At 48.5% G+C, this 164,582-nt stretch carries 146 protein-coding genes, 1 rRNA gene, 1 other RNA gene, 2 pseudogenes and 2 riboswitches (1 of these 152 running past the window's edge); of the genes and pseudogenes, 98 read left to right on the top strand and 52 right to left on the bottom strand.

Annotated elements, in window-relative coordinates; genetic code table 11:
* Positions 1–354 carry the 3' portion of a glycosyltransferase gene (locus AC1DVJ_RS03080; protein WP_477588261.1) on the top strand. It extends 300 nt beyond the left edge of the window, so 354 of the gene's 654 nt are visible here — the last part of the coding sequence; the start codon falls outside the window, past its left edge; it ends in the stop codon at positions 352–354.
* Positions 355–505: 151 nt separating this feature from the next.
* Complete coding sequence (locus tag AC1DVJ_RS03085; RefSeq protein ID WP_477588263.1) at positions 506–1,099, top strand: TVP38/TMEM64 family protein; 594 nt, start codon at positions 506–508, stop codon at positions 1,097–1,099.
* A 97-nt stretch (positions 1,100–1,196) separates the two neighbouring features.
* Here the strand turns inward: AC1DVJ_RS03085 and AC1DVJ_RS03090 are convergent, their stop codons facing one another.
* From AC1DVJ_RS03090 to AC1DVJ_RS03100, 3 genes are all read right to left on the bottom strand, one after another.
* The gene (locus tag AC1DVJ_RS03090; protein ID WP_477588264.1) at positions 1,197–2,309 is read right to left on the bottom strand and encodes an ArsR family transcriptional regulator; all 1,113 of its coding nucleotides are present in this window, start codon (positions 2,307–2,309) and stop codon (positions 1,197–1,199) included.
* A gap of 423 nt (positions 2,310–2,732) precedes the next feature.
* Positions 2,733–3,416: a DUF421 domain-containing protein gene (locus AC1DVJ_RS03095; RefSeq protein ID WP_477588265.1), complete on the bottom strand. Its 684-nt coding sequence runs from the start codon at positions 3,414–3,416 to the stop codon at positions 2,733–2,735.
* A 151-nt stretch (positions 3,417–3,567) separates the two neighbouring features.
* Entirely contained in the window at positions 3,568–4,455 is an 888-nt protein-coding gene (locus tag AC1DVJ_RS03100; protein ID WP_477588267.1) for an SDR family oxidoreductase, read from the bottom strand.
* A 125-nt stretch (positions 4,456–4,580) separates the two neighbouring features.
* On the opposite strand from AC1DVJ_RS03100, the pseudogene rpiA reads away from it, so the two are divergent.
* Positions 4,581–5,163, top strand: a pseudogene (rpiA, locus tag AC1DVJ_RS03105) (ribose-5-phosphate isomerase RpiA).
* A 158-nt stretch (positions 5,164–5,321) separates the two neighbouring features.
* On the opposite strand, the gene AC1DVJ_RS03110 reads toward rpiA, so the two are convergent.
* Positions 5,322–5,822: a DinB family protein gene (locus AC1DVJ_RS03110; protein WP_477588269.1), complete on the bottom strand. Its 501-nt coding sequence runs from the start codon at positions 5,820–5,822 to the stop codon at positions 5,322–5,324.
* Between the two features lie 171 nt (positions 5,823–5,993).
* Positions 5,994–6,935 carry a helix-turn-helix transcriptional regulator gene (locus tag AC1DVJ_RS03115; RefSeq protein WP_477588270.1) on the bottom strand — a complete coding sequence of 314 codons (942 nt, stop codon included), beginning with the start codon at positions 6,933–6,935 and terminating at the stop codon, positions 5,994–5,996.
* Positions 6,936–7,056: 121 nt separating this feature from the next.
* Here AC1DVJ_RS03115 and AC1DVJ_RS03120 point away from each other — a divergent pair, with 121 nt between their 5' ends.
* Positions 7,057–7,917 (top strand): hypothetical protein, encoded by an 861-nt coding sequence (locus AC1DVJ_RS03120; RefSeq protein WP_477588272.1) that lies wholly within the window; start codon positions 7,057–7,059, stop codon positions 7,915–7,917.
* 89 nt (positions 7,918–8,006) lie between these two features.
* Here AC1DVJ_RS03120 and AC1DVJ_RS03125 read toward each other — a convergent pair whose 3' ends face one another.
* Entirely contained in the window at positions 8,007–9,236 is a 1,230-nt protein-coding gene (locus tag AC1DVJ_RS03125; RefSeq protein WP_477588273.1) for an aminopeptidase, read from the bottom strand.
* Between the two features lie 84 nt (positions 9,237–9,320).
* On the opposite strand from AC1DVJ_RS03125, the gene AC1DVJ_RS03130 reads away from it, so the two are divergent.
* From AC1DVJ_RS03130 to AC1DVJ_RS03140, 3 genes are all read left to right on the top strand, one after another.
* Entirely contained in the window at positions 9,321–11,000 is a 1,680-nt protein-coding gene (locus tag AC1DVJ_RS03130) for a glutamine--tRNA ligase/YqeY domain fusion protein (protein WP_477588275.1), read from the top strand.
* Between the two features lie 32 nt (positions 11,001–11,032).
* A complete protein-coding gene (locus tag AC1DVJ_RS03135) occupies positions 11,033–11,317 on the top strand; it encodes a hypothetical protein (protein ID WP_477588276.1) in 285 nt (94 codons plus the stop codon).
* Between the two features lie 91 nt (positions 11,318–11,408).
* On the top strand, positions 11,409–11,852 hold the full coding sequence (locus AC1DVJ_RS03140) for a DUF5412 family protein (protein ID WP_477588277.1): 444 nt from the start codon (positions 11,409–11,411) through the stop codon (positions 11,850–11,852).
* 54 nt (positions 11,853–11,906) lie between these two features.
* Here AC1DVJ_RS03140 and AC1DVJ_RS03145 read toward each other — a convergent pair whose 3' ends face one another.
* Entirely contained in the window at positions 11,907–12,254 is a 348-nt protein-coding gene (locus tag AC1DVJ_RS03145) for a hypothetical protein (RefSeq protein ID WP_477588278.1), read from the bottom strand.
* A 204-nt stretch (positions 12,255–12,458) separates the two neighbouring features.
* Here AC1DVJ_RS03145 and AC1DVJ_RS03150 point away from each other — a divergent pair, with 204 nt between their 5' ends.
* From AC1DVJ_RS03150 to AC1DVJ_RS03165, 4 genes are all read left to right on the top strand, one after another.
* Complete coding sequence (locus AC1DVJ_RS03150) at positions 12,459–13,163, top strand: response regulator transcription factor (protein ID WP_477588279.1); 705 nt, start codon at positions 12,459–12,461, stop codon at positions 13,161–13,163.
* Positions 13,157–14,545, top strand: a complete 1,389-nt coding sequence (locus AC1DVJ_RS03155) for a sensor histidine kinase (protein ID WP_477588281.1) — start codon at positions 13,157–13,159, stop codon at positions 14,543–14,545. Before AC1DVJ_RS03150 ends, AC1DVJ_RS03155 begins: the two co-directional genes overlap by 7 nt.
* A 97-nt stretch (positions 14,546–14,642) precedes the next feature.
* On the top strand, positions 14,643–15,302 hold the full coding sequence (locus AC1DVJ_RS03160; RefSeq protein ID WP_477588283.1) for a hypothetical protein: 660 nt from the start codon (positions 14,643–14,645) through the stop codon (positions 15,300–15,302).
* 175 nt (positions 15,303–15,477) lie between these two features.
* On the top strand, positions 15,478–16,512 hold the full coding sequence (locus AC1DVJ_RS03165; RefSeq protein ID WP_477588285.1) for a potassium channel family protein: 1,035 nt from the start codon (positions 15,478–15,480) through the stop codon (positions 16,510–16,512).
* Between the two features lie 55 nt (positions 16,513–16,567).
* Here AC1DVJ_RS03165 and AC1DVJ_RS03170 read toward each other — a convergent pair whose 3' ends face one another.
* From AC1DVJ_RS03170 to AC1DVJ_RS03200, 7 genes are all read right to left on the bottom strand, one after another.
* Positions 16,568–17,749 carry a cation:proton antiporter gene (locus tag AC1DVJ_RS03170; RefSeq protein WP_477588287.1) on the bottom strand — a complete coding sequence of 394 codons (1,182 nt, stop codon included), beginning with the start codon at positions 17,747–17,749 and terminating at the stop codon, positions 16,568–16,570.
* Between the two features lie 63 nt (positions 17,750–17,812).
* Positions 17,813–18,091 (bottom strand): hypothetical protein, encoded by a 279-nt coding sequence (locus AC1DVJ_RS03175; protein WP_477588289.1) that lies wholly within the window; start codon positions 18,089–18,091, stop codon positions 17,813–17,815.
* A gap of 19 nt (positions 18,092–18,110) precedes the next feature.
* Positions 18,111–19,391 carry an ArsB/NhaD family transporter gene (locus AC1DVJ_RS03180; protein WP_477588290.1) on the bottom strand — a complete coding sequence of 427 codons (1,281 nt, stop codon included), beginning with the start codon at positions 19,389–19,391 and terminating at the stop codon, positions 18,111–18,113.
* A gap of 222 nt (positions 19,392–19,613) precedes the next feature.
* On the bottom strand, positions 19,614–20,069 hold the full coding sequence (locus tag AC1DVJ_RS03185; RefSeq protein WP_477588292.1) for a hypothetical protein: 456 nt from the start codon (positions 20,067–20,069) through the stop codon (positions 19,614–19,616).
* A 100-nt stretch (positions 20,070–20,169) separates the two neighbouring features.
* On the bottom strand, positions 20,170–22,008 hold the full coding sequence (locus tag AC1DVJ_RS03190; protein ID WP_477588293.1) for an ABC transporter substrate-binding protein: 1,839 nt from the start codon (positions 22,006–22,008) through the stop codon (positions 20,170–20,172).
* Between the two features lie 120 nt (positions 22,009–22,128).
* Complete coding sequence (locus tag AC1DVJ_RS03195; RefSeq protein WP_477588294.1) at positions 22,129–23,637, bottom strand: ABC transporter permease; 1,509 nt, start codon at positions 23,635–23,637, stop codon at positions 22,129–22,131.
* Positions 23,638–23,649: 12 nt separating this feature from the next.
* Positions 23,650–25,092 carry an ABC transporter permease gene (locus AC1DVJ_RS03200; RefSeq protein WP_477588296.1) on the bottom strand — a complete coding sequence of 481 codons (1,443 nt, stop codon included), beginning with the start codon at positions 25,090–25,092 and terminating at the stop codon, positions 23,650–23,652.
* Between the two features lie 225 nt (positions 25,093–25,317).
* On the opposite strand from AC1DVJ_RS03200, the gene AC1DVJ_RS03205 reads away from it, so the two are divergent.
* The 6 genes from AC1DVJ_RS03205 to AC1DVJ_RS03230 all read left to right on the top strand — a co-directional run bounded on the left by AC1DVJ_RS03205 (position 25,318) and on the right by AC1DVJ_RS03230 (position 34,973).
* Positions 25,318–27,054 carry an ABC transporter ATP-binding protein gene (locus tag AC1DVJ_RS03205; protein WP_477588493.1) on the top strand — a complete coding sequence of 579 codons (1,737 nt, stop codon included), beginning with the start codon at positions 25,318–25,320 and terminating at the stop codon, positions 27,052–27,054.
* A 159-nt stretch (positions 27,055–27,213) separates the two neighbouring features.
* Positions 27,214–28,047: a DUF72 domain-containing protein gene (locus tag AC1DVJ_RS03210; protein ID WP_477588494.1), complete on the top strand. Its 834-nt coding sequence runs from the start codon at positions 27,214–27,216 to the stop codon at positions 28,045–28,047.
* Between the two features lie 339 nt (positions 28,048–28,386).
* Complete coding sequence (locus tag AC1DVJ_RS03215; RefSeq protein WP_477588297.1) at positions 28,387–28,755, top strand: Na-translocating system protein MpsC family protein; 369 nt, start codon at positions 28,387–28,389, stop codon at positions 28,753–28,755.
* Between the two features lie 430 nt (positions 28,756–29,185).
* Positions 29,186–31,543: an FdhF/YdeP family oxidoreductase gene (locus AC1DVJ_RS03220; protein ID WP_477588299.1), complete on the top strand. Its 2,358-nt coding sequence runs from the start codon at positions 29,186–29,188 to the stop codon at positions 31,541–31,543.
* Between the two features lie 2 nt (positions 31,544–31,545).
* Entirely contained in the window at positions 31,546–32,352 is an 807-nt protein-coding gene (fdhD, locus tag AC1DVJ_RS03225) for a formate dehydrogenase accessory sulfurtransferase FdhD (RefSeq protein WP_477588300.1), read from the top strand.
* Positions 32,353–32,447: 95 nt separating this feature from the next.
* Positions 32,448–34,973 carry a trypsin-like peptidase domain-containing protein gene (locus AC1DVJ_RS03230; protein WP_477588302.1) on the top strand — a complete coding sequence of 842 codons (2,526 nt, stop codon included), beginning with the start codon at positions 32,448–32,450 and terminating at the stop codon, positions 34,971–34,973.
* Positions 34,974–35,022: 49 nt separating this feature from the next.
* Here the strand turns inward: AC1DVJ_RS03230 and AC1DVJ_RS03235 are convergent, their stop codons facing one another.
* Both AC1DVJ_RS03235 and AC1DVJ_RS03240 read right to left on the bottom strand, forming a co-directional pair.
* Complete coding sequence (locus AC1DVJ_RS03235) at positions 35,023–35,901, bottom strand: (2Fe-2S)-binding protein (protein WP_477588303.1); 879 nt, start codon at positions 35,899–35,901, stop codon at positions 35,023–35,025.
* A gap of 114 nt (positions 35,902–36,015) precedes the next feature.
* Positions 36,016–36,816, bottom strand: a complete 801-nt coding sequence (locus AC1DVJ_RS03240; RefSeq protein ID WP_477588305.1) for a pirin family protein — start codon at positions 36,814–36,816, stop codon at positions 36,016–36,018.
* Positions 36,817–36,980: 164 nt separating this feature from the next.
* On the opposite strand from AC1DVJ_RS03240, the gene AC1DVJ_RS03245 reads away from it, so the two are divergent.
* The 3 genes from AC1DVJ_RS03245 to AC1DVJ_RS03255 all read left to right on the top strand — a co-directional run bounded on the left by AC1DVJ_RS03245 (position 36,981) and on the right by AC1DVJ_RS03255 (position 38,856).
* Complete coding sequence (locus tag AC1DVJ_RS03245; RefSeq protein WP_477588306.1) at positions 36,981–37,397, top strand: BlaI/MecI/CopY family transcriptional regulator; 417 nt, start codon at positions 36,981–36,983, stop codon at positions 37,395–37,397.
* A gap of 2 nt (positions 37,398–37,399) precedes the next feature.
* Positions 37,400–38,239, top strand: a complete 840-nt coding sequence (locus AC1DVJ_RS03250) for a M56 family metallopeptidase (protein WP_477588307.1) — start codon at positions 37,400–37,402, stop codon at positions 38,237–38,239.
* Between the two features lie 113 nt (positions 38,240–38,352).
* A complete protein-coding gene (locus AC1DVJ_RS03255; protein WP_477588309.1) occupies positions 38,353–38,856 on the top strand; it encodes a DUF2231 domain-containing protein in 504 nt (167 codons plus the stop codon).
* A 77-nt stretch (positions 38,857–38,933) separates the two neighbouring features.
* Here AC1DVJ_RS03255 and AC1DVJ_RS03260 read toward each other — a convergent pair whose 3' ends face one another.
* The gene (locus AC1DVJ_RS03260; protein WP_477588311.1) at positions 38,934–39,227 is read right to left on the bottom strand and encodes an RNA polymerase alpha subunit C-terminal domain-containing protein; all 294 of its coding nucleotides are present in this window, start codon (positions 39,225–39,227) and stop codon (positions 38,934–38,936) included.
* A 148-nt stretch (positions 39,228–39,375) separates the two neighbouring features.
* Here AC1DVJ_RS03260 and AC1DVJ_RS03265 point away from each other — a divergent pair, with 148 nt between their 5' ends.
* The 3 genes from AC1DVJ_RS03265 (at position 39,376) to AC1DVJ_RS03275 (ending at position 42,739) form a co-directional block, all read left to right on the top strand.
* Positions 39,376–39,630 (top strand): hypothetical protein, encoded by a 255-nt coding sequence (locus tag AC1DVJ_RS03265; RefSeq protein ID WP_477588313.1) that lies wholly within the window; start codon positions 39,376–39,378, stop codon positions 39,628–39,630.
* Between the two features lie 231 nt (positions 39,631–39,861).
* On the top strand, positions 39,862–40,566 hold the full coding sequence (locus tag AC1DVJ_RS03270; protein WP_477588315.1) for a response regulator transcription factor: 705 nt from the start codon (positions 39,862–39,864) through the stop codon (positions 40,564–40,566).
* Positions 40,544–42,739, top strand: coding sequence for a sensor histidine kinase (locus tag AC1DVJ_RS03275; protein WP_477588317.1), 2,196 nt, complete (start codon positions 40,544–40,546; stop codon positions 42,737–42,739). Before AC1DVJ_RS03270 ends, AC1DVJ_RS03275 begins: the two co-directional genes overlap by 23 nt.
* A 205-nt stretch (positions 42,740–42,944) precedes the next feature.
* Here AC1DVJ_RS03275 and AC1DVJ_RS03280 read toward each other — a convergent pair whose 3' ends face one another.
* Entirely contained in the window at positions 42,945–43,118 is a 174-nt protein-coding gene (locus AC1DVJ_RS03280) for a hypothetical protein (RefSeq protein WP_477588318.1), read from the bottom strand.
* A 545-nt stretch (positions 43,119–43,663) separates the two neighbouring features.
* On the opposite strand from AC1DVJ_RS03280, the gene AC1DVJ_RS03285 reads away from it, so the two are divergent.
* The 3 genes from AC1DVJ_RS03285 to AC1DVJ_RS03295 all read left to right on the top strand — a co-directional run bounded on the left by AC1DVJ_RS03285 (position 43,664) and on the right by AC1DVJ_RS03295 (position 48,008).
* Positions 43,664–45,409, top strand: coding sequence for an ABC transporter ATP-binding protein (locus AC1DVJ_RS03285; protein WP_477588319.1), 1,746 nt, complete (start codon positions 43,664–43,666; stop codon positions 45,407–45,409).
* Positions 45,410–45,469: 60 nt separating this feature from the next.
* Positions 45,470–47,596 (top strand): ABC transporter ATP-binding protein, encoded by a 2,127-nt coding sequence (locus AC1DVJ_RS03290; protein ID WP_477588320.1) that lies wholly within the window; start codon positions 45,470–45,472, stop codon positions 47,594–47,596.
* A 103-nt stretch (positions 47,597–47,699) separates the two neighbouring features.
* A complete protein-coding gene (locus AC1DVJ_RS03295; RefSeq protein ID WP_477588322.1) occupies positions 47,700–48,008 on the top strand; it encodes a hypothetical protein in 309 nt (102 codons plus the stop codon).
* 351 nt (positions 48,009–48,359) lie between these two features.
* Here the strand turns inward: AC1DVJ_RS03295 and AC1DVJ_RS03300 are convergent, their stop codons facing one another.
* From AC1DVJ_RS03300 to AC1DVJ_RS03310, 3 genes are all read right to left on the bottom strand, one after another.
* Complete coding sequence (locus AC1DVJ_RS03300) at positions 48,360–48,698, bottom strand: hypothetical protein (RefSeq protein WP_477588324.1); 339 nt, start codon at positions 48,696–48,698, stop codon at positions 48,360–48,362.
* Positions 48,699–48,728: 30 nt separating this feature from the next.
* Positions 48,729–49,349, bottom strand: a complete 621-nt coding sequence (locus AC1DVJ_RS03305; RefSeq protein WP_477588326.1) for an NAD(P)-dependent oxidoreductase — start codon at positions 49,347–49,349, stop codon at positions 48,729–48,731.
* Positions 49,350–49,474: 125 nt separating this feature from the next.
* Positions 49,475–49,789, bottom strand: a complete 315-nt coding sequence (locus tag AC1DVJ_RS03310; protein ID WP_477588328.1) for a hypothetical protein — start codon at positions 49,787–49,789, stop codon at positions 49,475–49,477.
* Between the two features lie 216 nt (positions 49,790–50,005).
* Here AC1DVJ_RS03310 and rluF point away from each other — a divergent pair, with 216 nt between their 5' ends.
* Together rluF and AC1DVJ_RS03320 are read left to right on the top strand one after the other, a co-directional pair.
* The gene (rluF, locus tag AC1DVJ_RS03315) at positions 50,006–50,719 is read left to right on the top strand and encodes a 23S rRNA pseudouridine(2604) synthase RluF (RefSeq protein ID WP_477588329.1); all 714 of its coding nucleotides are present in this window, start codon (positions 50,006–50,008) and stop codon (positions 50,717–50,719) included.
* A 244-nt stretch (positions 50,720–50,963) separates the two neighbouring features.
* Complete coding sequence (locus AC1DVJ_RS03320) at positions 50,964–53,327, top strand: YcdB/YcdC domain-containing protein (protein WP_477588330.1); 2,364 nt, start codon at positions 50,964–50,966, stop codon at positions 53,325–53,327.
* Between the two features lie 84 nt (positions 53,328–53,411).
* Here AC1DVJ_RS03320 and AC1DVJ_RS03325 read toward each other — a convergent pair whose 3' ends face one another.
* On the bottom strand, positions 53,412–54,023 hold the full coding sequence (locus tag AC1DVJ_RS03325; RefSeq protein ID WP_477588331.1) for a TetR/AcrR family transcriptional regulator: 612 nt from the start codon (positions 54,021–54,023) through the stop codon (positions 53,412–53,414).
* Between the two features lie 209 nt (positions 54,024–54,232).
* On the opposite strand from AC1DVJ_RS03325, the gene AC1DVJ_RS03330 reads away from it, so the two are divergent.
* The 6 genes from AC1DVJ_RS03330 to AC1DVJ_RS03355 all read left to right on the top strand — a co-directional run bounded on the left by AC1DVJ_RS03330 (position 54,233) and on the right by AC1DVJ_RS03355 (position 62,238).
* On the top strand, positions 54,233–55,735 hold the full coding sequence (locus tag AC1DVJ_RS03330; protein ID WP_477588333.1) for an MDR family MFS transporter: 1,503 nt from the start codon (positions 54,233–54,235) through the stop codon (positions 55,733–55,735).
* 164 nt (positions 55,736–55,899) lie between these two features.
* Complete coding sequence (gene ilvA / locus AC1DVJ_RS03335) at positions 55,900–57,156, top strand: threonine ammonia-lyase IlvA (protein WP_477588334.1); 1,257 nt, start codon at positions 55,900–55,902, stop codon at positions 57,154–57,156.
* A 305-nt stretch (positions 57,157–57,461) separates the two neighbouring features.
* Positions 57,462–58,508 carry a BMP family lipoprotein gene (locus tag AC1DVJ_RS03340; RefSeq protein ID WP_477588336.1) on the top strand — a complete coding sequence of 349 codons (1,047 nt, stop codon included), beginning with the start codon at positions 57,462–57,464 and terminating at the stop codon, positions 58,506–58,508.
* 131 nt (positions 58,509–58,639) lie between these two features.
* The gene (locus tag AC1DVJ_RS03345; RefSeq protein WP_477588337.1) at positions 58,640–60,181 is read left to right on the top strand and encodes an ABC transporter ATP-binding protein; all 1,542 of its coding nucleotides are present in this window, start codon (positions 58,640–58,642) and stop codon (positions 60,179–60,181) included.
* Positions 60,174–61,253, top strand: coding sequence for an ABC transporter permease (locus AC1DVJ_RS03350; protein WP_477588338.1), 1,080 nt, complete (start codon positions 60,174–60,176; stop codon positions 61,251–61,253). The genes AC1DVJ_RS03345 and AC1DVJ_RS03350 overlap by 8 nt, the downstream gene beginning before the upstream one ends.
* A 1-nt stretch (position 61,254) precedes the next feature.
* Positions 61,255–62,238 (top strand): ABC transporter permease, encoded by a 984-nt coding sequence (locus tag AC1DVJ_RS03355; RefSeq protein ID WP_477588339.1) that lies wholly within the window; start codon positions 61,255–61,257, stop codon positions 62,236–62,238.
* Between the two features lie 154 nt (positions 62,239–62,392).
* Here the strand turns inward: AC1DVJ_RS03355 and AC1DVJ_RS03360 are convergent, their stop codons facing one another.
* Positions 62,393–63,250 (bottom strand): AraC family transcriptional regulator, encoded by an 858-nt coding sequence (locus AC1DVJ_RS03360; protein WP_477588341.1) that lies wholly within the window; start codon positions 63,248–63,250, stop codon positions 62,393–62,395.
* A gap of 178 nt (positions 63,251–63,428) precedes the next feature.
* Here AC1DVJ_RS03360 and AC1DVJ_RS03365 point away from each other — a divergent pair, with 178 nt between their 5' ends.
* From AC1DVJ_RS03365 to AC1DVJ_RS03375, 3 genes are all read left to right on the top strand, one after another.
* Entirely contained in the window at positions 63,429–64,610 is a 1,182-nt protein-coding gene (locus AC1DVJ_RS03365; RefSeq protein ID WP_477588342.1) for a galactokinase, read from the top strand.
* Positions 64,611–65,609 (top strand): UDP-glucose 4-epimerase GalE, encoded by a 999-nt coding sequence (galE, locus tag AC1DVJ_RS03370; RefSeq protein WP_477588344.1) that lies wholly within the window; start codon positions 64,611–64,613, stop codon positions 65,607–65,609. It begins immediately after the preceding gene.
* A gap of 65 nt (positions 65,610–65,674) precedes the next feature.
* Entirely contained in the window at positions 65,675–67,249 is a 1,575-nt protein-coding gene (locus AC1DVJ_RS03375) for a UDP-glucose--hexose-1-phosphate uridylyltransferase (protein ID WP_477588345.1), read from the top strand.
* A gap of 562 nt (positions 67,250–67,811) precedes the next feature.
* Here AC1DVJ_RS03375 and AC1DVJ_RS03380 read toward each other — a convergent pair.
* Positions 67,812–69,380 carry a histidine kinase N-terminal 7TM domain-containing diguanylate cyclase gene (locus tag AC1DVJ_RS03380; protein ID WP_477588346.1) on the bottom strand — a complete coding sequence of 523 codons (1,569 nt, stop codon included), beginning with the start codon at positions 69,378–69,380 and terminating at the stop codon, positions 67,812–67,814.
* Between the two features lie 177 nt (positions 69,381–69,557).
* On the opposite strand from AC1DVJ_RS03380, the gene AC1DVJ_RS03385 reads away from it, so the two are divergent.
* From AC1DVJ_RS03385 to AC1DVJ_RS03430, 10 genes are all read left to right on the top strand, one after another.
* A complete protein-coding gene (locus tag AC1DVJ_RS03385) occupies positions 69,558–70,415 on the top strand; it encodes a carbon-nitrogen hydrolase family protein (protein WP_477588347.1) in 858 nt (285 codons plus the stop codon).
* 4 nt (positions 70,416–70,419) lie between these two features.
* The gene (locus AC1DVJ_RS03390) at positions 70,420–71,088 is read left to right on the top strand and encodes a GNAT family N-acetyltransferase (RefSeq protein WP_477588349.1); all 669 of its coding nucleotides are present in this window, start codon (positions 70,420–70,422) and stop codon (positions 71,086–71,088) included.
* 21 nt (positions 71,089–71,109) lie between these two features.
* A complete protein-coding gene (locus AC1DVJ_RS03395; RefSeq protein ID WP_477588351.1) occupies positions 71,110–71,781 on the top strand; it encodes a GNAT family N-acetyltransferase in 672 nt (223 codons plus the stop codon).
* Between the two features lie 413 nt (positions 71,782–72,194).
* The gene (locus AC1DVJ_RS03400) at positions 72,195–73,130 is read left to right on the top strand and encodes an ABC transporter permease (protein ID WP_477588352.1); all 936 of its coding nucleotides are present in this window, start codon (positions 72,195–72,197) and stop codon (positions 73,128–73,130) included.
* 13 nt (positions 73,131–73,143) lie between these two features.
* Entirely contained in the window at positions 73,144–74,013 is an 870-nt protein-coding gene (locus tag AC1DVJ_RS03405; protein WP_477588354.1) for a carbohydrate ABC transporter permease, read from the top strand.
* A 35-nt stretch (positions 74,014–74,048) separates the two neighbouring features.
* On the top strand, positions 74,049–75,629 hold the full coding sequence (locus AC1DVJ_RS03410; protein ID WP_477588355.1) for an extracellular solute-binding protein: 1,581 nt from the start codon (positions 74,049–74,051) through the stop codon (positions 75,627–75,629).
* Positions 75,630–75,684: 55 nt separating this feature from the next.
* Positions 75,685–78,165 (top strand): glycoside hydrolase family 38 N-terminal domain-containing protein, encoded by a 2,481-nt coding sequence (locus tag AC1DVJ_RS03415; protein ID WP_477588356.1) that lies wholly within the window; start codon positions 75,685–75,687, stop codon positions 78,163–78,165.
* A gap of 12 nt (positions 78,166–78,177) precedes the next feature.
* Positions 78,178–79,413 (top strand): DegT/DnrJ/EryC1/StrS family aminotransferase, encoded by a 1,236-nt coding sequence (locus AC1DVJ_RS03420; RefSeq protein WP_477588358.1) that lies wholly within the window; start codon positions 78,178–78,180, stop codon positions 79,411–79,413.
* Positions 79,414–79,457: 44 nt separating this feature from the next.
* Positions 79,458–81,182 (top strand): polysaccharide deacetylase family protein, encoded by a 1,725-nt coding sequence (locus AC1DVJ_RS03425; RefSeq protein WP_477588359.1) that lies wholly within the window; start codon positions 79,458–79,460, stop codon positions 81,180–81,182.
* Positions 81,179–83,653 carry a hypothetical protein gene (locus AC1DVJ_RS03430; RefSeq protein WP_477588360.1) on the top strand — a complete coding sequence of 825 codons (2,475 nt, stop codon included), beginning with the start codon at positions 81,179–81,181 and terminating at the stop codon, positions 83,651–83,653. Before AC1DVJ_RS03425 ends, AC1DVJ_RS03430 begins: the two co-directional genes overlap by 4 nt.
* 62 nt (positions 83,654–83,715) lie before the next feature.
* Here the strand turns inward: AC1DVJ_RS03430 and AC1DVJ_RS03435 are convergent, their stop codons facing one another.
* The gene (locus AC1DVJ_RS03435; RefSeq protein WP_477588362.1) at positions 83,716–84,762 is read right to left on the bottom strand and encodes a response regulator transcription factor; all 1,047 of its coding nucleotides are present in this window, start codon (positions 84,760–84,762) and stop codon (positions 83,716–83,718) included.
* Positions 84,740–86,551, bottom strand: a complete 1,812-nt coding sequence (locus AC1DVJ_RS03440) for a sensor histidine kinase (RefSeq protein WP_477588363.1) — start codon at positions 86,549–86,551, stop codon at positions 84,740–84,742. Before AC1DVJ_RS03440 ends, AC1DVJ_RS03435 begins: the two co-directional genes overlap by 23 nt.
* Before the next feature lie 75 nt (positions 86,552–86,626).
* On the opposite strand from AC1DVJ_RS03440, the gene AC1DVJ_RS03445 reads away from it, so the two are divergent.
* The 9 genes from AC1DVJ_RS03445 to AC1DVJ_RS03485 all read left to right on the top strand — a co-directional run bounded on the left by AC1DVJ_RS03445 (position 86,627) and on the right by AC1DVJ_RS03485 (position 96,174).
* On the top strand, positions 86,627–87,949 hold the full coding sequence (locus AC1DVJ_RS03445) for a Sapep family Mn(2+)-dependent dipeptidase (RefSeq protein WP_477588365.1): 1,323 nt from the start codon (positions 86,627–86,629) through the stop codon (positions 87,947–87,949).
* Between the two features lie 21 nt (positions 87,950–87,970).
* Entirely contained in the window at positions 87,971–88,975 is a 1,005-nt protein-coding gene (locus AC1DVJ_RS03450; protein WP_477588367.1) for a Gfo/Idh/MocA family protein, read from the top strand.
* Positions 88,976–89,018: 43 nt separating this feature from the next.
* Positions 89,019–90,149 carry a trans-sulfuration enzyme family protein gene (locus AC1DVJ_RS03455; RefSeq protein ID WP_477588369.1) on the top strand — a complete coding sequence of 377 codons (1,131 nt, stop codon included), beginning with the start codon at positions 89,019–89,021 and terminating at the stop codon, positions 90,147–90,149.
* A 379-nt stretch (positions 90,150–90,528) separates the two neighbouring features.
* The gene (locus AC1DVJ_RS03460) at positions 90,529–91,371 is read left to right on the top strand and encodes a class I fructose-bisphosphate aldolase (RefSeq protein ID WP_477588371.1); all 843 of its coding nucleotides are present in this window, start codon (positions 90,529–90,531) and stop codon (positions 91,369–91,371) included.
* Positions 91,371–92,528 (top strand): Gfo/Idh/MocA family protein, encoded by a 1,158-nt coding sequence (locus AC1DVJ_RS03465; protein WP_477588373.1) that lies wholly within the window; start codon positions 91,371–91,373, stop codon positions 92,526–92,528. The genes AC1DVJ_RS03460 and AC1DVJ_RS03465 overlap by 1 nt, the downstream gene beginning before the upstream one ends.
* A 1-nt stretch (position 92,529) precedes the next feature.
* The gene (locus tag AC1DVJ_RS03470) at positions 92,530–93,726 is read left to right on the top strand and encodes a carbohydrate kinase family protein (RefSeq protein WP_477588375.1); all 1,197 of its coding nucleotides are present in this window, start codon (positions 92,530–92,532) and stop codon (positions 93,724–93,726) included.
* Between the two features lie 28 nt (positions 93,727–93,754).
* Complete coding sequence (locus tag AC1DVJ_RS03475; protein WP_477588377.1) at positions 93,755–94,306, top strand: D-lyxose/D-mannose family sugar isomerase; 552 nt, start codon at positions 93,755–93,757, stop codon at positions 94,304–94,306.
* Between the two features lie 3 nt (positions 94,307–94,309).
* Positions 94,310–95,350: an aldose 1-epimerase family protein gene (locus AC1DVJ_RS03480; protein WP_477588380.1), complete on the top strand. Its 1,041-nt coding sequence runs from the start codon at positions 94,310–94,312 to the stop codon at positions 95,348–95,350.
* Between the two features lie 53 nt (positions 95,351–95,403).
* Complete coding sequence (locus tag AC1DVJ_RS03485) at positions 95,404–96,174, top strand: DeoR/GlpR family DNA-binding transcription regulator (protein WP_477588382.1); 771 nt, start codon at positions 95,404–95,406, stop codon at positions 96,172–96,174.
* 285 nt (positions 96,175–96,459) lie between these two features.
* Here AC1DVJ_RS03485 and AC1DVJ_RS03490 read toward each other — a convergent pair whose 3' ends face one another.
* The 4 genes from AC1DVJ_RS03490 to sigY are packed head-to-tail and all read right to left on the bottom strand — an operon-like array spanning position 96,460 to position 98,017.
* On the bottom strand, positions 96,460–96,825 hold the full coding sequence (locus AC1DVJ_RS03490; RefSeq protein ID WP_477588384.1) for a YxlC family protein: 366 nt from the start codon (positions 96,823–96,825) through the stop codon (positions 96,460–96,462).
* A 56-nt stretch (positions 96,826–96,881) separates the two neighbouring features.
* On the bottom strand, positions 96,882–97,106 hold the full coding sequence (locus AC1DVJ_RS03495; protein ID WP_477588385.1) for a hypothetical protein: 225 nt from the start codon (positions 97,104–97,106) through the stop codon (positions 96,882–96,884).
* Complete coding sequence (locus AC1DVJ_RS03500) at positions 97,103–97,429, bottom strand: YbjQ family protein (protein ID WP_477588386.1); 327 nt, start codon at positions 97,427–97,429, stop codon at positions 97,103–97,105. Before AC1DVJ_RS03500 ends, AC1DVJ_RS03495 begins: the two co-directional genes overlap by 4 nt.
* Before the next feature lie 36 nt (positions 97,430–97,465).
* Positions 97,466–98,017: an RNA polymerase sigma factor SigY gene (sigY, locus tag AC1DVJ_RS03505; protein ID WP_477588388.1), complete on the bottom strand. Its 552-nt coding sequence runs from the start codon at positions 98,015–98,017 to the stop codon at positions 97,466–97,468.
* 166 nt (positions 98,018–98,183) lie between these two features.
* On the opposite strand from sigY, the gene AC1DVJ_RS03510 reads away from it, so the two are divergent.
* Complete coding sequence (locus AC1DVJ_RS03510; RefSeq protein WP_477588389.1) at positions 98,184–99,065, top strand: GNAT family N-acetyltransferase; 882 nt, start codon at positions 98,184–98,186, stop codon at positions 99,063–99,065.
* A 56-nt stretch (positions 99,066–99,121) separates the two neighbouring features.
* Here AC1DVJ_RS03510 and pyrH read toward each other — a convergent pair whose 3' ends face one another.
* The 3 genes from pyrH to AC1DVJ_RS03525 form a co-directional block, all read right to left on the bottom strand.
* Positions 99,122–99,862, bottom strand: a complete 741-nt coding sequence (gene pyrH / locus AC1DVJ_RS03515) for a UMP kinase (RefSeq protein ID WP_477588390.1) — start codon at positions 99,860–99,862, stop codon at positions 99,122–99,124.
* Positions 99,863–100,032: 170 nt separating this feature from the next.
* Positions 100,033–101,358: an MFS transporter gene (locus tag AC1DVJ_RS03520; protein WP_477588392.1), complete on the bottom strand. Its 1,326-nt coding sequence runs from the start codon at positions 101,356–101,358 to the stop codon at positions 100,033–100,035.
* Between the two features lie 151 nt (positions 101,359–101,509).
* Positions 101,510–104,395 carry an ATP-binding protein gene (locus AC1DVJ_RS03525; RefSeq protein ID WP_477588394.1) on the bottom strand — a complete coding sequence of 962 codons (2,886 nt, stop codon included), beginning with the start codon at positions 104,393–104,395 and terminating at the stop codon, positions 101,510–101,512.
* 209 nt (positions 104,396–104,604) lie between these two features.
* Between AC1DVJ_RS03525 and AC1DVJ_RS03530 the strand changes: the two genes are divergently transcribed.
* Complete coding sequence (locus AC1DVJ_RS03530) at positions 104,605–105,786, top strand: EAL domain-containing protein (protein ID WP_477588396.1); 1,182 nt, start codon at positions 104,605–104,607, stop codon at positions 105,784–105,786.
* Between the two features lie 121 nt (positions 105,787–105,907).
* Here AC1DVJ_RS03530 and AC1DVJ_RS03535 read toward each other — a convergent pair whose 3' ends face one another.
* Both AC1DVJ_RS03535 and AC1DVJ_RS03540 read right to left on the bottom strand, forming a co-directional pair.
* A complete protein-coding gene (locus tag AC1DVJ_RS03535; RefSeq protein ID WP_477588398.1) occupies positions 105,908–108,784 on the bottom strand; it encodes a DEAD/DEAH box helicase in 2,877 nt (958 codons plus the stop codon).
* Positions 108,772–110,370 carry an SWIM zinc finger family protein gene (locus AC1DVJ_RS03540; protein ID WP_477588400.1) on the bottom strand — a complete coding sequence of 533 codons (1,599 nt, stop codon included), beginning with the start codon at positions 110,368–110,370 and terminating at the stop codon, positions 108,772–108,774. Before AC1DVJ_RS03540 ends, AC1DVJ_RS03535 begins: the two co-directional genes overlap by 13 nt.
* Before the next feature lie 194 nt (positions 110,371–110,564).
* Between AC1DVJ_RS03540 and AC1DVJ_RS03545 the strand changes: the two genes are divergently transcribed.
* From AC1DVJ_RS03545 to AC1DVJ_RS03555, 3 genes are read left to right on the top strand one after another with little or no spacing between them, the layout of a single operon-like run.
* On the top strand, positions 110,565–110,858 hold the full coding sequence (locus AC1DVJ_RS03545; RefSeq protein ID WP_477588402.1) for a hypothetical protein: 294 nt from the start codon (positions 110,565–110,567) through the stop codon (positions 110,856–110,858).
* Between the two features lie 39 nt (positions 110,859–110,897).
* On the top strand, positions 110,898–112,709 hold the full coding sequence (gene recQ / locus AC1DVJ_RS03550; RefSeq protein WP_477588403.1) for a DNA helicase RecQ: 1,812 nt from the start codon (positions 110,898–110,900) through the stop codon (positions 112,707–112,709).
* A 17-nt stretch (positions 112,710–112,726) separates the two neighbouring features.
* Entirely contained in the window at positions 112,727–113,041 is a 315-nt protein-coding gene (locus AC1DVJ_RS03555; RefSeq protein ID WP_477588405.1) for a 4a-hydroxytetrahydrobiopterin dehydratase, read from the top strand.
* 73 nt (positions 113,042–113,114) lie between these two features.
* On the opposite strand, the gene AC1DVJ_RS03560 is transcribed toward AC1DVJ_RS03555, so the two are convergent.
* Positions 113,115–113,711 (bottom strand): GNAT family N-acetyltransferase, encoded by a 597-nt coding sequence (locus AC1DVJ_RS03560; protein WP_477588407.1) that lies wholly within the window; start codon positions 113,709–113,711, stop codon positions 113,115–113,117.
* A gap of 181 nt (positions 113,712–113,892) precedes the next feature.
* Here AC1DVJ_RS03560 and AC1DVJ_RS03565 point away from each other — a divergent pair, with 181 nt between their 5' ends.
* The 3 genes from AC1DVJ_RS03565 (at position 113,893) to AC1DVJ_RS03575 (ending at position 116,094) form a co-directional block, all read left to right on the top strand.
* Entirely contained in the window at positions 113,893–114,366 is a 474-nt protein-coding gene (locus tag AC1DVJ_RS03565; protein WP_477588409.1) for an N-acetyltransferase family protein, read from the top strand.
* A gap of 28 nt (positions 114,367–114,394) precedes the next feature.
* On the top strand, positions 114,395–115,240 hold the full coding sequence (locus AC1DVJ_RS03570) for a sulfurtransferase (protein WP_477588411.1): 846 nt from the start codon (positions 114,395–114,397) through the stop codon (positions 115,238–115,240).
* A gap of 218 nt (positions 115,241–115,458) precedes the next feature.
* Positions 115,459–116,094 carry a prolyl hydroxylase family protein gene (locus AC1DVJ_RS03575; RefSeq protein ID WP_477588413.1) on the top strand — a complete coding sequence of 212 codons (636 nt, stop codon included), beginning with the start codon at positions 115,459–115,461 and terminating at the stop codon, positions 116,092–116,094.
* Positions 116,095–116,222: 128 nt separating this feature from the next.
* On the opposite strand, the gene AC1DVJ_RS03580 is transcribed toward AC1DVJ_RS03575, so the two are convergent.
* Both AC1DVJ_RS03580 and AC1DVJ_RS03585 read right to left on the bottom strand, forming a co-directional pair.
* Positions 116,223–117,140 (bottom strand): polysaccharide deacetylase family protein, encoded by a 918-nt coding sequence (locus AC1DVJ_RS03580; RefSeq protein WP_477588415.1) that lies wholly within the window; start codon positions 117,138–117,140, stop codon positions 116,223–116,225.
* Positions 117,115–118,416, bottom strand: coding sequence for an MFS transporter (locus AC1DVJ_RS03585; protein ID WP_477588417.1), 1,302 nt, complete (start codon positions 118,414–118,416; stop codon positions 117,115–117,117). Before AC1DVJ_RS03585 ends, AC1DVJ_RS03580 begins: the two co-directional genes overlap by 26 nt.
* Before the next feature lie 189 nt (positions 118,417–118,605).
* Here AC1DVJ_RS03585 and AC1DVJ_RS03590 point away from each other — a divergent pair, with 189 nt between their 5' ends.
* Together AC1DVJ_RS03590 and AC1DVJ_RS03595 are read left to right on the top strand one after the other, a co-directional pair.
* Complete coding sequence (locus AC1DVJ_RS03590) at positions 118,606–119,277, top strand: ArsR/SmtB family transcription factor (protein ID WP_477588419.1); 672 nt, start codon at positions 118,606–118,608, stop codon at positions 119,275–119,277.
* Positions 119,256–120,533, top strand: a complete 1,278-nt coding sequence (locus AC1DVJ_RS03595; protein ID WP_477588421.1) for an MFS transporter — start codon at positions 119,256–119,258, stop codon at positions 120,531–120,533. The genes AC1DVJ_RS03590 and AC1DVJ_RS03595 overlap by 22 nt, the downstream gene beginning before the upstream one ends.
* 117 nt (positions 120,534–120,650) lie before the next feature.
* On the opposite strand, the gene AC1DVJ_RS03600 is transcribed toward AC1DVJ_RS03595, so the two are convergent.
* Complete coding sequence (locus AC1DVJ_RS03600; protein ID WP_477588423.1) at positions 120,651–120,779, bottom strand: hypothetical protein; 129 nt, start codon at positions 120,777–120,779, stop codon at positions 120,651–120,653.
* Positions 120,780–121,006: 227 nt separating this feature from the next.
* Positions 121,007–121,291, bottom strand: coding sequence for an FAD-binding oxidoreductase (locus tag AC1DVJ_RS03605; protein WP_477588425.1), 285 nt, complete (start codon positions 121,289–121,291; stop codon positions 121,007–121,009).
* 34 nt (positions 121,292–121,325) lie between these two features.
* On the opposite strand from AC1DVJ_RS03605, the gene AC1DVJ_RS03610 reads away from it, so the two are divergent.
* On the top strand, positions 121,326–121,538 hold the full coding sequence (locus tag AC1DVJ_RS03610; RefSeq protein ID WP_477588426.1) for a helix-turn-helix domain-containing protein: 213 nt from the start codon (positions 121,326–121,328) through the stop codon (positions 121,536–121,538).
* A gap of 187 nt (positions 121,539–121,725) precedes the next feature.
* Here AC1DVJ_RS03610 and AC1DVJ_RS03615 read toward each other — a convergent pair whose 3' ends face one another.
* Entirely contained in the window at positions 121,726–123,918 is a 2,193-nt protein-coding gene (locus AC1DVJ_RS03615) for a YhgE/Pip family protein (RefSeq protein ID WP_477588428.1), read from the bottom strand.
* Between the two features lie 166 nt (positions 123,919–124,084).
* Here AC1DVJ_RS03615 and AC1DVJ_RS03620 point away from each other — a divergent pair, with 166 nt between their 5' ends.
* On the top strand, positions 124,085–124,975 hold the full coding sequence (locus AC1DVJ_RS03620; RefSeq protein WP_477588429.1) for a LysR family transcriptional regulator: 891 nt from the start codon (positions 124,085–124,087) through the stop codon (positions 124,973–124,975).
* Between the two features lie 55 nt (positions 124,976–125,030).
* Positions 125,031–125,822, top strand: coding sequence for a PhzF family phenazine biosynthesis protein (locus tag AC1DVJ_RS03625; RefSeq protein ID WP_477588430.1), 792 nt, complete (start codon positions 125,031–125,033; stop codon positions 125,820–125,822).
* 28 nt (positions 125,823–125,850) lie between these two features.
* On the opposite strand, the gene AC1DVJ_RS03630 is transcribed toward AC1DVJ_RS03625, so the two are convergent.
* On the bottom strand, positions 125,851–126,003 hold the full coding sequence (locus AC1DVJ_RS03630; RefSeq protein ID WP_477588431.1) for a zinc-binding dehydrogenase: 153 nt from the start codon (positions 126,001–126,003) through the stop codon (positions 125,851–125,853).
* A 116-nt stretch (positions 126,004–126,119) separates the two neighbouring features.
* Here AC1DVJ_RS03630 and AC1DVJ_RS03635 point away from each other — a divergent pair, with 116 nt between their 5' ends.
* Both AC1DVJ_RS03635 and AC1DVJ_RS03640 read left to right on the top strand, forming a co-directional pair.
* Positions 126,120–127,691 (top strand): ABC-F family ATP-binding cassette domain-containing protein, encoded by a 1,572-nt coding sequence (locus tag AC1DVJ_RS03635; RefSeq protein WP_477588433.1) that lies wholly within the window; start codon positions 126,120–126,122, stop codon positions 127,689–127,691.
* Positions 127,692–127,705: 14 nt separating this feature from the next.
* Positions 127,706–128,149, top strand: coding sequence for an SRPBCC family protein (locus AC1DVJ_RS03640; protein ID WP_477588434.1), 444 nt, complete (start codon positions 127,706–127,708; stop codon positions 128,147–128,149).
* A 212-nt stretch (positions 128,150–128,361) separates the two neighbouring features.
* Here the strand turns inward: AC1DVJ_RS03640 and AC1DVJ_RS03645 are convergent, their stop codons facing one another.
* The gene (locus tag AC1DVJ_RS03645) at positions 128,362–129,120 is read right to left on the bottom strand and encodes an exodeoxyribonuclease III (RefSeq protein WP_477588436.1); all 759 of its coding nucleotides are present in this window, start codon (positions 129,118–129,120) and stop codon (positions 128,362–128,364) included.
* Between the two features lie 229 nt (positions 129,121–129,349).
* Between AC1DVJ_RS03645 and cysK the strand changes: the two genes are divergently transcribed.
* Positions 129,350–130,288 (top strand): cysteine synthase A, encoded by a 939-nt coding sequence (cysK, locus tag AC1DVJ_RS03650; RefSeq protein ID WP_477588438.1) that lies wholly within the window; start codon positions 129,350–129,352, stop codon positions 130,286–130,288.
* Between the two features lie 77 nt (positions 130,289–130,365).
* Here the strand turns inward: cysK and AC1DVJ_RS03655 are convergent, their stop codons facing one another.
* Positions 130,366–131,148 carry a lipase family protein gene (locus AC1DVJ_RS03655; RefSeq protein WP_477588439.1) on the bottom strand — a complete coding sequence of 261 codons (783 nt, stop codon included), beginning with the start codon at positions 131,146–131,148 and terminating at the stop codon, positions 130,366–130,368.
* Positions 131,149–131,322: 174 nt separating this feature from the next.
* Here AC1DVJ_RS03655 and AC1DVJ_RS03660 point away from each other — a divergent pair, with 174 nt between their 5' ends.
* The 4 genes from AC1DVJ_RS03660 to AC1DVJ_RS03675 all read left to right on the top strand — a co-directional run bounded on the left by AC1DVJ_RS03660 (position 131,323) and on the right by AC1DVJ_RS03675 (position 135,992).
* Positions 131,323–133,038 (top strand): ABC transporter ATP-binding protein, encoded by a 1,716-nt coding sequence (locus tag AC1DVJ_RS03660; protein ID WP_477588440.1) that lies wholly within the window; start codon positions 131,323–131,325, stop codon positions 133,036–133,038.
* Between the two features lie 154 nt (positions 133,039–133,192).
* Positions 133,193–134,269: an ABC transporter permease subunit gene (locus AC1DVJ_RS03665; RefSeq protein WP_477588441.1), complete on the top strand. Its 1,077-nt coding sequence runs from the start codon at positions 133,193–133,195 to the stop codon at positions 134,267–134,269.
* Positions 134,266–135,222 (top strand): ABC transporter permease subunit, encoded by a 957-nt coding sequence (locus AC1DVJ_RS03670; RefSeq protein ID WP_477588442.1) that lies wholly within the window; start codon positions 134,266–134,268, stop codon positions 135,220–135,222. Before AC1DVJ_RS03665 ends, AC1DVJ_RS03670 begins: the two co-directional genes overlap by 4 nt.
* A 320-nt stretch (positions 135,223–135,542) precedes the next feature.
* Complete coding sequence (locus tag AC1DVJ_RS03675; protein WP_477588444.1) at positions 135,543–135,992, top strand: YdeI/OmpD-associated family protein; 450 nt, start codon at positions 135,543–135,545, stop codon at positions 135,990–135,992.
* Positions 135,993–136,005: 13 nt separating this feature from the next.
* On the opposite strand, the gene AC1DVJ_RS03680 is transcribed toward AC1DVJ_RS03675, so the two are convergent.
* The 6 genes from AC1DVJ_RS03680 to AC1DVJ_RS03705 all read right to left on the bottom strand — a co-directional run bounded on the left by AC1DVJ_RS03680 (position 136,006) and on the right by AC1DVJ_RS03705 (position 141,072).
* A complete protein-coding gene (locus AC1DVJ_RS03680; RefSeq protein ID WP_477588446.1) occupies positions 136,006–136,326 on the bottom strand; it encodes a DMT family transporter in 321 nt (106 codons plus the stop codon).
* A 92-nt stretch (positions 136,327–136,418) separates the two neighbouring features.
* Positions 136,419–136,521: riboswitch (guanidine-I (ykkC/yxkD leader) on the bottom strand.
* A 96-nt stretch (positions 136,522–136,617) separates the two neighbouring features.
* Positions 136,618–136,752: a hypothetical protein gene (locus tag AC1DVJ_RS03685; RefSeq protein WP_477588447.1), complete on the bottom strand. Its 135-nt coding sequence runs from the start codon at positions 136,750–136,752 to the stop codon at positions 136,618–136,620.
* 3 nt (positions 136,753–136,755) lie between these two features.
* Positions 136,756–137,226 carry an MSMEG_1061 family FMN-dependent PPOX-type flavoprotein gene (locus AC1DVJ_RS03690; RefSeq protein ID WP_477588448.1) on the bottom strand — a complete coding sequence of 157 codons (471 nt, stop codon included), beginning with the start codon at positions 137,224–137,226 and terminating at the stop codon, positions 136,756–136,758.
* Between the two features lie 167 nt (positions 137,227–137,393).
* Positions 137,394–137,864 carry a C40 family peptidase gene (locus AC1DVJ_RS03695; protein ID WP_477588449.1) on the bottom strand — a complete coding sequence of 157 codons (471 nt, stop codon included), beginning with the start codon at positions 137,862–137,864 and terminating at the stop codon, positions 137,394–137,396.
* Between the two features lie 3 nt (positions 137,865–137,867).
* A riboswitch (cyclic di-AMP (ydaO/yuaA leader) is annotated at positions 137,868–138,006 on the bottom strand.
* Between the two features lie 168 nt (positions 138,007–138,174).
* A complete protein-coding gene (locus tag AC1DVJ_RS03700) occupies positions 138,175–138,993 on the bottom strand; it encodes a hypothetical protein (RefSeq protein ID WP_477588451.1) in 819 nt (272 codons plus the stop codon).
* Positions 138,994–139,077: 84 nt separating this feature from the next.
* On the bottom strand, positions 139,078–141,072 hold the full coding sequence (locus tag AC1DVJ_RS03705; RefSeq protein WP_477588495.1) for a M1 family metallopeptidase: 1,995 nt from the start codon (positions 141,070–141,072) through the stop codon (positions 139,078–139,080).
* A 214-nt stretch (positions 141,073–141,286) separates the two neighbouring features.
* On the opposite strand from AC1DVJ_RS03705, the gene AC1DVJ_RS03710 reads away from it, so the two are divergent.
* Complete coding sequence (locus AC1DVJ_RS03710) at positions 141,287–141,778, top strand: YwhD family protein (RefSeq protein WP_477588453.1); 492 nt, start codon at positions 141,287–141,289, stop codon at positions 141,776–141,778.
* 172 nt (positions 141,779–141,950) lie between these two features.
* Here the strand turns inward: AC1DVJ_RS03710 and AC1DVJ_RS03715 are convergent, their stop codons facing one another.
* Positions 141,951–144,053 (bottom strand): transglycosylase domain-containing protein, encoded by a 2,103-nt coding sequence (locus tag AC1DVJ_RS03715; RefSeq protein WP_477588455.1) that lies wholly within the window; start codon positions 144,051–144,053, stop codon positions 141,951–141,953.
* A gap of 283 nt (positions 144,054–144,336) precedes the next feature.
* Here AC1DVJ_RS03715 and speE point away from each other — a divergent pair, with 283 nt between their 5' ends.
* The 4 genes and pseudogenes from speE to argS all read left to right on the top strand — a co-directional run bounded on the left by speE (position 144,337) and on the right by argS (position 147,789).
* On the top strand, positions 144,337–145,164 hold the full coding sequence (speE, locus tag AC1DVJ_RS03720) for a polyamine aminopropyltransferase (RefSeq protein WP_477588496.1): 828 nt from the start codon (positions 144,337–144,339) through the stop codon (positions 145,162–145,164).
* A 202-nt stretch (positions 145,165–145,366) separates the two neighbouring features.
* A pseudogene (locus AC1DVJ_RS03725) lies at positions 145,367–145,492 on the top strand (DinB family protein); the annotation flags it as partial.
* 165 nt (positions 145,493–145,657) lie between these two features.
* On the top strand, positions 145,658–146,110 hold the full coding sequence (locus AC1DVJ_RS03730) for a YwiB family protein (RefSeq protein ID WP_477588456.1): 453 nt from the start codon (positions 145,658–145,660) through the stop codon (positions 146,108–146,110).
* A 5-nt stretch (positions 146,111–146,115) separates the two neighbouring features.
* Positions 146,116–147,789: an arginine--tRNA ligase gene (argS, locus tag AC1DVJ_RS03735; RefSeq protein WP_477588457.1), complete on the top strand. Its 1,674-nt coding sequence runs from the start codon at positions 146,116–146,118 to the stop codon at positions 147,787–147,789.
* A gap of 98 nt (positions 147,790–147,887) precedes the next feature.
* On the opposite strand, the gene AC1DVJ_RS03740 is transcribed toward argS, so the two are convergent.
* Positions 147,888–149,054, bottom strand: coding sequence for a S8 family peptidase (locus AC1DVJ_RS03740; protein WP_477588459.1), 1,167 nt, complete (start codon positions 149,052–149,054; stop codon positions 147,888–147,890).
* 396 nt (positions 149,055–149,450) lie between these two features.
* On the opposite strand from AC1DVJ_RS03740, the gene rpoE reads away from it, so the two are divergent.
* The 17 genes from rpoE to AC1DVJ_RS03825 form a co-directional block, all read left to right on the top strand.
* Positions 149,451–150,029 (top strand): DNA-directed RNA polymerase subunit delta, encoded by a 579-nt coding sequence (gene rpoE / locus AC1DVJ_RS03745; RefSeq protein WP_477588461.1) that lies wholly within the window; start codon positions 149,451–149,453, stop codon positions 150,027–150,029.
* Between the two features lie 344 nt (positions 150,030–150,373).
* A complete protein-coding gene (locus tag AC1DVJ_RS03750) occupies positions 150,374–151,975 on the top strand; it encodes a CTP synthase (protein WP_477588463.1) in 1,602 nt (533 codons plus the stop codon).
* Between the two features lie 160 nt (positions 151,976–152,135).
* A complete protein-coding gene (locus AC1DVJ_RS03755) occupies positions 152,136–152,528 on the top strand; it encodes a response regulator (RefSeq protein ID WP_477588464.1) in 393 nt (130 codons plus the stop codon).
* A gap of 133 nt (positions 152,529–152,661) precedes the next feature.
* Positions 152,662–153,516, top strand: a complete 855-nt coding sequence (gene fba, locus AC1DVJ_RS03760; protein ID WP_477588466.1) for a class II fructose-1,6-bisphosphate aldolase — start codon at positions 152,662–152,664, stop codon at positions 153,514–153,516.
* 235 nt (positions 153,517–153,751) lie between these two features.
* Positions 153,752–155,011, top strand: coding sequence for a UDP-N-acetylglucosamine 1-carboxyvinyltransferase (locus AC1DVJ_RS03765; protein WP_477588498.1), 1,260 nt, complete (start codon positions 153,752–153,754; stop codon positions 155,009–155,011).
* Positions 155,012–155,073: 62 nt separating this feature from the next.
* Entirely contained in the window at positions 155,074–156,372 is a 1,299-nt protein-coding gene (gene rho / locus AC1DVJ_RS03770) for a transcription termination factor Rho (protein WP_477588467.1), read from the top strand.
* Between the two features lie 25 nt (positions 156,373–156,397).
* Positions 156,398–157,672 carry a radical SAM family protein gene (locus AC1DVJ_RS03775; protein WP_477588468.1) on the top strand — a complete coding sequence of 425 codons (1,275 nt, stop codon included), beginning with the start codon at positions 156,398–156,400 and terminating at the stop codon, positions 157,670–157,672.
* A gap of 129 nt (positions 157,673–157,801) precedes the next feature.
* A complete protein-coding gene (rpmE, locus tag AC1DVJ_RS03780) occupies positions 157,802–157,999 on the top strand; it encodes a 50S ribosomal protein L31 (RefSeq protein WP_056621960.1) in 198 nt (65 codons plus the stop codon).
* A gap of 91 nt (positions 158,000–158,090) precedes the next feature.
* On the top strand, positions 158,091–158,501 hold the full coding sequence (locus AC1DVJ_RS03785; protein WP_477588470.1) for a hypothetical protein: 411 nt from the start codon (positions 158,091–158,093) through the stop codon (positions 158,499–158,501).
* A gap of 108 nt (positions 158,502–158,609) precedes the next feature.
* Positions 158,610–158,873, top strand: an RNA gene (gene ffs, locus AC1DVJ_RS03790) — signal recognition particle sRNA large type.
* A gap of 174 nt (positions 158,874–159,047) precedes the next feature.
* On the top strand, positions 159,048–160,484 hold the full coding sequence (locus AC1DVJ_RS03795) for an ATP-binding protein (RefSeq protein WP_477588472.1): 1,437 nt from the start codon (positions 159,048–159,050) through the stop codon (positions 160,482–160,484).
* A 78-nt stretch (positions 160,485–160,562) separates the two neighbouring features.
* Positions 160,563–162,308, top strand: a complete 1,746-nt coding sequence (gene dnaX, locus AC1DVJ_RS03800) for a DNA polymerase III subunit gamma/tau (protein ID WP_477588474.1) — start codon at positions 160,563–160,565, stop codon at positions 162,306–162,308.
* A 20-nt stretch (positions 162,309–162,328) separates the two neighbouring features.
* On the top strand, positions 162,329–162,640 hold the full coding sequence (locus AC1DVJ_RS03805; RefSeq protein WP_028555044.1) for a YbaB/EbfC family nucleoid-associated protein: 312 nt from the start codon (positions 162,329–162,331) through the stop codon (positions 162,638–162,640).
* 45 nt (positions 162,641–162,685) lie between these two features.
* Positions 162,686–163,282, top strand: coding sequence for a recombination mediator RecR (gene recR, locus AC1DVJ_RS03810; protein WP_477588476.1), 597 nt, complete (start codon positions 162,686–162,688; stop codon positions 163,280–163,282).
* A gap of 132 nt (positions 163,283–163,414) precedes the next feature.
* Positions 163,415–163,699 (top strand): DUF2508 family protein, encoded by a 285-nt coding sequence (locus AC1DVJ_RS03815; RefSeq protein WP_477588478.1) that lies wholly within the window; start codon positions 163,415–163,417, stop codon positions 163,697–163,699.
* Positions 163,700–163,750: 51 nt separating this feature from the next.
* Positions 163,751–163,972, top strand: coding sequence for a pro-sigmaK processing inhibitor BofA family protein (locus AC1DVJ_RS03820; protein ID WP_477588499.1), 222 nt, complete (start codon positions 163,751–163,753; stop codon positions 163,970–163,972).
* Positions 163,973–164,263: 291 nt separating this feature from the next.
* A 16S ribosomal RNA gene (locus tag AC1DVJ_RS03825) occupies positions 164,264–164,582 on the top strand; the annotation flags it as partial.

The raw sequence follows: 164,582 nt of genomic DNA on the forward strand, positions 1-164,582 counted from the left end.
GGTAATAAGCTGGCTGAGCTGTTGAGAGAGCACATTGTCCTGGCTGGAGGGGTCGTAGACGCGGCCAAAAGCGGTAATCAAGCCGAACTAGCCAAATTCAACAAAGAGTGGTACCGGAATGCGGATGATCTCGCCAAATTTCTAAGCGCGGCTAACCCGAACTGGTCGGAGAAAGAACAGAGGGACATGCTCTATGCGCACTTGCAGTTCGTTACCGATCAAGCTACTGCTCGGCTGAAAAAGGATTGGAAAGCCGAGATCCTTGCTTATGACAAAGGCGAAGATCACATGATGATGTATGCCGATATGTTGTCGGAGGGGATCATTAAGCAGTTCCCCGACAAATTTAAATGAAATAAGTTTGAAAGCCAAGCTGATACTGGAGGCATCCGGTATCGGCTTGTTTTGTGCTTAACCGTGCGCGGGCCCAGGGCGTCATGCTATAATCGTGCCATATGAACGAGAGGAGAGGAAAGGCTGAGATCAGTAGGCTTTTCACATGCATATGGATATCAAAGAGCTCTTATCCTATCTAACCGAAGAAAATTTAATGCTGCTATTGGACAAGTACCGTTCATTCGGTCCGTTGCCAGGGCTGCTGCTTCCTTTTATGAAATCCTTCATTCCACCGCTCCCTACACTGGTGATCATTAGCGTGAACGCGGCTGTTTATGGGCTGTGGCTCGGCTTTCTGTACTCATGGATCGGAATCGTGTGCGGTTGCTTGGTGACATTTGCGATTGTTAAAAAGGTGGCAGGCCACCCCTTCCTCGTGCGCTGGTCGCAGAAACCGAAGGTTCAAAAAAGCCTGAATTGGGCGCGGCGACATGCGTTTAACTATGTTTTCATTCTTAGCCTATTCCCTCTTGGCCCCTTCGTAGTCATCAATATGGCTGCTGGGCTCGTCCAGATGCGTTTTCGCTCTTTCTTGGTGGCCGTTGCTGCGGGAAAAGCGGTAATGGTCATGTCCGTTAGCTTTATTGGCTATGATTTGAAGCGGTTCGTGAATAATCCGTACGAGCTTATTTATGTGGTCTTATTCATCGGTATTTCGCTGGTTATTAGCAAAAAAGTAGAAAAGCGGTTTATGCGAGTGTAAATAATGACCCCGGCACATAGCAAAGGAAGACGGATCCCAATACAGGGGTCGTGCTCCTTAGTTATCGCCGGGGTCATTTTAACATATTAGGGAAAAATTAATCGGAATCGCTCCACACGATCAGGGTTAAGTTTGGATAGGAGGCTGCAAGCTCGGCGGCTTGTTGTTGAAGTAGGATGAAGTCAAACGACTGGATGAATATAGCGCGATCTGGCAAAAAAGTCACACTGGTTCCCGTTTCCTTCGTCAAGCCCACCGTTTGGACCTCACTCTGAGGAATGCCATGCTTATAGTGCTGCTGAAAAATGCAACCATCCCTCTTGATCGTGACAGACAGCTTGCTGGAGAGCGCGTTGACAACCGGCATGCTGATGCCTTTTTCACTGCCTGGTGCAAAGAACTGGGCACTCCCGCGAAGGTGGCTCATATCCGTCAGAACAGATTGGACACGGGGCACTTCTACACCAGGCAAGGCATAAACAGGGATGCCCCGGCCATTATCGGAGACCGTCATACTGCCATCCGCATGCCAAATAAGACTAACCTCCGTGCACGTACCATGCTGATGCTCCATAAGGCAGTTCTCTACGACAGCCCAGAGAAGCAGGTGCGAGTTGTAGGTCTCATTTGTGTTGCCTAAGTAAGCAGGAGCATTCGTCCGTACCTCCGTCATCGCGATGTAATCCGTTGTATCCATCAGATCGGAAGCGGCCGCCAGCAGTAATAGAAGAGGGAGCACGCGATGGCCCGGGATTGCATACGTTCCGCCTCGTTCTTCTTGCACAAGCAAATCTGCGCCAACTAAGGCTTTCATGTGATGATAAAGCTGTCCCGTTGTTCCCATATTCAAGCGTTCCACAAGCTCAGGCCCCGTGAGCGGCTCTTGTAGCACTAATCGTAAAATATCCAAACGCTGCTTATGTGCAAGCGCGCCTAGTACTTTGGCTAATTTATCGCTATCCAGTTGAAGTAACTGACTGACTTGTTTGTCCTGCGGCTCCCAGCGGTAGCTTGCCTGCTCTCCCCGATACTGCCCCGAATAAAATAAACGGCCAAGCTCATCGGAAGCGGGAGCCTCTTTGGTGTGTGTGAAAATAGGGGAATGTTCCTGTCCATCCCGTTTCAGTAATTGCTGAATCAGCTGTCCCAGTTGGTTCATTTGTGCCTGCAAAGCATCCAGCTCGGTGCCATAATCCCGTGTCGTGCTCAAATGGATCACCTCATTTAAATTATTTAATTACGTAACTACATAATAACATAATGAGGTTGTCCGCTGGAAGGGGATAGGGCATGGAATGCATGGATATTTTGAAATAACTGGATTTAATGTAGGTAAATTAGCTGCCAACGCTACTTTGGGGCGATTAACTGGAAAATGTACATCTAATATCGCGCATTGGGCCCGAAGGTGGGGAGATTGGTGGAAATAGATGGAGTTTTTCCATCTAGATTAGAAAAATGGGCATATGCGAGGAAAATAGCTGTAGAAAATCCATCTAATGTGCTTGCGTCCGCCAGTGGGGACTCTGAATGGAAGGGGGATGCACGTAAACACGCTTTTCCAGCAATAAATGCCCTTTCCATCAGTCCACCCCCGCCGCCAAAAAAGACGAACCAACGCTTATTGCAGCGCTTATTCGTCTTGAGGTGTGTCCAGTCCTGTGTACACACGTACCTGGTTTTGATCATCGATGGTTGCAAGCACGACATGCTCGAGTTGGGCCTGTGCGGTATGCAACTGCGCTTCCAGCCAAGCCAGATTTTTTCCCTGCTGCGCGAGCAGCTTTTTATCGTAGGCACCCTGTATGATGATTGGCTTCACAAGGGAGAAGGGATCGCTGGGGAGTGCCATATCTTTGGTGGTCACCGTTTGATACTGCGGCTCGAGGAATACGGAGACCATTCCGCCAGGCTCCCACAATGCGAGCGCAACCTTCTCTATATCTTCAACTTGTTGCTTGCGCAGCTCCGAGAAGAGGTGGTCGACGGAGATTTTGGCTTTGCGCAGGCCGCCCATGCGAAGCTGTCCGTGTTGAATAAGCGTCAGTGGTGACGGTTCAAAGAGATGCTTGAGGAAGTTCCATTTTAGACTCAGCCAAGAGGTTATGAGATATAGCACGACGAGCGTAAGAGTGGTGATCATAGAGCCTTTTAAGGATAAGTGCTCGTCAGAGAGCGGGTGAGCCATGATATTGCCTAGGATGAGAGCGATGACGAAATCGAGAAAACGCAGCTGGGAGATCGAGCGTTGGCCTAATGCTTTGGCGGTGATAAGCAGGAAAAAGTAGCCTACGATGGCACGTAATATCCACTGCATGGCAGTTAGCGATTCTTGACTGTGTATGAAGTCCAAGGGTCGTCACACTCCGTAAATAAGGTAAATGCTCCCTATAACGTACCCTTATAGATGACGAGCTATCCGCAGTTTCTGCGAGAGGAGGGCAGGGAGTGAGCTCCTTTTGATCCTGTTACGCACCGTCTGTTAGCCCGACTTGTTTCTCGCTCCAAGCCCAGAGCTGACGGGCTAGCGCATCGTCCTTCGCTCTTGCGGACACAGGCGCAATCTGCCGCCTGTAGTAGTACTCGCCGCTGACCGTCCTTACGTCCGGGCTCGTGGCCAAAAACACCGCCGTATCCGCGCCCTGCGCCGGCGTCAAGAAAAACGGCCGCATCATCGCATGCACGGCCTTCCCAAACCCGGTGTCGCGATCGACACCGATGTTCGTGGCCACGGCTCCTGGATGGAGCGAGTTGGCCGTGGCTGAAGTGCCTGCGAGCCGCTTCGCGAGCTCTCGGGTGAACAGGATATTCGCCAGCTTCGACTGGGCGTATCCGTTCCAAACCCGGAACCCTCGCTGCAGGTGAGGGTTGTTCCAGTCAATGCGCCCGATTTTGTGGGCGCCAGAAGAGACATTGACGATCCGCCCCTGCGGAGAGCGGTTGATGGCCTCCAGCAGAAGCTGGGTCAGCAGGAAGTGACCAAGATGGTTGATGCCCATCATGGCCTCGAAGCCATCTGCTGTAATTTGCCGCTTCACGTTGACGACGCCCGCGTTGTTTACGAGCACATCCAGCACGTCGTGCTTGGCGAGAAACGCCGCAGCAAAAGCCCTGATGCTCGCAAGCGAAGCGAGGTCGCACAGCATCAGCTCAATGTGCGCGGAGCCGCTCTGGCGGCGCGCTTCTTGGAGTGCCTGCTCACCTCTTTGTCGGCTGCGGCAAAGCATGATGACAGTGGCGCCTTGTTTAGCCAAAGCCACCGTCGTGGCAAGGCCCATGCCGGAGTTAGCTCCGGTGATGAGTACCGTTTTATTTTGCACAGAGGATCGCCTCCTTTTTATTCCAGTATAGCCCATGAGAGGAATCCACGCATGGATTCCTGCATGACTGGTGGAACCGACAACTTTCCTGGATGTTGTAAAATAAGTGGCAACAGAGTTAAATAGGATTCCGATCTAATGGAAGTGAGGAGCGTGCACAGGTGGAAGCGAAAAAAGCTGCGGCAGAACTAGCCGTTGAGGATATTCGGGATGGGGTGATCGTGGGTTTGGGAACCGGATCAACAGCCTACTGGGCGATTCAACGGCTAGGTGTTAGGGTGCAAAATGGCCTGCAAATCTCGGCAGTTGCCACCTCAGAAGCGTCCGAGAAGCTGGCTCATGAATTAGGCATCCCCCTTATTCCTCTTGCAGATATCTCAGAAATCGATGTCACGATCGATGGGGCAGACGAAGTGGACCACGCTTAGCAATTAATCAAAGGCGGGGGTGGCGCGCTGCTGCGGGAGAAAATCGTTGTATTTTCGAGTAAGAAGCTGATCATTATCGTGGATGAAAGTAAGCTGGTACAGCAACTTGGCACATTTCCACTCCCTGTGGAGGTTGTGAAGTTTGGCTATGAATTGACGATGAATAAGCTTCGTGGCTTAGGCTGCGAGCCTAAAGTTTGATGCTGATCATCTGCAATCGATTGTCATTTTGATTAATGGGATACCGGGTGTGGTGGAGAATGGGCTTTTTGTGGGGATGACGAGTCAGGTGATCGTGGTGACTCCGATTGTATGAAAGAGATCTTGCGTAATACACGAGCCATTTTAGCGTAAGTTTCAGCAGGCAGGACTGGTGAGTGAAGGGAATTGAAAAGAGTTGTCAATCAAGTTGAGTAAGGATACTTGATTGACAACTCTTTCTAATTTTTCTCCAAAGGCCCTCTTGCTAAAACCCTACACCAATGGCTGCATACCCATGTCGATCCAACACTCCCGTGTAGGGCCATAAATGTCTGGTACGATCAGCCCGGCTTGGCGCATGAGGACGATCATCTCACCGCGGTGGTGAATTTCATGGGAAATGACGATGCGCAGCGTAAGTCCATTTGGCCACTGATCACCGTACATATCGCTGGTCTCGGTCAGCTTTGCATCTGTCCATTGCGACTGAATGGCTTGAATGGCTGCGGCAGCAGATGAGCGGTAGGTGTCGGCAATGGTTTGCGCAGAAGCGGGAGCAAGCTCTTCCCCTTCAGGGGCTGTGAATGTCAACCCCGTGCGAGATAGCATCTCGTGGATCGTTGTTGCGACATGCCAAGCAATTTGCCCAAGGGAACGGTGTTCAGGTGTGATCTTCTGAGCAAGTGAGGCATCTGTCAGGACATCCAGCACACGTTGGGTACCTTTCGCTTCTCGGGTGTATTCGGTTACGAAATCTTCAATCATTTTGATCATGGGGGTTGTCCTCCTTAAAGTTTTTGGCCAGGTAAAAACTGGAATTATAAGTGTGGCTTTCATATTTAGATACGTCGGCTGCAGGGCTATGTTTTTCATATTTATTATTGCTCATGGTGTGTTGCACGCGTCTTAGCCTTATTATAGACAAACTTCACTGACAACAAAATGTCAGTGAGTCGCATAGAGGGCAACTATTTTTTCTGCCTTCTCTTTGACTGCTGCTGCGATATGCGCAGGCTCAATAATTCGCAGGCTCGGACCATAGCTGAGCAGCATGCCGTGCAGCCAAGGTTCATCGGGCTGCGTCGATCTAACTACGAGCGTTCCGTCTGGCTGCATAGTTACATGCTCAGGACGGAAATAGTCTTCGATCTGCGCCCTGACATTCGGCTGTGCGTGTAGCACAAGCGTAATTAGGATGGAGGGGTCTCTTTTGCCCCAACGATAATCAAGTTGTTCCAGTGTTTCTGATTTGCGTTCGAATGTTTGGAGGAGCACGTCGACTTCATGCATACGGGATAATCGGAAAACCCGGAAATCCTCACGCAGCAAGCAGTACCCATGCAAATACCAGCCTAGGCCTTTGACTACGATGCTCATGGGCTCCACGGTTCGAATGGACGATTCGCTTTGAGATGACATATATGAAAAAGTAACGAGCCTTGTCTCCTTAATGGCGGTTCGGAGGGCTGTTAGCTGCTCGATATTGTGATGGCCATTCTGCCATGGATTCATGTCGAGGATCAGTTGGTTACCTAGCCTGGTCGCAGCGGGTTGCTCAGATTTGGTGACTAGTGCACCAACCTTATCCAGCAAGTTGCTGATTTCTTGGTCGCCGATGGAAGCGCGAATCCCTTTGAGGCCGATGATGATCGATTGTAGTTCTTCCAAAGACAGAAACTGGCGGTCGAGCCGATATTGGCCCATGATTTCGTAACCACCACTGAGCCCCGCATAGGAAACGACTGGAATACCGGCTTGGTTAATGGCTTCCACATCCCGATAAATGGTGCGTAAGGACACCTCGAACCGTTCGGAAAGCTCTTTGGCGCTAATGCGTCGACGATTGAGCAACAGCATGGTGATGGCGAGCAGACGATCTATTTTCAAAAAAAGCACCTCATTGACTATGGTCGTATTCGTATGTAAATATTCGGTTCTTCCTCGCATACCCCATGGAATAATTTGAAATAATAAACCGAATTAAATTCCATGATGGGAAGTGCGACAGATGGCTCGGTTTAGAAAAAGGTTTACAATTGCGCTGCACATTGCAGCAATCAGTGTTATGATGAGCGGCGGCTTAGCCTACAGTGGATCGGCAGAGGCCTTCGCGCAAACGGTGCCGCCACCTCCTACACAACTGACACCTCCTCAGGGCGGACAGGGCCAGCTCATTCAAACGCGTGAAATTGATGTCACCGGCGATGGTAAATTAGATTTGGTTTCTCTCGTTGGCTTGAAATCGGACATGAACAGCCCTTATTATGACAAGCTGTTTATCTCCGTTGTAGGACAAGGTCAGGCACAGGTTGTGATTCCGCTGGAAGGCGGATATAACCCGAGGATGGACTTCTGTGATTTTATCCACGACATGCTGCCTCAGATTTATGTGACTTCTGATACTGGCGGCAGTGGCGGGTTTACTTCGAATTACATCTATTCGCTCAAAAATAACGTGCCAACCAACATTCCGATGCCCGAACCGCTGCATGTGAAAGCGACCTTTAAGAATAACTATAAGGTGAAGATGAAAATCGAGGAAACGGGTAAATCCTTCACCCTTGATATTTCGGATCGGAAGGAAGCTTACGAGCAGTTTGGGGTGTACAACCAAGGGAAGATTGTGAAGCCGATCATCGTCAATGTGGATGCCTACAGCTTGCTGAAGCCTGTCGATGTGAATAAGGACGGCTTCTGTGAGCTGAAGGGTGTTCAGCGTATCACCGGCATAGCCAATTCAGATACCTTAGGCTACGTCACTTCATTATGGAGATGGCACAAAGGCAAGTGGCAGTTGAAAAAGGCGGCCGTCGTTCCAACTTTGCAGGCCAGCATGATGCGTGCACCGGGTCCGGAAGACGAAGACTAGCACTAACATGAATAAGACCGCTCGTACATGGAGAAAACTCCAGTGCGAGCGGTCTTATTACATTTTGTGCAGAGTCATTCGACCGAGCCTTAAGCCCAGTTCCCATTGCGGAATAGCGGCTCACGCGTACCATCTGCTAGAATGCCGTCAATCGCCATCTGCGCAGAGCCGATCATGAAATCCACGTGGATTAAGCTTTTGTTATAGCCATTCGCGACAAGCTCCTCGGCATTCATGGTCGTTCCACCCTCAATGGTGAAGGGGTAGGAATTACCGAGCGCGACGTGACAGGAGGCATTTTCGTCAAAGAGTGTGTTGTAGTAGATGAGACCTGACTGTGAAATCGGTGAGTCATAAGGCACGAGTGCCACTTCGCCTAAATATCGAGCGCCTTCATCCATATTCAGCATGTTGTTCAGCACTTCTTGCCCCACTTCTGCTGTCGCTTCGACGACGCGGCCATCCTTGAAGGTCAGGGAGAAGCCATCGATTAACGAACCTTGGTAGCTCAGCGGCAGGGTGCTGCGAACGGTACCGTTCGTACCGTTACGAGCTGGCATTGTGAACACTTCTTCGGTCGGAATGTTCGGCACGAAGAATATGCCTCGCTCTGACTCGCTGCCTGCGGCAACCCATTGATGCTTTGGTGCTAGCTCTATGTACAGGTCTGTGCCTGGTGCTTGGAAGTGTAATTGCTTGAACTTCTTGCTGTTGAGCAGGTTTTGTTTCGCCGTTAATGTGCCGATATGCTCTTTCCAAGCGTTAACTGGATCCGGTTTGTCTACACGCGTCAACTTGAAAATTTGCTCCCACAGCTGCGTAATCCGCTCGGACTCACTCAAATTCGGGAATACCTTAGCAGACCATTCGGCTGTCGGGTAGGAAACCAACAACCAGTTAACCTTGTTGCTGCGTATATAGGAAAGGTAGCCTTCGCGCGCGGTGGCCGCTGTTTTACTGGATATTGCGACGCGTTCTGGCGCTACATCCTTGAGCAGATCCGAATTAGGCGCATAAATGGACAGGAAAGCTGCTCCTTCTTTCGCCATTTCTTCTAAGCCTGTGGCTCTCCACATCGGGTAGGTGCGAAGGGTATCCTCCGGAGCGTGTTTAAGACGCAGCGCCTTCACTTCATCATCGTCCCAGTCGACGACAACGTCTTTGGCACCGGCCTCATAGGCCTTCTTCGTCAGCTTGCGAACGAAATCAGCGCAGGCGATTGGCGTCGTGATAACGACGGTTTGATCCTTTTGTACATTCAATCCGACGCGAATTGCAAGCTCTGCATATTGATCTAAGTAATGCTCGAATGATTCCATCTCATTGGCTCCTTTATATTTGAGTACCATTTAGTGTATGATAGAAAATAAAACTTTAACCCGTGGGAGAAAGGCTGGGCACATATGGAAACGAAAAACGCGGAAACGAACGTAAGCGCAATATCGAATTTCATTAAGAACATTGTAAACGAAGATTTGAAATCAGGCAAAGTCAGTCAGGTCGTGACCCGATTTCCCCCGGAGCCGAACGGTTACCTTCATATAGGACATGCGAAGGCCATATGCACGAACTTTGAAATCGCCGATGATTTCAATGGGTTGACGAATCTTCGATTTGACGACACCAATCCGGTCAAAGAAGATGTTGAATATGTAGAGTCCATTAAAGCAGATGTAGCTTGGCTCGGTTTTACATGGGACGGACTTTTCTTTGCTTCGGACTATTTCGAAGAGATGTATAACCGAGCATTAGTCTTGATTCGCAAAGGCCTGGCTTATGTAGACGACCAATCAGCGGATGAAATACGTGAGACGCGCGGTACGCTGACACAAGGTGGTTCTAACAGTCCTTATCGTGAACGCACAATAGAGGACAATTTGTCCCTATTTGAGCGTATGCGTGGGGGTGAATTCAAAGACGGTGAGCGTGTGCTGCGCGCAAAAATTGATATGTCATCGCCAAATATTAATTTAAGAGACCCTGTCATCTACCGCATTCTCCATGCCCATCACCATAATACAGGGGATACGTGGTGCATCTATCCAATGTACACTTATGCCCATCCACTCGAAGATGCGATTGAAGGGGTAACGCACTCGTTATGTTCGAGTGAGTTCGAGGATCAACGCCCGTTCTACGACTGGGTCATTCGTGAGTGCGAGATGCCGAACGTGCCAAGGCAGTATGAGTTCGCTCGTATTAGCCTAATGAATACCGTAACGAGCAAAAGAAAGCTGAAACAACTTGTCGACGAGAACGTTGTTGATGGTTGGGATGATCCGCGTATGCCGACCATTTCGGGTCTGCGCCGTAGAGGCCTGACAGCAGAATCGATTCGTAATTTTGTCCGTGAGCTTGGGGTGTCCAAAGGTGGCGGAGGCAGTGTCGTTGATACACGCATGCTGGATCACTTCGTCCGCGAGGATTTGAAGCTGAAAGCGATGCGTACCATGGGTGTGCTGAATCCGCTCAAAGTGGTTATCACCAACTATCCAGAGGATGGCGTGGAGATGTTGGAAGCGGAGAACAATTCAGAGAACCCGGAAATGGGCAATCGCATGATTCCGTTCTCCCGCGAGATCTACATCGAGCAAGACGATTTCATGGAAAATCCGCCGGCTAAGTATTTCCGCTTATTTCCCGGCAATGAAGTGCGTTTGAAAAACGCCTACTTCATCAAATGCAACGACTTCATCAAGGATGCCGACGGCAATGTGGTTGAGTTGCATTGTACTTATGATGTGGAGACGAAGAGCGGCAGCGGCTTCACCGGCCGCAAAGTCAAAGGAACCATCCACTGGGTGGACGCCAAGAGCGCGGTACCAGCGGAGTTCCGCTTGTATGAGCCGTTGATTTTGGATGACGCGGAAGGTGAAGAAGAGGCATCTTTCCTAGATAAGGTAAATCCGAACTCGATGCAAATCGTGCAAGGTTTCGTCGAAGACAACATGAAGAGCGCGAACCCGCATGACAAGTTCCAGTTCTTCCGCCACGGCTACTTCAACGTGGATCCGAAGTACACCACACCTGAACATCTGGTATTCAACTTGATCGTGTCGTTGAAAAGCTCGTTCGTGGTGTAACGAACGCTTTTATAGATTGATTGACCTCCTAGTTGATGCTAGGAGGTTGTCTTAATTCAAGCCCCACAAAACCTGCAAAAGTGCAGGCTTTGTGGGGCTTTTTGCGTGAAAAAGGCAGGGTTGATGCAAATATGCATTTATTTGGGGCGAAATTTCCCGGAATCGGAGTATTCGGGGGGAAAAGATGTATTTTTGCAGGCGTTCACGGCTGCGCAGGAGACTGGCGGGAAAAGGATGCACATTTGCATTTTTCTCGCTCTCTAAATGTAGAGATAGCTTATAAATTTTCCGCCGAAATAGGATTGGTAGGCTTTTAGAAGCAGTACATGAGCAGGATAGTGTCAGCACTTCACGAATAGTTTAGGCATGGAAAAATGAATATAAATAATTCTAAGACAGGAGATTCGAATGGATCAACCCATGGATTGGTCAGAAGAAGAACCTGACAAAAGGAATCGTATCAGAGTAGGAGTTAAAGCAGTAGCCATTGCTGTAATCGCAACAGGACTAATTCTGGGTGTAGGCTTAGGTATGTTATTCTTTGGGGCTAATAACCTGCTATCTGGAATGTGCGCAAATGATATCATTTCTGAACATAACCAGCCAGATGGTAAGTATAAACTAGTCGTGTTTAGAAGAGATTGTGGAGCTACCACAGATTACAGCTATCATCTTTCGGTTATTAAAGCTAATACAGATCTAAAAAACCAGAGCGGCAATATATTCGTTTCGAATGATGACTTTATAGCCTATTGGGATAATGACAAATCCATATTCATTCATGCAAGGACAGAAGATAGATTCAAGCGTAAAACAAGCTATAAAGGCTTGCAAATTCTCTATATTAACTAAAAAAGCTATCCCCAGCACTCTCATGCCTCGAGGACAGCCCTGTTTCTCTAGCAATTAACCAATAATAGCAAATGCAGATACCCCAGACGGAACCGTACGTGTACGGAACAAAACGCCATCAACATCGAAGGTACGGATAACAAGGGTACGTGTCGTGGGTGTAAAGATGCTTCTAAATACGGCTGTTCCAAAGTTGTCGAATCGCACCACAGCTAGACGAGTGCCACCGAGGGTACGCGCTTCGCAAGTAAAGCCTGCTGTAGTGAAAGGAACACCTGCATTGTTCACCCAGAGGACAGTAAAGCGAGTTAGTCTTTGTGTGGGTTTAAGGGAAGCGGGCATACGATGCAAAGCTTTGCCTTGGCCTTTATCTACTCTAGTAGGAAGAAGTTTAGCAGCCATGATAATATCACCTCCTCCCGTTTCTATCTAGATATAGTAAATGCAAGATTGGCTATGCCCGATAGGAAGATTTCCCTATTCTATTAAAAATGTGTATTTGGATCAGGTGATAACTACTAGATTGCGCAGAATAATAAATTTTTCCTTCACAATTATCCAGTAGAATAAGAAGATCACTGTATTAATTAGGGAGCGTGACCTCGCATGACAACGGTATTAGTTGTGGATGACGATTTGAATATATGTAAAATCACGAAGCTGTATCTGGAGAAGAACGGCTACGAGGTAGCAACCGCGAACGATGGGGAGCAGGCGCTCATGAAGTTCAAGGAGCTGAAGCCCGATTTCATCGTGTTGGACATTATGCTGCCGAAGCGCGACGGTTGGTCGGTCTGTCAGAATATCCGTGCGCAGAGCGATGTGCCAATTCTGATGCTGACGGCGAGAGGCCATGTGGATGAGCGCGTTGAGGGCTTGCAGATGGGGGCTGATGACTACCTAGTGAAGCCTTTTGACCCGAATGAACTGGTCGCTCGTGTTACGTCGATCCTTCGTCGGACGGGGCTTCGCACCCAAGTTGTGCCTGCGGCAAACGTATATGAAATCGGCAGTTTGCGCATAGACAGCCAGGGCCATGAAGTAACGGTTGAAGGGCAGGTTGTGTCTTTACCAAAGAAAGAGTACGAGCTGCTGCTGTTTTTCGTGCGGAATCCGAATCAAGTGTTCACCCGCGAGGATCTGATTACGAAGATCTGGGGGTGGGATTTCGAGGGCGAGGACCGTGTCGTTGATCTCTATATTAAACGGTTAAGAGAAAAGCTTTCGGCGCACACACAGCGGAAGGAAGACTGGAGCATCCGCACGGTATGGGGCGTGGGCTACAAGTTTGAGGGGCCTGGCACATGCTGAATTCCTTTTATCGCAAGCTCTTATTTATGTATATAGCCATTACGGTGGTGTCGATTCTAGCGATTTCGAGCACGATCGGCTACACGATGAAACAGAAGACGTATGAACGGAGCGAGAAGCTTCTTCTGGAGAAGGTGGAGCAAGTGGAGGAGATGGCCAAGGATTTGTTCGATAATTCGACGGCTCAGAAGGATTTTCGCAAGCAAATTAGTGCCATTGAGCGAACGTCGAATGTACGTGTTTCCGTGATTCGGCATCCCAAAGCGACCTTAGATAAAATCCAGGCCGTGGGTGAGAATCCTGCAAGACTAGGTTGGGTTGAGAAAGTGCTGAATGGTAATCCAGTGACGGTGAAGAGCAACTTCACGCAGAATAGCACGGTCAAAATGCTCATTGTGGGTCGTCCTGTCCTACAGGACAATCGCGTGGTTGGCGCCATTTTCTTATATACGCCGATTGTTAACATCCAAGGTACGATCCGGGAAATTAACCGAGCCATTTATGCCTCAGCGCTTGTTGTTGCCCTACTGGCTATTGCACTTCTTTACTTCGTTTCACGGCATTTTGTGAAGCCTTTACAGCAGATGAGTAAGACGGCTGAGGCGCTGGCACTCGGGGATTTTAGCGGCAGGGTACCTGTGCGTGGAAAAGATGAAATCGCCTCGTTATCAGGTTCGCTCAACCGAATGGCCGGCAAGCTGCAAAAGGTCGAAGAAGGCCGCAAGCGGTTCCTCTCTGAAATTTCCCATGAGCTGCGGACCCCGCTGACGACGATTCGCGCCTCCTTGCAGGGAATCACCGATGGGGTAGTTGAGCCCCAGGATGCGAAGGAATTCATCGACATCTCTCTCCAGGAGACACTTCGACTGAATCGTCTCGTCGAAGATTTGTTGGAGTTGTCCTCTTTCGAGGAAAAACAAGTAAAGCTAAATCTAGGCGTGGTTGATGTTCCTGAGCTTATAGGACTCGTCGTGACACAGCTCACGATGAAAGCAAAAGCGAAAGAGATAGAGCTGAGTGCGGATGCGGAGGGGCCGTATACCGTGCGGGCTGACGCGGACCGACTCAGGCAGGTATTCATCAACCTACTGGATAATGCGATTAATCACATTCCGGAGGGCTCGCAAGCAGGGATTCGGGTGAAGGCGGTCAGGCAGGAGCGTTGGATCGAGGTATGGGATCATGGGCAAGGTATCGCACCGGAGAAGCTGCCGCACCTTTTTGATCGGTTCTACAAAGCGGACGAAAGCCGCAATCTCTCCGGCGCGGGGCTGGGTTTAACGATTTGTAAACATATCATCGAGGCACACGGTGGCACGATTCGGGTAGAGTCTCAGCTGGGGGCTGGGACGGTTTTCAAAATCTTTTTGCCAATCGCATAAATGTCCTCACATGACAAACTTATGACATAACTATGAGATAAGATAGGATTCGTAGGGTAGAGGGAAACAATCCATAAACGAATCGAGGAGTGATTACATGTTGAAGAAGTTAGCAGGAATCGTGTTGGTAGGTGCAATTGTATGTTCCGTTCCGGTGGCGGCTTTCGCCAAAGGAGATACAACAGCGTCTTCCACAAGCAAATTTCATCCTATGAAGCAGCTACTACTAGAAAAAGCGCAAGCTTTTGGCATATCGACAGACAGTAAAACGAATAAGGAGATTAAGGCTGAGCTGAAATCGGCATCCACGGCAAAACAAACCGAGCATTTGAATGCTGTGGCAGCTAAATTGGGTATCTCCACAGATGACAAGACAGCGGAGCAGCTCAAAACGGAGATCAAAGCTGCTGTTACCGTGAAGCTGCAGGAAAAAGCAACGAAGCTCGGCGTGAGCGCGGATGGTTTGACGAACAAGGAGCTGAAAGCAGCTCTGAAGGCGGCCGCTTTGACGAAGCTGCAAGCGAAAGCCACTGAAGCGGATATCGCGACAGAGGGCAAAACGGCGAAGGAAATTCATGCAGCGCTGAAAGCTGCCAAAGAGGCTAAGAAAGCAGCGAAAGAGGCGAAGAAATCCGAGGCTGTGAGCAAAAGAGCAGCCAAATTAGGTATTGCCACGGATGGTAAAACAACCGAGCAGATTTACGCAGAGATTGAGAGCGCGTTGCAAGCCAAATGGGCGAAGAAAGCTGCGAAATAAGCTGCCACACAAGCCGAAATGTGAAGAGAATAAGGAAACCCTGGTGCCATTTCGGTGCTGGGGATTTTCCGCTTCCAAGGCAATTTGTAATTCCCTCATATATAAGCGCTACAATTGATATGCTACAATAATAATATTGGTAAATAATAGGGGGATACCCTGTGGGGAGGTCACCATGCTTTTCTTCTCGAAATTCCTATTGCGTGTGATAAGGTGGAATAATCTTTTTGTTTTTGGCATAGCTATTGTGTTCATTGGGGGGAGCTCCCTCTTAGCGTATGAACTTGAGCCGAGCACCTTCGAGACCCGATTTAACGGCTTATGGTGGGTGATGACCACGGTTACGACTGTCGGCTATGGCGACTTTTATCCCCATACGGTCGCAGGCAAATGGTTAGGTATGGTCGTCTATATCTTCGGTATCGGACTTATTTCGATTACGATTAGTAAAGTCGTGGACGCCTTGTTCGTATTCCAGCGCATGAAGGAGGAAGGGAAATTGAAGTTTTCAGGAACGGACCATTTTGTCATTATTGATTGGAGTCAGCATGCAGAGAATGCGATCAAGGAAATTCTGAACTCAGACCCCCTCGTGGAGGTTGTACTCATAGATACACGGGAAAAATCGCCAATACAGCATGAACGCGTGCATTATGTGCTTGGCAACCCGCAGCTCGTGTCGACACTCGACATGGCGAATACGTCGAAGGCTAGAGCGGTTTTCATCTTTGCGGATGAGGTGACGCAGTTCCAGCACACCATTCGAGATCCCGCCTTCGTTGATGGTAAAACACTGCTTGTCGCCACGACTGTCGAACGCAACTTTAATCACGTGTACACGATTGTGGAGATCCGTGATAAGCTCAATCTGCCCAACTTCCAGCATATTCGCATTGATGAATTCATCTTTGGCAGTGAGACCATTTCCCAGCTCGCAGTACGCTCTGCATTCAATCCGGGCAGCTCGAAGATTCTAACGCAGCTGATGACGCGTACGCCGAATGGCGAGGACCTTTACGAGATTCCTACACAGGCCAAGTGGGTGACGTTCCATGATGCATTTCAGGATTTGCTGCAAAAGGGTGCCACACTGATCTCAGATGGTGAGCATCTGAATATTAACAAAAGGCTTCAAGAGAAGATCCCGCAAGGAGCTAGATTGTTCGTGATTTGTGATAAGGAAACGTATGGGCGGTTGACGGGGAAATAGGAGAAGAGCCAGGAGGGCGTATTACGGCCTCTTGGCTCTTTTTGCTCTGGATAACTCACTTCACCTTCAAAAGCGCAACCAACCGACTCAAGGTCGTCCCTTGAACTAGCAGCGAGAATACGACATTACTGAAGGTCATGGCGAGCAGCAAGTCACGCCCCTCGAATGTTGGGGACACGCCCAGCAGGAGGGCAATCGACAGCGAACCCTTGAGTCCGCCCCAGGCAATGATAGGCTTCCACGCTTGGGGCATGTCGCGATCCATGGCCAGACTGACATAGACGGCGATGAATCTGGCTAGGAGGACGATGATGATACTGCCGCCGATCTCAAGCCATTTGTCCGTAAAGTCGATGTTCGATATTTCCAGGCCGACCATGAGGAAAATAAGGGCATTACCAATAAAGGCGATGACCTCCCAAAAGGAGTCCATTTTCTCTAGTGTGGTGTCGGACATGCCGATGTTTTTGCCGTAGGTACCTAGTAACAGCCCAGCAAAAACGACTGCGATCACACCGGATAAATGGAACATCTCGGCGATTTCGAACACACCATAGAACAACACAATGGAAAGGCCAATTTCGACGAGGTAGTTATCGATGCGCGAGGTGATTCTGGAAGCTAGGAAGCCGCCGGCAATCCCGATCAGCATGCCGCCTAGCACTACTTTGGCAAACATCAGCGTGCCATCCATGAGACTGGACATGCTGAGCACCGTGGTGATTAGCGCGATTTTGAATAAGACGACGGCGACACCGTCATTGGCTAAGCTTTCGCCTTCCACGATCGTGGAAAGCTTCGAATTGAGCCCTAGCGATTTGAAAATACTGAGCACGGAAACGGGATCGGTAGCGGCCATCAAGGCGCCGAATACGAGTGCTTTTTGCAAAGAGAGACCCAAGAAAACGGAGCAGAGCAACGCTACAAGAACAAAGGTAATCAGCGTACCTAGCAGGGAGAGTAGTAGGATAGGACGTTTATTCTCCTTCACCTCGTGGAAATGCAGCTTAATTGCCGCATCCCCAATGAGGGCTGACAAGAAGATCAGGATAACCGTTGTTTGGAAAACGTGATCGGATGAGATGTAATCCTTGAGCTTATCCATGGCTGGAATGGGAAGGAGTCCAAGAAGCAAGCCAGCTATAACGAGCAGCGTTGGATAAGGTTGCTTCGTTTTATCAGCCAAATACGCAATGGCGACCGCGATGGCAAGCAAGATGAGCCAGTAGTGCATCATATCAGTTCCTCCTCTCGTTCTTGCCCACGTGTTCCCATTGTGCATACAGCTTAACGGACGCAGCTACACCCAGGTAACACTGGTCAAAAGTCGGTGCTTCATTAGGGATAGGATAAAGGCCTCGTAGTAATCCTGGCGAACAATGAATTGATAGTGATGATTATGAAAGGCATAGAACAACACATCCGTAAGCACGGTATTATGTTCGAAATCATGTTGGATGTCTTTCACTCTTTGATCCATGGCAGCATCCCCGAGAACGTGAATATGGAATTCCACATCCGGTCCGTTGGCAGTTTCTGTGATTTCGATCGCATTTTCGTCAAATGTATATGTTAGCAAAGCGACAACCTCCCCATTTTCACATCAAATACCTGAAGTAAATGTACAAACTGGAAAGCACAATCGACAGGAGCATTAGCGGGAAGCCATATTTCAAATATTTGACGAAGGAGATGGGATGGCCCTCTTTGCCAGCCAAGCCGGCTACAATCAAGTTCGCGCTAGCCCCAATCAATGTACCATTCCCACCCAAACAAGCGCCTAAGGCCAGACTCCACCAGAGCGGTTCTAGGTTGGTAACGCCCATATTGCCCATTTCTTGAATCAGTGGAATCATCGTAGCAACGAAAGGAATGTTATCAAGGAAAGCCGATGCAATCGCGCTCAGCCAGAGAATAAGCATGGATGTCGCGAACTCGTTGCCACCTGTTAATTCAATCGCATGCTCGGCTAATTGGGTAATCACGCCTGTTTCAACAAGGCCAGATACGAGTACGAACAGACCAACAAAGAAGAAGATCGTAGGCCACTCGATACTAGCAAAAGCAGACTCCAACATATGCTCCCCTGTCAGGAGAAGGAGTAGAAACGCGCCGCTTAGGGCAACTGTAGCCGATTCCAAATGCAAGCTCTGATGCAGGAAGAAGCCTAGAATAGTGAGGGCTAGCACGATGAGGCATTTCCAGAGAAGCTTACGGTCCGTCAGCATTGCGTGCTCATCCATCTCCATAATACTCTGTTGCAGCTCGGGGGTAGACTTGATTTGTTTCCCAAATATAAGCAGGAACAAAGGGATATAGGCCAGCATGATAATGATCGCAATAGGTGCCAAATTGTTAATGAACGCCATGAACGTGAGCTCTTTCACTGCGCTGCCGATCATAATATTGGGCGGATCGCCAATCAGCGTGGCAGTTCCCCCAACATTGGAGGCAAGGATTTGTGTGAAAAGGAATGGAAAAGGATTCACGCGAAGCTGCCTCGTAATACTCAGGGTGACAGGGACCATAAGAAGTACCGTCGTCACATTATCCAAAAAGGCGGAACAGACCGCTGTGATGATCACCAGCGCGATTAGAATCCTTCGCGGCTGCCCCTTGGCGAGCTTCGCTGCCTTCACAGCGACATATTTGAAGAGTCCCGTCTCCGCTGTAATGCCCACGATAATCATCATCCCGATGAGGAGGCCCAGTGTGTTGAAATCGATGTGATGCAAGGCTGTTTCTTGGCTAACGATACCAAAAACAATCATAAGCACGGCGCCAATCATGGCAATAATGGTGCGGTGAATTTTTTCGGATATGATAATGCCATAAATAAGTAAAAAGATGCCGATAGCCCAATAAGCTTGTAACTCCACTTCATCTGCCCCCATTGACTTTATTTCAGGATTTCCAGAATTGTCCTGAGTTATGTGTAATAAACGACCCGTTATCCCCTAAAAAAGACAAAAGGAGCCCGCTGTTGGCAGGCTCCTCCGGGTCAATCCGTATATATCGTAACTATACCCTGCTCCTTAGGGTGTTGTAAAGAGAAAGTCATGAGTAACATCGTGGAACAAGAAAGTAACTATTGTATGACATCAACCGCGGACGAGAGGCTCGATGACATATGTCGAACTCGCTTCAGGTGTAGCTGTATGCGCGCCGCGTACTACCCACCCATAGGAGAGTACTGCAGTCAGGCGTTTATGTTCTTCCAGCGTAAGCTTGGCGACGACGGATTCGTGACCGAGCTCCAGGATCAACTCAGGCTCCTGTTCGAACACGATGCTTATCCAGCCGGCGATACCGCGAATAGTATTGTATTTGATCTGGTAGCCGTGACGGACTGCTTGCTCGAACGCAGCGAGATCGTTACTCGCAAGCTCGGTTAAGCGCGCATAGTCAAATTGGAACTTACTTTCATCGACCGGAAGCTGGCCAGCTTGGACCCGCTGCAGCAGCTCGTCTGCGGACCATCCTTTGGCGTTGAGTGATTCTAGGATGAGAGCATCCCATTGCGACAGTTTAACTGGGTTGGATTCGGGAGTTGGCATTTGGTTCGCTCCTATCTGTGCGTATGGCTTTGTATGAAAGAGACTGCCCTATCGTCATATCGACGATGAGGCAGTCTTCTTAGCATGTTCGGCAGTCGAGCTATTTGCTGGCTTTGCTGGAGTTATACTTGCTCAAGAAATCCTTCACTTTAGCTGGGTCTGCTTTAACGTCTAGTCCCGTTTTGACAAGCGGGCTTAACGTCGATATGGCTTTGAACTTATTGTTTTTGTAGTATGCAAGGAATTCGTCTTGATTGATGGAGTGCAGAACGGCTTTTCTCAAGTCAGCGCTCTTAGCAATCTCGCGGTTCTTAGTGTTGAACAAGAGATAGGACACAGCGTTACTAGGGATTGTTTGGAGCGAAAGCTTGGTATCGGCTTTGACGACGTCGAACTTAACTTCGGACACACCGTAGTACAGGTGAATCTCACCGCTTCTGAGCGCTGATAGGGAAGCTTCAGCATCTTTGATGAAGCGGATTTTGATTGAGTCGACTTTGGGCTCGTATTTCGTCCCCTTCATATATCCTGGGTTTTTGTAGAAGACAGCCTCATAATCATTCTTGTAGGAAAGAATATAAGGTCCGCTTGTTGCCAACGTATTGTTGTATTTAGCACCCTCGGTAATTGTTGCTTGGTCGCCGTAGGCGACGTCTTTATTTACGTCATATTTGGCTACATCGTACGTATTGATGCTTTCAACTTGCTTCTTGGAGACGATACCTGCCGATTGATGAGCTAAATAGTTCAATACTTGCGGGAACGGTTCCGTAGTTGTCAGCTTAACAACCTGATATTTGCCTTCTTTATTGCTTGCTTTCGTCTTATCAGAAACCAGTGAAGAGATTTTGGAGCCAAGACCTTTTTCTAAACTCGATTTGATTGTGTCGGAGCTGCCTGATAATTTAACCGATTCAAGTACGGCAGGGTCGGTCACGAGTTCAACATTTTTAATATGCTCATGCAATGTAAACGTACGGTGATTTGGCACTGAATTCTTGTTCTTGGCGCGATTTAGCGAGAAAACAACATCTTCAGCACCAACGCGTTCACCAGAGTCAGCCGCTAGCTTGTTCTTGATCTGCGCAAAGTTGATATCGTCACGAAGTAAGAAGTAGTAGTCAGAATTGCCATCGGCAATCGCAAAGTTGTGTGAGAGTGAACCTTCAGCTGTTAGCTTGTCGTCATCCGTCAAGTTGAGTAGACGTACGTACATGTTCGTGTTGATAATATTGATCGAACCGTCATTACCTTTGATCGGATCGAGTGATGTCAATGAAGGAAGCGTGGATTGCAGAATGATCGGGTCTTTCGCACGTTTGGCGGCATCCTTGAAGTCTAGATCTTCCCAAGGAAGGGAGCGTGACTTCGAGAGACGTACGGACTCTTTCTTTAGAACATCTTGATTAAACGCTTGCGCTTTAAGTGAGTTGTAGAGTGGTGCGATGTAGGCCTTATCAAGGACTAACTGCTGTTCGAATTTCTTATAAGTTTCGGTAAACTGTTCTGCTGTCTGCGCAGAGGCTTGATCAATCAACTTGTCGATCTCTGGATCGGACATAATGCTGTAGTCACCACCCGTTTTGAAGAGGGAACGTACCGCATAGTCAGGGTTGCCGGTTACAGTGGTCCAGCTGGATAACGCAGCGTCGAAGTTACCTGCATCTTGCTGGGCTTTGAACGTACCGTAATCCGGTTGGATGTTCAATTTAACGTTAAAACCGTTCTTTGTGAGCTGGTCACGAACGATGTTAAGGTCTGTTTCGTTTGCGCTCATACCCAATAGCTCGATATCGACAGGGGTAGTGTTGACAATAGCTGCTCCTGGCGATGGTGTTGGTGACGCAGCAGCGTCATCCTTGGTTGCTAAATTGCATCCACTTAGCATCATAGAGACGCCGAGAATGACAGGGATGACGACCTTACTTTTCTTAATCATAGCTTTTGTCCTCCTAGTGTAGTTAAGTGTTATGAACGCACATTCATTCCATATTCCTTCAAGTGTAACAAAGAGGTCCATGGAGTAAGAATGAATATTCCAAGAAGAAAGATAGTGTGTTTAGTCAAGCTTGGGATCAAGCGCGTCGCGTAGTCCGTCTCCAAGGAAGTTGAAGGACAGCACCAGCGCGATGATCGCCAAGCCGGGATAGACTGCTGTATAGGCATGAGTCTCAAGGTAGGAACTACCCACCTTCAGAATATTACCCCACTCGGGGATATGCGGCTCGACACCAAGTCCGAGGTAGCTTAAGCTGCTTGTCGAGATGATGGCCCCTCCGACGGTCAATGTAGACTTAACAATCATCGGCGCAATGGAGTTCGGTATGATATGTCTGAGCAGAATGATCAGATCTCCTGCACCGAAAGCACGAGCCGCTTGCACATACTCAAGCGTAGAGACGAGCATCACGTTGGCTCGCATGGTCCGAGCATACGTTGGGATGGCCCCGATGCTCAGCGCGAGAATGAGATTGACCGTGTTGGCGCCGAATGCCGCGATAATAGCAATGGCTAGTAGAATGCCTGGGATCGCGTACAAGATATCGAGCGCTCGCATAATGAGATTGTCTGTATTACGTCCATAATAGCCGGATATCGCTCCGAGTGAGCCACCGACGATCACAGGGATCAATGTCGAGAGGATACCGACGAAGAGCGATATACGAGCACCGAATACGATCCGAGAGAACAGGCATCGGCCGAAGTTGTCCGTGCCAAGGGGATAAGCTAGGCTTGGCGATTGCAGGATAGCTCCGTAATTATTCTCAATCGCCATCCCGTAGTCGAATGTAAAGTAGCTGCACAACGAGATAGCCAGCAGGAATCCGATGAACCATAGGCCCAACATGGAAGTGGAACTGCGAGAGAGTCGGTCGACAACCTCATTCAATTTCGTGCCGGACGAACCTTGCTTGGTCTTGAGTCTGGACATCAACAGGATCCCAAGTGCCAAAGCGAACAGATTGCCAGTTAAAGAGGTTGCCAGCAATAGGACAGCCACTAGCCACAACCACTTAGGCGGACGTTGATCATCTGCATATCGGGAGATCAGAAGCAGGCTAAGTAACTGAATAGCGCCTGCGATTAAGATAAGGGACATGCCAGGTACGAAAAAGTTGGATACATAAGGCTTGAAGACGTTTAACGCAGACACTGCGAACACGAACACGGTGGTCAACAGTGCGTAGACAGAAAGTGTGTAGGCTGCGCTCTTCTTGCGCTTGATGAGTTGAAAGGCTGACGTAACGATGAAAATATTAGCAGTCAGCAAGCTAAGCAACAGCACGTAGCCCATCCAGCGAGTGGTGCGGCGCAGCTCGCCATGCTTGAGCAGATCTCGGCGGATCAAAGCCATTGTCCCTAGTTGAAGCAGAGCGAAGACCAAATAGGAGACACATGCAGCAAAGACGGCTGAATTCACAGCCAGATGTGCGCCATCAAAGCTGTTGATCAGCAGTACCAGTGCCAAGATCAAGGAGGCGATTCCAGCAAAGCTGGCCTGCCCGTATTCGGAACATGTACGTAATCTGAAATGAATGTCCTGTTTAGTAAGTATCGGTTTGGTCACGTTGGTCACCTGCTAGTATTGTTTCATTTTGGAACGGATTCTTGGATCGAAAAAGGCGTATAAAATGTCGATGACGACATTGACGATAGAGATCGTGATGGCCGTATAGACGACACCACCCATAATGCTAGGAATATCGGGGATAAACTGCTTGTCCACGATATAGCTTCCAATCCCGTTAATATTGAAAACCTTCTCCGTGACAGCCGCACCTCCGAGCATCGCGCCGAACTGAAGTCCGATAACGGTAATAATCGGGATTAGCGCATTACCCACGGCGTGTTTCCATAGCACCTGTCTGCGGGACAGCCCTTTGGCCCGTGCTGTTGTAATATAATCCTCGTGGATGACCTCCAGCGTGGAAGAGCGCGTCATCCGGGCGACTGCCGCCGTAAGACCTGTTCCCAACACGACAATCGGCATGATCATTGTCAAGGCATTCTGCGGATTATACGTAGCGGGCAGCCAATGGAGCTTGATCGAGAAATTCAGGATGAGGACAAGTCCTTGCCAGAAGTTAGGGATCGACAATCCAATTAAAGCAATCAGCATAAACGTATAGTCAAAGAAAGAATTCGGCCGAGTGGCGGATATTAATCCGATCGGCAGAGCGATCAATACCGCTGCGATCGTGGAGATGACGGTAAGCGTCAGCGTCACGGGAAACTTCGCGGCGATAGAGGTGGTTACGTCTTCGCTGCCTGCGAACGACTTGCCTAGATCGAATGTCAATATTCCTCTGAACGTATTCCAAAGCTGAATCAGATAAGGCTGATCAAGTCCGTAAAGCTTGTCAAACTTAGCAATCTGCTCAGCTGTAGCCGTTTCACCAATGATGTTGGCGGCAGGATTCATGGGTGACAGATAGAGAATGGTAAAGACGAGAAAAGCGACGCCAAAAATGACGAAAACGGTCATCACAAGTCGTTCCGTAATATATTTCAAATAGGCGTTGCTATAAATGAACATAATTAAGTACATGAGAACGCCGGGAATAACGGATATAACCAGAAACGCAGGATGCCGAATCAACTGGGTAAATGTATCGGCATAGGTGACCTGCGACTTGCTGTTCCCATCCTGTTCAGCCTCAAGCTGACTTAGTAATGCTTCCCTGAATTTGATCGCTGTAATCCGGTTAGCTTCGCGATCAAGCTTCTCAGATGTAATAGATTGATTGAAAAATCGGTGCTTGCGTTCAAGTTGTTCCTTGGTCTCCTCGAACAGTCGATCTCGGTATCCGGAGGATGTCCATTGCTGTTCTATCTTGTCCAGCGCAGTCTTGTGCGTACTCATCTTCTTGTTGTATAGATAGAAACAGTAGACAACTAGATGCAAGGGGGATCCCGCCAGCAGTAGCAAGAAGCGGTAAGCAGGATGCAATAGCATTTTAACAAAGATGTTCCCGAGTCGGTCGACTAGAGGTGAATCCATAGCGGTAGTGTGCCCGGTCAAGTTCGTATGCTCCTTTGTCGGTCAGTTTATATTGCATTATTCCGATCGATATAGTAGATTTTAAGAGTGGTAGCTAAAAATGTCAATGAAAGTCGAAAAATAGTTTATTTTATTTGAATTATATAATTTTTTTATCGTTGCGATATAATTAACTTATATTTTAACATGTATTTACGAATGATAGGAACTTTCTTTTCAAGTTTATCCCAACTCAAAGGTGATTATATGACATCAATTTTAGAAGTGAAGCAATTGTCTGTCTCTTTCTACGCTCGCGATAAGGAAGTTGAAGCGGTTCGTAACGTAAGCTTCTCGGTTCGCGAAGGCGAGACGCTTGGAATCGTAGGAGAATCTGGCAGCGGGAAAAGTGTTACAGCACGTACGATCATGCGGTTATTACCGTCGCCTCCTTCGATGGTGAAAGGCGGCGAGGTTCTCTTCCAAGGGCAGAACCTAGCCGATAAGTCGGATATGGAGATGGAGCAGATTCGCGGTCGCGATATCGGTATGATTTTCCAGGATCCGATGTCTTCACTGAACCCGACCATGCGCATAGGTCGGCAGATTGAGGAGAGTCTGATCAAGCATCGGAGGCTTGGCAAGGAAGAAGCACAACGGGAAGCCATTGAGATGCTGAAGCTAGTCGGTATCCCCCACCCCGAAGCTCGCTACTATCAGTATCCCCATGAGTTTTCCGGCGGTATGCGTCAACGAGTGATGATTGCCATCGCGCTTGCTTGTCGACCGTCGCTGCTTATTGCGGATGAGCCGACCACTTCCCTTGACGTGACCATTCAGGCACAAATTCTGAACCAGATGAAGGAGATTCAGCGAAAGCTGGGCACATCCATCATCCTGATAACGCATGATCTAGGTGTCGTAGCTGGCATGTGCGACCGGGTCGTCGTCATGAAGGATGGCGAGGTCGTTGAGACGGGTACGACAGAAGAAATTTTCTCTGCACCGAAGCATCCCTACACGGTACGTCTACTGAATGCACTGCCAAGGCTTGACGAAAAGAAGAAACCTAAACTGGTTTCCGCTGTCACCCGTTCGGCAGACGACCGCCCGTTGCTGGAGGTTCGGTCGCTTAGACAGCATTTCAATCTGGGCAAAGGCCAGATCATCAAAGCGGTCAACGATGTCAGCTTTGACATCCGTGCCGGGGAGACGTTAGGCGTTGTAGGAGAATCTGGTTGCGGTAAGTCCACCACAGGTCGGACCATCTTGCGCTTAAACGAAGCAACGGGCGGAGAGGTGTTGTATAAGGGTATCTCGCTGAACCGGTTATCCCGCAGGGAGATGAAGACGATGCGACGCTATATGCAGATGATCTTCCAGGATCCGTATGCCTCCCTGAACCCGCGTATGCGCGTTGCCGACATTATCGGCGAGGCGCTGGACCTCCATCGCATGACGAGCAGCAAAGGAGAGCGGCAGCATCGGATTGAGGAACTGCTTGAGATGGTCGGTCTGGGCGCAACTCATGCCATGCGCTACCCGCATGAGTTCTCAGGCGGGCAGAGGCAACGGATCGGAATCGCCCGTACACTGGCAGTGGAGCCGGAATTTATCGTCTGCGACGAGCCGCTTTCGGCGCTAGACGTTTCCATCCAGGCGCAGATCGTCAAGCTGCTGGAGGAGCTGCAACAGAGGCTGGGATTGACGTACCTATTTATCGCTCACGACCTTTCGATGGTCAAGCATATCAGCGATCGAGTAGCGGTGATGTACAAGGGTAAAATCGTCGAGTTGGCGGAGAGCGAAGAGCTGTATGCGAACCCGATGCACGCGTATACGAAGTCACTGCTTGCAGCTATCCCAGTTCCTGATCCAGCGGTGGAGTCTCGCAAGACGTTCGTGCCGCTCATAGATCCGACTATACAGGATCCGTACGGGCTGGAGCGGTCGCGGTTCGTCGAAGTGACCCCTGGCCATTGGCTGGCTGTAAATGAATCCTAATAGCAAGATGAGAAAGCGCGTCCCTTCTTAGAGGAGGAGACGCGTTTTTTCTAAATGAACCATAGGATGAACGCTTATTGTTTTTGGTATGGCGGAGGAGGATGTTATGATAGATGAACGAATACGTTAGACAAAGCGATTGAGCACGGGGTGATAGCATTGATCAATATCGGCTTAGCGGGCTGGGGTGACCATGATTTGGGCGGGAGCAGAGGGAAGCTGACGACGTACGGTGCGCATTTCCCGATTGTGGAGGTAGATACCTCATTTTACGCGGTTCAACCAGAACGCAACTATGCGAAATGGGTCCAAGAGACACCCGCAAATTTTGGCTTCATAATTAAGGCCTACCAAGGAATGACAGGACATCTTCGGGGAGAAAATCCTTTTGCAGGCGGTGCTGACCAGATGTTCGAGGCGTTCCTGCAGTCGATCCGTCCCGTTCAGGAAGCGGGGAAGCTGAAGGCAGTGTTGTTTCAGTACCCCCCTTGGTTTGCGTGCAACAAAGCGAACGTGGATGTCATTCGGGAGGCGAAGGCGAGAATGGGCGATGTGCCGCTCGCACTGGAGTTCCGCCACCAGAGCTGGTTCACGGAGGACATGCGAGACAAGACACTGGCCTTCATGAAGCAGGAGGGCTGGATGCATAGCATCTGCGACGAGCCGCAAGCGGGAATTGGATCCGTTCCGATCGTCATGGAGGCTACGCATCCGGGCATGACGATGGTTCGCTTCCACGGACGCAACGTCGGGGGATGGGTGCAGACCAACGAGGCCAACTGGCGCGATGTGCGGTATCTGTACGACTACAATCCGCAGGAATTGTTGGAGTGGAAGGTGAGGCTGCTCCGTTTGGAAGAGCAGACGCGTGAGGTTTGTATCATTTTCAACAACAACTCTGGTGGACATGCAGCAGGGAATGCGAAAACATTGATGAGCATGCTAGGCTTGGACTACGAGGGGCTTGCACCGAGGCAGTTAGATTTGTTTTAACAGAGGCGAGGTCACCTTCTGTCGCTGAATTGTTGAAGACAGCACTGTCTGGTTAGATGACTTTTGATGCAATGAGAGGTATGCACAGCAGCAGCACATAAAAGGGGGAGTGTTACAGGTGGTTGGTGCGGTCATTGGGAGTATTATTGCCATTGTTATTGTTATTGGTCTGACGATGTGGATAACGAAGAAGGCTTACTCGCGTAAATGGGAAGATGAGGAATAGAGGCAGGACTAAGGCGGATCAAGGATGTGCTCTAAAGTATTGTCAGCTATTGGCTTTCTTGCTATGATGAAGAGGACAAGCTTGTAAACGTAAACATAAAGGTGGCTGGGCCGATGAATCGCATGGAGGCCGAATTCAGTAACCTGGTGAAGGCGTATCGCAAAAGGCATATGGGTAAAGGGCCGGAACGCGTAACGACGACCTTCTGCAAAAGCTGGGCGATCTGTGAAATGGCAGGGAACCTTTCCCCAGTAGAGAAGTTTATGGCGAAGACGGGCGATGGCAGGCAAATGCTCCGCACGGCACGCACAGAAATGGTCAAAGAGATCTACAAGGATCATCCGCCTGTAGAGATGGAAGCGCTGCTTGGCTCGAAGTTCCTTCAACTTTTCGTCGATATCGATATTGAGCAGGATGTAGGCATGTCGGTATTCGTTTTTGATGAGGATTTGGAAAAGAAGTTCGGTACAAGAAACGGATAACTAACCGCTCGTACATCAACATATACATAATTAAGGTGCTTGGCACTTGGTAGCGAACCTGCCGGAGACTAACCACTGTGAGACAACTCGAGACTCTTCTCGTAAAGAGGGGCTTGGGGTTGTTTTGCGGTGGTTTTTTGCTTCTTAGGAGTTGAAGAGCATGGGGGATGAGCGGACTAGAATGGCAGGGTTCATCTATTGGGGAAAGTGCAAAAGTGCATCAATTTACCTGCTTATTGCGCGATTAGGTCGAATGCTTGCAAAAATGCATGTATTTGGCGGGGAATGTTCTGAAAAGACTGGAAATAGCTGAAATAGTTGCAGAATCGCACGAATTTCTCTGGGTAAGCTTAAATGGCTAGTAAAAGGATGTACATTTGCAGTTTTGGGTAATGAGGATGCAAGAACACGTAAATAGGAGGCGTTTCAATTGGGGAAAACGAAGCACACAGGGCCGATCAAGCTGCCCGCTAAACCAGATCCGAAGCTTTGGGTCAGTAAGATACCGTTCGGTCTCGGCAAGGTCAAGCCGAAGCATATTCGTGAGACAGCCAAAATAGCTTGGCAAAATCGAGATAACCTGCCTTATGCAGTGAGAATTCTGACACAAGGCGTGTGCGATGGCTGCGCGCTGGGGGTGTCGGGACTGTACGATCAAACGCTGGCGGGGCCGCATATCTGCACGACGCGGTTAAACGTGCTGCGGCTGAATACGATGCCAGCCATCCGCGAGGAGCTGCTCCATGCGGACATCGATGAGCTCAGCCGCTTGAGCTCCACCGAGCTTCGTCAGCTTGGGCGCATTCCTTATCCACTCATCCGCAGGAAGGGTGAGCGACGTTTCCGCCGGGCCACATGGGAAGAGGCACTGGAACTGGTTGCGGCGAAGATGCGCGGGTTGAACCCGAAGCAGATGGCGTTTTACTTGACGGCGAGGGGGATCACGAACGAGTCGTATTACGCGGCAGCGAAGGTGGCGAGGTTGCTCGGCACGAACAACATCGACAATGCCTCGCGGATCTGCCACTCGCCGTCGAAGACGGCACTGAAGCGCTCCGTTGGCGTTGGCGCTTCGACCTGCAATTACAAGGACTGGATCGGCACGGATGTCCTTGTGTTCTGGGGCAGTGTGGCCGCGAACAATCAACCGGTCTCGACGAAGTATATGTATGCGGCCAAACGCAAAGGGACGAAGATCATTGTTATTAACCCGTACTACGAGCCGTCGATGGAGCAGTACTGGATCCCTTCGATTGCCGAATCGGCGTTATTCGGCACCAAGTTGGCCGACGATGTGTACCAAGTGAACATCGGCGGAGATATTGCCTTCATGAACGGCATCATGAAGGTATGGTTTGAGATGGAGGCGCGCGAGCCTGGCTCCGCGGTTGACCATGCGTTCGTGGCTGCGCACACGAACGGCTACGAAGAGCTGCGCGCCCACGTGGCGCAGCAGGATTGGACGACGCTGGAGCAGTCGTCCGGCCTCACCCGCGAGCGCATGAGCGAGCTCGCTGCACTGCTGGCGCGTGCCTCTAGCGCGGTTTTCGTGTGGAGCATGGGGCTCACACAGCACCGCTTCGGCACGGACAACATCTCGCAGGTGGCGAATCTCGCCCTCCTGCGGGGCTTTCTCGGCCGCGAGCACTGCGGGCTGATGCCCATTCGCGGCCACAGCGGCGTGCAGGGCTCCGGCGAAATGGGCGCCGATCCCTTCTCCTTGCCGGGCGGCGAGATCAGCAGCGCCGCCGACCGCAAGCGCATCGAGCAGCTCTGGGGCTTCGAGCTGCCGAGCTGGCAGGGTGACATCGTCGGTGTCACCCTCGAGAACGCGCTCCTGCCCGAGGAGCAGGAGCGGAAGCTCCGGCTGTTTTACACATCCGGCGGCAACTTCCTAGAGACGATGCCGGACCCGGAATTCGTCCACGAAGCTTTAGAAGCGATGGATGTCCGTGTCCACCAAGACATCATCCTCAACACCTCCACGCTGCTAGACGCGCGTGAGGCCGTGGTCGTGCTGCCCGCGATGACGCGCTACGAGCAGCCTGGCGGCGGAACATCCACCTCCACGGAGCGGATGGTGTACTTCTCGCCCGAGATCGCCGGTCCCCGCATCGGAGAAGCGCGCGCGGAGTGGGACATCTACGTCGATCTCGCCCGCCGCGTGAAGCCCGAAGCCGCAGCGCTGCTAGGCTGCGATAGTGCGGAAGCGATCCGCGCGGAGATCGCGCTGGCTGCGCCGAGCTACGACGGCATCCAGCACCTGCGGCAGCGCGGGGATGTGTTTCAGTACGGCGGCGCGTGGCTGTGCGAGGACGGCGTCTGTCCGACGCCGGATGGCCGCGGCGCGCTGCTGCCGATTGAGCTTCCGGAGCTGCGGAAGCCGGAAGGGCATTTCGCGGTGACGACGCGCCGCGGCAAGCAGTTCAATTCGATGATCTACAGCGACATCGATCCCTTCAATGAAGCAGATCGCTATGATGTGCTGATGGGACAGGAAGATATGCGCAGCCTTGCCCTACAAGAAGGCGAAGCCATTGTTGTCTACAACGGCTATGGCAACATGCATGGCAGAGCCAAGCAAGCCGACATCCGAAAGGGCAACATCGAAGTCCACTGGCCCGAGGGCAACAGCTTGATACCCAAAGGGGTATATGAACCTTTTGCAGGCATTCCGGAGTATAACACGGCCGTTATTGTTGAAAAGGCGGAAACATATCACGCCCACAAAGATACACGTTATGTGGAGAAGCGTATTTTAGAGCTGGAAACCGAAATGGAGGGATAAGGATGGATGAATTTCAGACTTCAGCATCTACAACCACGTGGTCCATCCACCGCTATAACGGCTCGGAGGTAATTCCTGAAGAAGACACAATCGCGATCGAAGCGCCTCTAACCATCCTGCTCGACGGCGAAGAATTCGCCACACTTGTCTATACACCAAGCGATACGATCGATCTTGTCACGGGTTTCCTTGCCTCGGAAGGCATGATCCGGTTCGTGGATCAGATTGAAGCCCTATCCCTAGAGGACGACCGTGGCTTCGCCCATGTGAAGCTGCGCCATCTTCATCAGCTAAGCCGTCAGATGGTGTCCAAACGATTCATTGGGTCCTGCTGCGGGAAAAGCCGTCAGTTTTATTTTCACAATGACATGCGCACGGCCAAAACGGTGACTACAAAGCTCAGTCTGACCATTCCCCAATGCTTCTATTTGATGAGCGAGCTTCAGGAGCAATCGGCTGAATTTCGGCTTACAGGAGGTCTGCATAACGCGGCTTTGTGCACGGCGAATGAGCTTCTTCTTACCCGAGCAGACATTGGCAGACATAATGCGCTTGATAAAATATACGGACACATCCTCCGGCATCGAATTTCAGTTCGGGATAAGGTGCTTGCTTTCAGCGGAAGAGTCTCTTCCGAGGTAGTTTTAAAGGCGTCGAAGATCGGCGTCGGCATTCTTTTGTCCAAATCAGCACCAACCGATCTGGCTCTCCGTCTGGCTCAGGATCTAGGCATTACGGTTGTTGGCTTCATTCGAAGAGACCATTTAACCGTGTATACGCATCCAGAAAGAATAGCAGAATGTCGATAAAGTTACCTTTTTGTGGAAATATTTATATTGTCTCTCTATCAGAATTGTGCTAGATTCTAGCTATTGCCAACTTTTGTTAAGAGAGGAACGACACAATGGGGAATTGGAATGTTTGGATGAAAAAAGGGGGCATAACGCTGGTCGCAGCTTTCGTACTGACGACGACGTTTGCGCAGCCTATGTCTTCACGTGCTTATGCAGCAGAAATTAATGCAGAGATTCCGCAGGTTATTGAGAAAGCCTCGCCTTCCGTCGTCGCCATTATAGGAAAGCCATCTTCTGAGATGGATAAGTCATTAGAGAAAAATCGTTTTAACCTTGCACACGGTACAGGTGTGATTGTGGCCTCGAATGGTGTGATTGTAACGAATGCTCATGTTGTTAAAAATATGAAAAATATCGTCGTCGTGACCTCCGAGGGGACAACCTATCGCGGGCATGCCTCGAATATCGATGAGGAGAGCGATCTGGCGCTAGTCAAAATCGACGCTGTCGGTTTAAAGCCTGCCACATTTGCATCCTCCTCGGATATCAAAGTGGGTGAAACGGTAGCGGCAATTGGTACGCCGATCTCGTTCGCTTTACGTAACTCCGTAACGGTCGGAATTGTCAGCGGTCTAGATCGCTCCGTGAGCTCGCAGTACCAGCTGATTCAAACAGATGCAGCAATTAACCCGGGCAACAGCGGTGGTGCTTTGATCAATATGAAGGGCGAAGTCATTGGGATTAATACGATGAAATATGCCGATATTGGCGTGGAAAATCTCGGGTTTGCGATTCCCGTGGATACCGTGAAGTATGTGTTGAAGCATTTTGAACTGTATGGCAAAGTGAAGCGCGCCTACACAGGGCTCGAATTGGAAGAAAGCTGGGAGGCTGTTGTAGGCCTGCCAAGCTCAACGGGGTTAAGAGTGGCTTACGTGGACGCGGATTCGCCCGCTGCTGAGGCAGGGGTTGAACAAGACGAAGTCTTACTTTCCGTCGGTCCTAATTCGGTTAAAACACTCGTGGATTATAACGAGGCGATTAAAACTTATTTACCAGGCCAATCGGTGGATATTAAGCTGCAGTCGGGAAGCACGACGCTTACCAAAACGGTCAAGCTAGGTGAGCTGCACAGCGCTGAAGCGACGTTAACCGAGGATACAGAGGGGAGCTCTCTGGACGCGGACAGCGGCAAAACGAAGATTGGCGACAGCCACTTCGGCTGGTCCATGAAATACCCGGCTGGTCTAGTCAAAAGACAACAATCGGACGACGGCGATTCGGCAAGCTTCGTTGATGCGAAGGGTGAATTCGCGCTTTCCATTCGCGTCGATAGCGATCAAAGTGATGAGCTGTCGCCATCTGCGCTATTGAACAAAGTAGCCGGTGGGGATGACAGCGAGTATTCGGGTTACGCGGATAGCGCAACGATTCTGGAGCGTCAGTACGTGAAGCGTGCAGACAGTCCTTATGCCAAAATCGTAAGCCGTTCAGGAGAAGACGGCTATATTCAGACACGAGGTTACCAGTATGGCGGTCGCTTGTACACCGTGCAACTATTCGTAACCAAAGAACAGTATACGAATCGTTCCAAACAAAATAGCTATAATGATCTGTTGGACAGCTTTAAGCTTGCATTTAATCCAGCCGATAACTCACTCAAGGATATCTCCGTGTTTAGTTCCGACGACGTGACGTACACCAGTGAGTACGGGTTATCGATCGATTTGCCTGCGGCTTGGGAGCAGGGTCATCGTGGCAGCACATCCTTTTATAATGACGATTACTCGCAAACGGTTCATGTGAATGTGACCTCAGCGTCTTCAGGGGATACCCTTCAGGATTGGGTAGATCGGGAGATTGATGAGTTTGAAGCGCAATATACGGCGGATTATCGCCGTGTGGACAAGCCGGAGGAAGTTACCGTAGATGGTGTGCCTGCATGGAAGGTTGGCTTTGCGAGTTCCTTAGGGGATGAGTGGTATGCAGGGAGTTCACTCTTTTTCATCAAAGACAAGTACAAATATGAAGTTCAAATGACCTATCCGCAAGATGATCAAGGTGATGAGCTGGAGAAGATTTGGGATAACGTGGTGGCGTCGATCTCGGTGGATAAAGAGACGATGGATGGGGAGCTTGGCTTCATTCAGGATCTTGATGAACTTGCTGATCCGAATCGTACTGCTTTGTACAAGAACGAGAAGTTTAACTACACCTTGCGTATCCCTGAAATTTGGACAACGAATCGCCCTTACGATGGCAACGATCAGGCGACGAAGACCTTCACCTTCACAGGTGGTTACTTGCGTGTAGAGACAGACAGCAAAACGGCCTACGCCGAGGTGTTGAAAGATGCTGAGGACGAGCAGAAGGAAAGTCATTCCAATGATAGTGACTACACGTACACGTCAGAGGATGTCACGCTTTTCGGTGATGTGAAAGCGAAGAAGTATACGGTGAGCTACTCGAAGGAGCACATTCCGTATACCGAAACGGTCTATTTGTTTAATCGTAAACAAGTCACGTACACGGTGACGCTTCGTATCGATGCTGCAGTCAGCACCGACGCGAATGTGGCGCGGTTGGAGAAGGCGTTTGCTTCGTTCACCTTTGTGAACGGTGCGGGCGGGAAATAAGTGGAAAGCCCCCGAGAATGATCTCGGGGGCTTTCATATTTAATGTCGGTTAACCAGCAGTAGCTGCACTTTCTTGCTTACTTTTGATTTCAATGAACATCTCCTCACGCTGCGACTCCTTGAGGATCGGGCAACTGAAGCACTTCGTTCCTTCTTCGCGGCGGTAATACATACAACAGGAGGAGCGCATGAGAATTTTTTTGCCTTCTTGATAAGGGCTATCTATGTATTTCGGCTCATGGACGAAAGGATTTATCTTACGGCCAAAAACGTCTGGCGTCAATTGCTTCGTCAACACCTCGTAGTCAGAGATGAATTGTTCGCGGACTTGTGGACGAGGGTCATTTTCCAGCACATAATCACGAACAAATGTCATTCGTGCCGCAAATTGGTTCCAAATCATGGCTTGGTTCACTTTCGCTTGTTCAGCGATAACGGCAATAACGGGGCTTATGAGGTTCGTGAAAAGTGAGCGCATCTCCAACTCGATGAATAGATCACGATCTTCAGTCGGAGCTTCCTTCCACTGAACATTTACTATCTTATATCCGACATGCGCATGGTCGCCATGATTCTCGATATCAAGCGCAATATGGTCTAGCTCGATATCTAACCACTGATTATACTGGGCAAGGAATAGCTGGATCGTAGCCACTAGGTTAAAAAGTGTGAGTCCCAAGTACGACGCTGAAATGTCCAACCCTTTGCCGCGGAGCAATGTTTGCCCTTGCTGCAGGATGCCTAGCATCGTCGGTCCATCTAAAAGCTGCCGTCCTGGAATGTGCAGGAGGGGCTCTTCCATTCCTTTAGGTGAAATATGAAAATACTGTTCAACTAGCGAAAAATCGACGTTCGTCTCGATGGGCATCGTCAGCACGCTCCAATGTGTAATAATGATTATCGTTATCAATGTAATTCCTTTGATCATACTGGATGCGAGACGAACGTGTCAATTTGGTTTCTTCTAGAAAAGGTAGGCGGGTCCTACAAATAGAACACCACCCAATCCATATGGACTGGGTGGTGCATGTACAACAGAGTCTTACTTCCGATACAACGCATAGCCTGGATTCTCAGGCACATCAATCGCAATGATGCGTAACGCTTGCTCACTGCCGGCCTGCAAGTGAAGGGCTTCGCCTTCACCCGTCGCTTGAGCCACTACAAAATCCTTGTGGGACAAGGTTTTGCGCCCTTGACCTTGCTCTAGCCCTTGCTCCTGCCCCGCCGCGCCAACTTCCCCCGCACCTTCCCCGCGAATCACAAGCAACGCCAGTTTGCGTCCCGGTTCCAAGCTGTAGCTGAATGCCGCGCCAGGCGCAAGCTCCCAATCATACATCCGTACATCTGTATCCAGCTGGATGGGTGCGTCTCCACCGATCACGGTTTTTAGCGTAACTCCAGTCTGCTCGTTAACCGGAAACCGCTCATGCTCATATTGGTTGTAGGTAGCTGGCTTCTTTACGGTATCGCTCAAATGCGGCTCAAACCAAATCTGCATCGCCTCGCTGCCCGCTCTGCGGAAGGCCTCAGAGTGATAAACGCCCGAGCCTGCTTGAATCACTTGCGCGCCTCCGTTCGTCACGGTTTCCAAGGAACCGAGGGAGTCGCGGTGCTCCACGAGCCCGTCGATCACGTAAGTGACGATCTCGAACGCTTTGTGCGGATGCATGCCGATTTCCGATACATCGGATGCTTTGCCCCATGCCCAGTAGAATAGAGGGCCGACACGATCTACCGCTGTCTTTTCGCCGGGGAAGCTGATGGCCCGTTGTTCGACGAATTTTCCGCCATCAAATGCTCCGACGCCCTGCTCACTAACCGAATATATATGAATGCTCATGAGAATCACTCCTTAACTATATTATATTTAATAACTAACTTTATGTAAGTAGTATATCGCCTTTTATTCCAGATGTCAAAAGGTTTTCCGCACGCAGCGTGATGATTCTTGACTTCCTCCCTTTGCGCACACTACAATCTATAGTGTAAGGAGTGTGGCCTAACGTGAAAATGCAAAACTTTAAATTAAAGGAAAGTGGACTTAACCGCTTTTTCGGTCCTCTAGAGTCCAAAATCATGGAAATTCTCTGGAACAGCTCCTCAGAAATGACGATCAAAGACGTCCAACAGAAGCTCGATGAAGACAAAGCGATCAATTTCAATACCGTAATGACGGTGATGAACCGTCTTGTGGACAAAAAGATTTTACAGAAGCACTCCGTTGCCAGATCGTTTCATTATAAGCCGGTTGTGACCATCGAAGAGTTCATGGAAACGCAATCCAAAGAGCTGACGTATGACCTCATTGAACAATTCGGCTCATTAGCGGTTACCCATATGGTTGATGCGCTCGATAAAGTTGACCCTGAGCTACTTGACCAGTTGGAGCAGCACATTCTACTTCTAAAAAAGGATCGATAACGATGACAGAATCGCGGTTCAAATGGCTGTACGCGGCTGCACTGGTGATCGGAGGCACGATTGTATGGCAGATGGTTGCCTTCCTCCTAGGGCATTTGTTTCACTGGAGACCTTCTCACAATCTATTTGATTTGTGTCTCATTCTCTTTCACTATCTGCACGTGCCTGGCCCTGTACCTATGACCTTAGTGAATGGGCTGATCCTCTACACGATGGGGTCGATGGTTTGGCTTGCCGTCAAGCATGGCTATGATGTGGTCAAGGCGAATAAGCTCGTGAAGAAATATCATGACGCTGCACTTTCTTCTGAGTATGCCGAGAACTTCGAGCTGACACAGCAGCAACTTCAAATCGTCCGCTATAAGGCTCCCCTTGCCATGACCATTGGCTTGTGGAAGCCGCGCATACTCGTCTCGACGGGACTTATGGACATGCTGGAGCCTAACGAGCTTCGCGCAGTTATTGAGCATGAGAAATGCCATGTACAGCACAGAGATCCCGCGGCTATTTTCCTGCTTGCGCTGATCTCGAAGTCGATGCGATATATCCCTATTTTTGAATGGATTGCACACAAATATCCCATGATGATTGAGCTCCGCGCGGATAAGTATGCGATCGAACGGATGGAGCAAGCCACGGACTTAGGCAGTGCGCTGCTTAAGCTGCTCAAGCAAACAACGAAGCCGCGGTTTCCGCTCTCGCATGCTTCTTTTGCAGAGACGTCTATGAATGTGCGCATTCAGCATATTTTGGATCCACAGAGGAAAGTAACCTTACGCTGGCCGCTTTTTCGACTAGCGATGTCTGTACTCATTTTCATATTAGTAATGGGGCTTATCTAAGTAAGCCCTTTTTATCATATTTGGGAGCTTGTCTGAAAAGAATTGACAACCTCTGCATTTTACACTACGATTTGTAGTGTAACTATTTTCCGAGATACGAAGGAGAGAATAGCATGGACTACATAATGAAAAATCTACATTTTATATTTACTCACGTTCCGATTGCACTATTAATTTTCAGCTTTGTTTTTGATGTCGCGGCCCTTATTTCTAAAAAGAAGGATTGGCACGCAGCCGGTATGCTTTGCCTTGTTGTTGGGGCGCTTGGCGCGATTGCCGGTGTTCTGACGGGACCTGAGTCACGGAATACGCTTGCCCACTCTCATGAATTTTACGCAAAGCTAACGATGTTCGCTGCTATTGTGCTAGCCGCTGTACGCGTTGGGTTGCTCATTTGGAAAAAGCTCGAGCTTGGTCGCAACCCGATCTTCCTCGTTGCTTCTCTGGTGGTAGTGATTCTGGTGAGCTACACAGGACATCTTGGCGGCAAAATGGTACACCGTGATATGCAAGGCGGTCCTGGCATGATGCAGGGTGGCCCTGGCGGTGGTGGCCCTGGTGCAGGCGGTCAACAAGGCGGTCAAGGAGCCAACCCTCCTGCCGCTCCAGCGAAATAACGAACGCAAAAAGCGGTAGACTAGGACGAGCAAAAGCTCCTAATCTACCGCTTTTATATGGGGAAGGCTATTCGTATTTAGTCCTTGAAGGTTAACCCTGCTTCCTGCAAAGAAGTCCTAAGCTTAGGTAAAGTTGCGGGTCCCATACCGTGAAATTTCATAATATCTTTTTCACTATACGTCGAGAGTTGTTGCAACGTCGTTATTCCGTTGTTTTCCAACGCTCGTCTTGCGGGGGCTGAGAGTAGGGAGAGAAATCCGTTCTCGGGTCTTTTTTCTTCTTCGCATGTTGGGCAGGTCGGACAATCTGTACTTTTATGATACTTGTGCCCTTTGGGGCATGTTCTTAGAGTCTTTGGTGTTACGGCCATGACGCATCTCCTTTTCAGTATGAATGATGATTAACGTACTACCATTCTATCAAAAGAAAAGCTTTAGGTCGCCGTGTATAAAATAAGGCTAAATATCTCATGATAGCGGTTGTACTGTACATTTTGACGAGGAGGTAGCGAACACGATATGACAAAAACAGACTCCAGTTTGCAATCGCAAAATCCGATCTCATCTGCACAAAATTCCGTTGATAATGTTCACCAAGCCGTAAATCATGCCTTGTCTCACCCGACAGCGCAAACGACGGAAGAAGCTCACAATGCAATTGCCAAGGCGGAAAATGCCGTAGCGCAGGCATGTCTCCAATCGGATAGCCCTGCAGTGCAGCAAGCCATGGATTCCTTGGATGAGGATAAGGCAAGGCTGGACACGATCGAATAACGTAATAACCATGGAGAAAAGCCGTATCCCGTAGATAACAACTACAGTGGAGACGGCTTTTTTGGCATTTTTTTAAGGGATCATTCCATGCTACACTAATAAAGTGAACAGCTTGTCAGCCTTGTCTTCATAATTTCGTAAGAATTTTAATAGCAATTTTGTAAATAGTGTCTATTATCATTAGGCTAGTACGGTGGGTTGAAGTGAGATGAAGAAAAAGGGTGCGTGGACGTGACGAAATACCAAGTGCTTGTGGTCGATGACGATATCGACATTCAGGAAGCGATTGAGATTTATTTGAAAGGCGAGGGGATGGAAGTCAGCAAAGCGAACAACGGCTTGGAAGCGCTGCGTGTGCTGGAGGAAAAGGAGATCCATTTGATCATCCTCGATATTATGATGCCGAAGATGGACGGGATCCAAGCGACATTCAAGATTAGAGAGAGCTGCAATGTCCCGATTCTGATGCTTTCCGCTAAAACAGAGGATACGGACAAGATTGTGGGCCTCAATGTCGGCGCTGACGATTATTTAACGAAGCCATTCAATCCGCTAGAGCTCATCGCTAGAGTGAAGTCGCAGTTAAGACGCTACACAACACTAGGCCCCTTTGGAACGATGGAAAAGGCGGCAAACGAGGAATTAAGCGTCCGCGGTCTTGTGCTCAATCAAGTCACCAAGGAAGTCACGGTCGATGGCGAGGATGTGCGCATGACCCCAACAGAATTCAAAATTTTGGAGCTGTTGATGGTGAATAAAGGGCGCGTATTTTCCATCGATGACATTTATGAAAAGGTTTGGAAAGATCCCGCCTTTAACGCCGAGAATACCGTAGCTGTGCATGTACGCAGAATTCGCGAGAAAATTGAAATCAATCCGAAGGATCCGAAATATTTGAAGGTGGTGTGGGGTGTTGGCTATAAAATGGAGAAGTAAATCAATCTCGCTTGTGCTGCTAGTCGGTGTTTTCATCATGTGGACATTGACTTTATTCGCGGCATCGAATGTGTATAAGAACAGCGTTTACTTGGGTGAGGACGCCTATTTCAAAAGCGGGACATTCGCCAGGGAAATGAATTCCGTCTATCAGAACATTCAGTTGGTTCATCTGGAGGCTCCGCATTTTAGTGAGAAAACACCGGAAGAGCAGCTCGGCGATAATGAATATTATACGGTGAAGCGTGAAGCAGAACGAACCATACAGGATCGTCTCATCAATTTGCAAGAGAAGTACAGATCGCGTATCGACACGGCTCGCAATCATGAAACCAATGCAGACGTAGATCGGTTGGAAGCTGAAAGAGACGCGAAAATAGCGGAGTTAAATAAGGAGAAGGATGCTGCTTTTGAACAAAAGCTTAAGGCGGCAATTGCGGCTAAGCAAAAGCAATTCTTGTCAGCCAAGACGAATCTGGATAACCGTCTCAAATCGCTTTACTACGTCGTGAAAAATTTAAAAACCGGCGAAACCTATAGCAATATCGCGCCTGAAGAGCTGCAAAAATTGCGGGATCAGCAGGCGTTCATGTATACACTGACATTACCCAAACTAGATGAACCGAACAGAATGTCGTACTTAATGAACATTGATCAGGTCAACGCTACGTACTACATCTTGAACCCTTCGCAAGGCTCGGGCATTATTCAATCGGGTTATCTCTCATTCCAGTCCATGAAGAATCAAGCGACAGCAACGGTTTACTTGCTCGCAGCACTTGTGATTCTTACAATCGCGCTAACCTACTTTGCAAGAAAATATCGTGCCGATGACATGACGCTAATCGATATCCAAACGGGGATAAGGAAACGCTTCCCGCTCGATGTTCGGGCTTGGGCAACCTTTATCGCTGCTGCTGCGCTCTTCGGTATCGTCATGGAATCGGAGCTTTATTACTGGTCCCCGACCTATATAAGCCTATATCAAATAATCATTGTCCTCATCGCTTCCGCATTACTTGTTATTGTGTACAGCGGCCTTCGTGGTGCAGTCGCACTGCTTAGACATCCGGAAGCTCTTGCCCAGGAGTGGAGCGCTAGCTTAACTGCGTCGTTCTGGCAAACTGTTAAAGATACCCTTGAGCAACGAGGTTTGCGTTTCAAATTGTTAGTCTTTATGGCGATCATCGCGATCATGGGCTTCTTGCCCGTATGTGTGGTTGCTTCGAGTGGGGAAGAGGCTGTTATCGTCTTTACATTTGCTTGGTACATCATGTTCCTTCTCTTCGTACTGCCTTACATGATGCGGAAGATTAAGCAGCTTCGTGCCATCATCAACGGCGTGGAACAAATGTCGCAAGGCAACTTCGATGTGACCTTGCCTGCCAAAGGAAAAGGCCAGCTGTCCCGCATGGCGATGAACATTAACAATATGAAGTACGGCTTGCAGCTTTCACTGGAGAAACAACGCGTCAGCGATCGTCTCAAAACAGAGCTGATTACGAATGTTTCCCATGATTTGAAAACACCCTTAACCTCAATTATCAATTATGTCGATTTGCTTAAAAAGGAAGGCTTGTCCGCTGACCAATCCACCCACTATCTCGAAGTGCTAGATAGGAAAACGCAGCGGCTCAAGGTACTCATCGAAGATCTCTTCGAGGCGTCGAAGATGGCAAGCGGAGCAACGGAGCTTTATTGGGAAAAAGTCGACGTCTCCGCCCTGCTGACGCAAGCCTTGGCGGAGTTCAGCGACAAAATCGAGGCGTCCTCGCTGTCCTTCCGAGTAAACGTGCAAAGCCCGCATATGTATGCTCTGCTGGATGGCAAAAAAACATGGCGCGTCTTCGAGAACCTTATCGGCAACGCCTTGAAATACGCCTTGCCAGGAACGCGTGTCTACGTCACGTTGACGGAAAATAATGAGCGCGTCATTTTCATCATTCAGAATATCTCGACGCATGAGCTTAATTTTGGCGTAGAAGAGCTGTTCGAACGCTTCAAACGCGGCGACGAGTCCCGCTTAACGGAAGGCTCCGGCCTTGGTCTCGCGATTGCCAAGAGCATCGTTGAGCTACAAGGTGGCACGCTCACGATTGACATTGATGGTGATCAATTCAAGGTTATTGCCGAATTTGAAAAACGGGATTTGCTGGCTGTGCCGGAGGCGTAGCCGAAATGGCATGGAAAAGGAGCTAAGCGTGTACTTGCGCTTAGCTCCTTTGTTTTTTACAAATACCTAGAGTTCTTGTTCAGCCATTTCAGATCGAGAGGTTAATTCGATGAAAAAGGTTGCATTATTGCATGCTTCACAGCTGTATTCACGAAGAGAGAGGGACCCTCGCCATATACAAGGCTTTAGGGATACCCTCTCTCTCTCATTTTAACTCCAACTCTAACTCCTCCAACGTATACCGGTTGTCCCACAAAAAAACCATGTCATACTGTGTCGAGTCCCTCGAGACAAACCTGGCAATAGCCGCAATGACCCCGCCTATGATCGTTCCGAATGCCACAATCCACCCCATCAACGCAAACACTTGATCGACCATGTACATGCACTCCTTTGAGGTGTGATGAACGCCTAATCTATCCATATGCGCGTTGATTATGAAACATGTGTGACAGTTGGAATGCCGATCATCACGAGTATAGACATCGGAAATGTCGGGCTCTGATAGTTCCGTTATAGTCTTTTTCTCCGATTGACACGTTCAGAAGAGGGATGGTAAGATCACCCTGTAAGGTTTGAAAAGGCATCTTTTGGAAAAGTTGGCAGGCACATGATGTGCCCAACTCATTAACGCAAAGGGGGGTTTCACAATGGATATTATGGTAATTGGTTTTCACGCACATCATAAGTGGACACATGTCCAACCTAATTTCATAGATGGTAACCCGCTGGTTGGCCCGAGCATTTAAATTGGCATGCTCGGCTGCTAGCACCCCTTCCTATACGTAATGTTGTGAAGCGCGGGTTACGAGGAGTTCGTAACGAGCGCTTTTCTGTTTCATAGAAGGCATATCGCTGCGTGCGGTATGTCTTTTTGCGTCTTTAGGTGTCTATTGCACCAGTGGAGAGGAGTGACAAGAACGCATGTTTACTGTATTAAAAAAATTAGCTTGGTTTTTCCGAATGAACTGGAAACGCTACACAATCGCCATAGGGCTCCTTATCATTGTAGGTATCATTGATGTCTTGCCGCCGAAGCTGATTGGTTATGCGATTGATGGGATACACATGGGCACCTTAACGGGGCCCAAAATGGTTCAATTGCTCGTCTTTTGGGGTGTACTCATCGTCGTTAGCTACGGGCTGTCTTACATTTGGCTGTACCAGCTGTTCGGCGGCGCCTTCGTATTGGAGCGCGTGCTTCGCTCTCGATTTATTCGGCAATTGCTGAAGATGACGCCAACATTCTATGAGCGCAACCGCACAGGAGATCTCATGGCGAGGGCCACGAACGACCTGCAAGCAGTGTCGACAACAGCTGGGTTTGGGATTTTGACCTTCGTGGATTCCACGCTGTTCATGTTAACGATCCTGAGCATGATGGGGTTCTTCATTAGCTGGAAGCTGACCTTGGCCTCGATATTGCCACTTCCAATTATGGCTGTAGCCATTACGATCTATGGGGGTCGCATCCACGAGCGGTTTATCCTTGCGCAGGATGCATTTGGGCAAATGAACGATCGTGTGCTAGAAACGATCGCAGGTGTGCGGGTTATCCGTGCTTTTGTACAGGAGAAAGCAAGTGAACACAATTTCGCGACGATGACGGACGACGTTTATCGTAAAAATATCGCCGTAGCGGTCATTGACGCTCTTTTTGAACCAACGGTCAAAATTCTCGTAGGGATTTCCTACCTGATCGGGCTGTGTTACGGAGGCTATCTTGTGTTCCACAGTGAGCTGACGCTTGGAGAGCTCGTGTCCTTCAATACCTTCTTGGGTATGCTGATTTGGCCGATGTTTGCGATAGGTGAGCTGATGAACATTATGCAGCGAGGTAACGCATCACTAGATCGTGTCAACGAGACCCTTGGCTACAAGCCTGATGTCAAAGAAGTGCCTAATGCGGTGACGCAGATGAAGCCGGATTCCATCCATTTTGAACATGTAACCTTCCGTTACCCGTCCTCATCCATTGATAATTTGGTCAAAATGACGATCCGCTTAGAACGCGGACAAACGCTCGGCATTGTCGGCCGAACAGGCAGCGGCAAAACAACGCTTTTGAAGCAGCTGCTTCGCGAGTACCCTGTCGGTCAAGGCGCGATCACGATTACGGATACACCTATCGAAGAGATCGCGATCGACACGCTCCATAGCTGGATCGGTTATGTGCCGCAGGAGCCGATTCTTTTCTCCAAAAGCGTCCGCGAAAACATCATGTTCGGCAAAGGGCAAGGCACCGAAGAAGAACTGCTGCGTGCGCTTGATCTAGCTGCCTTCCGCAAGGACGTCGAGTTCCTGCCGGAAGGCTTGCAAACACTCGTCGGGGAAAAAGGCGTCGCCTTATCCGGCGGCCAGAAGCAGCGCGTATCCATCGCGCGGGCACTGTATGTCGATCCGGAGATACTCCTGCTCGACGACGCTCTCTCTGCGGTAGATGCCAAGACCGAAGCCGAGATCATTCGCGGCATTCGCTCCGAGCGTGCGGGCAAAACAACCCTGATCACCACGCACCGACTCTCCGCCGTGCAGCATGCCGATTGGATTGTTGTGCTGGATGAGGGCTATATCATCGAAGAAGGCACGCACGAGCAGCTTCTTGCGCTTGGCGGCTGGTATAAAGAGCAGTATGATCGGCAGCAACTTGAAGAGCAGACGGTTGGGTAACCCGAAGTGAAATCCAACCTCTAAATAGAAGAAACAAAAGAAAAGTAGGTGAGACTCCTGATGAAACAAACGGAAACAACGAAATCAATGAAATCAACAAAAATAACCAAACAAACCGGCAAACGGTTGTTCCAATACGCAGCAAAATTCAAGCAAACCTTGCTCATAGCGCTAGTATTCTTATCCTTGGCTGTTGCGACCGAGCTTGCGGGTCCTTTCATTGCGAAGCATATGATCGACACCCACATTCTCGGCATCGAGAAGCCATGGTTTGAGACTCAGTCCGCGACGAAGAGCGAGAAGGCAGTGGCTTTCGGGTCAACCTTCTATAAGCGGAGTGATAACTTCGCAGAAGGCGAGCCGAAAGGGAAAGAGGTTCGGATTTTACAAGTAGGGGGCAAGTTCGTCTGGTTAGATCAGGCCCTTCCTTGGGATGGCGTACGCAAGCTTACGGAAGAGGGCAAGCTGCTCGTGACTCAAGATACGAAGCAAGCCGAATATGTGGTGAAACGGCTGAGCGTGCAAGAGCTGTACAGCTTTTATAAGCCGCAATGGGCGGATTTAATGACGCTGGCGGGGTTCTATGTGATCCTGATTTTCGTGGGAGCGGGCCTTACGTACGGGCAGAAGTTTTTGCTTCAATCCGCGGCGAACCGCATCATTCAGCGCATGCGCAGGGACGTGTTCGCGCAAATCCAGCGACTGCCGATCAACTATTTTGATAATCAGCCTGCGGGCAAAGTCGTCTCACGCATCACGAATGACACCGAGTCTGTTCGGGATCTGTATGTGCAGGTGTTGGCGAACTTTTTTACAGGTACGATCTACATCATTGGTATTATCGCCGCTATTTTCATACTAGACTACCGTTTGGCCCTCTTCACGCTGCCGATTATCCCGATGCTGGTCGCATGGATTATCGTTTACCGGAAGTATGCTTCCACGATCAATCACGAAATCCGGGAGCGCATCAGCGCGATCAACGGGATGATCAATGAGGCGATTCAAGGAATGACGATCATTCGTGCTTTTCGCCGGCAAAAGGAAACGACCGAAGAGTTCGAAATTCTGAATGAGGAATATACGCGGTACCAAAATAAGCTGCTCAGTCTGAATTCCTTGACCTCTCATAATCTGATGAACGTGGTGCGGAACTTGTTCTTTTTCGGCTTGATCTGGTATGTCGGCGGCAGTTCGCTGAATACCTTGATTACCATTGGCGTACTTTACGCCTTCGTTGATTACCTCAACCGAATGTTCCATCCGATGGTAGGTATCGTGAATCAGCTGCCGAATTTGGAGCGCGCATTGGTGTCGGCGGACCGTGTGTTTGAGTTGTTGGATGAAAAAGGGATAGACGTTGTTGCGGAAAAAACGGCGCGTTACAAGGGCAACGTGAGCTTCGAGCACGTTCGCTTTGCATACAAAGAAGGGGAAGATGTGCTGAAGGACATCTCCTTTCAGGCAGGGCAAGGGCAGACCGTTGCCCTCGTCGGGCACACTGGTTCAGGCAAAAGCTCGATCCTGAACCTCCTCTTCCGCTTCTATGAGGTCAGCGAAGGCCGCATCACGGTAGATGGCCGCGACATCCGCGAGCTATCGAAGCAGCAGCTTCGTCAGCACATGGGCATCGTGCTGCAGGACCCGTTCCTGTTCACGGGGACGATTGCGTCCAATGTCTCCTTGGACGATCCGTCCATCACCCGGGAACGGGTGGAGGCGGCGCTGCGCGAGGTCGGCGCAGCGGAAATGCTTGGTGCGCTGCCGCACGGCCTCGATGAGCCCGTTATCGAGAAGGGCAGCACGCTGTCTGCTGGGCAGCGGCAGCTGATCTCTTTTGCCCGGGCGCTGGCGTTCGACCCGGCGATCTTGATCCTCGATGAGGCGACGGCCTCCATCGACACCGAGACCGAGGCCATCATTCAGGCCGCGCTCGATGTGTTGAAGAAGGGGCGGACCACCTTCATCATTGCTCATAGACTGTCGACGATCCGCAGCGCCGACCTCATTCTTGTCCTAGACCACGGCGAGATAGTCGAGCGTGGCAATCATGAGGAGCTCATGGGGCTCCTCGGGCGGTACTACCAAATGTACCAGCTGCAGGCTGGACATCCGGAGATTGCTGCGGCTGCGGAGGACGCAGTTTCCGAGCCGTTGGTAGGCGGTGTGCTTGGGCGTAACGACTAGGTCGCGAGTCGTGGACGAAACTCGACAAAAGGCTAACGACTCCGACTTTCCAATATGCTACAATGAAACCAATTCAGATTTGCACGAAATGGAGGAGTCGTCTATGCGTTCCGATACGAAACGTTTGTTAAATTTGGTGCAGTTGCTTTCCGAGATTGCGATTGCCGTTGGGTATTTAATTGGTCTAATCCCATTTGTGTATGCAGTGTCGTGCCAGTGGGTCATCCCACTTGTCTTCGTCAATCTAGTAATAGCCTTCCTTACGGGTAATGGGACTACGCTGAAAAACATCATCAACATTGCCTTAGCGTTCCTCAGTCTCATTCCTTTGCTCGGGTACGTATTCCGTTTCGTCGGAATCGTGGTCTCTGGGCTTAATTTGAAAGAGTTGTCAAAGGCAAGAAACAACTAATTAGATGTAGTAAAAAACGGATGGTGCCAATTGGCGCTCATCCGTTTTTTTGTGTGTAGAGGGAAATGCACCAACGATTGCGTGTTAATCCTCAGATTTTTTCGACTAGCTCGGGTCGTATTATTCCCCAGGCACCTATTAGTCCGAAATTGTCGAACTAATCTCACTGTCCGTATCAATAAATGCTATTTAGTCCTAGATAGCCCAACTAAACCGACCTAACGACCCTCCCTCCAGAAAAAAAGGGCAATTAGTTCGGCAGAATCTGACTAATGTTCTTCTTTCACAGTAATTTCTCGTGTTAATTCGGAAATATCGGACTAATGCAAACTCCGGCGAAGAACTCCAACGCTATTTTGTAATCAAACTTTGCAGCTTTTTATACTCTTCGTCACTTATGATATCTTTGGAACTTCCATAGTTTAATGTAAACAGCTCTCCATCTTTATCTTGATACTGTTTTATAAATCTTCCTGACCCAATATCTTTACTATCACCCAATATACCTATTACTTCTTCATAAGTCATTTTGGGTGAAATTTGCTTTAGTTGTTCTTTTGTGACTGTTTTAGTTTGATTCTCTGTTGAAACAATATCCGTTCGTTTGTTTGGCGATTTATCAGAGTCTAAACAACCGACCAAAAATAATGTTAGTAATAATACAGACAACATTGTTTTAAAAATTCGCACTTAATCGCCCTCCTGTTCAATCGCCCCCCTCTAATACGCCAACCCCACGCGGCAGCCTATGTACGCGCCCTCCACCGCGACGCGGTAGGTGAACGCCGCGGTGTCGCCGACGGAGATGGACGTTCCGCCGTCCGGCAAGAAGTCGCGCTCCGCGCGGAACTGACCCTGCGCTTCGCCGTCGGGCAAATACGTTGGGCACACGACGGTCCAACTCAGGCCCGACGCGGCGAGCAGCGCCCACGCCGTGCGGTGCTCCTCGGCTGCGCGAGTCGAGGAGCGCCGCGTGTCCGGCGCCTCAAAGCGCAGCAGCCCCGAATGCTCGCGGCTCTGCAGGATGCCGGCTGTGCCGACGGTGACCACGCGGCTCACGCCTGCAGCCCTCATCGCCCCGATGAGCAGGGGCGTCGCCTCGGTCAGCACTGTGCCTCCATCGGTGCCAAGACAGCTTATGACCGTTTCTACGCCGGTCATGGCACGCTCAAGATCCGCTGCGGAACAAGCATCACCTTTTAATAAGGTGAGTCGATCAGATCGCAGAGTTACTTTGTCGATGCTGCGCGCAATGGCAGTCACCTCATGACCGTCCTGCAATGCGTGGTCAAGCACACGCTGTCCCACACGGCCAGTAGCACCTAATAATAAAAAATGCATCTTTATGCTCCTTCGGTATGTATTTCTTTTCCCCAGTATACCAACAAAGTACATAATGAAGAAAACCCCGCCACCTTGTCTGGTTTGAGGGGTCGTCCTAGTTACCTATTTTCTTATGTCCCCTATTACAGCTTAGCTACGAATGTAAAGGAGATGGCACGTGTGAAAATGGTTGGGTTGTACACGGTGATAATATAAACGGTGTCGCTTTGGTTGTAAAAGCTAGTTGCGTAAGCAGGCAAGGAGTTTTGACTCGAAATAAAAAATCCGCCACTTATCGGTTTGTAGGCTCCGCCTCTGAATGTGAAGGTAAAGTAGGTGTTCGCCGAGATCGTACGATTGAAAAAGAAGCGTTGGAACCCGTTGCCTAAGTCTGTTTTGCGATTCGCTTTTAGAGGTGTGGAAACGGCTCTAACGATTCTTGCTTTTTTTGCGCTCATGGGTCATCCCTCCTTCTTCTCTAGTAAATGCTAGATTCAGAGATACGGTGTGGATGAATCTACCTGTCAATTCATATCATTTTTGAAATATAAAATTAATATGTTCGCCGTTAGCTTTGGACTGTTTGCCGAGGCGACTTGAACCGTCTCACCGAATCCAGCATAATAGAAGGTATTGAGTTCAAATGAAGACGGGATAGAAGGGAATTTCGGAGCATGAGAATTAATAAGTTTATTAGTGAAACCGGCGTGTGCTCCAGACGTGAAGCGGACAAGTGGGTCGAAGCACGGCGTGTGACAATCAATGGTGAAATTGCTGGACTGGGCAGTGTGGTTGGCCCTGGCGATGAAGTTAAGGTAGATGGTCGTGCGATCGGCGAGAAGAAAGAGCATGTGTATATTGCGCTTAACAAGCCTGTGGGGATCACTAGCACAACGGAAGCACATATTAAAGGGAATATCGTGGATTTCGTGGGGCATTCTGAGCGTATATTCCCTATCGGCAGATTGGACAAGGACTCGGAAGGGCTCATCCTGCTGACGAATAACGGGGATATTGTGAATCAGATCCTCCGTGCGGAGAACAATCATGATAAAGAATATATTGTGACGGTGAATCGACCGATTACGCAGATGTTTTTGCGAGGTATGTCGAGTGGCGTGCGAATACTGGGCACAATGACGAAGCCTTGCGAAATTGTGCAAGTAAATGAACGTGTATTTCGCATCATTCTCACGCAAGGTCTGAACCGGCAAATTCGGCGGATGTGCGAAGCGTTTGGGTATCGTGTCGTACGTCTCCAGCGAGTTCGCATCATGCATATTCAATTAGACAATTTGAAGGTAGGAAAATGGCGGAATCTAACGCAGGGTGAGCTGAAGGATTTAATGCAGATGCTTAGCCAAGAAAATGCCAAATCCGAGCAATAGCTTGATCTCATCTAATCAAAATTAACACATGCAGGATCATTCGTTCAACGAATGCTCAAGCATGTGTTTTTTTTGGCATCGCACTTATTTGAAGAAGGTTATTTTTGTTAAAATTTTCTAAGTAATACGCAACCTTTTTCCAGAATTCACCGTCAAGTAATATATGGCAATTGGACACGTCCAAGCAGCTGCCAGACATGTAAATCTACATGTTGTATGGAGAACACTAAGGAGGAAGATGACTTTGAAATTATTGAAACAAGCAGGCACGATGGTACTCGCTTCGACATTGTTGCTCTCGGTTGCCCCGACAGGGGTATGGGCGGAAATGGCCTCCGGTTCAGGAACGGCCTCCATGTCATCTCCTGCCTTCCCAGGACAAGTCGATACCCCGGCGCTCGATGCCAAAATCACCAAAGAACAAGCACTTGAACGTGCCAAAACTTACATAACATTGCCCGCTGACTATACATTCCAATCGATCAGTTTAAATGCGTACTATGGGGCGAATGGCCAAAATACCCCTACGTGGAACATCAGCTATACGAAAAAGGTAAAAGATCGCTTCTATGGCTCCGCCAATATCTCCATCAATGGCGTGGACGGAACCTTGACTGCCTATTCGATGAATGACAATGATCCTGACCATAAGCCATCGTATCCGCCTAAGGTGGATTTTCAAGCTGCGAAGGAGCTGGCTGCTGCATTCATCGCTAAAGTAAACCCAGAGAAGCAGAAGGAGCTTCTTTACGATGATTCGGTAGAAAAAGCGTTCCGCACACCGCTTGACGGCAATTATCAGTATAATATCCGCTATGATCGATCCGTAGGAGGAGTCCCCTTCACAGGGAATGGACTTAATGTCAACGTCAATGGTGACGGTCAAATTATAAGCTATTATTACAATTGGGACGATAAGGTGACTTTTGATCAAACGAGTACACCAATTTCTAAAGAGAAGGCGGCCCAGCAAATCCGTGAGAAAACGGAGCTTTCCTTGCAGTATCAAATCCCGTATAACACCCAAGGCAAACGAATTCCGATTATTGCTTATGTGATGAATAGTTTCGCATTGGATGCAGCAACAGGAGAGGTGTGGAACCCACTTCCTAGCGTGAACGGCAGTAATAAGCCTTTAACCGATAAACCGCTGGGAACGAATCCGCCAGCTACCTTGAATTTGACGAAGGAAGAAGCAGTTAAGAAGACAGTATCGACGTTTAACCTGTCCTCTGACTACAAGCTGCAAGAAGCTAATTATAATGAATCGAAAAATCCTGAAACAGGCGAGACATCCTCGAGCTGGAATATGAGCTGGAACAAGGCAACGACGGATACATCAGCAGGCGGGAAAATGATTTCGGGGAGTAACATTTGGGCAACTGTAAATAGTAAAACCGGGGCCATCATCAATTTCAATTTTTACGTACCTTATAGCAATGAAAACGAAAAGCCTATCGAGGGCAAGATTTCGTTGGAGGATGCGATCTCGAAAAGTACGGACTTCATCAAAGAACAGCTTCCTGCTTCCACGGACCAACTCGTCCTTAATGTTCAGAAGGAGTATTCCGAGGACATGCTGAAGCAAATGCGCACATGGGAAATTAGCTATAAGCGCGTCATCGACGGTGTTGCTGTGGGCAATGAAGAGGTGCGGGTAAGCATTGACCGTGAAACAGGAGCGATCTCGAATTATTATGTATCGCTAAGCGATGTGGCTTATCCTGCACAGAAGCCAGAGGTCATTTCGATCGATAAGGCAAAGGATCTGTGGCTGGCACAGTTCGATGTGAAGCTCGGCTATGTACTGGAGAGCAATGGGAAACTAGGCCCTTTGCCGATGGAGAAATATCGTTTGATGATGGCAGCAGGGGAGCTTCCTATGTCAGCGGTGAATGAAAAGGGAGAATCGAAAGCGAAGCTCGTATATTCCCTCATTTCCAAAAATCCGAATCGCGAGAGCTTCCTTCTGGATGCCCAATCCGGTCAATGGCGCAGTGCACAATCAGGTGAAGTTATCTCCTTGGATAAGGTCATAGTGAGTGATATTGAGGACCACTGGGCGCAAAACGAACTTCAACTGATGCTTGATTATCAAGCCTTGGATGTGAAGGACGGCAAAGTGAATCCAGACCAACAGATTAAGCGCGGTGAGATGGTCAAAATGCTGGTTATCGCCATGAATGGCGGGAATGGGGGCATTTATTACGGGGCAGAGCGCGCGGCGTCCTTCGCTGATGTGAGCAATGGTTCCAAATATTTTGCCTACGTTGAAAATGCGGTTGATCGTGGGTTGCTTGATGTAGGTAAAGAATTCAATCCGGAAGCTACGATGGATCGTGAAGCGATGGCACAATTGATCGTGAAGGCGCTTGGTTACCACAGCCTGACGAAATTTGACGGTGTATTTAACAGTCAGTTCGCGGATGCTGGGAAGCTGGCTCACGTGGGAGATGCCGCTATTGTGGTAGGACTGAATATTATGTCGCTCAGCGATGGTTACTTCTCACCACAGGAGGAAGTGACGAAAGCGCAGGCTGCAAGCGCGTTCTATCGCTTCTTGCAAAAAAGATCCGAATTGCAAGAGAAGCCGCGGTATTACTATTAATCTTTAGAGATTCGACATAGAAACGACGAAAGACCTCTCAATACAATATTGAGAGGTCTTTGTTAGGCCGTTAGGCCGTTAGAGCTAATCTCTTTTGAAAAGTAAGCAGCACAACTGACGATAATGCTCTTTCATATGCTCTTTCGTATAGCTTTTTTCGTTTTTGATATGAAAATAGCCGATAGGTGAGATGGAGCAAATGATCGTATGTGCTGCAAAATCTGGATCCGCAAGCTGCTGTTGTGCAGGTCCAAGGGACTCGTGAATAAGCTCCGACAATTTATCGCGGATGAAATGGTACATAGGGGATAGGAAGAAGTTGCCGCGGCCATCCTCGCACTTCAAATCAATCTTAGATGCCATGGCAACGATAAGCTCCGCTTTTTCCTCAATCGCATCGATCCATAGATCCAAAATACCGTTTAGTCGATCAATGGGAGTATCTTGCTGATGGTTCTCCAGATATGACAAAATCTCATTGATGAATTGCCTGCCATAATGCTGGAGAACATCGAAGCAAAGGTCTCCTTTATGCGCATATCTACGATAGAGGGTAGCTTGTCCAATGCCCGCCGTTTTGGCAATCTGATGCATGCTGACCGATTGAACGCCATAATCTTGAAAGAGTTGTTTGGCGGTTTGAAGTATTAATTGGCGATTTTCCATGGCGTCCTTGCGTTCATGACGAATGGACATCTGTAACCACCTCATTAGATGTGAATTTATTGTGTTCTTATTGACAAAGAAACGAAATTTCTGTTAGCATCATGATTGTAAACGGACAGCTGTCCGTTTGCAGAAGAAGTTATTGATGTTCGTGTATGTCTGCCAATATGTATTGTACAGGGTATACTATATACGGTCAACGATAGACAAGAGAGTAGTTAATCGGATGGAGGGATGACATGTCATCACAAGCAACATCGAAAGAAACAGAAGCTCCGTTTTCAATGCGCAGCATTTTGGGGCCGCTGATAGCGATTGTCGTTGGTATTTTCATGGTTATTTTGGATGGAACAGCGGTAAACGTTGCGCTTCCTAAGCTGCAAGAAGAGTTCAATTTGTTGAACTTATCACTCGTCCAATGGACGGTCATTGGTTATGCATTGGCACAAGCCGCGGTTATTCCGTTGGCAGGCTGGTTATCGGATCGCTTCGGTGCCAAGAAAATTTTCCTAATCTCCGTAGGTCTCTTCACAATTGGCTCCGGTCTTTGTGCGTTAGCGAACTCGGTTGAAATGTTGATTGCTTACCGTATTATTCAAGGCTTAGGCGGCGGTGTCGTTGTGCCGATTGCCATGGCTTTCATTTATCGTTTATCTCCGCCAGGTAAAGTAGGGGCCGTCATGGGTATGATGGGGATTCCAATCTTACTAGGTCCAGCTCTTGGTCCAGTTGTTGCTGGTTGGTTAGTTGAGTATCATAGCTGGCAGTGGATTTTCCTTATTAATTTGCCTATCGGTGTTATTGGTATTATCTTAGGTATTCGTACATTGCCTAATATGCAACGTCAGAGCGTTGCTTCCTTAGATTTGCTGGGCATGCTTTTAGGACCTTTAGCTTTCGCGGCACTTGTTTACGGTGTGTCCAACGGTGGTATTGATCCAATTACGGGTAAATCCACATGGACAGATGCAGATACGCTGATCGGTTCTGGAATCGGTATAGTAGCACTTATTCTATTCATTATTGTTGAATTGAGACAGAAGAACCCGCTCTTGGAGCTTCGCGTATTTCGTTCAGGAAACTTCACCAAAGGGATTATCGTGCAATGGATTTCACAGATTGCCATGTTCGGTACGATGTTCCTTGTTCCTCTATTCTTACAACAAGCGCACGGATACAGCCCATTGAAAACGGGATTGATCATGCTTCCGCAAGCTTTGGCTTCCGGATTGTTCATGCCAATCGGCGGTAAGCTATCCGACCGTTTCGGTTCTCGTCCGCTCGTTATAGCAGGTATGGTTCTAACGACAATTTCGGCATTCTTGCTTTCCAATATTACTGGCGAATCAGGTGTAGGCACGGTGATGCTGCCGCTTACTCTTCTAGGAGCGGGTATGGGACTATTCATGATGCCGCTGAATAATCACTTGATTCAATCGGCACCTCAGAATTTGGTTGGTCGTGTAACGTCATTGACGAACGCGGCTCAGCAAGTCATGATGTCCTTCGCCATTGCGATCTTGATGACAATTTTCAGTACGAAATTTAAGGATTTGATGGTTGAGTCAGGCAAACAACAGCCAGATATAGGCTTATATGCTTCTGCGTTCGGACATACATTCCTGATTTTGCTCGGTATCGCTATTGTTGGCGGTCTGCTTGGTTTGATGCTGCAGAAGCCTAAGAAAGTGGAAGGCGATTCCGAGAGTACGGCTGAAGTTCCAATGATGATTGGTCATTAATCGAGATGAAAAAAGGAACCGCACCATCAAGGTCAATTGACCTTGATGGTGCGGTTTTATTTATGACCGCTGCTGCCAACGATAGTTGCGTACAGAACGCATCAAATATGTTACAATCAATGTTAAAATTCCATAGAAGCTGTACAAAGAAAGGGTGTTGAGAGATGGTTGTAACTGGTAAAGTGGGTTTGGAAGATATTATTAGAGCCAATCATGTGCTCAGCAGGGTGATCGAACCATCGCCGTTGCAACGCAATGAACTGCTCTCCAGCCAATATGAATGTAACGTTTATCTCAAACGTGAAGATATGCAAATCGTGCGCTCGTTCAAAATTCGCGGAGCTTACAATGTGATCCAAAGCTTAACGGAAGTGGAGCGCGCGGCGGGCGTTGTTTGTGCGAGCGCCGGTAACCATGCGCAGGGTGTAGCGTACTCCTGTAAGCAGCTAGGAATCGAAGGGAAAATCTTCATGCCGACAACGACTCCGCGGCAGAAGATTTCCCAAGTGAAGCTGTTCGGCGGCTCATTCGTGGAAGTCATCCTCGTAGGCGATTCCTTCGATGATTCTTCGACCCAAGCCAAGGCGTATTGCCTGAAGGAGAATAAGGTGTTCATCCATCCGTTCGATGATGTGCGCACGATTGCCGGGCAAGGGACGGTAGGGCTGGAGATTATGAATCAAATGCCGGAATCACCTGATTTCATCTTCGCAACGATTGGCGGAGGTGGACTGGCTGCAGGAGTCGCGACTTATGTGGCAAGTGTATCCCCGCGTACGCGTATAATCGGTGCAGAGCCGGAAGGTGCGGCTAGCATGACGGAAGCGTTGAAGCAGGGGGGCGTCGTCAAATTGCCGACGATTGAGAAGTTTGTGGACGGTGCAGCCGTAGCGCAAGTAGGCGAGATGACGTTTGAGATTTGTAAAGAAATGCTAGAGGATATCGTTATTATTCCTTCAGGCAAAGAATGTACGACCATTCTGGAGCTTTACAATAGTAATGCGATTGTTATTGAGCCTGCAGGGGCACTACCGGTGGCTGCGCTGGATGCGTATCGCGAACAGATTCGCGGAAAGAACGTCGTATGCATCATCAGCGGCGGGAATAATGATATTGATAGGATGCAGCAAATCAAAGAGAGATCGCTTGTTTATGAAGGTTTGAAGCATTACTTTATCTTGAATTTCCCGCAACGAGCAGGAGCTCTGCGTGAATTCCTGGAGGAAGTGCTAGGACCATCGGACGACATTACACGATTCGAATATACGAAGAAGAATAATCGGGACGATGCGCCAGCGCTAGTAGGGATTGAGCTTAAAAATAAAGACGATTATGAAGGGCTGATTGAACGCCTTTCTCGTAAGGATTACGGATATATCGAAATCAATAAGGATCCTAAGCTATTTAACCTTCTCATTTAGAGGAGGTTTTTTTGGCATGAGGAGTGTCATGAAATTAACATAGATTCATCTAGATTTAATTAACCATTGGTTGTATAATCATTAATTGGGACTTGAAACCTAAATTGTCGGGGGAAACAAAACGAATATGTTAACTTGTGTCACATGACGAATTATGTGAATCGTTGCGAGATTCGCTGTTATGTTAGGAATCAAAATGATACACTTAATTCGGAGTCTACTTACATAATTTAACTGGATTTGGTCAACCTACAGTGTGGGCTTCATGGTTTCAATTAAATGATGATACGATGGGGGTAAAATCGATGAAGAAGATTTTTTCAACAGTACTTATGACTGTAACGGTTTCTGCACTAGTGATTTCCGGTTGTGCCAAAAAAGAAGAGACAGGTTCATCCGCATCACCAGCAGCAAGTGCAGTAGCTAGCGACAACACAGGTAAAGACTTCAAAATCGGCATGGTAACAGATATCGGTGGCGTAAACGACAAATCCTTTAACCAAAGCGCTTGGGAAGGCTTGACGCAACTGAAAAAACAAACAAGCGCTAACGTGAAAAACCTTGAAAGTAAAAGCGATGCAGACTACACGCCTAACTTGAATCAATTCGTTAAAGACGGATATAACCTAACTTGGGGTATTGGTTTCTTGATGGGTGACGCTGTTAAAGCGGTAGCAACTCAAAACCCGAACGCGAAGCTTGCGATCATTGATAATGTTGTAGAAGCTCCGAACGTGGAGTCTGTTACTTTCTCCGAGCAAGAAGGTTCTTACCTTGTTGGTGTGGTTGCAGGTCTGACAACAAAAACAAATAAAATCGGTTTCGTTGGCGGTATCGACATCCCGGTTATCAAACGTTTTGAAGCTGGCTTCGTAGCTGGTGTTAAAGCGGTAAATCCGAACGCGAAAGTTCAAATCAACTACACAGGCGCATTCGACAAGCCTGATCTTGGTAAAGCAGCAGCAGCGACGATCTACAACGATGGCGCTGATATCATTTTCCACGCAGCTGGATCCACAGGTAACGGTGTATTCAACGAAGCGAAAGATCGCGCGAAAAGTAAAAAAGTATGGGTTATCGGTGTAGATAAAGACCAATCCCTAGAGTTTGGTGATGAAGTAACACTAACGTCCATGTTGAAACGTGTTGACGCTGCAGTACTTCGTGTATCTAAAGATGTTGTTTCAGGCAAGTTCCAAGGTGGTAAAGTCGTTACTTTGGGTCTGAAAGACGATGGCGTAGGCCTTCCTGAAACATCCAAGAAAAATGTTTCCGCTGACATCTTGAAAAAAGTTGACGAGTACAAAGCCAAAATTATTAGCGGCGAAATCAAAGTTCCAGAAAAACCATAAGCGTCTAACTGACATTATGGGTACGAACGATAGGTTTGCTTCTGTACAAACAAGGCTAGTTATATTAACTAGCCTTGTTCTTTAGTTTTAGAGGGCATGGGAAACAAAAAATTGATCCTTAGGGTGATCTGATGAGTGAAGCAATCCCAGTAGTTGAACTTCGTAACATTACGAAACGATTTCCAGGCATCGTCGCCAATGATGCGATTAGTCTGAAGCTGAGAAAAGGTGAAATTCATGCCTTGCTTGGTGAGAATGGTGCAGGAAAATCAACGTTGATGAACATTGTGTTCGGTTTATATCAGCCGGATGAAGGCAGTATTTATGTACAAGGTAAAGAAGTATTTATCGATAGTCCTAATCGAGCGATTGAGCTCGGAATTGGAATGGTGCATCAGCATTTCAAGCTGGTACAACCTTTTACAGTAACGGAAAACATCATTTTGGGGATGGAGCCCAAAAGTGGATGGAACGTCGACATCAAGTCAGCGCAGGATAAAGTGCGCAAGCTATCGGAGCAATATGGTTTACGTGTGGATCCAAAAGCCAAAATCGAAGATATTTCGGTCGGTATGCAGCAGCGTGTTGAAATATTGAAAACGCTGTATCGCGGCGCCGATATTCTTATTTTCGATGAGCCTACAGCTGTACTAACGCCGCAAGAAATTAGTGAATTGATGGTCATTATGCGTAACCTTGTGAAAGAGGGCAAGTCCATTATTCTCATTACACATAAGCTGAAAGAAATTATGGAGATCGCCGATACGGTGACGATTATTCGTCGCGGTAAAGTGATTGATTCCTTGGCATGCGTCCAAGCGAATCCGCAGATTTTGGCCGAGAAGATGGTCGGACGTGATGTCTCCTTTAAAGTAACCAAGGAAGCAGTAAAACTTGGAGAACCGGTTCTCCAAGTAAAAGATTTGACGGTGCGTAATCAACAAGGCTTAGCCTCGCTCAAAGGGCTTAATTTTGAAGTGAAGGCTGGCGAAATTCTGGGTATTGCAGGTGTTGATGGCAACGGTCAGAGTGAATTGATCGAAGCGTTGACGGGCTTGCGGACCATAGATGGCGGCAAAGTGCTGCTCATGGGCAGCGATATCACCAACCAGACGCCGAGAGAAATTTCCGAGGCTGGATTGTCGCATATCCCCGAGGATCGGCATAAACACGGGCTTGTGCTTGATTTTACGATGAGTGAAAATATGGTGCTTGAAACGTATTTCCATCCTGCGTATAACAAGGGCGGCTTCTTGAACTATGAGGCCATTGATAAGCATGCGGAGGCGTTGATTAAGCAGTTCGATGTGCGTACACCGAGTATTTACAACAAGGCTCGTTCCTTGTCAGGCGGTAATCAGCAAAAGGCGATTATTGCGAGGGAAATACATAAAAATCCAAATCTGTTGATTGCGGCACAGCCGACACGTGGTCTGGATGTAGGTGCGATTGAATTCGTTCATCAAATGCTGATTGAGCAGCGGAATAAAGGGAAAGCCGTTCTGTTAATTTCTTTTGAGCTCGATGAAATTATGAATGTGTCGGATCGCATTGCCGTTATTTACGAAGGTCAGATTGTGGGCGAAGTGATGCCGCAGGATACGAACGATCAGGAGATCGGTCTGCTCATGGCAGGCAGTAACGCTACCCAGAAAGGAGCCCTACATGAATAAAGTTGTTCGCATTTTTACAAGTGAATCAGCGATAAATCCCCTTGTGGCGATTGTGCTAGGGCTGTTATTCGGAGCGATTGTCATGCTGGCTGGCGGTTACAATCCGATTACGGCTTATGGGGCACTGTTCGCACGTATTGTAGGTAAACCTTATGATATTGGTGAGTCTATCCGAGCGATTACACCACTTATTTTAACCGGGCTATCTGTCGCGTTCGCATTCCGTACGGGGTTGTTCAATATTGGTGCGGAAGGGCAGTTCGTGATGGGGATGACAGGGGCAACCTTTATTGGTGTCAAAATCCATGGTCTTCCGTGGATCATTCATGCTCCACTTGCGGTCATTGTCGGCGCCTTAGTTGGCGGACTTTGGGGCGCCATTGCGGGCTATTTGAAAGCGAAGCGCGGCGTTAACGAAGTCATTACGACGATCATGTTGAATTGGATTTCCTTATTCTTGTCCAATTATATCGTGAACACATTCCTTCTAGAGCCTAAGCAGCAGCGTTCTTATATGATTCAGGACTCAGCATCTTTGAGTATTGGTTGGTTGTCAGAAGTCATGGATCATGCCAGGCTCCACTGGGGAACCTTAGTTGCCATTCTGGCGGCGGTGGTTTTCTACTTGATACTTTGGAAAACGAAGCAGGGCTATGAGCTACGGGCGGTTGGGCATAATATCGATGCAGCTAAATATGCGGGCATGAATGTGAATAAGAACATCATCAAAGCGATGTTTATCTCCGGGGTTTTTGCTGGACTTGCTGGTGTGTTCGAGGTTCTCGGCGTATTTCATTATCAGGTTGTTGCTGCAGGCACGCCGGGATATGGATTCGATGGTATTGCTGTATCTTTGCTCGGGGCCAACAATCCGATAGGTGTCGTGCTGGGTGCTACCCTTTTCGGTGGATTATCCTACGGTTCTGCGGGGATGAGCTTTGGTGCGGATGTACCGCCAGAAATTATCCGTATTGTTATCGGATCGGTGATCTTCTTCGTGGCTACACAAGGAATTGTTAAATGGGTGCTGCTTCCGTTCTACGGCAAACGCAAGAAAGAGAGGGCTACGTAACATGGACCTGCTCAGTATGCTCAACGCGTTTTTCACGAAATTCAGTGAACTTATTAATACAACGCTGGTGTATTCCACAGCGCTAATCTTCGGGGCATTAGGTGGTATTTACTCGGAGCGTTCCGGGATTGTTAACATCGGTATCGAGGGATTGATGGTTTCCGGTGCATTCGCTTCGGCGGTCGGCACTTATTATGCAGAGGAAGCGAACATGGGCGTCTGGTCCCCTTGGATTGGGCTCTTGTGTGCACTGCTGTTTGCACTGATTTTTGCCTTGATTCATGCAGTTGCGACGATTTCGTTCAAGGCCAATCAAGTCATCAGCGGTGTGGTCATCAACTTCTTGGCAGCTGGCGTTACCCTTTACTTGGTGAAAGTATTGTTCAATGGTGCGGGTCAAACGGAGACGCTGAATGATGTATTCTCCAAATGGGAAATACCGCTGCTTTCCAAAATCCCATATATCGGCTATGCGCTCTTCACGGCATATCCAACGACGTATATCGCGTTAATTCTCGTCGTGGTGACTTGGTATGTACTGTTCAAAACACCATTCGGCTTGCGTCTGCGTGCAGTGGGTGAACATCCGAGCGCCGCTGATACCGTCGGGATTAAAGTAAAGCGCATCCGCTATTTAGCTGTTCTGATCAGCGGTCTGTTCGGCGGACTTGGCGGAGCGACGATTACGCTGACGACAACAAGTGCGTTCTCGCATAACACGATTTCGGGTCAAGGCTTTATTGCGATGGCCGCGATGATTTTCGGCAAATGGCATCCATTTGGCGCACTGGGCGCAGCGGTCTTCTTCGGAATGGCGCAAGCGCTCAACAACTTCATGCGGTTGTTCGATTTCTCCAAAAACATCCCGCAGGAATTCCTTTACATGCTGCCATACGTATTGACAATCCTAGTATTGGCAGGGGCCGTAGGCCGCGCGAAAGCACCGTCTGCTTTGGGTGAGCCGTACGATCCGGGCAAGAGATAAACCGATAAACAAGCACCTTCATGGGAGTGATCCTGTGATGGTGCTTTTCTTATTTACAAGATTCATATAGGTAATTAGGAGGGATTCTGTTGAGTTGCTGGAGATTCAAGTATGTCTAAAGAAGTCTTTTCCAGTAAATCTCCCTTGTATTGAATCAAAGCGATTTGATCTGATTCCGATACTCGCTCGGCGAGACACCGTACCAGCGCCGAAACTGTTTGGAGAAGTACAGCGGATCATAAAAGCCAACGGAAGCTGCGATCTGTTCAATGGTGAGCTCTAACCGTTCCCGCAGCAGCAAGCGTGCTTTATCCACGCGCAGCTTGAGCAGGAACGTAACTGGCGTCACCTTGGTGTGCTGCTTGAATATACGCGATAAATAAGCGCGATTATAGCCCAAGCTTTCGGCCATCATTTCGATGGTAATCGGCTCCGCATATTGCGTGGACAAGTAATGGATCGCCTGCTGCACGATACGGTCGCTTTCGGCCTCGGTCACTAGCCCTGTTACTGCAGGGGCTGGCAGGGCTTCGCAGTATTCACCCAGCAGCAAGCTTAGGTATCCAGTCGCTTTCAGCTGCGCGTTTGGTTTTTTAGACTTGAGCGCTTGTTGGATCTGGCGAAAAAGCACAGGCATATGCCGATTGCGTGCCATATGGATGATGGGGCTTCCGGGGGTTAAGCCCGCCTCATCGACGAGCTTCCCTGCCTGCGCGCCGGTAAATGCGATCCAGCAATAATGCCACGGATCGGTCTCATCCGAGACATAGCTAATGAGCTGCTCAGGTTCAATGACAAAGCTGTCGCCAGCGCCAATCGCATACTCTTCTCCATGTGAGGAGAATACGCCGCTCCCCGATATGACATAATGGATCAAGTAGTAGTCATAGACTTTCGGCCCAAGGCGATGCTCAGGCTTGGTCTGGCTTTCCCCTGCAAATAAAACCGTGAATTCGCTCACCCCAGCAGGAAGGGGGTTTGATACGACATAATAGCTATATGGCTTATCCATGGCGTTTCCTCATTTCCGTTCGAAGAGCATTCCTTCCTTCCACTGTATCATAAATCTCATATAAAGCGGAATCTGTAAATCACATTTTTCCATGTAGAAATTACATGCCTCCATAGCCAATCCATGGCTTATCTCTTATACTAAAGCTATACCAATACCACTAAAGGCGGTGCCACACATGGCAGATTTGCAAGCACTAAAAGACACTTTTATTGAAATTTACGGAGAAACGGCAGCGAAGATCTCTGCATTTCACGCTCCTGGTCGAGTGAATTTGATCGGCGAGCATACGGATTACAACGGCGGTTATGTATTCCCGGCAGCTTTGACGTTCGGAACGACCTTGATTATTCGTCCAAGACAAGATCGTGTGATCGGCTTTGCATCCACCAATTTGGCACTTCGCAAACAAATTTCCATAGATGACCTGTCCTACCAAGAAGAGGACGATTGGATCAATTATCCGAAAGGGATTTTCGTTCATTTGGCCAAAGAAGGGTTCCCTGTCACACAAGGATATGATCTCTTGTTCCACGGCGAAATCCCGAATGGTGCAGGTCTTTCCTCCTCAGCTTCCATCGAGGTTGTCACAGCATTTAGCTTGCTAACGCTGGAGAAATATCCAATCGACACGGTCAAAATCGCGCTTCTCGCTCAAAAAACAGAGAACCAATTCGTTGGCGTTAATTGCGGCATCATGGACCAATTCGCTGTAGCAAATGGTAAGAAGGATAACGCGATCCTACTGATGTGCGATACGCTGGAGTATCGTCATGTTCCTTTTCAAAGCGGCAGCTATAAGCTCGTGATCGGTAACACGAATAAACGCAGAGGTCTCGTCGACTCCGCTTACAATGAGAGAAGAAGCCAATGTGAGCAGGCGGTTACTTATTTGCATAAGCAATTCCCAGACATCACGCTGCTTGGTCAATTGAACCTGGCGCAGTTTAATGAATATAAGCATCTGATCCCAGACGAAACGGTTCGCCGCAGAGCAGAGCATGTTGTGGAAGAGATTGATCGTGTTTTGAAATCCATCGAGGTACTTGAGAAGAATGACCTTGAATCCTTCGGTAAGCTGATGATCGGATCCCACGATTCCCTGCGTGACCTATATGAAGTAACAGGCGTAGAGCTGGATACGATGGTTGCGGCGGCGTTGAAGGTGCCAGGTGTGCTTGGTGCGCGGATGACGGGCGCAGGCTTCGGCGGTTGTACGGTTTCCTTAGTACATGAAGACAGTGTTCAAACCTTTATCGATCAAGTGGGCGCGGAATATACAGGAATTACAGGGCTTACACCAAGTTTCTATGTGTGTGATATTGGCAACGGTGTAGAGCAACTTGAGGAGGCGTTGTAAATGGCAATTCTAGTCACAGGTGGAGCTGGATATATTGGATCGCATGCGGTAGCAGAGCTTCTGGCCAAAGGCGAGGAAGTTGTCATTGTTGACAACCTGCAGCAAGGGCATAAGGACGCGGTGCTTGGCGGTAAATTATACGTTGGCGATCTGCGCGATGGGGAATTCATGGATACCGTTTTTGCTGAAAATAATATCGATGCTATTATTCATTTTGCAGCGAATTCGCTTGTTGGCGAGAGTATGACCAATCCAGCGAAATACTACCATAATAACGTGTACGGAACGCTTTGCTTACTTGAAAAAATGACGCAATACGGCGTGAAACGCATCGTATTCTCCTCGACGGCTGCTACGTATGGCGAGCCTGAGAACATCCCGATCCTTGAAAGCGATCGTACCCTGCCTACGAATACGTACGGTGAGACGAAGCTGGCGATGGAGAAAATGATGAAATGGTTCGACACCGCTCATGGTATCAAATATGTGTCTTTGAGGTATTTCAATGCTGCTGGCGCGCATGCTGGCGGTAAAATCGGTGAAGACCACAGTCCGGAAACGCATCTGATTCCGATCATTTTGCAGGTAGCGCTGGGTCAAAGAGCGCACATCTCGATTTTCGGCGAGGATTATGCGACAGAAGACGGCACTTGCGTACGTGATTACATTCACGTTAGCGATCTAGCAAGCGCACACGTGCTTGCGGTAGAGAAGCTCCGCGGCGGCGCGGACAGCAATATTTACAACCTGGGCAATGGCACAGGCTTCTCGGTGAAGCAAGTCATCGATATCGCGCGCAAAGTCACAGGCCATGCGATTCCTGCAGTTGTGGAGCCTCGTAGAGCTGGCGACCCGGCAACATTAATCGCTTCTTCGGAGCGTGCAAGAGCGGAGCTTGGCTGGAAGCCGGCGCTGGATTCCTTGGAAGCGATCATTGAGAGCGCATGGAATTGGCACCAGAAGCACCCGAAGGGGTACGCGGCTGAAGTGAGTGTTTAACTTAAAATGATGCATATTTGCAGGCTTCGGTTGAGGTTCTCTCCTAAGAAAGGAAAGTGGCATACATGGAACGCACATTACAAACGCCGCAATCTGCAGCGTTAACCATAGAAAGACTTCTGCAATTCGCCACACAGAATGGGTTGATCGAACAGCTGGATGTCTATACCTCGCGCAATGCTTTGCTGGATTTATTCAGTCTGTCGGAGCCGTTCCATGGGGAAGTACCTGCGGAGCAATTGAACAGTCCAGTTGGGTTGTTGGAAGAGCTGCTGGATGCAGCTTGGGAAGCGGGACTGCTGGAAGAAAACACAATGACGTACCGCGATTTGCTGGACGCACGCATTATGGGACTCATGATGCCTCGTCCTTCCGAGGTGGTGCGCCAATTCTGGACGATAGCGAAGACGAAGAATGTTGAAGCAGCAACGGCTTACTTTTACAAGCAATCTATCGATTCCAACTATATTCGGATGGATCGTATTGCCAAGAACGCCTACTGGCTAGCTGAAACGGCCTATGGGGATTTGGAGATTACCATCAACCTGTCCAAGCCGGAGAAGGATCCGAAGGAAATTGCGCTGCTCAAAACGCTGCCACAAAGCAGCTACCCCCTATGTCTACTTTGCGTAGACAATCTGGGCTATGCAGGCCGTGTGAATCACCCGGCAAGACAGAACCTGCGCGTGATCCCGCTTGAGCTGGATAACGAGAAGTGGTACCTGCAGTATTCACCTTACGTGTATTACAACGAGCACAGCATCATCTTCCATGAGAAGCATATTCCGATGAAAACAACGGCAAATACGTTCTACCGTTTGCTGGACTTCATCGAACAGTTCCCGCATTACTTCATCGGATCGAATGCGGACCTGCCGATCGTTGGGGGTTCCATCCTGAATCACGATCATTTCCAAGGGGGACGTCACAAGTTCCCGATGGAAAAAGCGCCTAGTGAGAAAGCTTTCTCACATTCGGATTTTGCAGGCGTGAAGGCCGCTATTGTGAAGTGGCCGATGTCGGTGCTGCGCCTGAGCGGGCACAACAAGCAGCAGCTGTACAAGCTGGCGAGCAAGCTGCTCGACGACTGGCGTGCATACAGTGATGCGGAAGCGGAAGTCCTCGCGTTCAGCGAGAAGGACGGACAGCGGATCCCGCATAACACGATCACGCCGATCGCCCGCAACAATGCGCGGGGCGAGTACGAGCTTGACCTGGTGCTGCGGAACAACCGCACCAGCGCCGAGCATCCGGATGGGATTTTCCATCCGCATCAGCACTTACACCACATCAAGAAGGAGAACATCGGCTTGATTGAGGTCATGGGGCTGGCGGTGCTGCCAGGCCGCCTGCAAGAGGAGCTGGCGGACATCGCCAAGCTGCTCACCGGCGAAGCTAAGGCCGGCCGCGAGCTGAGCGACGAGAGCAATCCGCTGCATAAGCATGCGGATTGGATCGCGGCGCTGCTCGCGAAGCATGGCGCGTCGCTGACGGCGGACGCGGCGAATGCGTTGCTGCAGACCGAGGTCGGCAGCAAGTTCATGGACGTCCTCGCGGATGCGGGCGTCTTCAAGCGTGACGAAGCCGGGCAAGCGGCGTTCGGAAGGTTTTTGGCTGCGGTGGGCTTCGCGCAGCAGTAGATGTTGGATCCCTGGTCGGGTTGATGACCAGGGATTTTTTTGTGCGCGCGCGAGTTGTGTAGCGCGCGGGGCTGGGGATGTTTCCAGTGGTCGAATGACTGGAAAAACTACAGCAAATTTCAAGTGAAATACTTGGAAATGGAATATAACTGGAAAAAGTACATCTGATTTCTCTCAATTCACTCTCTTGACGCTAAATGTAGAAAATTAAATGTAGAAATACATCTAAATCAATATTTTAGGGAAATAGGAATACTATAGATGGATATTTTATATTTTCCATCTAATCGGTTGTTAAGCTACTCTAATACCCGAACAGTCCCCACCAACAGAAGCAACAGCACCAACCAACCTTCGCGCGCCAATAAACAAGTCAATTACTTAGGGAACAGCCTCCACCAACAAGAAAAGGAGTCCCCGACTACGGGAACTCCTTTCTAATTATGACCTAACCGACGCAAGTCGTCCATCCGTTGGTGGAATATAGGGATCTGAAGTAGCCGTTGGTCGAACGGGGATGAGTAGGGGTACTCCCATCCGCCCGCCAGCCACCATCTGGCGATTACTCGCCGCCACTACCCATTACAACATGCTGGTCAAACACACGGACCTGATTTCTACCTGCACGCTTAGCCTGATACAAGGCCGTATCCGCATGCTTCAGAAGCATCTCCAAGGTATCCCCTTGGCTGTTAGACTCAGATAATCCGAAGCTCGCTGTAACGGCAATCGAGCCGTAGATTCCGCTCATTGGCTCCGCTGCGAGCTGTGCTCGAGTTCGTTCCGCTACTAGGGCTGCGTAGTCTAGCGAGCAGGAAGGTAAGGCGATGACAAACTCCTCGCCGCCATACCGAGCCAAAAGCGCGCCCGGCACTTCAATTTCAATTCGCCTCGCAATCGCAACCACGTGCTGAATCGCGAGATCGCCAACATCGTGACCGTAGGTATCGTTGATATGTTTGAAATGATCAATATCGAATAGCAGGATGCTTGTAGACGCGTTGCTATTCTGAGCTTCTACCAATAGAGCCTTACTACGACGGATAAACTCCGTACGGTTTAACAGCTTCGTAAAGCCATCATAGTAGGCAAGTTGTTTTAATTGATCTTGGAGCAGCTTTTGCTCTGTGACATCGATCAGCATGAGCAGGCTCCCAATCGGTTCCCCACTGCGTCCCCGTACAACGGAGGAACGGATCTGATAAAAGAACTCCTTACCGTCGTCTGCACGCCAAACAAATTCTTCTTGCGCACCGTCTTGGGATCGCACCACTGGAAATGGCGTACCCGACAACAGAATCCAAGCTTCATCCAGTGTTAATCCGAGCATTTCCGTTGTTGAGCCTGGAAACATGTAGCTGATCGCGCCGTTGAAGTCAACAAGCCGATCTGCGGAGTCCAGTACGACAGCGCCTTCACGCATACTTTCAAAAATACGATCCTTCGCAATCGGAATGACCGTCAACATCCTTGTGGACACAATCGCCCAGATGTACATGGCAGAAGTCGCACAAAGAATCATCGGTACAGGATCAATGCCAAACGGTGTTAGGCCCATCAAATAAATGAATGCTCCCGTCATCGGCATGAACTGCCCCATGATTAAGGTCACCAGCTGTAAGCGGTAGGCTTTCTTCGTTTGACGCCATCTGCGTATGAGCAGCACAACCGCAGCCAGCATACATCCGAACGTATAGGCCCCGTGAACGATGTAATATTGTCCAATGACGATATCCGTAGTCGGGAAAGGTGCATTTTCGCGGAAATAGATTTCTTTATAAAACAAATGATGGTAATCATTAGTCACCACCATGACGAAGGTAATGACTGGAATAAGGAAGAGCACCCCTATCCTTGAAGGGGTCAAGTTCAAACCAACATACTGCATGACAATCAGTAAGCCTATGGCAGGCGCAGCCGAGATGCCAATATACTCGAAGATGGTCCAGATTTTCACCTCAACTAACGTATCGCTTGCCATTTCAAAAGCGTGAGCAAAAATATAAATAGCTTGAGTAGCCGTATAGATGACGAATGTATAGGCGCCGGGTATTTCTTTGCGCTTGATAAAGGCATACATACATAGAAAGGCTGTAAAAACACCCGAAGTTGCGATGATTGAAATGAACATGGTTAGTGTGGGATGCATGGGTAGCGCTCCGTCTTTTGTAGGATTATTGGATAAATTGTCGATTTAATGGTATCACATCCCCGTGTGCTGTCATAGGGAAAGTTGGGTTGCGAGAATGGAAAGGAGTTACAAAATTTAGTAAACTAAAAGGTAGAAGCAGGGGAGGAGAGTTTCACAATGAAAATGCGGGTATCTGCCGTGCAGTATCATTTGCATACGATTAGCAGCTTTGAAGAGTTCGCCGCACAGGTGGAGCATTATGTGAAGGTAGCGCAGGAGTTTGAGGCGGATTTCGTGCTATTTCCGGAACTATTTACCACACAACTGATGTCCATTGGCGACGCAAACGGCAAAGCATTACCGATAGAGGCATTACCTACTTTTACAGAGGCTTATCGCAACTTATTTCAAGGATTGGCTCAGCGAACGGGCATGCACTTGATTGGCGGCACGCACATTACGGCAGAGGGGGACAAGCTGTACAACACGGCGTTTTTGTTCTATCCAGATGGACGAATTGGCGAGCAAAAAAAGCTGCATATTACCCCGACCGAAGTGAAGGAATGGGGCATGGGTGCGGGCGATTCACTGCAGGTTTTTGATACCGATAAAGGCAGAATTGCCATTCTGGTTTGCTACGATGTCGAATTCCCGGAAATCGTACGGATGGCTAGAGCGCGTGGCGCAGATGTGCTTTTTGCTCCTTCTTGCACGGATGATCGGCACGGGTTCCATCGGGTACGCTATACCTGTCACGCTCGGACGATTGAGAATCAAATCTACGTGGTGACGACGGGGACTGTTGGTGCACTGCCGACCGTTGATTTCATGAGAGCGAATTTCGGACAAGCCGCTGTCATTACGCCAAATGATGTGCCATTCCCGCCGAAAGGCATCCTTGTCGAGGGTGAGATTAACGGCGATATGGTCGTGACCGCTGACCTTGATCTGTCGCTGCTGACACTCGTTCGGGAGCGAGGCTCCGTCACCACCTGGCGCGACCGCCGAACCGATTTATACACGGACTGGTCATGAGGAAATGAGAAAACATCTCTATGTGTTTGATGGGGATACACCTGTGGAGGCGGTCATTCGCACGTATGGCTTGGCGGATTTCGATGCGCTGATTCGTGTTCAGCAGATGAGCTTTCCACCCCCTTTTCCAGCTGAGTTATGGTGGACGAAGGAGCAGCTCACGGAGCATGTGACTCGGTTTCCCGAGGGGGCGCTGTGTGTGGAGGTTGGTGGTCAGGTTGTAGGCTCGATTACGGGACTGCGCGTGGATAGTGAATGGTTGGCGGGGGCAGTCGATCATAGCTGGTCGGCGATGACGGATGATGGATATATCCGCACGCACCGTCCAGATGGCGGCACGCTCTATATTGTAGATGTGTGCATCATGCCAGCATACCGCAAGTTTGGCCTCGGTAAGTGGCTCATGCAGTCGATGTATGAGGTTGTGGTGCAGTTGGGGATGGCTCAGTTGCTCGGAGGCGGACGTATGCCAGGCTACCATAGGATGGCGGAGAAGATGAGTGCCGATGACTATGTGGCGGCTGTGATGGCGGGGACGCTGAAGGACCCGGTGATTACCTTTTTGCTGCGATGCGGCCGGACGCCTGTGCGCGTGGTTGCGAATTATTTGGAGGATGAGGAATCGCTGAATCATGCGCTGTTGATGGAGTGGCGTAACCCTTTTAAACTATAGAAATAGGAGAGATTTGACCTTATGGAGTTCATACGCATAACGAGTATTGAGGATCCACTGTTTCGATCGATGCATGATCTGATGAAGGAGGTATTTCCGCCAGAGGAGGTACTCGACTATCCATTATGGAAGGAGCCGTTAGAAGATCCGGGTATTCGGGTGTTTGTTGCGGTTCATGAAGGCAAAGTGGTCGGCACGACGGAGTATCGCTATTATGAGGATGACCAGGTGGCGATGACGGATTTTACGATTATTGGTCAGGCGGGGCTTGGGATTGGACGCTATCTAGCGAGAAAAAGGTGGCAGGATCTGGAGCGATTAGCGGCAGAATCAGGTAAGCCGATGCAAGGCATGTTCGCTGAAATTTACGATCCATATCGGATCGAAGGGTATGCTTTTGGCGGCGTGAAGCCCATGGATCCTTACGTTCGACGTGAGGTGTTATCGCATCTTGGCTATAAGCGGATTGATTTTACCTACGTGCACCCATCCTGGGAAAATAACGGGGAAGCGGTCGAGGGGCTGGATTTTTGCTTCTTGCCGACGGATGAAGATGCGACAGAAATCAGTGCCGCGTTAGTTGCGAAGTTCCTGCGACGGTATTATGCCGTGCTTGCGAATAAGCCGCATGCTTGGGAATCGATGGTTGCCGGCTTGGAAGGGAAAGAGACGTTGACGTTATTGCCGTTGTAAATGAAGTGTAATGTAAAGCCGCGTTCCTTGGAGTCTCAAAAAGTCCGTCCTCGGCCAGACGCCGGAGGAATATGTTATGGCGAAGCGGGCAACTCCACAGTAACTTCCTGGTTTTATTAATAGCGTCAAGCGGGACGCGCCATAGAAATAAGAGGGGCCCATGTGGCACCTCTTATTTGCATATAAGCATAGAAAAGAAAGATCGACGAATAATAATGGGGGCCTAGCATTTACTTTCATGTCAGTATTTGGTGGGAAACCATGTGGGGTACTGGTGGATGCGCTTTCAATCCGGTTAAAAATTGACAACGAAAAACAAAAAATAACATGTCTTTCTTATCTTCAAACTTTTATAGTTGAGCTAGAGATCAAGCAGAGAAAGGGGAATAATGAAAGTGGCTTTCAATGGACCAATGAAACAAACGACTCTGTCTGATTTGAAAGAGAACCCAAAAAAGAAAAGCTATATTCTTAAGAATTGGCAGGTATATTCTATGATCTTGCCAGGAGTATTGTTTTTTATCATATTCAAGTACATTCCTTTTAGCGGCAGTATAATCGCTTTTCAAGATTATGACGTGTTTAAGGGGGTGACTGGAAGCAAGTTTGTTGGCTTGAAGCATTTCGAAAACCTGTTCACCTATCCGGAGTTTTATAAAATACTCAAAAACACGCTCATCATCAGTATATATAGGCTCATTTTCTCTTTTCCGGCACCGCTCATTTTGGCGCTATTACTTAATGAAGTTCGCAAGGTTGCATTTAAGCGGACGGTACAGACGCTGTTGTACCTGCCCCATTTTTTCTCTTGGGTTGTCGTAGGCGGAATGGTCATTAATTTTCTTTCGCTGTCAGGGATGGTCAATGATATCGTAGCTGCGTTTGGCTTTGAACGAACCATTTTCGTACAAGAGCCATCTTACTTCCGAAGCATTATCGTTACATCGGGGATTTGGAAAGAAGTTGGCTGGGGGACGATCATTTACTTGGCCGCGCTAAGCGGCATCAATCCCGAAATGTACGAATCAGCTGAAGTAGACGGGGCAGGAAGATTGCGTCAAGTAATCAGTATTACGATTCCAAGTCTGCTCCCCACTATCATGGTTTTGCTGCTGCTGCAGATCGGTCATATTCTAGACCTTGGCTTTGAACAGATTTATATGTTCCTTAACCCGCTTGTTCGTGAAGTTGGGGAGATATTTGATACGTACATCTACAGAGTAGGCTTATTAGGGGCTCAATACAGCTATACAACAGCAATCGGATTGTTCAAATCGGTTGTTGGCTTCATCCTCATCATCGGGGCGAATTACCTTAGCAAAAAAACGACAGACAACTCGATCTACTAGAAAGGAGTACATGATGATTCGGAAATCAATGGGTTACCAGACGTTTACCGTTTTCAACTATACGTTTCTTGTACTGGCATCCATCGCCATGTTCATTCCGTTTATGCATATTTTGGCGGGATCGTTCAGCAGCGCTGGCGCCATCATTCAAGGGAGAGTTACGATCTTTCCAGCAGATTTCACATTCCTAAATTATAAAGTCGTTCTGAATGACTCGCGCATTTGGAAATCGTTCGGCGTTACCGTGTTTCTTACGGTCGTCGGCACGCTGCTCAATCTAATATTTACGAGCCTGATGGCTTATGGCTTGTCCAAGCAAGACTTGAAAGGAAGAAAATTTATACTTTTGCTTGTGCTGTTCACGATGATTTTTCAGGCACCGTTAATTCCTTCATATCTGCTTGTCAAATCATTGGGCATGCTAAATACACTGTGGTCTTTGATGATTCCCGATTTAATCAGTGCGTTTAATTTGATCATTATGATATCCTTCTTTCGGAACATTCCTGACGGATTAACGGATGCGGCCAAAATCGACGGGTGCAACGAATATCGGACATTGTGGAGCATCGTTCTCCCTCTCTCCCTGCCTTCCTTAACCACAATCGGCTTATTTTACGCAGTTGGCCACTGGAACGGTTACTTCAATTCGATTCTATACATTAGTAATCCTAATTTATATCCGCTTCAATTGAAGCTCCGCAAGCTAATCGTTGAAAGTGACGTGGAAAGCATGCTGCAGAGCGCGGCGGTAACCGTCCAGTCAGTTGAAGGCATTAAAATGGCTTCGATTATTGTTGCCACCATCCCCATCCTGATTATATATCCAATGATTCAGAAGCATTTTGTTAAAGGCTCAATGCTGGGTTCAGTCAAAGGGTAATAATACAATATAGTTAAAAAAAAGGAGAGGTTCATTTGAAAAAGAGAAAGGTGTTGCCCGTAGCAATTGTAATGGCATTAGCAGCAGGTAGTTTGGTGGGCTGTGGCTCTAAAGAAGAAACTAAAACGGGACAAGGGACATCTACGCCGACGGCTGCTGCCGCTCCTGCAAAGTTCAAAGTGGGTCTAACGACTGGCGGTTCTAAGTATGTCGAAGGATCGGCAGATATCAACAACGATAAATATGTAAAGAAATTGGAAGAACTATCCAAGACTGATTTGACAATGCAATTGATTCCTCATGAAACCTATGCTCAAAGCATGACATTGCTGTTTGCATCCGGCGAGCTGCCTGATTTGTTGCAGACCAAAGGGATTAACCAACCCGAAGTAGCGCCTGCGATTGATTCTGGTGTGTTGCTGCCGCTTAATGATTTGATTGATAAATATGGACCGAATTTGAAAAAGAAAATACCGAAGGCATCCTGGGATTCCGCTCGTGTGAGCAAGGACGGGAAAATTTATGGCATCCCGCAAGAAAACCCGATTACGACCGATACGGTGACCTATATCCGCAAAGACTGGTTAGATAAATTAGGTCTCCAAGCGCCAAAAACTGTGGATGAGTACATCGAAGTCATGAAAGCATTCCGCGATAAGGATCCGAATGGTAACGGGAAGCAAGATGAAATTGCAATGTCGGGACGCGCGAAATTGGCGTTTGCTTATCAATTTTTCGCAGCATATGACGTAATGCCGCGGGCTTGGAAATTCGAGAACGATCAGCTTGTTCCGAATTTCATACGCCCTGGCATGGTTGATGCTCTGAAGGTGTACCAAAAGCTATATCAAGAGAAACTGCTTGATAACGAAGTGTTTACGCTTCAAGGCAAAGATTGGGATGCTAAGATTAAAGGTACGGGCACTGTTGGTATTTGGGCTGCTTCATCCATATCTCCGGGAGCCATTGAAACGGCTATTAAAGCGAATGTGCCGACTGCGGCCATTGACACCATTCCTTCTCCGGTTGGACCTAGCGGCAAGCCTGGCGGGGTATACCCTATAGGCTCCACGGTATCCGACTTTGTTTGGACGATTCCGAAAAGCGCTAAAAACCCTGAAGCCATCATTAAGTTCCTAGATTGGTACTACTCTGACGATAAAGCAAAAGACACGTTCTTCATGTACGGACTTGAAGGTGAGAATTACAAGGCAGAAAACGGTGCGATCAAGTACAACTACCCGACGACTAACGAGCAAATACAGGCGGAGAATATGTTTCAAGAGTGGGTACACTTCACTGGAGGCAAACCGCATCTAACAGATGAGGCGTTCCTCAAGAACAAGCCAGGTGGAGAAAAAACGGTGAAATCGTTGCAGGTGGCGGGTAAAGAAGGCGTTAAAGATGAGGGGTTGGAAATACCTGCTCTGCCAACCTTGAAAACTCGTCCAGAATTGGCTTATGACGGCCTGTGGCTCGAGTTCGCTGCAAAAGTTATTACTGGCAAAGAATCGGTGGATAAATTCAACGATTTCGTAGCCAACTGGAAGAAACAAGGCGGAGATCAATTGATCAAAGAAGCAACCGAGTGGTATAAAGCCAAAAATAAAAAGTAATACAAATGAACCCCCGCTGTCTCAGTGGGGGTTTTCTAAAAACAAGGAGATAATCATGCGAAAACTTCACTTACTATGCAACGCTCATTTAGACCCTGCCTGGCTCTGGGAGATCGAAGAAGGAGCAGGAGAGGCACTTTCCACATTCCGGATCGCGGCCGATTTTTGCGAAGAATATGGCGGATTTATTTTTAACCATAATGAAGTCATTCTTTATAAATGGATTGAGGAATACGATCCGGCGTTATTCAAACGCATTCAGAGGCTGGTGGCGGAGGGCAAGTGGCACATCATGGGTGGCTGGTATCTGCAGCCGGATTGCAACATGCCTAGTGGAGAATCGTTCGTAAGGCAGATGCTGCTAGGGCGAGTGTACTTCAAAGAGAAGTTCGGCAAAGTACCGACGACGGCTATTAATTTCGATCCGTTTGGTCATACGCGCGGACTCGTGCAAATTATGAGCAAGGCAGGTTTTGATTCGTATATCGTTTGTCGGCCTGACCAGAACGACTGCCAGTTACCGGACGAAGAATTCCGTTGGATTGGTCATGACGGTTCCGAAGTTACGGTACATCGCGCTTACAAAGCTTATTTATCAGGGCGTGGCAAGGCGCATTTAAAGGTTGAAGGCTGGATGCAGGACCATCCAGATAAGTCGGAAGGACTTGTGCTGTGGGGAATAGGGAATCATGGGGGCGGACCTTCCCGGATTGATTTAAACAATCTGAAGGAGCTTAAAGAGCGGACGGAAACATTTGATATTATCCACTCCACGCCGGAAGAATATTTTGTAGAGCTGAAAGCTAGTGGGAATGAACTGCCGACTTACAATAAAGATTTAAATCCGTGGGCGGTTGGCTGCTATACGACCCAAATCCTTATTAAGCAAAAGCATCGTAAGCTTGAAAATGAGTTGTTTTTTGTTGAAAAAATGATATCCTCTTACGCACTTCAGGGCTATGGCGCTTACCCTCAAGAGGACATACATGAAGCTACCGTTGATTTAATGATTGCAGAGTTTCATGATATATTGCCGGGTTCTTCGGTTCAACCGGTGGAAGAGGCATCCATTCGCATAATGGATCACGGTCTAGAAATTTTGGCTCGCTTAAAAGCTCGCGCCTTCTTTGCCTTGACGGGTGGTCAACGGAAAGCAACGGAAGCCGAGGTTCCGATTTTTGTTTATAATCCCCACCCTTATAAGGTGAAAGGCATTTTTGAATGTGAATTTCAATTGCCGGACGTGTCGAGAGGGCAATTCGCGGTTCCGGTGGTGCATATAGAAGGGAAAAGAATCCCGAGTCAAGTTGAAAAGGAAATTAGCAACCTATACGTCGATTGGCGGAAGCGTGCCGTATTTTATGCCGAGCTTGAGCCCGGTCAGATGAACCGGTTTGACTGCACAGTCGAATTCCTGACAGAGAAAGCAAAGCCGACACTCCAAGCCGTGAATGAGTTGATTCTCTTTAAGACGGATCATCTAGAGGTTGTTATCAACTGCGCTACTGGTTTTATTGACGAGTACAAAGTGGATGGTGTTTCCGTCGTTAAACCTGACGCATTCAAGCCAGTCGTGGTGAAGGATTATGACGATTCCTGGGGTAGCCACACGCAAAGCTTCCCGAATATAATCGGAGAATTCAAGCTCATGTCCAAGGCGAGGGGCTCCCGGTATTCGGGAATTCCGGGCAAGCCGATTGAGTCGGTCCGTGTTATAGAAGATGGGGAAGTACGAAGTGTTGTTGAAGCTGTGTTTGCATACAAGGACTCCTTCATCTGCCAGCGTTACTATTTGCCAAAGCAGGGTACTGAAGTAAAGGTTGATCTTACTGTTCATTGGAACGAGAAAGCGAAACTGCTCAAGCTGTCTGTGCCTACAACGTTCGAACAGCCGCAATATTACGGCCAAGTCGCTTACGGCGTAGACGAGTTGCCTGCTAACGGTCGGGAAGCCGTTGCTCAGAAATGGGTTGCTGCGGTTGATGGGGCTACTGGCGCATCTTTGTCCGTCATTAATGACGGAACCTATGGATCCAGCATCCACGATGGTGAGTTGCGTCTGACATTGCTTCGTTCGCCAGGCTATTCAGCGCTTCCGGGAGGCAAAATGTCTTATACGATGCCGAAAGACCGGTTTTCACCCCGAATTGATCAAGGGGAACGCCGGTTCACGTTTTGGTTTAAAGCAGGAACGTGGGAAGAACGTCTGCCGGGGCTAGATCGAGAGGCGCTGGCATTGAACGAGAAGCCGTATGCTTTAACGTATTTCCCATCAGGAGAGGGCACGGCGCCTGCTTCATTAATCACTTTAAGTGATTCGTCGGTACAATTGACGGCTTTCAAGAAAGCTGAGATAACTAACGATTACATCGTACGCTTGTATGAGCCAACTGGCGAAGAACGTTTGACGGTAGTTTCCATACCTTCTCTAGGTATTAATCAAGAAGTTAGATTGGGCCGATTCGAGATTAAGACACTTCGATTGAATGTGACGGAACGAATTCTTATAGATGCGAACATGATGGAAGAGAAATAGGAGAGAGAAGCGATGGAGAATTTGACGGTTGGCGAATTAGCAGTAAACGGCGGGACTCCGGTTCGTACAGATCCATTCCCTGTTTGGCCGATCTATGGCCAAGAAGAAGAGAAGCTTTTGCTTGAGGTGCTGCATTCACAGAAGTGGGGCGGAACCGGTAAATCCAACGTTCCGGGTCTGGAACCAAAGCTGCCTGAACTAGAAAGGCAGTTCGCCGACATGCACGGCGCGAAACATGCGATTACAGTGGTGAACGGAACGATCGGGATAACGATTGCGCTGCAGGCTGCGGGTGTGCAGCCAGGCGATGAAGTGATTCTGCCGGCGTACACGTTCATTGCCACAGCGTCATCGGCGCTCATCTTCGGAGCGATTCCCGTCATTGTGGACGTAGAGCCTCACACGCTGCTTATTGATCCTGACAAAGTGGAAGCAGCCATTACACCGAAGACGAAGGCGATCATCGCTGTGCATTTGGCAGGAGCATCAGCTGATATGACGCGGCTGAAGGAGATTGCGAACCGTCACGGCTTGCGCTTGATCGAGGACTCCGCGCAAGGAGTCGGAGCGGAGTGGGACGGCAGGCGTGTCGGTGCTATAGGAGATTTGGGCACGTTCAGCTTCCAATCGGGGAAGAATGTGACAGCGGGTGAAGGCGGCATCATCTTGACCAATGACGACGAGCTCGCTGCAAAGGCATGGTCGCTTGTCAATGTAGGCCGCATCAAGCAAGGCGGTTGGTATCAGCACGAGGCGGTCGGCTGGAACCTGCGCATGACCGAATTCCAGGCCGCTGTGCTGCTTGGGCAATTGAGTCGGTTCGAAGCGCAGTTTGTCCTGCGGGAACGCAATGCCAAGCTGCTGAATGAGCTGCTCGCTCCAATCGCGGGCATTGTGACAGTTAAACGCGATCCGCGCATTAACCGTCACGCCCAGCATTTGCACTTACTGTTCTTGAAACCGGAGCTCGCGAACCGCATAGAGAAGAATGAGATGATTCGTCGATTGAATGGCGAAGGGATTCCCATGCATGCGGGTTATGTCTCTTTAAACAAGAACAAAGCGATTTTGGCAGAGATCGCCAAATGGACAGGGGAAGCCGAGCATCGGTCATATGCTTGTCCGGTTAGCGAACGAGCTTGTGATAAGGAAGCGATGTGGCTGCATCAGAACGTATTGCTTGCCGACGAGAAGGCGATGTACGACATTGCGGCGGCAGTCAATAAAGTAATGAGATCGTTTGACTAACGAACAGGCTGTCTAACAGGCTTGTGAATGGGGGAACAACTGCGATGAAAATGGCGCGAATTGGTATTTTGCTAGATCAGACAGCTGCTGAAAAACGGTGGCGTTATAACATAAACGTATTTAATCGTTATCTTGGGGAAATTTTGATGCACCGCGGAATTCCGTTTCATTGGATTCATTCGGTAAAGAGCATTACTGATCATTATCCATGTGATGTGATTCTGGTTGCAGCTGTTGATGAAACTGCCGAGAATGCAGCGCTGCTTTGGCGCTATATGGAAAGAGGCGGCATCGTCGTTTCTTTTGCTGGTACGAACGATCTTGCGAAGAAATTAGGATATCACAAAGGCATGGGTACAGGTGCAGGGTACGCTCACCTGCCGCATAGCGACAGACCGCTGCGTTTTCTGGATGCGGTGCCGTGGGTCGCGGCGAATAGCTTGACGGAGGAGCCAATCGTCCAGAACGTCGGAACTATTTGCAAAGGCTCGCCTACCGGCGATAGTTATGGACCCGCTTTGCAGCAATTCAGCGTTGGACAAGGGAGCTTGGAGCGTTATTCCGTAGATGTTGTGAATACGATTGTCCAGATCCAGCAAGGAAGCAAGCCGGTTATCGAGGACGGGCCTCCATCTGCGGATGGAACTGCCCTGGTGAACGACGGTGTGTTGAAGGCAGATGACGTGATCGAGCTTGATTACGAGCACGACCGGGTCGCAACGGAAACGGGAATCCCGTTGTTCCTTCACCCCTATGCCGACATGTGGCGCGAAGAATTGGTTGGGCATTTACTTCGCCGCACAGCAGAGGAAGGCTTGACGCTTCCGTTTCTCGGTTACTGGCCGGAAGGCACGGAGCAGGTGGCGCACATTTCGCATGACAGCGACTATAACTTTGACGAGCATGCCATTGCTACGTTAGATATTTTGAGGGAAACCGGTGTCCACTCCACCTGGTGTATGTTGGAGCCGGGCTACAGTAAAGGCTTATACAAGCAGATAGAAGCAGACGGGCATGAGCTGGCACTTCATTACAACGCCGTAGATGTGGACAACGGCTACTGGAGCGGAGAAGAATTCCGCCGCCAATTCGAATGGTTCCAAGAAGCAACGGGCATGCAGCAGGTTCCAACGAATAAAAACCATCTTACCCGTACAGAAGGCTGGGGGGAGCTGTTCCAGTGGTGTGAAAGCTGCGGTATTGAATCCGACCAAAGCCGTGGCGGCAGTAAGAAAGGCAACCTCGGGTTCACGTTTGGCACCTGTCAGCCATTCTTTCCAATAGCCCTTTCCGATGAGAAAAATCGGGTGTATAACGTGTTAGAAGTCGGGTTTATGACGCCGGATCTGGAATTGAAAAAGTGGGGTGACCGCAGCATCGTCATTCCGATTCTGGAACAGGTGGCGAAGGTGCAAGGTGTTGCGCATTTCTTGTTCCATCAATTTCACATCTATCACCAAGAGGTGGTGCGGGACGCATTCCGTTACGTTGTAGAAGAAGCACGCAAGCGCGGTTTTGTCTTCTGGACGAACGAGGAAATCAACCGATGGGTGCGGGCGCGCCGCAAGGTCGCCATCTCCGGTTTGACGGCAGACGGTTATCCGGTAACGGATAACGTAACGATCGAAGGAGGCCGTGTTATTGCTTGGGTGCCGGTTATGGATGGAAACTCAGACAACTTGGACAGCTCGGACGGCGAGATCAAGGAGCATTATGGCGTAGCGTGCAGGAAAGTCATATTAACAGTTCAGGAAGTGAAAACCGTATGATTACCTATACACCAGCAACCGAAATATGGCGCGTTGCTCCTATTCGTTGGGACTTAGCTCAAGAAAATAATATGTCGCGACGCATTTATAACATTTTATTGAAATGGCTGCCTTTTGCTAACGAGCATTTTCAGGACTGGGACGTCCGCCCGAACAGCGGTCATTTCTTCGGGGGAACCTTCTGGTACCAATCTGATTCAGCCCAGAACTCGCTTATTTATGCCGTACTTTCCAAGCTAGGCGAATATGACGAACAGGCAACGAAGATTTCCCGTAATCTCTTGAAGGAACGTGCCATCAAAGCGATTCGCTATATCGGTTTTACGCATGATACAGGTCCGGAGGATTGTGTCCGTGTGGAAGGCGTTCTGCCTTACACAAGCGGGAAAAAGTGGGGAGGTCGAGGCGACAATTTCTTCATGGCTAGCCAAAACGGCCGTTCCATCGCCTTCTTCGCTTATGCCGCCTGGATGCTGTGGGATGACCTAGACCAGGAAACGAAGCTGCTTGTGCAAAATGTCGTTTCCAGCTATGCCGATCAATGGTCGATCGACCAACCCCGTGACGGCGTCTATTATGACACGCAATGCGAGGAAAACGGATGGACAGCGGCAGGGATCGGAGCGTCGGTTGCGCTGTTTCCCGATCATCCTCATCACGAACAGTGGATGCACGGGTTCCGCTTGTGGGCGATGAACTCAGTCAGCACATACAAGGACAGGCTCGCAGATCCATCTGGCTTAATTGATATTCCTGCTGGAAACCTGGTGCGAGCGGTGACGTTCCATCCCGATATGACAGCAGAAAATCACGCCTTCGTTCATCCCAGCTATATGTGCGCAGGGACCAATCTTCGTGGGATCTTTGCTATGATGTCACTGACTGCGGGTCAAGAAATTCCCCGTGAGGCGGTACACAACAATGAGAAGCTGTATGAGCGTACGATTAAAATTTGGGCGCAGTTTGATGGCTTGGCCGTTCCGGTGCAAGGCCAGGACTGGTGGTATAATCGACAGCACGAGCGCCAGCTGACGCATACAATCCTGAATGTCATCCATGGCAATCGAGATGCAGCTAATCTGGTAAGAGGTTCACTTGATTCGATAGAACGCATCCAAGCCAGCAATTCTCGCGGCTGCTTACTGGAAGAGCGCGGGGAAGAATGTATCATCAATAAAGCGCACGCTCAGTTTGCCAGAGACTTGGAACACGGCTCGGCGGTCGATCTGCTCTGTTCGTATTTGATTTACCTATTTGGAGGACCAGGCGCTGAGCCTAGTGATACAGAGGAAATGACGAACCGTCTGTTGGGCGTATACACGTACTCTTATGGTAATTCAATTCTTCACCGTCGCAAGGACTCGTTTGCGAGCTTTTCATGGCGTAACAATGTAATGGCGCTAACACTGCCTTCCAAAGGCTTATGGCAGGTAACCCCGCTTTATGCGAGCTATACAGGTACGATGGAGTTTGCCGAGAAGAAGGGGAATAAAAATCTGAGCAACGAGTCGATAATCCGTGATGTGGAGCGGGAAAGCATTCTACCGTTCTATGATGGCTTCGCAGCAACGGTGACGATTGCCAGAGGAGACCGTGAGCTGCTTCAGCATGCGGCGTTCCTGTCATTGCCAAACGGCAGCACCGTGTACATCGAGCGCTTCGATGCGATGAAGAACATCACGATTCATCATGCACAAACTGGAATTATTGGTATCCGCAATGAGAACTATGCAGCAATGCCAGAGCTTGCTCCCGGCACACGCACATTATATCACCCGGAGGGTGCCGACAAGTTTCGCGGCTTCTATGGGCAGGTGCCCAATCAGGTTGAGACTTATGGACGGGTTGCCTATGTGAATGTAGACGATTATATCGGCTACGTGATCATAGGCGGGCAGGGTGTCAAATATATTAACAAGCACGAATATTTGAAGTGGAAGGGCGTAGAGGACATCCTTGTCCTCAATGACATCGGCTCTTTGCAGCTAACTGCAGGACAGACGCTGGAGCCATTCATCGTCGTTTCGATGCCCAATCAGACGGCAGCCCGGACAGAATCAGCAAGCAGAGAAACGGTTCAGCTAGATACGAATGATGAGACGATCGTTGTTGAGACCGAGGATTGTATCGTCGCTGCCAACTTCCGTGCAGATGTGGTGCGTACAATTGCGCAAAAACGCATCATTGCAGGCATGGTAGTGAATGTATATGAGGGCAGACAGGCCATTAGAGGGGAATCCTATTTCTGGAATTGCTGTGTACCTGCCTTTTCCTCCCTTTACCGCAAAGCGGTTTGTCAACTTTCTGTTGATCCAGCACTACAAGTGCTGCTCGACATTACTGTCGCAGATGGCCGCATGATCTTGATTAACGAATGCGAGATGACGGTTTCCTGCAAAATCACATTCGAGAATGGCAGGAGCATGGATGTAACAGTTGCGGCAGGCGGATGCCACACGCTTGAGGTTTGATTGTTCAAAAAATAGCCGAGCACAGAAGAGCCACTCTCGGATCTTCTGTGCTCGGTTCGTTACTATTGGACGCCAAGCCTTTTTCGGTATTCGGTGGGGGTTAGCCCGCAATATTTTTTGAATACTTTAGCGAAATGGGGATAATCGGCATAACCGATGGCATGAGGAATGTTGACAGTCTTGCATGCTGGATTCGCTAACATTTCCTTAGCCATCTCGATTCGCAGTTGGGTCAGGAAGTGGATGAAGGAGACCCCCATCTCCTCCTTAAAGGAGCGACTGAAGTATGCGGGAGACATGTGAATATAATCGGCGACCTCCTGCATGGAAAAGGCTTCGAGCGTATAATTTTGTTTAATATAGTCCGCCGCGCGTTGAATCCCTTGATGACTGCCCCAATTACGGGATTGACGGATTTGTTGAATAGCCGACTCCATGAGGGAGCTAGTATGGTTGAACAGCTCTTCCGTTTTTACAGGAATGGGGTCGTCCATGTCTTGATTGAACATATGAATCCCTTTTTCGTTTAAGCTTGCGTCTATATGGCAAATCAGTTCGAAATAGGCGGTTCGTATCTGCGATTCCTCCGTTGCTTCCAGCTGAAGAGTCTCATTGAATTTCTTAAGATCGTCTATTGCGGCATCCTCGTTCAGGATCCAGACATTCTCGTTAATAGATTCAGCATGGCTTTTGACTAAAAGAATCCAGCGACCACGGTCGGATAAGGATAATTTTTCTTGCTCTAGGCTAATGAAAATTCGATCCAGTGTTTCTTGAAGTAAAGCCGGCCGTATGGGCTTCAGTAAATATTCAGAGGCCCCGTAACGAATCGCTTGTTGGGCAAAAGTAAAATCGTCATAGCCAGAAAGAATGACTACTTTTGGCTTTTGGTTTCGCATATGCAGTTCCTGAAGCAGCTCAAGTCCGTCCATAATCGGCATGCGAATATCAGTCAAAATCAGATCGGGGGCATGCTGTTCGATGAGCCTCAATGCTTCCAGGCCGTCTTCAGCTTCTGCAACGACCTTGAAGCGCTCTGTTGCATCAATTAGCTTGCCCAACATTTTTTTGACCATCGGCTCGTCGTCAATCGTGATGACTCGGTACATGTTGCGATTCCCCCATCTTGTAAGGCAGCTTAACTTGAATAACGGTGCCTGTAGTGTCCGATTTTTCAATATAAAGGCCGTAAGGTTCATTATAGGTCAGTCGAATCCGATGATGGACATTTAGCAATCCGATATGATGAAAGGAAAGCTCGGCTTCGTTACCTGAGAAGGTACCTTCGAAAATTTTGTTATACATCCCGCATAGCTGTGAGTCCATGCCTTGACCATTGTCGGATATCCGAAGCAGAAAGCAGCTTTCCAACTGTTCGGAAGAAACACCGATATAGGTCGGTCTAAGTTTATGTCGTTCATAGCCGTGTACGATCGAGTTCTCGATCAGTGGCTGAACGATTAAGCGGACAGCTTGTACGTTAGATGCAGTTCGTGCTTCGATCCCGCAATCAAATGTCAAATAGGGATACCGTTCCTTTTGGATGTTCAAATACATACTGACGTGTTCTAGTTCCTCTTTGAGGCTGACGATTTGCTGGGAGCTTCCTACACTATAGCGGAACAAGTCTGCGAGAGAGGTTGCCATGTTGCTGATTGGCAGCACCCCTTCCACGATGGCGTAGGAATTAATGGCTTCCAGCGTGTTATAAAGGAAATGCGGGTTGATTTGCGATTGCATTGCCTGCATCATGGCTTCTCTCTGTTTAAGCTGCAGCTCTTTCTCTTTGAGCTTGGAGGTATGCACGACTTCGATTAGTCGGCGTATTTCTCTGACCATCTTGTTGAAGCTGCGGTATAAGCTTCCAATTTCGTCCTCCCGGTGCTCCGGTGCTTGGATAACCCAATTTCCATGTTCTGCATTTTTCATTAAACGTTGGAGAACAGAAAGAGATCGGGTTAAGTTAAAGGAAAACCCCGCCAGTGCGGCTAACACGAACAATATAAGGAAAAATGCAATCCACAGCGTAAAATTTCGCAGCTCTATCAGGTTGCCGATCAGCTCCTGCAGCGGTACTTCGGAAACCATTGTCCAGTTCGTGTAGGGGGAGCGATGGAATATGACCAGCGTTTTCCCTGAATCGGTCTTTTTTAAAAAAAAGCCTTCCTGACTCCCGTTAAATCGCTCCATCAACTGGGAATCAACAGGCTTGCCTTGATTGCTTCTATCCGGATGGTACAAGATCTGGGAGTTATTGTCTGCGATCCAAATATAGCCGGTTTGTCCGAGCTGAACCTTTTCCAGAATACTTAAAATCTGGTTCATGTTCAGATCGATAATCAGCATACCAAGCGACTTGTAATTGGCAGCATCGCGAAACGTGCGGACAACGGTCAGCACGTGCGAGTTATCCGAATTGCGTATTCCGACAATTCGGAAGGAAGTCGTATTCTCGTAATGGCGGAAAAGCTTCATGTAATCATCTTTGGATGAAACGCCGCCGTAACTGAGAATGCCATTTTCCGTCGCGACGGAGAAGCCTTTTATATCTGGGCGGCCGAACATGAAATTCGGCAGCACTTGGTTTTCGATATCCCGCGTTATGATAAAACGATCATACTGCTCGTTCGCTGGAAGCAGCATGAATTTCTGGATGAGCGGATGAGTGATAACTGGAAACGTAGTCCGTTCCAAGTCGGTGAAATAATTGTCCAATTGATTATTGATTTGAGTCATAAGCTGCCGGCTGGAATTGACGGCGTTCGTTTCGATGTTCTCAGTTGTTTTTATATACCAGATCACGCCGAGTGAACAAAACGGGAGGCATAGAAATACTAGAATCAATACATTCAGTTTAGTGCGAATGGATAATGCTCTCACTTTTTGTAGGAATATCATGTTGGATTACTCCGTTTCGTTTCATTGGGGTAGGTCGAGTTATTGCTTCATTATTATAACAAGGGGGCGAAATGAATGGAAACTATAATTCGAGGGCTTATACGTTCGTATCACGACGATATTGTGCGCCATTCGCAGGAAATGATTCGCATTCGTAGCTCGATATCGGCACCACAACCCGGGAAACCGTTCGGAGAAGGAGTAGCGGAGGCACTAGCGTACATGCTGGCGTTGGCATCTTCGCTCGGTTTTAAGACGCTTGACGTCGATGGATACGCCGGACATGCGGAATTCGGAGATGGCGATGGGATAGTCGCAGTACTCGTTCATGTCGACACTGTTCCTGAAGGCGCGGGCTGGACGCACGATCCATTCGGGGGCGAAGTTTGCGAGGGATATCTGTATGGTCGTGGTGCTTCCGATAATAAAGGTCCCGCAGTTGTTTCCTTGTTCGCACTGAAGGCCTTAAAGGAAGCGGGAGTTGTGCCTGAGAAACGCATTCGAATCATCTTCGGGACGAACGAGGAATGCGGGATGTCTGACATGGATTACTACTTCTCGAAGCAGCCGTTACCCGATTACGCTTTCACGCCGGATGGGGACTACCCGATTATCCATGCCGAGAAAGGATATTACGTCGTGAAGTTGAGTCAATGCACCTCGGCTGAGCTAAGCGGAGGACTGCGCTTGGAGGGAGGCACCGCACCAAATTCGGTGCCTGACCGTTGCAGTGTACGTATGGATCGGAATAGCGAAGCGTCCAACGAGTGCACCTTCAACGGCGTGACCGCTCATGGTGCAACGCCAGGTGACGGCATCAATGCTATTGCACTTGCGCTTGATTATTTAAAAGATACGGGGCTTATCGATGCCCATGCGTATCCGCTTGCCGATTTCTTGCATGCACGTATTGGGCATGATGTAAACGGAGAGAAGCTTGGCATTGCCTGCACGGATACAGAACACGGCAGTTTGACCGTTAATCTAGGTCAATTTCGAATGGACGAGCAGATGGCGGAAGCATGGATAAACATCCGTTATCCAGTAACATTCGATGGGGAAACGATAATTGGACGCCTTCGTCTTGAGGCAGAAGCCGTAGGCTTGACGCTAGAAGTCGCAACTGAGCTTCCGCCGCTCTATATTCCGGCAGAACACCCGCTCATCCGCAAGCTTTGCGAGGCTTACGAATCGGTGACGGGGGAGCGTGCGACTTTATTGTCGATAGGCGGCGGTACTTATGCGAGGAAGCTGAATAACCGCGGCGTTGCCTTTGGCGCCAACTTCCTTGGTACGGATCCGCGAGCGCACCAAGCCGATGAAAGGATGTTGATTGACGACTTGATGCGGCATGCGGAAATATGTGCAGTCGCTATGTACAAACTGTTAGAAGTATAACGCTAACGAGGAGAGTAATGGATGAAACACGAACCTTTTTGCATATTAGGCTGCCAACACATGCATATCGCTCAATTTATTCAGGAAATGATTGATTTGGGGTATCCCTGTGCCGGGATTTACGACGGAGAAGATTCGGCGATGGCTAGCAGGCTGGCAGATCGGTACGGCGTCCCTCTGTTCGGCGATCCGGAGAAGCTGCTTAGCGTGAGCGGATCCATTGTAGGCAGCGCTGCTGTCAACAGTGACAAAATCGAGATCATCGAGCTGTGCGAAAGGAATGGTCGGCATGTGATGGTTGACAAGCCAGCGGTTGTCGACACGGCAGGACTCGAGCGGCTTGCCGAAATCATCCGTCGAGGACGTATTCAAGTCGCCATGATGCTAACGGAGCGATTTCGTCCGGAGTTGTTTACCCTTCGGGAGGCTATACTGCAAGGAGTGCTAGGTAAGATCATCCAAATCCAGATGAGAAAGCCGCATAGGCTGCGTGCTTCCAGCAGACCAACCTGGTTTTTTGATAAAGCTCGCAACGGAGGACTGGTTATTGATCTTCTCATCCATGATTTTGACTTGCTTCGATGGTTGACGGGAGAAGAAATCGCTGCGGTTCAGGGTTGGACAAGCAAGCGCATTCTGCCGGAATATCCGACATTTTGTGATGCTGCTTCACTGCAAGTGCTTCTTGGCGGAGGAATTACCGCACAGCTATATGCGGATTGGCACACACCGGAAGCCAGCTGGACCTGGGGGGACGGGCGCATATTTGTCGCTGGAACGAATGGATGCGCTGAACTGCGCCTGGAGGGAGACCCGTTCTTGAGCAAGGGTCCATTATTCATCCAGGTTACGAACGATGCGCCTGCAAGGGCTGTTGAACCGGCTATAGCTCCGTTAACTCTTAGTAAAGACTTCCTTAATCGCATCGAAGGACGCTCAGCGGTTTTGACAGCAAACGATGTATTACAGGCATGTAAAGCTGCCGTGGAAGCAGACGAAGCAGCAACTATTATTCAATCGCTTTAAGGTTATTAATGACATTTCAACGATCAGGAGATGTGGAGACGCTATGACTAAAGAAGATATTTTAATGCATCTGGGAGACGACTATGATCGGTATTTGGGTGCGATTGTACCACCAATTTTTCAAAATTCCCTATTCACTAGAAAAAATAAAGATCATGGTTACGTGTATACCCGTATAGGCAATCCGACCACTGAGATCGCAGAGCGCAAAATTGCTGCCCTAGAGGAGGGTGAGGCAGGCAAGTGCTTCTCTTCAGGTATGGGAGCTATTTCGGCAGCGATTATGAGCTTTGTCTCTGCTGGGGCACATGTTATTTGCATACGGAGCGCATACGGTCCGACACGGGAGTTTTTGAGCTCTTACTTGGTGCGATTCGGGGTAGAAACGACGTTCGTGACTGGAGATCGATTAGATGAGTTCGAGCAAGCCATTCGACCGAATACGAAGTTGATCTATTTGGAGAGTCCTTCTTCTCATTTGTTTGTGCTTCAGGATTTGGAGGCAGTTGCCCAGTTGGCCAAAGCTCGCGGAATCGGTACGATTATTGATAACACATGGGCAACCCCGCTATTCTGTAACCCGCTGCGCTTTGGCATCGATATGGTCGTCCATTCCGCTTCGAAATATCTGGGCGGTCACAGTGACATAATTGGCGGTGTCGTCATCGGCCGAGCGGATGCGATGGAGAAAATTACGCATGAGGAGCGGGCGCTGTTCGGAGCTAATATGGATCCGCATCAGTCGTGGCTCCTATTGCGAGGTATGCGCACTCTGCCCGTCCGTATGAGGCAGCATCAAGAAAGCGCGATGAAGATTGCGGAGTTTCTTGAAAGTCATTCGAAAGTGGAACAAGTGTATTATCCTGGTCTAAAGAGCCATCCGCAATATGAGCTAGGGAGGAAGCTGTATACCGGCTACACGGGACTGATAAGCTTTCTTCCGCGGGCTAGTGAGCAGGGCATTCGAGAGATGATCCCGAAGCTTCATTATTTCGAGTTCGGCCCTAGCTGGGGAGGCTTTGAAAGTCTAATTGTCGATCCAGGAGTAGGAATCAGTGAGGAAGCGTCTCAGGCGACCGGCATTCCCCGTGGTTTGCTCAGGATTTCAGTCGGGTTGGAATCAGTGGATTCATTGATTGCGGATTTAGATCAAGCTTTAAACAGTCTTTCTTAAGCAAGCGAATATAGATTACAGCGAAAAGATGGTGCGGTCACGGGGCTATCCCCGATAGAGTATCGATCCGATTGTGGCATGCTCGGCATCGTGATGTCGCTGCAAACGATAGTTAGCAGGGAACTGTCTCCGTGAGTCGGCGGTCGTTACGATCGGAGGCACGATCTTATACCACCAATAAAGGAAAAGTCACTTCTCATGTTTTCTTCAGAGTGGTGCATTTTTTTGCTGATAAAACGGCCAGTCTCGTTTTTGTTCGTTTCAAACAAAAATATGTTAAATTCAAGAATAAATGAATTGACGAGTGCTGTTTATTTTCGTAAAATGTGTTTAAATAACTAAAAATATGTTTGAAAAAAACAAATCGGAGGTTGGTTCCATGTCTCGCTCGCCACGCTTAAACCGAATGTTCAGTGATCAGGGAAAATGTTTCGATGTAGCTATCGATCACGGCTTTTTTAATGAATTCTCTTTCTCAACAGGAATTGAGAACATGAAACAAGCGATTGAAACGATTGTAAGAGCTAATCCGGACTGCATACAGCTAAGTCCAGGGCAAGCGCGCTTGCTTCAAGAGATCCCAGGGAAACAGAAGCCAGGACTGGTACTGCGAACTGACGTAGCCAATATTTATGGCACAGAACTGCCGAAATTTGTGTTTAGCGAATTGATCGACCGTGCGATCGAGCAAGCCGTGCGTCTTGATGCAGTCGCCGTTTGTGTAAATTTGCTGCTTCTCCCAGGCCAACCGGAATTGCATCATCAATGTGTGCGTAACATCGCGCTATTGAAAACTGAAAGTGAAAAATATGGTATGCCGTTAATGGTTGAACCTCTTGTTATGCTTCCGAACGAAGCGAAAGGCGGTTACATGGTCGATGGCGATATCCGCAAAATTATAGCGCTTGTTCGCCAGGCCGTTGAATTAGGGGCCAATGTGGTGAAAGCGGATCCGTGCGATGATGTTTCAGAATATCACCGGGTTATCGAAATTGCCTCTGGCATTCCGGTTCTTGTGCGCGGCGGCGGTAGGGCGAGTGATGAGGAGATCGTGACTCGCACGGTGGAATTGATGGAGCAGGGCGCTTCAGGCATCGTCTATGGGCGTAATGTCATCCAGCACCCGCAACCTGCTGAGATGACCGCAGCCTTGATGGCTATCGTGCATCATGGCATATCGGCGGAAAAAGCACTAACTATTCTGAAGGGGGAAGGAGCATAATGGGAAATAGAGTTATTCGTTTTGGTATAATCGGCTGTGGCTTGATGGGCAAAGAGTTTGCGAGCAACGCTGCACGGTGGTGTCAATTGACGGATGTTGATTTTGAGCCCCGGATCGTAGCCGTATGTGACGCGAGTCCGTCTGCTTCGCAGTGGTTCCTCGATCATGTCCCGAGTGTGGAAAACGCGTATACGGATTATAAGAAGCTATTGGATGACCCGTCGGTGGAGGCAATTTACTGTGCAGTGCCTCATAATTTGCATGAACAAATGTATGTGGATATTATTCGTGCTGGAAAGCATTTCTTAGGCGAGAAGCCGTTCGGCATCGACCAAAAGGCGAATGCAGCTATTCAGGCAGCAATTGCCGAGAATCCGCATATCATCGTCCGCTGCTCGTCGGAATTCCCATTTTTCCCTGGGGCCCAGCAAATCACTAAATGGGTAAATGAGGGGAAATTCGGAAAAATCATTGAGGTGGAAGCTGGCTTCTGGCACTCTAGCGATCTTGATCCGACAAAGCCGATTAATTGGAAAAGAAGAATCGCGACAAACGGCGAATACGGATGTATGGGCGATCTCGGCATGCATGTGCTTCACCTGCCGCTTCGTTTCGGTTGGAAGCCTGAGAATGTGCGGGCGCTTCTATCCAAAATCGTACATGAGCGTCCCGATGGAAAAGGCGGATCAGCTCCTTGTGAAACATGGGACAATGCTATTCTTGCTTGTGATGTAAAGCTGATTAACCAACAGTTTCCGATGATTCTATCTACCAAACGAATTGCACCTGGTCATGCGAACACATGGTTTATCCGTATTCAAGGGACTGAGTTTTCGGCTGAATTTACAACTAAAAATCCGAAGCAGGTAGCCTCCATGCCTTATCAACCCGGAGGGCAGCAAGCTTGGCATATCGCAGATGTACCTTATAAATCATCCTATAACACGATTACCGGAGGGATTTTCGAATTCGGTTTCTCTGATTCGATTCTGCAAATGTGGGCGGCATTTTGTGATGAGATTACGCATGGAGCGAACATGCTTCAGCCTTTCGGTTGCGCAACACCGGAGGAAGCGGCAGACAGTCATCGTGTCTTTACGGCAGCGCTTGAGTCGGAGAGAAATGGAGAAACGGTGAAGATAGACTGGGGGACCTAAGTTGAAAAGTCGATCGGCAGAAGTCGTGGTTGCTGGACATATTTGTCTGGATATCATTCCGGCCATTCATGGGAAGAAGATCAGGATCGATGAGTTTCTTGTGCCTGGTAAACTGGTTGAAATCGGAACGGCACTGATCGCCACCGGCGGTGCGGTTTCTAACACGGGTCTGGCCCTGCATAGACTTGGTCTTCAAGTCAACCTGATGGGTAAAGTCGGGGATGATTTATTCGGGCAAGTCATATTGGGGAAATTGCGGGGGTATGGAGAACATCTGACAGAAGGAATGATCATTTCTCCAAATGAGCACAGTTCGTACACTATCGTCATTAGTCCGCCTGGCGTAGACCGTATTTTCCTCCATTGTACAGGAGCGAACGACACTTTTCAGGCGGAAGACGTGGATTTGGAAAGCCTGGATGGTGTCAGGCTGTTTCATTTCGGCTATCCTCCTCTGATGCGAAACATGTATGAGCATAAAGGTGACGATCTGGTCCGCCTCCTGTCTGGCGTCAAGAAGAGAGGATTGACGGTCTCGCTTGATTTGGCGAAACCTGATCCTTTAACGGCGGCAGGGCAGGCTGATTGGAGAACTATTTTGGAGAAGGCGCTTCCGTTTGTGGATGTTTTCTTACCCAGCTTTGAAGAGATTTTATGTATGCTACGGCCGGATCTCTACCGTCAGATGCAGCTTGATCATGGTACGGAAGAGCTGTTGCCATTTGCGGAGGGTCCGCTGTTATCGCAGCTTGCAGATGAATTGCTAGACATGGGGGCGGCCGTAGTCGCGCTGAAGCTTGGAGAGTTCGGATTGTATATGAAGACGTCATCCGACCGGGCTCGACTCCTTTCCATGGGTACTTGTACGCCGGTCGGAGAGATGATCGAAAACTGGCTCGGGAAAGAGCTGCTTGCTCCTTGCTTCCATGTAGACACGGTAGGAACGACGGGAGCGGGTGACTGCACAATCGCTGGATTTTTGGCGGGACTCCTTAAAGGGATGACGGTCGAAGAGGTATTGGTCAGTGCAGTAGGCGTTGGGGCTTGCAATGTGGAGGAAGCAGATGCCGTAAGTGGTGTGCCTGTTTGGAGCGATGTACAGAATCGAATAAAGCTTGGATGGCTTCAACGGACCCAATCGCTTCCCCTTCCGGGTTGGAGTTGGAACGAATCGTACGGTCTGTGGGAGCATCACTAAGAAGAATATGATAAGGGGAGATAGTTCAATGACGCTAAGAAGAAGCGACGTTAGAATGGCACAGGAGCGCACAGCAGCGCTATTGGGTCAGGCGGGAATCGTGCTCACATCGGCAGAACAGGATTCTATCGAAATTGCTGGATTCGGTCTAGGCGACCTGGCCAATCAAGGGCTTGAACTCATTACTTACGTGAACACAGATCGGTACTGTGCCAAGGAGCTTGTGCTATTCCCAAGCCAAACGTGCCCCGAGCATATGCACCCTCCTGTAGAAGGCGAGTCCGGCAAAATGGAAACATTCCGCTGCCGCTGGGGGAAAGTTTTTCTATACGTAGAGGGCGAGTCTACGCCAAACATTCAGGCTGTAGTACCGGCAGGAAGTGAAAGTTTCTACACCGTTTTCCACGAGATTGAATTACTTCCTGGAGAGCAATATACGATTTCGCCGGGAACCAAGCATTGGTTTCAAGGTGGGCCGTATGGAGCCATCGTATCGGAATTTTCGAGCACGAGCCGTGATGAGTTCGATATTTTCACGGATCCTAACATTGTGCGAATGCCTGTCAGAGTGGAGGAGTAGACGATGCAGCTATACGGGCAAGACTGGACGCGGCGAGAGCTGGAAGCGCGAGTCGGTCATTTGGGGCAGATCTGCGGTATCCGGAGGATGAAGCTGACGGAAGGGAAAGAAGCTGGAGTCGAGCTGATTCGAGTTCGAACGGGGGCTGGTCTTGCCTGCGACATCGTCCCTTCCAAAGGGCTTGATATTTCATCAACAGAGCTGTGGGGAGTGCCGATTTCCTGGCAGTCGCCTAATGGCGATACGTCACCTGCTTATTACGAGCCGGAAGGAACTGGATTTCTTCGCACTGCGTCAGGGGGGCTCCTCATGACTTGTGGGCTTGTGCATGTTGGATCGCCAAGTGTGGATGAGACCGGCAGCTACGGACTGCATGGACGAGCGCATCATACGCCGGCCAGGCAAGTCAACATTCGAGAAGAATGGATAGGTGATCAGTTGGAATGGAGTGTGTCCGGAATTGTGGAAGAAACATCCATATTCGGAGCCAAACTGCGGTTACATCGTACCATATCCGGCCGGTTTGGTGAAAACCGCATTTCGATCGCTGATCGGGTTGAAAACATTGGGTTTACCGCATCCTCGCACATGATGCTTTATCATTTTAACTTTGGTTTTCCGTTGCTAGGAGAACAAACGATGATCCAATTTCCTCCGGCTGAAATTGAACCTCGGGAAGCTGGATTGCCAGTAGAAAACTGCGCTAATTGGGAGAGTCCTGATCCTGCGGCATCTGAAAGTGTTTATTACCATCATCTTCGTCCCCTTGCCTCTGACGATACCGGTATGGCTGAAGTGCAAATTCATAATCCATCATTTCCATCCGGCGGCGTCTTACGTCCGGTTACAGCCAAACTGCGCTGGTCGGCAGACACGCTGCCAATGCTTGTGCAATGGCGTATGCCTGGGGCTGGTGAACATGTCTTGGGACTTGAACCGGCAAATTGTAAGGTGGAAGGTCGCGCGGCAGAACGGGAACGCGGCTTGCTTCGTATGCTCGCTTCAGGGGAATCCGTACTTTACCGGCTGGATTTGATCTTATAGAATAAATACAGATTAGTTTTATCGTGAAAAATCCGGCGGGAGGCCGTTCGTATATGCAGATTGGAATGAATAGTGGATTCAATGCAAGACAGCAGCAGATCATGGAGCGGATTACCTTCGAAGGGGAGGTCAAGATCACCGATTTAAAGGAAGCGTTCCAAGTAACAGAGATGACGATCAGGCGCGATCTGGAAAAGCTGGAGGAAGCGGGTTGTATTAAGAGAACGTTTGGTGGAGCCATTTTCGTTGGGAAAGATGTTGCCTTGCTAGAACGCTCTGGCGTATCCATGGAGGAGAAGATGAGGATCGGTCGTGCAGCTGCTGAACGGATTCGTCCCGGCGAATCCATTTTTATTGACGGCGGGACGACTACCCTGCAGATTGTGCGGTATTTGCCTTCTGGCATGAACATTACCGTCGTGACGAACGCTCTTAATGTGGCGAGCGAGCTTTCGGGCAAACACATTCCAACGCTGATGACGGGAGGTATGTTGCTTGAGGCAACATCTTCTTTGATCGGTCCTGTTGCTGTTCAAACGCTGGCGGGGATGGCGTTCAATCGTATTTTCCTAGGTTCGACCGGCGTCAACGTTGAGCATGGCTTTAGCAATTCGAACATTTATGAAGCGGAAATTAAACGAACCGCTATCAGGCAGTCGCAAGAAACGAATATCGTGCTTGATCACACGAAATTCGGATCTAAGGTGCTTTTTTCGTTTGCACCGCTTTCAAGTGTACACCGGATATTGACGGATCGCTTGCCGGAAAATGATTTGGTCCGGGCCTGTGATGAAGCGAATGTGCATATAGAAGTTGCCTATTAAAAACTTAGGAGATGCTGAATAAAAAAAGCTGCCAAGGAGGCAGCCGTTTTAAGTTAATGATGTAGAAGAAACGATCCTGCAGAGGATCATTTCCTGTGAATTTTCCTTACTGCAAAAAGATAAACAATCGTGGGAACCGGAGCTTGAATGAGGCCCCAAATGCCCCAAAACCAAGGGTAGCGGGCACCTTGCCTACGTGAGTCAACGTACAACCATGTGCTTTGTACGAGCATAATTAATGCCAGACCGATCCAGGCCCAAAGGGGCAGTTGATCGAATTTGGACTCAGTTGTTGTCATGAGAATCCACCTGCTTTCTAAGGATTAGCCAAGCTAACGGAACCAGTATGGCCGCAGCTTGGATGGAGAGGAAAGCAACGGGCTGTGCAGCTACCGTCAGATAAAACACATAAAACATTAGTATCGCGACGATCCATAGGATCACCAGGTCGCGCATTAATTTAGTTCGCCGTTTGCTCTGCGTCGCGGCGATCTGTTGGTCAAACCAAGCTGAGCTTGGCATCGGCACGTGGAAGGCAGCATCGAGATGGTCTAGCCCCTCGCGCAGCTCGCTCACCGCCTGCTCTCCGCCGTCAGCCTGAGGGTTATCATCCTTCGCGGCCGAACGTCGATCCTTCAAATCCTCATCCATCTACTTCAGCTCCTTCTGTAGTTGTTTCAATGCATTGCGCACGCGGAAATTGTACTTTACTCACGAATATAGATTCTCTCACCCGTATCCGGGTTATAGTAAACCCGTTGCTTCTCCTGAGTAACGGGATCTATGTTAACTTCTTCTGTGCGGATAAACCCATTCGGAATAGCCCCGGACTTTCTTCTTTTGTAGCGTTTGTCATAGTAAAGCACAGATAATATAATGAGCACTAAAACGATGACGGCCTGAACACCATAGTATCCAAGGATCCAATTCATTCGCTGTCTTTTTCAACTACTACGGCGGTGCCGTAAGCTATGATTTCGCCCATGGATTTTCCGATTTCCCCGGAATCAAAGCGGACCATCACAATGGCGTTCGCCCCCATTGCCTGAGAGTTTTGTACCAAGCGGTCCATGGCTTCTTTCCGCAAATCTTCTAGCAGTGAAGTGAACTGTTTGATTTCGCCTCCCACCAAACCTTTGAATGCAGCTTTGATGTCAGCGCCGAGCCCGCGACTCCTAACAATCAGTCCAAAACATAACCCTTTGACTTCTTTGACTTTATATCCCGGAATGGTTTCGGTCGTAACAATGATCATATGTTTACTCCCTCTATAATTTTTTTATTGTCTGGTTTATTCGCGTTCATCGTTCGCCAGCTCCTTCCGTAGTTGTTTTAGTGCATGGTGCACTCTTGATTTCACGGTGCCCTCCGCAAGGGAGAGCATGCCGCCAATTTCTTCGTACGTGTATCCGTAGTAATGCTTGAGAATGAGCGGAATGCGGCTCTCTCGCGGCATTTCCGCCAAGGCGTCTAACACCTCGGGCCAGGCGTCATCCGTGTGGTGTGCAGCCTGCCATTGCAGCTGGCGTAGGGCTTGCTGTTGCTCTTTCTCCTGCCAATTGCGCTCCCAACGTCGTCGTCGTCCCTGATCGATCATTAACCGAGTGGCGATCGTGATTAGCCAGGACGAGAACTTCGATGTCCCGTTATAGAGCTTTATTTTTTCAATACAGCGTGCCATTGTTTCTTGTGTAAGATCCTCTGCTTGCGCGGGATTTAGCGTAATTTTGAGCAAATATTTATACACAAACGCATAATGTTGCTGCAGAAGCTGAGACAGAGCCGCGGTGTCGCCTAGCATGGCTCGACGAATGAATTCGTTTTCTTCCAAGTGATTGAACATCCTCTCTGTCAGATTTCATAAATAGTACGAACAACGCATGAAGATCGTTCACTGCCGCACGAAAAAATAAGTAGAATGATTTAATAGCTTACCACCACAGCGTTTAGACATGTATAATGACAGCAGATAAGTCCATCTGAATGAGAAGAATAATGGGGGACAACATATGAAACAAGGTATATATGCAAGAGCAGGGCTATCCCCAGAAGAACTGGAGGATGTCCGAGCGCTGTGGGAGATATGCAATGCGCATGAAGGCATCGAAATTAAACTAAATTGGGGCACGCTATCCAGCCGTCCTGCCTTGGTGACGAATGATTTTGTGTATTACGAAAATGACCGTATTATCGGCTTTCTGGCGATCTACAGCTTTCTTTCAACCGAAGTTGAAATCAGCGGTATGGTGCATCCGGAGGCGCGGCGCCGAGGGATTTTCAATCAACTTGTTCAAGCGGCGATGGAGGAATGCAGGAAAAGAGAGGTTCCTAAGCTTATTTTCATCAATGAGCATGGCTCGGCAAGCGGGAAGGCTTTTCTGACGAAGCTGGGCGCAGTTTACTCCTTTTCTGAGTATGTGATGGTGATGAAAGAACATATAGTTCCACCTGTTTCCCCTCAAACAGAATTAAGCATTCGCTTAGCGGGCATCGAGGATACCGAGCTTTTAGTTAGACTGAATATGTCGGGCTTCGATATGACAGAAGTCGATACACGCGAATACGTGAAGCAAACCATTACAGGTGACAAGGAACGGACGTGGATTGCGGAGCTTGGCGAGAACAAAGAACCGATTGGAAAACTTGGTGCGATGGTGGAGCCAGGAACTAGCGGGTTTATATATGGATTTTGCGTGTTGCCAGCCTTTAGGGGCAAGGGCTATGGTCGTCAGATTTTGAGTCAAACGATTATGGCACTCCAAGAACAGGATCAAGCGGAGCATATTAAGCTGGAAGTATCGGTTGAGAACGAGAAGGCGCTCGGCCTCTATGAATCCTGTGGGTTTGCAACGAAAAACGCCAATAACTATTACGTGCTCCTCCTCGGCTAAAACAAAGGGATAGCGCAGCAGATCGCTCTGCTGTCTATCCCCTTTTTTGCGTTATGTTAATGATAAATGAGTACAGATGCCCCGCTAATAATCGTGCCTGTATTAAGCCCTGCGCAAATATCCTTCATCGAGCCAGGCTTATCGAAATTGAACACATGAATCGGTACATGGTAGTCCCGCGCTAGAATAAAGGCGGATTGATCCATCACCTTCAAATTGTGTTGAATCACATCGTTATAATGGAGAGATTTGAACTGGAGCGCTTCCTTGTGGTGCTTCGGATCTTTGTCAAAGACGCCGTCCACACCTTGCTTGGCCACGAGAATCGCATCGCAATTCACTTCAATGGCACGCTGCACGGAAGGATAATCTGTCGTAACGAAAGGCTGTCCATTCCCGCCGGCGAAAATGACGATATACCCTTTTTCCAAGTGATGAATGGCTCGTAGACGAATGAAAGGCTCCGCCACTGAAGCGATCGGAATCGCTGTCATAACGCGCACTTCGGCCTCGGTCTTTGCTTTCAAAACACCGCGCAGCATCAAGCTGTTGATGACTGTCGCAAGCGTACCGATATTATCAGCCTCGGCTTTCTCGATGCCCCAGCTTTCACCCATATTACCTCGGAAAATATTTCCTCCACCTATCACGAGGCATACTTCAACGCCTAAATTCACGACGGTCATAATTTCGTTGGCAATATGATCTAGCTGTGTAGGATCGAATCCGAATGAGTTGTCGCCTGCTACAGCCCCGCCGCTAAGTTTAATGAGGACTCGCTTGTACCGTAAAGCCATTACCATATCCCCTCTCTCTCTGATGAGAACGCCTGTACGATGGATGATAGCTGTGTCTGACAAGGAAGTATTGTGTGGCAGCGGATGCTTACAAAAAAACACTAAAGCCTTTACATGCTCTAGTGTTTTTTGTGTCTGCTTTCCTCTGGTTAGAAGTAATTGTACATGAATTAAGCTGGATTTTGCAATTTCTGCGGAACTCGCATATGAACGATGAGCCCAATGATGACAAGGACCAGCAAGGAGCCAAGTGCGACACGGCTTGCTAAGTTTCCGGAGGAGGCCAACGCCCATGTAATCGTGCCGTACAGCAGAGGTCCGACAATCGAGGACACCTTGCCCGAGAAGGCGAACAAGCCGAAGAACTGTCCGCGCTTATCTTCCGGTGTTAACTGCACGATAAGTGTACGTGATGTCACCCACATAGCGCCCATGGAGACGCCGTAGAGGCTGCCTGCTACCCAGAAGATGCTCTGACTCGTCGCCAGGGAGGCGAGTGAGATAGCCACAATAAGAATAAGTGCAACGATGGTTACCGCTCTCTTAGGGCCAATGCTGCGCGTGATATAACCGAAGAGGAAGGAACCGATAACGCTAGACACCGTGGACACCAGATAGAGTAGAATGAACTGCCCCGTAGAAAAGCCCATCACGGTATTCGCATAAATGGCCATGACTGCAATCGCTGTGGCTATGGCATCGTTAAAGAAGAAGTAAGCGATCATGAACGTGAAGGCGGCTTGATATTTCCGGACTTCCTTAAACGTCGCCCAAATCTCGCGATATCCGCTAAGCAGCGATTTCTTGCTAGCCACGGGCTTCTGAGGCTTCTCTTTGTACAAGAACATAATGGGCAACGAGAAAATAAGGAACATGACGGCACTCGGGATGAATGTACTTTCGAAGTGATTATCACTAACGAACAGGAAAGCAATCAGGCCGACGAGCGTGCCCACATAGCCGACCGCTACACCAAGGCCGGAGATTAAGGGAATCTCACGTTCATTGCCCAGATCGGAAATCATGGAATCATAAAATACTAAGCTGGAGTTATAGAAAAATTTAGCGATCATGAAGAAAAGAATGACACCGATAACCGACGTATTGAGACCTAGCCACTCTTGGTCCGTCTTCCATAAGGCCGATGCTCCCATGAGGAGTGTCGCAATGATCGCGATGAGCGTGAAGGGGACAAGGTAGGCTTTCTTTTTACCCGTGCGATCAATCCAGACCCCGAATAATGGTGACAATAGCACCAAGAAGAAGCTAGCAAGTGAATTGGAGTAGGTGATGAAGGTACTCGCAATCTGGTCCATCTCCTCAGTACTGCCTAAGGTTTCTTTCAAGTAAAACGGATAGAACACAGTTACGATATTGGACGAAAAAATGGTATTTGCAAAATCGTACATCGCCCATGCGAAAATCGGCAGGGAGAAAAATAACGCCCAAACACTACGTCCGCGGGCTGGATTGGAAGCGGATTCAAGCTTTGCCATGAGTGGCACACCCTTTCTCTTCACTAACCTCTACTTCTCTAATATATTGGCGATTCTGTACAGAAATCCCTCTATCTTCACGTACTTTACACAATAATAAAATCTCCCCCACCTAAAATAGGTAGAAGAGATTTTTAGTGAACATTTAGAGTTAGTTATCCGATTGGGGCTTAATGATATCAACCTCAATCATATCCTGATTTTCTTGCATTTTCAGCACGTTAATCCCGTTGCGTTGTAAGGTGGTTGAAAGTGTTTCTTTGTTTTGGGCGGGAAAAACATAAGCTAAGCTGCTGTTGTTGTCGAGCAAGCGTTTCGCCACTTGTACGAGTCGTTCCATGGTGAACGGCTTCTTCAGATATTTCTGAATCTCTTTCTCATGATAATCGTGAGGTGGATCGAGTGCAGTCGAAACAATGACCGGCGTTTGTGCGTGCACGGGGTGCTTGTACAGGTCTGCGATGAAATCCCAGCCCGTTTTCTCGCCTTCGAGGTGAATGTCCACGATGAACAGAATCGGACCTTCTCCCTCACAGCGCCGCAACGCGATCATGCCCTCTTCAGCGGAACGCAGCTGGATGGACGGCAGACTCAGCTTATGCAAGGCGACTTGAATTAATTTGGCTAGGTTATCATCATCTTCGAAGATCACGATTTTTCCGTCTAATCCTGAAATTTCATATTGATCTAGTTCGATTCGGAACGTAGTGCCATGTCCCATTTCAGACGTATAAGAGATATCCCCGCCATGGCCCTCCACAATTTCCTTAACGATGGCTAGGCCGAGTCCAGTGCCGCCAATCTGACGGCGGTCGGAGTTGTCGACACGGAAAAATTTCGAGAACATTTGCTCATGTGCTTCCTGCGGAATGCCTAATCCATAATCTTGGATGGCAATTGTAATTTTACCTTCGTGAGCCGAGATGTAAATGTCGATATGATCGGCCGATGGTGAGTATTTAATCGCATTGCTAATGAGGTTATCAAAAACTTGGCGAATACGATCAAGATCTGCCCTTACCCAAAGCTCGGGCTCTTGTTGGTGAAGGACAATCTGATGCAGCTGTTTATCCTGCCATTGCTCAGCAATTTCAGTGACAACGGACTGCAGATTAATCGGTGAGAAGTTGTACGATTGACGACCTGACTCCATCCGCTGCAGATCCAAGAAGTCATTGATTAAATTCGATAGGCGCTGTGCTTCGTTATAAATGGTTTCCATGTACCGTTTCTGCTTCTCTTGCGGAAGCTCACGATGCAGTAAAATTTCGATAAAGCCAAGCACACTGGCCAGTGGAGTGCGCAGCTCATGAGAAACAATGGAGATGAATTCATTCTTCATTTCATCAACGCGTTCTTCTTCGGTTCGATCACGGAAAACGAATAAGTAACCTTGCTGCTCGGTGCCCTCACTAACAACCGTAGCGTATAGCTCCGCGTGTTGGAGCTGCTCGTCCTGTTGGAAGTTAAAGCGCTGTGTCAGATGAGACAGCGAGCGATCAATCAACGCTTCGATGGAAGTGGCTACCCCATGGAAACTAGGAGATGTGGCTCCGATATCATAGCTGCAACTGACTAAATTTTGGCCGATACGTTCGTTAAGTCCGAAATACTGATGCATACGTTGATTGGAAAAGAGAATCGTACCTTGGGAATCACACATCATCATGCCCTCGTGGGCCGATTCTAAAATATTTTGAATAAGATCATGTTGTCCTTCTAATAGCTGTTTCTCAGCAGTGAGTTGATCGTTCAGCTTCGCAAGGCTCTCCGCCTGCTGCAGCTTCTCATCATTCACGACCTGGGCATAGAATGCTAGTCCGAATTGTTTGACTAATCCTTTGGTCAAACGTTGATTATCATCTTGATAGAGCGAGCTTTGGTAACTCGTTAATAAGAGAAAACCAATGACTTCTTGCTTATCATCCGTGAGGGGAATGTATTGGTCGATGGCACGCGTCACGCCGCTGTGTATACCTTGCTCATTACCAGTTACATCACGGGGATGTGTGATCGAAACGCCTTCATCAAATACACGTCTGGCCGGCCCGAAGAGTTCACTGCGGGAAGCTTGAATATGACCTTTGGGATAACCTATGGAATGAATAACCTCGTAGGAGATAGGCCCATCCTCCGTGCGATTTTCGAGGACTACCAAAGCAGCATCCTGCGCCAACGAATTTAATAGGGCGGGCAAAGTATGCTTCAAGAAATCCGTTAATTTCACATAGCCGGTGAGTTTTTCTTGGTAGGAGGAGATCAGCTCCAAATCCCGTTCTCGTTCAGACAGCTTGGCTAGGGTGATCTGCTGTTCCTCCTGCTGGGCAATAATTTCCTCATTCTGAGATTCCAGACTTTCCGCCATGTAGCGGTACGTCTCCTCACTCTTACGAAGCTCTTTCTCTGCATGGAGGGATCGAATGGAAATAGTAATCGACAAGGCTCCTGCAAGAAGAGCAATTAGGCTGCCGATCCTCGTGATCATGCGAGCGGTTGAGGCTGCTTCGTGTGAAGAGGAATAAGCTTGTGATGTAATTTGTTCGATATTATTTTCGATACTCATATGAGCGACGCGATAACGATCCATTAGTGTTTTGCCGCCGTTGACACGGGCTTTCGCTTCTTCAATCTTGCCAGCTCGGAATAATTCCAAAGTGGTGTCATAGTACCTTTGCAAATTCGTAATGGCAGGTATCGCTTGTGTATCTAAAATGATTTGTAGTGTTGGATATTTTTTACCGTAGGTGGACAACGTGTTTAAATCCATAGTGACCTGTTCTCTACCCAGTGTATAGGGTTCAAGGTATTGTTCAGTTCCAGCTAGTTCGTAACCGCGCAGGCCTGTTTCCTGATTAATTAAGTTGGTCAATAAGCTATTGGCTGTTGTTAAAATAGGGATAGCCTCGTTCACGATCGCGTTGCTTTGATTCTCCATATTCCGAGAAGCCAAATTGTTGGACACATTGACGACGATTAATAAAACGACAATTAAAATGACATATAGCAGAGAGATTCGTGATCTCGTGAAGGTTTTCATACCAGTTGGTCACCTAGCTTCTATTAGAATAAAGATCTCACATAGAATTTCGACAAACCTCAACAAATTCCTCTAAAAGTATATTACGTTATATTTCATAACATTGAATATTGCCGAAAGTAGTGTTGTCGTTTAAAATATGAGTCAATGATTCTAGTTGTGTCAAGTAATATAACATATTGTTTTTGAGAAGGAGGCGCACTGTGCAGGTGAAAAACATCAAGATTCCGCCACGTCATGAGGTACGTCCCTATTTTCAACCGATTATCTCATTACAGAGTCAACGCATAATTGGTTATGAAACACTAGGTCGGCGAATCCGTGAAAGCGGTGTGGAGAGCTTAGGTCCCTTTTTCAAAGATCCTGACATTTCCGAGGACATGCAGCTTATGATTGATCGGCATTTGAGAGAGCAGGCTATAGAGCGGATAGCCGCTGCATCTGACAAAAGCGAGCTGTTTATTAACTTAAAGCCTTCTTGGATTTATAGAACCTACAAACGAACGGGTGTCTTGCCAACCATTGAACTCTTGAAAAAATATCAGATAAACCCCGCACGGATTGTCATTGAAATCACGGAAGAAGAATTTACAGGCCATCTTCAAGAGCTGACATGGATTGTTGAACTATATCGTGAATTTGGATGCACCATTGCCATTGATGATGTCGGCAGCGGCTTCAGTAATTTTGATCGAATTGCGAGCCTGCGGCCGAAAATCTTGAAGGTTGACCTGAATATTTTGAAAAAGAGCATCGTCCACGATGGCTATAAGGCAGTCATGCAATCTTTTTCCATTGTGTCAGCACAAATAGGTGCCTCATTGCTCGTCGAAGGCGTCGAAACGAAGCAGGAGCTGCGCAGTGCCTTACAGGTGGGAGCGAGATATGTGCAAGGCTTTCTATTCTCAAAAGCGGAACCTGAGCTGCAGCGACCGGATGCGTACAAAGGTATGCTGGAAGAAGAAATAAAATCGTTCGGTCAGGATGAGTTTCAGCGATATCATCGCTTGCAGAGCGCACATCAAAGGCTGGGTGAGCTCATCAATGCCTCCGTGCATATCTCGAACGCCGAGGAGGCTGATACCGTTATTGAACAAATTATCGATAACGTGACGGACAATTGCATGCGTATGTACATATGCCAGGGAGATGGCTACCAGACCTCATCCAATTATACGCGTACTGAAAACGGATGGAACAAAGATGAGAGCTATCGTCAAGCGAACTGGACGTGGAGGCCCTACTTCATCTCCAACATCCTCATGATGAACCTGCAAAAGCAAGGCATTTTCTCCCAAGCCTATACCGACTTGGATACCTCACGTCAGATTCAGACATACTCGTGTGCGATGGGTGAGGGGTATTATCTGTTCTTGGATTTGGTGATATGAGTGAGGAAGCGTACAGATAGAGACAAATAGAGAAAAAACGGATATGCGTGGAACACAAAAGAGGTTAACCCAGGTGAAGCTTGGGATAACCTCTTTTGTGTGTGGAGCTAGAACTCGAACCCTACGCCTCGACCCACTCGCGGCGGAGCGAGAACAGATCGCGCAGCTCGTCGGTCGACAGCTCGGTGATCCAGTTCTCGCCAGAGCCGACAATCTGCTGGCTGAGGCCGAGCTTGCGCTCGATCATCTCGTCGATGCGTTCCTCCAACGTGCCGAGCGTCACGAACTTGTGCACCTGCACGTGACGCGTTTGGCCGATCCGGAAGGCGCGGTCCGTCGCCTGATTCTCGACGGCGGGATTCCACCAACGATCATAGTGGAACACATGATTCGCCGCCGTCAGGTTGAGCCCGATGCCTCCGGCCTTCAGCGAAAGAATAAACACATTTCGCTGCTCGTCATCCGTCGGCTGGCTCAAGCCTTGGAAGTGCGCGATCATTTCGTCGCGCCCATTCTTGGATGTTCCGCCGTGCAGGAACAGCACTTTCTCACCAAGCTCCTGCTGAAGCACATGCTGCAGCAGGTTGCCGGTCTCGACAAACTGCGTGAAGATCAAGCATTTGTCGCCCTCTTGGCGCAGCTCCTGCACCATTTCGAGCAAGCGCTCCAGCTTGTTCGAGCGTCCGCTCCACGGGGCGCCAAGCCCTTCTTTGAGCAGCAAAGCCGGGTGGTTACACACCTGCTTGAGCTTCGTCAACGCGGCGAGGATGAGGCCGCGCCGCTCCATGGCGGAGAGCTTATCCAGTCGATCGAACATATCCTGGATGTAGTTCTCGTACAACGAGCCTTGCTCCGCTGTGAGCGAGATGAACATTTTGGACTCGTTCTTCTCCGGCAGATCTAGCTGAATGGCGGGATCTTTTTTCTCACGCCGCAGCAAGAACGGGCGGATTAGCTTTTGAACCTTGCCGATCGTCGCCTCATCGCGTGTTTTCTCGATGGCATTCACATAGCGATGCGTGAACTCGCGCACGGTGCCGAGATAGCCAGGATTCGCGAAGTCGAAAATCGACCACAGCTCGGTAAGCCGATTCTCAATCGGCGTGCCCGTCAACGCAATGCGATGATACCCATTCAGCCGGCGGATCGCGGTGGCTTGCTTGGTGTACGCATTTTTAATATTTTGAGCTTCGTCCAGACAGATGGAGTTCCAAGCAATAGCGCCCAGTTCACTCTCATCCAGATGGGAAAGCGTGTAAGACGTCAATACGAGATCATACTTGCCGACAATTTTCTCCTGAAAAGATGAGCCTTTTAACCGCTGCGGCCCGTAGTGAAGGTGGACGCGCAAGGAAGGGGCAAACCGTTTCAGCTCCATTTGCCAGTTGCCTAACACGGAGGTTGGGCAAACAAGCAATGACGGTGTATCCGGCATTTCATTCTCTTTCACCGTGAGCAAATAAGTAATCCACTGGATCGTTTTCCCGAGACCCATGTCATCGGCTAAGCAGCCGCCAAGGCCAAAACGGCGCAAGAACAACAGCCACGAAATACCGTCCACTTGATAATGGCGCAGTGATCCATGAAAGCTAGCCGGCGGCTCAATGGTCGGAATCGCCGAGGTTTGCGTCAGCTGGTCAATCATGTGACGAAGCTGCTCGTTAAGTTCGACCTCCATGTCGAGGTAGCGCATCGCATCTGGATCATCCTCGGCAGGCAGCAAGCCGCCTGCGTCACCGGCAAAATGCAGCTCCAGCACATCGCGGAAGGACAGCCCCTGCTTCTTGTTCACCTGTTTCATAATCTGCTCGACCTGTGCCATGAATTTGGGGTCGAGCTGAATCCAGTTGCCGCGAATCTGGATAAGCTTCCGCTTCTCCTCTAACAACTGACGGAATTCCTCTTCCGTCAGCTCCAAATCTCCAATAGCCATCTTCCAGTCGAACTGCATCAACTGGGTTAAGCCGAACATCGTCTCCCGTCCAGAACCGACGGAAGACTTGATCTTCGCGCGCAGCTTCGGCCGCATCTTGCGGATGCGCTCCCACCACGCCGGCAGGAACACGCTCGTTCCTGCCTCAACAAGGCGGACGCTTCCCTCTGCGAGGAAGCGCCAAGCCTCCTCCTCCGTCAACGTCTGACGGAGGACGCTCTCGCCCGCATCCAGCCACGGCAGGATGCGTACCCACTTCGCCGCGTCGCGCTCGACGCGGGCAATCTCAGGCAGCCACGCCTCTGGCAGTGGCTGTTCCCCCGCGACCGGCTCGCCGACGGTCGTGACGGTGCGCAGCACCTCCGGCGCCAGCCGGTCCTGCAGCAGCACGCGCAGCTGCCAGCCTGCGCCGTGCGCCAGGTCGGGCTCGACGAGCTGCAAGCACGTCCGCATCGGCGTCCGATCCTGACGCCAACCAATGCTGACGAGCCAGTCTTCCTCGTCCAGCCACACCTCGCCGCTGACATCGCCGCGGCGCATTAATGGATACGCAGCTTCGAGCTTGCGTAAATTGTCTTTCATGATCCCGTCGGCATCGACCCATTCCGGGATCAGCGCATGAATCCAGCGTGAAACCGCTGGTGTCTCAAGCGTCTGCAGCTCCTCCGGCAGCTGCAGCTTCCAGCCGATTTCGCCGGACTTCCATTTCTCGTAGTCCGGCATGAATCGACCTGTTGCCAGCGACTCGCGAATAGCAGGAGCTAGCGCAATCACATCTGTGCAAGAAGCATGCCACTTCAATTGAAGATGCTGAACCGGCTGCGGTTCGCTGAAATAATCGAGCGCCTCTAGTGGTTGCAGCTCGAGGCCTTCCCGGTTCTGCCATTCACTCGGTTCCATGAAGGTGCCGAAGAAGGAGGCGCGATGCCAGGCGAATAGCATATGTTTTAAATCAAGAGCATCCCAAATACCGCCGTTTTCACGGGAACCCCATAGAAATAATGACCCGTTAGGTAAGGAACTAACGTGAACGGTCAGCGCGCTGGTTTCGATCATCGAATCCATTTTCCTTTCTTGAGCTCTTCTTGGAAAGCACGCAAACGTGAGAACTTATCCGCTAAGCGGTAAATATAGTGCTCCCAGCGGTCATCCTGGCCGATGTGTTTATAAATGCTATGCAGCTTCTTCAACAGGCGGACTGCCGTCTTGTAAGAAGCCCTATTTTTCTCCAGAACAGCTCGTTCGGCTGCTTGATGATAGAGCGGAAGAAGCAACGCAGAGTCATGCTCTTCGATCGCTTTGAGCTCCATCCCATATAGATTCAAGGGTGAAATCCGATTCGCAAGCTGCAAATCCACCCACTGCCGGTACCGCTTCGTTTGCAGCAAATACGCAGTGTAATAGTAGTAGGAACGTGGCAATAGGGATTCCATCACCTGTACCCACTCGCTATCGTTCGCAAGATGCTTCGTCGTATCCAACCAATATTGGCAGAACGTCCGGAAATCATCGTGATTCGCGTTCGTAATCGAGGGGAATAGCCAGCGCAGCCAGATCAGCATGCGATCCCACTGCCCATCGTTAGCGAATTTATTTAAATAGAGAAAGAAATCCTTCGCATGCGGATGAGCGAGCTGCCCTAGCCGTTCGAAGGCTTGCTCCGTGTGACCCTGCATAATATCAAAATGCGCCCTAGCCGCAAGCAACGCATCCTTCTTCTTCGGAAGCAGCTCCTTCTTAGCCAGAAGACCATCGAGACGCGTTACTTCCTCTTTTTGTGCGCTAGGTTGGTCGGTCAGCTTCCACCAGATGAATCGATACACGAACAACCAATCAACGGGACTGTCCTTGCCTTGCAGGGCGGATTCTCCAACCATTTTCATCGTAGACAGCCAGATCTTCGGCTCCGCTAGGAAAGAGCGATTGACATCGATCCGTTCCACAAATTCGACAAGCTTATCTTCACAGTTTTTGGCGGCGATTTTGCACCCATTTTCATGATAGTAAGACAGGTAAGAGCTTTTCGTTTCTTGATAGAATTGTTCGATCTTCCGCATCATGAACAGTACAATGTGGAACATATAGAGCTCACGTGTCGTATCACGCCAGCTTGCTGCATAAGGCGGCAACGACTCCAAGGCGGACTCATAGAAGGTTTCTATAGAATGCTGATGAGAAATCGAGAAGCCGTGAAATTTCCCTTCAAAGAAACGATGCCAATCGCTAGGCATACTTTCTTCCAAAGGCACATTCGCCTGTGCGGCCGCTTTGCGTTCTTGGATAACAGAAGCTGCCGCACTGCGGGCTGGCTTCTTCCGTGTATGGATTTGTTGCTTTAACTGCTGCAGGACAAGCTCTGGCCGACCATAAGGGGCGTACAGGCTAAAAAACGTAGCACCAATATGCTGACAAAAGCCCTCAAAGGCGCATGTGCAGGTACTCGCAGCGAAATTTTCTAAATGAACTTCTGCTGTATGGATCTGTTTGCCTGCGACGGTTGCGAGGACACTCAGCCCTTTGAGATCAACCTCGGTCACGCGGCCTTTATGATAATACTCCCAACCTTGCTCCAGACGGGTGGCGTCAAAGTGCAGCGGGATTTGCTTAATGAGGTAGTTCATTCGATTTTTGGGAATTTGAAGTTTCAACATGTGATCGTTCCTACCCTCCGAGCGGCGCATTCCTTCTTCCATAGTAACAGATTTTTTCCGAAATTGCCCATTTCCACAGTTTATGCCAAAGAGGATATTTTTAATCCGTCCCCAAAGGGGTTAACCCTGCATTCTTACCTAGAATATGATAAAGTGAAGCTAGAGAAAAATGCTTTTTGGAGGGAGACTGTGCAATGGGCATTAAGTTTGGAAGGGAATACAAAGATATTGTTACTGATTTTGTGCGTGGGATCGAAATGGTGAATGGCTTTTATGAGCTGCTGGAGATGAATGAAGCCGACTGGCAGGAGCTGGATGAAAGTGAACAAGAAGAATGCCTGCGTACGCTGGCTGACGATATATTTTACGGACTAGGCAGTGCACCGGTGATGCAGGTTGGAGCGGGTTCAGTTAGACATGATGCGGGTAACCACGTGCTGAAGGTACATGATGGCGAAAAATTGGTTTCGGTCATCTATCTGGTCTAAAACAGGCAGAACTGCGATATAGAAAGGTGTATAGAAGCTATGTTGGATGGCGCAAGAAAGGTTCTACAACAGGTTTATGGGTATCCTGAATTTCGCGAGGGTCAGAAAAATATTATTACGAACCTTCTCGAGGGTAAGGATACCTTAGGCATTATGCCAACAGGCGGCGGGAAATCGATCTGTTACCAAGTGCCAGCTATGCTGATGGAGGGTGTGACACTAGTCATTTCCCCTCTCATTTCCTTGATGAAGGATCAGGTAGATGCGCTCGGCGCGCTCGGTGTTCCTGCCACGTTCATTAATAGTACGTTGGAAGCCAAAGAAGTGGAACAGCGCATGCAGGGGGCTATGCAAGGCAAATATAAGTTGCTCTACATTGCACCTGAGCGTCTGGAGTCGGAGCGGTTTCGAGCACGGATGGCGGCGTTGAATCTGCCCCTGGTTGCGATTGATGAGGCGCATTGTGTCTCGCAGTGGGGACATGATTTCCGACCGAGCTACGTCTCGATTGCGCCGTTTATTCGTCAGCTGCCAACTCGGCCGATCGTGGCGGCTTTCACGGCAACCGCTACCGCTGAAGTTACAGCGGACATTGCCCGCCTGCTAGATCTAGATGCCGCAGGGATTTTCATCAACGGATTTTCCCGTGACAATTTGGAGCTAACCATTCTTCGCGGAGAGAAGAAGCGGGATTACATACAGAACTATGTGAAGGAACATACGCATCAGCCCGGCATTATTTACGCTGCGACGCGTAAGGATGTTGAAGATTTGTACGAGACGTTGCGCAAAAAAGGCTTCGCTGCAGGCAAGTATCATGCTGGTATGCCGGATGATGAGCGCTCCTACATGCAGGAGGCGTTTCTCTACGATGATATTCGCGTGATGATCGCGACGAATGCTTTTGGGATGGGCATTGATAAGTCCAATGTGCGGTACGTGATTCACTACAATATGCCGAAAAACATGGAGGCGTATTACCAGGAAGCCGGGCGTGCGGGGCGTGATGGTGAGCCAAGCGAATGTATTCTGCTGTTCAGTGCGCAGGACATTATGACGCAGAAGTTCCTGATCGAGCAGAACCAGCTTTCGCCTGAGCGCAAAGCGAACGAGTACAAGAAGCTCCAAACCATGATCGACTACTGCTATTCGCCGCGCTGTTTGCGGAACGCTATTTTACATTATTTTGATGAGCAAAATATTAAAGATACCTGCGGGAACTGCAGTTCCTGCAAAGACGATCGCGATACCGTCGACATTACCGTCGAGGCGCAAAAGATCTTCTCCTGCATTCGCCGCATGAACGAGCGCTTCGGGATCTCGATGGTCGCTTCAGTGCTGAAGGGCTCCAAGGCGAAGAAAATCATGGACTATCGCTTCGATCGTCTGCCGACACACGGTATCATGAGCAATTTGCCGGAAAAAGAAATTGCCGAGTTGATCAATGTACTGATTTCGGAAGGCTTCTTGCAGCTATCCGAGGGTCAATACCCGGTTGTTCGGTTGATGCAGCCTGCAGCGGAAGTGCTTCAGGGCAAGCTGCCTGTGAATCAAAAGGTACGCAAACAACCCGTTCGCGCTGTCGCCGCGATGGACAATACGTTATTCGAGCAGCTTCGGTTGCTGCGTCGTGAGATGGCTGCGCGCGAGAAGGTGCCGCCGTATATTATTTTCGCCGACAGTACGCTGCGTGAGATGAGTGAGAGCTGTCCGACGACGGAAGCCGCGATGCTGCGCATCAAAGGGGTCGGTGAGGTGAAATACCGCAACTACGGGAAGCCGTTCCTTGAGCTGCTTCGCACGTATGCGGGAGAGAGCGATATGGGCGCGGTTGCTTATGATTATGAGTAGGGAGTGCGAGGGCGTTGATGAGGGCGAAGCTAGAGAAAGCTGAAGTTGATTTGCGGCTTGCCGAGCTAGGCACGTGGCATCTAGAGGCAGAAGAGAGCAAGTGGATCGTTCGGAAGTATCGATTCAAAGCTTTCCTGCAGGGAATCACCTTCGTTAATGAAGTCGCTCGCATCTCGGAGGCGGTGAATCACCACCCCATGATCGCGATTGATTATAAAATGGTGACATTGCGCCTGACCTCGTGGAGTGCAGGAGGCTTAACTGAGCTGGATTTCTCGACCGCTCTAAAGTTTGATCAGGCGTATGCGGAGGCTATCGCAGAGCAGGGGTGACGCAGGATCGCGGGGGTTGGGCATCGTCAAACGTCGACACTAGAGCTAGGGATCCGCGCGCGTTGGTCGGTGATTATATGCGGGCTAGGACAATACTCGGACCTGTGTAGACCATGCAGTGGAAATCAGCCGGCCCTGTCGGTATCCATTTCTCGTAACTATCCGTGATCGTGAAGCCAGCACGCTGGTAAGCGCGAATCGCTCGCTCGTTCCAGACGAGCACTTCGAGGTCAATCTCCTGTTGCGGAGCCCTTTGTTGGGCTTCTGCCACAAGGAGCTGAACAAATGATGAGCCGAGTCTATTGCCGAGGCCATTTGTGCTCGTGTTGTTGCGTCCACTCTCGCCCCGGCCTTCGCTTTCGCTGTTGCTAACCCCACCCTTACCGCAAAGATCCGGCCGAAGCCCGAGGCCTAGTCGGGTGACACCCATAAGGGGGAAGAACTGAACGAACCCATATAACGTCCCTGATTCATCGACAACACCGCGATACTGCGCTTCTCGTATTTGAGGATCAGCGAATTCGGAGTGGTTCTGCAGCATAGTATTCCAGGTGGGCCAGTTGTAGAGATCGTAAGGAGCGGGATAGCGCCAGGTGCAAAGCTCCTGACAAGCTTTTTCGGTTAGCGGAACCACACGCCAAGGTAAAGTTAAGGTAATAGGTTGAGGCATATTTTGGGCAACCTTTCTATAGGTACTATTTGGCCATCGTTCTATTTTAAAATAACAATCCCCATAATTCTACCTGTTCCCTGCCAGATACGGAATGACGTTCCGTAACTATTTGAACACTAATCTGTTTGCTTGTTCGATCGCATTTTTCATATCAATTACAATAAGGAGGGCACCCGTGATGACACAAGTGACCGTTCGTGAAGCCGTAATGTCCGATATTCCCCAGCTCAAAACTTTAATGCTCGCTTATATTGTGGATTTCTATCAGTACCGACAACCTGAAGATGATAAGCTGAACGCTTTGATTCATGAATTGCTCGAACAGAAGATTGGCATTCAATTTGTGGCAGAAACGGAGGAGGGGGCATTAGTTGGCTTTGCGACCTTATATTTCAGCTACAGCACACTGCGTGCCGCTAAGATTGCCGTCATGAACGATTTGTTCGTAATTGAAGAGGAGCGTGGGCAGGGAGCGGCGGCGAAGCTTTTTGCAGCTTGCAAAGGCTATGCAGCTAGACATGATTATGCCAAAGTAACCTGGGAAACAGCTCCAGATAACTTACGCGCGCAAGCTTTTTACGATAAAATGGGTGGAGACCGAGGTCATTGGCTGACCTTTTCTGTGATACCCACAAGTGGGATGGGCGATTAATTATAGTTAGGGGAAGGTGGCAGGAACCGTGGAAAATATCGTAAGTCAGAGTTGGCTGCTAGGGCAGCTTGGGGATGCAAATATCGTTATCGCGGATTGCCGCTTTGCGCTTGGAAAGCCAGATTTCGGCCGTGAACAGTATGAGCAGGAACATATTGAAGGAGCCGTGTATGTCGACTTGGAGAAGGACTTATCCGGTGCTTTGATGGCACACGGAGGGCGGCATCCGCTCCCGGATCTCGGGGCTTTCTCGATACTCGTCGGCAGCCTAGGCATTGACGGTACGAAGACCGTCGTTGCTTACGACGATCAAGGCGGAGCGATGGCATCGCGCTTGTGGTGGATGCTGAAATTCCTCGGCCACTCCGAGGTATACGTATTGGATCAAGGATTTAGTGCTTGGAAATCTGCAGGATATCCAGTTTCTTCTGAAGTACCTGCGGTATTCCCGCGAACCTTCTCACCGAAGGTGCACCGTTCCATGCTGGCTAGCATGGACGAAGTGAAGGACAAGCTCGGTCGCCCAGGCACCGTGCTCGTAGATTCGCGCGAGGAGCGCCGCTACCTCGGCTTGGAAGAGCCGATCGATGCGGTGGCTGGCCACATCCCGGGAGCACGCAACTTCTTCTGGAAGGGCGTTCTCGCCGAGAACGGCGCTTGGTTGTCAGCTGCGGAGCAGGAACAGCACTTTGCCGCACTGCGTGACGCTGATGAAATCATCGTCTATTGCGGCTCCGGCGTGACGGCTTGCCCGAACGTGCTGGGCCTCAGCGAAGCGGGCTTTGACAATGTGAAGCTCTACAGCGGAAGCTGGAGCGATTGGATTTCTTGGGCAGATAACCCGATTGCGACGGGTGAAGAGGAAAAAGCTTAGGTCGGACAATAGTGATACAGAGCAGGGCGAGTTGAACGCCGATGCTCTGTATTTTTTTGTCCTAATAACCAGCCCTCTAGTTGAGGGACTTCCTTCTGATAGCAAACAATGGCTTACGCTCACGGAAGGTATTTCACATCCTAGAGAGAACTCTTTAAACAACTGGAATCATGCAAATTCGATTACTTCCTCAGTAGTCAATAACGGGGGATGAAACGATGACCATTAGCGAGCAGACGATTATTCATTCATCGGGAAACAAAATTATAACAATGGATAAAGTGATTGCGATCGTCGGGAAAATAGCTGAACCGCTAATTTTGATATTGGAAAACGTATTAAGCTCCGCGGAATGCGAGGCTCTGATTGATCTAGCCAAAGACAGGATGAAGCGAGCGAAAATCGGTAAATCTCACGTCGTAAGCGATATTAGAACTAACAGCAGCATGTTCTTTGAGGAAAGCGAGAATGAATTGATACAAAGAATCGAAACTAGAGTATCTAGTCTGATGAATATACCGATCTCACATGCGGAGCCGCTGCAAATTTTACATTATAATGCTGGTGATCAGTATCAGTCGCATTGTGACTATTTCACATCTGGAAATGTTGCCAATAATCGGATTAGCACGCTGGTGATGTACTTAAATGACGTGGAAGAAGGCGGAGAAACGCATTTCCCGTCGCTTCACTTTTCTGTAACGCCCAAAAAAGGTAGTGCCGTCTATTTTGAATATTTTTATAACGATATTTCCTTGAATGCACTCACGTTGCATGCTGGGAATCCCGTCGCAGTTGGGGAGAAATGGGTTGCAACACAGTGGATGAGAAGACAAAAGCATCGTTTCATTTAAATCTTCTGGTGACAGGGAATGGTTGAGTAGTAAGGGCTTTGACAGTTTTGCCGGATGGCAGGACTATCAAAGCCTTTTTGTTTTTCTATTTTACGCGTCGGTATCTTCAGAACAAAAGGAAGCAAACCTTATTTCCACATAAGCGCTTTCGCTAGCGCCCACGCGGAGCCCACCCTCGACACTCTGCCATGTTTCTGGATGTACCGGTAGTCAGTTAGTATTACTCCTGCGTCGCGGATTGCATAGCCAAAGTCGTCATCCAGCATAAGCCGATATTCCCACACCCGTTTCTCCCAATGAGGAATGCCAGCTCGCATCGCGGCATCGTCGATGGCGGGATGAATGTACGTCTCGCTAATGCCGTCGGGCAGACGATACAGCTTGGCGATCAGCGATTGCTTAAACGTCTCGTAGGTCTCGCCTGGCAACACCTCAAACGGATGCGAGAGTAAATAGTCGGGAACCGCCACCCCAAGCACGCCTGCAAGGGACGATGCTTTGGCGACGACTCGTTCGACGCCGGGAATTGCAGCCAAAAGGGGATCTTCCGGGTGGACTTTACGGAACAAACGGAACGGCACTCCCCACTTGACGCATTGCCGTAGTACTTGCGGGATATGACTTCTTCCTGTTGCTGTTCCGTATAAACTGCCCATATGATTGTCGGCATGGGTAATCCGAATGCCGTACCCTCGCACCGCCTCATACTGGGCCTGCAGTTCCACCATGACGGCAGCCGTTTCGGCCTTCCGCTCGAACTGTTCGACCGTATGGTGCATATGCCCGCTTTCGTCGTGCAGAGAATGATGCCCGGTCAAGCTGCGCCATCGGATTGCATCGAACTCGCTCGTCAGCGTCAGATGGAGGCCGATGTTATCCAGCCCTTTCTTCACGCTCCACTCCGCAGCTTCCCGAAAGGAAGGCGCAGGAGCCATAATCGTCGCGGACGACACCTTGCGCTCCTCGAGCAAGTGCATAATCGCCGCGTTCATCGGCGGGCTTTGGCCGAAATCGTCGCAGTTAATGATGAGCATCTTTGGTCCCATTGGTCGCCATCCTTTCGATTTTCACGAATAACGAAACGAGGAAGGAAATACATAGCAAGCCGAGCGGAACGACGCTGATCAAATAACGGAACGTCGATTCGGGGTCAGGCCCTGGATCGTCACCACTTTTGTAGCCGAAGATGAGGCCTACGACGAGGAAGGCGACTGCTGCAATCAAGCCGCTGGAGCGGGTAATGAAACCGCTGACCGCGGTGTAAATGCCTTCCCTTCTGCTGCCTGTCTTCTCGAAATCTCGGTCGATAATGATGCCGCTTACAATCGGCGGGGTCACGAGAAAGCCTGCGAGACCGAAGCCGACCAAGATGCCGGCAAGAATGCCGCTGATCAAGTTCGTGCCGAACCAAAGTGGAATGACCGACAATGCGTAAGCGAGCAACGAAATCCGCCAGCCTTTAACCGGATCCATTTTCTTAATGATCCAATACCAAACCGCTACGAGCGGGATAACCGAGACGAAGATCGATGCGAATAAGACTGTATTTTGAGCTTCGGGAATTTTAAGCACGTACTTCGCGTAAAAAGGAATCGCCGAGGAGAGCAGCCCATTTACGGTTTGCGCAAAGGAGTTGGCAATGTTGAATATCCAGAACGGCTTGTTGCGGATGGTCTCCCTAAACGCATCTTTCATTTTCAATTGTTGCGCTGTTTGTGCTTCCTCATCTTCTTGGACGTTCGCGAGGAACAACAGCATAAGTGCGGCGAAAATAAGTGCGTACACGATCGACATGCTGCTGAAACCGATGGCGTCAAATAAGATCGGTGTCGCGGCAGTGCCGATTAATAGCCCGACAATCTGATAGCCTTGTTGGACCGCCGAGGCTTTGGCCCGCAGCCGGTTGCCCTTAAACAGCTCCGGGAACAGCGCGCCGTAGTTTACCCAAATGATTGTCGCTATCGCCTCATAAAAGATGAGCGCGATCAAAAACCAAGTGAACAGCCCGGCTTCAGACAAATCCTTCGGTGGGCTGAACACCATAATGAAAGCAAGCATGAACAGCGGAATTGCGCCAAACAGCCACGGTCGTCTGCGCCCGAACCGCGACTGGGTGCGGTCGGACAAGTAGCCGGCAATCGGCTGGTTAACTGCATCCCAGACGAGGAACACGGTGCGCGCGAGCGTCGCAAGCGCGACACCAAGGCCGAGCGTATCCACGTAATAGAAGAAATAGAAAGCTCCGAACGCTTGGCTAGGGATCGTCATCGCCAGCATTCCTAATGCGAACATCAGCGGAGTATTGCGCAGTCTGCCTCTCATCTCGTCACTCCTTCTCCGTAGGGAATAGGAGTGATTTCGACAATTCCTCTCATTTTTCCTTTATCTTATGCTCGAATCACTAGTAATTGGAGTGATACAACGCTTGTTACAGGGAAAATATGATTGACGAACAGCTTGCACCTATTCTAATATTCAATTAATGAATTGAATATGGAAGGATGTACAATTATGGAATCTAAACCCGATGCGACGAATCCTGCATCAGATTATAAGAATGAACTCTTTCAGCAACTAGCCCGGGTGGGGAAATGTCTATCCAGTGACAAGCGGCTTGAAATCTTGAGCTTGCTTTCTCAGGGGCCAAAGTCGGTAGAAAAGCTGGCAAAATCCACAGAGATGAGTGTCGCTAACATATCCCGCCATCTGCAGATTTTGCTTGATGCCAGACTAGTGAAGTTCAGCAAGAAAGGTACATATGTGATCTATTCGTTGGCCGACCCTTCAGTTGCCGCGTTTTTGTTTGCAATGTGGCGCGTTAGCGAGAGTCAACTTGCGGACGTCACGCGGATCAAGCAGGAATTTATGCAGGGGTATGAGGATGTACAATCGATATCATTGGAGGAAGCGATGGCGAAAATGAAAGCCGGAGCGATCATCCTGCTCGATGTTAGACCGCGTGACGAATATGAGGCGGGTCATCTTGCGGGGGCCATCTCCGTTCCGATGGATGAGTTGGAACTGTATCTCCACAATTTGCCTAGGCCTGCCCAAGTAGTGGTTTATTGCAGAGGTCCCTACTGCATCAGCTCGACAGAAACCGTTGCCAAGTTGCTGCGGGAGGGGATCACGGCGTACAAGTTGGAGGGGGGAGAGCATGAATGGCTGAAGGCAGCGAATTGATTAGAGAATATATTCATTCTCCGGAAAGACAGCAGCAGCTTTATCGCAGAACCTTAATGGTTGTGATCATTGCTCAACTATTTGGCGGAGCAGGGCTCGCCGCAGGCGTGACGGTTGGCGCACTGCTTGCGCAAGATATGCTCGGGACGGATAGCTTAGCTGGCCTCCCTGCGGCGCTATTGACACTGGGTGCTGCATCGTCTGCACTGCTAGTTGGACGGTTATCTGGGCGCTTCGGCCGCCGTGTAGGCTTAACCGCAGGCTTCCTTGCCGGAGGACTTGGGGCGATTGGCGTCGTATTCGCAGCTATTGCGGATAACCTTCCGCTTTTGTTTGCATCGATGCTGATTTACGGCGCTGGCACCTCGACGAACCTGCAAGCACGTTATGCGGGAACTGACTTAGCGGGGCCTAAGCAGCGAGCAAGAGCCATCAGCATGGCCATGGTATTCACGACGTTTGGTGCCGTTGCGGGGCCGAACTTGGTCGGGGTCATGGGACGATTCGCGACATCTGTCGGCGCACCTGCGCTGGCGGGTCCGTTCATGCTAGGGGCTGCGGCATTCATAATGGCGGGGTTAGTGTTGTGGGTAATGCTCCGCCCAGATCCCTATCTGGTGGCTAAAGCGATCGCCGAAGCACAAGAAGCCAATCCGTCTGTAGGAATGGGTTCTGGGAATCCTTTGGCGCCGACTGGCCGTAACCGAGGAATTATCATCGGCACAACCGTGATGGTCCTAACGCAGGTCGTGATGGTCGCGATCATGACGATGACGCCAATCCATATGAAACATTACGGACATGGGTTGAGTGCGGTCGGCATGGTGATCGGCATTCATATCGCGGCGATGTTTCTGCCTTCTTTGGTAACGGGGATTCTCGTGGACAAATTCGGGCGTACGTTTATGTCCTGCGTAGCGGGGGTTACGCTGCTGTTGGCGGGACTGCTTGCCGCATGGGCACCTGCCGATTCGATGGTCTGGCTTATCGTCGCGCTTGCGCTGCTTGGACTGGGCTGGAATTTCGGCTTAATCAGCGGTACTGCGCAGATCATCGATGCGACATCCCTGGCCACGCGTGCCAAGACACAAGGAACCGTGGATGTGTTGGTATCATTGGCGGGAGCGTCGGGTGGAGCTTTGTCGGGTATGGTCGTCGCCCATTCCAGCTTTGCCATTCTCTCACTATCGGGAGGCTTCCTATCCCTGTTACTGATCCCGGTTATGGTTTGGTCGCGTCGAGGGATTGGTCGCTAGGCTCTAAGCCAATGATTTCAGTACTCATAAAGCAAATCACTCGTCAACATATCAAAACCCACCTCTGGCTTGGCACTTCCGTGCAAGCTTTAGGTGGTTTTTTCCATTTGCAGCGGCTTATTCAAGTCCAGTTTTACCTGGCATCCAAAATGGCTTCACTTTGATTTGCCCGATTTCCCAGTGTGCATGTTGTTTGAAGTAGTTACGCAGTGCTACACAAACCCGTCCATCGCCTCCAACATACACCACCCCTTTTCCTTGCGCTTGCTTTAGGATTAGCTCTAATTGTTCCGTTATTATCAGCGTAAATCAGGCTAAACACTTTTTTGTGAGAGGGAATATGACGATTAATTTCATATAAATGAGCTAGTGATGAGACATCACCGATAAGGATATAATAATCACCGGAATCATCACTGACAAATTTACCTTTTGGTCCTGTGAAAAAAACGGTGTCATCCTTCTGCAGACGTTTAGCCCAACTTGCACCCGAACCCGGAAAACGTGCAAACTGCTAGCTCGATAGTCTGTGATGTCGAATCATATCCCCAGACGGAATAGGTTCTGATCATATCTGTTAGTTTGACTGGTTGATCCAGGCCTACTAATACCCGTAGAAACTCTCCTGGGGTATATGAAATACCTTTCGTATTTTGTAGCTTAAGAGAAATTCTAAATGTATGCTCAGCAATTTGGTGCTTATTGATGACGATAGCTTTATGTGAAATGCGTTTACCTAAGTTTTCTAATATTCCCATAGGAACAACTCCTTTGGATAAGGGGGATAATTAAATGAAATTTGAACTTGGACGTTGCCTATTACAAGACCGATTAGATGAGTACGGAATGACTAGAGAAGAACTATGCCGCGCTTTGCATTATAAGCCCGAGCGGCTCGTCGACTATTTGGAAAAAAAGAGAATTATGCCACTACAAGTCGCTATTTCTATTGCTGATACCATCGGCTGCAAAGTGAACGACCTGTATGAATTAATCGGGGGATAGTCAGCCACGAATAATTATCCTTATGCCATTTCTTCGCTATAGAGCGGTGTTAAGCTGAAGAAATGAACTTCTATATCCGGGGAGACGGCAAGTGTGAAGAACTCGTTTTGTTTTTTGTCGTTTTTTCATTAAAAAAAGGGCGAGAAAGCCACTGATATTGGTGGCTTCTAGCCCTTTTTATCTATTATCATACCGTTACAGGCATTAATTGCTCATCGTCGCTGCTTTCTTTCTTTTTACGCGAGAGAAAGTAAGCACTTGTTAGAATCAAGGAAGCTAGCAGGTAAATACTTAAGTAGCCGATTTGATGCCACATTTCAACGTACTGACCGCTGGAAATGACATACCTGAATCCTTGAATCGCATAGGTCATGGGCAGCCAAGGATGAATGGCTTGTGCCCAATTCGGCAGCAGCTCCAGCGGATACGTCCCCGCGCTTGAAGCCAACTGAAGGATCATGAGCAATAGAACAACGAATCGTCCTGGTTGATCCAACCATGTGACGAACATTTGAATGATCAGCATGAAGGTTAAGCCGACGACAAAGGTAAAGACGTAAAACAAGGGAATGCTCTGTACTTTCAAGTCTAAGAGATAGGTGAGAACAGTGGTTGCAATCAAAGCTTGGAACGTACTCATCAGACTAAAGGTTAGAAGCTTGCTAACGAGTAAGCGAAGCCCTCGTGCATCTGGCGATGATGTACTTCTCGCTGCGTAGATGGTCGTGAAAACGAGTGAGCCTGCGAAAAGAGCCATGGAAATGAAATAGGGAGCAATTCCGTTCGCATAGATCGCAACCTTGCGGTCGTCATTTGCTGTAATTTTCACGGGCTCTGCCAGCATGCTAATCGTTTTGTCGTCCGCTTTGACGGCTGCAGTCTGCTTGGCCGCATCGTTCAATTTCGCAGCCAATTGACTGCTTCCATCAACTAACTTCAGTGCACCCGCATCAAGCTCAGTCGCACCCTCACCCAGCTGCGCGGCTCCGCTGGCTACTGTATGAATGCCCGCAGCCATTTGCGTCATGCCGCTGGCCAAATCTCCAGCCCCGGTGCTGACTTGCGCCGCACCGCTCTGCAGCTTGGTGCCCCCATCAGCTAACGCGGGCAGTTTCGAATTGAACGTGTGTAAGCCATCAGCCAGCTGCTGCTCACCTGTTTGTAGTTGCGTGGCTCCAGCAACTAATTGCTGTTGTCTGTTACGGAGCTTCTCAGCTCCGGTTACTAGCTTTTCTGTGCCGGAAACCACGGCCTGACCACCGGTGAGAAGCTTCTTCTGCGCGTCATGCAGCTTCTTGTTCCCCTCAGCAACCTCTTTACTGGCTGCAACGAGTTTAGTAAGTGAAGCATTCGAAGCTAAATCCGGATGCGCCGCGACGAATGCCTCAAGACCTGAGGCGACTTGTGCGGAGCCGTCTTCCAATTTCTCACTAGCTGTTTCAGCTGATGTGAGGTCATCTACCAATTGATTGCTTCCCGTGGAGGAGGAGGCAAGGCCAGAGGCTAATTGATCTGCGCCTGTTTGGGATGCTTGCAGGCCTGTCACTAAGGAAGCTGTACCTGCTAAGGTTTGCTGCGCACCTTGTTCCAGCTGTGCGCCTGCGTCATGCAATTGGCTCGCTCCGCTCGACAGGGCAGCGGCGCCATGGCTAACTTCCAAGGCGCCTGAGCTTAGCGCCGAGGCTCCTTTTTGCAGCAAACCAGCATTGTCGTCTAGTTGCTTGGTACCGTCCGCAAGGATGACCAAATTGGTTTTTACTTGATGAATCCCATCACTTAAGGATTTTGCGCCAGCACCCAGATCAGAGGCTCCTTTACCAGCTTCGCTAAGCCCGTTCGAAATGGTTTCGAATTCCGATAGAATGCTTGTAGAGTAAGCTTCCGTCAGTGTTTTGGACAGCTTGTTTTTTAACTCTTTCGTTGCGCTTTCTCCGATCTGACCGGCCACAAAGTTGTAATAGCTATTGGATTCATAAATAATTTCCGCCTGCTTCGGGTTCGCACTAGTAATAGAGGCTGCATCTGTTGAAAAAGTAGCGGGCACCGTAATGGTGGCATAATAATGGTTATTTCTCATACCTTGTGCGGCGTCTTCAGCACTCATAAAGCCCCAGGAAAAGTTTTCATTTTTGCGCAGCTCATCCATAAATTCATTGCCTATATTTCGTGATTCGCCTTCAAAATCAGCGCCTTGATCCAGATTGACGACAGCAATGGGCAGCTTCTCCAGTTGACCGTAGGGATCCCATGTTCCTTTAAGTAAGAATCCGCTATATAGAATAGGGACTAATGCGACGGCGATAAATGTGATGATCATCATGGGGTTCTTGATAAAGCGGCGAAATTCACCTGCGAATACGTATAAAATGTTTTTTTTCAATTGCAATGCTCCTTTACTTGTGACAATCGTCGTTAATGATGTTCCCTTTTTCCAATGAATTATTCGGCAAGGTCAATTACTGTCACTGTATAATACCACCGGCAAATGATAAAATATATTTAAGAATAATTTATAATAGTAAATAAAAATTTAAGGATGAGTGTCGTTGAACGTCATACAACTCCAGTATTTCATTGATTCAGTCGAGTCTGGTTCATTTACAGAAACGGCCAAAAAACATGGCATTACCGTTCCAGCGGTCAGCCAATCCATTAGTCAGCTAGAGAATGAATTAGAAGCTACGCTTTTTACCCGTTCCAAAAAAGGGATTGCTCTTACACAGGATGGGTTCAAAGCGATGAAATATGCACGTACCATTTTAACCAATGTCCGAAATATGAGAAATGAGCTCTCCAAGTCCAATCCAATCAATGCAGGGAATATCGTCATCGCCACGATACCCGGCATGGTTTCATTGGTTACGAACTCAACGATTACTTTTATGGGGATTTACCCTCATATTAATGTTCAACTTCTGGAGGGTGATAATACAGCGGTGATGAATCAGGTCATGAAAGGGGAAGCGGATATGGGGTTCGTCTCCTTGTCGCGAGAGAGTCAGGACGAATCGTTTACCTGGGAGCCCGTGATTCGCGGGGAGGCTGTTATTGTTGTGAATAAGCAATCCCCTTTGCGATTTTTAACAGCCATAACAGGTTCTGAATTACATAATGAAGTATTCGTTATTTATAAAGACGCTTATATTGAGAAGATTGCAGCGGAGTTGATTTCCGGAGATCCAGGTAACCGTATTGCGTTAACGACCAATAACACCCAAGCCATCATGCAAATGGTGAGCCGCGGCAATGCCATTACCATAGCAACAGATTACATTGTGACTACCATGCCGGAGAAGTTCAAGAGCGAGGTCGTCACGATACCGATCGGGAAATATAAGAAGTACCCCAATTACTTGTGGCGGATCACGAAGAAGGACGTGGAGGTATCTGCGATTATTAAAGAGTATACGCAGCATTTGTATGCGAATTTGGAGTGAATGGGTTATAATCATCGAATTAAGTGAAAGTTGAAAGGGCACTGGAGGGATTAGTATGGCTTTGACAATTTACGTAGTGGATGCTTTCACTGGAACTGCTTTCAAAGGCAATCCGGCCGCAGTTTGTTTAACTTCGGAACCTCTCGAGGATGTTGTCATGCAGAATATAGCTACCGAAATGAATCTATCGGAGACGGCTTTCTTGTTCCCGCAGGACGCTGGGTACTCACTTCGATGGTTTACTCCAGACGCAGAGGTTGACTTGTGTGGTCATGCTACATTAGCAAGCGCACATATGCTGTGGGAAACAAATATTTTAGCGCAGGATAAGACTGCGAATTTCTATACCAAAAGTGGACTTCTCACTGCGGTGAAGCAAGATTCATGGATTCAATTAAATTTCCCTGCGGAACCAGTCAGCGAAAGTGAATATCCTAAGGAATTAATTGAAGCATTACAAATCGAGCCTATATTTGTTGGACGAAATAGATTTGATTATTTTATTGAAGTGGAATCCGAAGATATCGTCAGAAACTTAATGCCTAATTTCTACATATTGAAAACAATAAACGCAAGAGGAATCATTATAACAAGCAGATCGAATGAATATGACTTTGTATCTAGATGCTTTTTCCCAGCGGTAGGGGTCAACGAAGATCCTGTAACTGGTTCCGCACACTGTGGTCTTGGTCCATATTGGGGTAAGAAATTAAATAAAACTGAAATGGTTGCTTATCAGGCTTCTGAACGAGGTGGTCATCTTAAAATTAATCTTCTTAAAGATAGCGTATTAATGTCTGGTCAAGCGGTGACCATAATGAAGAGTGAGTTTTTAGTTATTGAATGAAAAGCAATGGCTGAGGTATTTAGTAACCTCAGCGGTTGCTTTTTTCTTTTACTTCGCCCCATAACCCCCAAAAGTAATCACCACATTCCCCTTTCTTACGCCCAGTCTCAGCATATCGATGAGCCTCGGCCATTTGTTCCAACGGGTAGCGCTTATCGATCACTGCTCTTATCTTTCCCATCTCAAAAAATTTCTGTATCTATGTTCGTATCCTGAACCTTTTTAGCTAAATAAAATGCCTTTAACCCAAACATGATATAATCAGCCTAGAACTGATGCAGGTAAAAGGGGATAGCCATGAGCGTAATTCGTTTAGAGAACGTCACGAAGAAATATGAAGATACGATGATCTTCCGCGATATTTATTTTAAGGTGAGCCAAGGTGAGCGTATCGGCTTAATTGGACGGAACGGTTCCGGGAAATCGACGGTTTTTAGACTGATCATGGGTAAGGAAGAGCCGACGTTAGGCAAAGTAGAAATAGACCCGCAGGTCAAAATAGGGTACTTCTCGCAATTTTCTGAAATGACCGGAAGCTTGTCCGTTCAGCAAGAGTTGGAAATGTGTTTCGAGCAGGTTGCGCTTATTGAACGCGAGTTGCAGGAGGTTGGAGAAAAGCTTGGTATCGTCACCGATGACGGAGAAATGGATAAGCTGTTGACGAGGCAGGCTGAGCTATTTGAGCAAATGGAGCATTTGGACGGATGGAATGTATCCGTTGAGATTAATACAGTGCTTACGAAGCTTGGGTTTAATGAGCGGTCGCGTCATCAGCCCATTGATGAGTTATCCGGTGGTTGGAGAAACCGTGCTGCGCTGGCCAAAATGCTCATCGAGCTACCTGATGTTGTCCTGCTGGACGAGCCGACCAACTACTTGGATATCGAAGGTATTGCATGGTTGGAGCAGTGGCTTTATCGCTTCAAAGGCGCGATGATTCTGATATCCCATGACCGAGAATTTATCGACAAAGTGGTTACGCAGGTGATCGAGATCGAGAACTATCGTTTTCAGGACTATGAGGGCAATTACACCGACTATATCCGCAAAAAGAAGATGCGCAAAAAGGAGCTCGACCGCCAATTTGAGTGGGAAGAAGAGCTGCTCCTCATGGAATCGGAAGCCATCGATAGCCGCGCCAGCAAGAAAACGTCCAAGGACCGTCTCTCGCGTCAGCTAGCCGATAACAAAAAACGCATAGAACCGCACCCAGTCAACGTGTTGATCACGGATATTTATGAGCGACTGCGGTTTCCGGACAAGCTGTGTGAAGTTAAGGGGATCGGGCAGACCTATGAGGGTCGGACCATTTTCCAGGACGTCAGCTTCGATATTCAAAAGGAAGACCGCCTAGTCATCGTTGGCCCGAATGGAAGCGGGAAATCCACGCTCATTAAGGTGCTTACGGGACAGGAGAAGCCGGAGTCCGGCGAGGTCATCTGGGAAAAAGGCGTCAGCTACGCCTACTTTAACCGGATGTGGGAGGAGCTAAATCCGAAGGATACGGTTAGCCACGCGGTGAATACGTACGGCTTGGGACTGGATGCCCCGCGGAAAAAGGTGAACAAATTCCTCGCCATGCTGCAATTCTCGGAGATGGATCTCAGCAAGTTCATCGGTAACCTCTCTGGGGGCCAAAAAGCGCGTGTCGCGCTAGCTAAATGCCTGCTTTCGGGCGCCGCAGTTATCATCTTAGATGAGCCGACGAATCATTTGGATCTCATGAGTATTCAAGTCATGGAGCAGGCCTTGATTCATTTCCCTGGTGCTGTGATTACGGTCAGCCACGATCGCTTCTTCATCGATAAAATCGGCACGAAAATGCTGACGTTCGATCCGGCAACGGGGGTTAGCGAGCAGAATCTATAAATGGGAGGGATCGTATGGGTCGGTTTACAGTGGGACAAAGCATATGGATTCAAGTTTCGCTAGAACGTGCGTGGCAAGCAGTAACCGAAGCGGGGGAGCTTTCCCTTTGGTACGCACCCGGTTCACCTTGGGACATTCCATCGCTTGAGCCTGGCGCAACGGTATACTTCCATCACTCCCCGAATGCTTACCATACAGGTACGGACGTTGTTACCTTGCGCGCAATCATCGAGGGGCTTGAACCACTGCAACACATTGCATTGCGGTGGGATCTGGGGATACCCGATTACGAGATGATCACGACCTTTCTCCTAGCGAAGGAAGGGGACGGCATACGTGTGACCATGACGGAGACAGGGTATGAAACGAAGGAACAGGCGAAGCCGACGGAAGAGGGCTACGCCATGTCTTTGGAGAATTTGAAGGCCCATCTGGAAGGTCGAGCGTTGCCTTATTAAAAGTTTCGGTCTTTCAAAAGTGATTAGGCATAAATAAAGAGGGGATCCTAAGGATTCTCTTTTTTTCTTAATTTTAACGAGCATCCTGAATATGACAACTGGAAAATAGAAGCCCCTTCACAATTGAAGGGGCTCTGTAGCAAGGCATAAGCCGCGATCCCAACAGCCAGAAAAGCCAAAATGCCAAACACCATTGGGCTCAGCCTAGCTCTTTAGACTAAATCCAACTCCAAAACAACCGGACAATGATCGCTCCCTAGAATATCGCAAGCAATCGATGACTCAGTAATCTTAGGTGCTAAGCGCGCTGACGCGAGGAAATAGTCAATCCGCCATCCCACATTCCGGGCACGAACGCCTGGCATATTGGACCACCATGAATACATGTCCGTTCTTTCTGGATAGAGATGTCGGAACGTATCGACAAAGCCTGCTGCCAGTAAGTCCGTCATTTTGCCACGCTCTTCGAGGGTGAAGCCGGAGTTGTTGTGATTGCCTTTGGCATTTTTCAAATCGATTTCGTTATGGGCCACGTTCAAATCACCGCAAACCAATACGGGCTTAGCCGCATCTAATCCGACTAAATAATCGCGAAACCGATCTTCCCACTCTAACCGATAGGGCAGTCTGGATAAATCACGCTTCGCATTCGGTGTGTACACCGTCACGAGATAGAAGTTCTCGAATTCCAAGGTCAGGATGCGACCTTCGGGCTCTGAATCTTCTTCGATGCCATAACGGATAGAAAGTGGCTCCACTTTTGAGAAAACAGCTGTGCCGGAATACCCTTTTTTCTCCGCATAATTCCAATATTGCTTATACCCCTCGCCGAGGTCGAGGTCGATCTGTCCCTCTTGCAATTTCGTCTCCTGCAGGCAGAATAAGTCAGCATTCACCTCTTTAAAATATTCCGTAAATCCTTTATTCACGCAGGCTCGCAAGCCATTTACATTCCAAGATACGAGTTTCATATGCTGTTTCTCCTTGCTCTCTGCTTATAATTTGTACAACCTAAAAAACAGTGTACCATATGTTCGCCCATAGGGTTGTCCTATTCCAACAAATCCCCCAATATAAGAAAATACCACACCAATTCATCAGGATTATTGATTTAAATTCTTTCTCGGCTGGTGCTATACTTTATTTATCCTACTAAACGTATAGGTTTAATATTACACCTGTGAAAGTGAGGGTCCCCCAATGACCAAAATATACAATAACTTAACAGAGCTAATCGGCAATACACCGCTGCTTGAGCTCTGGAATTTCAATAAACGGCAAGAGGTAGAAGCGCGAATTGTCGCGAAGCTGGAGTATTTCAATCCGGCAGGGAGTGTGAAGGATCGCATTGGCTATGCCATGCTGAAGGATGCGGAACGCAAGGGGGAAATCAATCAGGACACGGTCATTATTGAGCCGACAAGTGGGAATACAGGTATCGGTCTTGCCTTTGCTGCCGCTGCCTTGGGTTACAGGCTGATCATCATTTTACCGGATTCGTTCAGCGAGGAGCGGAGAAAAATTGTCAGAGCGCTAGGTGCAGAGCTCGTTCTCACACCAGCTGCCGAAGGTATGCAAGGGGCGATTCGCAAAGCCAAGGAATTAGCTGCTGGAATGCCGAACTCGTATATCCCGCAGCAATTTAGCAATCCTGCCAACCCCGACATTCATCGCACAACAACAGCGGAAGAAATATGGCGAGATACGGACGGTAAGGTTGATATCTTCGTGGCTGGCGTAGGTTCAGGAGGCACCATCACGGGTGTAGGAGAGATCCTGAAGCAGCGACATTCCGATGTGCAAATTGTTGCAGTGGAACCGGCAGATTCCCCTGTACTTTCAGGTGGCACACGAGGCGTGCACCAGATTCAAGGGATCGGTGCTGGTTTTGTGCCGGATAATTTTAACCGGGCTGTCGTGGATGAAATTCTCACCGTAAGCAACGAACAGGCGATGGAGACGGCACGCCAATTGGCCAAGAGCGAAGGACTTCTCGTCGGTATTTCATCTGGAGCGGCAGCATATGCAGCAGTCCAACTAGCGAAACGACCTGAGAATAAAGGGAAGACAATCGTCGTCATCCTGCCGGATACCGGTGAGCGATATTTGTCATCGGCGCTTTTTGCAGAACTCGAATAGAGGAAGTAACGCAGCAATTTAACCGTGAAGGATAGTACCGCAAAAAAGAGACTATGGGGCCATCCCCATAGTCTCTTTCAGTTCGGGCAGAAGCCCGGCGTTTTGGCGCAGATGAGCTTGGCGTATTTCGGATCCAGCTTTGCCAGTTCATTGAAATAGCCGCTAACCGCATGATTACCTGCCAACGATCCGGTCGGAAAGTCGAGCTCAACGCCTTTTTTAACATGAATATAGTGATAGAGATCACCCGTGAGCGGAGATGTATAAACGAGCGGGGGAAGCTTAGGGACCATATCATTGCGATTGTAGATGCGGTAATGGGGACCTGTTTTACGGTTAAATTGATTAGCGAAGGTCGTATTCCCCACACGAGGTGAACCGTAGGTATAGACAGCAGGGTCTTTGAACTTCGTATTCGTTGCTAGATCAGAAGCACATAATGACGCGAGTGCACCGCCTAAGCTATGCCCCGTCAGGTAGAGCTGCTTGTGAGCAGATAACTTGCTCATGGCCGTTATAATTTGCTTGCGCGCAGATTGATAGATATCCAGAAAACCTTGGTGCACAAGGCCGCCTTGTTTGGCATAGGGGAATTCGGTTTGCCTAGCAATGGCGTCGGAGATCCAATCTGAGGCGGTGGAGGTCCCTCGAAATACAACGTCAATTTGGCTGTCGGATTCCGTTATGAAGCCAAACAGCTCGCGCCCGCCAAAGGCCGAATTCGCTGTAATTGGAGTAATAATTCGATAAGTAGCAGGCAATATAATGCCTTCCGTACCCTGTTCCAGTTGCGTATAGCTTTGACCGCACATCGCCGCGAGGCGAATGGCAGTTCGCGTATCCATAGAGTTGTTGAACATGATTCCATGCCTCCACAGCCAGGATAAGATATACCTATTCATATGAAAATAATGGATACATGTCCTCCGACAATTGCCTATTTGTGAGGGATTTCAGGTATAATAGGCATGTTGCAACCAGTACAAACGCGAAGCAATGTTGGTTGTCAACGCTACGAAAGGTGGAATAGACACATGTTAAGAAGGTTTTTTTCATACTATCGGCCCTATAAGCACTTATTTATATTGGATTTTACTTGTGCGGTGGTGGCTGGGCTATTGGAACTTGGGTTCCCGCTCGCCGTCAATCAGGTTGTCGATAAATTACTTCCTGCGGGCAATTGGGGTTGGATTATATGGGCTTGTTTAGGTCTGCTTGCCGTCTATGGTCTTAACACACTGCTCCATTTCGTCGTCACGTATTGGGGGCATAAGCTGGGGATTAATATTGAAACGGATATGCGCAAAAAGATGTTCAACCATCTGCAAAAGCTGAGTTTTCGGTTCTATGACAATAACAAAACAGGGCAGTTAATGTCGCGTATGTCGAATGATTTGCTAGAAATCGGCGAGGTTGCGCATCATGGACCTGAGGATCTGTTTATTGCCGTGATGACGCTCATTGGCGCACTTATACTCATGCTGCAAATTAATGTGAAGCTGGCACTGTTAACTTTCGTCATTGTGCCATTCCTGTTATGGATTGCAGTGTATTTTAATCAGAAAATGACAAAGACGTTCCGTCGCATGATGGGCGATCTTGCGGATATTAATGCGAGAGTCGAAGATAACATTGGCGGTATTCGAGTGGTACAAGCATTCGCGAATGAATCTCATGAGAAGAAATTATTCGATGTGAACAATGGACGATTCCGATTGACGAAGCTGGCTTCTTATAAAATCATGGCGTGGAACATTTCATTAAGCTACATTTTAATGCGTTCCGTTACGGTATTCGTGCTCATCTGTGGTACTTGGTTTGTTATCGATAAGCAAATTAGCTATGGTGAGTTTATTGCCTTCGTACTATTAACCAGTGTATTCTTGGGTCCCATTCAGAAAATCAATAACGTCATTGAGAGCTATCCGAAGGGGATTGCTGGCTTCAAAAGATACATCGAAGTGATCGATACCGAGCCTGAGGTGGCTGATCATCCGAATGCCCGCAAGGTGGATCACCTGGAGGGGCAGATCAAGTTTGATAGCGTCTCCTTCGGTTACGGGGACGAAGATCGCGTCTTGAACAACATCTCCCTTTCTATTCGAGCGGGAGAGACGGTCGCATTCGTCGGGCCATCCGGCGCAGGCAAAACGACCATCTGTTCTCTGTTGCCTCGCTTCTACGATGTCACCGAAGGCAGCATCACGATTGATGGACTCGATGTCCGTCAGATCGAGTTGGAATCGCTGCGCCGCCAAATCGGCATCGTGCAGCAGGATGTGTTTCTGTTCTCCGGCACGATGCGGGAGAACATTGCGTACGGCAAGCTAGGCGCGACGGATGAGGAGATCTGGGACGCTGCGCGTCGCGCGCAGCTGCAGGGGTATATCCAGTCCCAGCCGAAGGGGCTGGATACGGTGATCGGAGAGCGCGGCGTCAAGCTCTCCGGCGGGCAGAAGCAGCGCCTCGCGATCGCGCGCATGTTCTTGAAGAATCCGCCGATTCTCATCCTAGATGAGGCGACATCGGCGCTGGATACAGAGACCGAAGCGGCGATCCAGCAATCCTTGGCGGAGCTGTCGAAGGGCCGCACGACGCTCGTCATTGCGCATCGACTCGCGACGATCAAGAACGCTGACCGTATCGTTGTTGTAACGGAAGAAGGCATCACCGAGCAAGGCGCGCACGAGGAACTTATCGCTGTTGGCGGTGTGTATAGCCGACTGCATCACGCGCAGTTTAGCTCTTAGGTTAGGAAGCTTTCACTTCCCACTTAATTGTGGGAGGTGAAAGCTTTTCTCATTTTCTGCAGAATGTACTAGTCCTTTCCAAAAGCTTCATGATAAACTATGACAATACGAAAATCTATTTTACCGCAGGTAAATAATAATTGAGGTGTATGGATTGAAGTCGATAGGACGATGGCTATTGCTGGGTGTTATCACACTGATCGGTATTTTCTTGCTGAGCAATATTAAGATGATGTTCCTGTCAGTTCAGCCGGATCAGATTAAAGTGATGGTCAATTCCAGTATTAGCATGCAGAAGGTAAGCGAGATGCTGCCAGGCAGTCGCGTTTTAAATGAGAAAGAAGGGCTTTTTCAAGTGCCATACGGGAAGTTCTGGGAGTACCAAGGAACAGCGAGCACCATCAGAGGCGTGTTGCGATCCTCAGTCGTTCCGTTGGATGTGCCAGTCGTTTCTTGGCGCCATTATACCTATACGGTGACAAATCAGCTAAAAGGCTTTCTTCACGGTGATTTCGGGAAATATCGGGATCCTTACAATCGCAAAGAGGTGACCATAAGTGAAGCAATCCCTAAAATGTTGTTGAAAACGTGCAAGTACTTCATTCCTGGCCTGCTGCTCGCGATTGTGCTCAGTATGCTATTTGCGCTGTGGGCTTCCATTTCAAGAGGAATCGGTGCTTTAATGGATGGTATTCATGCACTACTTATCGGATTACCGGACTTTTTCCTGATCGTACTTATTCAGTTAGGGGCGATATATGCCACCAGGCTTCTGGGGCACTATGTGCTGCTGATCGTTCAAGTGGGTGATCGAACACCGTTCCTTATTCCGTTCCTGACGATAGCGTTGATTCCTTCCGTTACGATCTACGGGACTCTGCGTGTCGCTATTGCGCGCGAGCTGGGGCAGGATTATGTGATAACTGCGCTAGCTAAAGGCTTGACGCGTCGCGAGGTGATCTTCTCGCATGTGCTGCGTAATGTGATGGAGGATGTATTGGCAATTTTGCCTAGAGCTACGACACTCGCATTAGCTAGCATGGCGGTCGCGGAGGCCATTTGTGGCATTGGGGGTCTGGGAGGCTTCATTATCTTGCCGATGTATCAGGGGTTGTCCTCGATGTCTGCCGTTTGTATGGTGCTTGGTTTAGTTGCAATGGCGTTTCATATTCTCTACGCGCTGCTGCGGAAGTGGTTTGTGGTACGTGCGGAGGAGGTGGCCAGGGTATGAGGAAACGTCCAACTACTGCTTTTTATGTATCGATCGCTTTCCTAGCCATCTTCCTGCTTGTGATGGTGTTCGGGAGCTGGATGAAGCCGCATGGCATAACTCCAGAGGACAAAATCAACATGATCCAATACCAAGAAGACGGCAAAACGAGATACAGTATTCCGCCTTATGCACCCAATAGCACATTTCTGCTCGGAACGGATCATCGGGGCTTCGACATGCTCAGTTTATTATTGAATGGGTTAAAATACACCCTTGGCACTGCGCTTGGACTGACTTTGCTTCGTTTTGCCTTTGCATTGCCATGGGGGTTTTGGAGCGGGATGACAGGCAAAGGACGGGGCTTGCTTCGATCCCTGCAGTGGGCGGTTGCGGCGGTGCCGGCATTTATTTTCCTCTACCCACCTTTAGTTGGCATGTATTATGGGTTGCGGCTTGATCTCGGGATCAAAGCAGACCCGCACAACAAGTTGTTATTCAGCGTTACCTTCATCATTCTCGTTACACTAATTGGCGTGTTCCCATTAGCGCATCAGGTCGCAGACCGTACACGCTATTATAGCGGCAAAATGTACATTGAAGCGTCCCGCCTCATGGGCGGTTCCTTCTGGCATCGAACGCTGCGGCATATCTTCCCATCGATGAGAAATGAAATGATGTTCATGTTCTTAAGCGAGTTCATGCAGGTACTCTTCCTACTCGGTCAGCTTGCTGTATTCAATCTCGTGCTGGGCGGCACCGAAACGATCGGTGACGCAGAAGCAGGCTTCTCGATTTCCATCAGCACCTCAGGGGAATGGTTGTCGCTGATCGCCTACGGCGCACGCTATATTCGTCTGCATCCGTGGATTATTCTCAGCGCGGGAACGAGCTTTGCCATGCTGTTCCTCTCTCTGCAATTTTTCTTAAATCAGCTCAAACGCCGCTATGGCGAGGAACGACAGCTGATGTAATAGAGTCGAGCGTCCATCCGTAGGGTGGGGCTCGGCTTTTTTTGTCGTTGTCATAGCACGTCACTTCCTATGCCTAACGGACGTCACAGTCGTTATTGGCTTCCTTGGGGCGCCTTTTTGCCCCCAAAACCGTAAATAACGGCGGCTGGAGTCCGTTAGATCGGGAACCAGTCTATTTTTCTGGGAATAGCGGCATACAGGTCCGTTAGAAATTCAGTAGATCGATCGTTTGTTCCTCCGTCACTGCGAGGGTAACTTCTGGTATGTAGTTTTATGGTAAAATAGCCTTAATCCAAACCATTACATAGGAGGCATCAACCGTGAGTGTAACATTCCATACAACCGTGATGAAAGCCCACAATAAAAATGCTACTGGGATCTCCATTCCCGAAGAGGTCATGACTTCTTTAGCAGGTGGCAAAAAGCCAAGCGTTTCCGTGACCTTGAACGGTTACACTTATCGGACAACGATCGCCGTCATGGGTGGCGAATACCTCATCCCGCTCAGCGAAGCCCATCGACAAGCCTCCGGCTTGAAAGCCGAAGACCCTGTCGAGGTGACGCTAGCTCTAGATCTAGCGCCTCGCACGGTTGAAGTACCGGCCGATCTTCAATCGGCATTGTCTGAAGTAGAAGGCGCTATCCAGCGGTTTGAAGCTCTCGCTTTCTCCAAGCGTAAGGAATTCGTCCGGCAGGTCGAGGATGCCAAAACACAAGAAACGCGCCTCCGCCGGATCGCCAATGTGGTCACGCAAATGAGCGAGGTCTAAGGCTCGAAGCACCTTAGTGCCCAGATGTAAATTTCAACCCAAGCACACCGACCAAAATCAAAACCATAAACAAGATACGAACTAAACTTATCGGTTCATTGAGAAATAGCGTGCCAATGATAATTGCGCCGACTGCACCGATCCCGGTCCAAGCGGCATAGGCGGTTCCGATGGGAAGAGTTTTCGTAGCTGCCGCTAAAAAATAAAAGCTAACGATCATTCCGAGAATCGTGACCACAGTGGGGACAAGCCGTGTAAATCCGTTGGAAAATTTCAATGAGATGGCCCACACCACCTCAAAAACACCTGCAATGGCCAGATATAACCATGCCATAAGTTCTCACTCCTTTATGTTTGCGATCGATGTTGTTGTTAGTGTCACCAAAAAAACAGAGAAAAGCCCGAGAGTCTCGCATTGCTGCGTTAGACTCCCGGGCTTTTCTCCCTCCGTGACCACAGCGTATTCGCTGTGTGTTTTCCCTTGGACCAGCAGGCGATTACACGCCTCGGAACCCTAGAAAACGACATGCCGTTATTATAAGACGGCTCACATTCGATGTCAAGTTACACATTCTGGTTGTTAGGGGCTTCCTCTGTTGACCGTATCTCAGCCGTCCATTCTATACTAATCCTCCAACGTAATCCCGTTCAATGCCACATGCGCACGGAACATGTCCATGCCGTCCGGCTGTTCCTGCTCGGGTATCCAAGTGCCTGACTCCCAAATCTTCGAAAGCTTGAGCGCGCGGCTGCAATGCACGAATCATTCCTGCACTTCAACGCCAACAGCTGCGACTGGTGATTTGCCATTCAGCTGCATCGTCGCCAGTAATTCCTCATCCTTCGTCAAATAAGCGCGGCCATTAACGCGGAGCACCATTTCGACACCGGGAATGATGAACAGGAGACCGACTTGCGGGTTGGTCAGCAGATTTTGCATCGAGTCTAGTCGGCGATTGCCGAGTCTTTCTGGGAAGATGAAGCGGCGTTCATCTAAGACGCGAACGAATCCTGGGGCATCCCCGCGTGGGGACACATCGCTCGAGCCATTCGCATTCGACGTAGAGAAGAAGAATAAGGGCGATTTGGCGATGAAAGCACGTGCGTGCTCGTCAATCTGATTGATTACTTTATTTTTAATCGCGGGATGCGGCTCGCCAATATCCGCTCTAATCTCATCAATGGATTGAACAATACCGGGAAATGGGGGAAGTGTGCTAGCGTTTGTATCCATGCAGTCCGATCCTTCCTCGAATAAAACGTGTAGTTGTTGATTTCATAATTTATGTCGCCCGAGCCCGATACATATAGTATACGCCGTTATCCCCGCTCAAATGAATAAAGCCCTGCAAGCCGCTCTTACGAGCAAAGCTTACAGGGCTTTATTCTGTGCCGAGAACATTACTTGGATTCAGCAGTTAGTTGATTGTAGATATCATCCCACAGAACACGTCTGGCTGATACATACCGCTTCGCATAATAGGATTCGCTCAACTTATTCTTAACAACACCTTGGTTAGTAGCGGAGTGAACGAATTCACCATCACCGAGGTACATCCCTACGTGAGAGATACCGCTGCCATCCGTGTTGAAAAATACAAGATCACCCTTACGAAGGTCACTTTTGTCAACCCAGTAGCCTTCTTTGTTTTGTGATTTGGAGCTGTGTGGGATGTCGATGCCGAACTCGCCGAACAAGTAGGACGTGAAACCAGAGCAATCGAATCCTTTGGTTGTCGTTCCTGCCCATCTGTAAGGAGTTCCTACAAGCTCGTCTACCGCATTATCCATATCGGATGCTGCGAAAACGCTTCCTACACTAACACTCAAAAACAAAACAAGACTAAAAACAAGACCAACAACTTTCTTCAACTGCTTGTCTCCTTCCGGTGCCTACGAGGTTAGCTGGAGGGTTCGGTTGAAGGTTCCCTATGATCCCTGTCTTGCAAGATCAATTCACCCGGAGTGGTTCCCCCGTTTCCCCATAAAATGAGGAATTCGGCATGCAATATTTGGTTTTTTTGATGCTAGTCCTTTTTATTCGTCATAAAGAATGAAATTCCTCTTTTTAGTTTGAAAAATAGGCTAAAAATAAGCGAAATTGTTCGGAAATAAGACAAAAAAAAGCCCCTTTCTCAAGGAGAGGGGGTGAATGCTTGCCTATTGGCTGTTTTGCTGGCTATTAATTGGATATTTTGGCTGAAAGTAGCTGAAATTGGGAAGAGATGCCCCAGATCTGGATGAAAATGTGAAATAGGGGGTATAGCTGATAAATAATTAGTGCTACCAGACCTGCCCACAGGTAAGTGGCTGTGACCGTGACCCCTGCCAATAGTCCTGTGAATAGTAAAAGAGTGATGGCAAGTCCGACAATCGGCAGTGAATATCGGAAGAAAGAGATAACAGTCGATAGGATACCAAGCTTAGCTGCTATAGCGAATTGCACGTACATAAAGAGAAGCTGCAGGAGAAAGCCGTACACCAATAAACTAGTAATCCAAGGCAGAAGATCGAGAAGTACCTGCTCATAGGAAGCGCTGTGTCCAAGAATGTATGTGGCCTTCGGAAAGATCCAGATCAAGGGGAGCAGCGTAAGGGCGATCCGGATCAGATATACAAGCAGGAACGGAAGCATGAGCTGCTTCATTCCACGAACAAAGCGATAGCCAGCGTTCTGGTGGGAGTGTGTAAGTGAGTAGAAGACGCCGCCATTCAGGAGAGGAGTAAGCAGCATACGAGCACAGAGCAGCGCAGCAAGCCACCAGAGATACGAATAGCTGAGATCTGTTTTGATTAATTGAAACTGGCCTTCAGCTAGGAAGATCTGTAAAGCTTGTTTGGGCTGCTCAGCGCCTGGGAAACGATGCATGAGGGGGACGAGTATTCCCTGCACGAGCTTATACAGGAGAATACCCCAACCCATCTGATACAGGAATAGAATGATCGTGGCAAAAGGCTGCGCCATAGCTGCTCTGAAGCCGGATTTGATATAGGTGGCCAACGAGGTCCCTCCTTAAAGTTTTCTTTAGAAAACTGGCTGCGTAAGCATACGCTCAGAGTTTGTCATAAGACATAAGCCAAGCCCTTACCAGGCGACTGAGTTGAATATGGCTTGCAGGAGCTGAATAATGCCGAGATTCCACCGAATTTGCCACTTTGTATTTAATTGCGTTTGATAAAAGTTGTTGATGTGCTTATTTTCTAGAATGAGCGTGTACTTGGGATCGATTCGCACCCAGTCGACAGGGGACGCATGTGTTAATGTGAAATCGATGCTGGTTTCCTTGCCATCCCATGTTTTATCCAGCGTTGTACCGTCTGCAAAATGGAACTGAATCGGCACTTCCGGGGAGTTGCCGCCATGCTTAACGATGCGAACGGTACTTTCATAAGCTTCAGCGCCTTTAGGCCCCTGAGCTTTCACCTGTACACGCTCGACAGAATAATCCATCATCATGCTGCCATATACATATTGATTAAAGAAATCATCCCACTTCGTCTTGCTGACATCCTCCACAACCTGTTGGAAATCCTTTGTAGATGGATGCTTGAACTGCCAACGCTGGAAATATGTTTTCATAATGCGGTCCATCACCTTGGTACCGACTTGCTGCTCAATCGCTTTAAGCACGAGCTTGCCGCGCGTGTACACATTTTCTGCATACTGATCATGTCCTTTGTAGGCCCATGCCTCTTTCTGCAGCCCATTGGGTGAGGTGATATAGCTGGATTCGACAGGCAAATTAGGCGCATCGCCATATTCAGCTTCCATGACTTTATCCTCCGCATAAGAGGTGAAGCCTTCATCGAGCCATGCTTCCTCGAATTCATTACTAGCGACGAGCCCATAGAAGAATTGGTGGCCGATCTCATGAACGACGACGCGTTCCAGCTCTAAATCGGGATCTTTGTCGCTGGCGCCCCACGCGGTGACCAAAGTCGGATATTCCATACCGCCGGCGCCATTCCCGCCAGGAGGCGGTACAACGATTGAAAGCGTAGAGTACGGATACGTTCCGTACCACTGGCTGTAGCGCGAGAGCGCCTTTTTAGCTGCGTACATATAGCGATCCTTCAGGTCTTGGTGATTGGGATCGAGATAAAGCTTGATTTTAACCCCTGGAACCTGTGGGGCAGAGAAGGGCTCTTCCACATAGACGAAATGAGGCGACGCCGACCATGCGAAATCATGGACATCCTCGGCATAAAATTGGTACGTCTTCATGCCCTTGTCCGTCACAGCAGGCTTCACCTGAAAGCCTGTGGCCGCCACCATGTAATTCGCGGGCACTTGAATTTTCACATCATACATCCCGAAATCGGCATAGAACTCGGAATTTCCATGGTATTGATGGAGATCCCAGCCAGGCTCTGTCCGTCCTCTTGTCCCCTTGCGTTCATAAGCGGCAACCTTCGGAAACCATTGCCCAGCCATAACGAAGTCACCCACATATCCCATTCTGGCAAAAGCTGCAGGCAGCTTAACAAGGAATTCCGTAGTAATGGTCACGCGTTCTCCCGGTCCTACTGGCTTAGACAATGGGATTTTGAGCAGCGTATGGTCGTCCTTATTGCCGTCATCCGGTTGCTCGAACGACATTCGCTTGGTCAGATCGTCGCCAGTATCGGACTTCACGGATAACAGCTCCATGCTGCCGCCGCTTTCGGCCTTTGCTTCATCCTCCCGCAACTTCCCGCCGGATTCGCGCATAAACGTCGTTTTCTTTGAAGCGAATGCATTCGGATAGAGGTGAAGATAAATTTCTTTCACAGGAATGGATCCTGGATTTTCCCACGTGAGCGTTTGTTGCCCTTGAAGCTGCTGTGTTTCTGGCGTGTAGGCAACGTTCATGTGATATTCAGCGATACGATAACTAAGTGGTGTTGAGGCTTCTAACGGTTTGCCATTATCTGCAGGCTGCATGTCCGGTGTCTTAGCAAAAGGTACATCTTTAGAGACGACAGGAACAGTCCCTCTTGGTGTGGAGGGGAGCAAGGTGTTCGTTAGTAACACTGCGCCGGCAGCAAGGAGCATAACAGCAAACCACTGTACCTTGCGGCTATTGAATAGAGCATTCATATCCATGAGATTCACCCCGCCTAAACAAGCATCTACAGCATGTATATGTAGACAACCTAGGGAATATTTCTGCGAGGTGAAAGAAATGTGAGAAAACCCTTATCGAGGAGAGAAATAGGCATGGAAGACCGCCGCCCCTTGTTCTACAGGAAGACTTTCGCTACAATGAAAGCAAGTCGTCATTTTAACCTAATGTAGAGTGGAAGGTGCCCTTATGGAAGCGGATAAGAAGAAGCTGGCCTTAAATATAGTAAGCTCGAAAGTGAATCACAAAGGCTTTGGTGCAGGAGCCATTGATCTGAGTAACGTCTCCGGTATCATTATTGACGGGGATGTAGCGTATCTGGATGAAGGAACACTGCATGCCAAGAGCAAGATTGAGAAAGGGATCAAATTCTCCACAAACAAAGAGGATGTCCCGAATGGCCGTAAAGCCTGGATTGTGTGGGTAGCGGTTGATCGCACAGAAGATGGCGCCTACTATGCAGGGATGTCCGCTTGCGAAATGTTAGTCGATACCGAAGCACGCCGTGGATGGAAGATTCTTGCTGAGCATGTGAACAAAATGGATGGTGCCATGAAGCGCAAATTCATCCTAGAGGGATTGTCTGACAGTGAGCGGGAAGTCCTTCGAAATTGTCTGATTGCGCACAACGAAGACTGGTGGAATCGCTCGGATCAAAGCCTCAAGGACGCACTCTCGTAAGCTTTCTTTAGCAAATATAGAGAATATGAACATTATGTGTCATCCATTGTTACACAATGTCGAAGCGGGTATACTAGACCCTAGTGTATGTTACCTCATATACTAGGACAGCAAAAAGGCAGGACTAAGACGCGCTTAGTACTGCCTTTTTGTGTTTTCTTTGAATGGGAAATTAATCGTTCCACCAACGTTTAAGGTCGTTCCACCAAGAGCCGTTATCCCCTTTGGAACCGGCTTTTTGACCGCCCGCTGCATCTGGATTAGCAGGCTTGCCTGTACAATACGTAGTAGGCTCTGTGCCAGAGAGGAAAGCCTCCATCTTGGCGTTCGGGCAGTCCTCATTAGACAATTTGCCGCTCACAGGATCAATGTAAACGGTCGATACACCCTCGGGGATCGGGAACAGCTTCGGCGGAATGGCATCCAAGGTCTGTTCCGTGAAATCCGCGAAGATCGGTGAGGCCAGATGAGACTCGACCGTTGAGATATCGCGGCTCTTGTCATAGCCGACCCAGACTGCGGTGGAAAGCTCAGGTGTGAAGCCGACGAGCCAGGCGTCCGTATCGGTTGTGCCTGTTTTGCCGGCAATCGGCCGCTTAATTGTACTGGCGACACGGTTACCCGTGCCTCCCTCTTCGAACACGCTCTCCATTAAATTTGTCATCACATAAGCAACCGCAGGCGGAATCACTTGCTCCTCTACCGGAGTCGCTTCATATAAGACACTGCCATTCGCATCTTCAATTCGCAAAATGGCGGTCGTTTCATGGTGAACCCCCTGATTCGCAATAGAGGCAAAGGCCGAAGCCATCTCCAATGGACTCACGGGGAAGGAGCCTAGCGCAAGGGACGGCAGCGGCCTCATTGGTGAAGCGATGCCTAGCTTACGCGCGAAGTCTATGACCTTCTGTGGACCCACTTCGAGAATCGTGTGCACCGCATAGATGTTATCCGATTTCGAAATCGCCTGACGCATATCAATATTCCCATTTGTATACTGGTCATTGAAATTTCTTGGCGTATATTGCTGCCGCCCATCATCGTAAGTAAACACAGTTGGTTCACTTTTGACCATCGTGACAGGGGTGAATCCATTCATCAACGCAACCATATAGACGAATGGTTTGAAGGAAGACCCTGGCTGCCGCGTATTCGAGAGAGCGCGATTGAACTGATTTTCGGTATAGTCGCGACCGCCGACCATGGCCTTGATCTCGCCAGTTCGCGGGTCGACAGCGACTAGAGCGGCCTGCAGCTCGGGCTTGCTTTCGAGCTGCTTCGTTATGACATTCTCAGCAATTTGCTGGGCATTCTTGTCCAGCGTAGTATAGATGCGAATGCCGCCTTCATCGAATTGCTCTTCGGAAATGCCGAGCTTTTCCGTCGCCAGATTGCGTACATAATCCCTGAAATAAGGGGCAGCAGAAGGCTTCTTTTTCGTTAACGGCTGAATCGTCAGCTTCTCCTTGCCAGCAGCGTCAGCGGCGCTTTGGGTAATAAAGCCGCTATTCACCATCGTCTGGAGGACGATCTTTTGCCGATCCATCGCATTTTGCAGATCATAATAAGGGGAATAGTAACGCGGTCCTTTCGGAACGCCAGCGATCATAGCGCTTTCGGCTAAGGTTAACTCACTGGCATGCTTGCCGAAGAACAGCTCAGACGCTGTCTCAATGCCATAGGTCGAGTGGCCGTAATAGATTTGATTCAAATAATCTGCAAGAATATCATCCTTGCTAAGCTGCATTTCCATTTGAACGGCATATACCGTTTCTTTAATTTTACGCGTCCACGTACGATCATGTGTTAAGTATAAATTCCGGGCTAATTGCTGCGTGATGGTGCCTGCTCCTTGTACCTTCGCCATCGCTTGGACATTCACAATGGCCGCGCGTGCTACCGCTTTGACATCAACACCGAAATGATCATAGAATTGCTGATCCTCCACAGCGAGCGTAGCGTGTATCAAGTAGGGGGATATTTCATTTAATGAAACCACCTGCCGATTTTGGCCAGAGTAAAAGGTGTCAATCACCTCGCCATGTACATCGTACATTTGGGAGGTTTGCATCGTTTTCGTAACAGGGAGCGTTTGGGAACGCAAATAAACCAGAAAGACGGCTGTCCCGATGAGCAGCAGCAGGCTGCAGGTGAAGAAGAAAGAAAACGTCTTCTTGATTCGCCGCATCCACCGCATAGAAGCAGGAACCTCATTTTTCACTCTAGATGGCTGTGCATCTGATGGTTGTTGGCGGGGCTTCTCGTTCTCGGACATGTCCATGCCTCCCTTCTCCGTGCCCAAAGGCGCTATTAACCAGTATGGAAAAGCTTGGCAGTCCGTATTCAACGAATTGTAAATATTTTTTGTTAATTGGCGAGAAAAGGCTAGGAAAATATTGCATTTTGGGGGTAATGAACTATAATACAATTTGTGCATATGAAGGGGTTGGAAATTACACCTCATACTCGTATGACTTTTCCAACTGGTGGAACACTGTTAGAGATAACGAATGTCAGGAATTATTCATCCAAATAGAGAAGCGGAAGAAGGGTTACATATGGAATTATGGTACACAGAGAAACAAACCGATAGCTTTGGGATCACAGCGAAAGTCACTGAAACTTACGTGAGAGAGCAAACGGATTTCCAAGATCTATCCATGATCGAAACCGAAGAGTGGGGCACGATGCTTACACTTGACGGCATGGTTATGACAACGGTCAAAGATGAGTTCGTTTATCATGAAATGGTTGCTCATCCTGCGCTCGTTACTCACCCGAATCCAGAGTTCGTTCTTGTTGTAGGCGGCGGCGATGGCGGCGTTATTCGTGAAATCATGAAGCACCCGAAAGTGAAAAAAGCCGTTCTTGTTGATATCGATGGCAAAGTTATCGAGTACTCCAAGAAGTACCTGCCAACGATCGCTGGCGAGTTGGACAACCCGCGCGTTGAAGTTATCGTTAACGATGGCTACATGCACATTCACGATCACAAAAATACCTACGATGTCATCATGGTTGATTCCACAGAGCCAGTAGGTCCAGCTGTCGAACTGTTCTCCAAAGGTTTCTACCAAGGTATCTTCGATGCGTTGAAAGAAGACGGGATCTTCGTAGCTCAAACCGATAACCCATGGTTCAAAGCGGATTTGATCCAAACGGTAAATCGCGACGTGAAAGAGATTTTCCCAATCGTTCGTGTGTACAGCGCGAATATCCCTACATACCCAAGCGGTCTGTGGACATTCACAATGGGCAGCAAAAAGCACGACCCACTACAAGTGGAAGAATCAGCAATCCCAGAATTCCCTACGAAATACTACACACCACGATTGCACAAAGCAGCGTTCGTGTTGCCTAAGTTTGTAGAAGATTTGATTAAATAGGCTAGAGATACGGAACGTGGTTCCGCTATTTAGCAAAAAATAACCATTCTTCAATAGATACGGAACGTAGTTCCTCTATTTCTCTAATTTCCGTCAAATATGGCCGATTTCGAGCAAATAAGGGAATGACGTTCCGTATCTTTGTCTTAACCGCCATATATGTCTAAATAAGGGATCGTCGTTCCGTTACGAAGTTCTGAAGCATGAAATTCATCATCGCGGTCAGCTGACGATCCTGTTGCGTCAAGCAGGACTAACTGTGATCGGCGCCTACGGTCCTGCCAAAGAGCAGTGGGCTACAATAGGACTGCCAGTCCCACTGCTATAGAAATTGAGAAGCCTCCGAGTCCGCTTTGAAAGGGGATAAGGAGGCTTTTTCTCTATCTTTAGTCTATACGGAAATGGTCTCCAAACGTCGTGATCACCCAAGTGCATTGAATTTACCTATCCTTTCATATAAACTATTAGCTAACATGTCTGCGCTTGACATCAGATGCCATGCACGGATGCAGAAGAAGAGGGGAAGAAACGAATCATGACGGATAAGCAGCGGGTGCGGATTCGAATCGAGAGTCGAAGCGGGAGCGAGACCACGGTGCAGAAGGCGCGCGGGGATCTTTACCGCAAAGGCGATCATACCTATATCCGCTATGACGAAGAGCCGACTGAGCTTGGACGGACAGTGACGATCATTAAGCTGGAAGACAATCAGATTCGCATTATTCGCCAAGGTGATGTACAAGCTGAGCAAACCTTCGTCCCTGGGGAGAAGCGGACAGGCTTTTATCACACACCACAGCTCCGAATGGAACTGGAAATTGAGACACACAAGCTGACCTCCGAGGCCATCCATGGGATCGGAATTACGAGGTGGAGCTATGATCTATATGCATCAGGCACGCATGCGGGAGCCTATCGAATCAAGTTGTTAATTCAGGAGGAGTAAGACGAATGGATGTACTAAACGATGTGAAAGCGAAAGTGAAGCAAGTGATTAAAGAAGCTGTGCTAGCGGCAGGGATTGTCGAAGAAGCGCAGCTGCCAGAAATCATCCTTGAAGTGCCGAAAGAGAAGACGCATGGCGATTTCGCGACGAATGTAGCGATGCAGCTGACACGTATTGCGAAGGTTAATCCTAGACAGATCGCGGAGCAAATTATTGCGAATCTGAACAAAGACGCAGCGAATATTTCGGCAGCAGAAATTGCGGGCCCAGGCTTTATTAATTTTAAAATGGACCAAGTCTATCTCTACCCAGTGATTGCAGATGTGCAACAACAAGGTGAACGCTACGGCCAATCGAACGTGGGACAAGGCCTTAAAGTGCAAGTGGAGTTCGTCAGTGCCAACCCGACAGGTTCTTTACACCTCGGACATGCGCGTGGAGCGGCAGTTGGGGATGTACTCTGTAATGTTTTGGACCTAGCAGGCTACGACGTTTCACGTGAGTACTACATCAATGATGCGGGCAATCAGGTTATCAACTTAGCCAAATCTATCGAAGCTCGCTATTTGCAAGCGCTTGGACAAGAAGCGGAAATGCCAGAGGATGGCTATTTTGGCGAAGATATTAAAGGCTTTGCAACAGATTTGGCAGCTGCTGAAGGCGATCGCCTACTTAGCTTATCAGATGAAGAGCGTCGTACTTATTTCCGTACCTATGGACTTGAGAAAGAGCTCGATAAGATCAAACGCGACTTGGGCCGCTTCGGTGTCCATTTCGACCATTGGTTCTCCGAGACGTCGATCTATGAAGATAACCTGATCCCGCCTGTGCTTCAAGAGCTTCGGGATAACGGACATATCTATGAAGAAGAGGGCGCAACTTGGTTGAATACGACACCTCTTGGCGATGACAAGAACCGCGTATTGATCAAAAACGACGGTTCCTTTACCTATCTAACTCCGGATATCGCCTACCACCGCAACAAATTTGGACGCGGCTATGACCGCCTCATTAATATTTGGGGTGCCGATCACCATGGCTACATCCCGCGGATGAAAGCAGCCATGACAGCCCTTGGCTTTGAAGCGGACCGACTTGTTGTACTGATTGCCCAAATGGTGAGCTTATTCCAGAATGGCGAAAAGGTCAAAATGTCCAAACGCACTGGCAAAGCCGTTACGATGGAGGACTTGATGGACGAAGTCGGCGTAGATCCGATTCGTTATTTCTTCGCTATGCGGAGTATGGACTCGCATCTGGATTTCGACATGGACTTGGCGGTTTCCCAGTCCAATGAGAATCCTGTGTTCTATGTGCAATATGCTCATGCCCGGATTTGCAGCATCTTCCGCCAAGCGGAAGAGCAGGGGGTTCAAGTGCTTCCGCTGGAACAAGTGGACCTGTCCCAGCTCTCTTCGGAAGCCGAGTTCGACTTGCTGCGCAAGATCGGCGAGCTTCCGGAAGAGATCGCCATTGCGGCTGAGCAGTACGCGCCGCACCGCTTGATCCGCTATGTGTACGAACTGGCGAGCCAGTTCCATAGCTACTATAGAGGCCACTACGTCATCACCGATGACGCAGCCTTAACCCAAGCACGCCTCGCGCTGCTCGGCGCGCTGCGCACGACCCTAGCCAACACGCTTCGCGTGGTTGGCGTATCCGCCCCTGAGCGGATGTAACACCCGCTCAAACACAGAATAAGCTCCCCTTGACCGCTGGTCACAAGGGGAGCTTATTCACTTTCCAAGCGCAGAGGTCCCCTGCGCCTAAGCGCCATTTATTCCTGCCCAGCTGCGCGTATCGCTCGCTGGGCATTCAATTGCCCTGGCTGCCAGCGAGCGTTCGCGCGCTTGTTCAAAGGGAACGAGCAGCGGCGCAGCGCGCTCTTAATTTGGGCTGGCGACATGGATCGCAGCGAAAGCATTAAAGCGATTACACCGCTTACATGCGCTGTTGCCATCGAAGTGCCGCTAAGCTCATTATATTTGCCGCCTAGCCAAGCGGAATACACACGCTCACCGGGAGCATAGATATCGATTTGTGTTCCTCGATTGCTGAAGGGAGCAATCTTGCCGGTCCGTGTTGTCGCCCCGACGGAGACAACTTGGGCAAACCGAGCGGGGTAATCAATGGTTTTCTTTCTGCCGTCATTACCGGAAGAGGCTACGATAACCTTACCTCTGTAGTAGGCGTTAAGAACCGCCTGCTCCAGCGTGGGATTGTACGTCTTCATGCCGAAACTCATATTAATAATATCGAGGTCATTTTGGACGCACCAATCGATACCGGCAATGATGTCGGACACATAGGCGCTTCCATTTTGATCAAAAGCTTTAACGGGATGAATAATCGCCCGGGGCGCTACACCAACTATGCCGGAATTACGGCCTGTCGCCGCGATCGTACCCGCGATGTGTGTACCATGTCCGTTATCATCATGGGGCAGCAGTCTGCGATTTAATAAGTTGATGCCTTGCGAAATCGAGTTCCGTAAATCAGGATGTTTGAAATCGATGCCGGTATCAATGACGCCGATGTGAATATTTTGCCCGACGGATTTGCTCCAGATTTCAGGAGCACCGATTTGATCAACCCCCCAAGGAATCGTGCGCGTACGTGAACTGGATAAGATACTAGCCCGTTTCGGAATGGTTTTTCTGCCTTTACCTTTATTTATAATTAATTTCGTATCCTCTTCGATACGTGTCGTGCTGGCAAAGCTTCTGAGTTTTGTATCTGGACACAGCTTGCAGGAGAAGGCGTGAATAATGTCTAAAGGCTGAACCATAGATAAGCCGGGGAGCTCAGACATCATTCGGAGGAGCTCTGATTTGCAGGCGAAGTAGTCCGTCTTTGAGGTGAAATGGATGAGATATTTTTTAGCTGGCTGTTTAGTGAGACCCAGATCTTCATGAAGCAGATGAAGAAAGGTGGCTATATCCATCGTGCCATCCCCCCGTTACAACATATGATCGTATCTCCCCTATCCTATGTACAGGTCATCTCACTTGACCGTGTCATCGCCTTTATAGAAATAAATGGGTGCAAAGCCGTGTCAGATGCGTAGGTTCAACATAGGATACATAGAGAGGCGCGGGCAGGAGTGTCTCTTTCTCAGGTAGTGGAAACGTCATCTGTTCATCAGCAGACGGTTCCTTTGGGTACAGTCGCAGGCGGAGGGGGACCTTCGCTTGTATTCATTTCATGGGTATTTTTAGATTCTAAGCAGCCGTTTATTGTGGGGTAGTTGCAATTTTAGAAAAAATAGGTTTTACTTAATGAAGATATTGGTTATGGTAGATAACGTAGTCAAGAAATGATCGAAAAGGATGTGCCTTAGATGAGCAGCGAATACACACTCAAAATCACCACAGAGCAAGCACGCGAAATGCCCATGGTGGATTTGGCGTTCGAATTGCTGAAGTCGGCGAATACGCCGTTTTATTACCGTGAACTTATGGCTGAAATTGCTAAAATAAAAGGGCTTTCCGAAGATAATGTCATGCAAGTGATCGCCCAACTATATACGGAGATCAACATCGATGGACGTTTTGCTTGCGTAGGAACGAACCTATGGGGCTTGAAGCGTTGGTATCCAGTTGAGAAATCCGACGATGCAGTTGGAAATGCGAAGCGTCCTAGAATCATTAACGATGAAGATGATGATTTGGATGAAGACGTCTACGCGGAAGAAGAAGATACATACGCAGAAGAAGACGAGTATGATGCATTTGGTACCGAAACCGAAGAGGAAGAAGAAGCGGAAGAGGATACTGAATTCTTCGAAGACGAAGAAATCGAAGAGGATCTTGGTGAAGCGGGTATCGAAGAGACCGATGACACTGAGGACGACGATGATTTAGACGCGGAATCCGATGACACTGAGGACGATGAGTTGGACGACGAAGACGACAAATAACTTGTCTTGACAGTCACTACGCGTTCAGAGTAAACTATTGCATGGGCTTTAAAAGAATCTTAACAATTCGCGCATGCGTTCAAAAAGTGCCCCGTCACTACGGGTGTCACTTTTTTTTGTTTTTTTGTGCTTTTTTTTTGTGATTTGTTCATGAAAACACTTATTTAGCAGAAGCTAATGCTCATACACCTTTGTTCTGGCAACACCACAGAGCGTATGCTTACAAGTCAGTTTTCTAGCGAAAACTTTTAGAAACCTTTTCACAATTATTTTCATGTAATAACGATGCCGGTATTCTGGCGAAATCTAAAGCTGATGCTTACAAATTTAAGGAGGCGTACATAGTGACAAAATACATTTTCGTTACGGGGGGCGTAGTTTCATCCCTTGGCAAAGGAATTACCGCAGCTTCCTTAGGAAGACTGCTCAAGAACAGAGGTTTGAAAGTAACGATCCAGAAGTTCGATCCTTATATTAACGTGGACCCTGGAACAATGAGTCCTTACCAGCACGGTGAAGTTTTCGTAACCGATGATGGTGCGGAAACGGATTTGGATTTAGGTCATTATGAGCGTTTTATCGACATTAACTTATCCAAAAGCTCGAACGTGACATCAGGTAAGGTCTACTCCTCCGTTATTACCAAAGAGCGCAGAGGCGAGTACCTTGGCGGCACTGTTCAGGTTATCCCGCACATTACCAATGAGATTAAAGAGCGTGTTATTCGCGCAGGTCGTGAAGCTGGGTCCGATGTCGTTATCACTGAAATTGGTGGTACTGTAGGGGATATCGAGAGCTTGCCGTTCCTTGAAGCGATTCGTCAAATGAAAAATGATATCGGCCGCGAGAACGTCATGTACATTCACGTTACGCTGATTCCTTATATCAAAGCAGCTGGAGAAGTCAAAACAAAACCAACGCAGCATAGCGTTAAAGAGCTACGCGGCTTAGGTATTCAACCACATGTGATCGTTTGCCGTACCGAGCATTCGTTGACCGAAGATATGAAGCGTAAGCTTGCTTTGTTCTGCGATATCGATCCAGCAGCAGTGATCGAATGTAAAGATGCAGAAACCCTTTATGAAGTGCCGATGATGCTTCGTGAGCAAGGATTGGATGATTACGTTGTGAATCATTTGAAGCTTAATACGAATGAACCGGATATGAAGGAATGGGAAAGTCTCGTTCGTAAGGTGAAATCCTTGACGAAGAAGACGGAAATTGCCATCGTAGGGAAGTACGTAGCGCTTCATGATGCCTACCTTAGTATTGTTGAAGCACTAGGACATGCTGGTATCGATAATGATTCCGAGATTGATATCCGCTGGGTTAATGCCGAAGATATCTATGATCATAACGTGCATTCGCTTCTCTCTGGTGTGCAAGGTATTCTCGTTCCAGGTGGATTTGGTGATCGCGGGATTGAAGGGAAAGTAGCGGCAATTCGCTATGCGCGTGAGAAAGAAATTCCTTTCTTCGGCATTTGTTTGGGGATGCAGGTCGCTGTTATCGAATACGCACGTTCTGTTTGTGGTTTGGATGGCGCGAATAGCTCCGAGATTAATCCAACAACGGCGTATCCAGTTATCGATCTATTGCCAGAGCAAAAGGATATTGAGAATCTAGGCGGTACGATGCGTTTAGGTCTATACCCTTGTAAGCTGACTCCGGGTTCACTAGCTGCTACTACGTATAATGATGAGCTTGTTTATGAAAGGCATCGCCATCGGTATGAATTTAATAACGAATACCGTGAGTTGATTGAATCCGCTGGCTTGCGTATTTCAGGTACATCACCAGATGGTCGTCTGGTTGAGATGGTAGAGCTTCCTGGTCACCCTTGGTTCTTGGCTGTACAATTCCACCCAGAATTTACATCCCGTCCGAACCGTCCACAGCCGCTTTTCCGTGAATTCGTGAGAGCTGCACAATCGATAGCTCGTTAAATTTACGTTGCGATGCAGGGGATTCGTCTCCTGTTAATCAACTTTTATGTAAAACTTTTCAAAAAGATGCTCTCCTCAGAAGGAAAACGAAAATGAATAGCGAATACCTTGACTCATAGGATTGGAACTTGTTATTCGTTTTCGGAAGGGGACTGAGCTGATGAAGAAGAAAGTATTGGTAGTGGATGATCAAAATGGAATTCGTGTACTCCTCATGGAAGTGTTCAGTACCGAAGGGTACGACACCTATCAAGCCTCCAATGGCAAGTTGGCCTTGGATATCGTGAGAAATGTTTCACCTGACCTAATACTACTAGATATGAAAATTCCCGGTATGGACGGACTTGATATTTTGAAACATGTCAAAGAAATTGATGTGTCTATCAAAGTGATCATGATGACGGCGTATGGTGAACTTGATATGATCAAAGAAGCGACGGATTTAGGTGCGATTATGCATTTTACGAAGCCGTTTGATATTGATGAGCTGCGACTGGCTGTAAATATGCAATTGAATAATGAATCAAGCAGTGGTTTCGCCGTAGGATCCTAGTTATAGGGTCTTTTTTTGTTTTGGATAAATAAAGGCTTGGTTATCATTTGAAAAGTTATGTGCTATAATAACTCAGGTATGACAGAGAGCGGTATGCGCATCTACTAAAGAAGGTTCTAGGAGGAAGAGAAACATGGCATTGGTTTCAATGAATGAATTTTTACCTAAGGCAAAAGCGAACAAGTTCGCGGTAGGACAATTTAACATGAACAACCTTGAGTTCGCTCAAGCGATTGTTGAAGCTGCAATCGAACTGAAATCCCCGTTCATTTATGGTGTTAGCGAAGGCGCACTGAAGTATATGGGTATCGAGTTTACCGTAGCTATTGCAGAAGCAGCAGCTAAGAAATCCGGTCTTCCGATCGCTTTGCACTTAGATCATGGTAGTTCGTTTGAAGTAGCAATGAAATGTATCCGTGCAGGATTCAGCTCCGTTATGTTTGATGGTTCCCACTATTCTTTCGAAGAAAACATTCGTTTGACGAAAGAAGTTGTTAAAGCTGCTCGTGCAATGGGCGTATCCGTTGAGGGTGAGCTTGGAACAATCGGTGGCGTTGAGGATGACATTTCCGTTGATGAAGAGCACGCTAACCTTGCAAAACCAGAAGAAGCGATCCGTTTCTACGAAGAAACAGGCGTGGATTGTTTGGCAATCGCAGTAGGTACTGCACATGGTATGTACGCTGGTGAGCCAAACATTCACTTTGATATTATAGAAGCAGTTTCCAAAGCAATCCCAGTTCCAGTTGTATTGCACGGTGGATCTGGCGTTCCAGACGAAATGATCCGTAGATCCATTGCAGCAGGCGTTGGTAAAATCAACGTGAACACAGAGAATCAAGTGGCATGCACAGAGAACATCCGCGCAGCTCTGAACAAAGATGCTAAAATTTATGATCCTCGTAAATATCTAACCCCAGCTCGTAACGCTATGATCGAAGTAGTAAAATCCAAAATTCAATTGTTCGGAAGCAGCAACCAAGCTTAATTCCAAATTGTATAGACAGGGTAGGAAATGCAGTAATTCACAGGTGGATGGTCGACAATCGTTGCCATCTGTCTGTGTCGTTACGTGCGTTTCCTTCTTCTATTTGTTGATAACCAAGTATGAGCTTCATACTTTTGCTTCTTTTTTTGTGGATTTTGTCGAATGTTTGTGGAATTTATAGGATGTAGGGATTAAATGTTAGTGAGAAGGCACCTGGTTTAGGGGGAGAAGTATGTTGGAGAAATTAATGGTGGTCGGTGGACGCCCACTACGGGGGACAGTTCAGATTAGTGGAGCAAAGAATAGTGCGATTGCACTTATTCCTGCCGCAGTACTTGCAGAAACACCAGTAACGTTGGATAACCTTCCGCATTTAAGTGATGTGGCTATATATACAGAAATATTGACTGATTTAGGCGCTACAATCGATTGGAACGAAGATCGGATGACGATTGATCCAAGTCAAATGAAATCTCTTGCGATGCCGAATGGCAAAGTGAAGAAGCTGCGGGCATCGTATTATTTGATGGGAGCTCTTTTGGGTAGATTTGGAGAGGCGACAATTGGCCTTCCAGGTGGGTGTAATTTTGAACCGCGTCCGATTGACTTGCACATTAAAGGTTTTGAAGCTTTGGGTGCTGTGGTAAGCAACGAAAACGGAGCCCTTCATATTCGTGCGAAGGAACTGCGCGGGGCTAAGATTTATTTGGACATGGCAAGTGTTGGGGCTACGATTAATATCATGCTAGCTGCTTCGCGTGCCAAAGGATTAACTACGATTGAAAATGCGGCGAAAGAGCCTGAAATTATAGATGTGGCAACACTTTTGAATTCGATGGGTGCGAAAATTAAGGGAGCTGGTACAGATACGATTCGTATTGAAGGGGTCTCTGGACTTCATGGCTGCCGTCATTCCATTATCCCGGACCGTATTCAAGCGGGAACGTATATGATTGCTGCAGCGGCGACGCGCGGTGATGTAACGGTAGATAATGTGATTCCCAAACATCTGGAGGCACTTACGGCGAAGCTGCAAGAGATGGGTGTTCATGTTTACGAAATGGACGAATCCATTCGCATTGTAGGTCAGCCTATTTATGAAAGCGTAGATGTGAAAGCATTAATTTACCCAGGGTTTGCAACGGATCTGCAATCTCCTATGGCTAGCTTACTTTGCCAAGCCAAAGGTGTAAGTATATTAACGGATCATGTATATAGCAATCGTTTTAAGCATATCCCAGAGCTTGTACGCATGGGCGCAAAAATGAAGGTTGAAGGGCGTTCCGCCATCATTGAGGGATCGCAGCTGAGTTCAGCCAAAGTAAGAGCGACGGATTTGCGCGCAGGAGCTGCTTTGGTCATCGCAGGCCTAAGTGTTATGACAGGTGGGGTGACGGAAGTATCTGGTGTGGAGTTTATCGACCGTGGTTACGAAAATTTAGTATTTAATCTATCTTCCCTAGGTGCGGAAGTTTGGCGTGAGAACGAGGAATAAAGTACCAAACAACAGGCAATGCTAGAATCCAATTGAAAATTTAATAGTTTGGTGGTTGAAACATGAGCATGCAGCTTGCTGAGCTTGAAGTACTCAAGCTTACTGAATTATATAAACTAGCTAAGAAACATCAGATCCCTTATTACGGTACGTTGAAGAAAAGAGAACTCATTTTTGCCATTTTACGCGCACAGGCTGCAGAGAGTGGATTCTTGTTCATGCAAGGTGTTCTGGAAATTTTGCAGGAAGGGTTTGGATTCTTGCGTCCGATTAACTACCTTCCTAGCTCAGAGGATATCTATATTTCAGCCTCTCAAATTCGCAAATTTGATTTGCGCTCAGGTGATATCGTATCTGGTAAATGTCGACCGCCTAAGGAGAATGAGCGTTACTATGGACTTCTCCAAGTGGAAGCTGTCAACGGTGAGAAACCGGAAACAGCAGCGGAGCGCTTGCATTTCCCGGCGTTGACACCTCTTTATCCGGATACGCGGATTACGCTTGAGACGGAGCCAAACAAGATTTCCATGCGAATAATGGACTTGCTTGCGCCTGTTGGTCTTGGCCAACGTGGGCTCGTTGTTGCACCGCCTAAAGCGGGTAAAACATTGCTGCTCAAAGAAATTGCGAATAGTATTTCTACGAATTATCCAGAGATTGAACTATTCGTACTGCTGATTGACGAGCGTCCCGAGGAAGTTACCGATATGCAGCGCTCTGTCAAAGGAGAAGTTGTGGCTTCGACCTTCGATGAACTTCCAGAGAATCACATTAAAGTTGCAGAACTTGTCTTAGAACGCGCTATGCGTCTAGTTGAACATAAGAAAGATGTCGTTATCCTGCTCGATAGTATTACGCGCTTAGCAAGGGCGTATAACCTCGTAGTACCGCCTTCAGGCCGGACGCTGTCCGGTGGTGTTGACCCCGCGGCTTTCCACCGCCCCAAGCGCTTTTTCGGAGCTGCTCGTAACATTGAAGAGGGCGGCAGCTTGACTATTCTTGCTACAGCACTCGTAGAAACCGGCTCACGTATGGATGATGTCATTTATGAAGAATTTAAAGGGACAGGCAATCTAGAGCTTCACCTTGATCGTAAAATGGCTGAGCGCCGTATTTTCCCTGCTATTGACATTCGTCGTTCAGGGACTCGCCGTGAGGAAGCGTTGCTGGGCAAAGATGAACTCGAGAAAGTATGGGCACTTCGCAAAGGCATGAATGATTCACATGAATATACTGAAACCTTTATTAAGAAGCTTGCGGATACGAAGACGAATCAAGAGTTTTTGGACTCGCTGAACTCCCCGTCTGCGGGATCGTCCTCAGGACCGAATAAAGGCAAAGTCAAAAACTCAGCATCTTAAGCTTTAGTACAAAGGGAGTACCGTTATGAACTTGGTTTATTCAGATTCACAAGGAAACGTATTTGATCATCCTGATTATTTGGCCCTAGGTCGAAATGCAGAAATGATCACCGAAATATTAGATGAAGAACTGATCCCTCTGCCAGAGGGATCCACACTCGTTAGTCTGCCCTTCACTCGTCCTGTTGGCATTGACGCTGTAACCGGTGAGATGAAGCTGGTGGATGGGGATTATCACGCCGTTGGAGCACTGCTTCCGCAGGGCTTCACAAGACTTCTCCTCCCAGGGTATGTGAAATCTGATAAGACGAAGGCACTGCCTTTATTCGGTTACACAGCTGTGGTATGGAAAGATGACAGCTTCTACGTGGCCGCGCGGCTGACAGATAATCCGTACTTTTGGAATCCGATTCATTGTGACCCGGATGAGCTCGAGGTTGAAGTCAAACGGCTGGTCGCCAAGTATCCCGAGAATCGCTTATATGCGCATCTATCGAATTGCGCTTTGGGCTACGAGTGCTTGACCGCTTCAAACACATTCTTGCAGCGCTGGGAAGGAGCTGTCCCCGTCTCGTACTCCTGTAACGCAGGGTGCTTCGGGTGCATATCCGAACAACCAGACGAGAGTGGCTTTGTTGCTCCGCAAACGCGGATGAACTTCAAACCGAAGGTCGAAGAGATTACGGAGATCATGCTAGAGCATCTGCGGACGCCGGAAAGTATCATCTCCTTCGGACAAGGCTGCGAAGGAGAACCGAGCACGCAGGCTGTCATCATTATCGATGCGATCAAGCGAGTGCGTGAGCAAACGAAGATGGGATACATCAATATCAATACAAATGCGGGCCTTACGGACCATATTCGCGGTATCGTTGATGCTGGACTCGACCTCATGCGCGTAAGTACGATCAGCGCTTTGGATGATCACTACAACGCCTACTACAAGCCAAGGGCCTATACGCTCAAGAACGTAGAAAAGTCTCTCCGGTATGCAACCGATAAAGGTGTCATCACATCGATCAACTACCTCGTGTTCCCAGGTGTTACCGATCGGGAAGAGGAAATCGAAGCGATGATTGAATTTGTACGTAGAACGGGATTGAAATTGATCCAGATGCGCAACTTAAATATTGACCCCGAGAGCTACTTGAGCATTATCCCTAAGGCTCAGAGTGAATTGCTAGGGATGAAGCAAATGCTAGAAATTTTTGAACAAGAATTACCAGATGTGGTGATCGGTTCTTATTCTCATACACCTAAGTTCTATACAAGCGATCGTACGCTCACGCCTGTTTTATAGACCAACTTGGTGGAAGGTTTAACCGATTGTTTTTCCATTGCATCCAGACTTGCGAATATGCTACAATGCAATAGTACGTCCATTAACTCTGTTTCAGCAAATGATTCAGGGCGGAAAGAGGTGAACCAAATGAAAGCAGGAATTCATCCTACTTATCATGCAACCACAGTGACTTGCGCTTGTGGTAACGTGTTCGAAACGGGTTCAATCAAGCCAAATCTTCGTGTTGAGATTTGCTCCAATTGCCATCCTTTCTACACAGGTAAACAAAAGTTTATCGATGTAGGCGGCCGTGTCGACAAGTTCAAAAAGAAATACGGAATCTAATTGGCATCATTTGCTTGATTGCCAATCAGCATAAGACAACCTCCCTTGGTCATCCTAAGCTTAGGCTTAGAGTCCAATGGGAGGTGTTTTTATGTTCAAGGGTCTAGTTAAGCTTACAGGAGCTGCTGTCCTGATAGCGAGTTTAGTAGGTTGTGGCATGTGGACGGGAAACAACAAGAAAACGAATGACGACTCTACGTATAAGGTTCAGAATTATAAGCAAGATGGCATGTTAGGCATTACGAGTGTAAATCCGAACAATCCGCTGAATCCGACGTATCATCATTACGAGGATGATGCCAATCTCATGAAGGCTGTGCTTGCTCAGCTGCCAGGCATAGAGAAAACCAATATCGCCATCAATGGGCCATCAGCCAACGTGAAAATTAAGCCTCAAGCTTCCTTGACGGCAGCCCAAGTTGAGGAGCTGCGGTCGCAAGCTCAAATGGCTTTAGAGACGAATATGCCGCGGTATAAAATATATGTAAGAATGGATCGCTAAGCGTGGTGCATTAATCCAGAGAGACTTAGCTAACGCTAAAGATCCCTATATTAGGTAGTATTTTCCCTCCGGTTGCTATTTAGCAGTGAATCAGCTATACTATTTTTACTGTGCTAGACGGGGAGGTAGCGGTGCCCTGTAACTCGCAATCCGCTGTAGCGAGGTTGAATTCCTGTTAGCGGTACTGTGATGTGAGGTCTGGCTCTTACACGTGGTGTTGAGAGTTGGGTCCTTCGCAATGGATGCTCATGAACCCGGTCAGGTCTGGAAGGAAGCAGCCGTAAGTGAGATGTTTCATGTGCCGAGGGGCTGCCTGATTTGAGCCAACGATAAGAGTTCGCTTGTATCACTTTATCAATAACAGGTGCACGGTGTAATCATAACTTATATGAATGTACACATAACCGAAACGCCATCAAGTGTGGCGTTTTTTCTTTTGTGGTTAGCAGGAAAAATATGACTTTAGAGAGAATCTTTATACAATACATACATGAACTGATGCCGCTCGAAGATAGTTCGACAAGAGAAAGTGAAGGAGCTGTTGATATGCCCATTCATTCGCCTCAGATGTACTCGGTATCGATAGACGAACTACGGAAGTTATTCAATCTTAGTATACAAACAGGGATGCTGATGGTTGATGAGGATGAGAAGATTCTTCTTGCAACGGATCAGCTCTTGAAAATTTCAGGTTACTCAGCAGATGAAATCACCGGTGTTCCAAGCCCTCATTTTTTAAAAGTGAGGGCTACTTTGCGTGAGTTATACGAGTTTCATTTTAAGCATGAAGCAGATGTAGGCGAGTGGCCCCATGGCTTTCTGATGGCTAAGAATGGAGGAATGATCTACTTCCAATTCTCGATGCTCAAACTGAACTGCGATAATAAATGTATATATCTATTATCTTTGAAAAATAAAGAAGAAGGCAAAGCATTAAACTTGCTGCAACGCTTTTCCGACGCCTTTTTGAAAGATATTAATTTAGGTGTTTTGTTAATTGATATGGATTATCGACTAGCCGACATCAGTGATCGGGCCTGCCAAATGTTGGCCAAGGAGAAAGAGCATATACGTAATAAGTCGCTGGATGACATTTTTGCCACAGTTCCCAGCCAGCATCAGCTCGTGCAGCGAACGATTTTGAATGGTGCGATTGTCCGCAATCATGCCGTTTCCTGGACGAACAATCAAGAACGGTTTGAGCTGCTACTTGATTCTAATGTCTTGAAGGATAGTCAAGGGAATATTGTAGGTGCCTACGTTATTTTCAAAGATGTTACCAATATACGCTCACTGGAACAAATGGTCTGGCGAAGCGATCGACTTGCCATGATCGGGCAAATTGCCGCGGGTACGGCGCATGAAATCCGCAATCCGTTAACATCAATCAAAGGCTTCTTACAGATGCTGCGACGCACATTCGGTGACCGTGGTATGGATAAGGAACAGAATTTTACAGATGTGATGCTGGGAGAGATTGATCGAATTAATGCACTGGTGAATGAGTTCCTGATGCTAAGTAAGCCCAAACATGTGGCCTATGAGCGTATTCATGTTACGGATGTACTTCATGGCATAGTACCGGTTATTCATAATGAAGCAATCCTTTATAATGTTCAGCTTCACTATGAGGCTTCGACGCACCTGCCTGAAGTGATAGCAGATAATGAGCTATTGAAGCAAGTATTCTTGAATGTTTGCAAAAATGGGATCGAAGCCATGCCCGAAGGTGGGGTCTTGACGATTTCCGAACGCGTGGATACGAATGAACGAAATGTGTGTGTAGATATTCATGACACAGGCTCAGGGATTCCGATGTTCGTCATTGATAAAATATTTGATCCCTTCTTTACGACGAAGGATACTGGCACTGGACTTGGACTTTCCGTATGCCAACGTATCATTCATGATATGGGTGGGACAATCCGCGTAGCTTCCAAAGGTTTTGGAACGACATTCACCGTAACGATTCCCTATACGTGATCCTCTATTTCATCCCTTGGAGCGTTATAGTATAATGGATACAGTCAATCCACGCAGGGATTATTGGAGAGGAACAATATGGCACACATTGCTTTGTATCGTACGTGGAGGTCGCAGACGTTTCGTGATGTTGTCGGACAGAGGCATATCACACAAACATTGCAGAATTCTTTGCGAGAAAACCGCCTAACCCATGCTTATTTGTTTAACGGACCCCGTGGAACGGGTAAAACAAGTACAGCCAAAATATTAGCCAAAGCCATCAACTGCTTAAACGGACCCTCTGAAGAGCCGTGCAACGAATGCTCTGCCTGTGAGCGTATCACGGAAGGTGCTGTAATGGACGTTGTGGAGATCGATGCGGCTTCCAATCGCGGTGTGGAAGAAATTCGAGATATCCGAGATAAAGTTAAATATGCACCGACTGAAGTTAGGCAGAAAGTGTACATTATCGATGAAGTGCATATGCTGACGACAGAAGCATTCAATGCCTTATTGAAGACACTGGAAGAGCCGCCGGCGCACGTTATGTTTATTTTGGCGACAACGGAGCCTCATAAGATTCCAGCAACCATCATTTCCCGCTGTCAGCGCTTCGATTTCCGTCGCGTTTCCATGGAGGATGAGGTGGGACGTCTACGGTATGTTTGTGATCAAGAGCGAATTTCAATTGATAAAGAAGCTCTTCACTATATAGCAAGATTATCCGACGGTGGGATGCGGGATGCGTTAAGTCTGCTTGATCAGGCTGCGTCTTTTGCAACGGGCGAGATACAGCTCGCTGATATTTTGTCGATTACAGGCGGTATAGCTTCTGATCAATTTAAGAGACTTGTTACTTATATCAAGGAACAGAATCTGGGGGCAGCTCTAGAGTTAATTGATACCTTCATGCAAGAGGGGAAGAGCGCAGACAAGTGTATCGAAAATTTGATTCACTATTTCCGCGATTTGCTGATGGTGCGTATGGTGCCGAATTCACCTGTGATCTCCGAGCGCGTTTTTGATATGGCAGAGATTAAAGAAATTGCGAGTCACTTCACGCCAAGTGAAATGATGAGTATGATTGAAACGCTGAACCATTATCAGAGTGAGATGAAATACTCGGTGCAACCACAGACCTTGCTCGAAATTGCCGTTATGAAAATCAGCGGTGGCCATCGCGGTGTCGAAGGAAGCTCGGTTGTTCGTTCTTTGGAGGACGCTGGAGGACGTGCATCGCAAGGTGATCTTTTCGCTCAGATGACCCAGAGAATGAAACAACTTGAAGATCAGCTAGCAGTACTGGTAAAATCGGGAGTGACAGCTGCTTCTGGTGATAATTCTAAGCAAGCGCCTGCGGCGAAAGTGGCTGTTGCCTCGGCACCATCTAAGAAGTCGGGACTTAAGCTAGATCCGTATTTGAAGGCCTCCGAAAGTCCTGAGACGAAGACCGCGCTGATGAAGTGGAGTCAAGTGCTAGGTGATGTCAAAGAGAAGAAAATAACCGTTCACGCTTGGTTTGTTAATGGCGATCTGGTAGCGATGCTAGATGATGTTGTACTCGTCGCATTCAAGAATGATATGCATCGCAATACAACGGAAAAACCAGAGAATAAAGTCATCATTGAACAAGTTCTTTCTTCTGTCTTTAGTAAACCGATGCGCTTGTTGACCTTGATGCGTAAGGAATGGGATGATGCGAAGAGTGATGCAACGCACGCCCAGCCTGAAGAGATGGAATTAGTAGCTGAAGATGGTCGCGGTAACGCGGTCAAAGATGAATTAATATCGGAAGCCATCCAATTGTTTGGCGAAGATCTAGTAACAATTAAAGAAGACTAAATATAAGGGAGCGACCTATTATGAATAACATGAACCAGATGATGAAGCAAGTAAAGAAAATGCAAGAGCAAATGATGAAGGCTCAAGAAGAACTAGGAACGAAAATGATTGAAGGAACAGCTGGCGGCGGCGTAGTCACTTGTATCATTAACGGACACAAGAAAGTACAAAGCATCACGATCAAACCAGAAGCTGTAGATCCAGACGATGTTGAAATGCTGCAAGATCTCGTGTTGACTGCTGTGAACGACGCAATGTCCAAAGCAGAAGAAATCGCAAACAAAGATATGGGCAAATTCACGGGCGGTATGAATATCCCTGGATTGTTCTAAGACAACGAAGAACCAACGACTCTGTACCATGAAGGAGTACTTCCTTTGTATTACCCCGAACCGATAGCGAAGTTAATCGATGCCTTCTCCCGATTGCCGGGAGTAGGACCTAAGACAGCGGGACGCTTAGCCTTTCACGTGCTTCGAATGAAAGAGGAAGACGTGATTGACTTTGCTAAGTCGCTTGTTAATGTAAAGCGGAACCTGCACTATTGCTCCATCTGCTGCAATATTACCGATGTGGATCCTTGTCGAATTTGTCAGGATAAAAGCCGCGATAATTCCGTCATCTGTGTTGTACAGGAGCCGAAGGACTTGGTTGCTCTGGAGCGAACCAAAGAATTTGAAGGCTACTATCATGTGCTGCACGGTGCGATATCTCCAATGGAGGGGATAGGTCCTGATCAAATTCATATCGCGGAACTCCTTAAGCGTTTGGGTGATGAAACGGTGCAGGAATTGATTCTGGCCACCAATCCGAACATTGAGGGCGAAGCCACAGCGATGTACTTATCCAGGCTGATCAAACCCTTTGGGTTGCGTATTACCCGTATTGCCCATGGCCTGCCTGTTGGCGGCGATTTGGAATATGCGGATGAAGTAACCTTATCCAAGGCGATGGAAGGCCGCAGGGAATTATAAAAGCATACATCTTAAGGAGAGCTGCGAAGCTCTCTTTTTTCTGTCTAATAAAAGAGTGGCAATGGTTCTGAAACTTCCATGATTCCCATATGTATTAATCAACCCAATTGTGGGAGGAATGGAGGTTTGCCTATGAAACCGGCTCTATTAGGCATGCGTGGATTTAAGAGTCCGCGAGCGAAGACTGTTCAGGAAGAACTGAAACGGGACAAGATCATGCTGATTCAGGAGATACGAACTGCCCATCAGACTTGGGTGGCGGCACAAGCTCACTTTGAGTTCGCTTTGGACAAGGATCAGATCGACTATACGATCTATGCAATGGAAGCTGCAGAGAAGAGGTTTGAAATGCTTATCAAACAAGCCAAGAAGCTAGGGATAAGTCTGATTGACAGCGATCATTTAATGGAGGTGTAGAGCGTGATTCTCAAATATGCCATTTGGGGGGTGCTAGTACTCTCCTCTCTCATGTTGGTGTTGATTGTATTTCGGAGCCGCAGTGGCGGAAGACTAGTAGCATCACTAGGTTTAAATGTGGTAGTTGCAGCATTTCTCTTATACATACTGAATCTACTGAGTTCATATACGCATTTAGAACTGCCTATTAATACGGCCACCTTAGGGACGGCTACTCTATTAGGGATCCCTGGAGTAATATTGCTGATTGGTGTGAAGTTGGCACTGCTTTAATTGTAAATATAATACATTCGCATTTGGGTTGACTCGGTTGCGGCATCTGTGTTATCTTATAAAAGTTGCCGCTGAGACATGCGGAAAAATAAAAGTAACTTGAGAAAAACAAGTTGCAAAAGAAAAGTAACTATGGTATATTGATCTTCCGGCTTTCGAGAGAGAGCAGGTTGGACAAGAGTGATTGATCTTTGAAAACTGAACAACGAGTGAGTAAGCACGAACGAGCAATCGTTCAAAAAAGAGATTGCAAAATCTCGCTAGCATCAAAATGAGCATTTCAGCTTTTCTATTATGGAGAGTTTGATCCTGGCTCAGGACGAACGCTGGCGGCGTGCCTAATACATGCAAGTCGAGCGGGTTTATCCTTCGGGGTAAGCTAGCGGCGGACGGGTGAGTAACACGTAGGTAACCTGCCTTTAAGACTGGGATAACTATCGGAAACGATAGCTAAGACCGGATAACTGGTTTTCTCGCATGAGAGAATCATAAAACACGGAGCAATCTGTGGCTTGAAGATGGGCCTGCGGCGCATTAGCTAGTTGGTGAGGTAACGGCTCACCAAGGCGACGATGCGTAGCCGACCTGAGAGGGTGAACGGCCACACTGG

This window comes from Paenibacillus sp. P4_A9 (assembly GCF_056402415.1).

What these genes read in the sequence shown, in the direction of transcription:
- AC1DVJ_RS03085 (WP_477588263.1), top strand. Translation starts at nt 506, where the DNA reads ATGGATATCAAAGAGCTCTTATCCTATCTAACCGAAGAAAATTTAATG.
- AC1DVJ_RS03095 (WP_477588265.1), bottom strand. Translation starts at nt 3,416, where the DNA reads ATGCAGTGGATATTACGTGCCATCGTAGGCTACTTTTTCCTGCTTATC.
- AC1DVJ_RS03100 (WP_477588267.1), bottom strand. Translation starts at nt 4,455, where the DNA reads ATGGGCTATACTGGAATAAAAAGGAGGCGATCCTCTGTGCAAAATAAA.
- AC1DVJ_RS03110 (WP_477588269.1), bottom strand. Translation starts at nt 5,822, where the DNA reads ATGATCAAAATGATTGAAGATTTCGTAACCGAATACACCCGAGAAGCG.
- AC1DVJ_RS03120 (WP_477588272.1), top strand. Translation starts at nt 7,057, where the DNA reads ATGGCTCGGTTTAGAAAAAGGTTTACAATTGCGCTGCACATTGCAGCA.
- AC1DVJ_RS03125 (WP_477588273.1), bottom strand. Translation starts at nt 9,236, where the DNA reads ATGGAATCATTCGAGCATTACTTAGATCAATATGCAGAGCTTGCAATT.
- AC1DVJ_RS03130 (WP_477588275.1), top strand. Translation starts at nt 9,321, where the DNA reads ATGGAAACGAAAAACGCGGAAACGAACGTAAGCGCAATATCGAATTTC.
- AC1DVJ_RS03140 (WP_477588277.1), top strand. Translation starts at nt 11,409, where the DNA reads ATGGATCAACCCATGGATTGGTCAGAAGAAGAACCTGACAAAAGGAAT.
- AC1DVJ_RS03145 (WP_477588278.1), bottom strand. Translation starts at nt 12,254, where the DNA reads ATGGCTGCTAAACTTCTTCCTACTAGAGTAGATAAAGGCCAAGGCAAA.
- AC1DVJ_RS03150 (WP_477588279.1), top strand. Translation starts at nt 12,459, where the DNA reads ATGACAACGGTATTAGTTGTGGATGACGATTTGAATATATGTAAAATC.
- AC1DVJ_RS03155 (WP_477588281.1), top strand. Translation starts at nt 13,157, where the DNA reads ATGCTGAATTCCTTTTATCGCAAGCTCTTATTTATGTATATAGCCATT.
- AC1DVJ_RS03160 (WP_477588283.1), top strand. Translation starts at nt 14,643, where the DNA reads ATGTTGAAGAAGTTAGCAGGAATCGTGTTGGTAGGTGCAATTGTATGT.
- AC1DVJ_RS03165 (WP_477588285.1), top strand. Translation starts at nt 15,478, where the DNA reads ATGCTTTTCTTCTCGAAATTCCTATTGCGTGTGATAAGGTGGAATAAT.
- AC1DVJ_RS03170 (WP_477588287.1), bottom strand. Translation starts at nt 17,749, where the DNA reads ATGATGCACTACTGGCTCATCTTGCTTGCCATCGCGGTCGCCATTGCG.
- AC1DVJ_RS03185 (WP_477588292.1), bottom strand. Translation starts at nt 20,069, where the DNA reads ATGCCAACTCCCGAATCCAACCCAGTTAAACTGTCGCAATGGGATGCT.
- AC1DVJ_RS03190 (WP_477588293.1), bottom strand. Translation starts at nt 22,008, where the DNA reads ATGATTAAGAAAAGTAAGGTCGTCATCCCTGTCATTCTCGGCGTCTCT.
- AC1DVJ_RS03205 (WP_477588493.1), top strand. Translation starts at nt 25,318, where the DNA reads ATGACATCAATTTTAGAAGTGAAGCAATTGTCTGTCTCTTTCTACGCT.
- AC1DVJ_RS03215 (WP_477588297.1), top strand. Translation starts at nt 28,387, where the DNA reads ATGAATCGCATGGAGGCCGAATTCAGTAACCTGGTGAAGGCGTATCGC.
- fdhD (WP_477588300.1), top strand. Translation starts at nt 31,546, where the DNA reads ATGGATGAATTTCAGACTTCAGCATCTACAACCACGTGGTCCATCCAC.
- AC1DVJ_RS03230 (WP_477588302.1), top strand. Translation starts at nt 32,448, where the DNA reads ATGGGGAATTGGAATGTTTGGATGAAAAAAGGGGGCATAACGCTGGTC.
- AC1DVJ_RS03235 (WP_477588303.1), bottom strand. Translation starts at nt 35,901, where the DNA reads ATGATCAAAGGAATTACATTGATAACGATAATCATTATTACACATTGG.
- AC1DVJ_RS03240 (WP_477588305.1), bottom strand. Translation starts at nt 36,816, where the DNA reads ATGAGCATTCATATATATTCGGTTAGTGAGCAGGGCGTCGGAGCATTT.
- AC1DVJ_RS03250 (WP_477588307.1), top strand. Translation starts at nt 37,400, where the DNA reads ATGACAGAATCGCGGTTCAAATGGCTGTACGCGGCTGCACTGGTGATC.
- AC1DVJ_RS03255 (WP_477588309.1), top strand. Translation starts at nt 38,353, where the DNA reads ATGGACTACATAATGAAAAATCTACATTTTATATTTACTCACGTTCCG.
- AC1DVJ_RS03260 (WP_477588311.1), bottom strand. Translation starts at nt 39,227, where the DNA reads ATGGCCGTAACACCAAAGACTCTAAGAACATGCCCCAAAGGGCACAAG.
- AC1DVJ_RS03265 (WP_477588313.1), top strand. Translation starts at nt 39,376, where the DNA reads ATGACAAAAACAGACTCCAGTTTGCAATCGCAAAATCCGATCTCATCT.
- AC1DVJ_RS03280 (WP_477588318.1), bottom strand. Translation starts at nt 43,118, where the DNA reads ATGGTCGATCAAGTGTTTGCGTTGATGGGGTGGATTGTGGCATTCGGA.
- AC1DVJ_RS03285 (WP_477588319.1), top strand. Translation starts at nt 43,664, where the DNA reads ATGTTTACTGTATTAAAAAAATTAGCTTGGTTTTTCCGAATGAACTGG.
- AC1DVJ_RS03290 (WP_477588320.1), top strand. Translation starts at nt 45,470, where the DNA reads ATGAAACAAACGGAAACAACGAAATCAATGAAATCAACAAAAATAACC.
- AC1DVJ_RS03295 (WP_477588322.1), top strand. Translation starts at nt 47,700, where the DNA reads ATGCGTTCCGATACGAAACGTTTGTTAAATTTGGTGCAGTTGCTTTCC.
- AC1DVJ_RS03305 (WP_477588326.1), bottom strand. Translation starts at nt 49,349, where the DNA reads ATGCATTTTTTATTATTAGGTGCTACTGGCCGTGTGGGACAGCGTGTG.
- AC1DVJ_RS03310 (WP_477588328.1), bottom strand. Translation starts at nt 49,789, where the DNA reads ATGAGCGCAAAAAAAGCAAGAATCGTTAGAGCCGTTTCCACACCTCTA.
- rluF (WP_477588329.1), top strand. Translation starts at nt 50,006, where the DNA reads ATGAGAATTAATAAGTTTATTAGTGAAACCGGCGTGTGCTCCAGACGT.
- AC1DVJ_RS03325 (WP_477588331.1), bottom strand. Translation starts at nt 54,023, where the DNA reads ATGTCCATTCGTCATGAACGCAAGGACGCCATGGAAAATCGCCAATTA.
- AC1DVJ_RS03330 (WP_477588333.1), top strand. Translation starts at nt 54,233, where the DNA reads ATGTCATCACAAGCAACATCGAAAGAAACAGAAGCTCCGTTTTCAATG.
- ilvA (WP_477588334.1), top strand. Translation starts at nt 55,900, where the DNA reads ATGGTTGTAACTGGTAAAGTGGGTTTGGAAGATATTATTAGAGCCAAT.
- AC1DVJ_RS03340 (WP_477588336.1), top strand. Translation starts at nt 57,462, where the DNA reads ATGAAGAAGATTTTTTCAACAGTACTTATGACTGTAACGGTTTCTGCA.
- AC1DVJ_RS03345 (WP_477588337.1), top strand. Translation starts at nt 58,640, where the DNA reads ATGAGTGAAGCAATCCCAGTAGTTGAACTTCGTAACATTACGAAACGA.
- AC1DVJ_RS03350 (WP_477588338.1), top strand. Translation starts at nt 60,174, where the DNA reads ATGAATAAAGTTGTTCGCATTTTTACAAGTGAATCAGCGATAAATCCC.
- AC1DVJ_RS03355 (WP_477588339.1), top strand. Translation starts at nt 61,255, where the DNA reads ATGGACCTGCTCAGTATGCTCAACGCGTTTTTCACGAAATTCAGTGAA.
- AC1DVJ_RS03360 (WP_477588341.1), bottom strand. Translation starts at nt 63,250, where the DNA reads ATGGATAAGCCATATAGCTATTATGTCGTATCAAACCCCCTTCCTGCT.
- AC1DVJ_RS03365 (WP_477588342.1), top strand. Translation starts at nt 63,429, where the DNA reads ATGGCAGATTTGCAAGCACTAAAAGACACTTTTATTGAAATTTACGGA.
- galE (WP_477588344.1), top strand. Translation starts at nt 64,611, where the DNA reads ATGGCAATTCTAGTCACAGGTGGAGCTGGATATATTGGATCGCATGCG.
- AC1DVJ_RS03375 (WP_477588345.1), top strand. Translation starts at nt 65,675, where the DNA reads ATGGAACGCACATTACAAACGCCGCAATCTGCAGCGTTAACCATAGAA.
- AC1DVJ_RS03380 (WP_477588346.1), bottom strand. Translation starts at nt 69,380, where the DNA reads ATGTTCATTTCAATCATCGCAACTTCGGGTGTTTTTACAGCCTTTCTA.
- AC1DVJ_RS03385 (WP_477588347.1), top strand. Translation starts at nt 69,558, where the DNA reads ATGAAAATGCGGGTATCTGCCGTGCAGTATCATTTGCATACGATTAGC.
- AC1DVJ_RS03390 (WP_477588349.1), top strand. Translation starts at nt 70,420, where the DNA reads ATGAGAAAACATCTCTATGTGTTTGATGGGGATACACCTGTGGAGGCG.
- AC1DVJ_RS03395 (WP_477588351.1), top strand. Translation starts at nt 71,110, where the DNA reads ATGGAGTTCATACGCATAACGAGTATTGAGGATCCACTGTTTCGATCG.
- AC1DVJ_RS03400 (WP_477588352.1), top strand. Translation starts at nt 72,195, where the DNA reads ATGAAACAAACGACTCTGTCTGATTTGAAAGAGAACCCAAAAAAGAAA.
- AC1DVJ_RS03405 (WP_477588354.1), top strand. Translation starts at nt 73,144, where the DNA reads ATGATTCGGAAATCAATGGGTTACCAGACGTTTACCGTTTTCAACTAT.
- AC1DVJ_RS03415 (WP_477588356.1), top strand. Translation starts at nt 75,685, where the DNA reads ATGCGAAAACTTCACTTACTATGCAACGCTCATTTAGACCCTGCCTGG.
- AC1DVJ_RS03420 (WP_477588358.1), top strand. Translation starts at nt 78,178, where the DNA reads ATGGAGAATTTGACGGTTGGCGAATTAGCAGTAAACGGCGGGACTCCG.
- AC1DVJ_RS03425 (WP_477588359.1), top strand. Translation starts at nt 79,458, where the DNA reads ATGAAAATGGCGCGAATTGGTATTTTGCTAGATCAGACAGCTGCTGAA.
- AC1DVJ_RS03430 (WP_477588360.1), top strand. Translation starts at nt 81,179, where the DNA reads ATGATTACCTATACACCAGCAACCGAAATATGGCGCGTTGCTCCTATT.
- AC1DVJ_RS03435 (WP_477588362.1), bottom strand. Translation starts at nt 84,762, where the DNA reads ATGTACCGAGTCATCACGATTGACGACGAGCCGATGGTCAAAAAAATG.
- AC1DVJ_RS03440 (WP_477588363.1), bottom strand. Translation starts at nt 86,551, where the DNA reads ATGATATTCCTACAAAAAGTGAGAGCATTATCCATTCGCACTAAACTG.
- AC1DVJ_RS03445 (WP_477588365.1), top strand. Translation starts at nt 86,627, where the DNA reads ATGGAAACTATAATTCGAGGGCTTATACGTTCGTATCACGACGATATT.
- AC1DVJ_RS03450 (WP_477588367.1), top strand. Translation starts at nt 87,971, where the DNA reads ATGAAACACGAACCTTTTTGCATATTAGGCTGCCAACACATGCATATC.
- AC1DVJ_RS03455 (WP_477588369.1), top strand. Translation starts at nt 89,019, where the DNA reads ATGACTAAAGAAGATATTTTAATGCATCTGGGAGACGACTATGATCGG.
- AC1DVJ_RS03460 (WP_477588371.1), top strand. Translation starts at nt 90,529, where the DNA reads ATGTCTCGCTCGCCACGCTTAAACCGAATGTTCAGTGATCAGGGAAAA.
- AC1DVJ_RS03465 (WP_477588373.1), top strand. Translation starts at nt 91,371, where the DNA reads ATGGGAAATAGAGTTATTCGTTTTGGTATAATCGGCTGTGGCTTGATG.
- AC1DVJ_RS03475 (WP_477588377.1), top strand. Translation starts at nt 93,755, where the DNA reads ATGACGCTAAGAAGAAGCGACGTTAGAATGGCACAGGAGCGCACAGCA.
- AC1DVJ_RS03480 (WP_477588380.1), top strand. Translation starts at nt 94,310, where the DNA reads ATGCAGCTATACGGGCAAGACTGGACGCGGCGAGAGCTGGAAGCGCGA.
- AC1DVJ_RS03485 (WP_477588382.1), top strand. Translation starts at nt 95,404, where the DNA reads ATGCAGATTGGAATGAATAGTGGATTCAATGCAAGACAGCAGCAGATC.
- AC1DVJ_RS03490 (WP_477588384.1), bottom strand. Translation starts at nt 96,825, where the DNA reads ATGGATGAGGATTTGAAGGATCGACGTTCGGCCGCGAAGGATGATAAC.
- AC1DVJ_RS03495 (WP_477588385.1), bottom strand. Translation starts at nt 97,106, where the DNA reads ATGAATTGGATCCTTGGATACTATGGTGTTCAGGCCGTCATCGTTTTA.
- AC1DVJ_RS03500 (WP_477588386.1), bottom strand. Translation starts at nt 97,429, where the DNA reads ATGATCATTGTTACGACCGAAACCATTCCGGGATATAAAGTCAAAGAA.
- sigY (WP_477588388.1), bottom strand. Translation starts at nt 98,017, where the DNA reads ATGTTCAATCACTTGGAAGAAAACGAATTCATTCGTCGAGCCATGCTA.
- AC1DVJ_RS03510 (WP_477588389.1), top strand. Translation starts at nt 98,184, where the DNA reads ATGAAACAAGGTATATATGCAAGAGCAGGGCTATCCCCAGAAGAACTG.
- pyrH (WP_477588390.1), bottom strand. Translation starts at nt 99,862, where the DNA reads ATGGCTTTACGGTACAAGCGAGTCCTCATTAAACTTAGCGGCGGGGCT.
- AC1DVJ_RS03520 (WP_477588392.1), bottom strand. Translation starts at nt 101,358, where the DNA reads ATGGCAAAGCTTGAATCCGCTTCCAATCCAGCCCGCGGACGTAGTGTT.
- AC1DVJ_RS03525 (WP_477588394.1), bottom strand. Translation starts at nt 104,395, where the DNA reads ATGAAAACCTTCACGAGATCACGAATCTCTCTGCTATATGTCATTTTA.
- AC1DVJ_RS03535 (WP_477588398.1), bottom strand. Translation starts at nt 108,784, where the DNA reads ATGGATTCGATGATCGAAACCAGCGCGCTGACCGTTCACGTTAGTTCC.
- AC1DVJ_RS03540 (WP_477588400.1), bottom strand. Translation starts at nt 110,370, where the DNA reads ATGTTGAAACTTCAAATTCCCAAAAATCGAATGAACTACCTCATTAAG.
- AC1DVJ_RS03545 (WP_477588402.1), top strand. Translation starts at nt 110,565, where the DNA reads ATGGGCATTAAGTTTGGAAGGGAATACAAAGATATTGTTACTGATTTT.
- recQ (WP_477588403.1), top strand. Translation starts at nt 110,898, where the DNA reads ATGTTGGATGGCGCAAGAAAGGTTCTACAACAGGTTTATGGGTATCCT.
- AC1DVJ_RS03555 (WP_477588405.1), top strand. Translation starts at nt 112,727, where the DNA reads ATGAGGGCGAAGCTAGAGAAAGCTGAAGTTGATTTGCGGCTTGCCGAG.
- AC1DVJ_RS03560 (WP_477588407.1), bottom strand. Translation starts at nt 113,711, where the DNA reads ATGCCTCAACCTATTACCTTAACTTTACCTTGGCGTGTGGTTCCGCTA.
- AC1DVJ_RS03565 (WP_477588409.1), top strand. Translation starts at nt 113,893, where the DNA reads ATGACACAAGTGACCGTTCGTGAAGCCGTAATGTCCGATATTCCCCAG.
- AC1DVJ_RS03575 (WP_477588413.1), top strand. Translation starts at nt 115,459, where the DNA reads ATGACCATTAGCGAGCAGACGATTATTCATTCATCGGGAAACAAAATT.
- AC1DVJ_RS03580 (WP_477588415.1), bottom strand. Translation starts at nt 117,140, where the DNA reads ATGGGACCAAAGATGCTCATCATTAACTGCGACGATTTCGGCCAAAGC.
- AC1DVJ_RS03585 (WP_477588417.1), bottom strand. Translation starts at nt 118,416, where the DNA reads ATGAGAGGCAGACTGCGCAATACTCCGCTGATGTTCGCATTAGGAATG.
- AC1DVJ_RS03590 (WP_477588419.1), top strand. Translation starts at nt 118,606, where the DNA reads ATGGAATCTAAACCCGATGCGACGAATCCTGCATCAGATTATAAGAAT.
- AC1DVJ_RS03595 (WP_477588421.1), top strand. Translation starts at nt 119,256, where the DNA reads ATGGCTGAAGGCAGCGAATTGATTAGAGAATATATTCATTCTCCGGAA.
- AC1DVJ_RS03605 (WP_477588425.1), bottom strand. Translation starts at nt 121,291, where the DNA reads ATGGGAATATTAGAAAACTTAGGTAAACGCATTTCACATAAAGCTATC.
- AC1DVJ_RS03610 (WP_477588426.1), top strand. Translation starts at nt 121,326, where the DNA reads ATGAAATTTGAACTTGGACGTTGCCTATTACAAGACCGATTAGATGAG.
- AC1DVJ_RS03625 (WP_477588430.1), top strand. Translation starts at nt 125,031, where the DNA reads ATGGCTTTGACAATTTACGTAGTGGATGCTTTCACTGGAACTGCTTTC.
- AC1DVJ_RS03630 (WP_477588431.1), bottom strand. Translation starts at nt 126,003, where the DNA reads ATGGGAAAGATAAGAGCAGTGATCGATAAGCGCTACCCGTTGGAACAA.
- AC1DVJ_RS03635 (WP_477588433.1), top strand. Translation starts at nt 126,120, where the DNA reads ATGAGCGTAATTCGTTTAGAGAACGTCACGAAGAAATATGAAGATACG.
- AC1DVJ_RS03640 (WP_477588434.1), top strand. Translation starts at nt 127,706, where the DNA reads ATGGGTCGGTTTACAGTGGGACAAAGCATATGGATTCAAGTTTCGCTA.
- AC1DVJ_RS03645 (WP_477588436.1), bottom strand. Translation starts at nt 129,120, where the DNA reads ATGAAACTCGTATCTTGGAATGTAAATGGCTTGCGAGCCTGCGTGAAT.
- cysK (WP_477588438.1), top strand. Translation starts at nt 129,350, where the DNA reads ATGACCAAAATATACAATAACTTAACAGAGCTAATCGGCAATACACCG.
- AC1DVJ_RS03655 (WP_477588439.1), bottom strand. Translation starts at nt 131,148, where the DNA reads ATGTTCAACAACTCTATGGATACGCGAACTGCCATTCGCCTCGCGGCG.
- AC1DVJ_RS03660 (WP_477588440.1), top strand. Translation starts at nt 131,323, where the DNA reads ATGTTAAGAAGGTTTTTTTCATACTATCGGCCCTATAAGCACTTATTT.
- AC1DVJ_RS03670 (WP_477588442.1), top strand. Translation starts at nt 134,266, where the DNA reads ATGAGGAAACGTCCAACTACTGCTTTTTATGTATCGATCGCTTTCCTA.
- AC1DVJ_RS03680 (WP_477588446.1), bottom strand. Translation starts at nt 136,326, where the DNA reads ATGGCATGGTTATATCTGGCCATTGCAGGTGTTTTTGAGGTGGTGTGG.
- AC1DVJ_RS03690 (WP_477588448.1), bottom strand. Translation starts at nt 137,226, where the DNA reads ATGGATACAAACGCTAGCACACTTCCCCCATTTCCCGGTATTGTTCAA.
- AC1DVJ_RS03705 (WP_477588495.1), bottom strand. Translation starts at nt 141,072, where the DNA reads ATGAATGCTCTATTCAATAGCCGCAAGGTACAGTGGTTTGCTGTTATG.
- AC1DVJ_RS03710 (WP_477588453.1), top strand. Translation starts at nt 141,287, where the DNA reads ATGGAAGCGGATAAGAAGAAGCTGGCCTTAAATATAGTAAGCTCGAAA.
- AC1DVJ_RS03715 (WP_477588455.1), bottom strand. Translation starts at nt 144,053, where the DNA reads ATGTCCGAGAACGAGAAGCCCCGCCAACAACCATCAGATGCACAGCCA.
- speE (WP_477588496.1), top strand. Translation starts at nt 144,337, where the DNA reads ATGGAATTATGGTACACAGAGAAACAAACCGATAGCTTTGGGATCACA.
- AC1DVJ_RS03730 (WP_477588456.1), top strand. Translation starts at nt 145,658, where the DNA reads ATGCCATGCACGGATGCAGAAGAAGAGGGGAAGAAACGAATCATGACG.
- argS (WP_477588457.1), top strand. Translation starts at nt 146,116, where the DNA reads ATGGATGTACTAAACGATGTGAAAGCGAAAGTGAAGCAAGTGATTAAA.
- AC1DVJ_RS03740 (WP_477588459.1), bottom strand. Translation starts at nt 149,054, where the DNA reads ATGGATATAGCCACCTTTCTTCATCTGCTTCATGAAGATCTGGGTCTC.
- rpoE (WP_477588461.1), top strand. Translation starts at nt 149,451, where the DNA reads ATGAGCAGCGAATACACACTCAAAATCACCACAGAGCAAGCACGCGAA.
- AC1DVJ_RS03755 (WP_477588464.1), top strand. Translation starts at nt 152,136, where the DNA reads ATGAAGAAGAAAGTATTGGTAGTGGATGATCAAAATGGAATTCGTGTA.
- fba (WP_477588466.1), top strand. Translation starts at nt 152,662, where the DNA reads ATGGCATTGGTTTCAATGAATGAATTTTTACCTAAGGCAAAAGCGAAC.
- rho (WP_477588467.1), top strand. Translation starts at nt 155,074, where the DNA reads ATGAGCATGCAGCTTGCTGAGCTTGAAGTACTCAAGCTTACTGAATTA.
- AC1DVJ_RS03775 (WP_477588468.1), top strand. Translation starts at nt 156,398, where the DNA reads ATGAACTTGGTTTATTCAGATTCACAAGGAAACGTATTTGATCATCCT.
- rpmE (WP_056621960.1), top strand. Translation starts at nt 157,802, where the DNA reads ATGAAAGCAGGAATTCATCCTACTTATCATGCAACCACAGTGACTTGC.
- AC1DVJ_RS03785 (WP_477588470.1), top strand. Translation starts at nt 158,091, where the DNA reads ATGTTCAAGGGTCTAGTTAAGCTTACAGGAGCTGCTGTCCTGATAGCG.
- AC1DVJ_RS03795 (WP_477588472.1), top strand. Translation starts at nt 159,048, where the DNA reads ATGCCCATTCATTCGCCTCAGATGTACTCGGTATCGATAGACGAACTA.
- dnaX (WP_477588474.1), top strand. Translation starts at nt 160,563, where the DNA reads ATGGCACACATTGCTTTGTATCGTACGTGGAGGTCGCAGACGTTTCGT.
- AC1DVJ_RS03805 (WP_028555044.1), top strand. Translation starts at nt 162,329, where the DNA reads ATGAATAACATGAACCAGATGATGAAGCAAGTAAAGAAAATGCAAGAG.
- AC1DVJ_RS03815 (WP_477588478.1), top strand. Translation starts at nt 163,415, where the DNA reads ATGAAACCGGCTCTATTAGGCATGCGTGGATTTAAGAGTCCGCGAGCG.
- AC1DVJ_RS03820 (WP_477588499.1), top strand. Translation starts at nt 163,751, where the DNA reads ATGTTGGTGTTGATTGTATTTCGGAGCCGCAGTGGCGGAAGACTAGTA.